Here is a 230,686-nt window from a genome sequence, read left to right on the forward strand (position 1 = left end):
TGAAATTGCTTTATCTGGCTCATAGCTCAATAAGGATTAAACAGCGCCATTGGTTTACGGCTAGCAGAATTTTTGAAAAAACTTCGTTTATCGACACGATCAGTAAATCGCCGGTAGCAAGGCAGACGAACGTAACGAAGCATTAATCAACACGACTAGACTCGCGACTTCAACTCGAACGAATGAGGCTGTCCGATTTTAATGGAAAAACTGTCCGAGAACGGACGTAGCAGTAAAAATAGTTTTGCTAAGCGATTGGTAAGCAGTTGATTGATACGATGGCACGTCACTTGATGGAAGATTGTGTACGTTGTCCGACACGGTATAGCCGGGTTGACAAAAGCTTAACTTAAACCGATATATCCATGAAAAGTTGCCTGATCCGGTCTGCATGTGCGGCAGACCATTCTCCGCGAAATACCTGAATACCCATGACGTTAGCGGCAAAAACGACCTTGGCCTCATCCAGCTCCGCAGGAAGAAAAAAGCCTTCCTGGTGCGTGGTAAAATGACGAAGTAACTGCCGTCGGGCGATGCCATTGATGCAGCCTGTTTTAAGCGAAGGCGTAAACAGCGTTTCGTTTTTAAACCAGAACAGGTTCGAAGCGACGCATTCCGCCAGATAGCCTTCGGTACTCAAGAGGATTACGTCGTTTAGTTCACGTTCCTGCTTGTGTAAGCCAGCCAACACATACGGTAACGAATTGAGCGTTTTACACGCTGAAAAAGGCGATTCCGACAACCGAACCAGGTCATAAACGGCTATTTTTGACTGTTGGGTGATAGCGAAGGACAAGCCGGGACGGGCACTAATCAAATAATTGATTTCCTGGCTGGAAGGCGTGTAGAGTCCGCCGGGTTTTCGCCAGATTTGAAGTTTGATCCGTGCGGGTTGGTCAAGAAGTTTGTTGGCCGAGAGCAGTTGAAAAACAAGCTGCTGGATCGTTGATGACGTAAGCTGTGTGGGAGCCCGTAAACGCAAAGCCGCCATTCCCGCCGTGAGCCGGTCCATGTGATCAGGCCAGAACCAAAGGTGGTTATTTTCGTAGCGAATGGTTTCAAAAATACCGTCGCCGTATTGAAAAGCCCGGTCGTTGATCGGCAACCGAAACTCGTCTTCAGTAATTACATCCGAATTATAAATCAGAAACATGCTTAGTTTGCGCCGTTTATCCCAAAAATATAGTAGCCTCGAAAGTAAGTTTGTATCATTGAACCATCAAAATCCAACGAACATGCAAATGGCGTGGAAACAAGTCGGGGCCCTGGCTGCTCTGCTATTAACAGCAAATTTATCAGCAACCTATGCACAAAATGCTACTACGAACGCGGCTGTTGCTTCGGCTACACCGGCACGACTGAATTTACAGCAGTGCATTGACATCGCGCAGCAAAACAACATTACTGTTCGGCAGGGGAAATTGACCGTGGCCAACAGCGATTTGCAACTGCGCCAGTCGCGGCTTAATCTACTACCGACAACCAGTTTCCAGACCAACCAGTCTATCAACGGGGGACGTAGTATCAACCCGCAAAACAACCAGTTCGTCCAGCAAACGATCCAGTCCAGCAACTATCAACTGAACGCGTCATATACCCTGTACAACGGTCTGGTACTGCGCAATACGATCAAACAAAATGACCTGGCTCTGCAAGCCAGTCAGCAGGAGCTGACCGCGACGCAAAATAACGTGTCGTTAACGGTAGCGCAAAATTACCTGAACGTGCTGACCGGTGCTGAACAACTGGCAGTAGCCCAGCGTCAGGCCGACGTTACCCGCGCCCAGCTCGAACGGACCGAGCGGCTGGTCAATGCTGGATCGGCTCCAGAAGCGAACCTGTTTGAACTTCGGGCGACGCTAGCAGGTAACGAAGTCGATATTATTACTGCTCAAAATACGCTCGATCTGGCCAAAGTGGCGTTGCTTCAAGCAATGAATGTGCCCATTAATCAGTCGTTTGAGGTAGAAGCGGTGAACGTACCCGATCCGGGTCTGGACCCGTACACGGCAACGGTTCAACAGCTTTTCGACATCGCTGCGACAAACCTACCCGAAGTAAAAGGCGCTGATCTGCGGGTTAAAAGTGCAGAATTGGGCGTTCAGGTGGCAAAAGGAGGTCTGTACCCCATCTTATCATTGAACGGAAACCTAAGTACGCTGTATTCCAGTGCTGCTAGTTCCCGTATCGCAAATGGTCAGTTTTCTCAGCAAACCATTGGGTTCTACACCGATCCAAACGGTAATCAGCTACCCGTATACTCAAACATCGAGGGGACCGACGCAAGAGGAATTACGTACGGCAGTCAGCTGGAAAACAACTTCAACCAGTCGGCTTCGTTGTTCCTGCGGGTACCCATTTTTCAGGGTAACTTATCGCGAAATCGGGTAACGACGGCAAAAATTCAACAGCAAAACGCGGAACTTACGGCTCAAAATACACGCCTTGTGCTGCGGCAGCAGATTGAAACGGCTTACACAAGCATGCGGGCAGGAGCCAATAAGTACCGGGCAACGCAGGTACAGGTAGCATCACTTGAGAAAGCGTTTCAAGTTGCTGAAAGCCGACTGAATGCCGGGGCAATCAACGCGACGGATTACAGCATCGCCAAAACAAACCTTGATCGGGCACGGGCCAGTTTGATTCAGGCCAAGTACGATTACGTCTTCCGAACCAAAATCTTAGATTATTACCAAAATAAACCACTTGCTTTCAATTAGTGACTGGGTGAATAGATGAATGAGCGGACTAGCGTTCCCGAGAGTGATTTCTCGTCAAACTATTCATAAATTCGCTCATTCACAGTTCAACCATTATGAAGAAGAAATCGAATCGAGTTTGGTGGATTATAGCTGGACTACTTGTTGTGCTTGTCGGCGGTTTAGTAGCTGCCAAGCAAGCCGGACTAATTGGAAAGCCGAAATCCACCGAAGTAGACTTTGCCACCGTAAAACGAACCAACATTACCGAACGAGTTAGCGCATCAGGACGCGTTCAGCCGCAGGTAGAAGTAAAAATTAGTCCTGACGTTTCGGGCGAAATCATTGGTCTATACGTCAACGAAGGCGATCCGGTGAAGGCCGGTCAGCTTTTATGCCGGATTCGCCCCGACAACTACGAGTCGCTGCTGGCGCGCGCTAAAGCAACGGTCAACCAGAGCCGGGCGCAGCTGGAACAGTCGAAAGCATCCGTCGCGCAGTCGAGTGCTCGCCTGATTCGGGCCAAAGCTGATTACGATCGAAACAAAAAGCTTTTTGCCGATAAAGTCGTTTCGTCGGCTGATCTGGAAACAAGTGAGGCTAACTACAACGTCGCCAAGCAGGAAGTTGAAGCGGCTAATGCCACCGTTCGGGCGTCGCAGTTTAACATCCAGAGCGCTGAAGCCAGCCTTCGTGATGCCAACGAGAACCTGCGCAAAACCACGATTTATTCCCCCGTTACCGGTACGGTTTCTAAGCTTAACATCGAGTTGGGTGAACGCGTCGTCGGTACGTCGCAGATGGCTGGAACCGAAATCATGCGGATTGCCAATCTCCAGAATATGGAAGTGCGCATCAATGTCAACGAAAATGACATTGTTCGGGTAAACATGGGCGATACCGCTGATATCGAAGTCGATTCGTACACGATGGCGGGACGGAAATTTAAAGGAATCGTTTACGAAATTGCCAATACCGCCAACGGGCTAACCAATTCGGCGGCTACTGCGGTTTCGGCAGATGCGGTGACAGAATTTGAGGTGAAAGTGAAAATTCTCAATAACTCGTACGCTGATTTATTGAGTCAGAAAGATAAAAAAGGCTATCCGTTCAAGCCGGGGATGACCGCTTCGGTCGAGATCATTACCGACCGTAAGAATGGCGTACTGGCGGTGCCGATTGCCGCTGTCACTACGCGTGGAGCCGATATAGACGCTACCGGCCAGACAGAAAAGCCGAATGACGAAGAGAAGGACGAGCAACGACCTGCCGCACAGACCGAGAAAAAAGACATGCCCAAAGAGATTGTCTTTGTCAACGTAGGCGGCAAAGCCGTACAGCGCGAGGTAAAAACGGGGATTAGCGACTTCGAAAATATTGAAATTGTGTCGGGGCTCAAACCGGGTGAACAGATCGTATCGGGGCCGTTCGTGGCCGTGTCGAAGCGGCTCAAAGACGGCGAACTGATCGTCAAACGCGACCCGAATAAGAATAAAAAGAAAGAAGAGAAAGAGGAATAACAAAACGCCCGGTTAAATCGCCGGGCGTTTTTACTTTTAAGACAAACCTTGCTAAACGCATGAAACGCCACGTTATCCTTCTTGCTCTATCGCTATCCGTGTTTTTTTCCGCCAACGCCCAATACAAACCCACCTGGGAGTCGATCGACAGCCGACCCGTACCGGCCTGGTTTGAAGACGCTAAATTCGGAATCTTTATCCACTGGGGCCTTTTTTCGGTGCCTGCTTTCGCGCCGACCGCCCGCGATGGTGTGGGTGTCTACGACCGATACGCCGAATGGTACTGGCAGAAGGTCACAGACCCCAAGCAAAAAACGCATCCTCTCTTTACCAAATTTCAGGATCGGGTGTACGGTAAGGATTTCAAGTACCAGGACTTTGCCGAAGACTTCAAATGCGAGCTGTTCAATCCTGATGAGTGGGCTGATATTATGAAGCAGTCCGGAGCGAAATACGTCGTGTTGACCAGCAAGCACCACGAAGGATTTACGCTCTGGCCAAGCGCGCAGTCGTGGAACTGGAATGCCGTTGACGTTGGCCCACACCGCGATCTGGCGGGCGATCTGACCAAAGCCGTGAAGGACAAAGGCATGCGAATGGGTTTTTACTACTCGCTATACGAATGGTTCAACCCGTTGTATAAAAGTGATGTGAACGCGTATGTGGATAACCACATGATTCCGCAGATGAAGGATCTGGTAACGCGCTATAAACCTGACGTTGTCTGGACCGATGGTGAGTGGGACTATCCAAGCGAAACCTGGAAAAGCACTGAGTTTCTGGCCTGGCTCTATAACGAGTCGCCCGTAAAGAAGGATGTTGTCGTTAATGATCGTTGGGGCAAAGAAACCCGCTCCAAGCACGGTGGTATCTACACAACGGAATATGATCTGGTGCATAACGACAATTCGCTGGATACCAAATTCACGCATCCTTGGGAAGAGTGCCGGGGTATTGGTTCGTCGTTTGGCTACAACCGGGTCGAAAATCTGGAAGATTATTCGTCGTCGAAGCAACTGATTGACATTCTGGTCGATAAAGTGGCGCGGGGTGGCAACTTGCTTCTCAACATTGGGCCTACCGCCGATGGGCTGATTCCGGTCATTATGCAACAGCGTCTGCACGACATTGGTGACTGGTTAACGGTCAACGGCGAAGCGATTTATAACACCCGCGCCTGGGATAAAGCGCCGAAAGTATCGAAAGACACCAGGGTCTTCTACACGAAAAAAGGCAATGACCTTTACGCTATCTGCACCGAATGGCCTTCGCAGCCGGTTACTGTTACGGGCGCTAAGAAACTAACGCGCGTGTCGTTGTTAGGATTTAAAGGAACGGTGACAACGAAGGGAAATGCTATTGTGCCGCCGACCGTTACGCCCGCAACGATGCCCTGCCAACACGCTTGGGTGTTTAGGCTGGAAGGCGCGCTGTAAGAGGTTTTATAGCGCCATACGTATCGGAGAAAGCGGATGCAGGCCAAACGGGTAAATTTGGCCTGCATCCGCTTTCTTCCTTTATTTACTCCATGAAAGTAGTACAACCCGTTCGGCTAACGATGATAGGGGGGGGCAGTTGGGCGACTGCGCTCGTCAAAATTCTTTCCGAGAATAACGTCAACATCAAGTGGTGGCTTCGCAAAACAGCGGATGCGGAATACATTAAAAAGTTTGGTCATAACCCAAGCTACCTGAGCGATGTCCAGATCAATACCCGGAAGGTAAAAGTCTGTACAAAAATTCGGGATGCCATACGCGATAGCCAATACATTGTACTAGCGGTTCCGGCGGCTTTCGTTGGGGATGCCCTGCGAGGAATAAAGCCCGAACATTTTGCTGGCAAATGCGTGATTTCGGCCATCAAAGGCATGGTTCCCGATGCCAATCAACTGGTTACCGATTGGGTGAGCAACCAGTATAACGTTCCTCAGGAACGGATTTCGGTGATTGCGGGACCCTGCCATGCCGAAGAAGTGGCCCTCGAAAAACAGTCGTACCTGACGATTGCGTCGGCTGATCCGGTTTGTGCAGAAAACGTATCAAACCTGCTTCGTTGCCGGTTTGTGCAAACAACGCCCGTCGATGACATTTACGGCATTGAATACAGCGCCGTGATGAAAAACATCATCGCGCTGGCTTGTGGCATTACCCACGGCTTGGGGTATGGCGATAACTTTCAGGCGGTACTGGTTTCTAACGCCATGCAGGAAATCCGGCGCTTTGTGGATGCGATTCACGCCAAACACCGGGACCTGAGCGGGTCGGCTTACCTGGGCGACTTACTCGTCACGGCTTATTCACCGTTCAGTCGTAACCGAACGTTTGGCAACCTGATTGGTCGCGGGTATACGATACAATCAGCGCAGGCCGAGATGAACATGATCGCCGAAGGGTATTACGCCGTAAAAAGTATTCACGAAGTCAACCAGCGCTTCAACGTTCAAATGCCCATTGTCGAAGCGGTTTATAACATTCTCTACGAAAAAGCGGCTCCGACCACGGAAATGAATTCGCTCAAAGAATTGTTGAAATAAGGTAGATTGAAGCCTGCCTTTATGGAGAATATAAAAGATTTATTTAACGTCTTTCCTCGCGCTGGTCGAGTTGAGTGGATCGGCATCCGGCCTGAACGACGGAGTCCGGTATCGGTAGTGGAATCCGTTGACGCGTCGGAAAAGAAAGGGCTTCTTGGTGATCACTACAGCGGGCAAAGTGGCAATCGACACGTTACGCTGATTCAGGCGGAGCATTTACCCGCCGTGGCTGCCTTGACGGGGAGGGATGAGCTTGATCCGGGGCTCGTTCGGCGTAATCTTGTCGTATCGGGGTTAAATCTGCTGGCGCTCAAAGATCAGCGTATTCAGATTGGCGACACCTTGCTGCAAATAACGGGGCAGTGTCATCCGTGCTCGAAGATGGAAACCACGCTGGGACCGGGCGGCTACAATGCCATGCGGGGCCACGGTGGTATGACGGCCAAGATACTTAAAGGCGGTACCATCCGAGTTGGCGATGCCGTGGTGGTCGCTACATCAGCGCAATAACCACTGCCGGGATTATCGTTGTTTCGGCGTACTGGTCGGGTCGGGAGAAATACGGCTAGGACGGTTGAAGCCGTCGCGGTACCGGTTGCGCAGCTGCTGAATGGTGTTGATCAGGTCGTAGTCCGATGCTTTGAGCAAAAACTCATCGTCCAGATCACAGAAGTCGAGGAAGCGATCCACCGCGTCGGCTTTCAGATCCGTTGACTGTTCGACCAAAAGCCGGAACCGTTCGATAGCCAGTGCATGTCGGCGGTCCTGCTGCATGATGTAATACGCTTTCCGGTCTGATTTGGGCCGTTTGGCAAACATTTCGTAAAGTAACGTAACACCAGCCCCATCGGCTAATCGGTCGAATGCCTGATCGCCGGTTACTTTTTTCGACGCAACGGGTTCGTCCAGCACCTGCTGAATTTCCCGTTTTACTTCTTCGTAGCGTTTCCCCGTAACGGTCACCTCCGCCAGATCTACCACGCGGTAAGGTAAAGGTGGTAAGGCGTTGGCTAAAATGGTCGGATTGTCGGAGCCATCGTACCGGATGCCCGTGCGGTTGTAGAGCTGGCTGGTCAGAATAAGCGAATCGCCGGGAGAAACCGTCAGGAAAAATCGACCCGTTGTGTTCGTCCGGGCCCGTTGGCGCGTCCGTTGATTGATAACCGTAACCTTATCTACTGCCTTCTTTGATGTCTGGTCAAGTACTGTTCCAACCACATATTTACCCTGAGCCAATGCGACATCTGAATTGGCCATTGTAATCAACAGAAGCAGTAGTACGACTAGAAAATGACGCATAGGGCTTATAAAACGACCTGTGCCACTGCTTCGCGCAATGGCACAGGTTTTACACAGTCAGTACGTAAAGTTACGTTTTTTTGGTTTAGCAATGACGGGTCAACACGTTAAAAAACGTTAACCAGTTGCTGAACCCGGTCGAGTGTCATTTCCGTAAAATCACGGATAACATCATCGACAAAAGGTCGTAGTTCATCGGGTGTCTGCGTCGTAGCAACGCCAACCACCGACGCACCCGACGCTTTGCCCGCCTGAATACCCGTCATCGAATCTTCGAATACAACACTATCCGCTGGTTCTACGCCAAGTAGCTCCATCGCTTTCTGGTAGATTTCCGGATCAGGTTTCGGATGGCGAACCATACTTTCGTTCAACAACGTGTCGAAATAAGGTCGTAGGGCCAGCGCATCAACGATAAAATCCAGATTTTCTACCGGGGCTGATGTAGCCACAGCCGTGCGAATACCAGCCGCTTTCAACGCTTTCAAAAACTCGATCAGGCCAGGAACAGGCGTAATCGATGCCTGGTAAAGCTCCCGAAAGAGCGCTTCTTTCTCGTGGGCCAGCCGTATGGATTCTTCTGCACTAAGCGTCTGGCCCGCAAACAGGTGCGCTACAATATCGTTGTTGTGCTTTCCTGAAACGTACTGGACAAAGTCCTCGTCACTCAAGGTTTTGCCATAGCGCTGATAATACTCACGCCAGGCCAGGCGGTGATGTGGGTTAGTATCCACAATAACGCCATCCATGTCAAAAATTACTGCTTTCATAGTGTATGGTTAAGCAAAACCGTCGGGACATAAACCCTGAGTTATATCCAGTGCTTCGGGTTGCTATGTAAGACGATTAAAACAAATTGACAATTCGGGAAAGGCCCGCCGAAATAAGGAGCATGACGGCGACAAAACCCAAGCCGTAATATAACCCAAATCCTTCTGCAACGAAGCCGATGGTAGGCGGACCGGCTAAAAAGCCAATAAAGCTAAACGTTGCAAACGTGGCCAAACCGGCAGCGGGTGGGATTCCCGGTACGCGCATCGAAGCGGCATACAAGATTGGAGCACCAAGCGAACAACCGGCTCCCAAAATGGCAAAGCCAAGTAAAGCCGTTGATGGGAAAGGCAACGCAATCGCGACAAACAAGCCCAGAGCGGCTAGTACTCCGCCGATCTGCAACCAGCGTTTAGGGCCAATTTTAGGAATGATCGCATCACCCAGAAACCGGAAGCTCGTCATCATTAGTGAAAAACAGCCGAAGCCCAGCGCAGCAATCTGACTCGTAGCGCCGAGTGTTTCGCGCAGGTAAACCGCACTCCAGTCAAACGCAGCGCCTTCGCCCATAGCCAGAGCCAGACCGATCAGGATCATCAACAGCAAATCCAGATTTGGCTTAACGAACGATGAGCCCGCTTTCTCGCCGGTTTCCGTGCGGCTGCTCGACGGAATTTGAGCCAGCAAAGGCTGTAGACCGAATGTTAATAACAAGATCAGGGCCGACATGACCATAACGTGTATCGACGGCGAAATATGCATGGCAATAATCGCTCCGGCAATACCAGAACTAAGCAGACCACCCAGACTCCACATCCCGTGGCACGACGACATGATAACAATGCCCTGCGACCGTTCGAGGTTCGTAGCACTGGTATTCATCGCCACGTTGATCAGCGCTGCATTAAGACCCATCAGAAACAGCCCAATGGCCAGTAGCGTCGGATTGGGTGCGTGAACAGGAATCAGGACGGATAAAGCCAAACCAATGGCCGACCAGAAGCACGCCTTTGCTTCGCCCAGTTTAGAAATAACCCATCCCGACAACGGATTCATAATGAGCAGACCCAGTGGCATCGCAAACAGCATCAGTCCTAGTTCGGCCTCGGACAGATTCAGTTTTTGCTTGACGTAGGGAATATGAGCCACCCAGCTACCAAACAGGGCGCTATCGGAAGCGAAAACTAACCCGACGGCTAGTGCGTGCCGATTCAGAAAAAACGTCCGCAGATTGCGGACGAACGGATTTCGATGTTGTTTGTCGACCGAAACGATTGTATTCATAATGCAAAAATAGCCAACGTCTGTTGGCTATTTTGTTGATCTATTACCCGCAACTGATAGTCCATTGACTAGTTCAGCTCCGAATAACTTAATTCATTGTTAACCCGGTATTATTTTTAAGGTGGCCGACCATCGCCTTACGCAGCTTTTCAACCTTGGGTAACGAAACGCGCTGAATGTAGGGCTGATCGGGGTGAAGCGCAAAATAATTCTGGTGATAGTTTTCGGCGGGGTAGAAAACCTTGAAGGGTTCAACCTCCGTCACCACTTTTCCGCTGTAATGTTTGGATTCGTTAACCCGCTTGATAGCCGCGTCGATCTCTGTTTTTTCGGCGGGGGTGCGGTAAAAAACCATCGAACGATAATCGCGTCCTACGTCAGGGCCTTGCCGATTTAATGTCGTTGGATCGTGTCCCGCAAAGAAAGCATCCAGTAATTGCGGATAGGTGATTACTTTAGGATCGTAATAAACCTGTACAGACTCGGCATGGCCCGTCTGGTCGGTGCCGACTTGTTCGTAGGTCGGATTTTTAACCGTACCACCTGCGTAGCCTGAAACAACGTCATGAACACCTTTAAGCTGATTCATGCCTTCTTCCAACGCCCAGAAGCAGCCGCCGGCAAACGTGGCAACGGCTTCACCCGCTTTAGGAGCAGGCAGCTTGGCGGGTGCGTAATCTTTGGACTGGCCTTGCGCGCAACCTGCCAGGAGGAGTATATTCAGCGCCAATAAATGAATTCGTTTCATGCTGTTTACTGTTAGCACTCTGTTGTTTTATAAACGTTTAAAACGCTCGTGCGGTTTCTTTTGACCACCCCTTAACCAACAATTTTCGGCGGAAGAGCCATGAAGTTACAGTTCGAAAAAATAGAACCCGAAACCGGCAGTTCGTTCCGGGTGGTACATCATACTGAACCCGAAACGTGCCGGGTGTACTGGCATTATCATCCCGAATATGAGATTGTCTTTATCCCATTCGGTGATGGACAACGACGTGTCGGCACAAATCTGTCGCGCTACGAAGGAGGGGAGTTGGTTTTTATTGGCCCCAATCTACCTCACCTGAATTTCAGCTCGGGGAAAAAAGGGCAATTCGAGGAAATTGTCGTGCAGTTGCGCGATGACTTTCTGGGAGAAGCATTCCTGCAAAAGCCGGAACTGGCGAGTGTTCAGCGGTTGTTCGAGCGGGCCCATCGAGGATTGACGTTTGGTGAGGATACCAAACAAAAAGTTGGGCCGTGGCTGGCTCAATTGCCCGATCTGTTGCCTTTTGAGCGGTTGTTGATGCTGCTTCGAGTATTGCAGCAGTTAGCGGATGCGCCGGACGTGAAACCACTCCATGCCGATGGCGTCCAGTTTGACCTCAACCCCAAAGAGCAGGAGCGGATCAACCGGGTGTGTCGGTACGTTGAACAGCACTATGCGCGTGCCGTGGATGTTCGGGAAGTAGCTGATCTGGCCAGCCTGACTGTACCCGCCTTTTGCCGTTATTTCAAGCGCATGACCAATCTGACGTTTACCGATTTTTTGAACGAATACCGGGTTAATCAAGCTCAGCGGATGCTGCAATCGTCGCGGACCGTCGCCGACGTAGGGTTTGCCGTTGGCTTCAATAACCTTTCTCATTTCAACAAAACGTTCCGGGCGGTTACGGGACAGACGCCGAGCGCTTACCGAAAAGCGTTGGCCGGATAAGCAGCCGAATCAGGCCGTTATTGCATTCGAAAGAACGCTCAACTCATTATCTATGCAACGAATCATCACTGGCTTGCTTTTCCTTTCTGTCGTCGGTGCTTTTGTCGCGCCGGAACCTACGCCACAGTTCAAACGCTATTTTGTTGCTGCCGAAAGCTACGAATCCGTTGGGGTGTTCGACGTTGACAAAAACGACACGCTCGACCTCGTTTCGGGCGATTTCTGGTACGAAGGTCCTTCGTTTCGTCGTCGGCATCTGATTGGCAACGAAGCGCGCAAAGAAGAATATTACGACGATTTTTCAACCATTCCGCTCGACGTTAACGGTGATGGAAACCTGGATTTTGTAACGGGCGGCTGGTGGGGCGGCATACTGCGCTGGGTCGAAAACCCCGGTCCGGCTAAAAGCAAGAAAAATGAACCCTGGCCCGTTCACGAAATCGGTCCGGTTGGCAATGTTGAAACGACACGCGCCTGGGACATCGATGGTGACGGCGTTGTCGAGATCGTTCCGAACAATCCGGGGCATCCGTTGAAATACATCAAATTAACGAGCCCGGGGGTATTTAAGACGGTTACGGTAGCACCGACGCAAGGTCACGGCCTCGGATTCGGCGACGTGAACGGCGACGGTCGGGGTGATTTCATCGTGAGCGACGGCTGGCTGGAAGCCCCAACGAATAGAGAGGCTGGCAACTGGTCGTTACACAAAGAGTTTTCATTCGGTTCGGCCAGCGTACCGATTGTCGTTGCGGACGTGAACGGTGATCGGCTAAACGATCTTATCGTCGGTCAGGCACACGGCTATGGCCTGCACTGGTATGAACAAATCCGTGATGGAAATGGAAAACGAGCCTGGACCAAACACCTGATCGATGACAAAAACTCGCAGTACCATTGTCTGGAATGGATGGACATCACGGGTGATGGCCGACCCGACCTGGTTACAGGCAAGCGTTTCCGGGCGCACAACGACAACGACCCCGGCACAGAAGATCCCGTTGGTCTATATTATTTTACGTGGAATGCTACCCAAAAGCGCTTTGAAAAACACGACATAGCGTACGGACCGGCGGGGGGTGGCAAAGGAACGGGCATTTATTTCGCCGTCGTCGATTTGCACAAAAAAGGCCGTAAAGACATTGTCGTGGCCGGTAAGGACGGATTAGTAGTATTTTTTAATGAGGGAGCACAAAAAAAATAATCACACTTAGTCGATCAATCTAGGAGTTTTATGTATTTTTATCATTCGTAACAGTTACAGGAACCTAGAAATCACTTTTTTATGCAGCGTGCTCAGTTAAAAGAATTCTACGGCTACGGCTTGATTTTGCTGGTGTTAGCAGCCGTTCAGATCTACTCCATTTATGTCGCTAACACGACGGATGTATCGCTTACCTGGAAGCACTACCTTGGTTTTGGCGCGACGGTTCTGGCGGGTATCTTGTGGGCATTTCGTAAGCCTCAATATCTTTTTTACGCCCTGGGCCTGACGTTTGTTTTGGGCTATGAAAATCTGCTGGGCTTCACGCCAACGCTCGATTTTACATCAACGAACTATTATTTCAACAACACAGCTCTGCCTGTATCGTATCAGGACTTCTCTATGTACATGCTGCTGATCTGGGCTTACGTAGCGAACAACCGCCTTCGTACAATGGCTCAATCGCTGTTTGTCAGAAGCAATTAGGTTGTCACTAACAAAAAGATGGGGGCCTGCTACCAGTAGCAGGCCCCCATCTTTTTTATGCTTGATACTAAGCGTTTAACGACCAACCGTTACGGTATTCGCGCTTAACAAACTGGTTCGCTTCGTCGAAGTTCGTGATCTTCATGTTTTTGCCATCCCAGGTTAGCTGTTTGCGACCGGGGTAGTTGAAGCCTTTTCCGTCCGACTTCTGCGTGCGTAGCATGTAGCTGCGGATAGCTAGGTTACCCATCAGAACGGATTCGGTCAGCGGACCAGCAAAATCGAACGACGAGGTAAGCGCTTTGTGCTCCTTACTGCCAAAGCCAGCCTTACACGCTTCAGTCCAGTAGACCTGGTGGCCGTTTTCGGGAAGCGCAACGCCGTTTGGTCCGCTTTTCGGTTTCGGTGCGGCTTCCTGCTTCTGACCATTTTTCGAGTAGAAGACCGGATCGTCGCCGTACATACCGCAGGCAATCATTCCTTTGTCGCCGATCATGAATACACCGTTTTCACCGTTCTCGGGGAAAGGCTCACCGGCGGGCATCATTTCGGGACGGAACGGACGGATACCACCATCAGACCAGGTCATCGTTACCGCCGACTTGTTTTTTGATGATGACGGAAATTTCAATTCTACCCGTGACGACGGTGGGCAACCTTCAGGGTTGTATTCGGGTGTCCAGTCTTTCAGGAATACCGCGCCAACGCTGGTTTCTACCTCGGTCGGATAGCCCAGACCAAGAACACGGAATGGAACATCCATGATGTGGCAACCGATGTCCCCCAGCGCGCCGGCACCGAAGTTCCACCAACCACGCCATTTGAAGGGGTGATATGCCGGGGTGTAGCCGACTTTCTGAGCTGGTCCGAGCCAGAGGTCCCAATCCAGATCGACGGGTGTTTCGGACGCGGGTTGCGGTACGGGAATGCCTTGTGGCCAAACCGGACGGTTTGTCCAGAGATGCACCGTATGCACCGTACCGAGCAGCCCTTTGTCAAACCATTCGACCATTTGTTTTTGCTGGGGGTTCGATGAACCCTGGTTACCCATCTGCGTCACCACTTTGTACTTACGCGCGGCTTCGGTAAGCATCCGTGCTTCGTAAATATTGTGGGTCATTGGTTTCTGAACGTACACGTGTTTGCCACGCTGCATAGCCGCCATAGCGACAACCGCGTGGGTGTGATCGGCCGTCGAAACCGTTACTGCGTCGATATTTTTACCTTCCTTATCGAGCATTTCGCGGAAATCCTTGTAGCGTTTAGCGTTCGGAAACTTCCCGAAGATTTCTTTAACGCGCGGAAGGCCCCAATCCACGTCGCATAGCGCAGACACGTTGTTGGCTCCGTTATTGAACGAGTTGTTTACATCACCAAACCCCTTGCCGCCGATACCTACCCCGGCAATATTGAGCTTATCGCTGGGAGCAATAAACCCTTTCCCGCCTAATACGTGGCGAGGAACGATCAAGAAGCTAGTTGCAGCCAAAGCACCAGCCTGAATGAATTGACGCCGTGACGTTACTCCCTTGTTGGGCGTCGGCGAATTCGAGCTGGGCGTTGAGTTATCTGGTTGATTCATAAAACGAGTGTTGAACTTATCCACTCTAGAAAAGCAGTAAGACTCGCTTATTTACCCCTTCCCTGCACGCTTTTTTGCTATAAGTTTAGGTTGGCATGAATAAACTCTAGTATGTCCAGTATCTTATTAGATATATTCTACTTGTAACTTCTTACGCTAGTCAAAATAAAAACACGGACGAATGGAGTTTGTACCGTTTCGTCCGCGTTTTTAGTGATCTATTCTATAAAATTATGCCGTTTGAGCCGAGTCAAACAAGGGAGCGTAATCATCGGAAAGGGTGCCTTTCAACTTATGTAGTTCGCCTTCCGTGACCATCCGTCCGAAAAGTTGCATAAACTGCTGGGTGTAACGCTGACCCGTTTCTTCGTCGGTATCAAGCTTATCAGCTACCCGCTGGTAAAACTCCGTTAGTTTGAATCGCTGTCCCTGATCGCGCTCTTCGGGACTAACCTCCCGAATAATGTCCAGCAGAGGACCGGGAAGCTGGGCGCCCAGGTTATCAGCCGCATTACCGGCCAGGTGTTCGGTAAGGGTGTGTAAAAATGCTCGTGTAATGTCGAGAACCTCGGTTTCGGTTTCTACGCCCAGCGTTTGCTTGGCCTCATGGATGAATTCTGGATATTGCATAACGTTGCTAGTTGTTTGACCGTTAACTGTTAGATAAAGGATGGGGTTTGAAAAGAATGGAAACAAACCAACCTGATAACTAGAAATAGTAGGATTAGCTTTGGTTTACGTCGGCCAGCCGGTGTTGGTTCGTCAATAACTGCTGAAACCACCGTCCTGACGCTTTTACGATGCGCTGTTGCGTGCGGAAATTAACGTAGACCAGCCCAAAACGAGGCCGATAGCCTTCGGCCCACTCAAAATTGTCCAGAAACGTCCAGGCGAAGTAGCCCGTGACAGGTAGCCCGTCGCGCTTGGCGCGTAGGATCTGGTATAAGTAGTTCTGATGGTACTCCAGCCGCGCGGTGTCGTTTACAGCGCCATTCTGCACCGTGTCGTAAAAGGCCGCTCCGCTTTCGGTAATGTGAATTTTTCGAACGCCCTCGTACTGACTGAATTGCTGAATAATGCGATACATGCTTTCGGGGTAAACTTCCCAACCCATTTCGGTAATGGTTGATACGTTGCGTCGGAGGGGCGACACCTGACTGGCCCACAGGTAAGGCATGAAGTACGAATGTTCGACCACCGCCCGGAAATAATGCTGCAAACCGACAAAATCGAAGTCGAAGGCAAGCCGTTCCATGTCGCCGGGTTTCGCTACTTTTTTGGCAATACCCGCCAGAAAGGGTAACTCCTTGGTTGGATAGCCTAGCCCAAGCGTGGGTTCAATAAAGAGTCGATTCATAAGCGCATCGACGCGAGCAGCCGCAGCTCCATCGCGGGTTGACGCCGTAAACGGATCAATCGGGGAGCACGAAAACGTTGTACCTACCTGAGCGTCAGGGACGTTTTGCCGGACAATGCGACCACCTTCGGCCTGGGCCAGCGCGGTATGGTGAATGACCGGCAACAGATTCCGGAAACTCCGCCGACCGGGTGCGTGCTGACCCGTGAAATAACCGAGTACCGAGAAGGCTAGTGGCTCGTTGAGGATAATCCAGTGCTTGACTTTATGGCCGAATGCCTTTGTGCAGACATCCGCAAATTCGGCGAACCAGTCAACGATGTTTCGATTGGGCCAGCCGCCTTTATTCTCCAACGCCTGGGGTAAGTCCCAGTGGTAAAGCGTAATCCAGGGTGTCATGCCCAGGGCCAGGCAGTGATCGATCAGTCGGTCATAAAAGGCGAGTCCTGCTTCGTTCAGGCGACCGCCCAGCTTAGGGCCAACACCATCGGGAAGAATGCGCGACCAGGATAAGGAGAACCGGAACGCATCGAAGCCTAGTTCTTTGTGCAGACGCAAGTCGGATTCGTAGCGGTCGTAGAATTCGCAGGCTACGTCGGCGGTTTCGCCCGTTTTTATTTTTCCTTTTTGCCGGCTAAACGTGTCCCAGACGCTGGGCGTGCGACCGTCGCGATCAACGGCTCCTTCGATCTGGTAGGCGGCTGTGGCGGTTCCCCAAACAAAGTCGGGGCCGAAGGTATGGCGATCAAAATCCGAATACTCGGTCAGTAGAGCAGTCACGTTGCTACGTAAAACAGTGAACAGGCGGCAGAGGCAGTGGACCGTCTGGAATACTCAAAAGTACGGGTCTGGCCGGAAAAGCAATTCGCCAGTCAGGTACATAACCAACCTGACTGGCGAATGTTGTTTTATCAATTTATGACCTAGCCTCTACGACCGAAGGGTGCGTTGCGTGGACCGGGCTGTTGTTGAGCGAATAATCGATCACGCTGAGCGGAGCTAAGCACGGCCAGCATATCCTGACGTTTGCGAAGCTGAAGCTGGCGGTATCCATCAGGCGTCAGTCGGGAAGTGGCGAACATGCGGTCGTAATTATCTTCGATTTTGTGCAGTTGCTTTTCCTGACGGCGGGATAGGCCCACGATTGCATCGATCCGATCAATTTTCAGGTCGTCCTGGCGCTGATCTCTGTCGTAGCGGGAGCCACCATATTGCGGACCACGATTATCGAAAGGCTGCGTATACACGCGTTGAGCCAACGTGATACCGGTTGAAAGAGCGAAGAAAGTAAGGGCGGCTGCGATTGTCTTTTTCATGGTCAGTAAGTGTTTATTTGTGCGTTACTGATTCTTAGAAGCTAATCGGTCCCCAGCGTTTAATCAGGGAGTAGGGCATACTGGCTGAATGCCGGTTTGACGTTGCTGAATCGCCTAAACCGGCTTCCGAACGGCTATACTGTTTTTGATTTTTCCTGCTTGCGATGGGCCATTGCCTGGGCGATGATACTGGCGACGATCAGTTGCAAAGCGTGATACATCATGATTGGCAACAAGGCTACACCCGCCACATTGCCCGGAAACAGCACATTGGCCATGACGCTACCCTGAACAAGCGATTTCTTTGATCCGCAAAACAAAGCGGTGATGCGGTCTTCGCGGCTAAAGTTCAATAGTTTCCCGATCAACGTGATGAATCCGAAGACCAGAAAAAACAGGCCGAGCAGGAGAGCGGCTAACCAGAGCAGATCGAGTGCCGAATAATTAGCGAACAGATTAAGCGTAAACGATTCGCAGAAGGCGGTGTAGACAATCAGGAGAATCGTAAACTGATCGAAATAACGCAGGGCCGTTTTATGTCGCTCGGCAAACCAGCCCAACCGACGATTGAGCAACAAGCCGAGAATAACCGGCACCATAACCTGTAAGGTCAACTTCCCGATGACACTACCCAGATCATACTGACCATTGGTGCTGGTCAGTAAAAAGCTCATCCACAAGGGTGTTATGAATACACCAATCAGACTGGAAATGCTGGCGTTGAAAATAGCCGCCGGTATGTTGCCCCCCGCGATAGAGACCATCACTACCGACGATGAAACGGTAGACGGAAGCGCGGCTACGTAAAAGATTCCTAACCAAAGCAGCTCCGTATCGGGTGTCATCAGCAAGGACCGAGCGCCCAGTACAATAGCCGGAAAAATAATGAATGTAGTCAGGTGAATAACCAGATGGAGTCGGTAATTGCGAAGTCCAGCCCGTAACTGGTCGAAATTCAGGCGTAGCCCGTAAAAGAAAAAGATGAGCGATACACCATAATTGGCCAAGGCTGACAAAGAAAGCGGTCCTTCCAGATTACCCGGTTCCGGCCAGATTTTGGCCAGACCAATCATAGCCAGTAAAGCAAGTATAAACCAGTCGAGCCCAACGCGGGCCAGTAACGTTCCCAGTGAAGTTTTAGCCATAGATAGTAGTAACTGGCTAAGGACAGGTTTCGTTTTAGTCGGTTATGTTTCTGGTCGTTTGGTAGAATGACTTATTACCGGATGCTGATAAACAGCGTTCCACGCCGGGCACAACTCGTATCCGGCGTGGAACGGCTACAAATCAATTCGTCCCAATTCGCAACAGGCTGCCGTTTTCGTAGATCAATTTGGAGCCATCGGCATAGCGTAGCTGGCTGGTGTGTGCCTGAAACCCACTTGGTATAGTGACCGTATGCTTCAACTCGGTAGTGTCATTCAACGACGGTATCCAGCCGCACGACCACACCTGTACGTCGTTCCAATTGCCGTTGCGTGTGGTAGTTAACACGTTGGGTGGTAGGTTCGACGGTAGACCGTTACCGGAGCCGTTAATCGTTATGGGTTCGCTGACTTCACCCGTTATGGCGGGCGACGTTGACTTTACGCGAAAGCGGTAGCGACCATTGGCCCAGCCGGGTAGATTGACGGGTAGAGGATTGGCTGTCCCTGTCGCCAGCGTTGCCAGATAACAGCCTGTTTCGCTTAAAATGTCAACCTGGTATTGGTTGTCTGCTCGCGTGGGTACGCGTGAAAAATAAGGTACCTGAACCTGCTGGCCGGGACTTGTCGTAAACGGAAATACGTAGCCCGTTGTGAGCAAAATGGTGCGGTTCGGCAGTGAGGGCTGCGTGTTCGCAAAATAGGTGGGGGGAAGCGACTGACTCCACACATCGACCAGCGACGGGCAATCATCGGAATCGAAGTGGAGGTGAAAATAATCGCCTTTGCGGTAAATGGGGTAAATCATGCCGTCGGTGGCAGGACCTGCCCAGTTATTCGGCTGGCTTGCCAGCGTATTCTGCGCTGCGATAATATTCGGATCGGTTTCGTGGTTGTTGTATTCGCTGCCGAGCGTAGCCGGAATGTAACTAACCCGCGAGACAACCCAGCTTAACTTGCCGAACCCCATCTGCGCCCGCGATTTGTCGATAACCGTACCAATGTTATTGACATAATCATTGTACGACTGGTAGTAATTATCGCCTTCACCCTGATGCCACAAAACCGCTCGTACTCCGGTCCGTTTCAGGTAATGCAGAATGGTAGCACCCAAAAGCCGGTAAGGCATATTGTTTGATAAACTTCCCCAGCTTTCTTCGCCGTTGGCCGTGCGGACCCAATGTTTAGAATTTGTGGCAGGGTAAGAAGCGCCGTAAAACATAACCGGTATGTTGTGTTGAGCAACCAGTCGGTCGCCTAGTGCACCCCAGAGATACAGGTAAGCGCCCGGAAACATACCCGTATTGTTGAGACCGCTTGATAAATCGGCGTGGCTGACCGCAAAAGGCAACGCATTTTCGGAGAACTGCCCGGCCTGACCAGTCCAGTAATTGATGATCGAAACCCGATCGTCATTGGCCTGTCCGCTGTAGCAATTGACACCCCAGGAATTTGACTGGCCAGCCGTGACAAATACCTCACCAACCCCAACCCGATCCATGTTGGTAGACGCTAGTTCGGTATCGCCCGCATAGGCTTTTACCTCCAGGTTGTACCATCCGCCCGTCACACCAGTAAACGTACCCTGAAATACGCCATTGCTGGGCGCATTGTCGAGTACAACCCAGCCGGTAGGGTTACCGCCCTGACGAACCGTTAACTGCGCCCGAATTTGTGTGGCATTGGTTGGGCATTGACCCGTCACGGGCACATTGGCCCGGTTGTCATTATCACGTTGAAGAACGAGTCGGCTCGTTGGAAACGTGATTTCCAGTTGTGCATACAGGTTGGGTAAGAAAAGGAAAAAACAAAGACATGTTTTTAGTGGATAGCGAAAAAAGTACATGATTAATGGATAGTGTGGTTACCTAATAGCGAACATAGTGAATATAATCAATGCAAAGCAGAATGCATCTTTCTATTCATAGGATCTCTCTACTTGCTGTGACCCAAAAAATGCGAAAACTGTTGCTTAATACGGATCAATTAGTTGCAAAAAACAGGAATGGCGGGTGCTATTGAAAGATGAATTGAGCCTATATCAGTTGATTACGAGAACGTTAGTGGATGCCGTGGAGATCCGTGATGGGCATAACGAAACAGTCTCTCTGTCCACCGTTACGCTAAGACGGTGGACAGAGAGACTGTACGAGAAGTCCTGACAAACTTGTTGTCGATGGCTATTTTTTGAAAGCCAGTGCCTTTACTGGTCTGATGCGGCTGATAATAAACGTCGGCATCCAGAGTACAACAGCAATCAACAGAAGCGTTGCTGCATTCAGGGCCAGAATAGTTGACCAGTCCCAGACAATCGGGACATAATTCATGAAGTAATTTTTCGGATCGAGCGGGATTAGCTTAAACCGGTCCTGAATAAAGCAAAGGCCAAGGCCGACGGCATTGCCAATGAGTAAGCCCCAGCCGACCATATTTAGACCGACGAATAAAAACATTCGTCGGATAATTGAATCGGGACTACCCAGGGCTTTCAGAAGACCAATCATGGGCGTTCGTTCCATCATCAGTACCAGCAATACCGACACCATATTGAAGGACGCCACAAAGGTGATCAGGGCTAGCAGAATGACCATGTTGCGGTCGAGAAGCACCATCCAGTCGAAGAGCGGGCGGTACTGATCGGTTACGCGCGTGAGCCGCATGTCGGGCGTCATCACGTCGAAAATCGTGTTGGCCGTGGCATCCAGCCGGTTAAAATCGTTGACGAAGATCTCGTAACTACCGACCGAGTCGGGACCCCATTTGTTCAGGCGTTGAATAAGCCGGATGTCTCCCAGAGCAATAGTCTTGTCTACCTCTTCCAGCCCCGTTTCATAAATGCCGACCACCGTCATTTTGCGGGCGCGTGGCGGATTGCCCAAAAAATACAGCGGAATGCTTTCGCCCACGTTGACTTTCAACTGATTGGCCATGTACTGACTGATCAGTAATTGGGTAGAACCCGTTCCGGTGTCGGCACCAACGGTTGGTACCGTGCCCGCTACGAGCGAACCATTGAACAGATTCCAGTTGTAATCGCGTCCTACACCTTTCAGAATAACGCCGGTCAGTTCGTCACTGGTCTTTAAAATTCCGGCTTTCAGCGCAACGCCCTGAATATGCTGCACACCAGGAGTCTGGGTACTATCCTGATAAAGTTTTGTGTCGAGGGATAAAGGCGTTTCCTGGTAGGAATTATTGTTCGTGAATTTACTAACCTGTAAATGCGCCCCGAACAGAAAAATTTTCTGCTGAATGGTGTTCTTAAAGCCAAATAGCACCGAAAAGGCGACAATCAGGATGGCTAGGCCAAGGGCGATGCTGATGATGCCAACGCGGGTGACAGTAGCCGAGAAACTACCCTCGGGTGCATGACGGACCTTGCGGGCCAGAAAAATGGGGACGTTCAAAACGGGTTTCTGTTTAGAGTTTGTGCGGTTGCCCGCCGGGGTTTACGGATGCCTGTAAGCAGTTAACAGTGTTAACGGAAGCAGGAAAGCCGTTTCTGACCCGTGCCAACGAGTACGTTACCGATTAATAAGACGCTATTTTAATGAATAGTTTTGGTGCTCAATGTAACTACAAAGCTAACGGACAAGTCGATGAACTGTCACAAAAATTGAGCAGGAATCTTCGCCGGTTGGATTCGAAACGCCTTGCTATCCCAAAGGAAGCCTTGAAACAGCGTACTTGCCTAAGTGTCTTTCCTGCTACTGCCTGTTTTTATTGATGGGCAAAAAGTATGAGTTTTGCATATCTTGCTCTTAACGCACAACTATGATTTCGTTACGTAATCTGTTCTTCTTTGCCTGTTGTCTGGTCGTTTTTGCCTGCCAGGGTCAAACGAATCAAAAAGCGCCCGGCTCATCGGATATTCAAACCGGAGCTGACCAAATGGCGCTTTATCTGCCCGCCTTACAAGGCAAACGCGTGGGTATGGTTGTCAATCATACATCGCGGATTGGTAAAACCCATCTGGTCGATAGCTTGATTGCACGCGGGGTGACTGTGAAAACCATCTTTGCGCCGGAGCATGGATTTCGGGGAGAGGCCACCGATGGCGAAAAAATCAGCAACAGCCGTGACCCGCGCACCGGCGTTTTTATAACGTCTTTATACGGTCGGAACAACAAGCCAACGCCCGCTCAAATGGATTCGCTGGATGTTGTCATCTTCGATATTCAGGACGTAGGAACGCGGTTTTACACGTACATCAGCACCATGCATTACGTTATGGAAGCCTGCGCCGAAAACAATAAACCGCTGATTATTCTTGATCGCCCTAACCCAAACGGCCACTACATCGACGGTCCGGTGCTTGATCCGAAGTTTAAGTCGTTTGTGGGTATGCATCCGATCCCGGTGGTTCACGGCCTGACCGTTGGTGAGCTGGCGCGGATGATCAACGGGGAAGGCTGGCTGGCCGGTCGGAAAACGTGTCCGCTGACCGTAGTGCCCGTCAAAAACTACACACACCAGACGCCCTATGTACTGCCGGTTCGGCCTTCGCCCAATCTGCCCAATCAACAGGCTGTGTTGTTGTATCCATCGCTTTGTTTTTTCGAAGGAACGGTCGTGAGTGTAGGCCGGGGAACGGACAAGCAGTTTCAAGTGATTGGCTCGCCCTACACCAAGTACGGACCTTACACGTTTACACCGGTTGACAAGCCCGGCGCGATCAATCCGCCGATGGAAGGACAACTTTGTTACGGGATAGACTTATCGACAGTTGCCATCTCGAAGAAGGAAATGATGCTTAATTATTTCTTTGACTTCTTCAAAGGGGCTAGTGATAAAAGTAAGTTTTTCCTGGCCAACAACGGTATCGACCGCCTGGCGGGTACTGACCAGCTACGGTTGCAGATGATCGCAGGCGTGTCCGAAGCCAAGATCCGGGCAAGCTGGCGACCGGCGCTGGGCGCTTACAAGATAACCCGCGCCAAGTATTTGTTATATCCATAAATTTTTTTGACAGGGTTTACACGATTGACAGGATGATCAGCCGGGCCACCGGGCGGATTTTTGGCTTCAGCTCATCTTGTCAATCCTGTCAGGCAATACACATTAGAGACGTAGTATTTCTGAGCTGTAGAATCCTGTTCATCTTGTTCATCCTGTCCGAAAAGAATACTTTCGGTAAAGGTTGTCTCAAAAAATGCCCTAACTTTGCATTTTGGAGACCCCTCATGGCCACTGAACAGATTCTTATTCTGGATTTTGGTTCACAGTACACCCAACTTATTGCCCGCCGGGTGCGTGAACTGAACGTTTACTGCGAAATCCATCCGTACAATCACATTCCAACGATTACCCCCAATATCAAGGGCATCATTCTTTCGGGAAGTCCATCGTCTGTCCGCGACGCCGATGCGCCCGAAGTTCATCTAGCGGCCTTCCGCCACAAAATGCCGGTCCTTGGCGTATGCTACGGGGCTCAGTTGCTGGCTCATACGAGCGGTGGCGAGGTGCAGGCGTCTGCGATTCGGGAGTATGGCCGGGCTAAACTAGGCACCGTCAACACCGACAACACGCTGATGCAGGGCATCGACCCGCATTCGCAGGTTTGGATGTCGCACGCTGACACGATCACCAACGTTCCTGATAACTTTAATATCATTGCCTCAACCGATACCGTTCGCGTAGCGGCTTTTCAGGTTGAAGGTGAAGAAACGTACGGCATTCAATTTCACCCCGAAGTGACGCATTCGCTCCAGGGAAAAATCTTGCTTCAAAACTTCGTTGTTGACATTTGCGGCTGTTCGCAAGACTGGACAGCGGAGTCATTCGTCGAAACGACGGTCGCTCAGTTGAAAGAAAAAATCGGTAACGATAAGGTCGTGCTGGGACTATCCGGCGGGGTCGATTCGTCCGTAGCGGCTGTACTGATTCATCAGGCGATTGGAGCTAATCTGTATTGCATCTTCGTCGATAATGGCGTATTGCGGAAAGACGAGTTCGCTGGCGTATTGGAATCGTACAAAACGCTCGGCTTGAACGTCAAAGGTGTTGATGCGAAAGATCAGTTTTACACGGCTCTCGCTGGCCTGACCGATCCCGAAGCCAAACGGAAAGCTATCGGCAAAACGTTTATCGACGTATTTGACCACGAAGCGCACTTGATCGAAGGTGTATCGTGGTTAGGGCAGGGTACTATTTATCCCGACGTCATTGAGTCGGTTTCGGTAAAAGGACCTTCGGCAACGATCAAATCGCACCACAACGTAGGCGGTTTACCCGATTTCATGAAGCTGAAAGTGGTAGAGCCGCTCAATACGCTCTTTAAAGACGAGGTTCGGGCCGTAGGGCGGACGATGGGTTTGCCGGAGTACATTCTGGGACGCCATCCATTCCCCGGTCCCGGTCTGGCTATTCGTATCCTGGGTGACATTACTCCCGAGAAAGTTGAGATTCTTCAGCAGGTGGACGCCCTGTTTATCGACGGTCTGAAGCGTGAAGGACTGTACGACAAGGTTTGGCAGGCGGGTGCTATCCTGCTGCCGGTGCAGTCGGTTGGCGTTATGGGTGATGAGCGTACGTACGAACGCGTCGTTGCTCTCCGGGCTGTAACGAGTGTGGATGGGATGACCGCCGATTGGGCGCACCTACCGTATGAGTTCCTCGCCGATATTTCGAACGAAATTATCAACCGGGTTAAAGGCGTTAACCGGGTTGTTTACGATATCTCTTCGAAACCACCCGCTACTATTGAGTGGGAATAATACCGTTTCTTAGACGATCAGATGATAACAGAATGCCCGGTGCGAGAGTACCGGGCGTTTGTGTTTTAAAGGTTTTTCAAAAAGGTATTTCGAGCGCTAATTCGTTTGGTCAATGAACGTATGAGTCGAAGAATCAGTCGCTAATCGGTTTTTTAATCGATAATTAGTCTAAATAATGTAAATTGCAACCGTAATTTGCGGTTGACCTATTCGGTACTGCCTTCGAAAAGCGACAACTCAGGTAGCGGATTTCGATAAGTACAAAAGAAATAGGCTGGTTATTTACAGGCTGAAAGAGTTTGAGTAGCAGCCGCATCCAAGAATAGGCACTGGTAAGCGCCAACGAAACGGTGTTGTCGCAGGCAGATGATTCGGGGGCGTGTCACGCTGTTTGCGACAACAAACCGATTGGTAAATAAACTTTATAACGGCTGAATGAGTCGACGATGACGGTAAAAAAACTGGTTGGAAAGCTGCACCTCTGGCTCGGCATGGCGTCCGGGCTGATTGTATTTGTCATTAGCCTCACGGGATGTATTCTTGCTTTTGAGCAGGAGATCAAAAATGCTACCGAGCCTTACCGGTTTATTCAGACTCCGGCCAATGGAAAGTTGTTACCGCCGTCGGTACTCAAAGCAAAGGCAGAAGCCGCGCTGCCGCGTAAGACCGCCAATGGTGTTTTGTACGAAGCCGCCGGGCGAAGTGCTACCGTTGGCTTCTATAATTTCGACCCGGAGTTTTATTACGTGGTGTACATCAACCCCTACACGGGTGAAATTCTGAAAGTATGGGATGAGGACGAAGACTTTTTCCATTTCATCCTGCACGGACATTACTATTTATGGTTACCCGAAAAGGTGGGTCAGCCTGTAGTGGCATCGGCTACGCTTATTTTCCTGGTGTTACTGATTAGTGGCCTAGTGCTTTGGTGGCCCAAGAACAAAAGTGCGGCTAAACAGCGATTCAACGTCAAGTGGAACGCTGCTTGGCGTCGGAAGAATTACGATCTGCACAACGTATTGGGTTTTTACGTGATGGTTGTCGGGCTGGTTTTTGCGGTAACTGGTTTGGTGTGGGGGTTTCAGTGGTTTTCGAAAGCGATGTACCGCGCTACGGGCGGGACTGGATCGGCTGAGTATATCATACCACCTTCTGACTCGACCGCTACACCAGTTGTATCGTCGGTGGCTACCGGAGTGGACCGTATCTGGTTGAAACTACGCCGGGAAAATCCAACGCAGCAAGGCATAAATCTGTCTTTCCCCAAACTGCCCAATGAGTCTATTTATTCGTATGTCAACTATCGACCGGGCACGTATTACAAAGTAGACTACCATTACTTCGATCAGCGTACTTTAAAAGAACTATCGGTTGACAGTCCCTACAGCGGTAACTACGCCGATGCTACGTTTGCTAACAAGTTCCGGCGCATGAATTATGATCTTCACATTGGCGCAATTTGGGGGTTGCCGGGTAAAATTCTGGCGTTTTGTGCAAGCCTGATCTGCGCTAGTCTGCCCGTAACAGGCTTCCTGGTCTGGTGGGGACGGCGAACCAAAAAACGCCCCGTCAAACGGGTTGTTGCCAGGCCGGTAGCCGTTGGTAGTCAGCTGTGAGAAAGTGGTTGAAAAATTACGGGCCTGTTCAGAAATTAACCTTAAATTTTCTCAACTTTAGCTCTTACTTCTAACCGTTTTCTACAATGACAACAAAGTACATTAGCCGAGTAATGATGCTGGCCCTGGCAGGCGTCTTACTAACAATGGTTTCGTGGGCACAAGGCGACAAAGCCAATCGTCCCAGTCCACCTGCTACAGCCAGCGGAAAAATAAAAGACGCCACAATTACCATCAACTACGGCAGTCCATCGGTCAAAGGGCGTCAGGTCTGGGACCCTAGCGGTACACTGGCTCCTTATGGCAAAGTATGGCGGGCCGGTGCCAACGAAGCCACTACTTTCGAAACAGATAAAGCCATCAAGGTAGAGGGCAAAGAGCTACCCGCCGGTAAGTATGGCTTTTTCGCGATTCCCGGCGAAAAGGAGTGGACCATTATTTTCAATAAAGTAGCGAACCAGTGGGGCGCTTTCAAATACGATCAGGCTCAGGATCAGTTGCGCGTAACAGCCAAGCCGAAAAAATCGGCCCAAATGAATGAACGGCTGGCATACGACGTAACGAATCAGGCGGTCGTGCTAAAATGGGAGAATGTAGAGGTTCCAATTGCTGTTCAGTAACTCGTTCGTTTTATTCAAGCCCCCAACGTCATTGGCCTAGTCAATCGTTGGGGGCTTTCGTATGTGAGGAGTTGACTATTAGGCGATGGGCTCGTCAAGGATTAGCTCTTTGTCAAGGCCGCACCGCTCCATAAACTCGTTTGTAAACACCGCTCGTGTAGGCGCATCCAGTAAGTGTTGACGGGCCACTATCCAGTCGTCAACGGCTTTATTGCCGTACTGCCGCCGAACGCGGTCTCCGTCTAGGTTGAAGTTGACTTTGCCCCAATGTTGGGTATAGGGTATGTCCAACGTTTCAAGACGGGTCCAGATTCGTTGGAGAAATTGCCTTGTTAATGAAGATTCAACACCGTCTAACTCCAATACGCAGGTTATCGGAAAGCGCGTGAACCCTAGCGTTGCGGGCGTTCGTTTCACCCAGCGTAGACCCATAACACCCGGAAAAGCCGACTGCGCATTCATGGCAATGATTTCTTCAAGAACGCGTGGACTATCGTTGGAATCAATGCCGATTGCCGCGCTTGACGCCTTGCCGCGAACGTTGGTGTTGCCAAAGAAGTCACGCATTGTGCCAACCCAACCATCGGTGTCTTCCAGCGCCTGTGGGTACAAGGCGTTGACTAGTGCAGGAACCAGTTTGCGGGGTGTAAGCCGATCTAACAGGGTTTGGATTAATCCCATCGTATCGTCGCCGTAAATAAAGCCCGGCTTTGGAGGAGGGGGGGCTGCGGCAATGGGCTTTGTCCGATGTTTATACAGAATTCGAACAAAGGGGCCACGCGTTGCATCGGCTCCGGATGGATCGAACTGGTGTGGGTTAACAATGAGTTGAAAATGATACGGTTTTGCATCGGCTGTTGCGGCAGGCAGGCGAAGTATAGTGGCGATTCCGGAAAAATCGCAATCGGTCATCGCTTTTTTCAGACCGTCAGTATAGGCTACGCTCTTAGCACTGTACGATTTTAGCCAGAACAAATCGTCTGTTTCGAGCATGATGCCGTGCACAAAACCGAATGACCCGAAGCTGACCACTGCCGCATTGAACAGGTCATCGTCACGAATGACTTCCGTTACGGCCAGCAGATCGGTAAATGGCTTTCCGGCTACGGGATAGGACTGACGCTCAAGCCAAACGTGCTTGTTAGGGCCGCAAACAATATGCAAGCCGACAATGGCGTCGTGCACTGCACCGTAGTCAAAAGCTGCCCCGTGCGTACCGGTCGCTGTTGCTCCGGCAATAGTTTGCCCATTGCTGGCACCCGAAGCGCGGATTGACTTGTTCCGGGCTTCCAGCAATTGCTCCAGAATATGAACCGTTGTGCCGCATTCGGTGAAAAAGAGATTATCCGCTGATTGGCCCGCAGCCAGGTAGGCCGGCGCGACGGATGTGTTTCGAATCGCAAAAGTTTGCATAAGCGCGTCGGTATCGACCATGCCTCCATTGGTAACACCAACCTTAGCGAACGACCAGTTCTTGCCGATGGCGCGGAGTCGAATCTTATTGTCAATCGCGTGTTTGATCAGCCACTGAAAGTTAGCTGTCGTCTGCCGGTATTCGGACTTGCTGTCGGGCAGTCCACTCGGAATGGTTAGTTTGAAGGAAGCACCCGCTGTAAGTGGCTGCGTAAAATTTTCGTGGCGATTCGTCACCTCAGACACCACAAGTTGTTGAAGACCATTGGGTAATCTCATCGTTCTGAATGGGTTAGTACGGTTAGATCGAGTCAGTCTTAGGAACGTAGGGTGCACAACACCAGGTAACCTGTCGTTTGTTGACAATGCCCAGCGTAACAGTTGAAAGCAGGTAGTGCGCAAACGTAGATTTAACCGTTACCCCGTTGAGGTGATTAGACCGTTGATCGCAGGGTGGTTTGATGTCGGTTGGTTGCTTTAGACCCCAGAAAAAAGCTGTTATGGTTTTCTGCGTGTACGTGACATTCGCTGGTGTATCACAGTCAGACTCCGTAGCTACCCGCGTAGTTATACAACCTGGCAAAACAGGCGCTATCAGCAACAGGACTAGCCCTGTAGACAGACGACGTATTCGATTGTCTGATCGGAATAATAAAGTTGTTTTCATCGAGAGGCAGGGTTGAATAAAGAATTGGTCGGAAAAGAAGAAAATAGCGTAACATATTGGTTAAGTCCTTGAGGGAACGGTAAAAACAAAACGACGAAGCCCTCACCAGTTGGGAGGGCTTCGTCGTTTTACTGCCTTATGTAGAGTGGATGAATCTAGCTAATTTTCAGCGCGTCTTCGGCTTTGTTAATGCCCGATTTCGCTGCGTCTGCGGCATCATCTACTTTATTGTTGTAAGCGTTTTTGTTCTGATTGTAGGATGAGTTTGCCTCTTCCTTATATTGGTCGAACTTCTGATCCGCCTGATTTTTGTATTGATCTACTTTGTCTTGAGCGGTACCAACCAGATTATCGATTTGCGATTTTACCTGAGCAACGCCTTCGTCCCACTGGTTTTGCAGATCGTTAACTTGCTGAGATAGCTTGTCGCGGGTTTCTTTACCACTGCGGGGAGCCGTCAGATAACCGATGGCAAGTCCTGTTAATACTCCTTTTAAAAAACTCATGATCTTGGTTGTTTTAGATTGTTCTGGGATTGCTTATCGTGTATAAAAACTATGCCAAGAAGACTATTTTAGTGATAAGTGTTTGATTTTTAGAATTTTAAAGGCTGCCGTGTTTTGCTCATAGAAAGTTGTTCGTAAAGATCATGAGTAGTTTATTCCACAAGATAGTAGCTATTGATGGGCGCGGACTAGGCACGGTAGTACAAACATAAAAAATGCCGGTTAGCTACTGATACGTAACTAACCGGCAAGAAAAAAGCTCGGCAGGTAATTAACGGTTTTCGTTGATTACTTCCCGAATGTCATTAATAATCTTACCCGCTAAATGATCGGCAGTTGCGAGGGTATCAGATTCCGAGTAGATGCGAATGATAGGCTCTGTATTTGACTTGCGTAGGTGCACCCATTCTTTGTCAAATTCGATCTTAACCCCGTCGATGGTGTTGATTGGATTCCTGGCGTATTTAGCCTGAATTCGTTCCAATACCGCATCGACGTTAATGTCGGGCGTCAGTTCGATCTTGTTTTTCGAGATGTAATAATTTGGGTAGGTACGGCGCAGCATTGACGCCGACTTGCCAAATTTGGCCAGATGAGTCAGGAACAGCGCAATGCCAACCAACGCGTCGCGACCGTAATGAATGTCAGGATAGATAATTCCACCATTCCCTTCGCCACCGATAACAGCGTCATTTTCCTTCATCATCTCAACCACGTTGACCTCGCCAACCGCCGAAGCAAAATGCTGACCGCCATGCTTACGGGTTATGTCGCGTAGGGCTACTGTGCTCGATAGATTCGATACGGTGTTGCCGGGCTTGCTTTTAAGAACATAGTCCGATACGGCAACCAACGTGTACTCCTCGCCAAAAGGTGAGCCGTCTTCGCAGATCAGGGCTAACCGATCTACATCGGGATCGACAACAATTCCAAGATCCGCGTTGCCTTTCTCCATCTCCTTGATGATATCGCGCAGGTTTTCGGGGAGCGGTTCGGGGTTGTGCGCAAAATGACCCGTTGGTTCGCAGTGCAACCGGGTGATTTTCTCAACGCCCAGCGCTTCCAGCAGCATTGGTACCGCAATACCACCGGTCGAATTAACGGCATCGACAACAATCCGGAAGTTACGGGCAGCAATAGCGGCACGGTCGACCAGAGGAAGCGCTAGAATCAGATCAATATGCTTTTGTAGCCAGGTTGTATCAGTGCGATACTGTCCTAGTTTACGTACCTCGGCAAAATCAATGGCCTCAGCTTCGGCAATGGCCAGTACTTCGGCCCCGTCCGTTGCGGAGATGAACTCACCCGCTTCATTCAGCAGCTTAAGCGCATTCCACTGGATCGGGTTATGGCTAGCCGTTAAAATAATGCCGCCCGCAGCGCCTTCGGCCGGTACAGCAAGCTCAACGGTTGGCGTGGTTGACAGGCCCAGATCGATTACGTCAAGTCCTAATCCCTGTAACGTCGCCGTTACCAGCTTCGACACCATTTCGCCCGATAGTCGGCCATCGCGGCCTATCACCACGGTTTTTTTCTCCGTGTTGCGTTGCCGGAGCCACTGCCCGAAAGCAGCCGCAAATTTAACCACATCCAAAGGCGTCAGTCCGTTTCCGCTGCGCCCCCCAATCGTTCCTCGTATCCCGGAAATAGACTTAATTAATGCCACGTGAAGGGTCTGCTAAAATTCTGAAAAGTCCGCAAAGATAGGTTGCTTGGCGCAAGGGAAAATGATCTAAGCCGGAAAAACTTTGTGGTCCCGTTTCTTTCTTCATACGTTCAGGCGAATACCAATTCGGCACGTAAGTGTGAATTAGCCTGGCCAATAAACGTACCACTGATCGGAGCGGCTAGTTCGGGCTTAGCCGTTGAGGTTAAAAAGATATGTCGATTGCTTACCACCGATCCTTCCGTTGGGTCAAAACCACGCCATCCAGCACCCGGTAAGTACACTTCAGCCCAGGCATGTAGCTGGTGCTCTTGCTGGGGGTTGCCGAACAAATAACCGCTCACAAATCGGGCTGCAATGCCCAGGCTTCGGCAGGCTGCCATAAAAAGCGTGGTATAATCCCGGCAGGAACCTTTACGGAGCGTCAGCGTTTGTTCGGGCGGAAATGGTGCGCCTACTTCCCGGATCTCATACGTAAACTCCCGAATCGCCTGATTGAGCGCTATTAGAAAATTGATCGTCTGCCAGCCCGCCTTAGCCGCCAGCTGTTTGGCCCAGTCTTCAATGCGGTGCGTTACGCCAGTTCGTTCCAGATAAGGCTGCAACAGGTCCTGCTCGTATTTGGGGTAGCGGAACGGTACCCGCTGCGTCTCGAACGGAAACAGCACAAAGTCGAACGAGTTAAACTCGTCGGATTGGAGCGTGATTTCGGCCGTAACCTGTAGGCGGTTGGTCGGGTGGCTAAAGTAAGCCAGTTGCTGCACATTGCCCTCCACATCAACGTTCCGGACCGCTCGCGACGGCTTGGGCTCAATGGTCAGGCTGTAGTCGAGCAAACGCTGGTAAGGGTACGTCCGGGGGTAGAGATACAGCGTTTGCGGGCCGAGGGCAACCGGGATGTCATAAGTATACTCAGATTCGTGCCGGACGTGAAGATGCATAGGATAAAAGCAATTGATGGTGTAGCCTGTATACTGTTTTTGACGGCAGACACCCGCCGTCAAAAACATCACACATTTTTGACCGAACGTACTTTATCAAAGATTGGGTTCATCCAATCACTGGGCAATTTTCGGACTGAGTTGCTTAACAAAGCGCTCCACTGGTGAGACACCTCGTCCATATCTTCTTTCTCCAGGCGGTATTCCGTCATGTGAAAGCTGTCCTTTGGGTAAATGACGACATCCAGCGGGTAATCAACATCGTTGGCGCTGACGCGGGTGGCATCAAAAGCCAGAAAACCAATCTTCAGCGCTTCCTGTAAGTTGGTTTCGTAGGATAAGTTTCTGAATAGCAATGGTTTGCCGTAGCCCGAATTACCAATTATTTTAAACGGAGAGCCCTGGTCAACTTCAACCCAATTTCCTTCAGGGTACAGCATGAAGAGTTTGTGCTCTTCGTCATCTTCCAGCTGACCGCCGACAATCGCATTCAAATTGAAGTTTAAGCCGCTGGCTACAATGGATGCCTTGTCTTCCTGAGCCACCCGTTTGACCTGTTCGCCAAATGCGTTGACCGCTTTGTAGAGTTTGTTAAAGGAGCGGTCCTGCTCCGAAATTACTTCTTTAAAGTAAGTAATGGCTTTATCGCGTACGGAACGAAGTCCCGAAGTCATGATGAACAACGAGTGATTTTCAACTTCGTGGACCGAAATCTTTCGATTAGAAGACACCTCCGAACCAGAGGTCAACCGTCTATCGGCGATGGCAACGAGACCTGACGCGACTTTAATTCCTAAACAATAAGTCATTCTGCACAGTGGGAAAAGCAGGTACTAAACCCAACAAATATACGGGTTGACACCAGTTTTGTTTGACGTATAGACTGGTTTTCTATAAAACTGGCTTATTTATTTGGGGTACGGTTCTCGGAAGAGCGAGTATCGTTGCCGTTTACTTTACGCAGGTCTGGCTCCGACTGTGATTCATCAATTGGGCTAGAAATGCTCGCTATCCGGCCTCCTGACGCGCTGGTCGAACGCAAATCGGCCCTGGCGGTGTCATCTTCGCCATTGGTTGTGCCATTGCCGGGGGTGCTGTCCGGATCGGGCTGGTCTGCGGCCAGGATTTGAGCCGCATTGGTGAGCGTACCCTTGCCTGTGACCGTGGCCCTAAAGGATAAACTGGCGGTTTGACCAGCGGCTAACTGACTGATAACACCCGTCACGGCGGTGCCACTGGCGATCATACCTGTGCTGGATGAGAGAAATTGCAAACCGGCGGGCAGATCGTTTCTGATTCTGATATTGGTAGCATTCAACCCTCCCTGGTTGAAAACTTTAAGGGTAATGGTTACGGGCTGTCCCTGGCTGGCGTAACGCTGACTAAGCTCCATCGTCAAACTCAGGTCCGCCTTGCTGGAGTCGGGTGCGGGTTGATTGCCCTGAACAGTCGGTAAAGCCTTCTGGTTCGGGTTGGGTGACGCGAACAACGAAAGCGTATTTGCTGCCGAAAGAGTCCGTAGATCAACCATTGCCGCATCATCTTCGCCATCGGCAGTACCAGAATTAGGTTCGCTGTCGGGATCTAACCGGCTTTGAGCCGTCAGCTGAGCTGCGTTGAGGTAATTACCTGCTGTCGTCAGCCGCGCGACATAGCGACGGGTGATTGATTGGCCGGGGGCAATATTCGACAGGTTGCCGGTAACAATGTTATTGGTCGCTGTCAAGTTAGCCGATGACACAAATACCAGGTTGCTTGGTAAGCGATTCTGCATGGTTACGGCTCCGGCGTCGCAGGCCCCTTCGTTGCGGACGGTTAGCGAAAACGTGACGGTGTCGCCTACGGACACGATGCGACGGCTGACGGATAGGGATAGCGCCAGATCAGTCATCGCATTATTGATGTAGACAGTGGCGGCATCGGACTGACACCCGTATACACTGTTGACCGCTCTCAGCGAGTACATTCCTGCCGAGTTGGCCTGAATGGAATGGCTTATTTCGGATGTATTCCAAAGGTTATCACCCTCGTAACTTGATGTTAGTGTGACGCTTCCTGGTTGGCACAATGAGGTTGAACCGCTGGTGGTGATGGATGGGACCGCTGGCTTAACCGTGTTGGGAACCGTAACTGCGGGCGGGAAAACTACTTTTTTCTGGGAGTCACGGAGTCGGGCCGAGTACGTACCAGCGCCAACGGTCAAACTCTGACTGGTCGTGCCTGTATTCCAGGTGTATTCGTAGCCGCTTGGCTGGGTTAGTGTCAGTCGATTGTTTGTAGCGCAGGCAATGCTCACGAGCGGCTGACTTTCGGCTGGATAAGGCTGAATGGACTGTAAATAAGCATTCGTTATGGCATCGGCCCAGAGCTTTCCTACTTTCGGTTGTCCCAGGGGAGAATAGTGAATACCATCTGGACGGTCGTCTAGCGAGTTGACATTATCGAGGTCAGGCCCTTGATAAGTCTTATAGTTATCTCGGTTAATAACCTGAAGCTGAGCTTGCCGGACGTTTTCAAAACGGCCACCGACGTAAGAGGATAGGGCGATGATAAACGATAGATTCGGTTTGCCAAACTCCTGTCGCACCTTGTCGATGACGCCGTAATGATGGGTGACAATCAGGTCCGTAGGATTGCCCCGGTCGTTCTCGCCATGCTGAAGAAGAATTGCCCGAATACCCGTTGACGGAACGTACAGATTCATCAGATTCCGCATATTAACGTATGGCATTCGAAGGGAGTACTTGATAAAACCATGCTCAAAAGGGATATCGTAGGCTGCTTTGTACGTCTGTTCCATGTTGCTTCCGCCAAATCCAGCATTGTAGATCAGAACGGGTACATTAATGCGCTGCACCAGCAGATCGCCCATGCGTCCCCAGAACCACGCCATTTTCGCAAAAGGAGATATACCCGTAAAAGTGGCTAACTGACTAAAATTCAGACCGGGTAAGTAGCGGTTATCAGCAGTGCCCTCGTACTGCTGAAACTCTGGGCTGGTCTGGTCAAGCGATACCACCGTTACGCGGTCATCAACGGCTCCTTCCATGGTGGGACAACGGTCTGTACCGTCGACGTAACAACTGGAGCCTTGGGCGTTTGAATGGCCAAGAATAGCAAACACTTCGCCAACGCCAAACCGATCAACCACGTCCGTAGCTACGACCTTCCTGTTGCTAATACCCCGAACTTCAAGTTGATACCACCCGCCTGTGACGGTTAGTTTGCCGCTAAACTGGCCATTGAGTGGATTTGTCTGAAGGGTTGACCAGCTTGTTGTAGTGCCTTGGCCGGCGGTGCGAACAACAGCACGCACTTCTACAGAGTCGAGGTCCTGAGCATAACTACCCACGATCTGCACGGTTGCTTTGTTGTTGTTATCACGCTGGACAATCATCCGACTTACGGGATAAGTAACGTCGATTTGAGCCGAAACTCGCGGTAGACTTACAGCCAATAACACAGCTGTTAGCCCTGTTTTGAGGAGTAACTGTACTAGTAATCTCATGATGGATAAAGCAATGCGTAGCTTAAATAAACAGCGAACGTTTAATCAGTTCTGTACAAGGAGTTACAACTAATAACTTATTGTACAGAAAATAGAGTAAAAAGAAACCTGATTATTTCTACTTGCAAGGCAAATATAGTATTATTAATGAAATTAGGATAATACAAAGTTACTGATAATCGATATTTTAATCCTTATCTATAGTGAATATAGAATTATAGGGAAGCAGACCTCAGAGAAATAACGTGCGCTTGTATACTTACTATAGAATGGTACTGGAGCGGTGAGCTAAATTAAACACGGAGATACTGACATTCAGTGCCATTCTGCGATTAGTTTTCGATTAAATCGATTTGTTTTGGCCGAAGGTTTGTGTTACTTTGTCAGTAAGAAGGTATTCACCCCTTCGCCGATTCGCAATGAACTTTGACGACGAGGACGACGACGACAGCTTCATGGACTGGGACGGTTTCGATGAGGACTATGACCCCGAGGAGGCCCGCGCCGAAATGGAGGCCGAGAACCGGCGTATCAAGAACCTACCCATCTTACGCAAGGCTAACGAACTCATGGAGTTAACCCAAGCCATTGTAGAAACAATTAACAAAGAAGATGATGTCCTGATGATGCACGAGCAGATGCTGGCCAATGCGATGATGCTGGCTCCCAAAATCGTTGGTGCGGAAGGGGGCGACCTGTATACATTACGCATGGAAAATGCGGTCATTATTAAAATGCACGCCCGTGAGCTGCTGGCTCAGACATCCTATTGCAAAGCAGAAAAGCTCGCTACGCCTGCCTATCTGAATTTACTGAGAGACGAAATTGAGCAGTTTCGCTTGTTATTCGTCGAATGGGTAAACGGGTTCGATAAAGACAACGATGCGCCCGACGATTGGGGCCTGTTTTATTAGTCAGCAAGCAAACCCGGTTCTACATGACCGGGTTTTGTTTTTATAGCGGACCGGCTCAGCTATACGACCGAGGGAATGAAAAATTCGTACGAGCTGATTAAACAGCATAGCCGTTGTGTAAAAAAATAAGGCTCAAAAGGGCACCAATGGCCTAAAACAAGATATACCTAGTAGAAAATCAGCGGGTTGATGCTTAGAATAGGGTAACTTTACTCTAGTGGCTAAATCTACTTGGTTCATGGCATTTCGTTTACCGTTACTTCGTTGGTCCTCTCGTTGGTTATTCGTTATCATCTGGCTTTTATTGGTAACCAGTGCTGGTCAATCCATAAAAGCAGCTGACCGTTCGCTCGTATTGTTCAGCAACGAAGGCAGTCGGGCGGGTACGGCCAAACACACAGTAGACCCTGTTTTGTCCATTACACCCGCATCGGCTACCATCTGTGCCGGAGGAAGCGTTGCATTGACGCTAGTGGGTTGCCCAACCGGTGGAACGGTGCGATGGTCGAACAACCAAACAGGACCAAGTATCAATGTTAAGCCAAGTCAGACAACGGACTATACGGCCACTTGTACCGTAACGGGCGCTCAGGGAAGCACCACAACGGCGTCGCGGTCGGTCAATGTGCAGCAGCCCATAACAATTACGGCTGGCCCTTCGTCCACATCAACCTGTACCGGATCGACCGTATCGTTTTCCGTGGCCGCAACGGGGTCCGGAATCACCTACACCTGGTTGCGCAATGGGGCTTCATTTGCCACAACATCAACGCCCGAAGTATCCATCGCGAATGTGACCCAGGCACAGGCCGGAGCATACACAGTTGCCTTAAGCAATCGCTGTAATACGGTAACAAGCCCGGCGGCTCAGCTGACTGTATCGGCAAATCCAGGGTTGACCCTCAATACGTCTATTTCACCAGTCAAATGTGCCGGAACGAGCACCGGCGAGATTTTTGCGAGAACGACCGGCGGCACGGGGCCACAACAGTTCCAACTGGACGGAAAGTCAACCCAGACATCGAATGTATTCTCCAATCTAAAAGCAGGGACTTATGTGCTTTCGGTCAAGGATATCGTTGGTTGCGCAGCGCAAACAACCGTCGAAATCAAAGAGCCTACCTCTTTGTCGTTAACGGCGAAAGCGGTCAATGCGAAGTGTTCGGGCGGATCGGATGGAGGAGTAGTTGTCGCTGCGAAAGGGGGAAACACACCGTATCAGTTTCAGATCAATGGGGGTCCTTTGCAAACAGGTGAAACATTTTTCGATCTGAAAGACAAAACAAGTTATGTTGTTACAGCGGTCGATGGAACGGGTTGTACCACCTCACAAACTGCTGTAATTGGTGCTCCTCCCGCCTTTGCCATTCAGGCAGCTATCGGATCAACGAAGTGCGTGGGGTCTACCGACGGTACAATCAACGTGTCGGCTACGGGGGGAACAGGTGCTTATCAGTATCAGATTGGAACCGGTGCTTTTCAGACCGGAACGTTGTTTACGGGGCTTACGGCCAACACCTACACCGTCACGGTAAAAGATGCTATCGGTTGCTTGGGAACGCAGGCGATCACCGTAACGCAACCGCTCGCTTTATCGTTAACGGCTGCCGTTACGCCCGTCAATTGTTTTGGGGATAACAGTGGAGCGATTACGCTAACACCGAAGGGCGGAACAGGTGCGGTAAACTACCAATTGACATCATCCCGAACGCCCCAGACGAGTAACGTATTCAAAAGTCTGGCGCTGGGTAATTACACTGTTTTAGGTACCGATGCAAACGGCTGTACGGCTCTTTTGCCGGTGACGATTGGGAAGGCGGAACCAGTCAAAGCACAAGCTTCTGCTGTTGCGGCTACCTGCTGCGTATGTCCGACGGGTCAAGTGACGCTGACAAGTGGGGGAGGCACAGGGACTGGACGGCAATTTCAGTTAGTTGGACGACCGTATCAGGCCAGTAATCAGTTCACTGGATTAGCACCCGGTACGTATCAATTCCTGGTGGCCGATGAAGTAGGCTGTGTTGATTCAGTGTTTGCCGTGGTTAGCGATGCCGCATCATTATCTCTAGCACCGGGACGTATAAAAGATGTGGCCTGTACGGGTGGACGCGACGGCGAAGCGGCAGTAGACATCAAAGGCGGTAAAAAGCCGTTTACGTTCTATTGGCAAACGGATAATCTGGATACGCTTAAGGCCCGGACTCAGGCGCAGACAGGACTAGCTGAAGGAACGTATACGGTCAGTGTGCTGGATAGCAATCGGTGCACCACTACAACTACGTTTGTTACCGTAAAGGCCTCGGCTCCAGTGCCGCCAAAACCCATCATCACCCAAACCAGTACGTTGCTTTCGGTGGTCGAGGTAACAGGTGTTCAGTGGTATGTCCAGACTGATACCAGCGCGGGCAAACCCGTACCCAACGCTACGTCTTCGTCACTAATGCCTCCGCAAACGGGTCGCTACTACGTAATTGTCACGCAGAATGGGTGTACGTCTCCGCCGTCCGATTTTGTTACGTTCGTGCTGACGGCTATAGCCGAACCGGTAGGCGATCTGGCGGTGCGGGTAGTACCTAACCCCGTTACGGACCGACTCCGACTCGAAATCGAACAGACGCAGCGGCAGTCGGTACACGTGCAATTGCTGGACGTATCGGGACGGCCCGTTCGACAGTATCAGATACCGGCCTTTACGGGCAAGAAGCAAGCCGAATGGCCGCTGGCAGATGTTTCGCGAGGACATTATTTGCTGAAAGCGCAGGCCGGAGTCCGTCAGTCCGTCATCAGAGTACTCGTTGAATAGTACATAAAAAATGCGCTTCACGGTCAAAGGCCATGAAGCGCATGAAGTCGAGGGGAAAAATTACAACCGTTCTTCGAACAGCTTCAAAATCCGCTTGTATTCATCCATCCAGCTCGTTGGCTCCACAAAGCCGTGATCTTCCATCGGGTAAGCGGCCACTTCCCAATTCTCCTTTCTAAGTTCGATCAGCCGTTGCATGAGCCGGACCGTGTCCTGAAAATGCACGTTTACGTCGACCATGCCGTGACAGATCAGCAGGTAACCTTTCAAGCCTTCGGCGAAGTAAATGGGCGAAGACTGGTTGTAAGCCAGCGAGTCGGACTGCGGTTCGTTCAGGATGTTGGCGGTGTAAGGGTGGTTATAAGCCGCCCAGTCCGTTACAGGCCGAAGCGCTGCACCCGCTTTGAACACATCGGGTGTCGTGAACATCGCCATCAGCGTAATAAAGCCGCCGTAAGAACCGCCGTAAATACCAATCCGGTTCGCATCGACACCCTGCGTCTGAACCAGCCATTTTGCGGCATCGACATGGTCGGTTAAATCTTTGCCGCCCATATGCCGGTAGATACCCGTACGCCAGTCGCGGCCATAACCCGAACTGGCCCGGTAGTCGATGTCAAGTACCGTATAGCCTTTATCGACAAGCAGATTGTGAAACATGTACTCGCGGAAGTATTGACTCCACCATTTGTGCGCATTTTGCAGGTACCCGGCCCCGTGCACGAAAACAACGCTTTTGCCTGACGGCTTCTCGGGTTTGTACAAACGGGCGTAAATAGTCTGGCCGTCGCGGGCGGGTATCGTTACAAGGGAGGGTTCCCGCCAGGAATAGCTTTTGAAAGTATCGGTTGTCGAACTAGTCAGTTTCAGGGGCGTCTTCTGGGAAGCTTTCAGGTCCACTACGTACAGCTCCCAGGGCTTATTCGTAGCCGAATAGCGGATCGCCATGCGGGTTTCGTCGGGTGATAATGTCACCTCATTCGCGCCCGTCATCGTGGTCAGCCGAACACGTTCCCCGCCATTCACCGACATGCGGTAATAGTGCTGCTCGCCCGGATGCACTTCGTTGGTTTGAATGAAAAAGTGCGTTTTGTCTTTCGCCATCAGCACTTGCTGTACTTCAAACTTACCCGAGGTAAGCTGTTTTTTCGGGCCACCGGTTAGTGCGTTGAGGCTGTAAAGGTGCGAATAGCCGTCGGCCTCTGATTGAAACCAGAGCGTTTGGTTATCGGCCAGAAAGCCCATGTTGCCCGGCGTATTAGCCGAACCGATTCCGGGGCCACCGATCCAGGCTTCGTCGTGTTGGCGGTCCAGCAGCGTGAGTTTGAGCGTTTCCGGGTCAAAGCGCATAATCCAGCGGTCCTTGTTATCCTGCGACCGGACGACAACAACGCCTATCTTACCATCGTCTGACCAAACGGGACCGCTGATCGTAACCGGGCGTGGCTTTTTGGCGGTGTCGGCTTTGGCTTTTGACCCCGTTTTTAAGTATTCGGGTTTATCGTTGATACCCGGAATACCGTTGACACTTACCGCCCGAACGGTATCTTTAGCGACATCGTACACAAAAAACTCCTGAGTAGGCAAAGGTGCCCCCACCTTGGTACGCGCCCGGATTTCTTCCGTATAGCCCGACTCTGTAACGTAGTTCGGTACCTGCGCATTCTTGGTGTTCGACGGGGTTTTGGATAGCCGGTAGGTTACAAAGCGATTATCGGGGCTAACCTGCGGATTGGCTAGCTGCTTATCGTCAAGGTAGATTTCTTTGGGGCGCTTGGGTAAGTCCGCTTTGCTGATGCGGTCGGCCTCGTCTTTCTTTTCCTTCCGTTCTTTCAGCACCGTCGAGAGCCGCAGCTGGTCCTGTTTCAGAAATTTCTCTTCGTCCGTTGGCTTCGGATCTGCTTTTTTGGTGCCTGGCCGGAAATCGGTCAATTGGGTGAGTTCACCCGTTTGTAAGTTGATGCTGAACAAGTTATTCGTTCTTCGGAAAATGACCCGTTGCTCATCGCCCGAAAAGACTGGGTTGCTTTCCGCTTCAACGGTATTCGTCAGCTGACGGATTTTGCCCGTTTTTACATCAAGCCAAAAAATATCATCCTGCCGTTCGAAAAGCCGTTGCGTACGGGCCCGGTTGAAGGCCGCTATGGGTTCGGTGGGTAACAAACGTCGTTCTGCCGGAGCGACTTTCTGCGGTTGCGAAGCCGCAATCGTTTTCCCGCCTGTAAACGTCACTTTATAGAGCGAATCGCTTTTGTTTTTGTCGGGATTCCAGTTGAAATAAAGTGTTTTAGAATCGTCGGACCAGTACGGATTTGAGGGCGAGGTGCCAATCCAGCTTTTAGGGTCCTGCATGATGGTCTCAACCGTTAATTGAGTCCTAACGGTGGGTATGTCTGTTTTAGGAGCGGGCTGGGCAAAGACACTCGCTGATGTGAATGCCAGTACTAACGTTCGAAAAACAGACGAACCGCCGGGATGAAGAGTAGTTTTTTTCATATAAATGCATGATTCAAGTTGCAGGGCTCAAATTACCCACAAACCCGTTATCGACGTAATCTATCCAGAAAAGAGAATAGAGAAATGCAACAAGCCGGGCTGGCAAACTTCACCGAATGGTAGCTGGTTATATGAATAACTTTTTATTATTAGGGCCAGCCTACCAATCTGTACTTTCCTAAAAGATGGTATATTGCCCAACGAAACCCTGCCTGGTTCAATGCAATACGTTGTTCACGCTTACGATTACACAACTGCCGATGCCTTCGATCGGCGCATGGCTGTTCGGCCTGCTCACCTCGCTTATGTCCGCGAATTAAAAGCAAAAGGCCAATTTATTTTTGGTGGCGCTCTGCTCAACCCTGCGGGAAAAATGATCGGCTCAATGTTGCTGCTCGATCTGGAAACGGAAGAGCAACTAACGGATTACCTCCAATCGGACCCGTACATTGTTGAGGGCGTTTGGGAAAAAGTCGATGCGAAACCTTTTCGGAAAGCGGACGTCTAAAACCTCCGGTGCCCATTTACAGTTCAATCGTTGGCTACTGCCGGACTGTATGGACAGTTTAGTACAAACTACTGAAGACTTATTTTGATACAAGCAGCAATATTCGATATGGATGGGTTGCTGGTGGATTCTGAACCCCACTGGCGCGCTATGGAACGTGAAGTGTTTGCCACCGTCGGCTTATACCTGACTGACGATGAATGCAAACAAACGACGGGCTTACCGATTCCAGACGTTGTAAATTATTGGTACACAAAAGCTCCGTGGTCGGATGAAGCTACGGCCGGACGAACCAAAGCTGAGCTAGGCAATGCGATCACGAGCGGGGTGCATGAACGAATTGCCCAATTTGCGGAACCCATGCCGGGCGCTATAGAGACCCTGGAGTTGTTTGCTCAACGGGGCATTCCAACAGCTATTGCTTCGGCTTCACCGATGAGCTTGATTGAGGTCGTGGTTGATCGGCTCCGTATCCGCACTTACCTGACGCTTTGGCATTCGGCTACTCTGGAACTGCGCAATAAACCAGCGCCGGACGTATATCTGGGTACGGCTCGCAAACTCGGCGTCGATCCGGCAAATTGCCTTGCTTTTGAAGATTCCGGCAGTGGACTAACGTCGGCGCATACGGCTGGTATGAACACGGTTGCGGTACCCGCAGCGTTTGAGTTTGAGCATCCTAAATTCGCGATTGCTGACTTGATCATACCCTCATTGACCGATTTTTCGCCTGAACTACTGGCTGCGCTGCAAAAGAAAAAATTTCATTCCTGAACGTCCTAAACCTGTAACCTGGTCGGACCCGATCAGTCTGGCAACTGGCTGATTGCCGTCAATGGCCTTTTCCGTTAATACCTATGCGTATTTATCAACTTGATGCGTTTACTGATCAGCTTTTCTCCGGAAACCCGGCTGCGGTTATTCCGCTGACGGAGTGGCTACCTGACGAGCAGATGCAACGGATTGCATCCGAGAATAACTTGGCCGAAACCGCTTTCTACGTCAAAACGGAGGGCGACGCCAACTACCATATTCGTTGGTTTACCCCGACGGTAGAAGTTGATCTGTGCGGTCATGCGACCTTAGCTACGGGTTATGTTGTGTTTTTTCTGGAACAGAAGCCAGAAACGGATCAACTTTATTTTGAATCGCGCAGTGGTTCGTTGAAGGTATGCCGGAGTGAAGGTGGCTGGCTAACCCTTGATTTCCCGGCGGATGTTGTGCAAAAAGCGAATGTACAGCCGCCCGCACTGCTGTCGAGTCTCAACGAAAAGCCGTTGGAGGTCTACAAGGGAAAAACCGACTATATGCTTGTCTTTAAAGATCAGGCCCAAATCGAAGCACTGGACCCTGATTTTCGCGAAATGAGCACCGTTCCGGCGCGTGGTATTATTGTAACGGCTCCCGGTGATACCGATTCAGGCGTTGATTTTGTCTCCCGCTTTTTTGGTCCGCAGTCAGGCATTGACGAAGATCCTGTGACGGGTTCTGCACACACGACGCTTGTGCCGTATTGGGCAGAAAAGCTTGGTAAAACGCAATTTGTCGCTCGTCAGTTGTCGAAGCGGGGCGGGGAACTGCGCTGTAAGCTGAACGACGAGCGGGTTGATATTTCCGGAAAAGTGCAACTATACATGACCGGCGAAATAATGTAATTGCTGGCTACGCAGGGTAGTGGCTTGTATGGATGGTATCGCCGGAAGCTAGCGGCTGTCTTTAACAAACCGCTTCAACCCTCGTCGGATTGCCTTAGCCATTCGCTGGCGAAAACGGTCATCAAGAATGAGGTTTTCGTCGGCTACATTACTCAGAAACGGTCCTTCGACCAAGGCGTTCGGGTAATCGGTTGGGGTGTTGAAGAAAAAATTAAAGTGCCCGACGTTCCCAAACTCAGCCGTTCCCGTTTTTCGTAGTTCAAGCAATAGGGCCTGGCTCAATGGCCGAAAACCTACGTGTTTGTAATACGTGCTGACACCGCGTACGGCCGCATTTGCCGACGAATTGAAATGAATGCTGACCAGCAGATTGGGTAACGCCTGACGCATAGCCAGAATACGCGCTGTTGGCCCGATCAGCGTGTCGCCTGAACGCGTCATCACTACCCGTACTCCTTTGCGCCTGAGTAACGATTGTAATCGGTTTGCGACATCGAGGGTCAGTTCTTTTTCCAAACGTCCGGATTGTTTTCCGTTAGCCCCGGTGTTCGAACCACCGTGCCCGGCATCGACCGCGATAGTCAGGCCGCGAAGTTTACGTTTATCGGGTGGCCTTCGTACCCGGATGATCAATGTGTTCCGCTGGTAATAGATAGAGTAACCCCAGGATTGGGCATGTTTAAGATCAATAAAAATCCGGACGGTTTCATCGGTAACCTGTTCAAACCAGACGTTTCGAATCTCGCGTGCTGATGCTAGTTGCGTAATCCAGTTTGTATTAACCGTCAGGCCAAACACATCCACAACAAGCCTTGAAGGGTTGAGTTGCTGCTGGCTGCGATAGGGGAAACGAGCCGGCAAACGGATCGCTATATAATCAAAGATTCCTGAACCCGCTTTTACGGAATCGCCGTAGACTGTCCAGTTGCCGGTAAGTGATCCTTTGGGGTAGGAGCGGAGTGTGTCGATGGCTACCTGCTCCGTCGGCACAAAAGCCGATAGCGTAGGAGAGAGCCCAATGCGCCAGAACTTGTGAGTTGAATCCTGCGTCGACCAGGTTAGACCGTTTACGGCTATTACAACACCCGAATCAAGTGTTTCCATGCGTGCCCCACCCAGCCGGTCAGTGCCCAGACCGTAATACAACGGTGTTAATTTGCTGCGTGTATAGCCCGTCAACGTGGTATCCCGGATGATGGTTATCTGCGACTGACCAACGCTAATTCGTGCGAAAAGAAGGCAGTTGAACAAGAGCAGGAGGCTAAGTCGACGATATAATCCGCACATTTCAGCAATAATTGAATTTTAATTTGTAATCAATCTAAACAAGCGTATCTTTGTTATGAAAACAATCAGTATCAATGACTGCCGAATTTCCTTTTTCTGAATCGATAGTTGCTCTGAACGATTCAAAACAAATTATTCAGTCGAATCCCTTTGCTGGTCAGGAGTGTATTCTGAAAAAGTGCTGCAAGAAGTACAAAAAGGGAAAGCGCTGCAAGAAGTGCCCGGATTGATCGGCTTATTTTCTTGGGCGGGTCAGGTCTTTCTACCATCTTCGCCGGATGGAACTCCAATACCAACTAATCAATGGCTTGCCCCCACAGGAACAGCTATCAGCGCTGCTGGATTTGCTCGCGGTTGTCTTTGTAAACCAGTCGCAGGCTGAAACGCGCGCTGACCTCGATTACCAACTGACTCGAACGGGGGTTCAAATCCTGCTGGCGAGCGACAACGAGCGCTTGGTAGGATGTAAGCTCGGCTACGAGCGTAAACCGGGCCACTACTACAGTTGGTTAGGTTGCGTCCATCCTGACTACCGAGGGCGAGGTATTGCCGCTGAACTCATGTGCCGACAACACGATTGGTGCCGGGAACAAGGCTATCATACCGTGCGGACGCAAACCTATAATCAATGGCGCGAAATGCTGATTCTTAATTTACGATTCGGCTTTGCTATCGTTGGAACCGTTCAGGGAAAACGTGGATTAACCATCGTTCTGGAAAAAGCGATTTAAACGGTTAGTAAAGAGTCTTTTCAGTTCGCAGCCATTGTCGTTTGCTCAGATTCATCTTTTTAGTTCTCCCTCTCTATTCAGGAACCGATTGACGTGCTTTCTTGTCATTGAGGTAGCATGCATCTGTATCTTCATATCCCTTTCTGCAAGCAAGCCTGCCACTATTGCGACTTCCATTTCAGCACGAATCTAAGTCAGAAGTCAGCTTTGGTAGAGGCTATCTGCGCAGAAATCAAGCTTCAAAAAGAATATCTTTCGTCAAAAACGCTCCAAACCGTCTACTTTGGGGGAGGAACGCCGTCTTTGCTGACAGAAGCGGAGTTAGCTCGTATTTTTGAGACCATTCATAACGAATTTAGCGTTTCACCAACGGCTGAAATTACGCTAGAAGCCAATCCTGACGACTTACAGGACCAGAAACTCCAGGTTCTTCGTCGGTACGTCAATCGACTGAGTATTGGCCTTCAAACCTTTGATGAGCCAACGCTTCGGTGGATGAACCGGGCGCATACGGCAGCCGAAGCCGAAACCTGTGTCTGGCGGGCGAGAGAAGCGGGTTTTGAGAACATGAGCGTGGACCTGATCTATGGCATTCCTGATCCGACAACCACTGATCAACCAGCAACGCTCTGGCAAACGGACTTACAAAAAATGCTGGCACTTGATGTACCGCATTTGTCGGCTTACGCCCTGACGATTGAACCCGACACAGCGTTTGGGCGCTGGAAGCAAAAAGGAAAACTTCCGGCGGTTGACGAAAATCTAGCTGCTGAGCAGTTTGAGGAACTGACAAAAGTGCTTACGACTGCGGGCTACGAACACTACGAAATCTCGAATTTTGCCAAGCCCGGTCAGTACGCCCGGCATAATACGGCCTACTGGCAACGGAAACCTTATCTGGGGGTTGGGCCGAGCGCTCACTCCTACACTGGTTTCAGCCGACAGTACAACATTGCCAATAATGCGCGCTATGTAACTGCTTTACAAAACGGGGAGGTGCCTGCAACGGTCGAAACGCTGACGATAGCCGATCAGGTCAATGAGTATTTGTTGACGGGGCTCCGAACGAAATGGGGCTGCTCGCTGACTGAGCTCGATACCTTACTCGGCGGTGATTTTTCGCAAACGCAGTCCAGCGATCTGGCGGCTATGTACGCATCGGGCTGGCTTGTTCGCGACAACGATCAGTTGCGGTTGACCGAGGCCGGAAAATTATTTGCCGACCGGGTAGCCGCTTCCTTATTTGTGGAATAAAGCAGTTCGGTACGTACTAACTGCTGTCGGTTATTCTGCCGAGCCAGCGTTTTTCGGTATTTTTGGGCATGAAACACCGGATGAAGGGAGCCGTTTGTGTCTGTTTATTAATAAGTATACTGGCTCAGTCGGTGCAGGCTCAGCCGCTACCACCGGTGGGAGCAGCACCCGTTGCAGGTGATCCGCAGGGCATTCGTCAGGGCCGGTTCATTGGCGTTGTTGTTGGAACAGCTGCGTTTTATACCGTTACCCTGCTGTTGTTGCGCAAGCAATGGTACAAGAAAAAAGTCCCCTTCCATTCCTTTAATGACAATCGGGAGTGGCTGCAAATGGACAAGATTGGCCACGCTGCTACCGCCTATGGCATGAGTCGTGGGGGCTATGAGCTAATGCGCTGGAGCGGGGTTAATGAACAAGCCAGTATTCTGACGGGCGGGCTGTTGGCACTTTTGTTTCAAACAACAATCGAAGTGTTTGATGGTCATTCGGAAGGCTGGGGATTTTCAAAAGGAGATATGGTCGCCAACGTTGCCGGTACAGCGCTGTTTATGGGACAGCAATACAGCGCCGGACAGCAGGTCGTGAGTTTGAAATACGGTTTTCGGAAAACTATTTTCCCCCCTTATCGGCCTAACATATTGGGCAGTACCACCGGTGTGCAAATGCTGAAAGATTATAATGGACAACAATACTGGCTGTCGGTGAACGTAGCATCGGTATTGCCGGTTGGGCCGTCGTTTCCGCGTTGGTTGAATCTGGACTTCGGTTATAGCGGTAGTGGTATGATTGGTGGGCACGCTAACCCGCCGGTAGTTGATAAAGAAGGGAGGGAAGTCAAGTTTGAACGATACCGGCAGTTCTTTATCTCGCCCGACGCTGATTTGTCAAGAATCGACGCCTTCAGCCCATCGTTGCAGCGCTTCATCGGTACAGCTCAGTTTTTCAAAATTCCGGCTCCGTCGCTGGAGTACAATCGCGTAAAAGGGCTACGGTTTCATCCGCTCATTCTCCCCAAAGAATAGCCGCTACGTCCATAAAAAAACGTCAGCCCGAATCCGCAGCAATAAGCTCCTACGGATTCGGGCTGACGTTTTTTGTGAAGCGTCAATTAACGACGGCCACCGCCGATATCGAAGCCTACTTTGATGCCCAGGTAAGAGTTTTCGCTGGTGATTGTCGTAGTCGTGTTGCCCAGTCTGTTCTGGGTCGTTGGAGCCGCATTGTATTCAACAGCCGCTACGAAGTGCCCGGCTTTGATACCACCCCGGACCATACCACCAAATTTCGTGTCGTTTACGAACGTAACGTTTGAGTTCGTTTGCCCGTCATTGATGACTACCGTTCCTGCCGAACCGATGCTATAAAAACCGACACCAACGCCCAGGAAAGGACGAATACCGCCCGTGCCAAACAGGTAGTTACCCGTCAGCAAATAAGAACTAAAAGCGCCTACATCACCCGTGGCTGTATTTCCATTATACACAACACCACGTGCTACAACCGCTGCTTCAAGCCGCAGACCAAGATCGAAGTTATCGCTAAGGCCGTATTTAGGTTCAACGGCAAACAGAACACCACCCGATGCCGCTGAATTCAGCGGCTTTGCGTAACCGACTGACAGGTTGACCTTGAAGGGTTTGAACTCCTGAGCTGATGCGGAGAAACCGGCCAGAACAAACAGAACGAATAAGATGCGTTTCATAGGATTAACTGTTAAAAGAATGAATAGTGAAATTGTAATTATTGTGTGGAAACAGTAACTGCAAAAAATTAATAGTGTTTAACTGCTGTCATATGATGCGAGTGCATTTGTGAAAAAAAGTAGATAAAGACAAAAAGCCCTGACTTGATTATCAGGGCTTTTTTGATCAATTAATCGATAGATAATTTTTTATTTGAGCTCGCCTGGAATGACCATTATTCCTTTCTGGCGATTGTCGCGGAGAACGGTCAACTGAACACGACGCCCGATGGTATCATCGGTCAGCAGCCGGTGCAGATCATCGACCGTAGCCACCGACTGACCATTGAATCCAACGATAATATCGCCCTGGTGCAACTCCTCGTTACCCGCAACGCCATCCGCTTCCACACTCGCGACCATCACACCGGTTCTGGCTGTAAGCTGGTTATACTGTTTGATGCGCTCCGTTAGGTTGATGAGTTGACCGGCAATACCCAGGTAACCGCGTCGAACACGACCGTCTATGATCAGCTTACCGGCAACAAGCGCTGCAACATTGGAGGAAACCGCGAAACAGATACCCTGAGCGGGTAAGATCACGGCGGTATTGACCCCGATAACATCGCCGTTCGAATTAACCAACGGACCGCCCGAATTGCCAGGGTTTAATGCGGCATCGGTCTGAATAACATCATCGATCAGTCGCCCCGATTCCGAACGGAGCGTCCGGCCTAACGCACTGACGACACCCGCCGTCAGCGAATACTGAAAACCGTAAGGATTACCAATCGCAATGGCAATCTGCCCCACCTGGACCTGTTTGGAATCGGCAAAGCGGATTGCTTTCAGCCCATCGGCGTACAGCTTGATAACGGCAATATCGGTCGAAGGATCGCGACCAATAAGCGTAGCGTCAAACTCCCGTCCGTCAGACAGGGCGACCTCTATTTTGGTCGCTCCGGCAACAACGTGGTTGTTTGTGATGATGTAGCCATCGGTCGAAATAATAAAGCCAGAGCCCGTGCCACCATCCTTGTTGTCGGGTCGGCGCGTCGGCGGAGCGCTTTGACTATTGCCTGATGGGCGGCCACTGACTTTGATCTGTACAACCGACGCGCTCACCTTCTTGGCTACGTTGACGACCGTATTCGAGTAAGCGTCCAGCAAAGGCGCATCCTGACCCCCTGCTTCTCCGCCAGCTTGAGAAATCGCATCAGAAAAAGTCACAAATTGTGTATGCATACGATTTACGATGTAGGTGAAGCCAGAAGCGCAGCACGATCTGTTCCAGGATACTTCCTTGGCCCATTCTCTATGATTAGTCCGACAATCTGGCACTAGAATGGCTTCTGTACGTTACTTTTGCTCATATAGGTTAATCCTATAGTTTTATTAGATCTAGGGTTTGGTATTAAATCAGACAATTTGGCACATGAACTTTGATGACTATTTAGCTCAGAAAAAAATTGATGCAGAGCGCTTTAGGGGAACGGAACCCAATCGGTATGACGAATGGCAAAAGGAATTTTGCCAGATGCATCCTGACAGTTTTACCGTTCAGAAGAAATTCTTATTGAACGATACTCGCCGAAAGTATCTTGTTCGTTAATGATGTATCTTGTTTTGCCTAAAACGTATAGACAGATTGAAGGTCAGTCTGAAATCCAACTGTTAATTTTTTCAATTTTTTGTTATGAGCATCACATTAGGAGAGCTTCGCGGTACTACTGACGCTATGGTATATGCCTTGAAGGGACAAGGGCTAGGCGATAGCGATGCTTTTCTGGAAGCGACCAAAACCCCACACGACCGTAAAGCGTTAGCCTCTGTCACGGGTATTGATCAAAAATTATTGTTGCACCTGGCTAACCGGGCCGATTTGGCGCGTGTTAAAGGAATCGGTCGCGTTTACAGCGATCTGATGGAGGAAGCGGGCGTGGATACCATTGTGGAGCTAGCCCAGCGTTCGGCCATCAACTTACACGCTAAGCTAATTGAAATCAACAGCAAACGGCAGTTTACGCAACGTCCACCGTCGGTAGAGCAGGTAACACATTTTGTGGAGCAGGCAAAGAGTTTGCCTAGAGTGCTGGAATACTAGGAATCGCGCTTAATAAGGGGTTAAGCGAATTATCCTTCACGATAACGTATAGTGTGGCGGGTGCAGGAGTCAGATAGGACGTACAGCACCCGCCATTGTTATAATTGATAGGCTTTCCGGCCCGGTTCGCGTAGGTACCGGCTCAACCGTTCTTCCAGTTCTGACAGGGTCAGGTTAGTAAATAATTCACCGTTTAAGGCGAGCGTAAGCCGTCCACTTTCTTCCGAAACGGCGATAATAGCCGCGTCAGTAGCTTCACTCATGCCCAATGCCGCCCGGTGACGAAAGCCCAGGGTAGAGGGTAACTCGTCATCGTCCGAAACCGGCAGAATACAACGAGCGGATTGTATGCGTCCATCACTGATAATTACAGCTCCGTCGTGGAGTGGACTGTATTGGCTGAAAATTGCCAGCAGTAGCGGCTTCGACACTTCCGCATCGATGGATTCGCCGGATTGAACGAATTTTTCCAGGTCATCATTTTTGCGGATAACGATCAATCCACCCGAAAACTCGGCACTTAGCGTTTTGCAGGCATCCAGAACAGGCCGAAGCGCGGTAATGAACTCGGGAGCGGGTGGCTGGCGAAGTACCCATCGGCGAAGCCATCGGCTGTTGGCAACGTTAGTCGACTTACCAATAAGCAGTAAAAAACGCCGGATTTCCTGCTGGAAGATAATGATCAGGGCCAACGCGCCGACGCTGATAAAGTACTCCAGGATGGTCGTCAGCAGGTTTAAGCCAAGGGCTTTAACGAGCAGGTAAGCAAAATAAACCAGTAGGTATCCAACGAACACCCGACTCGCTACGCTACCACGGACCAGGTTATAGATTTGATAAATAAGTAGGGCAACTAGTGAGATATCGAGCAGGTCGAGCCAGCCGACATCTAAAAAGCCTAAGCGAAAGGCCAGCATGTACGAAAAAGGTAATGGTTTGGCCTTAAAGATACTCAGATTATGATGCGTTGTCTACTCAATCAGCACAAAACGATTCTTCGGGTCTTTCTTGACCTACTGGCCCCGATTGGCTAAGAAAAATACAATGTAGGCGTTGGTAAATCTTACAAAGTCGGATTAGCCCAGCTTTCAATTTCCATCGTTTCGCCCTCAGTAGCGATATACGTCTCCGGAAATACGGGTCTGGCTTCGCCTAGAAACAAATCATACTGTTTGTAGCGTGACGAAAAATGCCCGATCAGCAACCGGCCAACCTTCGCCTGGGCGGCAATGGTAGCGGCCTGTTTGGCCGTCGAGTGATAAACTTCCGCGGCTCGCTGGGCATTGTCTTCCATGAACGTTGCTTCGTGGTACAGCAGATCGACGCCTTGCAGCTGCGGAACCAGGTCTTCAATATAGCGCGTATCAGAGCAGAAGGCGTAGGAACGGGCGGGCGACCCCGGCTCAGTCACATCATCGGCTGCGTGAATGACCTGTCTCTCTGCGTTCAGGATGTCGTGGCCATCTTTAAGTTGCTTCAGGTAATTTACCGGAATGTCATCGGGGAGTCGTTGCCGGATCAGCTTCCGGGGGTGAGGCTTTTCCCGAAACAAATAACCCGAGCAGTCGATCCGGTGCTGAAGTGGAATCGACTCCACCGTCAACTGCGGGTGATCGAGCAGTAGGGTTGGCGTCTCGGGATCAACGGCCTGAAAGTGCAACCGATAGCCGAGCCGCGAATCCGACATCCGAAAGATGGTAGTCAGGATTTCGTCCAGGCCGCGCGGACCGAACAGAAACAGATCTTCCGTCCGTCCCCCCAGATTCAGCGTGGATAGGAGTGGAGCTAACCCAAAATAATGATCGCCGTGGAGATGGCTGATAAAGATGTAGCGAAGCCGCCCCGACCGTATCTTTTGCTCGATCAATCGGAGCTGCGTCCCTTCACCGCAGTCAATAAGCATGTAGTCGTTCCCTACCGTCAGCAGCTGGGCTGTTGGATGGTACCGTAACGAAGGAGTTGCCGAACCAGCCCCTAGTATGGTAAGGGCAAACAGGGGGCTGGTTGGGCGGTGGTGGTGTTCACTTTCGTGACCAGGAATAGTACTGTTAATCGGCGTCCCGGCTGATGCTTCCCCCTGCGTCATACTCATCGTCTTCCTCACTGCGAAAATCGTTCTCCAATTCGTTCATAAACACCGCATCGATCGCTTCTTCTACCGTAGGCAGAATGTTCAGATCGCTGATGTTAGCCGTGTCCAGAAACTCAATCAATTCATCATTCTTGGTAACTAACACCAGTAAGCCCAGTTCGTTAGAACATTGCCGGTTTATTTTTCGAATGGTACTAACACCTGCCTGGTCAACCGTTTGTACCGAAGCCATGTCGACAATTATATTGCTGTAGCCAGACCGGAACAAGGAGCGGCTAAGCGTCTCGAAGTCAGTAGGAACGTCACCACCGAGCTCACTTTCGGCTAACCGGATCAGGGCGTACTGCTCGTTTTTTTCAATCGTGTAATTCATGAACGTTAATGCTTTCAGGCGTTTGGATTTATGAGGATGTTTAGAAAAGCGGTTGCTTGCCGCACCTGAATGAAGCGAAGCAGCGCCAAAAAAAGCCGAAATGGCCGAGCGGGCAACTTAGTCTAGTAAATCGACAAATCAAACGGAAAGTGATTTACGAACATTCGTTTCAATACGGTTCAATGGATCAACAGTGGCATCGGCAGGCTGGAAACGTTGTCCCGTCACGGTTTCGAACAACTCGATGTAACGAGCGGAGATCTGCTCAACCCACTCGTCTGACATCGCCGGTACGGTTTGCCCTGTCTTGCCCTGAAAACCATTGGCAATAAGCCACTCGCGTACAAACTCTTTAGACAGTTGCTTTTGGGGTTGATTAGCTTGCAGATTCGATTCGTACGAGTCGGCGTAGAAATAACGTGATGAATCGGGCGTATGCACTTCGTCAATAAGAATGACCTTTCTGTCGAGGTTGCCGAATTCGTATTTCGTATCGACCAAAATCAATCCGCGCTTGGCGGCCATCGCCGTACCCCGCTCAAAAAGCGCCAGAGCATAGCGCTCCAGCTGAACGTATTCCGCTTCGTTGACAATACCCTGGCTAAGAATTTCTTCCCGGCTGATGTCTTCGTCATGGCCTTCGTGAGCTTTAGTCGACGGCGTGATGATCGGATTGGGGAGACGGTCGTTTTCGCGTAGGCCGTCGGGCAAGGACACGCCACACAATGTGCGGTGACCATCCCGGTATTGCCGCCACGCATGACCCGCCAGATAACCCCGCACCACCATCTCAACGGCGTACGGTTCACATTTCAGACCGACGCTTACGTTTGGGTCGGGCGTGTCTAGCAACCAGTTTGGAACAATATCCGCCGTTGCGCCCAAAAAATAAGCGGCTGTTTGATTCAGAACCTGGCCCTTGTAAGGAATCGGGCGTGGCAGAACCACATCGAAAGCCGAAATCCGGTCGGAGGCAATCATCACTAATTTGTCGGGGAAGGAGTATACATCCCGTACTTTACCCCGGTAAAAACCCGTCTGACCGGGGAACTGAAAGTTTGTTTCCTGAATTGCGTTCATCTATCTAGGTTTGGCGTTTCTAGGGTTGTAGCCTGCGTCATCACAGGCTACAACCCTAGAAACGATTACAATTTTTCGAGTACAATTGCCGAAGCGCCCCCACCGCCGTTGCAGATACCCGCAACGCCGATTTGACCACTTTTTTGCTGAAGCACGTTCGTAAGCGTGGTTACAATCCGTGCGCCCGACGCGCCCAGTGGGTGACCAATCGATACGGCTCCCCCGAACACGTTTAGCTTCTCCTGGGGTACGTGCAGAATTTCGCTAAAGGCCAGCGGAACAACCGCAAACGCTTCGTTAACCTCAAAATAATCGACATCGCTGGTTTGTAAACCAGCCCGTTGAAGGGCCAGCGGAACCGCTTTGGTCGGGGCCGTTGTAAACCACTGAGGCTCCTGTTCGGCATCGGCATAAGCCAGAATGCGGGCCAGTGGTTTTAGGCCGAGTTCATCCGCTTTCTGACGGCTCATAATCACCAGTGCCGAAGCGCCATCGCTGATCGGTGACGAGCTGGCGGCTGTTACCGTTCCCGTCGGACTGAAGGCAGGCTTAAGCGTGGGGATTTTGTCGTACCTGACATTTGTATACTCTTCGTCGGCAGTTACCGTGACCGTTCCTTTACGGTCTGTAACATCGACCGGAATAATTTCAGCGCTGAACTGACCGCCCTGTGTACTGGCTTCGGATCGGCGGTATGACTGTACGGTAAAGGTGTCCTGAGACTCGCGACTGATCGCGTATTTTTGGGCCGTTTGATCGGCAAACACGCCCATCGCGCATTGATCATAAACATCGACCAGACCGTCGCGGGCTAAACCATCCACCAGCTCGGCATTTCCATATTTATAACCAAATCGAGCTTTAGGAACGTAATACGGCGTGTTGGACATGCTTTCCATCCCACCGGCCACCACGACATCAGCCAGCCCAAGCTGAATCATCTGCGCTGCCAGCATAATTGCTTTCGTTCCCGATGCGCATACCTTATTGATGGTGGTACAGGGGATTGTGGCTGGTAGTCCGGCTTTTAAGGCCGCTTGTTTGGCAGGTGCCTGACCGACGTTGGCCGAAACAACATTACCCATGTATACTTCCTGAACCTGGTCGGCCGAAACACCCGCGCGGGTCAAGGCACCCCGGATGGCTGCTGCACCCAGATCAGTTGCCGACAAAGTGGACAGAACTCCGCCGAATGAGCCAATCGGCGTCCGGACAGCAGAAATAATTACGACTTCATTCATGTTGATAGCGCAAACAGAAATAGCTAGTTATACGTTGAATAACACCAAACGGAGCTACTAAATTTACCAACGACTTCCGTTTGCCTTCGTTTTCTTTGTTGCCTGTCGGGCCGAGCTGGTCAGGGCATAAGGAAGATCATCTTCCTGCATCGCATCAAGCAACTGAAGGGCTTGCTCTTCGCTAAGATCCAGCCGCTGGAATCGATGCAACAATTCGTCCTGTCGGGCCGAGCGTTCTACCTGTTGTCCTCCAAACGGGCGGGATCTATTGAGTAACTCTTCTTCTTTGTCCGTTGCTTTCTGCCGTCTGGTTGGATCGGGAATTTTTCCCGAAAACCGCTTCTTGATTAATTCAAAGTCATACCGGGCGGGTGCATTCTCTGAATCTTCCAGCAGGGCTCGTTCAAAAAAAACAAGCGCAGTAGCACTGTCCTGCTGAAGACAGGCGATCACACCGAGCTGGGTCGCGGCTACCGTTCGTAGATCAGGTCGATCTGAGCGAAGCAGCACCTCATATTGAGAACGAGCTTTCCCGTATCGCTTAAGGTGGAAATAGGTGTGCCCAAGATTCAGTCGAACCCCCGGATCAATGGTTGTTGTGATGCGGCTCAAATTGGCGTAAAGGTGCATGGCACGCGTATAGTCGCCCGCTTTGTAAGCGGCTTCGGCTTCTAACCTAGCTTCATTATTTCGCGAAATCTGGTTTAAGGAGCGGGGAGTATCCCACCAAAGCCAGACAGCTATGAATAAATAAATCATACGTCAATAACGCATCCGTTGCCAAAAATAAGGTGAAACTTTGAGATGCGCTCAAAGTCGGAACGTTCTTACTGTTATAACAAGGTCAAATGCCAGCAGGACAAGCGCAGCTATCAAAAAGTAATAGTACTTATTGGTTGAAGCGGCCACACTGTTTTGATCGAAACGTACACCCTGTTGCGCCAGAAGTGTGCTCGCTAATTCACGGAGGTATTGACCATTTGCATCGGCTTCGATATAATGTCCATGCCCATCAAGAGCCAGTTCCTGAAGAAATCCTCTGTTTAGTTGACTTCGCACAATCTGTTGGCTTTCGTCGCGTATAAAATCGCGTCCTTCACGGATCGAGGAACCCGTCTCTGTACCTACGCCTACGGTGATAAGCGGCAGGCCAGCGGTCTGAAGGCTGGAAAGCTCAGTGCGATTGCAGGAGCCAAAATTCTCTCCGTCACTGAACAGCACGAGCGCTTTGGCATTGAGCCGGGTCGACGAATCTGTCAGAAATTTCTGGCGGGCCAATTCGATCGCTGTGCATAGGTCGGTGCCCCCGGCATTAGCCTTATTGGTACGGATGTCGCGTACGAAACGCTTGATGGCATCATGGTCAGCGGTAAGCGGTGACAACACGAACGACTCGTTGGAGGCAAGAATCAACCCAAACCGATCAGTGGCTAGTGTATCGCAGAGCTGTTGAATGTCATATTTCACTCGTTCAAGTCGCGACGGTACCGCATCGGTTGCATCCATGGAGCGGGATACATCGATCAATAGGTACACATCTCGTCCGGTCATCGTTGCGCTTTGTTCAACTTCTCCAAATGAGGGGCCCAGCAAAGCAATGAGTAGCAGAGTTAGGTAGCTGCTGCGCAAAAAAAACTTTGGAATGACACCCCAGGCGGACGTATTTAATTGACGCGCCAGCCGAAATGTACGGAGAATGTACAGCCCGTACAGAGCAACAAACAGGACAATTAAAAAAAAATCAGTGCTTGAAAACGAATAAAGCCAGTTCATGAAAAGCGGTGATGTGCCTGACAATGACGAAGTTCCTCCGCAAGTGTCAATCTAAGGAGCGACGAAATTACGACTTATTGAAAAAATTTTCTTCATGATCGCTTGCAGTGAACAAATAATCCTGCTACCTTTGTGTCCCAATCATTCAGGTAATGAATGAGCGGCTACGGAGAGATGCCTGAGAGGCCGAAAGGAACAGTTTGCTAAACTGTCGTACTGGTAACGGTACCGAGGGTTCGAATCCCTCTCTCTCCGCAGGAGCAATTAACGAAAGAAATTCGCGTTCAGCGAAGATCATCAGCAAAAGCTCGTTCTTCGGGGTGTAGCGTAGCCCGGTATCGCGCCTGCTTTGGGAGCAGGAGGTCGTAGGTTCGAATCCTGCCACCCCGACACTAAAAGTTTATAGTTTTTGAGTTTTATAGTTTTCAGTTGGTTATGTTAACTGTAAACTTTTCAACCGAAAGCTATAAACTTTTTTTTATTTGGTCCCGTAGCTCAGCTGGATAGAGCATCTGCCTTCTAAGCAGACGGTCAAGCGTTCGAATCGCTTCGGGGTCACGTTGATTATAAGCCGGTTAGCTTCGTTGCTGATTGGCTTTTTTATTTTAGGTCTTACTCGCTTCTAACGCTCCATTGCTACTTGTCGGCAGTTGTGCTCGATGGATCTTCCTCGGTGATTGTAAAGGAAATGGCTCTGCTGTTGGGCGTGACTTCCTGATGCGTCCACTCACTGTATCGACGGGTAAACGCGGCTCCGTAGTAGAAAATTAGGGACGCATAAAAAATAAAGAGCAGTACTAAAATGATTGCTCCCGATTGCCCGTACATCGACGCGACCGGACTGTTGATTAGTAAGCGATTTAAAACGCTCTCGCCCGCTTTGAAAAGAACACTGGTGAATAGCGCACCCAGCCAGACGGATTGCCAGGGTATACGTATGTCAGGTAGAAACTTGAGCAGGCTGGCAAACCAAACGACGCGGATAAGTATCGAGACCGAATAATGCCCCAAACCTGTCAGTTCGTTGTAGTAGGATAGTGAGGAAAGCGACAAACTGTTGCCCGTCACCGTCATCAACTGCTCGACGGCTACCGATAAGCTAAGCAACAAGCCTGATCCAATGATAATGGCTAAAGCAACCAGTTTATCGACCAGTGTGTACAATACGTTGCGGCCGGGTTTCGATTTAATGTTCCAGAGCTGGTTGAGCGAATTTTTTAAGATGGCAAACAACGTCGTTGATGCTACAAACAACAGCACAAAGCCAAGAATCGTTAGCAGCGGGTCTGGTTTAGGCTGCTGAAGGCGTTGCGAAATGTCTTCCAGTTGACTAGCGCTTTTATGACCAAACAATTCGGCTAACTCCTCAATTAGCGCACCGCTGATGTACTGATAGCGTTTGTTGAAAAGCTGACTAAATACACTGCTAAGGATAATAACGATAGGAGGCAAGGCGAAAAAGGCAAAGAAAGCGGTGGCTCCTGCCATACGAATCGGGTCATTAGCCCGCAACGTATCGAACGCTTGTTTCAAAAGCTGGAAGGCCGAAATCGCTTTTTTCACAGGGGAACAGTCTGGGTGTATAAAGACAACCCGCTGCTTAGGTCTAGAGTTTATTGCGGACTTGTTAAATAGATGCAGTCCGCTGTTTGGTACTGACACAAATAAGCCAGGTATCAACTGATGCCTGGCTTACCTTACCTTGACTATTTCATGCACTTCCTTAACTACTGATATGCGTAGATAGCAGCAATCGTGAGGATTCGGCGCGTCAGCATTCTTGGCTTAGTTGACACCCCATTTTACTTTAATCTTTCGGATCTCGTCGAGAATAAAACGGATACGATAATCAAGGGAAGCCACCCGCCTTTTTATTGACTGCTGACGCTCCACGATTGCCTTTAGTCTGGATGCTGCCAGCCTGGTTTTTTCCTGCATAATCTGTTGCGGAATGGTCAGTCTGTTTTTCATGGCTTTTGTAAAGGTTAGTCGATAAAACAAATAAGCCGGACCCAATATGGGCCCGGCTTACCTAGTTCTAAATCTATCAAATGTACCTGCTATTAACACCAGCAAGCCGAATAAGATGTGAATCGTGAGGATTCGGTACACATGCGCAGTAACTTCATCCGCAACGATGCGTTAGCGAATCATCCTTTAGAAGCTGTAACGCGCTCCAATCTGGACCTGGAAGGGGTCGCCCGAGGGGGTTACGACACCCGTATTGTTGACACGGTACGTGAACTGCTGCGTTGTCTGGCTGAAACCGGGTACGGCTGCCGTACTGCCCGAAGCCGGAACACCAAGGGCGTAGAGGGACTGTGTACCCAGCGAGCGGTTGATACCCCAGTCTTTGTTCAGGAAGTTAGCAAAGTTGAAGATGTCAGCTGAGACCTCAACTGCGTGGTTTTTATGCAGTCTGAACCGCTTAAGCGCCCGTATATCGAATACGCCGTAGAAGCCGTTGATCCCGCCGTTCCGTTCCGCAATCCGACCCGAATAGGCGTTGATGTAATTTTTCAGACTTTGGCTGGCCGCACCGCTTTCCAATAATGTTTGCAGACCCGACCGTACGTTTGCCGGTACGCCTTCGCTGTTGCGGTCAAAGACGAACGCCAGATCGTTGGTAGCTACGAAATCAGCGTTGGTGTTAGCACCCGACAGCAACGAATATCGTGTACCACCGATGCCTGAGTAACGAACGCCCAGGGTAATACCAAAGAATGAAGGCAGCGTACCGTAGAACACAACTTTGTGCCGGAAATGGTTGTCCGAATAGGTCATTCGGCTCAGGTTGCGCGGATCGTCTTTAACCGGCAGCGACAGCGTTGCGGTGTTTGCTACGTTACCGTTGTACGATGTATTGTCGTGGGTATCGTTCCAGGTGTAGCTGGCCGTAACTTCGCCATCGCGGAAATATTGCCAGGTAGCATCCGCCACAACCGCAAACTGATTGACGCGTCCTTCGCTGTTCAACTCCAGTACCCGACCCAGTTTCTTGCTGATACGGCCCTGCTGCCAGTCACCCACACCACTCGATGGCATGCTCGCGAGGGGTACGTACACCCCCCGGTTGTCTTCGTTGGCGAGTCGGAAAAATGGATCGGTTACCATGTTCCGGTCAACGTACATGTAGTTGTTCCGACCCAGCGACATGTAGCCCGCAATACCGACTCGTAACTTTTCGGTCAGGAAGTGTGTGTACGATAGGTTTGCTTTGTAAAGCATCGGGATCTTTGCGTTTGGCCCCGTCATGTTGATGGTTGGCACCTGGAAAGCCGTCAGCGTTGGAATGTTGGCCGCACTCTGCCGGTAGGCTGTAAAATCAGGTGTTGGTACGTCAGCACCCCGCACGTCAACCGTAGCAAAATGCTTTCCGTCGAAGGTCAGGTTGTTGATCAGCATGTAGTTGTTAATGTCCGAGGCAAACACTCCCGCACCGAAGCGAACAAAATCTTTATGCTGCTCATTCACGTCCCAGTTAAACTGCAAGCGAGGCTGTACGATAAACGATTTGATCTGATTGTCGGTCCGTAGGTTTAGTTCGTCGAACACCAGTTGGTTAAACTGCGCTTTCGGATAGTGTGCGTAGTCGAAGCGTAAACCTGCCGTCATTTCCAGACCCCGTGCCAACTGGGTACTCAACTGACCATAAACACCGGCGTTGATGGTGTTTCCAACCACCGTGGGGTCCGCTACCAGAGGCACCTCCCGATAGTACCGGTACGGTTGCAGCGCGTTGAATTTGTCGAGCGACGACGTACTTCCATCAACGTTATAGTGGAACCGGCCATTCACCTCACTGCCGTACAGCGAACGAGCGTGGGTGTACATCAGGTCCAGTCCGAACGTGTATTGAATTCGGTCGGTATTGTAGTACAGGTTGTCGACCAGTTGCACGACATTGTTGGTAAAGCCTTCCTGCGCGAAGCGGTGACCACCCATCTGGATGTTGGTTGAGAGCGTGCGTCCATCGACCGTCGAAACCACGTTTTCTACGATGTTACGTGGAATGTTGGCGGCTGGCAGCTGATCGCCGGGACCGCTTTTCTGGTAGGTGTAGAGGTGCTGAAGTTTTAGCTCGTTGGTTATTTTGGGCGTAAACGTCGTGCGGAGCGTCGCCAGCAAGCTGTTGTCGATGTTGTAGTCGTTCCCGTACGATTCGTAGATGTTGATGGCCGTATTGTCCGCCAGACCCAACTTGTTGCGGTCATTGGTGTAGTTGTTCCGGATGGTCAGCAGGTTGTTCTGGTTGATCTGCCAGTCGATACGAGCGAAGGCGGCATCCGAACCCCGGTTTTTGTCGAACGTACCGTACTGAGGGGTGTTCGATACGCCGTATTTGCTGCGGGCGATGTCAACGAAGCGGTCGAGTGTGGTGCGGGTTACGTTGAAGCGGCTTTCGTCGAGGGATGTTTGCACATCAGCGATGATCAACGGACGCGAATCCTGCTGGTGGTCCCAGACAACGAAGTAGTGAAGTTTGTCTTTGATGATCGGTCCGCCCAGCGAGAAGCCGAACTGATTGGTCGAGAACTTATTGTTCCGCAGGTTACCGCGAATGTCGTACTTGCTCGATAGCCAGTTGGCACGGGTGTAGTTGAAAACGCTACCGGTCAGTTTGTTCGTGCCCGATTTGGTCACGGCGCTGACGATACCACCCCCGGCGCGGCCATAAACCACGTCATACTGGTTGGTGATGACCTTAAATTCCCGAACGGCTTCAATCGAGATCGAGTAGGGGGCACCGCTACGGCTGGTCGTTGCACCCGCCGAGGTTGGGTTTTTGGCCGTCATCCCGTCGATGGTATAGTTCGTCGATGAGCCGATCTGCCCCGATAGGTTACCGTTATTGCCACTTAAGGGCGACAGGTTAACGAGCGAGGTAAAGTTACGGCCATTGACTGGCATGGTGATAAGCGTTTTGGCCGTGATTGCCGTGGCTGCACCCAGGTTGTCCGTCTTGTTTTTCAGACCCGATGCTACCACCTGTACGACTTCCAGATCCTGACCCGTTTCCTGCATAGTCAGGTTAATCCGAATCGCGTCTCCCTGGTTGACCATGTAGCCAGTCCGGCGCTGTTCGCCCAGCCCAACCGCCGTAGACCAGATGGTGTAAGGTCCGCCCAGCGGCAGCTCTTTAAGCTGGTATTCACCCTGCGCGTTGGTGACAGTACCGGTCGAAAAGCCCGTCGATTCGTTGCGGACTCGAACGGTAGCACCCGGTAGCGGGGATTTCTGATTGTCGGTAATTACTCCCGAAATGGAAGCCTGGGTTGTTTGAGCGACTAGGTTACGACTAGCCAAACAACTCACGAGAAAGAGAATTGTAGTAAGTAGATACGTTTTCATGAAGAGGAAGCGTAAAATTTCCTGCTGCAAAGAGAGCGTACCTACTTTACTTCGACGTTACCGATCTGTTACCAATTTGTGACCTTTGTTGCCCAATAATGAAGCAATTGTGTCGGATATGTGAAGAGAGCTATGCCTAAACTAACGGTTTGTACATAACTCATGCAAAACCCACGGCAAATGATTTGCGGTGCTACTTTTTCGGCTAAATGTACTATTGGCTTAATGTTAAGCGAGCGCCGGCCATCCACGTTAATTTGACCGGCTGTTCATAGAAAATACTACGAATTGTTGCCTGGTAGGTTGGTGGAAGCGTTACCGCGTGTTTCAGCCGTACCACATCCGAAGCCATAGGCAGACGGCCACACGACCAGATAGCAACCTCGTTCCAGTAGCCGCTCCGAAGCGTGTACATCTGGTCGCAGGCAGCTTTTGTCTGAAACGTAGACGAGTTCGAAAAGGCAGAGCTTTCAGTCGGCGAACAAATACTTCTGATTTGCCACTCATACTGCGTGGAGTTGGCTAGTCCGCTTAGCGTATAAGTACCAGAATTTCCGATGGAGAGGTTACTGACGATTGTCCAGTCTGCTGAGCCTACCACCCGCCAGCGGATCTCCGCCCGCGTGTCGGTAGTTCCGCCGTAAAAATACCAGCTAAACGTTGCCGAGTTTTCGGTAATCGTATGCGTATACAATGAACTGGGAACAGAGCAGGGTACCGTTGAAAAGGTAGCCGTTGCCGAATAGTCCGAATACTGGTTGTCCTGACAATGCGTTCGTAACTGCCATTCATAATTCGTACCTGTTGCAAGATCCGTAAGAGTTATAGCACTGCCCGTCAGATTATCGCGCGATATCCAGTCTGCTGAGCCTACCCGACGGTAGCGTAGATCGTAACGGACATCGATTCCCGTCGGATTCCAGTTCAGACTGGCACTTGTTACTGTAATCGTACCAGTGTACATATTGTCTGGCATTCGGCATCGGGTGGTAAAAGCAGGCCCCGACACAAAGGCGGTGTTGTTCGACGGTGAGCACGTTGTTTTGATCTGCCATTCATACGTGGTGTTATTTGCTAAGCCGGTTACGTTATAGCTACCGTTGGAAAGCGAAGCCGTCAGGCTACTAACCGTCGTCCAGTCAGGATTGCCCATGGCCCGGTACCGTATCTCGTAGGTAGTTCCTGCTTCGTTCTCTACGTACCAGTATAACTGTGCCGACGAAGAGGTCACGAAGGAAGCGTAAAGGCCACCTGTGAACGGGACATTGCATTGCGTTGTAAATGTAGCGACTGCCGAATAATCGGATTGGGTACTGGACGAACACCGGTGACTGACACGCCATTCGTAGGTGCTATTAGTCTGTAAACCCGTCAGCGAAAAGAACGTAGAAGGCTGGTTACTGACAGTGGTCCAGTCGGTGCTTCCCGAAGGCCGGTACTGAATGTCATAGGTACTGTTTGATTCGGAACTTCCGTTTATGTACCACGATAACGCAGCGCCGGTGGCCGTTGCTCTACTGTATAGGCTTGCAGGAACCAGACAGCGCGTCGTGAAGTAGCTCGACGGCGAAAAATCAGACTGGTCTGCTGCCGAGCAAATACTTTTGACCTGCCATTCGTATTGCGTATCGTTTGCCAAGCCCGTAAACGTATAGTCAGTCGTAGTCAATCCTGAAATCACCTTCCAGTCTGCGGTTCCTACCGGACGGTAGCGAATCTCTGATTGACGACCGACTTCGTAATAGTTCAGATACCAGGTCACATAAGCGGATGCCGATACTACATAAGGTGCTGTCAGTGAGTAAGGAGGCAGGCAGGATAAGGTCGAGAAGGTCTGAAGGGCAATAAAATCAGTACTGACCGTTGGTGAGCAGACGCTTTGAACCTGCCATTCGTAGGCCGTCGAAGGGGATAAACCAGTGAGCGAATAAGACGTGGCTGTTAGGCTGTTGACCGTTGTCCAGTCAGGGGTTCCGGCTGCCCGCCAGCGTAGAGTATACGTTTGGTTAGGAGCTGTGCCATTCCAGTAGATGTTGGCTGATGTGCGTGATGAATACGCACTCGGGAAGGTTGGCTGCAAACAGGGGATAGTAAAACGAACCGGCCCTTCATATCGGTCACTGCCCGTGGCGCGGACCCGCCATTCGTAGGTAGCGTTGCTGGCCAATCCATAGAGAATGGTCGTATTGGATGGTATACCGGGTTTACTGGTCCAGTCGGCGTCACCAACGGCCCGCCATTGCACTTCGTAAGTGATACCGGTTCCTAAAGCAGGCCAGGTCAGTTGTGCGCTATTACCGACGAGGGTTGTCGTCAGACCAGCACTGACCACAATGTCAATGGTTGAGCTAAGGCTGCCCGTAGTTGTATTCGAAGGACGTATCCGGTAGTAGTATCGAGTTTGCAGGGTTGTTTTTGAATCAACGAAAGTGGTTGTGTTGGGACCTACTCCGCCAACGGGAACAAAGCTCCCATTTGGTGATGTGGAGCGTTCGATAAAAAAGCCCATCTCATTGTCCGAATTATCCTGCCAGGTCAAGGTAATAATAGTACCGCTCAGGCTGGCGATCAGGTTACTGGGTGCTGTAACGTTGCTCGGTGGCGCATTAAGGGAGTAGTTCGTGTGGCTTTGGCGAAGGGCCAGAGCCGCCTGCATCCGGTCGAACTGCCCCGCCGTAAAATCGTGCGTACAGGGATAATAATACGACATGATGTTTGTTATGGATGGCGAATAAGGTTCTCCATTCGCATCGCGGGCCGTACTGTTGGGATCGTATTGCGGACAACCGTTTACGTAAATTGTTGATGCTCCTGCCTTGTTATAGGGGTCAGCGGGCGTATCGCAGATTAAATCGCCGTCTGTCGTGCAGTTGGCCCCGGCTCCCCGCGTAACCAGCTCGGTAGTTGTACCACTCCCTAGCGTACCATTTCCTGGATTTTGACCAAAGGTGTGAATAAGGCTAAAGTTATGCCCTAACTCGTGGGGAATCAACTGGTTGCCTAAGTATTCGAGAGAACCGGAATTGCTAGCTACGATAAACGAACGAGTAGAGAAGAGGGCGTCGTACGGATAATAAGCATAGCCACCCAAACCTGGATTAGCAAAGCTATTGACATAGTACTGATTCATGGCGTTGGGCGCGTCACGGCCATCAACCGACGAACCCTCCGGGTACGGAAAATTAGAATACAAGCCATCGTTGTCAATGTAATCGGGGCTGGTGCCGGAAAAATAAAATTGAATACCGTAACCGTTTGACAGGTAATAGCTATTAGTAATGGCCATGACCTGATTCAGATTGGCCAGACTGAACCCTTCGGTTCCATTGCTCTTCCGAAAAATGTGAGGGCGAATGGGAACGTAGGTAATTGCTGTAAAGGCGGCTCCCGATGCTCGTTTGCGTTCGAGTGCCAGATTCGCCTGCTTTACCAGCGCACGAGCTTGCTCTACAGTTAAATCGGTTGTACCGCATGTGGGCAGCTGTGGACGCGACTGGGCCCACAGCTGGTTGCTGACAAGCCATGAGAATAAAAGCAGAAAGGTTAAAAGCGAGGTAAAATGTTTATGCATACAGTAAGGCGTAAGGAATAAGTTAATAGGCCAAGTTTGGGTGGAAAACTAGATAAAAGAACGAAAAAATTGTGTGTAATTGAGTGCACAGTTCCGTAAATGTAAACAGACGTCGGCACTTTTTAAGCCATTGGTAAGAAGACTTCACAGATATAAACAAAACCAAAGTAACCCCGCTTGCTTTAGAGCATAGCAGAGGAACTCGGGCGTCGGCTCTGAGTTAATTTGTATAATAAGAACTGGAGTGACCTTGCGGCCAACTGGAGGAAATAAGGAGATAAAAGATAGACGTAATTCAGTTCAACTAGCGAATTTCGGAGCTAAGCGCATCGTTTGCCGAAGTAAAGAGTACCGTTGTCTGCTCGTCCGTTACTAGGGGTATCGACTGAACCAGAAGCTTTGTTTGTAAGCCGCAGCGCCAGGAGCAATCGGAGTAGGGTAAAAATCATTGGGCAGGCCCGAATCCATTCGGAAGCTGTGACCTTGCTGCTCATCAGGGGCCGCGATTTCAGTACGCCAGGCTGGTTTTGGCGTGATACCTTGTTTGGTACTGGGCGTGGCAAAGCGCACTGGTGAAATCAGTGTGTCTAGATCAGAGGCAAGCCGATAAGATACGATCGTCTGGCCGTCAGCTTGCTTTACCCGTTCCTCCACGACAACGAAAGCGCCCGACGAAGCAGATTGGGCGATAGCCTGATTAACCGTGAGAAGAAGCAGTGCGACAACCAATGATTTAGGTACCGACAGACGAACTGATTCGATTAAGCAGGATCTATTTACGACTCTAATTACAAATGCGATAGATGCGGCATAGCGATCTGCATTTACGCAACGTTTCAGCGCTTTGCTCACGCTATAGAACGGAATAGACAGATGATAGAGCATAGTAAAAAACGGTTCGATACTATGGCTGAATTGCTTTGCGCCGTTTCGTATGCTGTACGACTGCTAAGCCTAAACGGCATAATGATTCAGTACTTTCCGTTTGGAACTATAGTGAGCAACGATAATGAAGGAAGAGTTGTTAGAGGCTGCGCGTTAGTCAGCGAGTTGTTAATTAGAAAAATAATTGGTCAATGGTTCATTCATAGCGGGTTACGCAGGGTAAGTCCGCATGTGAATAGTTTTACCGTTGGGTCGGTAATCTGCTGATGTTTACTGTTAGGTGGTGGTATACCATATGATCCTGATCTTGACGAGTAGTGTAAAACAATGTAATTATTGTTGACTAGTAGCGTCGGAGGTAATTTATCGCTGAAAGTCGCTAAACTAGTAGTATCCAGAAGAGCGAGAAAATTGGATAAGACAGCCTTGTACTCGACAAGAGTATCTACGATTTATTGAGTGGAACCGTATTTGTATCGATAAAATAACGGGCAGGGAAGTAATCGCGTGAACGTTGTTTCGACCACGGCAAGGATAATTTATTTGGAGAAGCGTAGATGCGGTCGCTAATACGAAAAGCTAAACGAAAGGAGTGTATAAGTACTAGTTATTCAGTGCCAGAATTTCTCGCTAGTCTAAGGTACTCGTTGGCCGTCTGTGCGGTCTCGGTCAAATAATCGACAATTACTTCATAGTGATCAATGACCGTTTCCACCGTGAATTTTTGGGTCGGAATGCGTAGTGTGATCAGGTGTTCAGGAAGTACGGCTCTGAGCATTGGCGTGAGCGTGACAAACACAAGTTCTCCTTGTACGGTACATTCATCGGTAAATGGCAGCTTCTGTACGCGGATAAGGTCACGGGATAGGTAAGGATTATAAGCCATAATCAGTTAAATACGGTTCGGTATTTGATTGATACTGAAGAACTGACGTTAAAATAGATATTATGTCACCAAATTGCCGAATAATAAATTAGCGGATAAAAAAGTAATAAGGATCAGATACTCGATAAACTACTATGTAAGGCTATATACGTTGCGAGGCTATTTGTTGCATCAGGCGTCGAACAATGTAGTCTATATTTTCTATAAGTATACAATTTTAGTGGATTCTAGGTCTTACGCCTGACCGTGTAAGAATCCGTTGAACCTGCAAAGCCTGCCACCGGGCTCTGGATAAACCTGTTCAGCAACGAACATCCGCTATTCGCTTTGCCACACCATCAACACGTAAACGAATAACTACTCATTATCCTTGTTTTCGTTCTTAAGCAGTAGACCTGCTTAGGTTGGAGACAAACTAGTCAGTGTGCCTTATATTCGAACGCGAAAGCGATCACTCAGCCAATCTGCTCAACTGTAATGCGATTTATTTGCGCCATTCTCGTCGCTCTATCAACTACGCTGCATTGCGTGGCCCAGCCGACTCAGCCACCGGGTACCACCCTTACATACCGAAATCCGGTCATTGCGGGTGACTTCGCCGATCCCTCCGTTATTCGCGTGGGTAACACCTACTACGCAGTCGGAACGTCATCGGAGTGGGGACCGGCATACCCTATCTACACCTCCACTGATCTGGTCAACTGGACGCATGTCGGGTCTGTTTTCAATACGATACCGGACTGGACGATGGGCAGTTTTTGGGCACCGGAGCTTTTCTTCCGGAACGGTACTTTTTACGTGTACTACACGGCCCGTCGAAAATCCGATAAGCATTCATACATCGGTGTCGCCAGCACCCGCGACATTCGGCAGGGGTTTACCGATCATGGTTTACTGCTGGAATGGACGACCGAAGCGATCGATGCTTTTGTGCTTGAAGAAGATGGTAAACTGTACATCACCTGGAAAGCCTACGGGCTGGATAAAGGAAAGGATATTGAAATTCTGGGAGCGGAACTGGCTGCGGACGGACTGAAGGTGACTGGAAAGGCATTTTCAATGCTGAAAGCTGAGCGGAACAACTGGGAAGGGGGTGGGGCCGAAGGACAGGCAATTGTTAAACGAGGCCGTTACTATTACATGACGTATTCGGGAAATTCCTGTTGCGGAGCGGGTTGCAATTATCAGGTTGGGGTGGCCCGCGCGGAAAAATTGCAGGGTCCCTGGGTCAAATACACGGGAAATCCGGTGTTGGTGAGCGATCAAACCTGGAAATGTCCCGGACATGGAACAATCGTGACTACGCCGGATAATCGCTATTTTTATCTGCATCATGCCTACAACGGCGTCGATTTTACGCAAACGGGCCGTCAGGGGGTGCTCAGCGAACTGGTTTGGGACGACAAAACCCAGTGGCCTACGTTCCGGTACGGGACGACAACGCCCGCTCAGGCGGAATCGCCGGGCAAAACGAAGCAACAGCAGCCCGACCTGACCGCGAATTTTGGTGAAAAGTCAAACGATATACCCTGGGTGTGGGATGTCAGCTCACCCAAACCGGTCTTTTCGGTCCATGACAATCAATTGCATCTGACGAATAGGCAGTCTGGACCGATGGGTAGTTTTCTGGGGCTGGTTATCAAAAAAGGAACGTACACGTTTGCTGCTGATGTGACTCCCCAGGCGGATGTGCTTCAGAGCATATGTTTGTACGGAGATGCCAGTAACGCCCTGGGACTTGGCGTGCGCAAAGGATCGCTTGAGCTTTGGCAGATCAAAGACGGAACACGGACGGTGTTGGAGAGTAAGTCAATTCCTGATGACGTCCCTTCCGTCAACGTGCAGTTGAAAAGCCGGTTCGGGCAGTTCTACGAATTTAGCTGGAAGACTAAAGAAGCGCAGCCGCAATTACTGACCAAAACGCCACTGGATGGCTCGTATCTGCCCCGCTGGGACCGGGCTCCCCGCATCGGCATCAGCGTTTCTGGAGCGGCCAATAGCAGCAGCACGATTCGATCCGTCGAGATGAAATACGAGTAAGGTTCTCGTTGGGCTCAGAAATCAGGTCTGTATCATTATCGTGCCGTCCGACTCTCAAACCAGACGGTGGTGAAGCGTGATGTCGGTTTTTCAAACCGGGCAGGCGACCCCGCCGACATCACGCTTCACCGTCTATGGGCATTTGTAGCCTTTATTCGTTCTTCTTTCGTTCGGCTTCCAGCGCCAGCACGTTATTGTTGGCAATTTTCAGACCGGCGGTGGGTAATTTGCCAACCGGGCGTACCTCTATGAACTGATCGCCCTGATTGACAATCTCTACCTTCTGCTTTCTGAACGGAATTGTATCGGCTCCCGATTGGGTTGTTACAAACACAAACTTGCCATCGCCGTCATCCAGCAGAGCCGTGCGCGGCAGGGTATGTTCACTGATGCGCTCGCCGGTACCGATGATACGTGCCTGTACGTTCATGTCAGCCGCCAGTAGTTCATCTTTAGGTCGGGTAAAACTGACGTGCAGCGTAATGGCCCGGTTTTCATCGTTCACCGAGCGGGCAATGTACGTGACGCGGCCCTTCACTGGTGCAATGGAGCGGTTGACAAATTGCAACTCAACGGGCTGGCCTTCGCGAACGTAATCGGCATCTTTTTCGTAGACGAATACATTGGCTTCGATGCGGTTGGGATTGATGATTTCGGCCAGCAGCGTCTGCGGTTCGACCAACGCACCCAAGCTCTCGTGAAATTTGGAGACATAGCCATCAATCGGTGAACGAATGATGAGGCCCGATGTGAGACTTACCTGACGCTGTTGAATGATGTTGGATGTACCCACGCCAATAATCGTCAGTTTGTCTTTCAACGCCAGTTCGCGGGCGCGGGCTGCTTTCAGTTTGGCGTCAGCCGACTGGAATTGGGCCAATACGCCAATGTTGCTTTTGCGGAGTTCATCCTGCCGTTTGTACTCCGCTTCCAGAAACTCTACATCGGCATGGGCAGCTGCATAGTCGTTTTGCAGTTCCAGCAGTTCGAAGCTTGACAGACGAACAATCGGCTGCCCCTTACGCACGGGCTGACCCTCGCGAACAAAGATCCGGTCGATCTTGCCCGCGATGTGGCTGCTGACTTCCGCGCGGCTGTCGGGCAACAGCCGAATAACGCCATTTGCGTAAATGATTGGTTTCAGCGCCCGCTTTTCGAAATCGACCAGATCGATATTGACCGTTTTCAACTGATTGGCAGTCAGTCGCACTGTATCGGTACTCGTAACGACCGTTGTTTTTTTCGACTCGGTAGCCTGATCTTTTCCGTCAGAGTCACCGCAGGAGGTTAGCCCGCCGAGCAGTGGAAGGAATCCAATATAGATGATGATAGGGTTGCGTTTCATGTTATTCGCCTTTGATATAGTGCAACGTGATGACAGCTTGATTGAAGGAAAGCAGGGCGTCGAGATAACCCTGTCGGATTTTAAAGGCCTGCTGTACGTTGAGCAGGTAATCGTAATAGCCGATGCTTCCCAGGCGGTAGCCATCACTAGCCGCTTTAATGATCTCTTCAGCCTGCGGTAACCCCGTCACCGTATAGTAATCCAACGCTTCCTGATACTGTAGGTAGTCGGCAATCGCTTTGTCGTAGTCGCCCCGAAGCTCGTACTGGTTCAAGGTAATCTGACTTTTGGCAATGGCTACGTCAGTCTGGGCGGCATTGATCCGCGACCGGGCTACCCAACCCCAAACCGGCAGTGAAAGGCCAAACCGGAATCGGTACAGAAGTGGTGATTCTGGCCCACCCTGGTTCAGATACCCAACGATGATATTAGGTAACCGGCGCTTTTTTTCCAGCTTCAACAACGACTCGCTCAACTGCTGATTCTGCTCATAGAAGCTTGTTTGCGGATTACGAATAAAGGTGCTGTCGGATGCCAGTAGCGGAGCAAGCTTACTATCGGGAGCGAAATTCATTCGCTGAAACGGCCCGGTAACACGCAGGCTTGTATCGTTGGGCGTTCCAATGAGCAAGCCCAACTGAATCCGGCTGCTGCGAACGCGGGCGCGGGTCTGATCCAGCTGATAATTCAGCTCCTGCTGCTGCGAACGCGCGTTGAGCACCTCGATGCGTGAAATCTGACCAACACGCTGGCGGGTCTCGGTTACTTTGGTGAATACCAGCAACAAACTATCCTGACGTCGGTAATTGGTGATGCTTTCGCGCAGATAAAGTAAATTGTTGTAGACGGTCCGCACGTTATAGCGCAACGTGTTCGTCGTGATGCCTTTCTCCCGCTGGCTCAGCTTGACTTGCTGCTCCTGCACGATCCGCTGATTTTTATACACCGTTGGCAGCGACACGGGCAGCAAAACACCGGGCTGGAATCGGGTCGTGGTTGGTGCTTCGAAAATAAGTTCGGGACCCGACAGGCTCAGCGCGCCCGGAATCAGCGCTCGTTGTTTATCGATCCGAAGGTTTGCCACGTTTACCTGCGGGTTATCGCTGTTAGCGCGGGCGAGCGCTTCGGGCAGTGTAATAACATGGTACGATTGAGCCGAAGCCGATATCGCTCCGAAAGTTACACCCAGTAGTGTCAATAGGTATCTCATGCTACGTTCACCTCCTTTTCTGTTTCTTTCGGTTGTTGCGTTTTTGGTGAAAACAAGGCGTACAAAACGGGTAATACAATCAGTGTCAGTACGGTTGCGGTTAGTAGTCCGCCGATTACGACCGTTGCCAGTGGCTTCTGAACTTCGGCTCCTACGCTGGTAGACAAGGCCATCGGCATGAAACCAAGGGCTGCTACGAAGGATGTCATGAGCACGGGACGCAGGCGCTCCTGTAGGCCCCGCAACACCCGCTCGTTGGGGTCGGTGACGCCTTCGTCGGCCAGCGCATTGAAGTGACTGACCAGCAGAATACCGTTCAATACGGCTACGCCGAACAGGGCAATGAAGCCGACACCCGCTGAAATACTGAAGTTCATACTTCGCAGGAGCAGGGAGAAAATTCCGCCTACTGCCGACAAAGGCACCACGGCGTAGATGAGCAGACTATCCCGGAAGTTGCCGAACGTCAGGTAAAGCAAGCCGAAGATGACCAGCAGCGATACCGGCAGTACCAGGGCCAGCCGATCTTTAGCGCGGCTGAAGTTTTCGAATTCGCCCCCGTAGGTGATTGAGTAATCATCCGGCAGTTTAACCCGCTGGCCGACGGCTTTCATCACGTCGTTGACTACCGATTCCAGATCACGCTCCCGAACGTTAAACCCGATGTTGACAACCCGTTTCATATCGACGTGTGTAATTTCGGAGGGGCCAACATTTTCGCTGATTTCGGCCAGCTCGCGCAGCGGAATCGGATTGTTATTCTGATCGTTGACGAGCAGGTTTTCGATGGCTTCGGGACGTACCCGGTCAGCACCCGCCAGGCGGAACGTCAGATCAAAGCGTTTGTCACCTTCGTACACGACACCCGCCGTGGCCCCGCCAAAGGCCATCTGAATGGCCCGGTTGATTTGCTCGACTTTGATACCGTGGACCGCCAGTCGTTGGCGGTCGTATTTGATATTGAGCTGGGGCAAACCAAACACTTTGCTCGCCTTCACATCAACGGCACCCGGAACCTGCCGAATCACCTGAATGATGGAACGCATCTTGGCAACCAGTGTATCCAGGTTGTCGCCGTAAAGCTGAGCTACTACGTCGGTACGGGCGCCGTTCATCATGTCGTTCACGCGGCTTTCAATGGGCTGCGTGATGGCGTAAATGGGTCCCGGAAACTGAGCCATGAATTTATTGACCTCAACGGCTAAGTCTTCCTGCGTAGCGGCTTTCTTCCAGGTGTGCTTGTCCGTCAGGGACAGGTAAAGCTCCTGCGATTCGAGCGGAAGTGGATCGACTTTTACTTCGGAGGTGCCGATCTTGGAAACGACCCCTTTGATTTCGTCAGGAAACGCTTTGAGCAGGGATTCCTGAAATGTGCGGCTTAGTCGGATGGATTCGGTCAGGGGGGTACCGGTCGGTAAATCCATGTCGATCATCATATCGCCTTCCTGCAACTTGGGAATGAACTCGCCACCAATGCGGGTAAAGCCGATAATGCCCGCTACAAGAATACCGGCGGCTACGCCAACCACGACCAGCTTGGCGCGCAATCCCGCCACGAGTACCGGGCGAAGTAACCGATAAAAAAACTGGACAATTTTTTCGGAGAAACCGTGATCATGGAGCGACTTGGGCGGGCGTAACAACAGCGCGCTCATCATTGGCACATAGGTAATAGACAGGAGCAGCGCGCCCAGAATGGCGAAACCAACCGTTTTGGCCATTGGCGAAAACATCTTTCCTTCAACACCTTCCAGCGTCAGAATGGGAAAATACACGATCAGGATAATCAGTCCGCCAAAGACTACCGACCGTTTAACGTCGGAGGTAGAGGCAATGACTACCTCCTGGCGGTCTTTGTACGTCAGCCTGCTGGCTGTCCCATCCGCTCTTGTTTTTTCTTCCTGCCGACGGGCCATGGCAACCGCCAGAAACAAGACTGCCGACTCGACAACGATGATAGCCGGATCGACCAGCAGACCAAAGTCGATCGCACCCAGACTCATGATGTTGCCGACCAGATCGAACTGACGCATCCAGATAAAGGCAAACAGCATCGCCAATGGAATGACCGATGCCGCCAGCAAACTCGCCCGCCAGTTGCCGAGTAAAACTAGGATTACAATGACGACAATGGCCGCTCCTTCGATGAGGTTATGCGCTACCGTTTCGATGGCAGCACTCACGATTTTGGAACGATCCAGGAACGGTTCGATGATCAAACCGTCGGGTAGTCCGGCCTGAATCTCGGCGAATTTGTCTTTTAGCCGTCCAATCACCTCATTGCCGTTAGCGCCTTTCATCATCAGGATGGAGCCGCCCGCTACTTCACCCGTTCCATTCTGACTCAGCGCCCCGAAACGAAGTGCGTGACCCATTTCTACGTCGGCCACATCGCGGACCAGCACGGGCGCATTGCCGTTTTTACGGACCACTGTCTGAGCAATTTCGTCGAGGTTATTGACCAGCCCGATGCCACGAATGGTGTAGGCTTTATTATCTTTTTCAATGTAGGCCCCGCCCGTGTTGCCATTCCCCTGCGAAAGAGCTGCGTACAGATCATCGACCGTCACGCCGAGCGCCCGCATCCGGTCCGGTTTGAGCTTGGCCTGGTATTCTTTGCTGTAGCCGCCGTACCCACTTACGTCCGCAACGCCCGGCATTCCCAGCAGTTTGCGCCGGATGTACCAGTCCTGTAAGGTTCGTATTTCGGTCAGCGTATACCGTGGATGATCAGGGTCTTCGGGGCGAATGACGTACTGGTAAATTTCGCCCAGACCCGTAGAGACGGGACCGAGTACGGGTGTACCTGCCCCCTCTGGGATGTCGGCTTTTACCCCTTCGAGCCGTTCGAACACCTGCTGACGAGCCCAGTAGATGTCAGTCTCGTCGGTAAAGATCAGTTTGAGAACCGACGAGCCGAATTTTGATACCGACCGGGCTTCGATCAGGCCGGGGATGTTAGCCATCGCCATTTCGAGGGGCGTGGTAATGAATTTCTCGATTTCGAGCGACGACAGGTTTGGCGAGTTCGTAATCACGTCTACCTGCTGATTCGTCACATCGGGAACGGCATCAATGGGCAGATTTTTCAGTGAATACGTACCATAACCGATCAGGCCAAGCAGTAGCAGGCCTAGTGTCCAGGGGCTCCGGACGCTGTAGGCAATCAAGCGATCAATCATGTATGTATAAGGTAGATAAGTACTGTCGAATCAGCCTCCGTTACGAGATTAATTCGTTGGCAAATTGGCGCGTAGGAATAAAGAGGAGCTTAGAAAATTCTTAGAATTCGCTTAGAAGATTTTGGGAGGAATCCGATCCGCTGAAAACACAAAAACGCTACCGAAGATCAGGGCTTCAGTAGCGTTATCTCTCGCTAATACTATGAAAAAAGGTACTCTTGGGTAAACCAGGACGGTACGAACCGGATACCAACGGTAATCGAACAAACCAGATTTATAAACGCATTGGCAAATAGCAGGGAAAAACTGAGAGCCGCCTTAGACTCTGCTTAGAATTCGCTTAGAAAAAAAGGAAACTATCGCGGAATAGAAATTCGACGGAGCCTAAATACGCGTCTTTTGTAAACACGGACGCTCGGTATTTGCCCGGTTTGATAGGTCCGTTGGGAGTAAGGGTAAAGGAAATTCGTTGCGGATTACGGCTGAAGTTCACCGTTTGGGTAGCGTGAACGGGAATCACTTCATTGACATCGGACAGCACAACGGTGGTGCTTCGCAAAGGAGCCATCATCGCATTGTGCTGACTGTCGGTCAGGCTTAGAAACAAATCATGCGTACCCGCTATCTGGAGCTCGGCAGGTATATCGAGCGAAACCGTCAAGTCGTGGACTTTTTTGGCTTTGGCCGTTTGCTTATGGTTTGACTTAGTTGCTTCAACCAGAAAAGCATCGCCCGTAATGGTTGAGATGGGAACCTTGGTTGACAGGCTTGTGGTCAGATTTTCTACCTTTTTCTGTAAGTCTTTGTTCTGGCTGAGTAGCAACTGGTTCGAATTGCTTAACCAGCCGATTTTATCCCGCATGGCTTCAAGTTGATTTTCCAGACTGTCGCGGTTGCTGGTAAGGGTGGTAAGCTGGTCGTTGAGTTGTCGAATCGTACGGCCTTGACGACTCGACTGTTGACGGTATCGCCCAATTTCAGCCGTACGTTTATTCACCACATGGTGTAAATCCGTTATGTGATTGTCGAGCGATGCGCCGTTGTCTGTTGCGGTTTCGAGCTGACTTTCCATACTACGAATATCGCCCTCCAATCGAAGCTTGACCGACAGGAGCGAGTCGGCTCTCAGTTCGTTAAAATCATTCAGTTTTGTTAACCGCCAGCTTTTTGTCCAGTAATAAGCGCCCGTAGCCAATAAGAAAAGCATCAGCGCTGTTACCAGGCTTGTGGTCAGTTTGGTTTGCTGTTCAGTAGTTTCCGTTGCCATAGCGATTTGTCTGTTTATTGATAGTACAAACCTGCTAGTTAGCTGTTACAGTGGGCTTAAAGACTGCTTAGAATTTGCTTAGAATCCAATGTACGGTCAACTAGATGACCAATTCGGGCGTTAATTGCGGAAACGATTGTAGTTCACGAACAAATGGCCGATAAACCTTCCCGATATGCGCAGGTGCTGGCCTGGCTGGATCAACACATTATTAAACGGCTGTACACCGAACGTGTCCGGCGAGTCATTTTACAAAGTTTACCTTTTTGGGTAGCATCCTTACTGACGGGCCTGGTGGCCGTAGGGTACGAAGAGTTGTTCGTTTGGGCTGAGGAAACCAGCTTTACCTGGATGCACCGGCAACCACTCCTGGTTTTTGCGGTGACGCCCATTGCCTTCGTCATTGCCTGGTTGCTTGTTGCTAAACTGGCTCCTGCGGCACGGGGCAGCGGTATTCCTCAGGTAATGGCAGGCATTGAACTGTCGAAGCCAACAGCCTACGGTCATACGGGCTATCTGCTGAGCTTACGCGTTGCCGTTGTAAAAGTCCTGAGCAGTGCCGTCCTGCTGATTGGTGGTGGAGTCATTGGCCGTGAAGGACCAACTATCCAGATTTCGGCGGCTATTTTTCGGGCCATCAATCGACTGCAACCCGCTGGCTGGCCACAGTTGTCACGGCAGATTGCACTCGTTACGGGCGGGGCCGCTGGTCTGGCCGCTGCGTTCAATACGCCACTGGGCGGTATTGTTTTCGTTGTAGAAGAACTAACGCAGACGCACATCACCCGCTTCCGAACGGCGGTTTTTACGGCGGTTATCATCGCCGGTATGACAGCGCAGGCAATTCAGGGGCCGTATTTGTACCTGGGATTTCCCCGCGTCAGCGCTTCGACGGGGTGGTTTCTGGGTATTGTGGTGTTCGTCGCTATGTTTTGCGGATTGGCGGGCGCTCTCTTTGCGAAAACGTTGCTGTGGGTGAATGGGTACCGTCGGCGGTTTAAGACGATGCCTCAGCAGGCGGCCTGGGTTGCTGGGTGCGGTCTGGTTCTGGCGGGTCTGGCTTTTTGGGTGGGTACCGATGCCATCGGAACGGGAAAACCCATTATCAATCGGCTCTTATTTCAGAATGATCACCTGACACCGTGGTACCTTTTTCCGGTGCGCTTTGCTGGTATGGCGCTGAGCTACAGTGGGGGAGCCGCAGGCGGTGTGTTTGCTACCTCGCTGAGTGCGGGAGCTATTCTGGGCGATGCCCTGTCGCGGCTGGTAAACGTAACACCCAGCGATACAAATCTGGTGATCCTGGTTAGCATGGTCAGTTTTCTGACGGGGGTGGTGCGTTCACCGTTTACGGCGGCCATTCTGGTGCTTGAAATGACAGATCGCCATTCGGCTATTTTTCAGCTCTTGCTCGGTGGCCTGATGGCCCAGGGTGCTGCCTCATTGATTGACCCGGTTTCGTTCTACGAGCACCTGAAAGAAGGCTTTGTCCGGGAAGCAATGGCGCAGCCGGTTACAAGAGAAAACCGCTCAGAATCTTCAAGGACAGAGTAAACTATTATTAAAGGTTCTGTCTATCAATTGGATGCGCTGGTTAACGGGTGATTTTTATACCTTCACGGGTGCATTCGAAATACTTGATTACTATTCCGGAACCTGCTTACGATATGATTGCTGATGATAAAAAGACACCGAAAGAGAAGCGACCTGATTTGTTGTCCCAGTTTAAGGTATTCCTGAAAGAACGCTTTAGCCTGGATGAAGACAAAGATGACGAAGTCGAGGTGATTCAGTCGATTAGCCGGGGCATCGAGTTTCGGGGCATTAATTTGTGGACCTTGATCTTTGCCATCTTTATTGCCTCCATCGGGCTAAACATCAACTCACCGGCGGTCATTACGGGAGCCTTCCTGATCTCACCGCTCATGGGGCCGATTATGGGTATCGGTATGGGCGTCGGTATCAACGATCTGGCGATGATCCAGCGGGCGCTGAAAAACCTGGGGATCGCCGTGTTTATCAGTTTGTTGACGTCAACGGTGTATTTTGTGCTGAGCCCGCTTCATCTCGCTCAGTCTGAACTACTAGCGCGCACATCGCCCACCGTTTGGGATGCGCTCGTCGCCTTTTTTGGGGGGTTAGCGGGTATCGTTGCCGGGTCGCGTCGGGAAAAGGTAACGAACGTTATTCCGGGGGTTGCCATTGCTACGGCCTTGATGCCGCCCCTCTGCACAGCCGGTTATGGCATTGCTACCGGAAATTTGTATTACTTCGCCGGAGCCTTTTACCTGTTTCTGATCAATGGAATCTGTATCAGTTTAGCTACTTTCCTGATCGTACGATTTTTACGGTATCACCAAAAAGAGTACCCGTCACCAGCTACCGAACGGCGCGTGCGGCAAACGATCTGGCTGGCCGTTCTCATCGTAATCATTCCCAGCACGTACCTGGGCTATCAGATCGTTCGCAAGACGATTTTTGAACAGTCAGCCAAGCGATTTGTGGCTAACGAATGCGACTTTCAGTACCGACAGGTGATCAAATACGATGCTCATTTTAATCGAAAACAAAGTCGAATTGAGCTTACGCTGGTGGGAGAACCGTTGCCCGCCGACTCGATTAATCTGCTGACGGCAAAATTACCAATGTATGGGCTGACCGATGCGGAGCTGGTTGTTCGACAGGGCACATTCAAAGACGCGCCGGTTGATGTTGACGCCATTGCCAACACGGTCACCGAGCAGGTTTTTCGTTACAATCAGGCGTCGATTGCGATCAAGGATCAAACGATTGATTCATTACGTCGCTATATCGAACTCAACCAGACCTCACACCTACCGGTTGCCGATTTACGCAATGAATTGAAAACGCTTATGCCCGACGTTCAGACGTTTACGGCTGCGCGCTCGCTGGTGTTGAATTCAAACAGCGCGAAGCCCGATACGGTGACGCTGGTCTACGCCAAATTTTCCCGTAGTCACACAGCCGCTGAGCGTCGGCGTATTGAGAGTTGGTTACGGACGCGCACAAAAAGCAAACGAATCAAGCTGCTGATCGAATAGCAACAGCTACAAAATAAGAGGGCGTAGCAGCTACCGTAGTAAGCTAGGCAAGTCGACCAGCCAAACAATTAACAGCGAGAGAAGAAACAAAATACCCATAAAAATCAGCAACCAGTCTGGTTTTCGGGGTTGATCGTCGTCGAATAGAGGCACGTTTTTGCGTTTGTTTGGAAATGATTAGGCGAAACAAATCGAAGTAGGCGAGTACCGCAAGATTCGATCATTAGTAAACGATGTCGCGAATAGCCTTACAAATACGGCTGTTACAGTAGTACCAAAAATCGGTCATGCGACTTAAGATTGCCTGAAAATTTCCTTAGAATCTGCTTAGAGATACTTACTGCCGAGTTAGCAATATGGTAAAGGCAGTAGGCTGTCCTGGAGCAGATGATACGGTTAGTTGCCCACCATGCAGGCGCACAATCCGCTCGACTAATGACAAGCCTACACCGTACCCGCTTACATCGGCAGTTTGACGGCTGCGGTAGAACGGCTCGAAAATATAAGGAATATCAGGGGCCGGAATAGGAGGCCCTTCGTTTAAGACCTGGATCTGAAGCTGATCGTTTCCAGCGTTGATGGCGATAACGGCCTGTCCATCGTCGGAAAACTTACAGGCGTTTTCAGTGAGATTTTTTAAGGCGGTGCACAGCAGCGTTTTATTGCCCCGAACCGTCAACTGATCGGGGTCGTCGGGTAGTTCGCCGAGATCGATACGTACCTGATAGCGAGGATTAATAGCGTTTACTTCGGAACGGATGTCCCAGGCGGTTTCATCGATGCGTACCACATCGGTCAGCAGACTACCAGCATCGTCCATATTGATCTGCGACAGTTGCAGCAGTTCATGGGTTAGGCTAGCTAAGTTCGTGACATCGTCAAGAACAGACCGCATGGTTTGCTGGTAAGCTTCCGGGTCGCGCTGGTTCAGCAGGCTGACTTCGAGTTGCGAGCTGATCTGAGTGAGCGGATTTTTTAATTCGTGCGATACATTGGCCACGAACATGCGCTGTAGTCGAAACGATTCGGCAACTCGGTCGAGTAGCTGGTTGATGGTTGCCGATAGCCTCCCGATTTCGTCATTATCCTGGCGGATGGGTAGCCGTTCGTCCCGGTTGTTCGGAAAGATGGCATTGAGGGTCTGGTCAATCCGCTGCATGGGCCGAAGCGCATCCCCGGCAAAAAACCATCCCGAGAAGATCGTGATACCAATAGCCAGAAAAAACAAACCGACCATTGCCCAGATCAGTTGCCGCAGAAAAGCGTCACCGTATACGTTTTCGGCGCTTGCTAGCACGACATACATACCCGATGCGGTCATAAATCGAATACCGGAGACGTAGTAAAGACCTTGCCGAAAATCTTTTCTTTTTTTCTGCCGGATGGATTCGATCTGACTGGCCGAAACGTCAAGCGAAATGGCGTCGTTGGTTTCGTATATGACCGAATCGCGATTGTCGAATACTTTAATCTTTTGATTTGGAAGCTGATCTTTCCGGATGCGGCTCAGCTGGTGGATTAGTTGTGCATCCAACCGATGAAGAATAAGCATCTCGCCCAGCGTATTGGCTTTCCGGTCGAGTCGGCGGTAAAAGTCAGAAGCGATGAAGTACCAGCAAAAGGCATAGATGCTCACAAAGGCCAATAGCAAAATGGCCGATACGAGTCCCGTAAAACGAATTGCTAGGCGATTCCGAATAGTCATGAGCAGGTATCAGCCAGCCGCAATCTTTGGCTGGTTATTCTTCTTTAAAAACATAACCCATACCGAACTGGGTATGAATAAGCTTTTTAGGGAAATCCTTATCAATTTTTTTGCGCAGGTAATTGATATAAACCTCAACCACGTTAGTCCCCGTATCGAAGTTGAGATCCCAGACGTGTTCGGCAATGTCAGGCTTCGACAAAACCCGTCCCTGATTGCGCATCAGAAATTCCAGCAGCGCAAATTCACGGGCAGTCAGGTCGATAAGCAGGCCGTCGCGTCGCACGGTTTTGGCGTCCAGGTTCATCTCAATGCCACCGTACCGCAACGTTTGGGCCGTCATCGAGACCTGCGTGCCGCGCTTTGTCAGGGAGCGGACACGGGCCAGCAGTTCGGCAAATTGAAACGGTTTGGTTAGGTATTGATCCGCCCCGGAATCGAAACCCGATATGCGATCATCGACTTCACCCAGCGCGGTCAGCAACAAAATAGGCGTCGTCAGGCCCTCGGCCCGTAGCTGACGGCACAGTTCAAAACCGTTCAGGCCAGGTAAGATAACGTCGGAGATGATGGCTGCGTAATTGTTTTTTAGGGCCAGCCGCTTGGCAATCAGTCCGTCGTAGGCGATGTCTACCTCAAACTGACTTTCCTCAAGCCCCTGCCGAATTGCTTGCAGCATTTTAGGTTCATCTTCGATCACTAAGAGTTTCATGGTGGGGTAGAGGAGTTAAAAGTAAACAAGCGACTCCGCGTCAACGACTGTAGCTGATTATAGAGAATAAGTCAGAACGCGAGGTCATGGCTATATAGGTCTAAGCAGCTATGACCTCGCTCCTGGAAATAGTTGCTGTTAGTGGTTGATGGCTACTTCGTCGAGTTGTTGCAGCAGCATCTCCACGTCACGCTGGCGAGCTAGCCGGTAGCGGGCATTAGTGATTCCAGCCCCAACTTTCAGGGTGTACGCCCAGTTGGGCAACTGACGAAACATATCCTCGTCGGTCGTGTCGTCGCCCATGCTGACAATGAAATCGTAGTCCGTCTGTTCAAAAAGTTTTTGGGCAATGGTGCCTTTGCTATGCTGCGCTGTTCGCACTTCAATAACCTTACTGCCCTGCATAACCGTTAATTTGACTGCCGACGGCGTACTGAGCAATCGTGTCGCCAGTTCAACGGCTTTTGTCTCGATGTCTTCGGCTTTAGCATTCCGGTAATGCCAGACAATGGTCGTTTCTTTCTCTTCGATAAAAGACTCTGGATAGGCGTCAACGTATTCGTTCATCGTTGCCCGGACCGGCTCGATCCAGTCGCTGGCGGGCATATCCAGTAGTTGCCAATCCTGATCCGGTTTTTTGATAAATGAACCGTGTTCGGCAACCAGCGTTACCGGAAATCCCCGAAAAGCATTTTCCAGAAATGCCCGGTTGCGGCCGCTGATAATCGCCAGATCGTTCTGCTCGGCTAATCGGTGTAATACCGGTTGCATCGTTGGCGATAGCTGCGCTTTCGCGGGGTCGTTGACAATGGGAGCGAGCGTTCCGTCGAAATCGACCAGCAATAGCCGGTGCTGGGCTTTCTGATACGCATCGATAAAGGATTGAATCGGCAAGTTCGTTGCCAGTTCTGATTGCCAGGATTCGTCACTCATAAAGGCAGATAAAAAATTATGACTCCATCGGAAAACGTTGTGATTCTGAAGATGTTGCCGCATTTTTTGCATGCGGTCCTGTTGCTCGGCGGGTTGCATCTCCAGGGCTTCTTTTATAGCCGCCGTTACCTCCTGGGTATCTGTTGGGTTAATAATGAGGGCATCGGGCAATTCCTGAGCGGCACCCGCCAGCTCACTTAAGATCAATACCCCCTGATTGTCGCGACGGCTGGCGATGAATTCCTTACAAACCAAATTCATACCGTCGCGGATTGGTGTAATGAGGGCCACGTCGCAGCAGGTGTAGAGGGCAAGCAATTCCGTAAACGTCAGCGACAGGTACGAGTACACGATAGGCCGCCAGCCAATGGTACCAAACAGACCGTTGATACGTCCGACGGTTTCTTCGATCTCTCGTTTTATTTCCTGGTAATGACCGATTTTGTCCCGTGAGGGGACAACCGTCATAACGAACGTTACATTGTTATGCCAATCGGGGTTTTGGGTCAGGAAACGTTCATAACCTTGCAACCGGTAGGTGATGCCCTTTGCGTAATCGAGCCGGTCAACCGAGAAAATGATTTTGTTGCCGTTCAATAACTGCTGATAATGCTGCCGCATCTCCGCAACGGCTTCGAGCTGGCTGCCTTCATCAAACTTGGTAAAGTCGATACTAATCGGAAAATCGCCGACGAAAACCGACCGATTGTCCAGCACGACGCGTTGTTCAATGATGGGTAACCCAACCACTTCCGACACATTGTGCATAAAGTGCTTGACGTAATCGGCTGTATGAAAGCCCACCACGTCAGCGCCCAGGAGCCCGTTCATCAACGCCTGCCGCCAGGTGCGGGGCAGTAGTTTGATGATCTCGAAGGTAGGAAAAGGAATGTGGAAAAAATAACCGATTGTGGCTTCCGGAACCGCTTTTCGCAGCAGATCGGGCAGTAACATCAACTGAAAATCATGAATCCAGACCAGATCGCCGGGTTCGATGATGGAGGTCAATTCCTCCAGGAAGCGGTTATTTACCTGTTGATAAGCGTCAAAATAATTTTCCTGAAACGAAGCGAAGGTCGGGAAGTAGTGGAAAAGTGGCCAGATCAGATCGTTACAGAATCCTTCGTAAAACGCCTGATGAACATCTTCGTCCACAAAAACCGGGTGGGCGACAAAGTGCTCATCCTCAAACGCCGACTGCTGAATGTCTTTCAGACTGTTATCGCAATGACCGATCCAGTGAATTTTGGGTCCGCTGTCGCCAGCCGATTGCCCCATCTGTTCGGCCATGGAAAGGACTGCAGAAACCAGTCCGCCTGAGTTCTGGAAAAGACTAACTCCTTCTTTGGTTTGTTTGATGCTAAAAGGTAATCGATAGGCTACAATAATTAGTCGTTTGTACGTTCCATTGAGATTGCTCATGTAGTTTTTGCGCTCCATAACTAGAGCTTGGTACCAGTACAAAAAACGGTCGGTTAACTTAAAATGTTCTTAGTCAACTATTAGAAAATCCTTAGAATCTGGTCGGATTGGCTTTTAAATACGCTTTCGACAAAGTGCGTACGAGTTTGCCACTGTTGTTGGCAACGGGGCGGACCATTTCTTTTACTCGGCTAAACATGTACCTTGCGACCCCGAATCCGATACTAAACGGACCTCGGATCTGCGTATGGAAACTGGACATACTACTGCTGCTGTTGGCCTTACGATGGCAGATCATACAATTTCACCGCAACGTATTCATGTTTCTTCTGAAGTTGGTACCCTAAAACGCTTACTGATTCACAGCCCTGATCGGGGTTTAGGAAAAGTGGTGCCGTCCAAAGCGCAGGACTGGCTCTTTGAAGATATTGTGCACCTCGACATGATGCGTCGGGATGAGTACGATTACTATGTTAAGCTTCTTTTATATTTTTTAGATCCTGATAAAGTACAGGGGAAAATAAAGGAACTGGGACCCGACAGCGACCGGTCCTTTTTCAAACCCGATCATGCGGATTACTTTCAGTCGGATAAGGTAATTGATATTCAGCGGCTACTGGCCGATATCCTGGCCGACGAATCGATTCGGATTCGGTTAATTGCCGCCATCTGCGGTATCGAGCGGACATCGTTCCGAACGCAGCAACAGCTCAACGAGTACGAGCCGGCAGAATTGGCCAAGATTATGATCTCGGGTTCGCTGCCGGATCTGACGATGCTGTTTGCGCCACTGCCTAACTTTATCTTTACCCGCGATATTGGTATTGTCATCAACGATCATATTCTGCTCAACAAGCCCGCCAAGCTTGCCCGCACGCGCGAAGCGTTGTTGACCCAATACATCTTTTTTAATCATCCGCTGTTTGCCGATTATCAGGACAAGATCATTGAAATACCGGATAACGAACACGCTTTTTTGTTGCCCGATGTGGACGTAAATCGGGATGTGACGCGCTCAACGCTCGAAGGGGGCGATGTGATGATGATTGCCAAACGCCACCTGATGATTGGCGTTAGTGAACGAACAACGCTGTATGCCGCCCAGCAGGTTATGCGACTGGTATTCGATAAAAATCTGGTCGATACGGTTACGGTTCTTAAGATTCCTAAAAAGCGGGATTACATGCACATCGATACGATTTTCACGCAGGTGAAGCGTAACGTTTGGGTGCTGCTGGGAGCGCTGGCTCGCACGGGAGACGACGTAAAACAACGGGACGTTATTCATTTTTTTGCGCCTAAAGACGTATCGGAAGACCTTAAAATTCTTCAATTTATCAAAGGTCTGGAGCACAAGCCCATTGAGATTGAGAACCTTGAAGATCTGTTAGCCGACATCAGCAAGAACGATCTGGGAGCCACCGAACCTGCCCGGTTTATCTACTCCGGTAACAACGAATTTCCATTTGGAGCCAGAGAGCAATGGACCGATTCCTGTAACTTGCTGGCCCTGAAAGATGGCGTTGTGATCGGGTATGACCGGAACGAAAAAACGGCGGAGGCATTCCGACAAGCCGGTTTCGATGTAGTAGGAGCCGCTGTTTTACTGGACCGTTTTGAGCGTGGAGAATCGTCGCCGGAAACGATTGAAAATACGTTTATCATGCTGCCCTCGGCGGAGCTAAGCCGCGCTCGTGGCGGTTCTCATTGCATGAGCCTGCCTCTGCTAAGGGAAGAATTATAAGAATGGCGCGTGTCCTGGCCGGATGCCTGTGGGTAGATGGTCAGGACACTTTTGCGTTGATTTATGTAACTTGCTTTCTAATTCTGACTAACCAAGTAATCCATGCAATCACAGGCTACTTCGAGAATTCTCATGATTCGTCCGGTTAATTTCGGATTCAACACCGAAACCGCCGATTCCAATGCGTTTCAGAATCGTGATCTGGCTGCGCAGGCGAAGGATGTAGCTCAGGAAGATGCACAGCGCGAATTCAACGAAATGGCGCGCCAGCTTCAGGCTATGGGCGTTGAGGTAATGATCTATGACGACACGACTGATCCGTACACACCTGACTCGATTTTCCCCAATAATTGGGTGTCGTTTCATGCCAGCGGCAAGGTAGTTCTGTATCCGATGCAGGCTGCAAACCGTCGGCTCGAACGACGTCCGGATATCATCAACGATCTGGCCGAACGGTTCGACGTGGCTAACATCATCGATCTAACCTATTTTGAGCAGGAAGGTAAATTTCTGGAAGGAACGGGTAGCCTGGTGCTGGATCGGATGAACCGGGTTGCTTTTGCTGGTCTGTCGCCCCGCACGCATCCTGATGTGCTGGCGGAGTTTGCGCGCCGGACGGGTTATCGGACGGTCTCCTTTCAAGCGGCTGATGCAAACGGAAATGCCGTTTATCATACCAACGTGCTCATGTGCATTGGCGATACGTTTGCGGTCGTTTGTCTGTCAGCAATCACCGATCCCGACGAGCGACTGATGGTTCGGCAGGAACTGGAACGATTGCAAAAACGAGTGATTGATATTTCGCTGGAACAGATGGCCAATTTTGCCGGAAACATGCTGATGGTTCAGACGCAGAAAGGGCAAAAACTACTTGTGATGTCAACCCGTGCTTACCAGTCGTTGACGCCTAAGCAAATTGACCTGCTGGACGATTACGTAACGCTGTTACATTTCGACCTTTCTACAATCGAAGGCAATGGCGGTGGTTCGGCCCGGTGTATGATGGCTGAGGTACACCTGCCGATAAAGTAATAGGCAATCGGTATGGCTTATGCTGGCAGACGTTGAACGACAGACGTACCGATCACCATAAGCCATACATTACAGCGTTGTCCCCTCCGCAGACTGGTAAATGCGTCCGACGATTTCCTGCAAAATCGCGCCCTGGGCTCCCGTGCACACCGTAGAGGGCTTTCCCTGGCAGGCATCTAGAAAAGCAGCTGTATTTTTCAATTGAATATCAACTTCTTCCAGATACGGAAATTGAACATCGGCCAGCTCACCGGCCAGTTCGGTATGAAGTGTAAACGGAAATAAGTTGACTCCGCCTTTACTGCCGAAAATCTCCAGATTTCGGTTTCGGTCGGACTGCGCATTCAGCGCGAACGATGCAGACAGCATAATCGACGCTTTGTTTGGAAACGAAAGGTAAGCGGTGCCCGCATCTTCAACGCCAAACTTTGCAGGGTCCCAGCTGCCCATAAGCCCTTTTCCTCCGGCCTTTCCAATGAGATCGTACGTATTGCCTAGGACCTGATCGGGGGTTGGGTAGTCCAGCGCACAGAGCGCCAAGTCGAGTACGTGTACACCAAGATCCATGAGTGCACCACCGCCCTGCATCGCTTTGTCGGTAAAATGTCCCCAGCCCGGAATACCGCGCCGACGCAGGAAGTTGGCTTTGATGTGATAAATATCGCCCAACAACCCATCCGCCTTGCAGCGCATCAACAACGCCCATTCGCTCGTTTGTCGGAGCTGGAGGTTGTAAGCCAGTGTCAGTCCTTTTTCTACGGCCAGATCAGCCATCTCACGGGCGTTCTGGGCGGTTATAGCGGGCGGCTTCTCGCAGAAAACATGGCAGTTGTGCGCCAGTGCTTCCATCGTCTGTGGATAATGCAGGTAGTTGGGCGTACAGATCACGACCACATCGGGGGCACATTGACGGTACAGTTCCGCCGTATGGGCAAAAGCGTGTGGAATATCGTGTTTATCGGCCAGAGCGCGGGCTTTACCAAGATCGCGGCTGCAAACCGCCACAACGGCTACCTGATCGGACAACTGCTTCAGCGCAGGAATATGGTTTTTATCGGCAATGTTTCCACCGCCGATGATGGCTGCTTTCAGAATCGACATGCCGTAAAGAAACGAAAGACGACTGATTTACTGACATGTTCACCAGATGTAGGCAACGAACTTTTACTCTTTTTTTAAATTTTGTTTGCACATACAAATATTAGCTTATACTTTTGATCCACCAATCTGAAAGAAGAGTTATGAACGTAACAAATGAAGTAGTAGAAGGGGAGAAAACCGAAACCCGGTTTAGTGCCTGTCTACTGTTTTCTGCCAATGCGCTGGCTCGGGCCATCACGGCGATTGGTGACGAGGAGTTCGGAAAGTTTGGGATGTGCTATTCACACGCGTATCTGTTGTGTGAAGTTGTCGGACAGCCGGGTATAACCCCATCGCAGCTAAGCGAAACGCTTTACCTGACGCCATCGACAATCACTCGGTTGGTGGAAAAGTTAGAGCAAAAGCAGTTGGTTCGGCGCGAATCGGAGGGTAAAAAAACCCTGATCTATCCGACCGCCGAAGGAGAAGCGCTGCAACCTGCCATTTCCCAGGCTTGGGATAAAGTAGGCGAACGCTACTCAAAAGCAATTGGCGAAACAAACGTCTGCCAGTTGACGCAGCAGGTTTTTAAGGCTACCCAGGCATTGGGCGAAGGCCTGTAAGACCTATTTTTACAAAATTTGTTGTATGTGCAAACAAGATAACTACTAACCGCTATGAAAAACGATAAAGAAGCCATCGGATTGATGATTGGCGAAGGAAATACCGCCACCAAAGATATTTGCCGGTTATTAGCGAAAGAAGGTATAACGGCGCTTGTAAAACAAAAGGAGGCAAGTACTCCGGAGGTTGATGATATGCCAAAACAGTGGTCTGGACAGCCTGGAAAAGATCTTTTCTTTAACGGCTGGAAACTGCTCTTTTAAGAGCCTGACGCTGACATAGGCTTTATTCCCTGATTCGTAATTTTGATCTAAAATATACGTCTAAGCTATTCCCAGCTTGATCAGGCGTAGGTGAGCAAATCTACCTGAATCTGATCGCTATGATTTGTTAACAGAGCCTCTAACGAGGCTCTTTTTTGTTTATGACTTGAGTGGTTGATTGTATCGCTCTGGTTACGTAGAAAATTATATTTTTGATAGGGGCAACGTTTTCATGACAGGCTGCATCTTTGATAAAAATCAACTTATTTACCGATGAAGACCCTTATCACTACTTTCTTACTGGGCAGTATTTTCTTTATCAGTCAACCGACGAACGCTCAGGACGGCGTTGTTGGGAATGGCCAGATTGTCAAGCAGCAACGAAACCTCACTGCCTTTTCTAAATTAGCGGTCCGCGTGGGAATGCGGGTACGTATCGCCACTGGAAACGCGGGTCAGGCCGAACTCGAAGGCGAAAGCAACGTACTCGAACACGTAGTCACTGATGTGAAAAATGGAGAGCTGACGATCATGTTTGATCCGGATACCCACATCAAGAACACGAAAGGCGTTACGGTTACGGTTCATGTTCCTAAACTCAGTCAGGTGCTGGTTAGTACGGGCTGCTCCGTTACGTCCGATCTACCGATTCAGTCCGATAACCTGGCCGTAACGGTAGAAACGGGTAGCCGATTGAATACCCCAGTCAACACGCAAAAACTGACGCTGACCGTTCGGGATGGATCGCAGGCTACAGTACAGGGAACGGCAGCCAGCGCCAATATCCGACTGAGCAGCGCGGGTAAACTCGATGCCGCCAAACTAACAATCGAACGTGCCGATGTAAGGCTGGATGCCGCCAGCCAGGCGACTATTCACGTTACCGAAACACTGGCGGCTTCGGCTGATGGCGTTAGTACGATTCGCTACTCGGGAAATCCAACCGTAACAGCACAGGAGGCAACGGGCTTGTCGAAAATCCGTAGGCAGGAATAAACAAATTGGCTGATTTGCGGATTAAACGAGGAGCCGCTTTTCAATGAAGCGGCTCTACCGTATTTCGTAAATTGTTCATATGGGAATCAAAACTGCCCTGATAACAGGAGCCAATGCGGGTATAGGATTGGCCACTGCCAGAGCGTTGGCACAACGTTCGTTTGATCTTGTCTTGCTCTGTCGGAACGAGCAGAAAGGAAAAGAAGCACAGGCCGAAGTTCGTAAAGCGAATCCGGCGGTGCGCGTTGATTTGCTTACGGTCGATCTGGCGAATGCAGAATCGGTACGTCAGACAGCCGAAAAGATCAAACAGGATTACAAGCGGCTCGATGTACTGATCAATAATGCCGGTTACACACCCGCTACCATTGAGTTTACGCCCGATGGTATTGAAAAGTCATTCTACGCCAGCCACATCGGACATTTCGTTCTGACGTATCATCTGCTGGACCTGCTTAAACAAACAGCGTCCGAGACCGGCGACGTGCGCATTATTAGCCTGTCTTCCGGAGCGCATGTGATGGGTCAGAAAGCACGCTTTTTCCGGCATATCGACAACCTGTCGACCTGGAAAGCGTACGGCGACGATAAGCTGGCGAACCTGCTGTTTGCCAGAGCCGCAGCCAAACAATTGACCGGCACGGGTATCACGTCGTATTCGGTCCATCCGGGTGCCGTGCGAACCAACTTTGGCAGTGATACTTCTGGCGTTATCGGGCAGGTATTTCGACTGGCCAGACCGCTTATGCGTACGCCCGAAGAAGGTGCGCAAACGTCCGTTTTTCTAGCGTCGGCACCGCTCAAATTGATCGGGGAGCAAAACAACGGTGCATATTTTGTCGACAGCCAGCCAAAGAAACCAGCTAACCGCGACGTAAACGACCAAAACGCGGACTGGCTGTGGGAGCGTAGTCTGGCATATGTCTAGTGTCTAGTGTAAAGTTGATATAGTGGTGTCGGTTTCTCAAAACCGACACCACTATATCAACTTTACAAAAATGGCTGCAACCAGAGGCTGTAGCCATTTCAAAAACCCACTCTATGAGAAAGTAAAGGCGATTAACGACCACCTAGCGGAATTATATAACCGACGGTGGTTTCGGTGAAAATCGTTTTATAATCGGTGTAAAAGCCTCGCGTGTTGTCTCCCAGTTGATACATACCCCGCACCTCAACCGTTACGTGACCGGGGCCCGCCTTGAGCATCGCGCCAACACCGGCAGCACTACCGTACGAAAAACGCCCGACATTGCTGGGAATCTCCCGCTTAAGACCATTCCAACTAACGCTGGCTAGATAAGCTCCATAAGGACCAACATTGACAAAGAAACGGTTGCCGTCAAACGTTCCCGATGCGATCTTTAAAAATAACGGTACGATGACCTGATCCGACGATGCTTTGACAATGCCAAAGCCTGGATCAACCTTGGCCGTAGAGCGGCTATAATTAATCTCTGGCTGGAAAGACAGTCGGCCTCGTCCAAATTGAAACACCGCACCGCCCACGAAATCGACGGAAGGGTCTGCACCCGTCACGTTGTCCAGGAAAACAGGATACGTGACACCACCACGCACGCCAATCCGGGCGCGTGAATCCTGACTGATCGCTTGTGTTCTGGCGGGTACGCTGCCTGCTGTTTCAGTTGGTCCTGCTATTGGTTCCGACCTCGTTGGACGAACCGGCTCATTGACCGAAGGAGTTGGCGTTGATTCCGTCGTTTTTTTATTGTAACCGTGGTACTGATCGTATAACTCTTGCTGCCGGTTGGGTTTCTTTCCGGGCTGAATCGCTGTATTGAACGTATTGGATCTAGGGACAGTAGTTGATGGGCTTTGTTGAGCCCAGGACATACCTGACGATAGTATTCCAATACTCAGCAGAATCAGCGATTTCATTAGGGGGTTAGTCATTTAAATAAGTTTGTAAGATTAGTCGGTAAGGTACTAAATCCGATAACAACAATGAGGAAACGGTAGGGAGCTTGAGTCTACGGTTGATTTTCTACAAACATTTTCCTGATTCCAGAGTAAGTGAACGTATGGTGGGTGTATAGACGTACGTCGATTGGTATCGGTCACCAGTATAACACGAATCGTCTCACCCGATTATTTGTCCGATTATGAAAACTGAACATCAGCGCACGGCTCTTATTACGGGAGCCAACAAAGGCATTGGAAAAGAGATCGCCTGCCAATTAGGGCAACGTGGTTTTGCCGTTTTTATTGGCGCCCGCGACATAACAAAAGGTCGGGAAGCTGCCGAAGAGTTGTGTCAGCAAGGCTACGAAGCTACGTTTATCCAACTCGATGTAACAGACCCGGTAAGCATCAAAAATGCCTACGGAACCTTTTCTCAGAAAGCGGAACATCTGGACGTATTGATCAACAATGCCGGTATTCTGGAAGATCACGGCGAAGATATTTTAAAGCTGAATCCTGAATTGCTGGATCGTACGCTCAAATCGAATGTCACCGGACCAATTATCGTAACGCAGGATTTTCTGCCCTTTCTGAAAAAGAGCCCTACCGGTGGACGCATCATTAACGTGTCGAGCGGGGCAGGAGCGTTAAATGACATGAGTACCTATGCCCCTGCTTACAGCATATCGAAAACGGCACTGAATGCCGTAACGCGACAATTTGCGGGCGCACTTCGAAGCGAAAATATTGCTGTTAACTGCGTCGATCCGGGTTGGGTGCGTACTGATATGGGAGGATCAGGTGCATCGCGACCCGTCGAGAAGGGTGCTGAAACCATCGTGTGGCTGGCTACTGAAGCTCCGCAGTCAGAAACGGGTAAGTTCTGGCACGACAAACAGGAATGCGCGTGGTAGTATATCTTTCTCAGGGCAGGAAATCAAACATATGTTTGATTTCCTGCCCTGAGAAATGCCTGGAAATCTAGTAATTCAGCGTAATAATGGTTTAGAAATTCTTCGATGCGGCCATTTTTACGGCTTCGTAGGCGTTCAGCAAACCGCCCGTCTTGCTAAGGCTACCGAAGGGAACCGGACGACCCGATCGTCCCGGTTTACGAACCTCTATGTTTGGTTTATAGCTGCTTCTCAGCATGATGTCTTTCACCTGGACAGCTGTCAACTTCGGAAAGTAGGAGCGCAGCAGTGCAGCTACCCCGGCGACATGCGGTGCCGCCATGCTGGTTCCTGAAAAGCTGGCGTATTGATTGTTGGGAACGGTGGAAAGAATATCGGTACCGGGAGCAAACAAATCGACCGTTTGTAGACCGTAATTGGATGAGTAGGCAGCCAGTCCTTCGTTCAGCCGCCATGTGCTATTACCAACAACCAGGACATTCTGGGCGATCTGCCCGTTTTCGTACCGGGCGGATGGGTAAGCCGGGACCGAATCATAATTTTCGCCGTTGTTCCCCGCAGCATGAACAATCAGAACGTCGTGCTCCTCGGCGTATCGAATAGCCGCATCGACCTGCTCTTTGAACGGTGACAGTCGTTTCCCGAAACTCATGTTAATTACTTTAGCCCCGTTCTCGACGGCGTAGCGGATGCCGTTGGCAACATCCTTATCTCGTTCGTCACCGTTGGCCGGAACAACCGCAACGGTCATAATGCGTGCGTTGTCGGCAATCCCATCTATGCCAAGGCCATTGCCTCGTTTGGCCGCGATAATACCCGCCACATGGCTCCCATGAACGGCTAATTGCTGTGACTGGCCTATCTGCAACGTCGGACCGCCGTAGTAACGCTCAGTAGGATCAGCCGGGTTATCGCCGACCGCCTTACGGGGGTTGTAATCAGGATTGTACGCTATATCGGCATCGCTCGCAATTATCCGCCGAAACCGTGTCCAGTTTTTACGAATGAGTTCCGTGTAGGTAGCAAACGAACCATAGGTTGAACGGTAAGCACTCGCCAGCACATCGCGCACAGCAATAGACACGGAATCCTGACCGGGATCAACGCGTCGAATCGCTTGCGGAGTCAGGGCACTATCGGGTAGGAGGGACCCAATTTGCGTCGCTGCCTTCCAGAATTGTGTTGTGTCGGAAAACGCCAGTCGCTTAGAGCGGACGGCCTCGTAGCGTTGTAAAAACTGTTTCTTCGCCGTTTGGTAGGTATCGTATTGGCGTTGTTCGGTAGGGGAAAGCGTGGCTCGGTTGGCTTGGTCGTACTTGTTTTTCAGAAGTACATACGTCTGCGTGATTTCGGGCTGGTCGTACTCGTAGGTCGTTCCGTCCTTGGCACCCATAAAATTCCAGCCGTTCAGATCGTCGGTGTACCCATTTTTGTCATCGTCAATGCTGTTATTAGGCGTCTCTTTCGGGTTTTGCCAGATAACATCCCGTAAATCTTCGTGCGCGATATCGACTCCTGAGTCAATCACACCAACCACCACCGGAACCGATGGCCGACCTTTCAACAGTTCGTAGGCTTTGTACAAACTGATTCCGGCTATTGAATCTGTCGTTGGATCGCGATAAGGCCAATCGTTGGGAGGCTGACGCTGAGCCCGGAGGTCAACCAGATTCAGGATTAGGGCGAAATAGCTAAAACAGGTAACTTTTATAAATAGCGGAGAGCGAAGCGTCTTCATGCATTGAGGCTAGTGTTCCTCTAAAATACGGAAAGACGACCGCTTTTCTTGCGATCAACGATGATTATGAAGCGCGCATTTGCCCTGAATACTACGAAAACATGTCTTTGTGGAAAACAAGGCCGACACCGCGCAGTGTAGTTTTGTTCGTAGCCGGATCAATGACAGTACAGGTAATTTCGGCGGTGTGCCGCTTTGTGTCAATGGCTTTGCATTCGAAACGAGCTTCGTATTCAACGTCAGGATACATCGGTCTGACGAACTCAAGCATCTGTGACAAGTGAACACCCCCCGAGCCACCGAAGTCCCGACCAAAGACCTTGGCGAAAACGCTGGCACTTAACATACCGTGCATGATTGGTCGCTTAAAAGGCGTAGTAGCCGCAAACTCAGCGTCAATATGCAACGGGTTATCATCGCCGGTTAGTGTGGCAAAGACCTGAACTTGCTGTTGGGTGAACAAATACCGATGGTGATGTGTATCGCCAATTTTCATGTGGAAAGGAACTGGGTTAGATAACGCGTTTGCCAACGTATCGGTAGATTACAGACGAACTGGTAACGCTTCTCTCTTGTAACAAAAAGGCTCTCCAAACGTTTGGAGAGCCTTTTGAAAATTAGCAATCGTTGAAATTAATAACCCGGATTCTGTTGCTGAGCCAGCGTTGGGTTTGTTGAGACCTCAGAAGTCGGGATTGGCCATAGGAAACGGTAATCGTTATACGGAATAGCCGCAACAATTCCCGTAATCATGGGCCGCGTGGTCAGATCATAGCTGGTTGCTTTGACTTGCGAAACCTCAACTTTGGCAGGAATGCCATTTGTCGAGTATTTGGTATCCAGCGATAAGCGGTGAATATCACCCCAGCGACGACCTTCGCCCGTGAATTCGATGCGCCGTTCGTTCAGAATAGCCTGAACCAGATCGGCGGGTGCTGCTGTAAACCGTTCAGCTGTTGGAACCGAGCGATTACGAACGGCATTCAGCAACAGGAAGCCCTGATTCGCATTCGTACCCTGACGAGCGTATGCTTCAGCTACGTTCAATAGTACTTCGGCATACCGCAGAACGGGAGCCCAGTCGGCGCGGGTCGTGTACTGGCGGTATTTGTAGTTAAAGTAGAACGGATAGCTACCAGTTGACTGCTTGATCTGCAACAGCGTCCGGCGTGTGTCGCCCGTCACCCAGAAGGGAGCGTTGTACAGGTTTGGGCTCGTCGCTACCAGATCACGGCCACCCAACGAGGTAGGACCAAACATGCCAGGCAACGCACCATTGGTACCACCGTTCGAAAGCGCGCTGTTGGCAACCGAAAACACGGACTCTGCATTGTTGCTGTAGCTGGTGAAAGGAACATCCGGGCTTGCTTCAAGCTTGTAGCTGCCAATAGGGCTGGTAAACGTTCCGCTCGTAGCTGCTGTGCCTAACTTGGCTCCCTCGCTGATCACACCCGCCCAATCCTGCATGTGCAGTTTGATACGCGTTTTAAGCGCAATAGCCGCGCCCGACGTTGCCCGAGAAATGGACGTAGCAACAGCCGCACGCGATGCGGGCAGGTTTGTTTCAGCAAAATCAAGGTCAGCCAGGATTTTAGCGTACGTTTCTGCTACGGTACCCCGTCCCAACGCAATGCCTTGCTGCACTGATGGAATCGAGTTGATCGGATTCTCCCGGTAAGGTACACCCGGTTTCGAACCGTTACCATCCGCGTAAGGGCGGCAGAAATGAAGCAGCAGCTCGTGGTGAGACAGTGCGCGTAAGAAGCGTCCTTCTGCTTCGTACTGGAGGGCCGCCGTTGGCGTAAGCACTCCGCCGGTTCCAGCCCGCTTAACCCCGTCGATCAACACGTTCGTTTGGTTGATCAACGCGTACAGCTGCTCCCACATGTTCACGTTGTTGGCCGATGTGGTCGTGTACGTCGCCCGGTACGTGATATCGTAGAACGCTTGCAGGTTGACCATGTCTTCGCCACGCATCTCGCCCTGTTGAATGGCCGCTGAGCCAAACGGGTAACCCCGGCCTGCCGCTCCATTGTAAAGACCGACGGCAGCCGCCTGGTACACGCCGTTCGCTACCAGCTCAATACTGTTCGTTGACGTGAACGCCGTCGTTTCCGACAACGAAGCCAGCGGATTAAGCTCGGTAAAGTTTTTGCAGGAAGAAACCAGCAGCAGTGTACCCATAAGCGTACCGGCCGTTAATTTCCCCAGTTTCAAAGGTGTTGTTATGAATTTCTTCATTGATTGATAGCTGTCAATTAAAAGTTCAGATTGAGACCAACCGTGTACGTACGAGGAACCGGGTTTGTACGGTTGTCTAAGCCTGGCTGAGCGTTAGCGGCCAGGTTCGTCGTTGTAATGCCGTTCAGCTCAGGGTCGAGGCCTTTGTATTTGGTGAATACGTGGGCGTTCTGAATCTGTGCGTAAATTCGGAATGTGTTCGCTCTGATCTTGTTACGAATACCAGTTGGCAGGGTGTATCCTACGCTGATGTTTTGTACCCGAAGGAACGAGCCATCTTCCAGGAAGCGGCTGTTCAGGTTACCGGTTTGCAGAACGTTGGCATCCGAGTTGAAGTACAGACGAGGAACATCCGTAACCTGACCTTCACCAGTCCAGCGGTTCAGCAGTTCGCGACCAGCGTTAGCAAAAACCTGGTTGTTCAACTGCTCCTGCCGGGTGATGTTGTAAATTTTGTTGCCACCCGCAAACGTCAGGAACAGCGTTGCATCGAAATTCTTGTAGTTGAAGCTGTTGTTAAAGCCACCATACCACGTTGGGTTACCAACGCCCAGAATTTTCTTGTCACTCGCTGTCAGCGCATTTGCTGCGGTTGCTACGTTGCTTGGGTTTGCCGGATCGTAAGTAGCCCACAGGAAGTTGTTGGTCGCCGTAGTTGTCTTACCGATCAGGTATTGCACCTGAGAACCGTCTGCTTTTTCAAAGATTGGGTTACCGTTCGATGCGTTTACACCGCGGCTAACATAACCCCAGAACGCACCAATCGACTCGCCTTCGCGCAGAATGTTGTACGGAGACGTTGGCGATGGAATGATATCGGTGCCGTTGACCAGTTGTAAAATCTTGTTTTTCACGAACGTCAGGTTGAAGTTCGTGCGCCACGAGAAGTTATTTTTCTGGAAGTTAACCGTGCTCAACGAAAACTCAACCCCCTGGTTGTACATCTTACCAATGTTCTGGGCAATCGAGTTAATGTTGGCCCCTGGTCCTGGAACACCCAGCGACGGAGCCGTTGGCGCTTGCAGAATCAGGTTATCGATGTTATTACGGAAATACTCAGCCGTAAAGCTAATCCGGTTCGAGAAGAACGAAGCGTCTACGCCAAGGTTCAGCTTGTTACTCGTTTCGAATTTCAGGTTGTTGTTACCCACCTGATTGAAGCGAATACCACTTACATCACCGTATTGGGTTGCTGCGAAGATACCGGCGTAAGGATAGTTACCGATTTCAACGTTACCAACCTGCGCATAACCACCACGCAGTTTCAATTCGCTCAGGAAGGTAGCCGATTTCAGGAAGCTTTCCTCCGACAAACGCCAGCCGACCGATACACCCGGCAGCAGGGCACCCTGGTTACCGATTGGCAGCGACGAAATCTTATCCTGACGAAGCGTAGCGGTGATTAGATACCGGTCGCCGTACGAGTAGTTGGCCCGACCGAAAACCGATTCGAAGGCGCGCTGACTCGCTGAACCATAGATCTGCTGGTTTGTCAATGATCCGGTAATGATGTTGCCATTAACACCGAAGTACTTGTCTGATATGCTGTAGCCGTACGACTCAAACCACCGGAAGTTCGTCTTCTGCAATTCGAAACCGACTACGGCACCAATCTTGTGCTGGCCCATTGTACGGTTGTAGCTCAACGTATTCTGCCAGTTGTACCGGAACTGCGGCTGGTACGTTTGGTCTACTGACCCTTTGATCGAAAAGCCATCGCCATGATCGGGGTTGAGGTAAACAAAATCTTCGTTGCTCAGGTAGTTGATCCCGATTTGCGACCGGGCGTTCAGGCCTTTAACAATCTCGACATCAATGTACGCATTACCCGTCAAGTTCAGGTTCTGGTTTCTATAGATGTTGTTGTCCAGAATGAACTGCTGGTTGGTGTAGTTACCGTAAAGCGCACGGGTGTTAGCACCACGACCCAGGCTTTGACCTTCGATGTTGTAGGTACCATCTGGATACTTAACCGGAACGTTCGGGAACGCGTAAATGGCACCCGCTACGTTACCCGACAAGGCGTTTGTGCCTTGGTTTAAGCCTGTGTTCGTCGTGTGCGTAGCAAAAATGTTGGTACCAAACGTGACCTTATCGTTGAACGCTTTCTGATCAAGCCGGGCACGAGCGCTGTATTTTTTCTGATTGTTACCAACAATGTTACCTTCCAGATTGGCGTATCCAAGCGAGAAGTAGTAGTTGGTTTGATCCGTACCACCGCTAAACGACAGAGAGTGGTTTTGCTGGAAACCGCTCCGCAGAATGACATCCTGCCAATCCGTGTTGTAATTCTGGCCCGTTGCGGTGTTAGACGTTGGGAACGCATTAGCGGCCAGGCCAGCGTTCGTCAGTTTTTCGTTCGCAATCGTAACAAACTCATCGGCGTTCAGCAGATCGAACCGTTTTGCTGGCTGCGCAACGGCAAACCAGCCGTCGTACGAAACCCGTGGTGCTCCTTTTTTACCCCGCTTGGTTGTGATCAGGATAACCCCGTTGGCTGCCCGCGAACCATAGATAGCCGTTGCCGATCCATCTTTCAACACTTCAACGCTTTCAATATCGTTTGGGTTGATATCGCCAAGTGGGTTATACGGGTTGCTGGTCGATGCGCCCTGGTTACCCGTGATGTACGGAACACCATCAACTACATACAAAGGATCTGCTCCGTTCGAGATCGAGTTTGTGCCGCGAATACGAACCGTAGCCGCCTGACCCAATACACCACCCGGTACAGATGCCTGAACACCCGCCACCTGACCTTGCAGGTACTTGTCAAAGCTAGGTACGGCAATGTTTTTAACACCATCACCTTTAATCGTACCGACCGATCCTGTTACGTCACGGCGTTGCTGCGTACCATACCCTGTTACGACAACTTCGCTTAATTGCTGTGAGTCGCCCGAAAGCTTTACGTTAATCGTTGAGCGGCTACCAATGGCCGTTTCCTGAGAAGTGTAACCGATGAAACTAAATACCAGGGTTCCGTTGGCAGAAGCGTTCAGGCGGTAATTACCTTGAGCATCCGTCGTTGTACCGCGTTGCGTACCTTTTAACTGTACTGTCACACCTGGTAGAGGAGAGTCATCATCTGATGAAGTGACGCGACCGCTAACCGCTACATCCTGTGCCAATACTGGCAAACAGAAAAGTAGTGAAAGCAGCCAGCTTCCCAATAAAATTTTGCGCATAAAATAGTGTGAGTTAAAAACTTATTAAATTCCCGAAAACGGGAATACAAAGTTAGTATATGGAGAACTAAGTTGGTTATCTAGAATAAATATTTTTGTAATATTCCAATAAAGCGCGCTTGAAGCTATCTTCCTACAGACTGAAACGAAAAAAATGGCTGGTAATTAGCTAGATGAGTAGAAAAACAAACCAAAGTGCATTTAACGCGATTATGCGCAGGTGCGTTACGTTGACAAGGCTTCTAACATTGTTGCCTAGAAAGCGTAGAGATAACAGCGATGAATAACGCACGTATAGTGAAGAATTAGAATTATCGCTGATAAGGTGTTATAAGTCAGTTTGTTAATTTGTAACGTGACTATCAGAAGTTATTACTTAGAAAGCCATTTGGCGATAATTAGCCAATGTCTAATCAAGAACAATATTGACCTTTGAGTATATATAGCTATGTCACGTATTAAATTTCTATAAAATTTAATCAAATATTTATTTTGAATATAATGTAAAAATCAAAATATAATATTTGTAATAACAGATAATACGTATAATATTTTAAAAGTATTTAATATGCATGCATAACAACTGTTAATAGGTTGAATTGTATTTTTTCTATATATGACTCTTTTGGGTATGGTATTTATAACTACTCCTTTTGCTCGTTTTTGTTTGATCGAATGAATTGTACAAGTAGACAACATGGCGTCAAATTTATCGTGATACCATTATTTTGGAAGTAAAAAAGCAGCCTGATTGATCAGGCTGCTTTTTTACTTCCAAAATAATGAGGCTAATTATTGTCTGAACGAGAAACCAAGCCGTTTGTAATTTTGGCTAGGCTTGAAATCGGTGCTCGTGCTGTCGATCACGAAAACAACGTTGCCTACAGGTGCCGTCGTGCTAGTCGCTCGGCCTACCGTTAGTGTCAATGAACCGAAGCTGTCTCCTTTGGGGATGGTCACATTACCACCATTAGTGATTGTGTAACTGCTTGCCGAGGCTGTTGTACCATTGGGATCGACAAACACCCGTACCGTCATATCGGCCGAACGCTGAGCGCCAACCAGGTTCAACTGTGCCACTCGGGTAGCGCCACCCGTAACGCTGTTTGGCAGGCTGATGATCGGGTACGTTCTGCCGACTGCGTTTGTCGTGAGTACTGCGTCGTTGAATTCAATCAAGGTCTGACTATCAAAAACCTTGTCAAGACTATTGTCACAAGCGGCTATTCCTAACGTTAGTAGCAAAGCCGGAAAGACATATTTTAGTTTTTTCATGAATCTAGATGTTAAGTGAACCGGTACCAGCTTACTGGTACCGGTTGTGACGACTAGTATCCGAAATTCTGCCGAATGTTTCTGTTCGTCGATACTTCATTGACCGGAATGTTGGCCAGAATACGGTAATCGTTATACGGAAGACCACCACCTTGTGCTGTCGCTTTAACAACATCCTGCCCACGACGCTTCAGATCGAACCAGCGGTGTCCTTCAAACGCATATTCTAACCGCCGTTGACGTAGAATCTCGCTTAGGAGAGCATCTCCGGTCAAGCCCGTGCGAGCCGATAGACCCCGGTTCGTACGCATTGTGTTCAAATCCGTTAAGGCGTCGGCGGTGTTACCCAGCATGAAATTGGCTTCCGCGCGGTTCAGATAGGCTTCCGAAATTCGAAGGATAGGGACGTTGTCCAGGTTGATTGTCCCGTTTTTCCCCAAGAATTTGGTGCATTCGACGAACGCTGTGCCGCGACCGGTTGTGCCAAGTTCGTAAAGCTGCGAGCGTACATCAGCTGGCTGACCGCTGGTAGCTGTTTCAGAGCGAAGATCCGTCAGAAACGCCGTTGTTGGAACAAGGTCACCAAAGCCACCCGTTGTGCTCCGGTCGCCAGAGCGCACCAGCGTAGTATAGGTGGTCTGTAGTGATAGGTTTACCCCGATGTTTTCCGAAAGAGCAGTAAACTGCAATTCGAAGACTGACTCAGGGTTCCTGGGGGCGCGCCATCCGGCAACGTAGCTCGTTGCATCAAGCAGCTTTACGGAACCGCCAATAGCATCGGTGGCGTACTTGACCGCGTTCGCGTAATCTTTGTTATACAGCGCAACGCGAGACAGCAATTCCTGAGCAGCGGCTAAGTTGCCGTAAGCAGGAACGCTGGCGCTATTCGACGCATTGCGGCCAAACAGGTTGATCGCCGTTTGCAGATCGCTATAAATCTGTTTGTATACGTCGGCGATTGAGGCACGGGCCGGGAAAGCAATCTGGTCCTGGTTGTTGACACCGTTAAGAACGATGGGTACGCCACCCCGGCTTTGCTGCGCGATCTCAACGCCCGGATCATACGCGTATATCCGCATCAAATCGTGGTACAGCAGGCCACGTAAAAAATAGCACTGGCCCATGATCGAGTTCCGACGGTTGGTGTCGGTCAGCGTCGTCACTTTGGGTGTCGCTTCCAGCAACAGATTCGCCTGGTTAATGGCGAAATAAGCCGATTGCCAGGTGCCTGTCGTCTGAGCGGTCCCGAAGGTGTTCTGAGCTACGTTTCTAGCCTCACTGTTCAGACGCCCTGATTTGTTTGTTGCCTGTGCGTTGTCGGCCAGCGCTTCTGCTACGGCTAGCATGTCTCTACCGTAAAGAGATACGTTCTGCATCCGGTCGTAGATGCCGTTCAACGTAGCATCGATACCTTCAACCGTTGTGAGTGCGGTCGATAAATCGGCATTCGACCGGGGTTCTACTTCGAGCAGACTGTTACACGACGCTAGTGCCAAAACAGCGCCAACGAACAAGCCACCAGTCAGCGTATTTATGGAAATTCGCATGGATTACTAAGTCCTTTGATTGATGAATTAAAATGTCAGATTGATACCGGCTGTGTAAGACCGCGAGTTGGGTACTACTCCGCTGCTACCAGCACCCAGATCGATAAACTCAGGATCGTAGCTGGTCCACCGGGTCCATGTGATCAGGTTCTGCGCTTGCAGATAGATACGGGCATTCGAGGTGCCGATTTTCTTGCCAAGCACCGACGGAATGTTGTAGCTTAGCGTCAACTGCTTCAAACGCAGGTAAGAAGCGTCTTCAATCGTACGCGAGCCGCTCAGACCATTGGTTCCCCGTGTTTCGACGTTGCCATTGATGGGACGTGGTACGTCGGTAATATCACCCGCTTTCTGCCAGCGACGTTCGTAAACCGACCGGAGTGCGTTGAAATCGCGTCCCGCCAATTCAGCCAAGAATGACGTTTGGCCGTTAGGCGACCGCCGACCGTAGTCGTACTGGAAGAATACGTCCAACGACAACCCTTTATAAGTGAACGTATTGATAAATCCTCCGTAGAATTTAGGCAACTGAGTTCCTAAATAGCGCTGATCGCGTGGGCTAACCGGGGTATACGTAATGTTTCCGGCGTAGTCGTAGAACATCGCCCGGCCCGTTGCTGGGTTTACACCCGCATACTCAAATGTGTACTGTGGCAGCAAGGGGCGTCCCTGGATAGCCGTGCGGGTTACACCGTAGTAATCCACGTAGTTGATCGTAATCGCACTATCCGGATTTTGTAGCGGAGTGATGCCATCGATCAGCTTCGTCACTTTGTTGTTAATGAACGTAATGTTGAACGATGTTTTCCACTTAAGGTCACCGGCTTGCAGGTTTACCGTGTTCAGTTCTATCTCAAGACCCCGGTTTTGTACAGATCCAGCGTTCCGTGAAATGCTTGAATAACCCGTTGTGTAAGGCAGGTTCACGGCCAGCAGCAGATCACGGCTGGTGCGGTTGAACACGTCGACCGATCCGTTGATCCGGTTGTTGAAAAAGCCAAAGTCAACGCCAAGGTTGGTCGTCACGTTTGTTTCCCATTTCAAGCCGGGGTTGCTCAGTTGTGTTGGGGCAAAACCAGCCGATCCGTTGTAATCATACCCTGGGCTTACCAAACCCAGCGATGGGAAGTTGCTCAGGCCAAAAAGCGTTCCGATCTGGTCGTTTCCGGTTGTACCGTACGACGCACGAAGCTTCAGCTCGCTCAATACGCGGTTTCCTTTCAGGAAGGCTTCTTCAGAAACCAGCCAGGCTCCCGATACCGACGGGAAAAAGCCGTATCGGTTGTCGGCTCCAAAGCGGCTCGAACCATCGATACGGGCGATCAGGCTAAGGTCGTATTTTTTGTTGTAGTTGTATTTGAGGTTACCAAATGCCGATGCTTTGGTGTAACCCGTCCAGCCACCACCAATCGATTGCGGTAAAGCCGCTGCACTACCGTACCGGAAGTCGGGAGTTGGTACGTTCGTGATGTTTGAAGCGGTAAAGTCGTTTACATCCGAGCGGTACTCGACGCCTAACAGGCCACTCACATCATGCGCACCCCCAAAGGTTTTTGCGTAGTTAACCGTCAAGTTGGTCAGGAAGTTGACGTTCTGGTTGAACTGGTCCTGTAACCGTCCCCGAACGACGTAAGCATCTCCTGTACGCGGATCAGCGAAGTACCGTCCTTTGATGGCCCGGTAGTCCAGGCTGACAAAGGGACGGATGCTCAGACCGTCGAAAGGTTTGTAATTAAGCGACAAGCCCCCAACGAACTGGTTGATCACCGACCGAATGTCGTTCAGGGTAGACACCTGAATGATGTTTTGGTTCAGCGCACCGGGCGTACCACCCTGGTCTGGCGTACCGTAGAATGAACCGTCAGGATTGTAAATAGGGACACTTGGAATCATCAGCGACGAAGAGAAGGCCGACGAACCCAGGAAGGTACCACCATTGGGCGAACCTTGCTGGCCATGCGCCGTGATCGTGCTAAGTTTCAGCGACTCTTCGAGGCTCAGTTTGCTGCTGATGCTGTGCGTTAAGGTTGTATTGAGCGTGCCCCGCTTAAAATCGACGTTAAGCAAATTGGCATTCTGCGTATAATACGAACCCGATATAAAGAATTTCGTTTTATCATTGCCTCCGTTCAGGCTCAACTCATAGTTGTTGGTGTTCCCTGTCCGGTAAGCCTCTTTCTGCCAGTCGTACGTGGGTAAAGCCGCAATCTCGGCATCCGTAAGGGTTGTCGGCTGACGAATGGTGTTCAGTACCGACGTGCGGGCTGCTTCGGCCGTCTGACCACCGTTGATACGGGCCTGCGTCCGTAACGCGATCCACTCCTGCGTGTTGAGAACGTCGAGCCGTTTTACCGGCTCATTGATACCCGTGTAATAGTTAAGCGAGATCTGCGTTTTGCCCGATTTTCCGCGCTTGGTCGTTACCAGTACGACACCGTTTGCCGCCTGCGACCCATAGATAGAAGCCGCAGCCGCATCTTTCAGGATTTCGATGCTCTCGATATCGTTTGGGTTCAGGAACGCCAGTGGGTTCGATGAGGTAAAGCTCGCGTTGTTGGTTGCGTTCAACTGAACACCATCGACCACGTAGAGCGGATCTGAACCCGCCGAAATCGACCCTACTCCCCGGACCCGTACCTGGATGGCACCACCCGGTACACCATTGGCGGAGGTAATCTGTACACCAGCGGCACGTCCGGCCAGGGCTTTGTCAAAACTACCTACGGGCAAGTTCTGGATCGCACTCCCGTTTACCTTTGAACTGGCACCCGTAAACTCGCGCCGATTGACGGTTCCACCGTAGCCGGTTACGACCACTTCCGTGAGTTCATTCGAGCTATTTTCCAGCTGAACGTTCACTGTCGAGCGGTTGCCTATGGCTACTTCCTGGCTGGTAAACCCAATGAAACTAAATACCAGTCGGCCATTGGCGGGTGCACTCAACCGGTAGTTGCCCGTTGCGTCGGTTGTCGTGCCTCGTGAAGTTCCTTTTACCTGAACGCTTACACCGGGTAGGGCAGCGCCGTCGTCTGATGAAGTGATACGACCACTCACCGCTATATCTTGCGCCAAAACCGGCAAACAGGATAATAGCAAGAGCAGTAAACTTCCCGTTAGAAGTCCTCTCATAAAAGTTGAAAAGCTGAAATGTTTTATAAAGATTAAAACAGGGTTACAAAAATAACTGGTAAATGTTTTAGTACAATATATTCTATGGAAATAGTGTAACTTGCTTTTTAAGTATGAACAATCGTTAAAATTGTATAATTTGATGAGCAACTATAAACTGTATGGGGCTGTGCTGGTCATGGCGGGTTTGGCAACGCAATCAACATTCGGTCAGGGATCGACGCTGACCGCCCGAATGGACAAAACGGCTGAAGGACTCGAAAAAAAAGTAGTCGCCTGGCGTCGGGACTTCCACCAGCACCCTGAACTAGGTAACCGCGAATTTCAGACGGCTTCCAAAATTGCCGCTCATCTCCAATCGCTTGGCATCGAAGTAAAGACTGGCGTTGGTAAAACGGGGGTGGTTGGTTTGCTCAAAGGAGGAAAGCCCGGTCCGGTTGTTGCCCTGCGTGCTGACATGGATGGGTTACCCGTAACCGAGCGGGTAGATTTACCGTTCAAATCCGAGGCCCATACTGAGTATAATGGACAGCAAACCGGTATCATGCACGCCTGCGGACACGATACGCACGTGGCTATGCTGATGGGGGCCGCCGAGGTATTGGCGTCCGTTAAAAACGAGCTGAAAGGAACGGTCAAATTTATCTTTCAACCGGCCGAAGAAGGAGCACCAACCGGCGAAGAAGGCGGGGCTTACCTGATGGTGAAGGAAGGCGTACTCGAAAACCCAAAAGTGGATGCCATTTTTGGATTACACATTAACTCGCAAACCGAAGTTGGCACGATCAAGTACCGGCCAGGAGCGACGATGGCCGCTGTCGATTCGTACGCGATCAAGATCAAGGGTAAACAAACCCACGGCGCATCACCCTGGTCGGGCGTTGACCCAATTGTTACATCGGCGCAGGTTGTCATGGGCCTGCAAACCATCGTCAGCCGAAATTTACCGTTAACCGAAAATGCCGCTGTCGTGACGGTCGGAGCTATTCACGGCGGTATTCGTCAGAATATCATTCCGGAAGAGGTAAACATGATTGGTACGATTCGGTCGCTGGACAACGAAATGCAGAAAACGATCCATCGCCGGATCAATGAAATTGCTACTAATATTGCCGAGAGCGCTGGTGCTAAAGCCGACGTGAAGATCGACGTAATGTACCCCGTAACGTATAACGACCCCAAGCTGACCGATCAGATGGTGCCAACGCTCGAAGCCCTGGCCGGTAAAAACAACATTAAGCTGACTCCCGCTCAGACCGGGGCCGAAGATTTTTCGTTTTACCAGCAGAAGATACCCGGTTTCTTTTACTTCCTGGGCGGCATGACGAAAGGTAAAAAAGTTGAAGAAGCGGCCCCGCACCATACCCCCGATTTTCAAATTGACGAAAATTGCTTTGTACTGGGTATGAAATCACTTTGCCACCTTACTGTCGATTACATGGAACAGTCAGGCAAGGGCAAAGGCATTGCCGTTAGCGGTAAATAAAGATTCTTAGATTCAGAAGCCCAATGTACACGGAAGCGCGCACCTGTGCATTGGGCTTTTCAGGCACCTTCCCGCTTGCGCAGTATCCGGGAAAGCAGGTTGGGTAGAAACCGTTTCAGGTAAATGCCGTAAATCTCCGTACCGCCAATGTAAACTTCCTCTTTCGCGTTGGCAACGGCCTTCAATAAACGTTGGGCAAAGACATCGACAGCCATGCCCTGTTCCTGATTCGTATCCATCTTGTTGTGTACCTGTCCGTCGGCACCCAGCGCATGAAGTGAGATGGGGGTCCTGATATAACCCGGACAGACCAGCGTTACGCGCAAACCGGCATCGTAGGTCTCGGCCCGAAGCGCATCAAAGAAGCCGTGCAAGGCGTGTTTACTGGCACAATAGCCCGAACGTTGCTTTGTGCCCAGTTTTCCCGCCACACTGCTGGTAACCACAAAATGGCCGCTTCCCTGAGCGAGCATCAGAGGCAACACTGCTTTCGTCAGCGCAACAACGCCAAAGAAGTTCACGTCCATCAGTCGCTGATAAACGGAAAAATCGGTGTCTACTACCGTGCTGCGCTGGGTAATTCCCGCATTCTGAAAAACGTAATCGATCCGGCCAAAGCGTTGACGCACCGCTTCGACATGCGTGGGCAAGCTCTTCACATCCGTCATATCCATGGGCAGCACCAGTACGTCCGTTTCAGGAAGGTTTAGTTGAGCGGCTACCCGCTGTAGTTCGTCTATCCGCCGGGCCGACAGGATCAGCTTGGGATTCTGTTTGGCTAATTCAATAGCAACCGCTTCGCCGATGCCTGACGACGCGCCTGTAATCCAAATCACTTTCTGAGAAAATACAGCCATAGCATTGCAAGGAGAGACCGGACGGGCGCAGTATTCCGGTAATTTATTGATTAGTAAACGTTATTTTGATAAATGTTTCTTTATTTTTGGTTTCCTCCAAACCAAAGACGACACAGGCTAATGCGTACCGTCAATTTGCTTTATCGGTGTCTGAATCCCTTTTATATTTTCTCTGGCAATATCAGTATTTTACGACAAAGGACCTGGTAACGACCGATGGTGAACCGGTGCAGGTAGTACACCCCGGCTTCCGTAATCTGGATTCGGGTCCTGATTTTTTCAACGCGCGGCTATTGATCAATCACGTTGAATGGGTCGGAACGGTTGAGATGCATATCCGTACATCGGATTGGCTCGCTCATCGGCATCAGGACGACCGGGCATACGATAACGTTATTCTACACGTGGTTTGGCAGGATGATCAGATCTCAACGGGGCGTCGCGTTGACCGCGCTAACGGAACCCCGCTGCCTACGCTTGAGTTTGCTCCCCTTATCGACGCGACCTACCTTGATCGGTATAAACTGCTAACGGAATCGGTTGATGTCATCCCCTGCGCCGGGCAGTTTCGGTCCGTGCAACCGCTACGCATTACATCCATGCTGGACAAAACAATGCTGCAACGGCTGGAACGAAAAGCGGCTGGTGTTCGGGCTGTGTTCGAGCAAACGAACGGGGATTGGGAAGAAACGGCCTACCGCCTACTGGCAATCAACATGGGCTTTAAAATCAACGCGGAGCCGATGGCTCAACTCAGCCGGGCTGTACCGTTGAAAGCGTTGCTAAAACACCGTGATGTGTTGGTTCAGGCCGAAGCCATGCTGTTTGGTACGGCGGGATTGCTCAACGACGCTGATACACCAGACGACTATCAAACGATGCTTCAGCGGGAATACCGTTTCCTGGCCGCCAAATACAGCCTTGCAGACAAACAGGTTGCTACCCACGCCTGGAAGTGGGGACGATTGCGACCAGCTAATTTTCCTACGTTACGATTGGCGCAGCTGGCGCGTCTGGTGACGCATCACGCCAGTTTATTTTCCTTATTTGCCGGTACCAGCGATGCGTCGCTTTTGATGAAGTCGCTTCAACTTACACCGTCCGACTACTGGCATTCGCATTATCGCTTCGGGAAGGCAACGGAGAAAACCGTACCAGCAATAGGGGTGACCTCCGCCACAACGATTGTGATCAATACCGTGGTGCCGTTGCTGGCGGCTTATGCGCATCATCGTGGTCAATCGACTTTCTTGGATCGGGCCATTGACCTATTGGAGCAGTTACCGTCAGAAAAAAACCGTCTGACCGACGGTTGGGAGGAATTAGGACTTAGTATGCGCACGGCTTTTGACTCACAAGCGGCTATTGAACTGCACAATGAGTTCTGTACCACCAAAAAGTGCCTCAGCTGTCAGATCGGCGCATGGCTGGTACGCGGTTAAGGTTTTTTTGACAGGATTAACAAGATTAACAGGATGATCTGTAAAGAAAATATCTTGTCAATTCTGTTAATCCTGTCTATAAAAAAAACAGCGGTAAAGGTTGTTTTGACAGGCTTAACAGGATGATCTGTAAAGAAAACATCCTGTTAAGCCTGTCTGTAAAAAATCTACGTGACGATCATGTCCTGTTTGGTCGAATCCCAGGTTACGCGTTTACCCGTGTGCAGCGCCGTGGTCGCCATGATGTTCGCTACTGAGTGATTGAAGCCGACGCGTGCGGGTGCATTGGGCTCTTTGCGGCTCCGTACGCATTCCATCCAGTTCAGCATGTGCAACGAGGTCATCGGATCGCCACCTGTATTCGCCGATGTTTCCATCTTGGCGGCATTGCCAAGTGACATTTCGGGCAGCAGATTCGCCTGCATGTTCATATCTTTGGCGTACTTGGCTTCGAGACCACCATCCGGCGAAATCTTGTTCGTGTCGAGGTTGATCATACCACCGTTCGAGTAGTAGTACTCCTTAACCCCGCCCGCTTCGTTGTTCATTCGGGATGAATAAAGCACCTGAAATCCTTTGGTTTTGTCGTTGTCTGGGCCGTAATCGAACACCGCCGTGAACGTATCGGCGTTGGTGCGGCCATCTTTCCACGAATAAATGCCACCATTGGCGACTACCGACCGGGGATGATCTAATCCGCTGAACCAGTGTACTGTATCAATCTGGTGCGACATCCACTGTCCCGGAATCCCCGACGAGTAGGGGTAGAACAAGCGGAACTCAAGGTATTTGCGCGGGTCCCAGGCCGTTTTGGGACGATTCAACTGGAAGCGGTCCCAGTCGGTGTCTTCCTTCCGGATCTCGGAGACCAGTTTAGGCCGACGCCAGCGACCCGGCTGGTTTACGTTCCAGGTCATTTCAACCATGGTTATGTCGCCAAACTTGCCGGATCTGATAAAGTCGTTGGCAGAGTGGTAGTTCGGCGCTGAACGACGCTGGGAGCCGACCTGGACAATTTTCTTCGTGCTTTCAACGGCTTTCAGCGCTTTACGCGCATCTTCCAGCGATTCGGCAAAGGGCTTTTCACAGTAAACGTCGCGACCTGCTTCGACGGCGGCTGCACAATGCAGAGCGTGCTGAAAATCGGCGGTTGAAATAATAACCGCATCGACATCTTTGCGGTCAAGGAGTTCGTCGTTGTTGCGGGCTTTGAAAAATGTACTATCATTTAAGCCTTTGCCTTTCAGGTATTGTTCCGCTTCGTCGCGACGGCGGTTCCAGATATCCGATACACCAACAAAGGCAAAATTCTGTTTTTGCGCGTGTTCGGCAAAGGCGGGAGCGAGCGATTGCCGAAAGCGATCGGAGAAACCGATAATACCAACCCGAACGCGGTCGTTTGAACCAAGAATACGGGCGTAACTACCCGCCGAGAAACTCATACCGAGTCCGGCCAGGGCAGATTTTTTGATGAACTCACGACGGTTTTCCATATTATGGAGGAGGTAAGGGGCTGATAAATAGACGGTAGATAACAAACAAAGACAAAAGACGGGTTTGTCTAATGGCTATTGTTGCGAGTCTTTTTTAAAGAGTCTTGATTTTAATGTTGCGGTAAGAAACCTTATTGCCGTGATCCTGCAATAGGATATGTCCTTTCGGTGCTTCGCCAAACCGACCATTGGTATTGTAGTCCGGTGCTTTGTACTTACTCATCGCTACCAGTTCGCGGAATTGTTCGCTGCCGCGCTCATACTCAACAACTTTCTTGCCATTGAGCCAATGCTCTACGTGCTTGCCTTTGGCGATAACCCGTCCCGTGTTCCAGTCACCGATTGGGTTTGCCTGTTTGTCTTTGGCCGGAATCAAATCGTACAACGAACCAACCGTGCGGTTCCCATTGCGTCCGAGTTTCGCATCCGGGTGTTTATCATCATCAAGCACCTGAAACTCCAGGCCAAATGCCGATCCTTTCGGCTTCGGATAATTCTCGACCACGTAATACTTGACACCACTGTTGGCTCCTTCAGTTAGTTTGAAGTCGAACATTAAGTCGAAATCGCCGTACTCGCCGGTTGACACAATGTCGCCAAAGCTTTGTGATTCGGAGCCGTCGGATTGCTGAATAGTTAACAAACCATCCGAAACGTTCCAGCCTTTTTCGGGAAACTTGTCTTTGTAAACACCACGCCAGCCGTTCGTCGTTTTACCGTCGAAAAGCAGTTTCCAGCCTTCCTTCTTTTCTTTGTCGGTCAGCGTATTCGGCGTTTGGGGCTTCTCGGCGGCCATCAGGCTAACGAGCAGTAAAGCAGAAATAAGGAATTGTTTCATGCTGTTTTAGAATCAGTACTTTTTCGCGTCGGTTGTATAAAAAAACACTACACTATCCGTCGTTACAACGGATAGTGTAGTGTTTTCGTGATGTACTCCTTGTTAATACTAGCGCACTGAGCGGGCGTTTTGTCAGTTTCCGGAACACCGTCCAGTTCAATGACTCCCCAGCCTTTGAAGTTAATCTCGTCCAGCGCTTTGAATACCGCCGGGACATCGACGTTACCACGGCCCAACTCAACGAATTTGTAGGCTTTCGGATCGTCGGGCTTATCGGGACGGGGCGACAGCGTGTCTTTGAGGTGCAGGGCGTGAATAATGTCTTTGTACTGTTTAACCGCTTTTTCGGGTTGTCCACCGCCTTGTTTGTAGTGGGCAATGTCGAGCAGCAGTTTACAGTATTTCGGGTTCATCGCCTGCACGATCACATCGACTTCTTCGGGTGTCTCCCCGAGTTGGTGCATGTGGTTGTGGTACGTTGCCTGAACGCCCATGTCGGCGGTTTGCTTGCCAATCTCGTTCATGACAGCCGCGAGTCGCTTAAGTTCTTCCGTCGTCGGCTGGCGGTCCTTCGGGCGAAGGGTATTGGTCATCTGAAACGCAGAGCCGCCGAGTGCTTTGACAAAGCTGGCGTGAGCCACGTGCATATCAATGGTACTTTGTTCCTTCGCCGGATCGATCTCAACGTTACCGCTCGAAAACATCGCCAGCGTCAGCCGATTCTTGTCGAGCAGCGCTTTTAGTTCGGAAGGCTTGGCGCGGTACGTGCCAAAAACATTGGCCCGCAGCTGAATGCCTTTATAACCTAGCGCCGACAGATCCTGAATGGCCTGAAGCGTCTGCGCGTCGGTGTTGCCCCAGGTGATGGCGGAGTAAGCAATCTTAAGCCCTAGCTTTTCAGGATGTGCTGATTGCGCGAAAAGCCGGGTTGTACCCGTGGCAAGTGCCATTGCCGATAGGCCGGCGGTGGTGAGAAACTGCCGTCTGTTTACAGTCTCCTGCATACGTAGAAAGGATAGTCCGTATTGACCGGTGCGTGAAATTAAATCGTTTTCTGTTCCTGAATAAGGGCAGTCGCGCGTTGTTCTACTGATAAAATCAGCTAAAAGCGCGAAAAGGCGGGTGATAGAGCTGCTTTTCGCGCTTTTAGCTGATTCGTTTTGCCGATTAATAACCAGGATTCTGTGCGAAGCCCGGACTACCATCCGCATTCTTTTCGGTACGGTCAATCTGCGTCTGTGGAATAGGTCGCAGGTTGTGGATGTCCCGGACGTTAGGAGCTGCCTGAGGATTGTACAGCTTAACCCGCTCAACCAGATTGCCCCAGCGTTTTAGATCCATCCACCGCGTTTGCTCGCCGAGCAATTCCCGGCCTCGCTCCTGATAGATCATTTCCATGTCCATTTGCGCCGAGGTTATTTCCATGGCCGTCTCTTTGCCCGGCCAGGCCGCCCGGCGACGAACCACGTTGATAGCCGTAGTAGCCTCCGTGGTTTTGCCTTGCTTCAATTGCGCTTCGGCCAGGATCAGATACGTTTCCGCGAGCCGGAACGCCAGATAATCGCGGCTGCCTTGTTCGTAGGTCCGGTCGGGACGGAGGGGATCAAAGAATTTTTGCAGTGTTGGGAACAAGGCTTCGTTGTAAGCACTCGGTACAAGTACCTGATAAGGTTTTGCGGCCCGCTGTGCCAACGTCCATTCAACACCCGGAATGTAAATAGCCGTGTCACCGGCTTTAAACGTAACGGTCTTTTTCGAGTTGTCGAAGGCCGTGTTGTAGGTACCGGGATTGTTACTCAACCAGGTATCTCTAAACGTTTTCTTGTAGCGGGAATCATTGACCCGATCTTTGAAAACCGTCTCTAAGCAGTAAGCAGTCGGGCGCAGGCGTTTGAATGGGCGTCCGTAAAAAATATCCCGAACCATACCGGCCTGCACGTCGTACTGCATCCCGAAAAACAAGTGCAGGTTATTACCGCCGGTGTTACCTCCCGAATTGGCGACTGGAGGAGTGGAGGCATTGGTCAGCGGGTCCGACGTGTATTGAACGGCAAAGATGACCTCGTCGCTAATCTCCCCGGCACCCTGCGCAAATACGTTGGCAAAGTCAGACACTAATTTAAACCCGTAGTTATTGATCACATTGGTGGCATACGTAGCTGCTTTCGCGTAATCATCAGCTGCTTTGGCCGACGAGGTCGCTTTGGTCAGGTACACACGAGCCAGCAGGTGTTCGGCAGCTGCTTTGGTAGCGCGACCATAATCCGCCGATCTGATCTTAGGGTCTAAATCCGGTGCCGCCGATTCGAGATCAGACAGGATCGCCTTGTAAACATCGGCTTCGGTAGCCCGGCTGGTTTTTTTGGTAGGGGCCAGGGTTTCCGTTAAGCGCAGGTCAACACCACCCCACTGCTGTAAAAGAATAAAGTAGTAGTGCGCACGCAGAAATTTTGCTTCGGCCACCCGGAGTTTTTTCACTGCGTCCGAAACGGTAGCTGTCGGAGCCCGTTCGATCACCGAATTGCAGGTATTGATACCCCGGTACAATTCCTCCCAAACGTTTTGCAGAAAATCCACGAAGCTATTGAGCTGGGTATCGTAGAAATGAAAGCCTTTGTACCCCCCGTCGGCCCCCGTTGCGTACAGATCGGTACCGTACTCGGTCATGGTCAGGCCCTGCTGCGTACCGTAAAAGCTCCGTAAAGGCGCGTAGGATGCCCTGACGGCATCTTCAAAGCCCTTCGGGGTATTCACGTAATCGTTACCAATACTGGAAATTACTTTTTCATCCAGTATATCCTTGCAGGCCTGACCACTCAGCAGGAGTGTTGCCAGCCCGAGGATACGGAATGATTTTGCGGAAAGTATCGACTTCATTATTGTAGAATCTAAAGGTTTTATGAGCCTATAAAGCGTTGTTCAGGCTGTGAACTTGAACCCGCAGTCAGGCAAGGGTTTAGAATTTAACGTTCAAACCGAAGGTGGTAATCCGGGTAGCTGGTACAACGTCGTTGTTAATGGTACCATCCGCTGTCTCGGGATCAACGCCGTTGTACTTCGACCGATAAGTCGAGAAGATAAAGGGCTGCTGGATACTGGTAAACAACCGGAGCGACTGTATACCCAGCCGTTGGGTGAACTGAGAGGAGAACGTATACCCGAAATTGATGTTACGAACTTTCACGAACGTGCCGTCGAAGTAAAACAGAGCCGAGTTATAGACGGGGAACTCCTGGTTCGACTTAGGCTGCGGAAACTCGTTGGTCGGGTTGTTGGGCGTCCAATAGTCCACTTTGATCTGCTGATAGCGACCCGCCAACTGGTTGTTGTCCCGGTGGAAACCGCTCAAAATGGTTTGTCCAAAACGGCCATAGACGAAGAACGACAAATCAAAACCTTTGTAGCTGAACCGGTTGGTAATCCCAGCGCTGAAGTTGGGGATATCCGAACCCAGAAATACGCGGTCATCGGCTGTCGTTTTGCCGTCGTTGTTAGTATCCTGCACTTTAATCTGCCCAACGGAGCTTTGGTACGATTTAGCCGCATCGGCTTCGCTGGTTTGCCAGATACCCGCCTTTTTGTAGTCGAAGAAAGCGGTCAACGGCTTGCCGATAAACCACTTGTTTCCCAGGTCATCAACGGCACCGTTGTACAGCGAGATAATGGCTTCGTTGTTTTTGGTGAAGACCAGATCGGATGTCCACTTAAAGCCGCTTTTCGAATTAACGTTTACGGTCGAAACACTGATTTCTACTCCCCGGTTGCGCGTTTCGCCAACGTTTTTCGTCACCGCGTTGAAACCAATAGAGGTTGGCAGCTGGTCAGAGAGCAGTAAGTCGGTGGTGTTGGTCTGGTAGAATTCAATCGAACCCGCTACCCGGCCCCGCCAGAGGCTGAAGTCCACCCCGATGTTGGATGAAGTCGATGTTTCCCACTTCAGGTCAGGGTTCCCAATCGTACTGGGGCGGTAGCCATACGCGCCAACGTTACCAAAGGCGTACACGGTACGACCCAGCAAGCCCTGCGTCTGGTACGGTACAACACCCTGATTACCCACCGAACCCCGGCTAACCCGTAGCTTCAACTGATCGAGCCAGGAGACGTTTTTCAGGAAATCTTCATTATTGATATTCCAGGCCAAAGCGATACCCGGAAAGTTACCATATTTGCTGTTTTCACCGAAACGGCTCGATCCATCCCGCCGAAGAGTAGCGGTCACCAGGTATTTGTCCTTGTAATCGTAATTGACACGACCCATAAACGAGTTGAGCGTCCACTGGATCAGGTTACTGCCTACGCCCAACACCAAAGCGGCATTGCCCGTATTGTAAAACTCCTGCGATTCAGCCGGAACCCCTTGTACGGACTGGTTATTGTATTCAAAATTATCGCGCTGAATGGATTGGAGCGCCGTTATACCCAGATTGTGATCGCCGAACGTTTTGTTGTAGGTCAGGATGTTTTCCAGGGTGTAATTGAATCCGTACTGGCTATTATTGGCAGCCGTCGGGTCACCGCCTTTCCGGTCGTTGGTTAGCGATCCCACGAAGCGGCCCGCCCGCGAAACCGAAAAATCAGGCCCAAAGTTGACGCGGTATTTTAAGCCGTCAATGATATTGGCTTCGGCATAAACACTATTGAAAATTCGATACTTCTTCGTGTTGTCGATTTGGGCTCCCGGTATGATTTCATACAGTGGATTCGTCAGCAAGGCATCGTTTGTCGGGGCGAAAATCAGGTTCCCGTTATCGTCGTAGGGTCTGCCCAACGGATTCTGCTGGAGCGTAAAGCGGTACGGGTTCAGGTTGGCCCCGTTTCGGGTACTATACATCATGTATGACGAAATACCCACTTTGAGCACCTTGTTGATGCGGTGGTCGACATTGGCGCGCAGCGAATACCGTGAGTAATCCTGGCCCGGAACAATGCCTTTGTCCATAAAATAGCCGGCGGAGATGTAGAACTGCGTCTTTTCGGTTCCGCCCTGAATACCAATGGAATGGTTTTGCTGAACGCCCTGGCGGAGAATCAACGACTGGTAATCGGTGTTCCGGTTGGCCGCAATGCCGGCAGCCACAGCCGGATCACCTCCTAAGACGGCTACTTTCGAGTCCGCAAAAGCATCGCCCACGCCGGTCGGTACCGGTTTTCCATTCGCGTCATTGTACAGATTCGTGGCGCGGTAGGCTTCCCGTACGTACTCCGTAAATTCAGGGCCGCTAAACAAATGAACTTTATCCAGAGGATCGGTAACGCCCCCGTAGGCATCATAGCTAATGGTTGTTTTTCCGTTGCTGTTACCCCGTTTGGTCGATATGAGAACAACACCGTTTGCTCCTCTGGCCCCGTAAATGGCGGTCGATGTCGCATCTTTCAGGATTTCCATCGAGGCAACGTCGTTCGGGTCGAAATCTTCGTAACCACCCGATACAAAACCGAACGGACGGTTGGCTAACAGCTCGTTCCGGTCGCCGGTGAGCGGAATCCCATCGACTACGTACAGCGGATTATTGCCCGCATTGAACGAACGGCGGCCCCGAATTCGGATGGTTGGTGTCGATCCGGGTCTGCTTCCCGACTGCGCCACGTCAACACCCGCTACCCGGCCCTGCATCGCCTGGCCGATGTTGGTAATGGGCATTTCGGTGATTTGCTTCGCTGAGACTGATGAAATCGCGCCGGTCAACTGGCTTTTTTTCTGCGTACCATACCCTACGACAACGACCTCATTCAGAGCGCGGCTGTCACTGGTCAGCGTGATGTCCACCGATGCGCGATTGCCAACCGTAATCTCCTGTGAGATAAAGCCTACGGACGAAAATACGAGGACTGCTTTTTCATTGGGGATACTGATCCGGTAGGTGCCCTGCGCGTCGGTCGTTGTGCCGCGCGTGGTGCCTTTTACGGCCACGTTGACACCCGGTAGCGGATTGTTGTCATCGCCCGACAGGATCCGTCCGGTGACGGTGCGCTCCTGCATGGGGTTATCCGTTGCCGGATGGGTTGGCCTGGGAGCGCTGAACGCTGGCTGGCTAATCAGGGTAATTGCTGTCAGACCGAGTAGAGGAAGCCAGACTCGCCCAGGTGAAGGCAGCCTGGACTGATTGGTAATTGTGTTACACATTAGAATAGGAATTAAGGGTTTACTAACTCAGGAATAGGAACTAGGCAAAAAAGGCAAGCAACTAAGGCAATGTCTGTATTGACCCAGCGGCAACCTCTACGGAATCGCCGGGGTTGAGCTGGATAGGTTTCTGCTGGTTGAGTAGTAAGTTGACACGCCCGGAGGTTAAGGCCACGCGTGTACATTCCGGTCCTTGCTGAACCCGAAAGGTTGTTCCGAGCGCTTCTACCGTGAGATCGGGCGTATGAACCCGGAAAAGTCGGGACGACGATGTATCGGCCCGGTGCATAACTGAAAAATCGGCTTCCCCTTCCAGCCAAACGGCTCGGGGCGTTTCTTCGGATAACTGACGCGAAAACCCCCGACGGTCGTAGCGCAACTGACTGTTGGCATGAAGTCGCACGGTAGAACCGTCGGGTAAATCAATGATGCGGGGCGGGCCAGCCGTAGTTCGGATCGTTTTGATCGATTGGTCCGGACCGTACTGAATCCACAGCGCCCAGCCAATGAGCAACACAACCCCCAGCGTAGCGGCCGCTGTTCGTATAAAATACCACCAGCCGATTACCGCACGGACATCCGGTTGGAGGGGCCGTACCTCTTCCATCGTCTGAAACGATTCGCGAATACGTCCCCATACCGACGACACTTCATCGGCACTGAGTGAGCTACTATCAGCGCGTGAAGCGGTTTGTATCAGTTCGCGCGCTACCTCAACCGTTTCGGCACAATGCGGGTTATGCGCTAACCAAACCTGCCAATAAGCCACCACCTCTTCGTCGTTGGGGTGTTGCACCCAGCGGACGAACAGATCGTCGAGAGCAAATTCCTCGGCGGTGTAGGCTGAATAAGGCTTGTGAGACACGGTTTATATGGCTGCTAAGTGCCCACTAAAGAAAATACATTAGGGGTTTCTACTTATTGTTTTCTATAGAACAGCGGGGTGTTTGGTTCGTTCCGAAAAAATAGCGTTCGGTAATCAGTTGACGATCAGTATGTTTGTCATACGTATCGTAAGCGCTCACGATGATCTGGCTACGTAAGCCGCGTTTAATGAGCGTTTTATACTTTTTATTTTTCGGCTCGGTAGATCAACTTATTCGCCAATAATCGTCATTAGAACCTTTAAGGCGCTAGCCAGTTATGTTTTTTGATTTGTTTGCTCAATCGTACAGCCTCAGTTCTAACGAAAGATTTTGAGCGAACGGGTGTTTCTACAGATATGATGAACGCTACATGCCGAAACCGGCAGATGAGTCCACGCAATTCTATATGGATAATCTGTTTGCTTTTTTTGTTAACGCATACTCCTCCGCTGGTAGTTTCCAGTGTTGCCCAAACGCGCATCGAATTCAACGATTCTACCCGCGCGAAAACCACCAAACCGAACCCGCTGACGTTCACCGCTTCGACTGATCAGCGTTTTTTCTTTTTCAGTGATACCCGAAACGACAACGGTCGGCGGGTACCCGTGAGTGTTTATGGCATACGGGCTGGCTTTCTGTTCCCGCCAAATCATGAACGACCGGCACTTCAGGGGGGAAGATCAGCCAGTTTCAAAGCGGGAGCAGGGTTTTATTTTATTAACCAACACATCGACCGGCCTGGTCTGTTGCCGAATACCTCCGAGTCGGTCACGCGCCATCTGCGCATTGCTACCGTATATTATGAGCGTTACTGGCTTCGACGGAAAGCGTTTGAGATAAGTACACCGATCGAATTTGGCTACGGTCATTCTCGCTACGAGCGTAATGACGAACAGGCGCAGGATTCCGAAGTAGCGCGGGGTATTTTCCTGCCGCTTGGTGTGGGCGTATCAGCCGCTTACCAGTTTCCCAACATCCGTTGGCTACGACCGTTTCACTGGTTTGGCTTGAATATACTGACGGGATATCGGTTTATCCTCAAGAAAGACATACCAGCCAGCCAGATCAATTATACCGGTTTTTACATATCCGTTGGCCCGTCCTTTTTCCTCGAAAACCTGACCGCCGATGTCAAACAGTGGCGACAACGGCGCAAGCAAAAAAAGAAGTGATTGGTCGCTATTGACTGGTTCCGGCAAGCGTCTACCGCTTACGCAAACCATAAATTAACCGTAAGCTATTCTCAGATCTTAGTAAGTTTGGGAAAAAGAAGTATTGGTTCTAATGAGTAAGTCTTCGGCTGGTTCGAGAGTCAGCAGCAAAAGCATACATTTCAAACGAGCAATCCTCAGCTATTTTGCCAACGCAGGCAACGCCATCATTCCTGAGGTAAGCAAAGCATTAACCATTAGCGTTCCGAAAGTAACGACGGTTGTTAATGAACTGATGCGCGATGGCCTGGTTCAGGACTACGGCAAGATCGAATCGACCGGTGGACGGAAGCCTAATCTGTACGGCGTTGTTCCAAACTCAGCCTTTTTTATCGGCGTAGACGTCAAGCAGAGCCACATCAACCTCGGTCTGCTGGATTTGCAGAAGAACCTGGTCAACGTAACCGAAAATTTGGCCTACCAACTCGACAATACGGAAGAGTCGCTTGAGTTGTTGTGCCAGCATATCAACCGTTTCATCACGGACTTAGCCGTTCCTCGGGAAAAGATTCTGGGAATCGGACTGAATCTGTCGGGGCGAATCAACTACGCAACCGGTTACAGTTACAGCTTTTTCTTTTTCGACGAACAACCGCTGAGCGAGATCATCGAAAAAAAGGTAGGCATCCGGGTTTTTCTGGAAAATGACACGCGGGCGATGGCTTATGGCGAGTTTTGCGCGGGTGTCGTCGCGAAGGAAAAAGACGTTCTATTCCTAAACCTTGATTACGGCATTGGTGTGGGCATTCTAATCAATGGCCAGTTGTACTACGGCAAATCGGGTTATGCCGGGGAGTTGGGGCACATTCCTATATTCGACAATGAACTCATTTGTCATTGCGGCAAAAAAGGGTGCCTCGAAACCGAAGCGTCGGGGTGGGCGCTCACGCGGATGTTCCGCGAAAAATTGCAGGAAGGCTCAACATCAGTGCTATCACTGCATGATAGGAACCCCGAAACAATAACGATGGAGGATATTATTCAGGCGGCCAAACACGATGATGTGCTGGCTATTGAATTAATTGCCAAAGTCGGCGAAAGCCTGGGCCGGGGAATTGCTTTCCTGATCAATGTATTCAACCCTGAACTGGTCATTCTGGGCGGTAGTCTTGCTTCGACTAAGGATTATATCGAACTACCGATCAAGACCGCTATCAATAAATATTCGCTAAGTCTGGTCAATAACGATACCCGGCTAACCCTGTCCCAGTTAGGTGAACATGCGGGAATCATCGGTGCCTGTCTTCTCGTTCGCGACCGATCCCTTGCTGTACTCTAAGAAGATTTCCTACTTCTTTTCGCTCCTGCGCCCTTCCGGAGAATATTTTGCCCGTTCTTCTATCCGGTTATTTTATGAGTAGTGTATGGTTCAACGGCGAAACTATATGGATGAATAAGCTTTTTTGGCTTATTCGTTAAAAAATAAGCTCATTGATTTGTTGAACTCGGATATAATGCTGTAATTCGCTCAACTTAATAATTCCAATTATTAAGTTGAGCGAACTTTAATAAAAAGTAATCAAAGCTAATAGTATAAACTAAAGAAGATTACTTTATTACTTTATATGACTATGCAGCTTGACGACTACCAGCAGCTATACAAGAATAATCTCCTGGATGATGTGATCCCGTTTTGGCTCAAGCACTCAGGCGACAATGAATTTGGCGGCTTTTTTACCTGTCTCGACCGGGAGGGTTCAGTTTACGATACCGATAAGTTCGTGTGGCTACAGGGGCGTCAGGTGTGGTGCTTTTCGATGCTTTACAACCGGGTCGAGAAAAAGCAGGAATGGCTTGATTTCGCCATCCAGGGAGCCGAGTTTTTGAAAAAATACGGGCGGGATGCCGAGGGTAACTGGTATTTTTCGCTGACTCGCGAGGGCTTGCCGTTGACTCAGCCGTTCAATATTTTTTCGGACTGTTTTGCTGCGATGGCCTTCGGGCAATTGTACAAGGCAACGGGCAACAGCGAATACGGCGACATTGCGGTCAGTACGTTTCACGCCATTCTGCGTCGGCAGGAGAATCCGAAAGGTCCTTACAACAAAGCATATCCCGGAACGCGACCGCTCAAAAGTTTTGCGTTGCCCATGATCCTGTGCAATCTGGTGCTGGAAATGGAATCGCTGCTGCCTCCTGAACTGGTGGAACAGACCATTGCGTCGGGTATTCACGCGGTGATGGACGAGTTTTACCGACCCGATCTGGGCTTGATTCTGGAGAATATTGCGCCTGATGGTTCATTCTCCGATTCCTTCGAGGGGCGGCTTATCAATCCCGGTCATGGCCTGGAAGCGATGTGGTTTATTATGGACCTGGCCGAGCGCTCCAACGATCAGCAGCTCATCCAAAAAGCGGTCGACCGGACGCTTACTATCCTGGAATACGGCTGGGACAATCAATACGGCGGCATTTTTTACTTCCTGGATGTAAAAGGAACGCCACCCCAACAGCTGGAATGGGACCAGAAGCTGTGGTGGGTACACATCGAAACGATTATTAGTTTGCTGAAAGGGTACCTGCATACGGGCGATGAGCGGTGCTGGACGTGGTTCGAGAAAGTACACGCCTACACCTGGGCGCATTTTGTCGATACCGAATATGGCGAATGGTTCGGCTACCTCGACCGCCGGGGCGACGTACTTTTGCCCCTAAAAGGTGGTAAATGGAAGGGGTGTTTTCACATTCCGCGTGGCTTGTACCAGTGCTGGAAAACGCTGGACGCCATTGCTCAGAAAAAGGCTAACCCGCTTTTACAGGATTAGATTCTATGGCAAACATCCCCCTGCAAACCGTATCGGTTGACGAACCTGTCGGGCAAACAAAGCAATCCTATACGCCCGCGCTGCTGTCGCTGGCTGTGCTGTACTTCATGATGGGGTTCATCACGTGCCTGAACGATACGCTGGTGCCGTTTTTCAAGAAAGGGTTCAACCTGACGTATTCGCAGTCGTCGCTGGTTCAGTTCTACTTTTTTCTTACCTACGGCATCATGTCTATTCCAGCCGGAAAAATCGTGGAAAAAGTCGGCTACAAGACGGGTATGGTGCTCGGATTTGCGATTGCTGCGGTAGGGGCGCTACTATTTTTTCCGGCATCGGCACTGCATCTGTACGCCTTGTTTCTGGGGGCGTTGTTTGTTATTGCCATCGGTATTGTTTTGTTGCAGGTAGCGGCCAATCCGTACATCACGGTACTGGGACCGGCTCAAACGGCGTCGTCCCGCCTGACGCTTATTCAGGGTGTCGGGTCGATGGGAACGACCGTAGCGCCTTTGTTCGGTGCTTATTTTATCCTGGCTCCTTTAGCCAATGCGTCGAGTGATGCGGTCCGGTATCCGTATCTGGGCATTGCGGGGTTGCTGGCTTGCATCGCGCTGGTCCTCTGGCGGTTGAAGCTGCCGGTGATCCGGGCCAGTGCCGACTTGAATACCCATGCTGAAGAACCGGACAAAAGCGTGTTTGCTTTTCGGAATCTGCGGTTTGGCATCGGAGGACTGTTCTGCTATGTCGGGGCCGAAGTATCCATCGGTACATTTCTGACGAATTACATTGCCGATACCCTGCGCATCTCCGAAAACGAAGCGAACAGTTTTGTGGCGTTCTATTGGGGTAGTATGCTGGTAGGGCGGTTCGTGGGGGCGGGGCTGCTGAAAACGATCCGGCCCGCGTCGATTCTGACGGTTTGCGCCGTACTCGCCATTGCGCTGGTGCTGTTTTCGGTCAACACAACGGGTTACGTCGCCGTCTGGAGCATGATTGCCGTTGGCTTGTGCAACTCCATCATGTTCGCCATTATCTTTTCGCTGTCGGTCGATGGGCTGGGTAAATTTACCACCCAGGCATCGGGCTTGCTTTCAACGGCCATTGCCGGTGGCGCGGTCGTCTCGTTTTGTCAGGGCTTGCTCATCGATCACTTTACCTGGCCGATCGCCTTTATGCTGCCTGTTGTCTGCTACGGGTACATCCTGTTTTACGGCATTAACGGCTACAAAGCCAACGCGTACACAAACCCACCACTCCACTAAAGCCAATGCCTCGTCTCCTAATTCTCACCGTACTTGTACTTTTTGCGGGCTTATGGCTACCGGCTTCGGCCGGTACCGCGCCCGCATTTCACGCCCGTATTCTGCTCATTCCGCTCGATGATCGTCCGCCCTGCCTTCAGTTTACGCAGCGTATGGGCCGCATTGGGGATGCCGAAGTTGTTACGCCACCGATGGAACTGCTCGGTCGATTTACCACACCCGGCCAATCCGAAAAAATAATAAGTTGGGTACAGCAGCAGGATCTAAAGTCATTCGATGCCGCCATCATAGCGCTCGATATGCTGGCCTACGGTGGCCTGGTTGGTTCGCGGGTGCACAATGTGTCGTTTGACGAAGCCATCAAGCGGCTGACTATTATGGCTGAACTGCACAAACGCGCACCGGCTTTAAAAATTTATGCGCAAAGTGTGGTGATGCGCCTGGCTCCGACTGCCGACCAGAAAAACGGGGCTTACCGCGAAAAACTAGCTCACTGGGCCGAAATTTCGGTAGCGACCGACGCCAAATCGAAAACAGAAACGGCCACGCTAGAGCGCGAGATTCCCGCCGAAGGGTTAGCCGATTACAAACAGGCCCGATCGCGTAATCTGCGCATCAACAAACAGGCGATTGACCTGGTACGTCGCGGTGTTATCGATTACTTGTTGCTGACCCAGGACGATGCCAAACCGCAGGGCGTTCACATTGCCGACCGCGAAACGCTGATTGCCGAAACGAAGCGATTAAAATTGACCGACAAAATTGCTATCCAACCTGGTGCCGATGAGGTGTCGATGCTGCTACTGGCGCGGGCGCTGAACAAACACGCAAATTTCTCTCCGAAAGTTAAAGCGGTGTATTCGTCTGAGAAGGTAGGCAACACCGTCATGCCATTCGAAGATCGTCCGTTGCGCCAAACGGTGAGTTATCACATCAACGCAACCGGTTCGCAGGAGGTTGATCGTGAGCAGGATGCGGATGTGTTGTATTACGTCTATGCGTCCCGGTTCGAAACAGGGCGGGCCGAAAGCTTTGCCGACGAAATTGCCCAAAAGATCGGGTCAGGTAAGCACGTCATTGTCGCCGATGTCGATCCGAAAGGCGATGTGCAGGGGGGCGATACAACCTTCACGATGGCGCTCGAAAAACGCCATATACTGCCCGAACTAAGTGGTTATGCGTCCTGGAACACGGCGGGCAACACCATCGGGACCGCTTTGCCGCAGGGCGTCATTTTTACGCTGGCTCAGGCAAAACTTTTGAAACAGCCAGCGGCAGCGGGTCGTATCTGGTCGGCGCAGAACTGGTTTCTGATTCATCGGGTGCTGGACGACTATTATTTTCATAATTTGATCCGGGCGAAAGCCAATCAGTTTGCCCGGCAGGTGGGCCGGAGTTCGACGTTGATGAGTGACGAAACAACTCGGCAGGTCGAGGAATACAGCCTGAACCTGCTGCGTCAATCGTTCGATGAACTGGCGACTAACTTCGAGCAGAAGCGCCCTGGGAGCTACCAGCAAGTGGTTCGCTGTACCAAACCGACGAATCTACGCTTCAACCTACCGTGGAACCGCACCTTTGAAGCCCTGATCGACTTCGACCTGTCTTGCTCTGTGACGCCCTGACGCATCAGTTATTGGGCTTGCCTATCTAGCTGCGACGGTCTCATTCAGTGAGATCGACCACTAGGGTACGTCCTTTATCTACCGTTGATTGTGCTGTTAGTCAACCAAAAACGATTGTCGTAGTCTACTTTCTTATTTCTTTTTAACGCCTAATCGATTCCTATATGCAAAACCTATTTACGCAGAAATGGCGCTTAAGCTGGCTACTGGCTTTGCTGATCACGCTGTGCCAACAGGCTTATGTGTCTGCCCAGAGCCAGGTAATTCGGGGAAAAGTTACGGATGGTAACGGAGCCGTTTTGCCGGGGGTGACCGTGGTGGTGAAGAACACAACGATGGGCACAACGACCGATGCCGATGGGCGCTATACCCTTCGCCTGAACGAGCAGAGCGGTACGCTGGTGTTCTCGTTCATGGGTACCGTGGGCAAGGAAGTTCCGTTCAACGGAGCCGGTGAGTACGACGTTTCGCTGGCGGAGGATACCAAAACGCTGAACGAAGTAGTCGTTGTCGGGTACGGCACGCAGAAAAAAGTAAACCTAACGGGCTCGGTGGCCGTCATCGAAAGCAAATCACTGACCAATCGGCAGGTTGGCTCTACTTCGCTGGCGTTGCAGGGAGCCGCACCCGGCGTAACGATCACCCAGCAATCCGGCGCACCGGGTGGCGATGCCGGATCAATTCGGATTCGGGGTGTCGGGTCGATCAATGCCGGGCAAAACCCGTTGATTCTGGTCGATAACGTAGAGATGAGCTTGGATGCCATCGACCCAAATAACATTGCCAGTATTTCGATCCTGAAAGATGCCGCAGCCGCAGCCGTGTACGGATCGCGGGCGGCCAACGGGGTGGTGCTGGTGACGACTAAACGGGGCGCGAAAGGGGTCAACGTGAGCTACAACGCCTACGCGCTCAAACAGACGCCAACTGATCTTCCCCAGAAAGTGAACGGCCTGGAGCACATGAAATACTGGGATGTTGCCCAGGCAAACAGTGGTTTGCCCGCTGCGTTTACCCAACAGATAGCCGCCTACGAAGCAAGCGGTCCTAATAACCTGACGCTTTTCAATACCGACTGGAAAAAGCTGGTGCTGACCAACAACGGCCTGATGCAGAACCATAACCTGAACGTGTCGGTCGGTGGGGAGCGGGTCAAACTGTTTGCATCGGGTAGTTTTCTGGATCAGAACGGCTTGACCGCCAACACGAAATACAAGCGGATGGACCTGCGCTTCAACACGGACGTAGCCATTACCAATAAGCTGTCGGCGTCGATGGATTTAGTGCTGAACAAGTCGAACCGCTTATGGCCGGGGCAGAACACTCCGCAGTACATCATCCGGGAAATGCTCGGCTTTCCGGCCATTACACCCGGTCGGTACGATACGGGGCAGTGGGGCGAAGGCTGGTCCAATGCTAACCCCGCAGCGCAGGCACAGGACGGTGGTTTCAGCCGGAACCTGACGGATTCGCAGATCATCAAAGGCACGCTGACCTATACCCCAATTCCGGGTCTGGAGTTGCTCGCCACCTACAGTTCAAATTACTACACGACCCGCAACCGGCAATTCACCGACCAGTATGACATTTATAACGCCGATGTAGCCAACAATACAATGGTGTTTGCGCGTCCCTGGCCAGCGTTGAATTCCCTGAGCGACAACTATTCGCAGAACTTTCAGAACCTGTTCCGGGCGCAGGCTACCTACAACAAGTCGTACGGCAAACACGGCTTTACGCTGCTGGGTGGTTTCAGTACGGAAGATTTTAAAACCTCGTTCGTTAACACGTTTCGCCAGAACCTGCTATCGCCCGACAGACCGTATCTGGACAGTGGCGATCAACTGGGCCAGACGCTAAGCGGTGGCGAAAGCCGGTTCTCGATGGTATCGGTCTACGGTCGATTGAATTACAACTACGATGAAAAATACCTGCTGGAAGTAAACGGTCGCTGGGACGCTTCATCGCGGTTCCGGGAAAGCAACTGGTGGCAGCTATTCCCGTCGGTGTCGGCGGGCTGGCGGCTTTCGCAGGAGAAATTCTGGTCGGGGCTGAACAACGTCGTCAACGAAGCCAAGATTCGGGCGTCGTATGGGTCGCTGGGTAACCAGAACCTCATCCGAACTATAAACGGTGTTCAAACCACGGATTATTACCCGACGTATTCGCTGTTCAATTCGGGCACGGCTTACAACTATTACTTCAACAATACCGTCAATCCCGGCTACGCGCTGACAACGGCGGCTAACCCGAATATCCGCTGGGAAACGTCGAAGATTCTGGACATTGGCGGAGACTTTAGCTTTCTGCGCAACCGCCTGAACGTAACCGCTGATTTCTTCCAGCGCGACATTGTGGATATGCTGCAACTTGTGCCGGTACCTTCATACGTCGGGCTAACGGCTCCGTTCGTCAACTCGGGTTCGATGCGTAACATGGGTTGGGAATTGGGAATCGGCTGGCGCGACAAGATTAATGATTTCAGCTATCAGGTGCAGTTGAATGCGTCGGATGTGAAAAACACGCTGCTCAACAATGGTGGTAAAGCGATTATCAACGGGGCTACGATTCAGCAGGAAGGTTACGCGCTCGATTCGTACTACGGCTACATCGCGGATGGGTTGTTTCAAAGTGCCGAAGAGGTGAAAAATGCACCGTTTCAGTACGGTAACTCGGCTGCGGGTGATATCCGTTACCGCGACATCAGCGGTCCAAACGGCGTTCCCGATAACAAAATCGACAGCTACGACCGGACGATTCTGGGCAATTATTTTCCGCGCTACGAATACAGCCTGAACCTGTCGGCGCAGTACAAAGGCTTCGATTTTACGGCGTTCTTCCAGGGGGTTGGTAAGAAAGACAACTACCTGTCGGGCACTGCGGCTCAGCCGTTCTATTCGTCTAATTTCCAGGGAACTATGTTCGAGTACCAGAAAGATTACTGGTCGCCCGACAACACGGGCGCGGCTTATCCCCGGCTGACGGTCAACAGTATTCCGAACAATTACGTGGCGTCGTCTTTCTGGGTACGGTCGGCGGCTTACCTGCGCCTGAAAAATGTGGTAGTCGGTTACACGCTGCCTACCGCCCTGACTACCAAAGCGAAAATCAAGTCGGCACGCGTGTACGTGAGTGGTCAGAACCTGCTTACGTGGACGAATTTCTTTCCCGGCTTCGATCCCGAACAACGCGATACGGGTGGCGAATTTTACCCGATCATGAAAACGTACACCGTTGGTCTGAACATCAATTTCTAAAGACATGAAAAAAAGATTCCTGTATATAGCGAGCTTATGCCTGTCGATGACCTTGTTTTCGGGCTGTAAAGAGTATCTGGAACAGGCTCCCCTCGATGCGCCGGCTACTGGTCAGTTTTTCAACAGCCAGACTGAAATGAATGCGGCCCTCAACGCGGTCTATAAATCGGCGTACTGGAACACCGGCAACACGCCCTACCAGTCGATCATGGATGGCTGGACGGACATTGCGCTGCTGCGGGCCGTGGACCTGGGCGAAGGTAATTTCGACGTCTATAACGCGCACCCGAAAAACATCTGGACGCTGGCGTACACCACCGTTCAACGGGCCAATACCATGCTGGATGGGATGACCGTCGGCAAAAGCACCGTTCCGGCGGCTACCTACAATCGACTCGAAGCCGAAGCGCGGGTCCTGCGGGCCTATGCCTATTTTTACCTGACGTTTATGTTTGGCGATGTGCCGCTGATCACAAAACCGTTGTTGCCTGCTGAGTTTTATTCGCAGACGCGCGCTCCGCAGGCTGACGTGATTAAGTTCATCTACAGCGAATTGGATGCGGCTATTCCGGTACTAGCCTGGGCTCCTGCCGATCAGGGACGGATGAGCAAGGCGGTGGCGCTGGGTTTCAAAGCCCGCACGGCCCTCTACAACAAAGAGTATCAGGTAGCCGCCGATGCCGCCAAGCAAATCATCGACGGCGCTGGTTTGGGACTGAATCCGAATTTCGGCGATCTGTTCACCCGCGCCGGTCAGACGACCAACGCCGGGAAAGAAATCATGTACCAGATCCTATACTCCGACGCGGATGCCAGTGCGATCAACTACGTACCGCTGGGTAGTATATCGCGGGCGGCAGGTGGGCAGTCGGGGCGGTTTCCGCAGCAACGGCTGGTCGATATGTTCGAAGCAAAAGACGGCAAACGGATCGACGAATCTGCTGTGTACAATCCAGCGACGCCGAGCAAAAACCGCGATCTTCGGTTAAAATACACCGTAGCGCTTCCCGGCGACACCATTTCGATGAACCTGAGAACGCTGGTTTATGACATCTACAAGAACACAACGTCGTTCAGAAATGCCAGCGGAGTATGGGCAACCAGCACCAACGCCGATTTCGACAACGCATTCGGACCCGCCAAAAGTGGTGTTGGCTTGCTCCACGCCAAATACACGATGACCGCTGAAGACGCGTTTACGGCGCGGGTTGGTTTTATCATGATGCGCTACGCCGAAATTCTGCTGATGTACGCCGAAGCTAAAATTGAACTAAATCAGATCGACGATTCGGTTATCAATGCGCTGAACCTGGTTCGGCGACGGGCGGGGCAACCAGTCGTAGAAACAACGATTCAGAAAGATCAGAACAAACTTCGGCAGTTGGTGCGCCGGGAGCGCGTGGCCGAGCTGGCGATGGAAGGCTTTCGCTGGTTCGATATTCGCCGGTGGGGGATTGCCGAAGTCGTGATGCCGCAGCAGGTGATGGGTATTGCCAAAGATCCTACGAAAGTACCGGCAATTCCTTCGTTCAAAACCAGCGCGGTCCACGATCTGAACAACATTCCGGTGTATACGGGTAGTGAAAGCCTGCGGTTGGTTCGCGAGAATCGTTTCTGGTACGCAAAGCTTACCTTACTGCCGGTTCCGCAGGCCGAGCGCGACATCAATAACCTGCTGACTCAAAACCCCGGCTGGTAAGCGACGCGTTACTTAGCCGCGCTGTATTACATTGAATGAATGACGAATGAATCGACGGAATTTTATTGAACGTTTATCAGTCGGTGGTGGGGTTGCTTTGGCGGCTCCATTGCCGACTTTTGCGGCAACTGCTCAACCGCTTGCGGGGCCGACGTTTTTTCAGAGCGGTCAGGCCGAGCGCAAGGCCGATCTGGTTATTGCCGGGGGCGGACTGGGGGGGTGTGCGGCTGCTTTAGCGGCTTTACGGAACAACCTAACTGTTATCTTGACCGAAGAAACGGACTGGATTGGTGGGCAACTAACGCAGCAGGGCGTCCCCCCCGACGAACACCCCTGGATTGAAACCCACGGCGCGACCCGGCTCTACCGAGATTTTCGAACCGCCGTTCGGAGCTACTATCGCCAACATTACCCACTGACCGAAGCCGCCAAAAACCAGCCATACCTAAATCCGGGCGACGGAACGGTGTCTAAACTCTGCCACGAACCGCGCGTGGCGCTGGCCGTTCTGGAACAATTGCTGGCTCCGTACCGTAGTTCGGGGCGGTTGACGGTGCTACTCGATCATAAAATTGCGGGGGCCGATGTGCGTGGTGATACGGTTCGCGCCCTGAAAGCCGTCAGCCAGCGCAGTGGGAATGAAATCATCTTATCGGCCCCGTATTTCGTCGATGCTACGGAACTGGGCGATTTGCTTCCGATGACGGGTACGGAGTTTGTAACCGGAGCCGAATCGCGCCTGGAAACACGCGAATTGCATGCACCCGAAAAAGCCGACCCAGATAACTGTCAGGCGTTTACGATGTGCTTCGCGATGGACTATGTGCCGGGTGCTAATCACGTGATCGATAAGCCAAAAGAGTACGATTTCTGGCGCAGCTATTCGCCCAAGGTCACGCCCGCCTGGTCGGGTAAACTACTCGATCTGGCGTATTCGAACCCCAAAACGCTGGAGCCGAAAGCGTTGGGTTTTCATCCCGAAGGCATCAGCATGGGCGATAAGCTGAATCTGTGGAACTACCGCCGGATCATCAGCAAAGCCAACTTTAAACCAGGAACCTACGCGGGAGACATCACAAACGTCAACTGGCCTCAGAACGATTATTCGTTGGGCAACCTGATCGGAGCCAGCGACAAAGATTTTAAAAAGCACGTCGAGCGGGCGAAACAGCTAAGCCTGTCGCTGCTCTACTGGCTACAAACCGAAGCACCCCGCCCCGATGGTGGGCAGGGGTGGGCTGGCCTGCGACTGCGGGGCGACCTGATGGGTACCGAAGATGGGCTGGCCAAGTACCCGTACATCCGCGAATCCCGGCGGATCAAGGCCGTATTTACGGTCTTGGAAGAGCATGTCGGAGCCGAAAACCGGGCGCTGGTGACGGGTAAACAGTCGGGTAATACAGCCGCTGATTTTCACGATAGCGTCGGGGTTGGCTACTACCATATCGATTTGCACCCGAGCACGGGTGGTAATAACTACATCGATTTCGGGTCGTTGCCGTTCCAGATTCCGCTGGGTGCGCTGTTGCCCAAACGAATGAACAACCTGCTTCCGGCCAACAAAAATATTGGCACCACGCATATCACTAACGGCTGTTACCGACTGCACCCGGTTGAGTGGAGCATCGGCGAAGCGGTCGGGTCGCTGGTCGCGTATTCCCTCGACAAAAAAGTGATGCCGCGTGCCGTTCGGGAGAAAGAAACGCTTCTCAGCGGCTTTCAACAACTGATCCGCTCGCAGGGAATTGAAACGCACTGGCCTAAACCGTAAGGCTCGTTTATTGTCTGAGTTTCGACAGGATTTACGGGATTGACAGGATGAAAAGGATTTATTTTTTCTGGGGTATCCACCGTAACTGATACACAGAAAAAATCCTGTCAATCCTGTGAATCCTGTCGAAAAACGTAATTGAACATGCACAAAATCATTGCTTTGTTTTTATTGGCGTTTACGGCGGCTGCTCAGTCGTCGATTCCGGCGCTTATTCCGGCACCCCAAACGCTCGAACCCGGTACCGGTGCTTTTGCCATTACCGCCCAGACCCGACTGGCTATTCTGACGCCTGCTGCCGACGTGCGCAAAATGGTTATCGACAATCTGCCCGGCATTCCGGCCTCCGACGCGCCCAAACTGACCAAAGCCATTACGGTTCGCGTCGCTCCGGTAACTGGTGTGGGGCCAGAAGGGTACGACCTGCTCGTGACGCCGACCGGTATTACGCTTACCGCGCCGGAACCCGCCGGGATTTTTTACGGTCTGCAAACCATGCGGCAATTGTTGCCCGTCAGTAAATCGTTTCGCGATCAGTCGGTTCCGGCACTGCACATCCGCGACCAGCCCCGGTTTGGCTGGCGGGGACTGATGCTCGATGTGAGCCGCCACTTCTTCGATAAAGTGTTTGTCAAGCGGTTCATTGATCAGATGGCGCAGTATAAATTCAACATTTTTCACTGGCACCTGACCGACGACCAGGGCTGGCGAATCCAGATCAACAGCCTGCCCAAACTCACCGAAGTGGGCGCATGGCGCGTACCCCGAACCGGTCGCTGGTGGGATATTGACAATCCGCAGGCGGGTGAAATACCGTCGTACGGTGGCTTTTATACGCAGGACGACATTCGCGAAATTGTTCGCTATGCGCAGGAACGGCACATCACCATCGTACCGGAAATCGACATGCCGGGGCATATCATGTCGGCCATTGCCGCGTACCCAAATCTAACCTGCGGAAAAAAACAAATTGTCGTGCCTCCCAATGGTAAGTTTTACAAGCTGGAAGACAACACGCTGAACCCCTGCGACGACAGTACGTATCTGTTTATCGACAAGGTGTTTACGGAAATCGCTCAGTTGTTTCCGGGGCCTTACATCCATGTCGGGGGCGATGAAGCGTACAAAGGATTCTGGGAGAAATGCGATGCCTGCAAAACGACAATGGCGGCTAACAATCTAAAGAACGTCGATGAGTTGCAAAGCTATTTCATCAAACGGGTCGAGAAAATCGTGCAATCGAAAGGCAAAAAGCTGATCGGCTGGGACGAAATCCTGGAAGGCGGCTTGGCTCCTGACGCGACGGTGATGAGCTGGCGGGGTATGAAAGGCGGCATCGAAGCGGCCAGGCAGGGGCATCCGGTGATCATGACCCCGTACCAGTTTTGCTACCTCGATCTGTATCAGGGCGAAGCGTCGGCGGAACCCAGCACGTATGGCATCAGTCGGTTAAGCACAGCCTACTCATTTGACCCCATTCCTGACAGTGCAACAGCACCCGGTATCAACGCCAAATTGATTCTGGGGGGCCAGGGAAATCTCTGGGCGGAGAACGTACCGAACGTGCGTCATGCCGAGTACATGGTTTGGCCGCGCGCGTTTGCCTTGTCCGAAGTGCTGTGGTCATCGAAAGCCCAACGAAGCTGGCCCAACTTCGTCAATCGGATGGAAGCACATTTTAAGCGGTTCGATGCGCAGGACGTGAATTATTCCCGCAGCGTTTACAACCCCATCATTACGCTGAAAAAGCACCCGATGGGGATGATGGAAATTATGCTTAGCCACGAGTTGCCCGACACGTATTTGTATTACTCGACGGACAATACCGTTCCCGATGATCATTTTCCGCTCTACACCCAGCCTTTCCTGATGCCGAAAGGTGCTGATCGGGTGAAGGTGGTGGCGTATCGAAACGGTAAACCCATCGGGCGTATGGTTGAACTGACGTTGCCCGACATGGAAAAGCGCGTTCAGTAATCCGAAAATGAGTGTTGTGGTGTCGGCGGGGCCGCCCCTGCGGTTCTCAAATTAGTATTGTCCGAACTGTTGGATTTGCTCCAGTCTGATGTTCTTCTATGGTGGTGTCGGTTTCTCAAAACCGACTCAGATTGCTGACGCGAAGTGTCGGTTTTGAGAAACCGACACCACCATAGAAGGACACCACGTATTTCTTTGAACCTTCCTCTTATGAAACCCCTACCTATCGTTTTGCTGCTGGCTACGTTGTGGTTTTCCTTGACCTCACAACGTTCTGCACCATACCGCGCCAACCAATGGGCGGAAGCGCCGGATAGCAGTCGCTTTACGGCTATGCAGCTTGTGCAGGGACTAGACGAACCGATGGGTATGGGTATTTTGCCCAACAATAACGTCTTGATCATCGAGCGGAAAGGCGCTGTCCGACTGTACGACGCGGAGTTGAAACAGGTCAAAACGATTGCGCATATCAACGTTTTCAGCGGGATTGAAGATGGGTTACTGGGCGTTGCTGTCGATCCAGATTACAGCAAAAACAACTGGATCTATCTGTATTACGGTGTTGGTGGCGATGCGTGGGTAAGCCATCTGGCGCGTTACGAGCTGAAAGGTGATCAGTTGATTCAATCATCAAAGAAAGTTTTGCTGGAAATTCCGACGCAACGAAAATACTGCTGTCATTCGGCGGGTTACCTGACGTTCTCGAACGGGCTGCTGTATCTGTCAACGGGTGATAATACGAACGCCGAAGAAATCGAAGGTCACAATCCCACCGACGAACGGCCCGGTCGTGAACTGTCCGATGATCAGGCATCGACTGCCAACAGTAACGACCTGCGCGGAAAAATTCTGCGGATCAAACCAGAACCGAACGGAACTGGAGATGCGCCCGCTTATACCATTCCCGACGGCAACCTATTTCCCAAAGACGGTTCCAAAGGGCGTCCGGAGATCTATGTGATGGGTTGCCGCAACCCGTTTCGGATGTCGGTCGATCCCAAGAACGGGTTTGTCTACTGGGGCGATGTTGGTCCCGACACGCACGTGCCCGCCGAAGAAGGAACGTTGAGCTACGACGAGATCAATCAGGCGCGTCGGCCCGGTTTTTTTGGTTATCCGTACTTTTTAGGGAACAACGAAGCGTTTCCAAAATACGATTTTGCTACCAAGCAGGAGGGGCCTAAACAGGACCCACAGCATCCCGTCAACAACTCGCCCCACAACACCGGTCTTCGGGAACTTCCCCCGGCCCAACCCGCTCTAATCTGGTACGGCAAACAAGCATCCAGACGTTTCCCGCTGGTCGGTAAAGGCGGGGCCAGCGCGATGGCTGGACCTGTTTATTACCGTGATCAATTTGCCGGAGCTAAGTACCGCTTGCCCGATTACTACGACGGAAAACTTTTGATCTACGATTGGATTCGGCGGTGGATGATGGCGGTTACGCTCGACAAAGAAGGCAATTACGTCAGTATGGAGCCTTTTTTAAGTCATCTGAAACCGGTAGCACCCATGGACATGCAGTTCAATCGCGATGGGTCGCTGTATATTCTGGCGTATGGGACCAACTGGTTTGCCAACAATACCGATGCCGGATTGATCCGGGTGGAGTATTCGGAAGGAAACCGCAATCCTGTTGCCGACATTCGGGTGGATAAGCGGTACGGTGCCGCACCAATGGCTGTCGCCTTGTCGGCGGCTGGCTCGAAAGATTACGATCCAGGTGATCAGCTCACCTATACCTGGCAGATTGGTACCAAAAAATGGACCGGTCAGACCGTGTCAACGAGCTTTGCGAAGCCGGGCGTGTATCCGGTAACGCTGACCGTCACGGATGGACACGGTGGTCAGGGAAGCGCCACCACAACGATCCACGTAGGGAATACGCCCCCGCGCGTGCAGATCAGCACAACCGCTAACCGAAGCTTTTACTGGGACAATACGAAACTTGATTACCGCATCACCATCCGCGACCCGGAAGATAAAACGATCGACCCCGCCCGGACAACGGTTTCGTTTACCTACCTACCCTACGGAAAAGACATTGCCAGCGTTCTGTCGGGCGGGCATACTACAACGGCGCATTGGCAGGGTGAAAAGCTGATTGCCGCATCCGACTGCAAATCCTGTCACGCGATTGAAAAAGCGTCCATTGGTCCCAGCTTCAGGGCTATCTCGGCGCGATATCTACGTAAACCGGAATCGGTCGAACCGCTAGCGCAGAAGATAATTAAGGGCGGGAGTGGCGTTTGGGGCAACTATGCCATGTCTGCTCACCCGGATTTGTCGGCGCAGGATGCCCAGGAAATGGTTCGCTATATCCTAGCCCTGAACGAGCAGCCGAAGCCGTTGCCCCAGCAGGGAACGCTGACCCTAAAGGATCATATGGGTAAAGGAAACGAAGGCGCTTATGTACTATTGGCGAGCTACCAAGACAAAGGCGCTCAGGGTATCGAACCGCTATCATCCCGAGACTACATTGCGCTTCGTAATCCACTCATACAGCTGGAGGATAACGATCGGGGTAACGTGGGTGTCGTGATTGCTACGGCCAGTACCGGTTTTATTTCGTACATCCGTAAGATTTATAACAACAGTTTCGTGGTGTTCAACCAGCTGGATCTGGCGCAGGTTGATCAGATTCGGTTTCGGGTGCAGTCGCAGGGGGCGGGTGGTCGTATCGCGGTGCATCTGGACAGTCTACAAGGGCCGGTTGTGAGCGAAGTGGCGGTGCCCGGCGGTAAAATCAACGATCTGAAAACAGGCTGGACGGACTTGATTGCCCCGGTGAAGCCCACCGTGGGTCTGCACGATCTATATTTCGTGTTCACTAATCCTGATGCGGTTCGGAAAGAACTGTTTCACGTCGATTACCTGTATTTTGAGCCAAAAGCGAATCGTGCCCCGACCAAATAGAGCGGAAGCAGGTAGAGCCGGATCAATGATCAGTCCCGGTGTCAACGCTGTACGATCATTTATCGGGTGAGCAGGTTACCCAGTTGGTGGGCGGTGCGGATCAGATTTTGCCGGGTCTGGCTGAGGGCCGATACCAGGTCAGCAGGACCGTTGCCGATTGCCAGTAGCACGTCGAAAAACTGATCAAGCTTTTCATTTTGGTCCAGCGGAATTTTTCCCGCCAGACCAATTACGGGTAGATTCAACTGCTTTGCTCGGTAAGCGACACCGAAGGGGCCTTTGCCGTGTAAGGTTTGTTCATCGATACTACCCTCGCCGGTAATAACCAGATCGGCAGTGGCTACGGCTTCGTCGAAACGGGTGAAATGGAGGAAAAAATCAATGCCATTGACAAGTTGCGCGTTTATGAACGTGTGAAGCCCGGCGGCAACACCACCGGCGGCACCACCGTGTTTGACAGCCGACATGTCGATACCGGTTTGCTGCAATGCTACCGCTGAGAACGTAGCCAGACCCGCATCGAGTTTTTTCACGCTGTCGGGTGTTGCGCCTTTTTGCGGACCAAAAACAGCCGCTGACCCTTCTGCTCCCAGAAGCTTATTTTCGACATCGCAGAGGACGGTGATAGCACAGGTCAAGATTCGTTGGTCGAGGGTCGAGACATCGATTGTCGTCAGTTCGGTCAGTTGTTCGGGAGCCGTTAGCTCTTCACCTTGAGCATTCAAAAAACGGACGCCCAACGCCCGTAAAATACCGGTACCACCGTCAACGGTAGCCGAACCGCCAATCGCCAGTACCAGGTTTCGGACGCCTTTGTCCAGCGCTGCTATGATCAGTTGTCCAGTGCCAAACGAAGTAGCCTGTAACGGGTTTAGCGCTGACGGTTTGACAAGGTGAATCCCCGACGCATTCGCCATTTCGATAATCGCTGTTTCTCCGTTGTTGACCAAGCCAAAGGACGATTGAATTAGGCGGCCAAACGGGTCGGCTACGTCTACCGAAACGAGCAACCCGTTGTGTTTCCTGATCATTAAATCACCTGTGCCGTCGCCACCATCGCCGACCGGAAAGCATTCGCATACACAGTCGAGCTTGCTTTGTTGTAAGCCTTCTTTGATGGCAAGGGCCGCGCCAGTGGCATTCAGACTGTGTTTAAAGGCATTGGGGGCAATGAGAACACGCATAGGTTTTCGGGGGAATTGCGAGGTGTTGAGCAGTACATCTCGATGGATAGTTATCGCTGACCGGATGGGTTTTGCTGACGCGAATTAGACGCAATCCCTTACGTCTCTATATGGTTTGATGCGTTTGTGAAAACAGGCTAGAATCCAGCAAAACAGCTGAACTAGGCGTTTGCCTGATGGTAGGGAGCGCCTAATTCAGCTTAATTTATAGAAGCAGGTCGGCTTACTTGTTCACTACGTTGACCGGGTTGCCGTTGATAAACGCGGATAAATTATCGACCGTGATCGCCATCAGGCGGGTGCGTGCTTCTTTCGTTGCCCAGGCGATGTGGGGCGTAATCAAACAGTTTTTGGCTTTGAACAATGGGTTATCAGCGGCTGGTGGTTCTTTGGATAACACGTCGATACCCGCTCCGGCAATAATGTCGTTGTTGAGCGCATCGGCTAAATCCTGATCCACGACCAGTGGTCCCCGCGAGGTGTTCAACAGGAACGCCGTTGGTTTCATCAACGCCAAGGTATCTTTGTTCATGAGTCCCTGCGTTTCGGGCGTCAGCGGGGTGTGAATACTCACCACATCCGATTGCGCTAGTAGCTCAGGAACGTCGGCCCACCGGAAATTGGACCGGTGCGACTGGTCCGTATGATGCCGTTTCGAGCCAATGACCTTCATGCCAAAGGCCGTTGCTACGTCGGCTACTTTTTCGCCGATACTGCCAAAGCCGATGATGCCTATCGTTTTGTCGGCCAGTTCAATGAGCGGGTAGTCCCAAAACGAGAAATCAGCCGAGCGCGCCCATTTGCCGTCCATGACCGAATCGCTGTGGCGTTGTACGTGCAGCGTCAGTTCGAGCAGCATCGCAAACGTCAGTTGCACTACCGACATGGTGCTGTAGCCGGGTACGTTGCTGACAATAATCCCGTTTTTCTTAGCTACGTCAGTGTTAACAATGTTGTAGCCGGTGGCTAGTATACCGATGAACTTGAGCGCGGGAAGCTGAACCAGAATGTCCTCACCCAGCGGGGTTTTGTTGGTGAAAATAATTTCGGCGTCTTTGGCCCGTTCCACAACCTGATCGGCTGGGGTGCGGTCGTACACCGTCAACTCACCCAGTTTCTCCAGTCCCTCCCAGGACAAATCGCCCGGATTCAGCGTATACCCGTCTAATACGACAATTTTCATTCCTTAATTTTCGATTGTTTGCACTAATAACACGCTGTTTGGTCAATGGGATAAAGCCGTCAATTAACGAAGTCCGGCGTTTGCGCTTTCTTTTTGGCCGTTCGCAGAATAAGCACGGCCAATGTAGCCAATAAGACTGCCAGCAGCGCAAGGTAGGTATAGCCCGTCGATACGTTCGGTAGCATTGTCGCTTTTTTTGTTCCAATCATCTCATAGGCCGGAATCAGCCACTTCAACGCATACGCCTGCGCCAATACGATAAGACAAATCACAAAGAGCATGATAAAGCTGTGCTTTACCGTAAAGCGGAACAACTCCGATTCTTTCCCGACCAGATTACCTGCCGCGGCAGCTACGGCGATGGATTGCGGAGAAATCATTTTGCCGACAACACCGCCTGATATATTGGCCGATACCGTTACGACCGGATCGACACCAATGGACTGCGCGGTAGCATATTGGAGCTTACTGAACAACGCATTAGCCGATGTGTCGGAGCCGGTGATAAACACGCCCAGCCAGCCCAGTATGGGCGCAAAAAACGGAAACAGAAAACCCGTGTTTGCCAGTACTTCGGCCAGTGTCAGCGTAATACCGGAATCGTTGAGAATGTACGCGAATCCCAACACGGCAGCAATCGTCAGAATCGGGAACTTGAGCTGGTCCAGCGTTGCGCCGAATACGTTGGCACCTTCACGGTACGAAAGACCGACCAGCGGAATGGCGATGAGTGCCGCGATCAGAATGGCCGTTCCAGCTGCCGACAAGTAGTTCAGCTTGAATAATTTGGGTAGTAGCGTTCCGTCTTCGCCCTGAATGGCATTGTGCAGACCCGGAAATTCGAACTGCGCCATCCCCGCCGAATTAAGCGCGTCCTTGATCGGTTGAACGCCCCAGGCAATCACCATAATGGTCAGCACGATGAACGGCGACCAGGCCCGGATCAACTGCCCATTGGTGTAGTTCAGATCAGTGACGATCGTTGCCGCCGGTTCGTTGGCAAAGCGCCAGATGGTTTTTGGTTTCCAGAAGCGCAGGAAGATCATCAGGCAAATGATGGAGCCAAGTCCGGCAATAACGTCGGGTAGGGCAGGGCCTAAAAAGTTGGCCGAGAAGTACTGGAGAAAGGCAAACGAAATACCAGATACCAGAACAGCGGGCATGATTTCCTGCGCCTTTCGGAAACCCGCAATTATCGTTACCAGATAAAAAGGCAGCATGACCGACAGGATAGGCAGCGTCCGGCCAACCATCTGCGAAATGGGTAATTCGGGAATGCCCGACACCTGCGACGCGACCGTAATGGGAATGCCGATGGAGCCAAACGCAACCGGTGCGGTGTTGGCAATCAGACAGATACCCGATGCGTAGAGCGGATTGAAACCAAGTCCCACCAGCATGGCCGCCGTAATGGCCACGGGGGCACCAAATCCGGCGGTGCCTTCCAGAAACGACCCAAACGAGAAAGCAATCAGCAACGCCTGCAACCGCCGGTCGGCGGTGATCGACGCCATGAACTGTTTGATAATTTCGAACTGACCGCTTTTTACCGTGATGTTGAACAGGAAAACGGCCGTGATGATCAGCCAGCAAATCGGGAATAAACCGTATACCGCGCCGTGAGCCGCCGACAGCAACGCCAGTTTGACAGGCATACCGTAGACAGCAGTGGCGATAATCATCGCTAAGCCGGTAGCGATCAGACTGGCCTGATAGCCTTTCATTTTTTTGATGATCAGCGCCCAGAAGATAAACAGAATGGGCACTGACGCCACCAGCACGGATAAAGCGATATTGGTAAATGGGTCAACAACTTGTTTCCAGACCATAGGTTGTATTCAGTTAGTTTCCTGATTCAGAGGTAAAAATAAAACGAGTGTCACTGCGGTATCGGCGGGATGTGGTGTCGGTTTTGAGAAACCGACACCACATTCTGAAAACGGTCAGGCTAAATCGAGCGCGACAATCTCATGGTCCCGCACTTTAGGGACCGCTACCGTTACTTTGCCGTTCTTTAGCTCAAATTTTGGTTTCTGGTCGCTCATGAGCAGTTTAACACCCGTTACTTTTGCCCCCGATGGAACCTGAACGGTCACCTGCGCGTCAACCGGAATCAACTCCCGGAATGGGCCTTTCATCATCATCGGATTGGTTAGGTTAACCAGATGAACCGTCATTGATTTTTGCTGCCGCCACACGTTGACATCAATTACGCCCGGACCCGCTATCGATACAACCGGTTCTTCGTCGAGCGCCCAGTTGATTACATTGCTGAGCAATTGCCCGTGATCGATGCTGAGCATCTGCCAGAACGACCGGTCCAGGTCGCCGGGAATATAGGCCACGCGTCCCTTGCCAACCTGCCGCAGGTAAAGCTCCCGCGTATCGGTCTGGGCCACGCGCGGGTACACATCTTCCATCGGCAAATCGGGATAGGTCGGAATAAGTGTAATCGGACTGGGAAACGTGTCCGTTGGTTTGACGTTGACCTTGTAAACAGAATTGATAATGCGGGGCGTGTCGTCCAGCCCTTTCAGAATCTGCTGCGTCTGGCTGTTCTTGGCGTCCTGCCGTAGTTGTAGGTAACTGTTCCGCATTGGCCCTTCAACCTTCTGATCGTACGAAACGCCGAGCAGACTGGCTAGTCCGAAGTCGGGCCGTTGTTTGCCTTCTTCGTCGTACAGCGATGTTTCAAACGTAGCCACCAAACTCCCGCCATTGTCCACGAAGGCCTGTAACTGCTTGCACTGGGCGTCGGAAAGAGCCGCAATGTTAGGCAGAATCAACAGCTTGAACCGCTTGAGGTCATCGGGTGTCAGCAAACGGTCGTTTACCATGTCGAACGGAACGCGGCTTTCAACCAGCGTGTGGTAGATTCCGTCGAGATGATCACCACTTTTCTGCTGCCAGGGTTTACCGCCGTAATTCCGATCCGTCTGTTCGGAATAGACAACGCCGACGCGGGCCAGCGATGCCGTGTTACGCAGGTACGATTCGTTCTTGTGGTACCCTTCGTACAGGTTAGCTACGGCTTCCATCCACCGCTTGTCGTAAATATCGCCCCCAAACTTCACGAAGCAGGGCCGCATCCCGTTGGCGGTTCCTTCGGCGGCCCAAATCCGGATTTCGGCGTCGCTTTGCACCGAATCTTTCCAACGGAATTCTTCTTCGATACCAACGCTGAAAATACCGATTAAGGGTTTCAGGCCCAGCGTCGAGCGCAATTCTTTCGCTCCTTTCCCGTTAGCCCAGGGTGGTGCCAAACCCCGGCGGGCCTGCTGATCGGCAAAGAACAGATCGGCTTCTTTACCCGTCGTAACTTTATCCGGGAATCCGTTCGGGATGAAGCGGGCGGTTGGTTTCTTTTTGCGAATGTCCGCGTCCCAAACCGCCCACAGTTCCCGCAATCGTTTCATGCGCCATTCCGCCCATTTGCGGTAGGTCGGGTCTAGCTTCTCGGTTTTCTGGGGCAGCTCTAACCCCGAATACGCTTTGAAATTGGTTTTGCAGTGTGCGCAGTAGCAGACATCATGCCCGTGCCAGCGATTTGAGAAGATGCCTTCGGGGGAGAAGTTGTCCATGATTTCCGCATTCACCCGTGTCATAAACTCAAAGTTGTAAGGCCCCAGCGCGCAGGTTACCCACAAATCGGGATTCGCCCAGTGGCGACGTTTTTTTCCGTCGGCGGTTACCGCAATCCAGTCGGGGTGCGCGTCGTAAACGTCCTGACGAGCCGCGTGAGGGTCGGTACGCAGCATGATCTTCATACCCTGTTTTCTACAACCTTCCACCAGATAGCCCAGCGTATTCGTATTGCCCATAAAATCGCTGCGGTGGTGTAGCGGAATGTTGGTCGGGTAGAACGCGACAATGCCACCCGCGCTCAGCAAAGCGCCATCGGCGTGAATACGCTTGAAGTAAGCCAGCCAGAAATCGGGATCATAGTGGCCGGGGTCCCGTTCGACAAAGGCTAACTGTGCCCACCGCATGGGGCCGTCGAGCCAGTAGGATTCAGGGGGTGCTACATGATTCGTCAACAAAGGCGAACCCGCCCACACGGACGCTCCCGAGAAGGCGAAGGAACCTCCCAACAAACCGGTTGTCTTTATGAAATTTCTTCTTTCCATACAGAATCGTGAGGCTGAGTCCTCACGTTAGGATTTGGGTATAGGAATCGTCTGGTTGAAAACGGTGGGGCTGGATGGGTAAAACCGATCGATACGGGAAAATATCTGAACGTCCGCTGGTTTAGTAGTGTAGGTAGGCGGAGTCAGGTAATGACAAGCAAAGGATTTTCGCGTGGTGTCGGTTTCTCAAAACCGACACCACCATAGAAGGGTATCAGATTGGGGCAAATCCAATAGTTCAGACAATACTGGTTCTCAAACCGCACGGGAGGCCCCGCCGACTCCACCGTCAAATGACTTTTCAGAGATTCCGTGCTTTCAACTGCTCAACGGCGTAGCTGGCGGCCCGCGCTGTCAGTGCCATGTATGTCAGTGATGGATTGACGTTGGAAGCCGAAGTCATAGCTGATCCGTCGGTTACAAACACGTTTTTGCAGGCATGTACCTGATTGAATTTGTTCAGGATCGATGTTTTGGGGTCTTTACCCATACGTGCCGTTCCCATCTCGTGAATGCCCAATCCCATGTGTGCAACGGGGTTATCGTAAGCAACCACGTTTTTGAAACCGGCTGCTTCAAGCATTTCGGCTCCGTCGTTCATGATGTCCTTCCGCATTGCCCGTTCGTTTTCGCCGAAATCGGCATCGAACACAACCTGCGGTAAACTCCATTTATCGGTCTGGTCGTTGCTCAGGGTAAAACGGTTGTTCGGATCAGGTAAGACTTCGCCAAAGCCGCTGAGGTTGATTTTCCAGGGACCGGGCTGCGTCATCTTTTTCTTGAAATCAGCGCCGAAGCCCGTTTCTGCTGCCCCCCGCGACCAGTCGGCTCGTGTCGCTCCGCCCTGGTAGCCAAAGCCGCGCAGGTAGCTGCGTTTGTCGGTGCCCCAGTTGCGGAAGCGCGGGATGTACAAACTACCCGGACGAGCCCCAAAAAAGTAATCGTCTTCAAAACCATCGATGTCTCCACGCGCGCCGATAGCCAGGTGGTGGTCCATCAAGTTGCGGCCTAGCTGATCGCTGTCATTACCGAGCCCGGTCGGGAAGCGGGCCGACTTGGAGTTCATCAAAATAGAGGTAGAGCCAATGGTTCCGGCATTCAGGAATAGCACTTTGGCGTAAAAGTCCCGCACTTCCATTGTGTTCTGATCGATTACCCGTACGCCTTTGGCTTTCTGAGCTTTATCGTCCAATATAATTTCTTTGACAATCGCGTTGTGGACAATGGTTACCCGGTTGGTTCGACGAGCCGCCGGAAGCGTAGCGGCCAGCGAACTGAAATACGCGCCGAACGGACAACCCCGCGTACACCGGTTGCGGAACTGGCAGGTAGCCCGGCCCACCGCCGAATGCACCGGCTGCGGCTTGGTCAGGTGAGCGACCCGGCCAATGGTGATCGGGCGATTGAGCTTCTGAGCTACCGATTTTTTTAAATGCAGTTCGGGGGCCGTCATCGCCATCGGGGGCAGAAAATTACTGTCCGGCAACACCGCCAGCCCTTCGGCCTGCCCGCTGATGCCGACGAATTTTTCGACGTAATTGTACCAGGGAACAAGGTCCGCGTAGCGAATGGGCCAGTCGACGCCAAGGCCCTGTTTGGCGTTTGCCAGAAAATCTTCTTCATTCCAGCGGTACGTGTGCTTACCCCACAGCAGTGATTTACCACCCGTATGGTAGGCCCGAATCCAGTTGAATGGCCGCTTCTGCACGTACGGATTTTCTTTATCGTTGGTGAAGAAGAATTGCGAACCTTCTTTGGCTGAGAAGTACATGGTCGCGTAATGTTCTTCGGCGGCTACAATGGGTATTTTGCCGCGATGTTCAAATTCCCAAGGGTCGCTGAAGGCTGTTTTATAATCTTCGACGTGCTTCAGTTCGTAGCCCCGTTCGAGTACCAGCACCTTCAACCCTTTTTCAGCTAGTTCCTTAGCGGCCCAGCCGCCGGTCATGCCCGACCCGACAACAATGGCATCGTAGGTCTGATCTTTGTCTGCTTTGAGATTCAGGTTCATAAAAATCGTACAAGAGTATGTGTTTCCCGCAGCGTGGACCAGTGGTCCACATTACTGTTAAGCTTGATTGCCGTACATGAAATCTTTCTGGCCCGGTTTGATCTTGATCGCTTCGAACTTCCCCGGAATGGGTTGATAATCAAACGACGCTTTTACGCCTACTTCGGAGGTGAAATAACCGAGCAGGGTCAACTCTTTGGTGATAAGCCAGAAAGTCGGGTTCGTGCTTTTTTGGGCGTCGGCTTCGATTTGCTTCAGCAATGCGGTCTGCTGGTCGGTGGAAAGCGTGACGAAATTTTTACGTTCCAGGTCGCTGACACCCGCCAGGAAAATGTCCTGCGCGGCTTTTGTGTAGCAGTCGCGGAGCATTACGTCCATGAAGTCGGGCACGCCCGCGTCGAGCGCACCAGGCGATTCCACGCGGGGCGATTCCACGCCGGGAGACACGGTTCGGGGGATGATCAATTCGGCGACTCGGCCCATAAGTTCATGTTGCGTTTCGCTCAAAAACTTGCCTGTTGGCGTACCTGCTGATGTGGTTTTTGCTATCTGCTCCCACCGATTCATCGCCTGTAGAGTCGGGGCCGAAAAGACTCCGCCCAGCATCCAGGCTACCTGCGTTACTGCTTGCCGTCTGTTCATTCGTTATAGGCTTGTTAACTAAATATCGTTGGTTGTCTTTTAGTATTCGTTGGTGTCCGATTTCCAAACCAGTGTTGTCCGAAATCCGTAAAACGCGTGATAGGGTGCTGGGTGAGTGGTGTCGGCGGGGCCGCCCGCGCGGTTCTTAAAACCGACACACATTGCTGACGCCAAGGGTCGGTTTTGAGAAACCGACACCACCCTAGAAGGACATCGAATTGGGGCAAATCCAACAGTTCGGGCAATATTGATTCTCAAATCAGACTCCACTGAAAGCTAAAAGGCAGATCTATCCAATTCATACCCAGAATTTTGCTTAACCTTTCTTCTTTATTGCTTACGGCCTGGCTGGCCCAACGGATACGGGAAAAGACAGTCGAACGGTAAACATTTTCGCAATCGGTCAGTCGATTTGCGCGGTTTGTCAGCGACTACCCCCGGTGTTTGCAGGACCTTTGTCATGTACTAATTAATCGGCAAAGGCCATGAATACGACCCCTAAACATCTTCCATCCATACTCGTCCTTGGCGCAACCGGTAGCATCGGCTACGCTGTAACCGTCAACCTGCTTGCCCGTCGGCTTCCCGTTACGATCTTGGTTCGAAACCGCGCCAAAGCGGATGCGTTGTTTCCCCATCAGCCAACGCTTACCATCGTTGAAGGGGACGCTCAGGATGCCGATCTGCTGAACCGGGTGGCGCTGGACAAGGATTTTATTTTTCACGGCATCAACTACCGGTACGATCAGTGGTTTGGTAATATGGATACCGTGACCCAAAAGGTCATCGACGCGGCTGCTCAGAACCAGGCGACTATCGTGTTTCCGGGAAATGTTTACAACTTCGGGAACACGAAAACACCCATTCGGGAAGATAGCCAGCCCAATCCCTGTTCGCGAAAAGGCCAGTTGCGCGTTGACATCGAAACACAACTGGAACAAGCCGCTGCTGCCGGTCGGTGTCGGGTGATCAATGTCAGACTGCCGGATTTCTGGGGACCTAATGTCCTCAACGATGGGGTCGCCCCGATCTTTAACAACGCCTTGCGCGGAAAGGCGCTTCCCTGGCTGGTAAACGTTGATATTCCGCACCAATCGGTTTTTACCCCGGATGCTGCCGAAATCATTGCCCGGCTTATGCTGCGTGATTGGACGCTGGAGCGGTCATCGACGACACCTTATCAAGTCTGGAATTACGGCGGAACAACACTGCCGTCGATTCGTGGCTGGTTCGGCCAAATCAGCGGTCTGGTCGGGAAGCCATTGGGGGTGCAGGTTTACAGTCGGTTGTTTATCCGCCTAATGGGACTATTCATGCCCGTGTTACGGGAAGTACGCGAGATGCTGTATCTCTACGAAAATACCGTTGTGCTTGATGACCAGAACGTACTTGCTGTATTTCCCGATTTTCAGCCTATCCCCATGAGACAGGCGTTGACCGAAACACTGACGTGGTTTGCCGAATACCAACAGCATCGCGCATTTACACCCGCAACCGGTAGCGTAATTACAGTTTTAGACTAAGCAGTCAAATTTTGACAAGAAATCTGTTTTATGAAAACGCTATTGAAGTCCGAAGAATTGATTCAGTTTTTAGGGGCTATATACCTGTTCTCCCAGGTGAATTTTGCCTGGTGGTGGTTCCCCGCGCTGCTGTTAGCGCCCGATTTAAGTATGATCGGCTACGCAGTAAATCCCGCTGTGGGAGCGGTTGTGTACAACATCGTTCACCACAAAGGGCTAGGAATTAGTATTGGGCTACTAGGATTGATGCTGGGTAACCAGAACCTGATGCTCGCGGGTATTATCTTATTTGCCCATTCGAGTATGGATCGGGCACTGGGCTATGGTCTGAAGTATACCGATAGTTTCAAGCACACCAGTCTGGATAATCTGTAGCTACCCTACGCGACCTGAGCCAGTCGGTAAGCCCCCGGCGTCACACCCATCCATTTTTTGAACGACCGGAAGAAAACGCTTGGTTCGGCAAACCCCAGCAGATAGGCAATGTCCGTTGTGCTGAGGTTTTGCTCGCGCAGATGTTGAACGGCCAGCTCTTTCCGAACGTCGTCCAGCAGTTGCTGGTACGTTGTGCCTTCGTCTTTGAGGTGAAGCTGTAACGTCCGAACGCCCATCGCCAGCCGGTCGGCAACGGTCGTTAGCGTTGGTTCTTCTCCTTTCATTAACCGGACGATCTGGGCTTTGACCCGACTGCTCAGCGAAGGGGCTTTAAGCTGATTGAGCAAAGCGGTTGCGTGCTGCTCAAACATCGCCGACAAGCTTGGGTTCGCGTTGAGCACTGGTGTGTCGAGCAGGGACGCGTCCAAGACCATTGCCGTTACATCCGCATCAAAGACCAGGCGGGCGGGGGCAAAAATGCGTTTATGCTCGCTCGTGTCAAGCGGACGCGGGTAGGCGAACCGAATCTCGCGAGCGGTCGTAGGAAGGCCCGTCAACGCCCGAATCGCCGACAAGTAAATGGATAGCTCGGAATTCAGTGTGTGTTCGGGATAAATAATGTCGGGACTGGTAATGCGCAGCGACAAAACGAACTGATCGTTCGCGTCGTCGGTATGGATCAGCGTACCGCTCGTCTGAACACCTTCACAAGCAATGTCCTGGTACTGGCAGAGTTTCTCGAACGCTTTCCCCAGCGTGGGACTGTGCATCATCACGTAGGCCAGCACACCTACGGAAACCGGATTGATCATTTCCCCTAATTTAAGCGCAATAGTCGTGTCACCGGTCACATCTATTATCGCGCGCCAGAGCGCCTGCACCTGCCGAATCTGAACGCGTCCATCCGGATTACGCAGTTCGTCGGAGCTGATCCCTACGGCCTGCGCCAGCGCATGGGTATCGGCTCCGCGTTGCTGGGCGGCAAACAGGATTAAATTGATCGAAGCTACGGAGAGCGTATGATTCGTAGAGGACGTAGACACGGGCGTTTGTTGAAAAAGTCTTTCGTAGGGAACAAGCAAGTCAGCGTAAGGCACTATTCGGATCAAGCAATGACTTGTCAATAACCAGGATCCTAACCTAAGCTATCTATCGCTGCAAGTTCTTAAAATACAACACGAACCGCAACAGCCGACCCATCTTATTCGGTAACGTTATGCAATAAGTGTCTGATTTGCATAAGACCAGTCTGTGGTCCGTTTTTGGAAGAACACGTCAGGCATTCGGTAGACAAAAATAGGAGTTTAACGCCTATTTAGCGCCTTTTAACAAATCCTAACAGGCACGTCAATAGATTTTGTGCAACTTTTATGCACTAGTTTAACTCCTTGTCGTGATGAAAACGTACTTAATCACCTTGTTAACCACTGGTTGGCTGGCTGCACTGTCTGCAACCGCTCAGACGACCCAATCGGGCAGCCCGATTTCGGGTAAAATCACCTACGAAGGCATGCGCCGGATTGATCGTTCGCAGATGCGGATGGTTGTCAACGGGCAGGAAGTTCGGCCGGGCAGCGCCGGAGCACCGGAAGCACCCGAAGGAATGCCTGAAGTCATTTCTTTTACGCAAAAACTCGTCTTCGCCGGAACGATGGCGAAAGAAGAACGGGACCGTCCGCAAAACATGATGTTCCGTCAGAACAGGGGCGGAGATAATGCTGATAATGCCGGTGGACCTCCACGCGGAATGCGAATGTCGCCCCCCTTCGAGCAGGATACGTATCTGGACCTGGCGAACAGAAAACGAATCGATGTTATGACCGTCAAGCGCGATTCAACTAGCCAGATATACCGGTCAGAAAAGCCAATGCCAACGGCCAGCGATTGGCAGACGAGCGATAAGACCAAGAAAATAGCGGGTTTCACCTGCCACAAAGCGACGGCGACGCACCGCAAGGAAACGTACACCATTTGGTACACGACCGATTTGCCGTTCACGTATTCGCCCGTTGCCGATCTGACGCCACCAGCGGGCGTTGTGCTTCAGATCGAATCGGACAATCAGTCGTTTAAAGCTACGGGTATCTCGAAAGAAGCCGTAGACGCTGTGGCTGTAGAACCTCCTGCTAGTGCCAAAGTCATCTCGGCGGAAGAAATGGAGCAGGTTCGCCGAAAATCAATGGCCGATTTTCGCCAGCGCATGATGTCGTCAATGCCGGGTATGGAACGTAACTAAAACGCAGCGGTGTAACACGGACAAGATGTCCGCACCACCGCGCTACACCTGCACATGATACCATCAATGCCCACATAACGTGGCGATGCGGCATACCGACATCCTGCGTTACCATCACACTACAAACATGAACCATTCTTTTCGTTCGCGTCTGTTTTTCGTCTGTTTTCTGGTCGGGAGCCTATTGAGCTTGACCGTTGGTTGGGCGCAGGCGCAATCGGGTACTGTTAAAGGTGCCGTCGTAGATTCCGTCTCTCGAAAACCGTTGCTTGAAGCGTCCGTTTCGCTGTTGTTAGCCCGTGACTCGTCGCTGGTTACGTTTGCGATTACGGATGGCGAGGGACAATTTGTCTTTAAAAATATTGCGGAAGGGCAGTACCGCGTTCTGGTTACCTATGTCGGTTATCGGGGTGCTTCTCGGCGCGTTTCGGTGACGAAGGCAGAACCTGTTGGCAATGCCGGAACGCTTGAATTACTGGCGCAGTCGCAAACGTTGACGGAGGTATCAGTACAGGGCGAAAAAGCTCCGATGGCGGTCAAAGGCGACACGTTGGAGTTCAACGCGGGCTCGTTCAAAACGCAGCCGAATGCGCAGGTTGAGGATTTGCTCAAAAAACTACCGGGCATTCAGGTTGACCGCGATGGGACCATTACGGCGCAGGGACAGACGGTTAAAAAAGTGCTCGTCGATGGAAAACCGTTTTTTGGCGATGACCCAAAGATGGCGACCCGTAACCTTCCCGCCGATATTATCGATAAAGTACAGTTGATGGATCAGTTATCGGAACAGTCCGCGTTTTCGGGCGTTGATGACGGCGACCGGTCGAAGACGATCAACATCACGACGAAGAAAGATAAGCGAAAAGGCACGTTTGGACAACAGTCGCTGGCGGTTGGTCCCAAACCGGGAGACGATGCGCGCTATTCGGCAAAAGCAACGCTCAACCGGTTCAGCAATGGGCAGCAGATGTCGATTCTGGGCATGGCGAACAACATCAACCAGCAGGGCTTTACGGCGCAGGATTTAGGTCTCGGCAATAATTTTGGGGGGAGCGGGCAAGGATCGGGTGGTAATTCGGGCTCAGGTAGCTTTGTGCGCAACGGTGGGGGCGGAGGTTCGGGCAACGGCAATGGCCAGGTCGGTAACAACGCGATTACAAAGTCATGGGCGGGCGGGATGAATTACCGGAACAGTATCGGCAAAAAGATCGATCTGGCGGGTAGCTACAACATCTCGAATACAAACACGCTGACCAATCAGAGCAGCCGTCGGGAAAACGTTTTACCCAGTCTGGGCACGTCCGGCACGACAACTCGTACCGACTCGACGTTTGTCCGCAACCAGACAAATGGTTCCGAGAACAGCAATACAAACAGCCGCGTCAACCTACGGCTCGATTATCGGTTGGACTCGCTCACAACCATCCGGGTTATTCCCAATCTGTCGTGGCTAGGATCGAGCTATATGAACGAAAGCCAGGCGCGGACCGTCAATAGCGCAGGGAGAACGACCAACACGAGCAATACCAACTACAATTCGACGGGCGACGGCTTCAACGGCAACAACTCGTTGTTTCTGTTCCGTAAATTTCGCAAGGTTGGCCGGACATTTTCGGTAAACTGGAACGTGGCGATGAACAATCAGGATAATGAAGGCATCAACAAGTCATTCACTCAATCCACAACACCCCTGTCTACTACAACCGGTGCATCATCGACCCCGACGACCAGTGACAGTCTGTATTCGCAAACCATTAATCAGCAGAACAACCAGCGGACACGTTCGATGACCAACACCATCAACGTGTCTTACACGGAACCGCTGTCAATGCGGCAGACCCTTGAGTTTCACTACAACCTGTCGAACAACCACAACGAGTCGAACCGAGCGGTAACGGATTTTAACGAAACGACCGGCCAGTATGACCGTGTCAATGCGTTGTTGAGCAACAATTTTATTAATACCTACATGACGAACCGGGGTGGGCTGACCTGGCAAACGAAGCGACTAAAATACACCTACGCCCTTGGTCTTGACGGGCAGCAGGCTAGCTTGCAATCGGACAACCTTAGCCGGGAGACGAATCTGAACCGCACGTTTACCAACTTGCTCCCGAACGCGCTGTTTACGTATAATTTCGCCAAAAACACAACGTTCCGGTTCAACTACCGCACGCGGGTCAATGCGCCTTCGGTAAACCAGTTGCAGCCCGTATCGATCAATACGAATCCATTGAATATCCAGTTAGGAAACGAGGCACTGCAACCAGAGTACAGTCACAACCTGTCGTTCAATTTTAACCGGTTCGACCCGACAACGTTCCGTAACTTATTTGCGTCGATCAACGCCAGCCGAACAGACAATAAGATCGTTAATTCAACTGCATTCGGTCCGTCCGGTGAACAAACAACCCGGCCTGTCAATACCGACGGGTATTATACAGTAAGCAGTTTTCTGGTACTGGGCCGGGCACTTCGCTTCCAGGAGCAACGGGTCAATCTGAACCTGAATACCAACCTGACTTACAACCGGGGAACGAGCTTTGTGAACGAGCGACCGAACCTCGCGCAAAACTGGCTGATCGGACAGGGCCTGAGTTTGAATACGAACCTTGACGATAAGCTGGACTTGAATCTGTCGGGCAATATCAGTTTGCAGTCGGCGAAGTATTCGTTGCAGCCACAACAAAACACGACCTACCTGAACCAGACGGGTACGCTGGATTTGTATTATCAGCTTCCGCTCCGGTTCACGTTTACCACCAACGTAACATTCAATCACTACGGTGGCGCGTCGGGAAGCTACAACCAGTCGTTTACACTGTTAAATATGGCCTTGTCTCGTCAGTTATTCAAGCAGAAGCAGGGCGAGTTGCGCTTGCAGGCGTTTGACCTGCTCAACCAGAACCGGAGCGTGGTTCGTAACGTCACAGACACGTACGTTGAAGAAGTGCAAAGCCGGGTGCTGAATCGCTATTTTACACTAAGCTTTGTGTACAACCTGCGCAACTTCGGGGCAGGTGTTACGCCACCGTCAAATAATCGCTTCATGCGTCCGGGCGGCCGCGACGGACAGGGCGATCGTGGATTCCGGCGAAACGGATAAATTCACGCAAATAGTCTACAAGCGCATCATTGTGAGTAGTTCGTAAAAGGCTGCTCCGATGATGCGCTTTTTAGTATTCGGTTACTCGATCGTTGTTGTTACGACATTAAAATCCAGCTAACTGAATTAGTAAATCTGATTGTATCCAACTGAAAATCAGTATCGTAAAAAATCTGGTATAAAAATTTTCCATTAAAAGTGTGGAAATTGCTCCCCATTTATTTGGCATTTATTCCACAATGCCATACTTTTATATAACCGAACTTGGTTTTGACCTATATCTCTAATGAAGAAAATGCTCCTGACGGCGTTTGGCGTCGTCTCGTTTGGCATCGTTCAGGCCCAAACCGTACCGACCGTAACTAAAGATTTTCTCACCGTAGCGAATCAAGTACCCTCCGTAACTCAAGAAGTACCCACTGTAACTACTACCAAAAAGGCATTATACGAACAGATCCCCTTAGTCGGTGATCTGATTGGTTTTGCGAAAGAACATCTCTCGATCCGTTACCGCTCCGGTGGAAGCAGCAAACGAGGCTTCGATTGCTCCGGTTTCACGCGGTTTTGCTTCAATCAATTCGGCATTACGCTGCCGCATTCAAGTGCCGCTCAGGGAAATGTTGGTCGTGCCATCGATAAGGCCGACGCGCAACCCGGCGACTTGATTCTCTTCAAAGGACACAGTTCAGGCGGAAGCCGAATCGGACATGTAGGGCTAATCACCGAAGTTGTTGGCGACCAGATTAAATTCATTCACTCAGCCTGGAACGGAGGTGTCCGTTACGATTACCTCCATGCTTCGTATTATGATCGCCGGTTTGTTGGCGTTCGGCGCGTGGTTGAGCTTTTAGCGAATCAATAAAAATCTACATACAAAAGAAAGCGGGTTAACAGTCGAACTGTTAACCCGCTTTCTTTTGCTGGCGTACGTATCAATCTAGCCGCAATGTCGTACCTGCTCCCTGTTGGACTGCTGCGGCTACTTCATCGGCGTGGCAGATAACAACCTTCGATACGCCATTGGTAAGCGCCTTAAACGCATTGTCCAGTTTCGGAATCATGCCTTTGTTGATGGTTCCGGCTGCTTTGTGTTCGGCGTAAATCGAAGGCGTCAACTCATTGATAACGCTGTTGTCATCGTTCGGGTCGGCGAGAACGCCTTTCTTCTCAAAGCAGTAAACCAGCGTAACCGTGTTATGCTTTACCATATCCACGGCAATGGCCGAAGCCATGGTATCGGCATTGGTATTTAACAGCTCACCGGCTTCACTGTAGGTAAGTGGGGCAAAAACGGGCGTCAGATCCTGATGCAGAAAAAACTGGATCTGTCCGGAATTTACTTCGTCAATATCGCCGACCATCCCGTAGTCAATATCGTTGACCGGACGTTTTTTCGCTAGGACGGTACCCGCGTCAGCACCGGTCAGGCCAATTGCGTTGACATCGAGTGCTTGTAGTTTGGCTACGATCTGTTTGTTCACGAGGCCGCCGTACACCATCGTCACAACGTCGAGCATTGGCTGGTCGGTAATTCGGCGACCTTCGACCATCGTGGTTTGGATACCGAGTTTGTCGGCGACCTGGGTGGCTACTTTTCCTCCTCCGTGAATAAGAACTTTAGCACTGGGCAGCCCGGCAAAGGCGGTCAGAAAACGGGTTAGTGCGGCTGGATCGTCAATTACGTTTCCGCCTATTTTGATAACTGTAAGCGTATTCATTGTCCGGTTAATCGTAAATGAGCAGCAGGTCTAGCTGTTTTTGATAATTTCTTTTAACACTGCCTGTGCTGACCATTCGCGATTCGCGGCTTGTTCGATAACCAGCGATTGCGGACTGTCCAGGACTTCATCTGACACCTTCAGATTCCGACGGACGGGCAGACAGTGCATGAACTTGCCGTTGTTGCTCCGGCGAATGTCATCCATCGTGACCGCCCAGGATGGGTCCTGAGTAAGCACCTGACCGTACTGCGTGTAGGACGACCAGTTTTTACCGTAAATAAAGTCAGCCCCTTCGAATGCTTCGTCCTGGTTGTAGATAACGCGGGCGTTGCCAACAAATTCAGGAGCTAGTTCGTAGCCTTCCGGATGGGTCACCACAAAGTCGACATCACCCGAATTGGCGCGGGCGTTCATCCATTCGCAGAACGAATTAGCAACGGCCTGCGGTAAGGGTTTGAAGTGCGGAAGCCAGGTCAGTACCACTTTCGGGCGGGCGGTGGTTTTGGCTTCTTCGATGGTGATGCAGTCGGCGAGTGATTGCAGTGGGTGGCGCGTAGCCGATTCCAGATTGACAATCGGGACCTTCGCGTACTTGGCGAACTGGTGCATCACCTGCTCTTTATAATCTTTATCGCGATCTTTCAGTTCGGCAAATGCGCGAATACCGATGATGTCGCAATATCGTCCGATTACGGCGGCTGCCTCCCGAACGTGTTCGGCCTTGTCACCGTTCATCAGGACGCCTTCTTCCATCTCCAGTCCCCAGCTATCCTGCCCGACGTTCATGGTCATCACATTCAGGCCAAGGTTCTGAGCCGCTTTCTGCGTACTCAAGCGAGTGCGCAGACTGGAATTAAAGAAGATCAGGCCAATGGTTTTGTTTTTACCAAGTTGCTGGTCAGCAAATGGATTGGCTTTGGCATCACGGCCAGCTTGTATCAGAGCGTCGAGGTCAGTGACGTCGGCGAGGGAAAGAAAATTAGTCATTTAATTTTACCGTAAAAGGCAAGTGCAGCTTATAACGCTTCTTGTGTCAAGTGGTCGGAAGACTCACCGAATTGGATGCATTAAGAATATGTGGAGTCGAGTTTTCACACCCAACTCCATGAGAAAAATTGGTTAAGCCTCGGTTCTTTCCGTTTTTAAGCATGTATTCAGTGCTTCTAAGAACATATCCGCTTCGTCAATACCGATGGCTAGCGAAGGAAGCAGACGAATGATGTTCTTGCCAGCTACACCCGTAAACTGCTTGTGTTCGAACAGCAGATTTTTGCGTAGCGCTTCAACCGGGAAGTCGTACTCAATACCGATCATCAATCCCCGACCGCGTAGCTCTTTGTAACCACCGATCTGTTGAATACCTTTTGTGAAGTAATCACCCATGCGAACGGCGTTTTCGATCAAACCTTCGTCGTTCATAATGTCGAGTACGGCGATAGCGGCAGTACAGGCCAGATGGTTTCCGCCAAACGTGGTTCCGAGCAAACCGTAGCTGGCTTTGAACTTAGGCGAAATCAGAATGCCACCAATCGGGAAGCCGTTGCCCATGCCTTTCGCCATCGAGATAATATCGGCCTGAATACCGCTAAACTGGTGCGAAAAGAATTGGCCCGAACGACCGTAGCCACACTGCACACCGTCCAGAATCAGTACGGTTCCAGTTTCGTCGCAGCGTTTGCGGAGCGTTTGCAGAAAATCATCACTCGCGACGTGAATGCCGCCAACACCCTGAATGCCTTCCACGATCACGGCGCAGGTTTCGGTTGTGATGGCTTCGCGAGCGGCCTCTGCGTCATTGTAGGGTAGAAAGGTAACGTGTTTGTTATAATTGACCGGAGCAACGATGGCCGAATTATCCGTAGCGGCAACGGCACCGGCAGTACGTCCGTGAAATCCTTTTTTAAACGCGATTACCTGGGTCCGATTGTTATGGAAAGAAGCCAGTTTTAGGGCGTTTTCGTTTGCTTCGGCACCCGAGTTGCACAGGAACAGCGCATAGTCGGTTTGGCCCGAAAGACTTTCCAGCTTTTCGGCTAATTCCTGCTGTTGCGGAATTCGGACCGAATTCGAATAGAACGAAATTTTATGCAGTTGGTCGGTCAGCGCCTGCACGTACCGTGGATGCGTGTGTCCAACCGAAATGACGGCATGACCGCCATATAGATCCAGGTAGCGGGTCCCGTTGTTGTCCCACAAATAGCTACCCTGCGCCCGAACAGGTTCGATGTCGTAGAGCGGGTAAACGTTAAAAAGTTCAGCCATTGCCAAACCGGATAACTTATGCATCCGGTATTTACGATGATAGTGATGACCAGGTTCGTGAAAACCAGTGCAAGTTTACGGAGAATCAGGGGGAAAACGGCGATTAAACGTAAAAAGGAAGCCCACGGGCTTCCTCGAAAACACGGCGAATGACAAGAAGCGTCGTTTAAACTTGCTTTCTAAAGTCTTCCAGGATTTGTCGTGCTGCGTCCGGCTGCTCAACCATGCTCAGATGCCCCGCGCGCTCAACCGGAGCAACGGTGATGCGCTCGGATAGATCCGCCAGTTTTTCAGTCTTCTCGAACGAAATAATCTGGTCTTCTTTTCCTAAGACGAGCAACACCGGAAACGTTGCTTCACATAAGACGTGCGTCCGGTCCGGACGACTGGCGATAGCTCCCATACCTACAACCAGCGCATCGGTTGGCAAACTGCGAAAACGGTCTACCAGCGTTTGAACCTGCTCAGCGGGATAGCTGGGAGCAACTGTTTTGGGCAGTTGCTTTTCAATAAACTGCGCTCCACCCTGATCCCGTATGGTTTCAATAAGCTGCTTGCGCTGGGCTTTACGGTCTTCATCGTCAGCGTAGGCCGTAGAGTGGAAAAGGACCAGTCCACGTACCTGTTCTGGGTAACGCTCGGCAAAGGCAAGAGCGATGTAGCCGCCCATCGAATGCCCAACCAGCACAACCTCGTCAATGGCTGCATCCTGCAAGCGGGCCGCTAGTTCTTCAGCGTAGGCTTCAATGGACGAATGAGACGTTAGCCGGGAAAAGTCTGGTTTCAGAACGGGCCCCGTTGATGCCAGATCGGCGTAGATGCTATCCCATATGGATGCATCTACGCCGTGGCCATGTATCAGTACGAATGACACTGGATTTTGCATGCTTTACGCAACTAGCTCTACGAGCGTACGAGGTCCAGAACGATCAGGATCAAACCAACCACAAGGGCTATTCCACCCAGTGTTGCACCAAATCCATTACCAATCAGCAGCAGCAGTAAACCAGCTGCGGCAACAATAATCCCAATCGTGAACATAGATTTAACCATGGTCCGCTCGGGAGACAGTTGTTTCTTGATTTTCTTGTCGATGTTTTTGAGCGTTATCCGTTCCAGGAAGCTCATCTTCTTGGCTGCTACGTTCGTATTCGTAGCCGACGCTGTTTGGGCAGGCGTAGCGTTGAGCAGTGATTTTACCCGCGCGATCCGCTTCGTCAACTTGTTGCTCGAAGCTAACTTGGAATCATTGTGCACGTAGGCTTCAATCTGATTGACGGCTTGCTTTGCCTGAGCGACCTGCTCAGTAGGAGCGGCTACGGGCGTAGCTACCTCTGTAACGGTTGCGGGCGCTTCAACAGATGGCGCTGGCGTAGCTACGGCAACGTTTGCTGCAACTTCTGTTTTTGGAGTGTGGTAATTCTCTACCGGTCCACGTTGAAAATAAGCTACCGGACGGCTGCACGACGATAGAACGGCAGCTCCGATGAATGCTGCGTAGATGTGTTTGGTCATTGTTTTCATAGAGTTGTTTTGTTTAATGACTACCTGTCGGTTATCAATCCCAACAACCACGCATCTACTACTTTGTTATCCAAACCGGGCGAAGGAAAGAAATCTCTTGAAAAAATCGCGTAAATGGTCGTCTATTCCCATAAAAAATCGCCGTAAGCATCCGGACGGAGCGTTACGGCGATTTTTATTTCAGGGATGATGCGACTAGGATTCGAGAACGCCCAGTAGAATCAGTACGATACCGACAACCAGCAGAACCAGACCGATTACGCCGATTACGCCGGTGAATATAAGCGACAAGAGAAGACCGATAGCACCGATGATAATACCGTTTTTGGTATTGCGGTTTAACGCTTTCGTATCTTCGGGTGCTACGTGATTTTTGATTTTTTTGTCAATCTTCTTGAGCATAGCCCGCTCAACCAGCGACATTTTCTTGGTCGATGCAACGTTGGTCGACACAGCAGCTTTGTCACTAGCCGTAGCCAGCAATTCGTTTATTTTCGCCATGCGCTTCGTCAGCTTTTTGTTCGATGCCAGTTTGCTGTCGTTGCGAACGTACGCTTCGATTTGGCTGATGGCCTGTTTCGCCTGTGCTACCTGTTCGGCAGGAGCAGAAACTACTTCCGCGGCTGGCGCAGCAATTGCTGTTGGCTCGGCGGCTGCTTCAGCCGGCGTTACAGGCGCAACAGGTGCGGTTTTAGCCGTAAAATGCTCGCGTTGAGTTGGCTGAAAATAAGCAACTGGACGGCTGCATGAAGAAAGAATAGATGCACCAATTAAGGCAACAAAAAGGTGTTTGGAGATCGTGCTCATAGAGTACGTTTTTTTAGTGGGACAATAAAATTATCAACCTCAACAACTGAACTCCTATCGGTTTGTTACGAGATCATATTATAATCTTAGAAAAAAACTGAAAATCGAGTGAATGAACCGGCCCAAAAACAAGGTCCCCCTGGCTTATCGTAAGCCAGGGGGACCTTGTTTTTGGTCGCTGTGCGTTCTTTACAATAAGCCGAACAGCAGGACAACAGCACCCAGGAGCAGGGCGATAAGACCGATGGTTGCACCGGTACCGCTCGCCAGCAGGAGTAGCAATAAACCAACGATGACCAGAACGGCACCGGTTGCCAGTGTTCCGGTGCTTACCATTGTCTTGTTGGGGTTAGATGGAGCCAATTGTTTGCTGATCTTTTTGTTCATTTTCTTCAGCATCAACCGTTCCATCAGGCTTGCTTTTTTGGGAGTCGCTGTTTCCGACGGTGCCAGTGATGATTTGGCAGACGTAGCGGTCGCCAGTGCGCGGATGCGATTCAGGCGTTTCTGAACGGTTTTGTCAGCCGCTAGCTTGCTGTCATTACGGACCAGCGCATCTACCTGATCCAAGGCTTCGTTAACTTGAGTAGCCTGAACAGCCTGAGCCGTTGGCTGAGGAGTTGTTTCGGCTGTAGTAACCGCAACGGCGGGTTGAGCAGGTGTCGTTGCTTCGGTTACTGGTGCTGGTGTTGAAGGAGCTACCGCGAAATGTTCGCGTTGACTTGGTTGAAAATAAGCAACCGGACGGCTACAGGCAGTGAATAGTGAGGCCATCATCAAAGCGGCCATAAGACGTTGTGTACCGATTTTCATTGTGTTTAACTGATTAGTGTGTGTAAGAACATAAACTAATTATCAGGGGGTAAACTGGCTCTTCCTTTATTTGTTGAGGCCATTGTTTTATTCCGAGTTAATGGTTGATAAAAAATAAACCCCGATTCTGCGCAGAATCGGGGTTTTGTGAGGGGAGTTGCTCCGTTTATCAGGCGACTGAACGGAGCTGGTACGTGCTCGATTTGCCGAATTTTTCACGGGCGTATTCCAGACTAATCGTCAAGTCATTAACGCCGGTTTGCGATGGCATTTCAAACATGGCATCGGTAATGATGGATTCGCAGATGGAACGAAGTCCCCGTGCGCCAAGTCCGTATTGTAAGGCTTGATCCACGATGTAATGCAACGCGTTGGTATCCCAGTGAAGGGTGATGCCTTCCATCTGGAAAAGCTTGCTGTACTGTTTGGTGATCGCGTTTTTAGGCTCCGTCAGAATCTGCATCAGCGCTTCGCGGTCCAGCGGTTCGAGGTGCGTCATCACGGGAAGCCGACCGATGAGTTCCGGAATCAAGCCGAACGACTTCAGATCAAGCGCCGAGATATAACGCATCAGGTGACCTTTCTCGAAGGTTTCATTCAGGCGTCGGTCGCCCGAAAAACCGATGGGTCGGGTGTTGATCCGTTTGGCAATGTGCCGGTCAATACCGTCGAAAGCACCCCCGCAGATAAACAGGATGTTTTCGGTATTCAGCGCAATCAGACGCTGATCAGGGTGTTTACGTCCGCCCTGGGGAGGAACATTCACGACTGATCCTTCGAGAAGTTTGAGAAGAGCCTGCTGAACGCCTTCTCCGCTTACGTCGCGGGTAATGCTTGGATTATCGGATTTACGGGCGATTTTGTCGATCTCATCAATGTACACGATTCCCCGCTCGGCTGCGTCAACGTTGTAATCGGCGGCTTGAAGGAGACGAGTCAGGATCGTTTCTACGTCTTCGCCGACGTAGCCCGCTTCGGTGATGACCGTTGCATCGGCGATGCAGAACGGTACTTCCAGTATTTTTGCAATCGAGCGGGCAAGATAGGTTTTGCCCGTTCCCGTTTCACCAACCATGATGATGTTGGATTTTTCAATCGTCACGTCATCATCGGTCTTGGGCTGCATCAATCGTTTGTAGTGGTTATAGACAGCGACTGTAATCGCTTTTTTGGCTTCATCCTGACCAATAACGTATTGATCGAGGTGACGCTTCATATCGACCGGCTTGATGAGATTGATATTCACCTCAACCGGTTCGCTCCGCTTGGGGCGCATCTCTTCCAGTACCACCTGATGGCCTTGCTCAATGCAATGGTTGCAGATGTGGGCGTCGATTCCCGACAGCAGCAGCATTACTTCATTTTTGCGCCGTCCGCAGAACGAGCAACTGATTTGTGGCATGTACGTATAGAATGCAGTAGTTATAGAAATGGATAGCCGCTAACTAAGCCCTGATCCGAGTGAATGAGTTCCTCCTGCCGGGGGAGATCGATCAAACCGGGTAAAAAAAAGACCTGGTTTACCCAAGGTCAGTTGTCACTAACAAAGTTATAATTCGGGCCTGACAAGGACAAGCCGGAATGTAACTGATGTCGTGATTTTTTGGTGTAAAACAAGAGCGCAGATCGCCGGAAGCGATCTGCGCTCGTTCAGATCCTACGCTATATCGACTATTTCTCCCGACGTAATACTTCGTCGATCAAGCCGTATTCCTTGGCTTCGTCGGCCCGCATCCATTTGTCACGGTCCGAATCTTTTTCGATTTCTTCAACCGTTTTACCCGAATGGTGCGCCAGAATCTGGTACAACTCTTCGCGGAGTTTAACGATTTCGCGAGCCGTGATCTCAATATCAACCGACTGACCCTGCGCACCACCCGAAGGCTGGTGAATCATAACGCGTGCGTGCGGAAGGGCCGACCGTTTTCCAGCGGCACCGCCAGCCAGCAGCACAGCACCCATCGATGCGGCCAGGCTCGTGCAGACCGTGGCTACGTCGGGCCGTACGTATTGCATTGTATCGTAAATACCCAGACCAGCATATACAGAACCGCCGGGGCTGTTCAGGTACATCAAAATATCTTTCTTAGGATCGGCTGATTCGAGGAACAGCAGCTGAGCCACGATAATGTTGGCGATGTTATCGTCTACGGGCAGACCCATGAAAATAATCCGGTCGGCCATCAGTCGCGAGAATACGTCCACTTCACGGAAATTCATTGGACGCTCTTCGATAACCGAGCGGGTCATGTTTTCGACAGTGTGGTTCATGTAACCATCTACAGTCAGGCCGTTAAGACCCATGTGGTGTACCGCAAACTTGCGGAATTCTTTTTCGTAATTCATAATTGGGTTTACTCCTTTAGTTAAAGAACGAATAACGGGCGTTTCCGGTTCGAGAATTTTAGAGCTTGGCCATCCGTGGGCCAGCCACTAGCGTTCATCCGAATTCTTTCTTTGCAAATTTGCGTTATCCTCCCGAAAAGTAATGTCAGTTTAGGTTTAGAATTTATCGTAGTTACTTGATATGAAGACATCCATTGAAGAAAAAATACGTCTGCACCGTCTTCAGCGGGGGTTGTCGCAGGAAAATATGGCCGATCTGCTCAGTTTATCGACAACCGCTTACGGCGATATTGAGCGCGGTAAAACCGATCTGACGCTTTCTCGCCTGAACCAGATTGCTCAGGTGCTGGATATGTCGCCACTTGCTTTACTTTCCGACGAGGCCGTTCAGGTACAGGTCGTCGAGCAAAAAAGTAATGCGGATACCGAGCACGAACTGGAGACATTGCACCTGATCGTTGAAAAGCAGCAAGTTGAAGTAGATAAATTACGTCTCGAAGTGGATCACTGGCGACGGAAATACGAAGACCGGATTGCGCTCGAATTAGCCCGGACGCTGGGCCTCCAGCAGACCCGCGAGCGGATTGGCTTTTAATTGCCAACGGCAGGACACTGTGTGGGGTCAGGTACGAATACCTGACCCCACACAGTGTCCTGCCGTTGTTTCGTTTTCTACAGTGACGCAAACTTATGGCGGTAGAACGCGTAGAAAATCAGCGGAAAAATAAACAGTGTCAGCAGCGTTGCCGTAATTAAGCCGCCGATCACCACGATTGCCAGGGGCTTGGCCGTTTCGGAGCCGATGCCGTGCGAGATAGCCGCCGGGATCAGGCCGATGCCCGCCATCATGGCCGTCATGACAACGGGCCGGATGCGCGACACTACCCCCTGGTGAATCGAGTCGTTGAGCGTCATCTTGTTGTGCAGGTTCTTTTTGAAGACCGAGATCAGAATGACGCCGTTCTGAATGCAGATACCGAACAGGGCGATAAAGCCAATACCCGCCGAAATGCTGAAATTGACGTGCGTAATGAGCAGCGCGGCAATCCCGCCGATGATCGCAAACGGTACGTTGAACAGCACCAGCCCGGCATCTTTCACGTTGCCAAACAGCACAAACAGAATAAAGAAAATTCCCAGTAGGCTGATCGGTACCACTTGTTCCAAACGAAGCGTCGCCCGTTGCTGGTTCTCGAAATCACCCGCCCATTTTACCGTATACCCCGCTGGTAACTTCACGTTGGACGCTACTTTTTGCTGCGCTTCGGCAACGGCACTACCCATATCACGACCCCGAACGGAAAACTTCACAGCCCCGTAGCGTTGTCCGGCTTCCCGGAAGATAAGCACCGGTCCGGTTTGGGTGTAGACCTTGGCAATTTCCTTGATCGGAATCATCGAGCCGTTTTCGGTGGGTACCATCAACCGGCTGATCTGCTGCTCGTTGGAGCGGAAAGGTAGGTCGTAACGAATTCGTAAGTCAAATTTTCGCTCCCCTTCGTATATCTGCGTAGCGGCTTTCCCACCAATCGCCATTTCAATGACGGCTTCGGCATCGGCTTTGTTGACGCCGTAGACGGCCAGTTTGCGTTCGTCCAGTTCGACGCGCATCTCAGGCTGCCCCGTCGTACGGATCAGGCCGAGGTCTTCGATGCCCTGTACAGTAGCCAACTGCTTCTGAATTTCGGCGCCTTTCTCTTCCAGAATGTTTTGGTCAGGACCGTAGATTTTAACGGCAATGGAGCCCTTGACGCCCGATACCGCTTCTTCGACGTTGTCCATGATCGGTTGCGAGAAGTTGAAATTGACGCCGGGAAAGACGCGAAACCGTTCCTGCATTTTATCGACCAGTTCTTCTTTTGTCAACCCACTTTTCCACTCGTCCTGTGGATAAATGTCAACCAGAAACTCAATATTGTAAAAACCTGTCGGGTCAGTGCCGTCGTTCGGACGACCCGTCTGGGAGATAACGCCCTTTACTTCGGGGAAATCCTCGAAGATACGGCGCATCTGAACCGTTTGCTTGACCGACTCCGGCAACGAAATGCTCATCGGCATCGTTGCCCGCACGTAGATCGACCCTTCGTTCAGTTCGGGTAAGAACTCGGTACCCAGCAGCGTAAAACCCGACAGACCGATGGCAACGATAACGAAGGTCACCAGCAGGCTCATTCGTTTGTGGGCGAAGGTAAAACCAAATGCTTTGGTTGAATACTTCGTTACTACGTTCACGAACGGGTTATGTTTTTCGCGGACGTTCTTCTTCAACAAAATGCTGGCCAAAACGGGCACGAGCGTTAGCGTAAAAATCAGTGCACCCAGCAAGGCAAAGCCCAAGGTCCAGGCCAGGGGCGAAAACATTTTACCTTCCACTTTCTGGAACGAGAAAATCGGAACGAGGCAGGTAATGATGATCAGCTTGGAGAAGAAAATGGCTTTCCCCATTTCGGTGCCGGTCTTACGCAGAACACCTAGTTTCGCCAGTTTATTGAATTTGGTCATGCCCCGTTCGTGCGCCAGTTCATCAAGGGTTACGAAGATACCTTCTACCATCACAACGGCTCCGTCCACGATAATCCCGAAATCGATGGCACCCATCGAGAGCAGATTCGCCGACATACCTTTGAGCCGCAGACAAATAAAGGCAAACAGCAAGGCCAGCGGAATGACGATAGACACCGTTACGGTTGTGCGCCAGTCGGCCATGAACAGAAACACGATGACCGTTACGAATACGATGCCTTCAATGAGGTTGTGCGTAACGGTATGCGTCGAAAAATTGATCAGCGTTTCGCGGTTGTAAAACGTATTGATCTGTACGTCGGAAGGCAGGATGCTGTTGTTCAGCTCGTTGATCTTGTTTTTTACCCGCTCAATGACCGCGCTGGGATTTTCGCCCTTGCGCATAACCACAATACACTCAACCACGTCGTCCTGCTTATCGCGGCCAGCCTGACCAAGCCGGGGCAAAGCTGCCTCGGATACCTGCGCCACGTTGCGAACCATGATTGGTGTTCCGTTGGCGTTTTTGATAACGATGTCCTGAATATCCTGCTGATTTTTGAGCAGGCCAATACCGCGAACAACGTACGCTTCTGAATTTTTTTCAATCACATCGCCCCCCACGTTGACGTTGGAGTTGGCCACCGCCTGGTAGAGTTGTAAGGGCGTAATGTTGTAATCGGTCAGGCGACGCGGATCGACCGAAATCTCGTACGTCTTTACTTCGCCCCCAAAACTGACCACGTCGGCTACGCCCGGTACACTTTTCAGCTGCCGTTCGATTACCCAGTCCTGGAGGGTTTTTAACTCGCGGGCGGTGCGGGTCGATGACTGAAGTGTATAGCGAAATATTTCGCCGGTTGGACCATACGGCGGCTGAACGTCGGGTTTGACACCTTCGGGCAGCTCGACACCGTTGAGGAGGTTGTTGACCTGCTGGCGGGCAAACGCATCATCCACGCCGTCTTCAAAGAGGATCTTGACAACCGAGAGTCCAAAGAGCGAAGTCGACCGAATGTCCGTACGTTTCTGAACCGCGTTCAGCCCAATCTCGACAGGAATTGTCACAAACTTCTCGACCTCTTCTGCCGAGCGACCCGGCCATTGAGTAATGAGCGTAATCTGAGTATTTGTTACATCCGGAAAAGCCTCGATTGGCGTGTTCTGATAGCTGATAACGCCGACAACAACGGCCAATACCGTCAGAAAAAATATAAAAAACTTGTTCTTAAGCGAGAAGGAAAGAATGCCCTTGATGAATTTATTCATGGATTGGCGGTGTACTAAGTAGCCTGTACAAAGGTGTTCGTACCAGCTTAAATTGGGCTTAAGGCGCGGTTAAAAGCTCGTTAAATCGATAAATGGTGTGATGTGTATCAAGAGTCGAATTTGATGTATATTTTTTAGTAGTAACTTTAGTAAGACCTGTCCGGTGGTGGGTCGGAATTATCTGAAAACAAAAGACTTAATCAATTCCTTGGTACCTTATGAAGCAGATAGAGGAGATCATAAGTAACATAGCGGTAATTACTCACCTTGCCGGTGCCAGCAACTACACTTGGGTGCACTTTACAGACCGGCCTCGATTACTCGTGTCAAAGCCATTAACGTATTTTGAAGGATTGCTTCCGGCCTGCATCCGAATTCATAAAACCGTTATTATAAATCCGACTTACGTCAAATACTCGACGGCACCCTTACGCGCCAAGGCTCCTGGCTCGGTAACGATGACCAACGGTGATGAGCTGCCCGTCAGCCGTCGGCGGTGGCTGGAAGTGGCAGAGATGCTACAGTGTCCCGAGCCGCTGGGTGACTCGGTGATGCTGGGAGGGCTGACGGGTCAATCGGTGAAAAAAGTAGGTAACTCTTTTGCGGGGCAGCCAACGTGGGGGGAAAGCCTGCGCGAGCGGTTTATGTTTGCTTATATGCAGGACGAGCGACGGAGCCACTTGTTTGCCGAAGTCGTGAACGAGCAGAACCCGGCTATGCAAATCAAATATTTTGATACGAGTGCCTCGCTCACCGGGCAGATGACTCAGGTGAAAAACCTTAGCTTACCGACAATGATTGTGCTGGAAGTGCGCAATGTCGGCTGGTCATTGCTCAACACACTGGAGTTTATCAAGAAAAACAACCGCTTCCGGCACATTCCAACGGTCATTTTCATTCGGGAGCCGTCGGGCAGTGATGTTGAAGTATGCTATGCTGCCGGAGCTAATTCCGTTGTTTGCCAATCGGGCTTCATGGGCTTTGGAGAGGCCGCTAAACAAATCTGCCAATACTGGCTAACATTTGCCAGCCTGCCTCTCGATTGAAAAGAAGTACGACAGAGACCTAATTAAAGTACCAGCCGGTCATTGGGAAGTGTAACCGTTTCCCACCAGTAAACACGGAGCGTCTGGATGTATTTTTCCCACTGTTTTACATCAGTCGGCTTGGTGATGTATGATGTGCTGCCGTAGAAGTAGGACTCAGTGATATCCTCCCGATTGTTCGAATAGCTTAAGATAACGACCGGTACCTGTTTGTAGGACGAACTGTCATGCTTAAGCTGTTTCAGTAAGTTCCACCCCTGTTCACGTCCGGGTAAGTACAGATCCAGCAAAATCAGTTTGGGAAGGTCTTCTCCAGTCAGGAAGCAGCTATCCAGATAGGCAATAGCCTCTTCGCTGTTTGTCACCCGTACCTCTTTAACCTCCGGTAAAGATCGTCGAATTGCCAGCTGAATCAAATGCCAGTGGTCATCATTATCTTCAATGACAAGCAAACTGGCGTGCTTAAAATTAGCGTTGCTAATCGGTAAACCTTGACGAGTTATGTTCATTTTTATGTCGAAGAGAAAAGTCAAACTGGTATGCAATATAAGCAATATAGTCAAGAATATTGACGAATGACGCTGTTTAAAAAGCAGTGTACTGATAGGTATATACGTTAACCTGGCCGTTGCCTCATTTTAATGAACATTAATCGAATTCACTCTACAGGTCAGTAAGTGTTGTCTAGCTATTTAACGGATTGAAAATCCACTACTTAGGATAGTCTGTTCAAACCATAGTGGGGAGAAAAAGTAGGCTGAACATGGTTCGTGAAAACCACAGGTGTCTGTTGCAGTTACTGATTCAAACCACAATTCCAATGCTATCAAATCCTGCTAACGCTATGACAAACGAGCCATCTCCGTCGGCTCCGCTGAAACCGGACTTAGCTACCTTCTTATTTGCCCGACGTGAAGCCATCTTGAACGAGTGGCGTACCAACTGCGAACGGGACTCAAGTTTACAAACGGTTTCTGCACTCAGCCGCGAAGAATTTAATGACATGGTCCCAACCCTCCTGAATATACTGGGACAACGGTTACGGGGCGAACGAATTGATTTAGATCCCGTGCAGACCGCTAATGAGCATGGGCTGCATCGCTGGCAAAAAGGCTACGCGCTCCGAGAACTTTTACAGGAAATCGGGCATCTCTTTAGCGGAATTTCTGACGAGCTAGGGGCTTATGCTAAACTGTATCCAGACGCGAATGCTCTATTGCTGATGCAGGCTCACCGCGAAGTGATGGGACTTTACGAAGACACGATTGTTGGAAGTGCAGCCCGCTACGACGAACTAGAACGGACTGCCGCAGCAAGCCGGGCCACCACACTTCAGTTGGCACTCGATCAATTAAACGAACTGGTTCGTCAGCGGTACGACATGTTGCGAACGTCCAGTCACGATTTGCGAAGTAGTGTCGGTCTTGTGCAGGGAGCGGCCTTTATGCTTGATCTGGATACGATCAGCGCCGAAGATCGTAGCCGCCTGATGGATACGCTTAACCGGAACCTGGCCAATCTGGAAAAGATGCTACAGAGTCTGATGAGTCTGGCGCGGCTGGAAGCCGGACAGGACGTTGCTGAGGTAAGCGAGTTCGACGTGGCAAAACTAGTGCGGGAGCTAGCGGAGAGCACACAGCCGTTGGCCGATCAGCAGGAATTAACACTGTTAACCAGTGGACCGGAACAACTCATTGTCGAGAGTGACTCCGGTAAAGTACACCGGATCGTCCAAAACCTGTTAGTAAATGCGCTGACCTACACCGCATCGGGGGTAGTGTCGGTTTCCTGGGCGATAGAAGATGATCATCGGTGGATGGTCAGCGTTCAGGATACCGGTCCGGGCCTTCCCGATAATGGACTGGGAACGTTGGTCGGAGCGCTACGCCCAACGCAGGATAGTACTTCCGTATTTGACAGCCGGGTGCCTGCCGAAGAGCCGATCAGCGATGCGCCAGGTCCTCCGCGCAAACCCAATGCGATCCGACCGAATGGGGAAGGGGTGGGCCTGCATATTGTCAAACGGTTGTGTGAACTTTTAGAGGCAAGTATTGATATTGAGACAGGGCCTGGAAAAGGTACGCTCATCCGCATTCGTTTTCCTCGCTTTTTCCGACGCTGACAAGCGTTTGTAGTTTACACGGCAATCGGGGTTCCGTGCGTTTGCTGCATAATGCCTCGCAGAGCAGGTGTACAAACGCCCAGCGCCTGCACCGTTATTTCGGATAGCCACGCTTTACCAAAAAGTCGCTGGACGGTCCGACCGATCCAGAGTCGGCGGGCAAACTGGGCGGACCATTCGCGCTGATACCGCTGTTCGAGTTCCAAACGGGTTAATTGGTTTTTCAGGAAACGGCTGGCCAGACCACTGGCCAGCTTGGCTCCATGAATGGCCATCGCCATACCATTGCCGCAGAACGGGGTAATGAGTCCTGCCGAATCGCCCGTCATCAAGATGTGGTTTTCGACCGCTTGCTTTGGGGAAAACGAAATTTCATTGATCACTTCGGGCTTTTCGTACAGAAACTCAGAATTCTCAAAGACGGCTTTCAACTGCGGATTCTGGCATAATACTGCTCGTTCCATCGCTGGAATCGTGCCGTACTGCCGTAGATTGGACCGGGTTGTCAGGTAACATAAGCAGTATTTATCGTCTTCGATTGCCGACATCCCGCAGTAACCATCCGCAAAATTATGCAGGGCAATCAGATCCGTTGGGAAGTCGGTTTTGATGTGGTATTTAACACCGATGTAAGGCGACGGTTGCCGCATAAAAGCCCGGTCGAGTGTTTTATCAAGCTTCGTTCGTTTGCCAAACGCGCCAAGTACGATCCGGCTATTTACTGTCTGAGTCCCTCCCGTTGATCGGTCGCTGGTCGAAACGATAAACAGATCTTTTGTAACCAATACGTCGTCTACCTGTTTATTAAGCAAAAACTGTACGCCAGCCGCTTTTCCCAACTGATACAGCTCATGGTCAAGTGTATACCGACTGATACCAAACCCACCCAAGTCCAGCGGAGCGTACAGCGACCGTCCGGAAGGAGCCGATACCTGAAACCGGTTGATGGTAGCCGCCCGGAGCGCCGTAGGGTCAATGCCCAACGTCTGAAGATACGGTCTGACTTCATTCGAAACGTATTCGCCACAAACTTTATGGAAGGGGTACGTTTTTCGCTCGACAAGGGTAACGGCATGACCGGCCCTTGCCAGTTCAAGCGCGCTGACCAGCCCAGCCAGTCCGCCACCAATGATGACAACATCGGTGGTCAGCTCACTGCTTGTTGCGGTCCGTACCGCATTCGGAATACGTTGCATGATCGGATAGACAACAAACGGGGCTATTTGGTTTTATAAAAAGCATTTTACATTTGCGCTATGTCCATTCTGTCCAACGATCTGAAAGCCGATTGGCAACTCAACCATTCTGTTTACACAGAAGCGTATCAATCCGGAAATTCATCCTTTATTCCTAATCTACTGCCGCCCTATGCGCTGCAATTTTCAGTTTATCAAACGCTGGAAATACTGCACAAGCGCCTGGGTAATGAGACGCTTCGGCTGTCCTTGAATCCCTTAGAGACCATTCCTAGTCCGGTCAAAGGAAAGCCGGACGGCGAATGGTTGAAGCGCAGCAATATGGTTGGCGTGAATGTCCGCACGGTTGGTTCGTTCTGGAAGGTTGTCAATTACGCGCTGACGCTGCCTGCCAGTCACGACAGCATTCATCTGCTGCCGATTTGGGAGCCGGGCGTGGTTGGAAGCCTGTACGGTATGGTAAGCTGGCAGATCAACCCTGAGTTTTTTGATGTAGAACTGGCCCGCTACGTGCCAGCGCTGGACACTGTTGAAAAGCAATTAAAAGTAGTAATGAACCTGCTCCATGCGATGGGGCGCACCGTTGGTATGGATGTCATTCCCCATACGGACCGGTTTTCGGAGATGGTGCTGGCCTGTCCGTCGCTGTTTGAATGGGTACGGCGCGACATAGACGTAATCGCCGATCATTCGAGCATGGTGTATAAATACGCCGAAGAGGCTATCTGGCAGCATCTAAAGTACGTGGGCGCTGCCGATGGTTCACCGATAACGTACGCTAAAGACGTTTTCTTCTCGACCGACTTGTCAGTCCTGACCGATGATCAGCGGCTGCGCGTTCTGTTCGGTCACCCGAGTGATTACGCGGGACGGCTTCAACGACGAATTAGCCTGATTCGGCACCTGACTGCACAAGGAATTGAAACGGTTCCCATGACGATGGCTCCGCCTTACCGGGGGCTACACATCGATCCAACTGATTTTGTGCTGGATGAATACGACCAGACCTGGTATCAATACGAGTTTGACGAGCCCCAACTCATGTCGCGGGTGTTCGGTCCACTCGCCCGCTACCGGTTTTATGAGTCAAAGGACAACAACCAGCGCTGGGAGCTTGACTTTGACCGGCCTAACTACCCGGCCTGGGCTTACATTTGTCAGAAAGTACAGGAGTGTCAGCAAACGTATAATTTCGACTTTATGCGGGGCGACATGGCGCACGTGCAGATGCGGCCAGAAGGCGTTCCCGAAATGGTCGGCCATTATTACGATCCCCTGCGGTCGATAAAACGGTACGTTCGGGGTAATGGAGCACCTCACTTTGCTTTTTTTGCCGAAACGTTTCTGGCTCCGCCTGATGTGATGGGCTACGGCGACGAACTGGACCATCTGGAAGCCATTGACGCCGATTCGACACTCGGTGACCTGCAATCGTTGGTAGTCGGATCGGTTGATTTCAAGCAGAAGTTCGCGACCTATTACGAGTACCTAAAGACGCGCCAGTTTGCTCCCAACTTTACGGTGATGACCGCCGATAAAGACGACCCGCGTTTCGATGAATTTTACCGGACGGGTAATCTATTTCGCTACTTCACGGCGCTCTTTCTCACCGATATGCCTAGTTACGTTGGGTTAGGATTCGAACTGCGGAACCTTCACGGCGAACGGGCAATAAACGAAGAATACTCGAAGCTGTACGTCTTTCAGATTGGCGATGATCGTCAGCCCGACAAAGTTACGCATGGGCCTTACGTGTGGGGTCATAACGTAGAGCAGTTCAAAAGTATCCTGCGTATGCGGACGTTCGCCGAGCGCATCTGGCCAGCCATTGCCGGGCAGGAAACCCGCTGGCTAGTGCAGCCGGACAACAACAGCAACTACGTAGTCTGGACACATACCGAACCTACCGGATACGTTTTCGCGGCTTCCTATTCGGGAAATCTGCCCGAGTCGATACCCGGCGTGGATTTAGTCAATGCCGAACTGCTTTTCTCGGACAGCGGCTGCCGTATCTGGAAGATCGTTTAACCATATATACGCTTTCGTGTACGTTTTTGACCTGATAAGGGGCCGGCTGGTGCTGGCGTCTTTATCGGGTTGTTTTTTAGGTAGAAGGGTGTGTCATTGTACCTGTTGGATGCAGTTTAACCGGGCGAAATAGTGATTATACGGTAGTTTTTAGTTAAGTTTACCGTATTCTATGACGTTCAGCGTGTCTTATTCTGGATCCTAACTGCGTACCAATGGCAAGACTTTTTTTGCAGAAAGTAAGTCGAGTAGTTGTCTGGCTGTTTTGTATCGGGCTGACCGCTATTTTGTTGGGGTATCAAACGGTTCTCTTAAATGATCTGACGCCGAGTGCTACCGAAAAGCTGATGATCTGGCTCACTACCCGCACGATGCTGGTGATGGCGTTAGGCTACGGCTACTACATGGCCTGGCGGTATGGGCAAGGAAACAAATGGTCGGCCTGGCAGGCCGTCTTGTCGGGTGCTGCTCTGTTTGCTGGTGGCCTGGCGGCTTTCCTGATCGCGGGCGATAGTACGTTGCTTTGGCTGGCAATAGCGGGTATTCTACTTGTATTGGTACGGCACGTTGGTGAACGCTGGTTACTCCTGGGGGCGCTTGTACTGCTGTTAAACATACCCGTTCAGGTTTATCGATGGTACCGGGCGAACTGCGATGTGCCGTTTCCCACCTCCGACCAGATCGTTACCTTTGAGAAAGAACAGCACGAAATTCGTCAGCGGTGGGCAGCCAAGAACCGATACTGGATTGACCAGGATTACGAGCAGCTGGTGCGTCACCACGCTACGTACTGGCCGGGTCGAATCTGGCGCGATCTGAAAACAGGACGCTGGTCATTATTGATCGGCATGGTGTTGCTGGGCGGATTGGCCCAACGTCGGCGTACCTCTCTTCCGGCGACGGTCACTACCTCGTTAATTGCTGTCGTGGGCATCTGGTTCCTGTCGACGCTACTTGGCTTAACGTCAGTCTACACGTACGCAACGGCTGTGCGTCTGTACCTGAATAGCCTATTATTTCCCGGATACTATGTGTTCGACGGACCTGCCGCCCTGTATTTAACCGTAGCGGAGATTTCGTGGGTTAGTGGGGCATTGCTGATCGGTACAGTCATCTGGTTTCTGGCAGGCTGGACAGCGCCAAGATGGATCGTTATCGGTCAACGGGTGTTACGGAGGAGACTTACCTTTTTAAAAATTCGATCAGCCGCTTAATTGGTGAATTTGTCCATTTCTACCGGGCAAGTTGCGCGACGACGCCGTGTAGGCTCATGCCCACGTGGTATGTTGCTACCAATTTCGGGCTTACCTTTATCGCATGAATCGCCATCAAACGGTTGGTCGTTACCGCGACGGACTCAACTTTGCTTCGAAACTGACGCCCAAGCGCGTAGCCAATGCGTTGAAGGTACTGTCCAGTTACTACCGATCTCGTCAATTAGGTCAGCCCGTTCATCGCGGTTTGCCTATGTCGGTCTCATTCGAGCCAACCACCTCCTGTAACCTGCGTTGCCCCGAATGCCCAAGTGGGTTGCGGTCCTTTACGCGGCCAACCGGCATGTTGGGTGAAGATCTGTACAAACGCACTATCGACGAACTGCACGAAACGCTGCTTTACCTGATTTTCTACTTTCAGGGAGAGCCGTATCTGCATCCGCAGTTTCTGGAACTGGTACGCTACGCTACCGACCGTAATATTTACACGGCCACGAGTACCAACGCGCATTACCTGACCGACGCCAACGCGCGAAAAACCGTTGAATCGGGCCTGGACCGGCTGATTATTTCCATCGATGGTACGACGCAGGAAGTGTACCAGCAGTACCGGGTAGGGGGTAAGCTCGAAAAAGTCCTTGAAGGAACGAAAAACATTATCCGCTGGAAAAAAGAGCTGAAATCCCGGACGCCCCACGTCCTGTTTCAGTTTCTGGTCGTAAAACCCAATCAACACCAGATTGATGAGGTCAGGAAGCTAGCCCGCGAACTAGGTGTGGACGAAGTAGGACTGAAAACGGCCCAGGTTTATGATTACGAACACGGTTCAGACCTGATTCCAACGCTGGACCAGTATAGTCGCTACGCGGCTCAGGCCGACGGAACTTACGCCATCAAAAACGGCTTCGGTGATCACTGCTGGAAAATGTGGCATTCCTGCGTCATTACCTGGGATGGTCTGGTTGTACCCTGTTGTTTTGACAAAGACGCTCATCATCGGTTGGGCGATCTTCAGAATCAGTCATTTGCCGACCTATGGCAGGGCCCGGCTTACCAGGATTTCCGTCAAACCCTGCTGCGCTCCCGCTCCGAGATTGAGATGTGCCGAAACTGTACCGAAGGAACGAAAGTGTGGGCCTGAACAGATTTGTGCCTGAGCGAACGAGCAATTGAGTGAATAAAGTCTGTGCTGACTGTTCATTCGATCACCCGTTCGATTTTCACTCAATAAGTTTGTGGAACATTCCGTGGAACATTTCTTGGATTCGTGAAAACTATCCGGCATATTTGGAACTGCAACGCACAGACCGATGGGTAAAGTCATTGCTATCGCCAACCAAAAGGGGGGCGTCGGTAAAACTACAACAACAATTAATTTGGCCGCCAGCTTGGCCGCCCTCGAATTTCAGACGCTTATTGTTGATGCAGATCCGCAGGCCAACTCGACCTCAGGACTGGGTTACAATCCAAAAGAAATCGAGACTAGTATTTACGAGTGCATGGTCGAAGGAATTCGTCCTCAGGATGCCATTATTCAGACGGATTTTCCGAACCTGAATTTGCTGCCTTCGCACATTGATCTTGTCGGCGCTGAGATCGAGATGATCAATCTCCAGAACCGGGAAGACAAGATGAAGGAAGCGCTCGATAGCATTCGCGACGAGTACGATTTCGTTATCATCGATTGCTCACCGTCGCTGGGGCTGATTACGATCAATAGTCTGACAGCCGCCGATTCGGTGATCATTCCGGTCCAGTGCGAATATTTTGCGTTGGAAGGGCTGGGCAAACTGCTTAATACAATCAAGATCATTCAGTCGCGATTGAATACGCAGTTGGCTATCGAAGGTATTCTGCTGACTATGTACGACTTGCGGGTTCGGCTTTCGAACCAGGTGGTTGGCGAGGTGACGAGCCATTTCCAGCAAATGGTTTTCAACACCATCATTCCGCGAAACATCCGGCTTAGCGAATCGCCGAGCTTTGGTGTACCGGCGCTGGCGCAGGATGCCGACAGTAAAGGTGCCGTCAGCTATTTGAATCTGGCCCGCGAAATTCTGGCTAAGAATGGCCTGATGCCGCATGAAGTTTAAACCATGTATGATGCCGTACTGATGATGCACGACTGCTGAAAGCGGGTCTCTCATCATACGTTCTGCATCCTATAGCATACCTTTCGTATGGACAACGCGAACACCAAAGCACCGAATAAAAAGATGATAGGGTTGGGCCGTGGCTTAGGTGCCCTGTTGCATGACAGCGACGCGGTCAACCGGCAGACAAAACCGTCGCCGTTTGAGTCCATCAGTACGATGACTGAAATCAGTCTGGCGCAGATTGAAACCAACCCGTTTCAACCCCGGACTCGCTTCGACGAAGAAGCGCTTCAGGACCTCGCTGACTCGATTCGGGTTCAGGGCATCATTCAGCCGATCACGGTGCGGCAAATGGGCAAGGATCGGTATCAGCTGATCGCGGGTGAGCGACGCCTTCAGGCATCGAAACTGATCGGGATGACGCACATTCCGGCCTATGTCCGAACCGCGAATGACCAGCAAATGCTGGAAATGGCGCTTATTGAGAACATTCAGCGCGAAAACCTGAACTCAATTGAAATTGCCCTCAGCTACCAGCGGTTGATCACCGAGTGTAGTCTGAAGCAGGAAGAATTAGGCGAACGGGTTGGTAAGAATCGAACAACGGTCAATAACTACATCCGGCTTCTGAAACTTCCCCCCGTGATCCAGGCGGCTTTACGGGATAACAAGATCTCGATGGGCCACGCGCGGGCGATTATTAATATCGAAAATCCTGACTCTCAAATTCGGCTGTTCAACCGGACTGTTGACGAAGAATGGTCGGTTCGTAAGGTTGAAGAAGCCGTTCGGAACTTATCGGATGATACGCTGGAGCCTGCTGCTACTCGCCGTGTAACGTTGCCCAAGCAGGAAATGCGCAGTTTGCAATTCAAGCTGTCATCGATGTTCGGTACGAAAGTATCCATCAAAGCTGACGAAAAACACAAGGGAGAAATCAAGATACCCTTTACCTCGCAGGAGGAGCTAACGAAAATTCTGGAAGTACTAAACTCACAGGCATAGTTGGACTAACGTAATTTCGCATTAGTATACGTTTAACGGTCAGAATAGCCTGTTTTCAAGAATGAAATTAGTGATACGATTGAATTAGCCCGGTTTCTCCGGGCTTTTTTATTGACCCTTAGTACAGTAGTTTCGGCAACTGGCTGCGTTATGCGTACTCTTACAGAATCTTTTACCTCCGTATGAAAAAACCATTACTCTATTCACTGTTCATTCTGTCATTTTGCGGTTGCGGCAAGAAGGAGCAGGAGTTGAATCCTGATTTTACAGTCGGATTAACCGGTGATTACCCAGTCATTGCCTATAATGACGCGGCTACAGACACAAAGATCCCAGGCACAAAATACACAGCGTCGCTCGGTGTCAATAAAGTAGATATGACGCATATCCATGTCAAAATGACGAGTAATTTTTCGGGAACAACGCGAACCGATGATATCGCTGATTTTGAGCTGATGCGTGATGCATCCAATCCGAGTCTGTACGCAATCTATTACAGGAGCAGTGATATCGGCACAATCACAACCAGTGAGATTACTATTGTTGATAACACAGCGCCTAGAAATGTGACAACAATCAAAGCGAAACGATAGAAAGAAGAAAGGGCCGCAAATGGCACGCGTACGACCGCTGTGGTTTGAATCGACGCTTCTCCTGCGAACACCAGTTAGTCAGAAACGCTGCCCGTGTAGAGTGATTCTGGAAGCGTACTCGAAACAACGTCAAGCCGCCAGTGACCATATTCACCAACTTTCTGTAACTTGCAGACTAAATAAATAATACCGTTTAGTGAAAGCGGAACGTTGCGGAGAAGGGATTTCTACGATCTATATCTTAAATTACCTTAAAAGGGTGGCAGACCGGTCGAAAAGAGGAACGGTTAGTCGTTGTTTGTTCATGAAACAACAACTATTTCTATGGATGGCCGTTCTGCTGTTTACGACGCCCTTGTTGGCTCAGCGCCCGGCCATTGCACCCGCGCAAACCCCCGCAGCGGTTGATTCTACTCGGCAGGGTGCTTCGGCAACCGATACAATTCCAGCAGCCGTTCGGCGCAATGGTATCCGGGTTGGTAACTCAGTATTGACACCTGAAAGTGACTCAGCTTCGTTGGCTACCGATACGGTTCAGGTAACCGCGAAGCAAGAGGCTCAGATTCGAAAAATTGTTCCGCGCAAAGCGACAATTCGTTCCTTGGTCCTGCCTGGCCTTGGCCAAGCGTATAATCGTCAGTATTATAAAATCCCATTCATCTACGCTGGTTTTGGCGTTATGGGTTATTTGTTCTTCAAGTATCGGGGGCTAGCTAACCAAGCCGAGGAGGGGTATCGTCTCTTGTTATATGGGCGAACTTTATATATTACACTACCTGATAATATGGTTCCGGCTTCAATTGAAAAACCAGCTGAGATTCAGGAAAAAGTAGATCAGGTCGTAATTGGTAGTCAGATTATCCAGTCAACGACAGGAGCCAAGGGCGGGTACGATTTGTACCGGCGCTACCGGGATATGAACATTCTGCTGTCAGTTGCGCTTTGGGGCCTAAACATTGTTGAAGCGAACGTCGCGGCTCACCTGAAAACTTTCGATTTGTCCGACGATATTTCTATGCGGGTCGAACCTAGGGTGTTGCCTGTTCCCGGAGCAGGCTTTGTACCGGGTGTTCGGGTCGCTTTTACGTTCAAATAAGTACGGATGTGGAAAACTCACGTAATCAGCGTTGATAAGCAGAGAACCACAGCCATAAACCAAAAATTACATTCAAGTGAATATCCTTCTTCTTGGCTACGGAAAAATGGGTAAAGCCATCGAGCAGATCGCGCTCGAACGGGGCCATCAGATTGCCGCTCGTGTTGATGCGCATAACCGCGCTGACCTGGAAACGATTCCGGCGGATGCGGTTGATGTTGTCATTGAATTTAGCTCACCGGAGTCAGCCGTTGACAATATTAAGAGTTGTCTTCAACGTGGCTGGCCGGTCGTTTGTGGAACAACGGGCTGGTTAGGTCACCGGACGGAAATCGAGCAGCTTTGCCAGGAAAAAGAAGGGGCCTTTTTCTACGCGTCGAACTATAGCATCGGTGTCAACCTGTTTTTTCGCCTAAACAAAACGCTCGCGCGATTCATGCGCAATTATCCGTCGTACCATGTGTCGATGACGGAAATCCACCATACCGAAAAGAAAGACGCACCCAGCGGAACGGCGATTACGTTAGCCGAAGGCGTTCTGGAAGGCCTGCCAAACAAACAAGGTTGGGTTACGAAAGAGGCTGGTGATGATAAGGGTTCGCGCATCAATTCGACCGATGCCGTCGAGATCGAATCCTTGCGGGAAGGAACCGTACCGGGTACGCACACCGTCCGTTATGATTCTGAAGTTGACCGAATCGAAATCACGCACATTGCGCACAGTCGTCAGGGATTTGCCCTTGGCGCGGTAGTGGCGGCTGAGTGGCTTATCGGTCGTCAGGGCGTTTTCGGTATGGACGATTTGTTAGGATCGATTGAATAACGATTGTACGATCAGGCGATTATAAATGACGGGCGGTTAGGGTAAAACGACTCAGTATTTGTAATTTCGCAAAAAGGCATCATTAATACCTCATATAAGTAATTGAATTAACGTGTCGATAACCAAAACACAGACCGAAACAAGGTCGGTTAAACCCCAAAAATCACCCATTCGGGAGTGGTTCGATTCTGTACTGTTCGCTGTTGTAGCCGCTACGCTTATCCGGTGGCTGTTCATGGAAGCGTTTACGATTCCAACGCCCTCGATGGAAAATAGCCTGATGGTGGGTGATTTTCTGTTTGTAAGTAAACTTCACTACGGCACGCGTACCCCACGTACCCCTTTGCAGGTACCACTGACGCACCAGAAAATATGGGGAACGGATATTCCTTCGTACAGCACGGCTATCCAATTGCCATCGTATCGGCTGCCGGGCTTCACGCACGTCAAAAATGGCGATGTGGTCGTGTTTAATGTGCCGCCTAAATACCTTAATGACAATATCGATTATCCCGTTGATTTGAAAACGAACTACATCAAGCGGTGCATCGGCATTCCGGGTGATGTGCTCGAAGTTCGGCAGCGGGCGGTATTTGTCAACGGAAAGCCTTTTCCAACGCCACCCCGTTCCGAGCAGAAATACTTTATCAAAACCAACGAAACGCTGGACGCTACCTTTTTTCGGAAATATGACATCGTGAATGATTACCGCGATCCAAGTCAGCCAACCGAAAACTGGAAGCCGCTGGAGCAGTACAACGACTCGACCAAAACATCAGCGATGGTTGGGTACATGGTGAACACCACCGAAGACGTGATTGCTAAATTCAAAGGGTTTGACTGGGTAAAAGGAATCGAACCGATGACCGACAAGCCCGGTGAAATGTCGCCCGGCATTTACGGAACGCCGACGTTTAAATGGAATCACGACAATTTCGGTCCGATCACCATTCCGAAGAAAGGTGCTTCGACGCCGATCAATGCCCAAACAATTGCGCTCTACGGGCCAGTGATCGAGCTGTACGAAGGCAATGAGAACGTAGAAGTAACACCAACCAGCATCAAAATCGGCGGTCAGCCCATTTCGTCGTACACCTTCAAACAAGACTACTACTTTATGATGGGTGATAACCGCGATAACTCGCTCGATTCGCGGTTTTGGGGCTTTGTTCCCGAAGATCACATCGTGGGTAAAGCCGTATTTGTCTGGATGTCGCTGGACCCTAATCCGGCCAACGTCTGGAATAAAATCCGCTGGAATCGATTGTTCAGAACAATCGATTAATAAAAGAAAAACCGGGCTCAACGCGAGACCCCAAAACTGTACAGGACCGTTTTCGCCGTCGGTCCAGTGCAGTTTTGGGGTTTTTCTCTACAAACAGCCAGTCATTGATCGATACCGGTTTATCAATACCTCGAAAGACCAATCCTCAACGTATGAAGCACACGATAAAGCCAGTGAAAAGACTGAGCAATTTCGCGGTTAATTATTTTTTCGTTTCGTTTTTCATCCTTGCTTTCCTGGGTCAAGGTCTGTACCAACGCGCACAGGCTGGCGAAGCGGACAGCCAGGCGGTCCGTGGTCCCGGTAAGAAACGGCGTGCCGAAGCAACACGCAAGCGGGCGAAAGCGAAAACCGTTACGCGCAAGCTGGTAAAAGGAAAAACGATGAAGCGGAGTGTTAAAACAGACGCTATTGCTTCAGTGGCGACCCTACCTGGCCTGGGCGGTACGCGCGTAGCCGCAAAAAGCCAGCGCTTGAAAGGAGCCGTGTATTATCTGGCGTCCGGGCACGGCGGTCCCGATCCGGGAGCGATTGGACATTACGGCAAAGCCTTACTTCCTGAAGATGAATACGCCTACGATGTTACAATCCGACTGGCACGCGCGCTGATGGAGTATGGCGCGACGGTGTACATGATTATTCGCGACCCTAACGATGGGATACGAAACGAAAAGTTGCTGAAGCTGGATCACGATGAAGTTACCTATCCCAACCAACCCATTCCGCTGAATCAGTTAGCGCGTTTGCGCCAGTGTACGGACGCCATCAATCGATTACATCGCAAGCATAAAGGTGCTTATCAGCGCATGATCACCATCCATGTCGATAGCCGCAGCGCCGGTCAGAACATTGACGTGTTTTTCTACCACCATCAGAACAGCGCAGTGGGTAAACGACTCGCGCAAAGTATCCACCGCAGCTTTACGGCTGGCTACAAGCGCAGCCAGCCGGGTCGTAATTATTTGGGAACGGTATCGGACCGGAGCGCGTTGTATGTCGTTCGAAACAGCCAGGCGCCTACCGTATTTATTGAGTTAGGAAACATTCGGAACGAGAAAGACCAACGGCGTTTTTTGCTCGCTGACAACCGACAGGCATTGGCCAACTGGATATGCGAAGGCGTACGAGCCGACTATTCGTCCCGATGATTGTAACGTAGTCTACCAGTCGATAGGAGGGAGTCCTTTGCTTTCCAGATAAGCGTTGGCCTGGCTAAAATGCTTGTTGCCAAACCAGCCACCCCATTGAGCCGCCATCGGCGATGGGTGTTTAGACTTGAGAACCAAATGCTTTTTTGAGTCAATTACCGCTCCTTTTTTCTGTGCGTAAGCGCCCCAGAGCATAAACACGACATGCTCCTTTTCGTCGGAGATTAGTTTAATAACTGCGTCGGTAAACGTTTCCCAGCCTTTGCCCTGGTGCGATCCTGCCTGCCCTGCCCGAACGGTGAGAGTCGAGTTTAGAAGCATGACGCCCTGATTCGCCCACCGCTCGAGGTTTCCCGATTTGGGAACGGGTTTGCCCAGGTCATCCTGAATTTCCTTGAAGATATTGACTAGGGAAGGCGGTTTGGTAATACCGTCGGCTACCGAGAAGGCCAGACCATTGGCTTGCCCCTCGCCGTGGTAAGGGTCCTGGCCGAGAATGACCACCCGTGCATCGTCGAAACTGCACGCGTTGAAAGCGTTGAACATAAGCCGACCGGGGGGATACACGCGTTGAGTGCTGTATTCCTGCCGCAAAAATTCAGCTAGTTGAACAAAATAAGGCTTATCAAATTCGGGCTGTAACCGCGTTTGCCAGGATTCTGCAATTGATACATTCATGTAGGGAACTGATAAGAGTGATTCGGCATTATAGGCCTACAAACGCCAGAAACCACTCCCTAAAAATTTTTTTGAGACTGTTCTTGCGTAACAAAACTAATCAACTTAATTTTCGTTTTAAGGTTGCAAACGACACTAAATTTATGGTATCGTCAGTCACAGAAGGCGTAAAGGTAAGCGTGAAGACCGAGTATCAATCAGATTACTCAAGTCCGCTGCAAGCACACTACGTGTTTACTTACCGGATTACAATCGAGAATGCCAGCGACTACACCATACAGTTGCTCCGCCGGCATTGGACTATTTTTGATTCCAACGGGACTGTCCGGGAAGTGGAAGGAGAGGGTGTTGTTGGACTACAACCCGTGCTTGAACCGGGTGAAGTACATCAATACGTGTCCGGCTGCAACCTGCGCTCAAGCATGGGCAAAATGGCTGGTACGTACCTTGTCGAACGAATCATTGATGGGAAACAGGTTCGCGTAGCGATTCCAGAATTCACCATGATCGTCCCTTACAAATTGAATTAATTCTCACCGTGCCGCGCTGGTCAGACTGCGCCGGAGCGGTCTTCAGTCTTCACGTTTTTGATTCGCGCTTACATTCGTTATCTCGCTCGCGCTCGCGACGAACATTCACTACACTCGCCTTTTTTATTTGCGCTTTACACCCGAATTGTTCGGGCCGATAATCGCTCAGACGCTGTTTTCAAGCCCATCAAGGCGCTACAGAAAAAACTGCGTGCCAATCGACAGTCGATTACCGTCACGGATTTTGGGGCAGGCTCCAAAGTAAACGCATCCCGCCAACGAACGATTGGCGACATTGCCCGCAATTCGCAGAAGTCGGCCCGTTTTGGGAGGTTGCTGTTTCGGCTTATTCGTCGGTTTGAGGCTAAAAATATCCTTGACCTAGGAACATCGCTTGGCATCACAACGGCCTACATGGCGCAGGCTGCTCAAGCCGGTCGTGTACTGACGTTTGAAGGATGTCCGCAGACAGCGGCTGTTGCCCGGCAAAACTTCGACGAGTTAGGGATTCCGAATGTCGAGATTGTTGTCGGTAATCTTGAAGAAACACTGGCTGCGCAGATAACCCAGTTTCCGTCGATCGACTTCGTGTTTTTTGATGCCAATCATCGCTACGAACCTACGATTCGGTATTTCGAAATCTGCCTGACGAAGATTCATAACGATACGGTGTTTGTGTTTGATGATATTCACTGGTCGGCTGAAATGGAACAGGCCTGGGAGTACATAAAAGCGCATCCGTCGGCAAGCGTAACGGTCGATCTGTTCTGGATTGGGCTTGTGTTTTTTCGGCAGGAGCAACCCCGGCAGGATTTTATTCTCCGCTTCTGAGACGATTACCCCGTAATTCTACTTAGCTTTTGCGCGGAACAGGTAAGAAAAGATGCTAACTTGTCGTTGTGTTTCTGCATAATTCCGAGCCTGTCTTTATATGAAATCGTTAACCTTTACCCGCTTAACTTTCGGCATTTTTGCCGGGTGGTTGTTGCTCAATGGAAGTGCTTGTACCAAGTCGGGTAACGAATCCACAGACCCAACTGTCACTGCTTCATTCGATCTCATTCAGCAAAAAATCCTTACGCCTTCCTGTGCGTCGTCCGGTTGTCACGCGTCCGAAAAAGATGCTAGTTTTGCACAGCATGGCCTGGTATTAGCCGAGGGATTTGCTTATCAGAATCTGGTCGGTGTTGACCCCAAAAACAGTGCGGCCAAAGCGGATGGGCTGAAACGGGTAAAAGCGTTTGCTTCTCTGGAAAGTCTACTCTACCATAAGTTGACCGTTACGGCCAGCCACCACACGGGCAAACAATACGGCAATCCGATGCCGTTGGGCGGACAACTGCTTCCTGACGGGCAGATTGAATTTGTCCGTCGCTGGATTGACGCTGGTGCTCCCAAAACGGGTAGCGTAGCGGATGCGGCCCTGCTGGACGATAAAACCACGGCGATAGCGACGTACGAGCCGTTGGCTGTACCCGCTGCCGGAACGGGCTTTCAGCTGGCGATTCCTGCGTTTGCTATTCAGTCGAATGTCGAGCGGGAATTGTTTATGCGTCGGTCCGTGGGTAATACCGAGGCTATTTACGTCAACCGGTATGAAACCAAAATGCGCAGTGGCAGCCACCACTTTGTTGCTTATTCTTTTCGGGATACCAACTTCCTGCCTAACCTGAACGACGTCCGGGATTTGCACAACGCCGACAAGTCGCTTAACCTGACAACAGCGCTTACAATGGCGAACCACGTTTATCTGGCCGGATCGCAGGCGCAATACCAGGATTATACATTTCCGGAAGGAACCGCTTTGCTGATCCCGGCTGGTACGTCGCTGGATTTAAACTCGCACTACGTCAACAAGACGAACGGGGTGATGCAAGGAGAGGCACAGATCAATCTCTACACTGTCGATAAATCGAAGGTGCAACAGGTTGTTAAGACGCTCGACCTGAACAACTCAAGCCTAGCGATTCCTGCCAATAAACGAGTGACGCTGACCAAATCGTTTGTTTTCGATAAGCCGCGCAAGGTGCTGACTTTAACGTCGCACATGCACAAACTGGGCGAAAAATTCGTCATCAAGATTAAAGGAGGGAGCCGGGACGGAGAGATTGTTTACACGTCTACCGATTGGGAGCATCCCGACATTGTAACGTTTCAATCGCCGATTCTTTTGCAGAAGGGAGAAGGGCTGACTTCAGAAATAACGTACAACAATACGACCAGCAAAACCGTCAACTTTGGTTTGACCAGTGAGGACGAAATGGGGATAATCTTCGGCTATTACTACGAGTAACAAGTAAACAAAACCCATTAACAAGACAAATCCCGTAGCCACCTGACTACGGGATTTGCTTTTACTTTTTCGACGGTGTCTTTTTTGCTGTTGTCGTCGTCTTTTTGGCTGCTGGCTTCTTCGCTGTTGTTTCGGTCGTTTTAGCCTTGGTTCCAGCCGCTTTTTTTGCTGGTGCCTTAGCCGCTGCCGGATCGTCGCCCGCCAGTGCTAAACAATCTTCCAGCGTGAGCGTAGCGGGGTCAACATCCTTGGGAATCTTGACGTTCCGCTTCCCTACTGCCAGATACGGACCGTATTGCCCGTTGACTACTTTTATCGCCGGATTTTCGGGAAACTCTTTGATGTATTTGTTGGCTTCGGCTTGCCGCTTCGCCTGAATCAGTTCAATCGCCCGTTCCAGTGTCAAGCCCGCCAGCGACTCGTTACGTGGTAAGGAAACGTACTTATCTTCATACTTAACGTAAGGACCAAAACGACCTTTGCCGGTTGTAACGAGTTTGCCTTCAAATTCGCCCAGTGCTTCGCTGACCGATTCCGCACGTTTCGCCTGAATCAGCTCAATAGCCCGGTTTTCATCAATCGAATACGGATCGTCTTCCTTCGTCAATGACACGTACTTATCGTCGTGCTTCACATACGGGCCGAACTTGCCAATGCCAATCGTCATTGGTTTGTCCTCGAAGAAACCGACTTCGCGCGGTAAGGCAAATAAGTCAAGCGCTTCCTGCAACGTAATCGTTTCGATCAGCTGACCGTCGCGCAGATTCGCGTACTGTGGTTTTTCGTCGTCGGTCGATTCGCCGATCTGTGCGTAGGCTCCGTAGCGTCCTAAGCGGGCCGAAACTTTCTTGCCCGTTCGTGGATCGATGCCCAGTTCACGCGCTCCCGTTTTGAACGATACAACCGATGACCCCTGAATCTCTTCGATATTTTTATGAAAATCGCCGTAGAAACCTTCCAGCATTTTCTGCCAGTTCATGCGTCCGTCGGCAATCTCATCGAAATCTTTCTCCACCGTCGCCGTGAACTTGTAATCTACGATGTCAGGGAAATACTCGACCAGGAAATCATTGACCACAATCCCCGTATTCGTTGGGAATAGTTTAGCCTTTTCGGAACCGTAGGTTTCTTTGCCACTGGTTTCGCTGATCTGGTTTTTCTGAAGCGTATATTCGAGGTACTTGCGCTCTTGGCCGGGCTTATCCTGCTTGATAACGTAGCCCCGGTTGATGATTGTCGAGATGGTTGGCGCGTAGGTCGATGGCCGTCCAATACCCATTTCTTCGAGCTTTTTAACCAGCGAGGCTTCGGCGTAGCGTGGTTGCGGACGCGAGAACTTCTCGGTAGCTTTCATCTGGCCGAGGTCCAGCGTCTGCCCAACCCGAAGCGGAGGAAGCATTCCTTTCGCATCTTCGTCATCCTCATCATCTTTCGACTCGAGGTAAACGCGCAAAAAGCCGTCAAACTTAATTACTTCACCCTGTGCAACGAGTTCGCTGGGGAAGGTTCGGGCTGGTGCCTTTTGCTCGGTATCGGCAAATGGACTATCATCAACGTGGGTTGTGATCGTTGTCGTTGCACCGTTCGCAAACCGGATACTAATGGTAACCGTTGTCCGTTCGAGCTGTGCGTCAGCCATCTGGGAAGCAATCGCCCGCTTCCAGATCAGTTCATACAGACGTTTCTGGTCGCGGTCGGCACCCGCGTCACGGTCATTAAAGTTCGTCGGACGAATGGCTTCGTGGGCTTCCTGCGCCGATTCGTTTTTCGTCTTGAACTGGCGGGTTTGCACGTAGTTTTGGCCAAACTCCGTTTCGATCTCTGTTTTTGCCTTTTCGATGGCTTCCTGCGAAAGGTTGGTCGAGTCCGTCCGCATGTACGAAATCTTACCGGCTTCGTACAGATTCTGCGCAATACGCATCGTACGGTCAACCGCGTAGCCGAGCTTACGGGAAGCTTCCTGTTGCAGCGTTGACGTTGTAAACGGTGGAGCAGGGGACTTCTTGGCGGGTTTTACCTCCAGGTTTTTGATGGAGAACGTTGCGCCAAGGCAGGCTTCCAGAAAAGACCGGGCTTCTGCCGCCGTCGCAAAGTTTTTGGGCAGTTCGGCATTGAGCACTTTGCTGCCGTCCACAATAAACTGCGACGTTACTTTAAACGACGATTTCGACTGGTGTTTGTCGATTTCCCGTTCGCGCTCAACCACGAGCCGGAGAGCAACCGATTGCACCCGGCCAGCCGATAAGCCAGCGCTGCCGCCTTTGATTTTGCGCCACAATACCGGCGATAACTCGTAACCCACCAGCCGGTCGAGTACACGACGAGCCTGCTGCGCATTTACTAAGTCAACATCAATGGTGCGGGGCGATTTGATGGCATTCTGGATAGCGTTCTTCGTGATTTCGCGGAAAACAATGCGCTTGGTATTGTCGCGCAGGCCGAGTGCTTCTTTGAGGTGCCACGAAATGGCTTCTCCTTCGCGGTCATCATCTGTCGCGAGCCACACTTCTTCGGCCGATTTAGCCAGCGACTTTAATTCACTAACTAACTTCTTTTTGTCGGGCGAAATTTCGTAAGACGGTTGAAAGCCGTTTGTCACGTCCACGGCCAGCCCATCTTTAGGCAGATCCCGCACGTGACCAAAGCTAGACTTCACCGTAAAGTCCTTACCCAGATAGCCTTCTATGGTTTTCGCCTTCGCCGGCGACTCCACAATGACTAAGTTTTTCGACATAGTTGGTGTTCAGGTTGATGGTATCTCCACAATCCTTTCCTCATCGACCGCGCCAAATATAGACGCAAAAGTTCTGACTTGTGCAACCAAGCAAGTTATGTAAGCCGAAATAGGAACGGGAGATTGTATGTAGTTTATTAACAATATGTAGCAACGCAACGTTCGAATCGGGTGTTCGTAGCGCTTAAAAAATGAGCAATTGATCTGTTCTATTTTGCTTTTACTTAACGGTTTAGTTATCCAGAATTCGGTACGTTGTACGATGCGATGTGACTTGATTGCTTACTTTATTATAAAAAATAACGAGCGAGCGGAGTCTAAGCCGGACGCATTAATTTTATTTTAGTAGACAATTTACCGGCTGTTACTCCGTTTTCTTTACCTCAAAAAGTAGCCGCTGGAAGCCCGCATTACCATTGCCCGAAAGGCCATTCACCTCAATCAGGTACGAACCCGCCAGATCGGAGGTGTAAAAGTCAACCTGGCTTTTGCCTTGTTCATTGGGGCGAAGCGCTGGATTCCAGTACAGCAGCGTTCGCCCATCGGGTAAGCGACTTTCCTGTTGTTTGGGAGTTGAGTAGCGAGGGGCGTAAAATTCCCGTTGCAGTTGCAGACCGTCGTAATCGAGTTTAAGCAGGCGAGTGTCGAGGGGAAAACCCGCCAGGTCGCCTTTGTAGGTCATAAAGCTGATGATGCCATGAAAGGTGGCAGGACCCATAAAATAGCGGTTCGTGACGACATCCAGCTTCTGCACTTTGAGCGGGCTAAAAGCCATTACCTTATCCATGTCAAAGACCGGCACGCCATCGATTAGAACCAGTGGACTTTCTTCGAAAAACTCCCGGTAAGGGGCATTCGGAACGATCAGCCGAAAATGGCCCTGCCGCTTTCGAGGTTGGACACCCAGCACGTATTCGCGTAGAATATCTTCCATCGTCGGGAAACGGGTGTAAGCGTCCAGCAGGTACGATTCCCGACCTTCGCTATAGAAAGCGGTACTATCGACCGTTGGGTACCGATACCGCAACGACTGATCGCCCCAGAAGGTGTTCTGCACCTGCATGGCCACGCTTCGATTCTGTATGGATTCGCCCTTTTGTTCGTCGAGAAGCAGATCGGGCAGGGGGGTAGTCGATGGTTGGTCTGCGAACGGGCTGTCAATCGTCAGGTGGTATAGGCTATCCGTTGGGTTCGTTTGGACGATGAGCTGCTTCTGTCCGTAAAAGTCCCGCATCTCAAAGCGAATCCGTCCGGCTGAATCACTCTTGGACACAAACAACCGAACGGGTTTGCCCGGTATTGACAGATACGTCAGCACATTAGGGACTGCTGCGTTTGAGGAAGGGTTCGTAACGCGTCCCTGAACCAATAAGCTGTTGTAGTCAGGAACAAACGGGAAGCGCACCGACTGACTCTTGGCGGCTAAAACGGTTTCCCATTTAAAGCGACGCCAGCCGTGGGTAAGCATCAGGTTATCCGCTGCCAGTTGGACATCTGCGGTTTCGGGCTGGAAGTAATAATCCGGTGATTCGACCGAGCCCTGCAAATCGGAGGAAAGCCACAGATAACTTAAAATATCCGGCGCTTTAAACGCGGCTAACGAGTCAACCCGGTAAACGGCTACGGACAAATCAGCCTGATTCTGAACATTCGCCGAAGCCTGAACCGTCGCGTCCAGCGTTACTTTGGTCCGGTAGGCATACTGACGCTGATCGGTTTTAAGGTCGATAGCCAGCGGGTGAGCGGGTCGTTTGAAATACAGCCGTTCGCACACGGGTTTGTGCGCAGCATCAAAGATAGTAAGATGCGAAATGCCTTCACCCAACGCGTTTTTGTCGAGCGTAAAAGTGGTTTCGCGCTGAAAAGAACGCATCTCGGCGGCCTTGATTTGCTGTCGGGTATGGGCGAATAAATACACCGCCGAGGCCGCAGAAAGAGTGCTATAAACGGTTACGTTCAGGCGATTGCCGTCCGCTTCGGCCACCCGCATGGTATAACCCCGCTCCTGAATGGCGGGTAAGGCTTGCGTCATGAATTTACCCTTGCCGTCGCTGATCACAACGCGGTACGTGGTGGTGCCCGACGGGGTGAATGAGAAACTACCGATCCCAAATTTGTGCGTACTGAACCGGGTGATGGTATCATTCTGCGCAGTCAGGAGCCAGCCGTTGGCTGTTAGACTATGTCCAGTTGCATCGGTTACACTAAACGCCACTTTGCTGGGCAGGTCCTGCACGAGATGACCGCCTTCGGGAAACAGTTGAACGATGTGTTTAGGCGTCTCTTTAAGCGTTGGTGGTTCCAGGGGTCGGAACGGATTGATGATCGTCAGGGGCTGCTCAAAGAAATAAGCGGGGCTGAAATTGCGCATCCAGCTCGTATAAGCCCGAAGTACGTAGTTTCCTGACAGAACTGACGACGGGAGAAACAGACTACCGTTACGGGTTCCTGCTGATAAGTCAACTTTGGTTTGTAATACCGGCTTCTGGTCTTTATCCAGCAATTCGACGTAAGCGACCTTGCTGATGGCAAGCGATTTATGAAAACTGCCATCGACGTAAAAAAGCTTGAACCATACGGTCTCCCCCGTGAAGTGTACCGCCTGATCGACGTGCAGGAATAACTTTTCCTGGAGCGTCTGCTGACGGTATGTATCAAAAGATTGTGTGATGGTACTCACGCCGGCTGCCGACTGCGCTGACGCATGGAAGCCGTTGAGCAAAAGCAGCGCAGGAAGAAGCAGCCGTTTCCGAATAAAATACATCGAATGATTCGATTAAAAGTCTATTGATCCCAGAAATCCGGTTTTTTGATGACGCCACCCCGTAACCGACAATCAACGCAGTCGAAGGAGGTTGTCAGGTAAGTGCTCGCATCAAATTCGTTGATAATCGCTGGCTGACGCTCAATGATTTTAGACGGCGTCAATGTGTCAACCAGGCAGGTATAAACGCCGGTTTGCGTAAGCCAGTAAGGAAGTTGCGTTTTGGCGATATAAATCCGGCGCGTCTGTACCGTACCAACCCGAAAGAACCCCATAACCAGCTCGCTGGTATTTGTCGTTGAGCGAATGTTACCCGTAATCTGGGAGGGTTGGGGGTCGAAAATAGAGCCGACATTCTGGGTTATACGGGCCAGCTGATCGTAGTAATTGTACGCGTCCTGCGTCAGGGCGTATTGCTTGACCTGAATACTGTACCGCAGACCAAGTTTAAGGGATGTACCCGTAATAAAGGTGAGAGGCCGCTGGCTGATAACGTCCTGGCTCAACCGCGCCGATGACCCTAACTGAATGGTTTTGTCAACGGAGCTACCCCAGCACCGATAGACGTCTTCGGCGCGTGAAACGATACGGTTATTTTTAAGCTCATAGGCCGAATAGTAAGGGGAGGTGTATTCCCAGGTTTCGTCAAATTCCCAGCGGTAGTAACGCGTGTTGTTCGTCGGGTCGTGGGTATTCACGTTGATCTGCACGCCTTCGTTCTCGATTCGCCAGCTCAGGCTGTCTACGGGCGGAGTGACGTTGACAGGGACAAAATCAGAGACGTATTCTTTTCCCTGTGCTGTGCGAATGCGTAGTCGATACGTTTCGTTGGCCTGCGGAACCACGCCTGATAAGGTGTACACGCCACCGCTACCTTCCTTTAGCGAATAACTGACCTTACTGCCGCTTTCGATGGTAACCTGTGCTTTGGTTTCGGCGGGTGGGGTTTTGGAATCGGTCAGGTTTTGCGTGCGCGAGAGCTGAATGGTTGTGGTTGTTCCCGGCGCACTATTAAAGAAGCCATTGACGACCAGATAGCTGTCGGGGGCCGTCACTTCGGGTGGACGGTACGGATCGACGCAGCTTCCGAGCGCTAAAAGCATCAACCAACCGAGCAGTTTAGGATAACATCTATTTTTCATACGAGTAACGTCTTGCTGTAGTCTGTCAGATCTTCCGTTAGAACCGGAAGTTATACGTAACAGACGGGATGGGTTGCCCAAAGATGGATAGCTTGTACCCATTGATAAAGCCATTTTCCGACTTGAAATAAACCGAATAGACATTACGCCGACCGGTCAGGTTATAGATGGCGATGGTCCAGAAACTATGCGCCAGTTTCTTTACCTTGTGGTTGCCTTCGATGTTCATGGCAAAGTCGGCGCGGTAATAATCGGGTATCCGGTACTGGTTTCGTTCAGAGTAAAGCAGCCGCTGGGCACCGTCGAGGGTGTATTTCGATACGGGCAGTGTGATCGGACGTCCGGTGCTGTAGGTAAAGTTCAGCGACAAACTGAATCGACGGTTGATTTTGTAGTTGCCAATCATCGTAAAGTCATGCGGCTTATCGTAATTGCTGGGGTAATAAGCGCCCTGATTGATGAGTTCGGTGTTGTTTAATCCGTTGGTACGCAGGAGCGTCCGGGCGTAGGTGTAGCTGAGCCAGCCGTTCAGTTTGCCCGTCGTTTTTTTGATCAGAAACTCAATGCCGTAGGCTTTACCCTGCGCGTTGACCACGTCTGTTTCGATGTGTTGATTAAGAAACAATACGGCACCGCTGCGGTAATCCAGCAGATTTTGCATCGTTTTGTAATACACTTCAACGGACGTTTCAATGGTATTCGTCCGGTTGTTTCGGTAAAAGCCCAGCGCGTATTGGTCGCCAATCTGCGGTTTGATGTTTGGATCGCTTAATTTCCAGATGTCGGTTGGGGCGATAACCGTCGTGTTGGACAGCATCTGAATGTACTGCCGCATCCGGTTGAAACTCGCTTTGATCGATGCCGTACGCGACAAGGCGTAGCGCAGTGATAGCCGGTATTCAGGGCCGTGGTACGTTTGAATAGCCTGATTATTCCCGTAAGTCAGCGTATCCGTGATGGTATTTACCGTTCTGGGTAAGCCCGGCGCGTACTGAAAAACGGACTTCGCTCCCAGGTAGGTGTACGCCGAATACCGTAGCCCACCGCTAATGGACAGCTGGTCGGTAATGTCAAATTTGTCACCGATGTACACGGCATTTTCGATCCCCTGTTCGCTCGGAACCACATCCGGAAGAATCAGCGATTCGCGGCCACGCGGCTGGAAATTACCGGGCGAAAGTTTATAGTACGTTGAGCTGATGCCGAAATCAACCGCGTGCTGGTTGCTGGGGAAGTAATTGAAATCCGCTTTGACTTGGGACTGACTTAGTGCAAAATTCAACTGGTACGCATTAACCGGATTTTTCTCACTGGACACGCTGTATTTGTAACCACTGTAGCTGCCTGTAAAAACGCTGTACAGCTTATTATTGACGATGTGTTTCCATTTCAGCGTAGCCGTCTGGTTCTGGTACTGGTAAGTCGTATCGCTGTTAAGCCGGAAGTTGTCCTTGCTGAGATAGCCGGTTAGATAAAGCGTATTTTTTTCGTTGACGTCGTGCGTGACGTGCAGATTCAGGTCATAAAACGAGGCCCGGCTGTTGTTGAACGATGAGTTGGGTAGTTGCTTCAGCAACCAGTCGGAGTACGTCGAACGGCCACCAATGATGAACGACGTTTTTTCTTTGATCAGGGGACCTTCCAGCGTTAGCCGCCCCGTCAGTAGACCGATACCACCCGAACCGACCAGTTTTTTCTTGTTGCCGTCACGGGTTTGTACGTCCAGAACCGACGATAACCGGCCCCCAAACCGGGACGGAATGCCGCTTTTGTACAACTCGGCGCTTTTGATGACATCGGGGTTGAAGGCCGAAAAAAAGCCAAACAGGTGCGACGTATTGTAAATGGGTGCGTCGTTGTACAGAATAAGGTTCTGATCGGTAGCGCCCCCGCGTACGTTCAGCCCCGTTGAGCTTTCACCCACCGATTTTACGCCCGGTAGCGTCAGGATAACCCGCAGCAGATCCGCTTCGCCCAGGGCTGTCGGAACCTGACGGATGGTTTTGATGTCGACCCGTTGCTGGCCCATCTGCATCCCCGATACGTTGACGTCTTTTTCGGCTTCGATCACGACCTCTTTCAGGGCAATGACGTCGTCCTCCATTTCCACGTCCAGCTTACCATCGGCGTAAAGAATCACCCGGCGTCGGGTATCTTTCATCCCGATACTACGAAGTTTTAGATCATGCCGACCGCGTGGCAGCGTGATCGAATAATAGCCAAACTGGTCGGTTACGGTTCCAACGCGTGGATTCTCGATGTAAACAGCCGCCCCAACAATCGGCTCTCCCGACGAAACGTTTCGCACCGAACCAGCAATGGTCGATCGACCGGGCCGGATTGGGTTTGTTCGCTTGCCAACCTCGTAAATCTTACTTTCGGATTCAGCGCGTTTCTTCGTGCCCAGCGTTAAGTAAGCGTTCGCCGTTGAGTCGTTATTGGAAGAACCCCCGCGAAAGTAGCCGATGGGTAACTCCGTTTGGATGGGTCGGTCAAGCGTGATGTAAACGCGCTGGTTGGGGGCAATAGCGAAAAAAAGCCGACTGCCTTCGAACAGCTGACGCAGTATAACCCGTAGCGGCTGGTTCGTAACTTGCAGATTAACCGTCAGGCTATCCACATCACCAGGATTGTAGAAGAACCGGTACGGCGTGTTGCTTTCGATCTGTTTGACGAATTGCTCAAAGCGATTATTCGTAAAGTTGCCGCTAAGCAGAGGCTCTGTTTTTTGCTGCCCCGACACCTTACCGGCGAAGCCAATCAGGATAAGAAAGGGCAGGATGACACGGTAGAGTTGCTGCATAGTCAATGCGTTAATGTTTCGTACTGTTGGACAATCGCTGTTATTGCCTGTTCGCGTTGCTCGTTGAATTTTATCTGGTTGGCACGCAGGTATTTTTTCAGCGGAGCCGTTTGCCCTGGAAACAAAGCCAGCACAGACCGTTTCTTTTTGACTTCATGATACACGCCGTCTTTCACGATAAAATAGCGGTCTTTGACCAGGTAGTTCGCTTTGTAAAAACCACCGCTGATGTCTTCATGAACCGTCTTGATTCGCTTCGCCAGCACCTGAATCCGGCCACCGTGCAGCACCTGATAAAAGCCGGTGCGAACGCCTGCGGCACTATCGCCCACAATACGGGCAAACTGGTACGGACCAAACGAAAACGTGCTGATTTGCTGGCTATGGGGACGTATCCGAAAAATGGTTTCTGGCATTTTGATAGCCAGTTCATCGCGGACGACATCATAGAGCATCAGCACATCGTGATAAGCGATTCCATTGTAGGTAATCGACCCTGACTGCAAGCTATCCGTTGCAAAGAAAGGATGGACTTTTACGCGGTAGTCATGCTGAATGTATTCGTGGCCATTGTATAAATGACTTCGGTCGATCAAGGCATTTTCGTAAGCATGAACGGCCTGATTCTGAGCCATAGCCAAAAAAGAACTATCTGAGCTGGCCGTTTGACCGAATACACTCCTGGCAAGAAATAGCAAAAGAAAAGCGATCGCTCTGTAGGGCATGGTAACTTGGTGAAGACTTACCGACAGGTAAAATTCTGGCTAAATAAGCCATTTTTTAGATTAACCAAGCACTAGAGTTTTTATACGGAAACATAAAAAAAGTCTCTTCTTAAAAACGGAGCGCTTTTAAGAAGAGACAAATGCGGTTGTTTTATAACCTGTCTGGTCGTTATCCCTGATCTACACCCTTTTGCAAAACGTCACGGATTCCCGGCAACTCGGCTTCTACAGCCGTGATATACTGCTCTAACAACGGAGCAACCTCGGTAATATCTTTTCCGCCTTTCACCAGGGCTTCAATGCGTAAGTTTAGCTCCGTGACTGTACGGAGTCCCATCATCATGGCGGGCGCTTTCTGCGTGTGGAGCGTGCGACCAATGGCCGGAACATCCTTCTCGCTCAGACCCTGTTGTAACTGCTTGAGTTCCTCAGGCGTTTTGTCGAGATAGATTTCGAGCAGCTCCAGCGCCAGTTCCGGATCGTTGCCAACCGAATTCAGCAAGGGCTCGATTGAAAAAGACGTGGGATTAGTCGGCGGGGCTGGTGCTGGTGGCGCTGGCTGGGTAGCTCCAGCGAGCGTTGGCTGACTGCCTTCGCTGAACCCGTAATGAAGGATCATCCGTTTCAAATCCTCCATCTGGAAGGGTTTGGGCAGGAAATCGTTCATGCCGGCCTGGAGGCACTGCTCACGTTCGCTGGCCAGCGCATGGGCAGTCATTGCGATGATCGGAATGGTGCTGCGCAGGGTTGTCCGGATATGCCGGGTCGTCTGATAGCCATCCATCACCGGCATCTGAATATCCATCAGCACCAGGTCGAAAGATTTCTTTTGCAGCATATCCAGTGCCTGCTGGCCATTTTCGGCCAAATCGGCTTCGTAACCCAGGCGCTTGATTACTTGCAGAACCAATTTCTGGTTCATTGGATTGTCTTCCACCGCCAGAATCGTCAACGATTTTTTGGCGGTTTCTGCTTTTGCCAGCGATGGGTCAATGGTCTGGAGAATCGATTCCGGAGCTACTGGATAGGTAAGTTCCAGCGTAAATTCCGATCCTTTGCCGAGGGCGCTGTCTACCTTGATCCAGCCGCCCTGCATCTGCGTGAGCGACTTTACAATGTTGAGGCCAAGGCCCGTACCGCCGTAGTAGCGAGTCGTAAAGTCGCTGGCTTGCCGGAATCGCTCAAAGATGTGCGGTAAGGCATCGGTGTCGATACCGATACCCGTGTCTTTCACCGTAAACTGGACGCGCACCGACTGGTTGGTTTCTTCCTGTTTGGTAATGCGGGCGGTTACCGAGCCTTGTTTGGTAAATTTGATCGCGTTGCTGAGCAGGTTAAGCAGAATCTGCGTGAGTCGGGTCGGGTCGCCTAGAACCAGCGCGGGTAGGGTCGGATCAATGTCAAATACCAGCCGTAGGTTTTTATCGCTCGCTGTTGGCTGAAGCATGGTCTGCAACGAAGCCGCCAGCGACCGAATACTAAACGGTATCGACTCCATCTGAATCATCCCCGCTTCGATCTTGGAGATATCCAGAATATCGTTGACAATCGTCAGTAAGTTCTTACCCGCCGTCTGAACAAGCTTCACAAATTCGGCCTGCTCTTCGTTCAGGGGTGTCACTTCCAGCAGGTTCGAAAAACCAATGATGGCGTTCAGCGGAGTACGAATTTCATGGCTCATGTTGGCCAGAAAATTCTCTTTGAGCCGGGCGGCCTGTTCCGCCATTTCCTTGGCTTCCTGAAGCCGGACCTGCGACTGCACCCGATCGCTGATGTCGATGCTGGACGAAACGACATACTGCAACTGGCCGTCTGCGTCGTAAACCGGACTAGATGAACTTAACAACTGGATGACTTTGTCGCCAACCTGTAGCTGCATATCATCGACCTGCGATGTTTCGCCCCGCATGGCCCGAAAGATAGGACGCTGTTCGAGAGGGTACGTATTTCCGTCCGGAAACTGACTGATGGCTACCTGACTCAGCATGTCAGAATAGGAAGTCAGTCTGGTCGCGCTTCCAAACATACTGGTAGCAGCCTGATTGGCGTAATACAGTTTGCCATCTTTGTTGACGACTGCGATGGAAACGGGTACCGCTTCGAGAAACCGTTTGAGTTGCTGCTCGCTCAGGGCGAGTTGCTGGTTGAGTTTATTCGCATTCTTGAGCGTCTTGAAAAGCAGGTAAATCGCCCACAGAATCATCGCGAGCGCGGCTACTGCACCGACGATACTACTGTTGGTGGCGTAATCGGCGGATTGCTTACTGGCAGCCGCGCGAACGTTAAGTAGCTCGTTTTCAATCGCTTCTACTTGCTTAAGCTGATTAAACAACTGATCGCTGAAGCTCATGAACGTCTGTACCGAATCCAGTCGGGCCAGCCCCTTCGCCGAGTTGGCCTGTAAAAACAACTGCTTGCCGTGAGCCAGTTTCTGATCGAGAAGCCGGGAGATCGTTTGCAGCCGCTCCTGCTGAAACCGCTGATCGGTGGTGAGGTTGGTAATTTCCTCAACCCGCTCTTTCATACGCCGAGCGTTTCGGTCATAATCGGCCCGGAAGAAAGGGTTGTTTTTGCTCAGTAAGTACCCGCGCAGGTCGTTGTCCAGGCTCGTCAGATAAGCCTGAATCTGTTGGGTTTTTTGGAGGACAAGGTGCGTATGAATAAGCCAGTTATTCTGTTCAACGAGCCGTTGGGTGGTACGCTGAGCATTGATACCGATCAGGATTGGGATTAACAGGCCAACGGCCAGAATCCAGCCAATTCGCTTTGTAGACTTCATACGTTGGTAGCTGGCTGGTCGATCATACGTAGCATAAAATTGTTAGGTAGCAGTACTTTCATGGTAAGTCAGTGGGTCAATAACCGAGTAGGCAACGAATGTAGAACAATTCTTAAACAAATGGTATAGAATATATGAATGTAAAATTAAGTAAATAATAAGTTAAAGTTTTACGCCAAAACAGAATAGTTGTTTTGAACAGATTCGAATAGGTAATTTTACGTTAGCTGATCAGCTGGTCTTCGTGTATTCCCGCAAAATTGCCGTTGCCTATCCTGGGTACGCCGTCCCTTTTTTTCGTTTCTTTGCTGTATGCAACAATACCACGACTTATTACGCCATATTCTGGCTACTGGTACCCGCAAAACTGACCGTACCGGTACAGGTACGATTAGTGTGTTTGGTTACCAGATGCGCTTCAATTTGCAGGATGGCTTTCCTCTGTTAACGACAAAAAAGGTTCATACAAAGTCGATTATCCACGAATTGCTTTGGTTCATTAAGGGCGATACGAATATTAAGTACCTGAAAGACAATGGCGTTTCGATCTGGGACGACTGGGCTGATGAAAATGGTGATTTAGGTCCGGTGTACGGGCGGCAATGGCGGAGCTGGGCTACCACCGATGGCCGCACGATTGACCAATTGAGCGACGTACTAAAGCAACTCAAAAATTCGCCCGATTCGCGCCGGATGATCGTGTCGGCCTGGAATCCGGCTGATGTACCGGGGATGGCGCTACCGCCCTGCCATGCTTTATTTCAGTTTTACGTAGCCGATGGTAAGTTGTCATGCCAGCTGTACCAGCGTAGCGCGGACGTATTTTTGGGCGTTCCGTTCAATATTGCTTCGTACGCTTTACTGACCATGATGATTGCGCAGGAATGTGGACTGGAGCCTCACGAATTTATCTGGACCGGTGGCGATACGCATTTGTACCTGAATCACCTGGAGCAGGTTGAAACGCAGCTATCCCGCGAGCCGCGCCCGTTGCCGACCATGCGTCTGAATCCAGCCGTTCGGTCAATTTTCGATTTTGCCTACGAGGATTTCACGCTGGAAAACTACAATCCGTACCCAGCCATCAAAGCGCCGGTCGCTGTTTAAGTAAGAGGGGAATGGAGTACTACAACCAGGTGTTTGAGCCGGCGGACGAAGCTGTCGAGCGGTGGACTGACCAGGAATTTGAACAGTGCGTATTTAAAAAACTAGATTTCTCGCGGGGGTCATTTGCCGGATCGAGCTTTGTCAACTGTCGCTTCGAACACTGCACGCTGACGGGCGTAGAGCTAAAAAATGCAAAACTTTACGACGTTCGCTTCGCCAACTGCAAGCTGGCACATGTGGACTTTGGGAGTTGTAACCCGTTCGGGTTTCACGTCGATTTTAAGGACTGTCAACTCGATTACACGGTTTTCCTGAATCGTAAGCTGAAGAAAGCGCAGTTTATTGAGTGCTCCCTAAAGGAAGCGTATTTCCTTAAATGTGACCTGACCGGAACGGCCTTTAAGCACTGCAATCTTGAACTAACCAAGTTTGAAGACAACAACCTAAGTCAGGTCGATTTTTCCAGTTCGTACAACCTGGAAATCAATCCAGATACCAACAAGCTCAAAAAAGCCCGGTTCTCGTTGCAAAGTCTGCCCGGTCTGCTGATCAAACACGATCTCATTATCAGTCACTAAGCTAAGTTGCCCGGTAGCACGAAATGTTTGTGCTGCCGGGCAACTTAGCTTAGGGGTGTGGTATAGGACTATTTTGTTAGTAGTGACGGGCTAGTTTCTGATACTCCTCTTCAATCATATCGCGTTCGCTACCCCGGCGAAAAACGGTAAAGTAATGCGAAGCCAGACCAATGCCCCAGCCAAGCATGGGAAAGATTGGCCAGGGAAAGAAAAAGTTGGCACGTATCGGATGAAAGGTGAACGTACTCACCGCCCAGATCAGCCAAAGACCAGCGTTAACGATTAAGTAAGAACGTAGGTGCATCCGAAAGCCGACGCGGGCTTTTGCTTGTTTCCAAAGAATAGGGTCGTGTTGCGTTTCCATGATCGGATAAGTATGTAAGGTTAAACTGAGTTGCTTCGTTGCGATTGTGTGTCAAAGGTAGATCGGCTCCTTACAGATCAGAATTACTTTCCGACGAACCTACCTATCAGCGGTGCTAACGACCTGATTAACCCGATGAAATACCGTATCCCCGGATGAATGTTCGGCTGGTTTTATCCAGTTAGGGTAATGACGATACAGTAGTAAGCCACCCAGAATAAACACACCGTTGGCCGCCCCCATCGTAACCCACCAGAAATACGAAGGTGGAAACAGACGATAGGTGCTCTCGACAACGAAGGCTGCGTACAGACCCGTAACGGAAGCACCCATACCGAGGTAGTGCCACCGGAGCCACGATGGTAGCGTTGATCGCAGACTAACTGATCCGAGTCCAATCAGTAGTGCAACTACACTGCCAACGGCACCCCAGTGAATAACGCCGAATCGTCCGAAGAGGTAATAAATCTGAAAAGCCGTTAGCAGGAGCACAACCATACCCGTCACATAAAGCCAGCCCGCAAGCCGATGCGCTGCCGTTCCTTTCGGTTTGAAAAGAATGTAGGTACCTGTGCTCATGGCTAGCAAAGCCGCAGTCAAATGAACGACACTAACAGAAGAATGCAGAACTGTATTCATCCACTCCAGCGCGATAAATAATAGTATGTACACTGTTTACTTTTTTGCCGCAGAAGTGTTGTAATAAAACAAGCCAACAGTCCGCTCAATGGCCGGTTCGGTAGATTGGCGCTAGGCGTAAGAAGACTAGATCCGGTCAAATGCCTAACTTGCAGCGTGAATTCTTTTATTACTATGACCAATTCCGAAATCGTTGATCTGCTCGAATTGACGGGCCGATTGATGGAACTTCATGATCGTGACGCTTTCCGGACGCGCGCTTTTCAAACGGCTGCGTTCAACCTGGATAAATCCACCGCCGATTTAAGTAATCTGTCCGCCGATGAACTGGTTAAGCTACCGGGTGTTGGCAAAGCGGTAGCGGGTAAAATTCGGGAAATCGCGGAAACGGGTCATTTGGCTGAGCTGGATGCTTTATTGGCCGAAACGCCCTCCGGCGTGCTGGATATGTTTCGGATCAAAGGGCTAGGCGTTAAGAAAGTGCGGACCTTATGGCAGGAGTTGGGCATCGATAATCTGCGCGACCTGCAACTGGCGGGAGAAAACGGGCAGATCGCAAAAATTAAAGGATTTGGTGCCAACACGCAGGAAAAGATTTTAGCCGCGCTGGAGTTCTTGCAGGAGCAACAAGGGAAAGTCCGCATGGACAAGGCCGCCATGATTGCCAACATGCTCCGGGACGAACTGGTCAAGCATTTTGAACGGGTGGAAATTAGCGGTCAGGTACGCCGGAAAGCGCAGGAAGTCGATGCGGTGCAGCTGCTCATCCAAACCAGCGATCCCATTTCGGCCATGCAGATTCTGGCGAATCTACCTAATCTGCAACAAAACGAACCGGCATCATCGCCGTTCACCTGGCGGGGGCAGCTTCAGGGTTTTGATGTGCAGGTTGAGTTGTTGTTGTATCCCGCCGAACAACTAGATCGACAGTTGTTTATTCAAACAGCAGCTGATCCGCATTTACAACAGGTTGGCAATGGTGGGTTTTCACTCTTGCAAACCGCACAAACGACTGTCAATGTTGCTGCCGAAGCCGAACTGGAATTGGAGGAGGTAGAGAAAAGCATTTACGCGCGGGCTGGATTGCCGTACATCGTTCCCGAAATGCGCGAAGATGATTTTGCCTTTCGCTGGGCTCGAAGCCATCGGAACGACGAACTGGTAACCTGGGAAGACCTGCGCGGAACGCTGCACAACCATAGTACCTGGTCGGATGGCAAGCAGTCGGTGGCTGGTATGGCCGCTTATTGCCGGGAATTGGGCCTGACGTATTTTGGTATCGCTGACCACTCCAAAACGGCCAGCTATGCCAATGGACTCGACAGCGACCGTGTTCGACAGCAGCAACAGGAAATCGACCAGCTCAATGCCAGTTTTGGGTCAGACTTCCGCATCTTCAAAGGCATCGAATCGGATATTTTAGGCGACGGCTCGCTGGACTACGACGACGCAACACTGGCTACGTTCGATTATGTGGTCGCTTCGGTACACCAGACCCTAACTATGTCGCTCGAAAAAGCAACGACACGCTTATTGAAGGCCATCGAAAATCCGTACACGACGATATTAGGTCATCCAACGGGCCGCTTGCTGCTGGCTCGCGAAGGGTATCCCATCGACCATCGGGCAATCATCGACGCTTGTGCCGAGCATCAGGTCGTCATCGAAATCAACGCGAGTCCTTACCGGCTCGATATCGATTGGCGGTGGATTGAATACGCTATGCAGCAAGGCGTTTTATTAAGCATAAATCCCGATGCGCACGACCTGGCCGGACTGCTCGATATGCACTACGGCGTAGCCGTTGGTCGGAAAGGTGGCTTAACCCGAGACATGACCTTTAACGCGCTGACGCTGGCCGAAATGAGCGATTACCTACAAAAACGTCGGGGGCGCATACATGCGTGAAAGAATTGCAGAGCGTCAGGGTATTAATAATGGATTAATGACTAGAAACAATGGGTAAATTGAGCAATTTATCTCTTTGTTTCATTGATATGTCATAGTGGTAGTGACGTGAGCCAACCCGCTCTGCGCTTCCTAAATCCGGCTCTATGCGTTTTTTACATGTACTGGTACTCTCGGTCTGTTTGATCAACGGGGCACTTGCTCAGCTACGGACGCCCCCGAAGGGACAAAACGCTACATTATCTGCTACGGGCTACGTGCGGGACGCTAAAACCGGCAAGCCGATTCAGGGGGTCAACATCGTGGTTTTGGACGTATCCAAAGGCTACGTGACCGAAAAAGACGGTTTTTACATTGTGCCGTTGCCCCCTGGCAAGTACATCTTGCGCTTTTCGCACGTGGGATACCGAACCAAAGAGGATACCATCGTTCTCAATAAAATGCTTTTTCGCGAGATGACGATGGAGGACGATGCCAAAGATCTGGATGAGGTTATCGTAACCAGCGAAGCGCCCGACCGAAATGTGCGCAAGGTTGAAATTGGCGTCTCGCAGCTATCCATCCGCAGCATTCGGCGTATTCCACCCCTGCTGGGCGAAATCGACATTGTGCGTAGCCTGCTTTTGCTGCCCGGCGTAACCACCGTAGGCGAAGGGGCTCCCGGCTTCAATGTGCGGGGTGGTAGTGCCGATCAGAACCTGGTTTTGTTCGATGATGCCCCGATCTTCAATTCGAGCCACCTGATGGGCTTTTTTTCGGTGTTCAACCCGGATGTGGTTCGTGACGTAACCTTGAATCGGGGTGGGGTAGCCGCTGCCTACGGTGGTCGGGCTTCGTCGGTGCTGGATGTGAAAATCAAAGAACCCAGTGGCGATAAGTGGGGAATCAATGGCGGTATCGGCTTCATTTCCAGCCGGTTGGGTGTCGAAGGGCCAATCGTTAAAAACAAACTATCGTTGCTGGCCGCCGGGCGCGTTTCGTTCAACGATTTTCTGTTTAAGCTGGCACCGCCTAATCTAAAAGATACAAAAGCCAATTTTTACGACCTGACCACAAAGCTCAAATACCAGCCCAGCGAACAACACACGCTGACGCTGACGGGGTATGTTAGCACCGATGTGTTTAAACTGGCGTCGGATTCGTTGTCGGGACAGGAGATCAACGCATCGTCAACTCAGTTTGACTACCAGACACTGACAGGCTCGCTGCGCTGGAACTACTTCATTAATAAGCAACTGAACCTGACGACATCGGCTATCTTTAGCCAGTACAAAGCGAATCTGTCGTCGCCCGATTCGTCGAATGCTTTCCAGCTCAAATCAGGTATCTGGCACCGGCAACTCAAATCGGACCTGACTTATACGCCCGACGAAAGGCACCAATGGCAGGCTGGGGTTAGCGCGATCGATTACCTGATTCAGCCGAACAGCCGAATTCCCGGTCCCAACTCGAACGTGCTCCCGATCGACCTCGCTCGCGAACGAGCGTATGAACTAGCGGCTTACATACAGGATGAATGGAAATTGAACGCCAATCTGGCCGTAGTAGCCGGGTTACGCTATTCGGCTTTGCTCAATCGAGGGCCGGAAACGGTGCGGGTGTATGAAGAAAACGGGCCCCGTCAGGACGAAACCGTCTCGTCGGAGACAACCTACGGAGCGGGTCGTATTTACCACTCGGCGGGTGGGCTGGAACCCCGGCTGGCTGTTCGCTGGTCGGTGGGAGAGGGAAAGGCTATCAAAGCGGGGTACAGTCGGCTCCGGCAATACATTCAGCAAATTACCAATACGACGGCTGCCTTGCCGACTTCACGCTGGCACCTGAGCGATAACTACACCAAGCCACAAATTGCCGATCAGTGGGCGCTGGGGTATTTTCACAATACCACCGATAACGTAATCGAAGCATCGGGAGAAGTGTATTACAAAACCTTAACCAACGCCATCGACTACCGCGACGGAGCCGAACTGCAACTGGCCCCGGCGGTCGAAACGCAGATTGTGCAGGGGAGTGGCCGGGCTTACGGATTTGAAGGGTTACTGCGCAAAAATAAAGGGCTCTGGAGTGGGTTTATCAGTTACACGTATGCTCGCACGTTGCTGACCATGAATAGCCCGTACGCTGAAGAACGGGTTAACAACGGTCAGGCTTATCCGGCCAACTACGATAAGCCGCATACGCTCAACGCACTGGCTGTTTACCGGCCCTCCACCTGGTTTAGCCTTTCCCTGAATTTCACGTACAGCACGGGCCGACCCACCACGCAGCCGTCGGCGCTGGCGCGGGTGGGTGGCATTATCGTTCCTATTTATCTCGACCGAAATCAGCAGCGCGTTCCGGATTATCACCGGCTCGATTTTTCGATGACTTTTGACCAGAACCCGCTCAAGAAAAAACGCAACCAGAGCAGTTGGGTTTTCGCGATTTACAACGTGTACGCCCACAAGAATGCGTACTCCATCTTCTACAAGCTACGTCCTACCTCCTTTGCCGATGCGTACAAGCTAGCCATTTTTGGAACAGCCTTTCCATCGTTGACGTATAACTTCAAGTTCTGATGAATCACTTTCGACTATTCCTATACGGGCTTGGCGTTCTGATGCTGGTTATATCCTGCGTCACCGAGTTTCAGCCTGATACAGTCAGTATACCGCCCTCGCTGATTGTTGAAGGACAAATTACGGATCAGCCGGGACCGTACACGGTGAAATTGACGCGGACCGCTGACTATTCGTACAAAAGCCTGAATTTACTCGAAACAGGGGCTGTCGTAACGATTGAGGATAATCAGGGTAATCGCGAAACGTTGTCTGAACAGCAACCGGGCGGAGTCTATCTCACGAAAGTAAATGGAATTCGGGGTGTAGCAGGCCGAAGCTACAAACTGACGATTGCTACCCGAAACGGAAAACGCTACGAATCAGACCTAGAACTACTGCGAGCGGCTCCCCCGATCCAGAAGTTGTACTATGAGTATACCGTTGAGGGTAACTCGGTAGTGAGTGCCAAAAATCAAGGCTGGAATGTGTACCTGGATATGAAAGACCCCGAAACTACCGGTGATTACTACCGCTGGGATTGGGTTCATTACGAGCCGATTACAATTTGTCAGAAAAATCAATTTTCGGATGGTACGGTCCTGGGGGTGGCCTGTTGCTCGGAATGCTGGGATATTGTTCGTTGCTACAACTGCATCAACATAAATTCCGATGCCAACATCAACGGTAAATCGATTAGTCGGCAGTTTATCATGCGCGTTCCTTACAAGTCAGCCCTTAGTTATTACCTGGAAGTGCAGCAGCAGGCCATCAGTAAAGGAGCCTATACGTTCTGGAAACGGGTTGGGCAGTTGACCGCCAATACGGGCGGGCTGTTCGACGCGGCCCCGGCGAGCGTAGCGGGCAATATACGGTGCGTAAGCGACCCGGCTACCCTGGTTTTTGGCTACTTTGGCGCAACGGGTATTTCGGAACAATCGATTTATGTAGACCGGAAAGCGGGGCAGGGCGTACCCGACCTTGATTCGCCGATACCTGTGCCCGATCCGCTGGCCTGTGCAGCCTGTGAAAACAACCAGTTTCGAACACCGAACAAACCGCGCTGGTGGGTCTATTAAATGGTTTTGTTGCCTATTGGAAAAAGGCTATTTTTGTAGAAATATAGCGGATTATGACCCCCCCGGTAAAAATTCTCGTCTTACGCTTCTCGTCTATCGGCGACATCGTGCTGACGACACCTGTTGTGCGTTGCCTCAAATTGCAACTGCCGGGTGCCGAAGTGCATTTCTGCACGAAACGGTCCTATCAATCCATTATTGAGCATAATCCCTATATTGATAAACGCTTTTTTCTGGAGGATAGCCTGAACGACCTTGTTCGTCAGTTGCGGGCCGAGCAGTACGATTACGTCATCGACCTGCACAACAACCTGCGGACCCGAATCATTAAGCTACGGCTGGGCGTGCGTTCCTATAGCTTCGACAAGCTGAACCTGCGCAAATGGGTTTACGTTCGCTGGAAAGTGAATGCGATGCCCAACATGCACATTGTCGATCGCTACATGGCAACGGTGCAGCCGCTGGGTGTGCAAAACGACGGCATTGGCCTTGACTACTTTATTCCCTACAAAGACCAGGTCGAAAGCGATTGGCTACCTGAAACGCACCGTCATGATTATGTGGCCTATGCCATCGGTGGGCAACACGCTACGAAGAAACTGCCTGTAGCGCGAATGATTGAACTGTGCTGGAAAATCAACCATCCGATTGTGCTGCTGGGTGGTAAAGAAGACCGTGAAGCGGGTGATGAAATCGTGCAGGCAGTCGGCAGCCGGATGATTTACAACGCCTGCGGCCAATACAACCTCAACCAGTCAGCGTCGTTGCTTCAGGGCGCGCGGATTGTCTTTAGCCACGACACGGGCCTGATGCACATTGCCGCTGCGCTCAAGAAAAAAGTGTACTCGATTTGGGGCAATACCACACCCCAACTGGGCATGTATCCGTACAAGACACCCTACGTCGTGCTCGAAAAAACCGGACTTGAGTGCCGCCCTTGCTCCAAAATCGGTTTCGAGCAATGCCCGCTCAAGCACTTTAAGTGCATGAACGAGCTTCCCTTTGAATTCGAAATTAAGGAGTTGCGCAAAAAGAAGAATTTCGAGTAGCTACTGTTGCCCCGCCTTTTCTAAGCCTGCATCTCCGTCCTGATTCGCTGACGGCTCTTCATTCAACCAGACGACTTTCTGTTCGGGCGTATGCGTTTGCCCAAGAATGTCGCGGTATAGATCGGGGCGTCGGGCATTGCGGTAGCGGTGACCACCGGCTTGCTGAAGCTTTTCGGGGGTACAAGTGGCCGTAACTACGTCATTGCCTAATTGCCGACACTCGGCAATGATGTCACCGAACGGGTCCAGAATCATCGAACAGCCATTTTTCAACTGATCGTCGTCCATGCCGATCGGATTCGCGAAAACGGTGTACACTCCATTGTCATAGGCGCGGGCGGGAAGCCATTTCATCAGCCAGGCCCGCCCTTTCAGCCCGTCAAACTCCATGCGAAGGGAAGTCGGGTCCGCTTCCCGGTTTTCCCACAACGCTGGGTCAACGAAGCCCGCACCGGGTCGGGGCGACGGGGTACACATGGTCACGTGGGGCATAAAAAGAATGTCGGCTCCCAATAAGGCCGTTGCCCGTACATTCTCGATGACGTTATTATCGTAACAGATCAATATACCGCATTTCCAGCCGAACAGATCGAAAACTACGTACTGGTCGCCGGGCAGCAGATGCGGGTTGATGAAAGGATGTAGTTTGCGGTATTTGGCAATGAGCCCATCTTTCCCGACGCACACGTACGCTTTAAACAACCGGTCCTGCTCATCTTTCTCGAACAAACCCGCCAGCACTACGATGTTGTTATCGCGGGCGATGTTCGTCAATTCGCTAATGCTGTCTCCGTCGGGAATGCGTTCGGCCAGATCAAGCATCTGCTCCCTGGAGAGTTGCCGGGCGAAGGTATATCCCGTTATCGAACACTCGTGAAACGCGACGACCTGAGCGCCCTGCGCGGCTGCTTTGGCCGAGAGATCGCGGATAACGCCTAAATTGTACGCTTTGTCGCCACTTGCGTTTTCAAACTGGGCTGTTGCAATGCGAAGATTTTCCATGTTTACTGATTGTTGTTCGAGGCAAAGGTCAGTAACGGAGAAATCGGATAATTGTAAAAATCCGACAAATCATCATCAGCCCGAATATGTCGTTAACGGCATCAGATTGACTGCCAACCGTTGTGTATTCGCGCTGTACTGCTTGGGTGTAATACCAACCAGATGGGTAAACTCACGGATAAAATGAGCCTGATCGTAGTAGCCTGCGGAGTAAGCGAGTTGGGTCAGGCTAAACGCAGTGTTCGTCCGGTGCATCTTGAGGCAGCTTTGCAACCGGACTATTCGTGAAAATTGCTTTGGCTTAAGGCCCACGATCTTGTCAAACCGCCGTTCCAGACTCCGTTCGGTCATGTTCAGATGCTGGGTCAAAGCCTGTACCGTGGCCGCTCCCTGTGACTGGCAAACGAATTGAATGGCAGCCTGAATGGAGGCCAGTTCGTGGGTAGCCGTTTGCCAGCGTGAGAGCAAAAATCGCTCGATTTGTCTGATGCGGTCGATGCTGTTGGGTTTCGTTCGTACCTGATCTTCCAGCTGTTTTCCTTCGTTGCCGAATACATCCGATACATCAACCAGAAAATTCGTCGTTGCTGCGCCGGGCACACCCGAAAGCGCATACAGTCCCCAGGGCTGTAACACAACGATCAGCATACCAATCTTTTTTCCTGAGATCAGATTGTGGTATCGATCTATCTGGCCGTAAACAAAGCTGCTGGGTAGCGTCGTATCCGGCTGATTGGTATTCGATTGCGTAAACGAATCCGCATACGAGAAGACTAGGCCCGGATGTCCATCGGGGAAAAAACGGTGATTACCCCCATTCGCTGCCTGATTCTCTATAACCAGATAGTGCTTGACGAGTCCACTAAGCGCAGGTGATGGGTACAGTTGCATACGAATCTCGGAACGGGTTCAACGCGTTTCTAAAGCTTCACAGTCGGTGGTTGATTAACCGCGTCGAATGTAAAAACATCCGGTCGGGAATAATGCCCCACACAATCAAAATCCAGCTTGCTTTTTGCCAGCGTCGCGAAATCAAGTTCGGCGGTGAGTAGTCCTTCCCCATTCCAGAGTGGTCCCGCCAGGATTTCGCCCATCGGCGAGATAATCACGCTACCACCCCGACTCATCAGTTCCGGTTCGTCCGCTAACTCAGCCTGATACCGCTCGGGGTAATCTGATTTCTGGACAACCTGATTACTTGCCAGCACGAAGCACCGACCTTCCAGCGCAATGTGCTGCATGGTAGCCTGCCACGAGTCGCGGGCGTCGGCGGTTGGAGCCAGGTAAATGTCGACGCCTTTCTGGTACATCGCCATGCGGGCCAACGGCATGTAATTTTCCCAGCAGATCAGACCGCCGATCGTTCCCAGATTCGTGTTGAAGCTGACCAGCGAACTGCCGTCGCTTTCGCCCCAGATGTAACGCTCAAGACCCGTTGGTTTCAGTTTGCGATGCTTGCCCAGCAGCGAGCCATCCGGCCCAAAATACAACAACGAACAGTGAAGCGTACCGCCAATTGGGTCCCGCTCGGTTACACCGAGTGCCGTGAACAAACCAGCTTCTCGAACGGCTTCGCCGATCCGGTGGGTATGAGCAGAAGGCGCTTCAAGGCTGTTGGACCAGTAGTCCAGCCACATGTCGCGGCCTTTGTCGGTTCGTCGCCCGACAATCGCGTCAAACGTCAGTCCTCGGGGATAGCAGGGAATAAACGATTCGGGAAACAAAAGCAACTGGCAGTGTTCCTGAGCGGCTCGCTCGATCCAGGAAATGGTTAATTCTACACTTTTTTCCAGATCGAACAAAGCGGGCGTAGCCTGCACCACGCCCACTTTTACAGTTTTGAAGGATGCCATCGATGGGAAAATTCTATTTAGTCCACACAGGAAAGGCTTCGCCCGCGCCAAACTCTGACAGATCGGCGGGTAACTCCATAAATGCATCGGCGTCCAGCAGATTCGCAAAATCGGCGGAACCCGAGCCGGGGAGGGGATGCGCTACGGTGCGTCCGTCGGGTTCGGAAGTAAGTCGGACCGGCAGAAAATACGTAATGCTGGGCTTGAAGGTAATCGATTTAGCCAATTGAGCATAACGCGCCGGAGATGCCGGTAACCCGAGCGACGACCGCAGGTAAGGAAGCACGTAGCGGTAACAGCACAAGACCGTTGAAACCGGATTGCCGGGTAAGCCAAAGACCGTTTTATCGGCGGTTGTGCCAAACCAAATCGGCTTTCCGGGTCGCTGCTCGATCTTATGAAATCGCTTCTGAACACCCAGGCGGGTTAGGACATCCGGAACAAAATCGGCTTTGCCTGCCGAAACGCCACCGCTCAAAATCAGTACATCGTTTTCGGCCAGCAGACGCTCTAACTGGTTTTTTAGTACCGTTTCGTCGTCAACAATATGATGCAACGTAGCGGTGATGCCCAGCGCCTGCAACGAGGCACGGAGCATGTATGTATTGGATCGCCGGATCTGGTAAGGCAGCGGTGTTTCGTCAACATCGACCAGCTCGTCTCCTGTCGAAATAAGCGCCACGCGGGGCAACGCTGTAACAGATAGGGTAGCTCGCCCGACCGAAGCGGCTACGGCAATGGCCGATGGACCAAGCAACGTTCCTACAGCCAGGAGTTCGTCTCCCGCCCGGCGGTCGGTAGCGCGGGGGTGAATATGCTGCCCTTGTTCAATCGCATCAATCGTTATCGTTGCCTGATCGTCGGTAAGAGTTACGTCCTCGTAGCGAATCACGGTATCAACGCCAGCCGGAAGCATCGCACCAGTCATTACTTCAAGGCAAGCGGTGGCGTCGGTCAGTGTTTGCTGCGGTTGTCCGGCAAACTGTCGTCCTTGAACCGCAAACGTTCGCTGGCCGGATGCGTAAGCCGCAAACTGAATCCCGATGCCGTCCATAGCGACCCGGTCGAAGGGCGGAAAGTCGCGGTCGGCATGAACGGCTGCCCGCAAAACGCGTCCCGTGGCTTCGGTGAGCGGAACGGTCTCTACGGGTAAGGACAGACTATGTTGCTGCGTAATGGCAAAAGCGTCGGAAACGGAAAGCATAGAAGACGATAAAATGAATCACAAGGTATAAGGAAAAATAGCGAGCTACAAACCCGATGACTGGTTACGAGCCGCCGGGGTGGCCCACGACTTGGCAATGCGTAGTCTGCTGCGTAAGTTTACCGGACGCGTCGCGATGTACGTATCAAGTTCCTTTCTCTATGCTTAGTTCTTCTGGCCGACCGTTGTGCATCATGGGTTATGTTGTCGATGATCAGGGTCGTCAGTCTGTAAAAACGATTCTTGTCCAGAATGGGCGAATTATCGATGTTAGGAACGGTAAAGTACCCATTTCGCGACCGGATGCGATCCTGCTGGATTTGGCCGATCATGAGGTTGTGTTTCCGGGTCTGATCAATCTGCACGTTCATTCCGAATACAACATTTTTCCACTCTGGCAAAGCCCCGCGCTCTGGGGAAATCGCTTCCAGTGGCGGAACAACGAGCAGTACCTGCGTGATATAAAACGGTTCAAAGATTTTCTGGACGCAAGCTGGCGGCAGGAGTCATTCGATTTTATTCAACCCATTCTGCAATCGCTGGCTACCGAGAAGCACCTGGCCTTACGCAGCCTCACGTGGCCCGTTGCGATGCGCGAGATCCAGAAAATGTATGGCGTCATTACCGAGTTGCAGGCCGTAGCCGGGGGAACCACGCTCATGCAGCAGACCATCCGGCTGGAAGCCGACGAGAACCTGCCGACATTTGTGATTCGTAATACAGGGCAACCCAGCCAATTAGGTATTGCCGCCACGCAGAAGGTGCTTTCCGTCGTTGATTTTGTTCGACCGGGACCTAACTTCGATGTGCCAGGTAGTCCAGCAAACGCGGCTGACGACACGTCGGACTGGCCGATGATGCAACACCCAAGTCTCGACGATTTTTTGAACTCCGTTCGGCAGGGTAATCATCGTTATTACGCCACTATCGCGCATCTGGCCGAAGGCCGGTCGGGGTATCTTCAGCGGGGTAAAGTGGACGGATTTAGTCGTCGGGAGTTCGCCGAATTACGCCGAATGCTGGCGCAGATCCCAGACAAAACGGCGCTGGCGAAAGCGAACCTGACCCTGACCCATGCGTGCGGACTGGATTACGCTGATCCTGGTACGCTTGATTTTCTGCGGGAAAACGAAATCAGTATCGTTTGGTCGCCGGTATCCAATCTGCTTTTATACGGCGATACCCTTCCGGTAAAAACGTTACTTGATCAGGGCGTTAACGTTTGTCTTGGCTCGGACTGGGCTCCCAGCGGCAGTAAACACGTGTGGGATGAACTGAAGTTTGCCCGGTACTTCTGCGACACGTTATCCTTGAAGGTTGGTAATGATCAATTGTTGGCGATGGTCACTCAAAATCCGGCCAGGGCGTTGGGCGGAGTAAAATCCGGCTTGATCAAACCCGGCTATAACGCCGATTTTTTTGTGTTGCGTAAGTCTTCAGCTGCTCAAACCGCCCTGGACGCTTTGGTTTCGCGGGATGATAGCGCCGTTCGATGCACGATTGTCAACGGGCGGGTTGTGTACGGCGAGGAAGGTTTATTTGTTGATTCCCTGGCGGTTGATTACCAGCGGTTACCGGCGGGTGAAGGAAATGCAGCGGCCCGAAAGGTCGTTAGTATCAATTCGGCGCTTAACTTTAACCTGACAATGGCGTTATTACAGGTCAATGCGCTCATGATTCGGTACGCAACGGAAACGCTACAGCAACCCGCCTTTCAACGAACTCGCCTGCTGGCTGCCGACGACTTGCCTTATCAGGAACGCATCAACGCGTTAAAGACTTACGTAGCCGATCTGGCTAAACGCAACTAATTCATGGATTCATTATCTCATCTCGACGCGAACGGAAACCCTGCTATGGTAGATGTGGGGGGCAAAGCCGTCAGCCGTCGAACAGCCCGCGCCCGGAGCATCGTGGCGCTTGGCCCGGATATTATGCAGCACATAACTCAGTCTGGATTGGCTGGCGTTGACATTCAAACGCGGAAAGGTCCGGTATTTCAAACGGCTATCATCGCTGGAACGATGGCCGCCAAACGCACTGACGACCTGATTCCGCTTTGCCACTCGTTAGGGCTCGACAATTGCCAGATCACCATTACAACCGATGGACCCGACGCTATTGTCGATTGCCTCGTATCAACCGAAGGAAAAACCGGCGTCGAAATGGAAGCTTTAGTCGGCGCATCGGTAGCTGCTCTGACTATCTACGATATGTGCAAAGCGCTGTCGCACGACATTGTGATCAAAGAAACCAAACTGATGGAGAAAACAGGTGGAAAGCGAGACTTCAAACGCACGTAATGCGGTGGTGCTTAACGGTCTGGTGCTGATCGGCGGGCGTAGTACGCGCATGGGCCGCGATAAGTCGCTCCTGACGTATCACGAAAAAAACCAGCGTGAGCACATGACCGATTTACTGAGTCCGTACTGCGACACGGTTTTCTGGTCGGTGAACAAACAGCAGGCGCTTGAACTGGCTGACTCCGGGCAACCGCTGATTGTCGATGCGATTGATAATCTGGTTGGTCCGCTCAATGGGATCATGTCGGCGTTCAAGACGCAGCCCGATGCCGCCTGGCTGGTGGTTGCCTGCGATATGCCCTTGCTGACCTCCCGAACGTTTGACGTCTTGCTGGCGGGCCGTAACTCGGCGAAACCCGCTACCGCTTTCTACGATTCAGACGGGCGGTTCCCGGAGCCCTTGCTAGCCCTTTGGGAGCCATCGGTATGGCCACTTTTGCAGGAAGCCGTGGCCGCTGGGCGTTATTCGCCAAGACAAATGTTGATGCTTACGGACGCTCATCTACTGACCCCTCCCGACGTTCAGGAACTGCTCAATATAAACGACCCGGTGGCGCAGGCGGCTCTGAAACATCAGGGTTAACAGCAGGGTTCTTCCTAAAAACAGACTAGGATGAATCCCTTTAAACACCTACTGCTGGCGGCAGGATCGATGTGGCTCGGTACGACAGCACAGGCGCAACGCGCTACGCCTTCTCCTGAACTGCGCGACTTCAGCGAGCAGCGCATCCGGCATCAGAAAACGCTTGGCCTGACCTTGGGCGGTTACGCGCTGGCGAACATTGCTGTTGGTAGTTTGGCGGCTGGGCAAGCCTCCGGCGAGGATAAATATTTCCACCGGATGAACGTCTACTGGAATCTAGTCAATCTGGGTATTGCCGGAGTGGGATTACTCGGTTCACTAAAAGCGAAAGCAGGCGACGAGACACTGGCGCAGGCTGTTCAGCGTCACGAATCCATGAAGCAGATTCTTCTGTTGAACGCTGGATTAGACGTTGCTTACGTGATTGGCGGTGCGTATTTACGCGAACGTAGTCACGCGCATCCCGACAAACGCGATCAGCTGCTGGGCTACGGGAAGTCGGTTATGCTACAGGGCGGCTTTCTCCTCGCCTTTGATCTGGTCAACTATTTCGTTTTCAAAAGTCGGGGCGACAAGCAGGAAATGCGACTGATTTCAAACGGGCCGTTGGGGGTAGGGTTAGCCATACCGCTCAAGTAAGGCAAGCCTTAGCATGAACTTATCTGCATTGGCTGCGGTTCTGCGATAATTTACTAATCGCAACGCATCATGCAAGCCGTTCTACCGCCTTTTCAGTTGTTTATCGATCAAGCCATCGATCGTATTCGCGAAGACCCGGACGTTACGGGACTAGCCGTGGGCGGTTCCTGGATATCGGGCAACATGGATTCCTATTCCGACCTTGATCTGGTGTTGGTTACAACCCACGCCATTGCGCCTGATCTTGAGCAGATGCGAGCCTGGGCCGCCCGGTTTGGAACGGTGTTGGGGTCGTTTCGGGGGGATCACGTCGGCGAACCGCGTTTGCTGATTGCTCTCTATGAATCGCCCCTGTTGCACGTCGATATAAAGTTTCTGACCATCGACGAGTTTTATCAGCGGGTCGAAGATCCAGTTGTTGTCTGGGAGCGAGACGGGGCATTGACGGCGGTTATTAGACAATCGCAGGTCCAGTATCCACCGTTTGATTTCCAGTGGACCGAGGATCGTTTCTGGATTTGGGTGCATTACGCTGCGTTGAAAATTGGCCGGGGCGAGTATTTTGAAGCCATGGATTTTCTTTCGTTCATGCGTAACGTTGTGCTTGGGCCAATGCTGCATCTGAACAAGAAAGGGTTGCCCAGAGGAGTACGGCGACTGGAAACCATCGCCGAACCGGACGATCTGGAAAAGCTACGAAAAACCGTTGCCACACCTGATCGAAGCACATTGCTTGCTAGTGTACAGGCTAGTGTTCAGTTGTATACTGAATTGCGTGATGCGTTGGCTCCAGCGACATTGCATAAAAACGATGCGGCCCGAATCGCCGTCATGAATTATTTGACTACAGTATAAGGAATGCAAAATCAGGATATACAAACCAATTCGTTGCCACAAAGTGACGACGATTTCTTGCGCGAAGCGATTCAGTTAGCGCGGGAAGGGATGCTGTCGGGGCAGGGCGGCCCGTTTGGATCGGTGATTGTGCGCAACGGCGAAATCATCGGGCGCGGCTGCAACCAGGTTACCTCGACCAATGACCCCACGGCCCATGCCGAAGTGGTGGCCATTCGTGATGCCTGCCGGAATCTGGGGACCTTTCAACTGGAAGGCTGTACGCTTTACGCGTCCTGCGAACCTTGCCCCATGTGCTTAGGCGCTATCTACTGGGCGCGACCAAGTCGTATCGTTTACGGCGCGTTTCACTACGATGCCGCGCGGGCTGGTTTTGATGATCACTTCATTTACAATGAATTAGAAAAGCCGCGCGAAGAACGCCATATTCCCATGCAGCAGGTGCTCCGTGATGAAGCCAACACCGTTTTTGACGAGTGGATTGCTTTGGAAACCAGAACGTCATACTAGTGGATAGACTGTTCTTCAATGAGAGTAAGAGGATCACCAGAACGGTGATTCTCGATTTATGCGGTCCTGCTAATCCTGTAAATCCTGTCGAAAGAAAACCGTATCGCATCCCATTGAAAAGCCGTACTTTTGTAAAAAAACGGGTCGCTTACAGAACAGATTCCTAAAAGCGACCTACTAAAACGGTATTCGTTATGCCAGGAATGGAATTTTTTGGAGCGGCCGAGCGCAAGGAGATCAACGACGTGCTTGAGACCGGTATCCTTTTTCGGTACAATCACGAAGCACAGCGCAACGACATCTATAAAGCTCGCGAGTTCGAAGCTGAGGTTGCCAAATTGGTAGGAGCCAAGTATGCTCATGCCGTATCGAGTGGTTCAACGGCTGTTTTATGCGCGTTGGCGGCTGCCGGTATCGGTGCGGGCGACGAGGTTATCGTTCCGCCATTCACTTACATCGCTACGGTCGAAGCAGTCCTGATGGCAGGCGCGTTGCCTGTTTTTGCCGATATCGACGATACGCTTTGCCTCAGTGCAGAAGGTATCCGTAAGGTCGTAACAGCAAACACGAAAGCCATTTGTCTCGTGCACATGTGCGGTCAGATGGCCGACATGGATGCTATCATGGACGTTGTCAACGAACACAAACTGGTGCTAGTTGAGGATGCCGGGCAGGCAATGGGTGCCAGCTACAAAGGAACGTCAACCGGCCTGTGGGGTAAGACCGGCGCTTACTCGTTCGACTTTTTCAAGATCGCAACGGCGGGCGAGGGCGGCATCATGGTTACCAACGATGAAACGGCGTACAAGCACGCGGATTCGTATTCCGATCATGGTCACGATCACATCGGTACGAACCGGGGCATGGAGAAGCACCCCATTATGGGTTTCAATTACCGGATCAGCGAGTTGCACGCAGCCGTTGGACTGGTACAGACGCGCCGGGTACCCGAAATCATTCAGAAAAATAACGAGCACAAAACACGACTGATGACCGCATTGGGTCAGGTGCCAGGAGTCTCGTTTGCACGCATTCCCGACGCAGATGGCGATTCGGCTACGTTCATGAACCTGCTGATGCCGGACACCGAAACCGCCGGACGCGTGGTAATTGCGCTGAACGAAGCGGGCGTCGGTGGTTTTAACTACTGGTTCACCAACATGTACCACTTCATCAACCAGTGGAATCACGTGAAAGAAATGCGTACGGCAGCGGCTCTGCCTATCGAAAAATTTGGCGCTCCGCAAGACTACAGTAACCTCGACATTCCAAACGCACAGGACGTAATCGGACGGTTGATTTCGTTCGGTATCCGGGCTAGCTGGACCGCTGACGAAGTTGATGCGTTGGCTGCGAAAATCGAAGCTGCCGTTCGGAAGGTAAGTCCCGTAGAAGCGTAAGTTTTAGAGTTAGCTTAACGACACAATGGTAGCAGCGCAAACACAAACGACGCATAAAAATTTTAAGGGCATCGAGAAGACCGTTTACGGACGGGGTAGCTTTTCTCAACTCGATGAAATTCTGGCTCCGCGTCGGGCGGATAACGAAGGCTATTTTGTCTTCATCGTCGATAATTATTTCAAAGGGAAACCGCTTGAAGGGCGTGTTCCGGCCCATGACGAAGACCTGACCTATTACATCAGCGTAGAAGAACATGAACCAACTACCGATCAGATCGACCAGCTTCGCGATGAGATTCTGGCGAAAAAAGGCCTGCCATCGGGCGTAGTCGGGATCGGGGGCGGTAGCATTATGGACATCGCCAAGGCGCTGTCGCTGATGCTCACCAACGAAGGTTCTTCGACTCTTTATCAGGGCCTGAATCTAATCAAAAAACCGGGTGTCTATCACGTTGGCGTACCGACCATCTCGGGAACGGGTGCCGAGGTGTCGATGACGGCGGTATTAACCGGCCCCGTGAAAAAATTAGGACTCAAATGCGAGTGGACGGTCTTCAACCAGGTGGTGCTCGACCCCGAACTGATTGCCAGCGTGCCCCGCAACTGGTGGTTCTACACGGGTATGGATACGTACATTCACTGCGTTGAGTCGGAGAACGGGCGCATGAACAACGCCTACTCGCACGCATACGCCGAACAGTCGATGAAGTTGTGTCGGGATATTTATCTGGGCGAAAACTCCGGTCAGACTTCCGAAAACGACGATAAGCTCATGGTCGCTTCGCTGATGGGCGGGCTGAGTCTGACGTATTCGGAAGTGGGTGTTTGCCACGCGCTTAGCTACGGTCTGTCGAAGATTTTAGGAACCCGTCACTGCTACGCCAACTGCCTGATCATGAACCACCTCGAAGACTATTACCCCGAAGGCGTGGCAGAGTTTAAGCAGATGGTAGCCTATCACCAGATTGATTTGCCGCAGGGCTTGTCAAAAGACTGGGACGACGAAACCATCACCAAAATGGCGCACGTATCCTACAATCTGCCCCACATGTGGCTGCACGCCATCGGTGACAACTGGCAGGAGGTAATCACCATCGACTTATTGAAAGATTTATTCCGGCGGTTATAATAGTCAAACACAGAGACAACAAAGGCCTACACAGAGAGCACAGAGTCTCTGTTGCCGCTCTGTAAATCTTGGTTATCTCTGTGTTTAAATCTCTTAAAAACATGTCTCAAAAAATTGTTCGCGTTGGCGACATCGAATGCGGGTCGGATGAGTTGTTTCTCATTTCGGGACCTTGCGTGATCGAAGACGAAAAAATCATGATGACCGTGGCCGAGCAGCTTCGGGAAATTCAGGAGCGCGTCGGTATCAAGATCATCTATAAATCATCATTTCAGAAGGACAACCGCTCTAGTCTGAATTATTACAACGGTCCCGGCCTCGAAAAAGGAATTGCGATTCTGGCGAAGGTAAAGGAGCAGTTCGGTTTTCCACTGCTCACCGACGTACATTACCCCGACCAGTGCGCACCCGTTGCCGAAGTTGTCGATGTGATTCAGATTCCGGCTTACCTGTGTATGCAGACGATGCTGGTAACGGCAGCGGCCAAAACAGGTCGGGTTGTGAACATCAAACACGGTCAGTTCCTGGCTCCGGAAAACATGAAACACCCGGTCAAGAAAGTCGAAGATTCGGGTAACGATCAGATCATCCTGACCGAGCGGGGCTACACCTTTGGCTACAATGACCTGGTAGTCGATCCGCGTAGCTTCTACCACATGGCTCGTACCAACTATCCGGTTGTGTTCGACGTAACGCATGCGATACGCAAATACGGAATTCCATCGGCGGATGCGAAAGGCGGAGCGCGTGAATACCTGCCGGTACTGGCGCGTGCGGGCGTGGCAGCTGGCGTTGACGGTCTGTTCGTTGAAACGCACACTTGCCCATCGGAAGCGCTTTGCGATGCGGCCAGCCAACTCGACATTCGGTACCTGGAAGAGTTTCTGAAGCCGTTGCTCGAACTGCACGCGGTCGAAGTGAAATACCGGAATACACTGCCAGAACTAGCGTAGTTAGCAAGCAAAAATCGTGGTGTCAGGTTCTTAAACCTGACACCACGATTTTTGATAGGTAGTCAGGTTCTCAACCCTGATAGCACCAAATGAATGATATAGAAAAAATTTTTACCGGACTGGGTGGGCAGTTTGTAACGCCAGTCGACGCGCTGACCGAGAAACTACGTGCAGTTCGGGCCATTGTCTTTGATTGGGATGGCGTATTCAACGACGGTGTTAAGACCGGAAGCGGCAGCAGTTCCTTTAGCGAAGTCGATTCGATGGGTACCAACCTGTTGCGCTTTGGGTTCTGGCAGCATCAGAATGGTCAACTGCCCGTCGTTGCGATTATAACGGGCGTCATTAACGAACTAGCCGATGCGCTCGTGCGTCGCGAACATTTCCACGCGTGTTATTCGCAGGCGAAAAATAAAGTAGAAGTGCTCGCGCATTTGCTCGATCAGCACAAGCTCCAACCACACGAAGTTGCTTTCTTTTTCGACGACGCGCTCGATTTGTCCGTTGCCGAAGTAGCGGGCGTGCGCATTATGGTTCATCGCAAAGCCAATCCGTTGTTCACGCGCTATGTCGTTCAAAACGGGTATGCTGACTACATCACTGGTAGCGAAAGCGGCCATTTTGCGGTACGGGAAGGCTGTGAACTAATGCTGGGCTTACTAGGACAATTCGATTCGGTCATGCTCGAGCGTCTACGTTACCGGCCCGTCTACGACCGGTATTACCAGCAGCGTCAGGCTATCGAACCTAGCTACTGGCTTGTCGGACCGAACGGCCCAGAACCTAAAAATCAATAAATCGGCAAAACGATGCAGGAGGATGGTCGTTCCACGAGTAGGAGCCATCGACTCGCATGGATTAGTTTACAGTTCAATTATGATAATCGGTATCATTCCCGCCCGCTACGGGTCAACGCGTTTTCCGGGTAAGCCACTGGCTGACATCGGCGGAAAGACGATGATTCAGCGCGTGATGGAACAGGCTGGACAAGCACAGTCTCTGGATAAAATCATTGTCGCAACGGATGACGAGCGGATCGCTGAAGTTGTAGTACGACTTGGTGGCGAAGCCGTTATGACTCGAACCGATCATCCAAGTGGAACGGATCGTTGCTGGGAAGCGTACAGCCGGTTTGTTACGGATGGGCAAAAAGCAGCCAGTTCGACGGATTATATCATTAATATTCAGGGTGATGAGCCGTTTATTGATCCGGAGCAAATTGACGAGCTAGCCGCTATCTTGGACGGAACCGTTGAGTTAGCAACGCAGATGGCATCCGTCGATTCCGCCGAAATGCTTCATGATCCGAAAGAAGCCAAGATTGTCGTCAACACGCGGAATGAAGTAGTTTATTTCAGTCGGTCGGCTATTCCGTATCTGTGGGGGCTAGACCCGGCGGTCTGGCATCAGCACCACGCTTACCGTCGCCACGTAGGTTTATACGCGTACCGGGCCGATATTCTGGAACAGATTACGCAGCTGCCACCTTCGCCCCTCGAACAGGCGGAATCGCTGGAACAACTCCGTTGGCTCGAAGCTGGTTATCGCATCAAACTGGTCGAAACGCGCCATCAAACGCCAAGTATAGATAGCCCCGGCGATATTGAAAAGGCGTTGCGGGCTATTCAGTAGTACGTAGTTTATTTGTCGTTATCTAATCATGTCGTCCCATCACGTTGTCCGCGAAAAGCAGGAACCTGCTTTGTTGATTGCCAATGGTGAAGCCTGTCAGCCTGAGTTGCTGGGGCAATTGCTGGAATGGAGCCCGACGGTAGTTGTGCTCGACAGCGCGATCTGGCGGGTGCTTGAACTGGGCATCAAAGTGGATGTGTTGCTCGGCGACTTCGACCGGGACCTTGATCTGGATGCCATTCGGGCGCAGCAGTACCCGCTCGACATCGTTCATACGCCTAACCAGGACAAAACCGATCTCGACAAAGGCATTGAGTACTTGATCGAACGAGGTTATCCGGCAGTCAACATTGTTTGGGCAACGGGTCGTCGGGCGGATCACAGCCTGACGAACATGACCAACATTGTTCGGTACAAGGATCAGATTCGTATCGTGATGATTGACGATCATTCCAAGATTTTTCCGTTGGTGGGTCGGTTCGAAAAATGGTACGAGGCAGGTACGCCGATTTCGTTGATACCGGTCGGTACGGTCACGGGTTTTACGTCGGAGGGGTTGAAATACAACCTTCAGGATGATACCCTAACGCTTGGTTATCGGACGAGTAGCAGCAATGAAGCCGCTGAAGATGGCTTTGTACGGATCGAAGCAAAAACCGGTGATCTGCTCATTATGGAATGCTGGGATTAGTAACAGATTCGTTTCTTGAACGAAATCGTTGCTGCAAAGGCTTCTCCACCCATCGGTACAAACCCTGCGACACCAATACCAATACTACGAATAGTGGTCCAATGCCTATTCCGGGTAGGACATGCCCAATGAACTTGCTGACAACGCCGATGTGGATCAGGTAAAACGCATAGGAACTACGGCCCAGCGTTTGGACGATGGGGTAGGCGAGTAGCCGTTGCAATCCTGATTGCTCTCGCAATAAACCGAGTAAGAGAAAGGCCAGACTGATCGGAAGAATGAAGTTGTAGCTTATGACTTCGCTCCATGTCAATACACTAGTGTTTGTCGTCCAGCCCGTTATACAGGTCTGGCTAATCACACAGAAAGCCAGCAAAAGTAAACTCTTCGCTGTAAGGTAACAAGCGTGCAGTAGCTGTCCTCCTTGCCACTGCTGCGCAGCCCACATGCCCGCTACAAACTCAAAAGATCGTCCGGGAAACGTGTAAAACAGCATAAAGGGAAGATTGCCAAAAAGGCCGTGCCAGTTTAAGCTACCAATGGTCAAATAGAGCAACATGCCAGTACTCAGCAAAAGAAATGTAAGTTTCAGCGGTCCCCAGCGCCGAAGTGCCGAGAATAGGAATGGTGCTGCCAGATAAAAACATAGTTCAACCGTCAAGCTCCAGCTTTGGGCGATACCGCTGAATTTATAGTCATCGAAAAAGCCTTTGAGCAGCGTCAAATTAAGTAACAAGTCAAACCAATGAGTTGGTCTTCCCTGAGCGATTGTAACCCCGACGGTTACGAGAAAGATTAATCCATACAGCGGTATGGTCCGGGCGAAGCGGTTTTGGTAATACGTTTTCCATGACCACTTTTCGGAGTTGAAGTACGGTTCGGCGTATCGATGGTAGATCAGAAAACCGCTCAGTGTAAAGAAAATACTGACGCCAATGTATCCCTGATCGAATAGTCGGTGCCACCATCCGGTTGGCTCGGTGCCAGAAACGGGGTTGTAATGGTGCAGAAAAACTAGATAGGCCGCCCCTGCCCGCAAGCCCGTCAGTGCCGGTAAATGGTAGGTTGTCGGAGTCGTTTTAGTCGGATCGGAAAGCATCATCGAACCAGGATCAATCGACCGCGTCGTTTCTTAGTGGCATCTGCGGTGGCGGGCCATTCCTGTCCGTTTTCACGGATCATCAATCGGTACAGATATAGACCGGAGGGCAGGGCGTCGCCCCCGTCAGTGCGTCCATCCCACACCCATTCGTTCTGGCCGATCGTACATGCTAGTCCTTGGCCCGATTTTAACCGACGAACTTCGCGTCCATTTAGGTCGGTGATGGTTAGCTCAATGGTATCCGGCGCTTTCTCACCAGTCAGTTGGAAGGTAAACGTTACTTGATCGCGGAAGGGGTTCGGATAAATTGTGAAATCAGTTAGCGCAGATTCCTGAATGATCACCTCAGCCAGGGTACTGTTGTTTTCCCGATTGTGCTCCCGAATTGAACCCGTTGGGTTAAGCGTAAGCACAAATTGATTTTGCCCGGTTGCTCCGCGAATGCTCGGTATGCTCAGCGTGAACGTATCGCGAAAAGCGACCGCACGTGGCAGCCAAACATCGTAAACGCCTGATTCTTGTCCATTGACGATTCGACGGATGCGGAAGGATAGTCGCTCGTTTCGAAATTGCCCGTAGTTGTCAATTACTATCGTTACCCGTACGGAATCGCTGAACGGCGTAAGCGGCTGGTTGTCTATTCCTCGAATAAGAACTTCACTTTCTACAAAGGCGTAATCGGGCGTATCCATTGGAAACAGACGTATTGCCGGATCACCCTGTAAGACCATCTGCTGAGCGTTCGCCAAGTCCCAGCCACCAGGGTTTTGTGCTAGCGTACGACGGATCGTTTCCTGCTGAAGCTGACCAATGGATTTACCGAGTTGCGTGCTGTCGGCAAGTATTTCGTAAAAATGGCTGCTGTATCGGTCCAGCACGTGGGTATAGCCTAGATGACTGTTTGCCAGAGCGGCAATGGCTCCCCGGTCGGGTGTCAATACCCAATCGGAGCTGAGCGTCGGGCGACTGTAGAAGATGTTGCCGGTGGCACAACCGTTGATCAGCATGAACGGGTATTTGCCTTTATTTCGGTAGCCAAGCGCATCATTGGAGCAGAAGCCAATGTCCAGATCGGTTGCGTCCAGACTCGAATGGCCGAAAAACGTTACGATGCCAACGCCTTCGTTGACCTGCCGGGCAATGCTAACCGGCTCGGTAGCCTTATACGTTGACTTGGTCAGCGCTGTCACCTGCGCTCCTAACGAACCTGCTGACGCGGATTGGCCGTAATTTCCCAGCAAGGCCTGAAACAAGGCGATCTCATTGGGCGTGTGCCCACCACTCAAATGCAGTAGTTTCTTCCGCCAAAGCCGGATTGTTGGTACGGATTCGAACTCTTTCACTTTGTTCAAATAGTCTATTACCTGCTGGGGAGTAACGGCGTTAATGCGCCCCGTTGGCAAAGCCGGTACATCCAGTGGCTGTCCGTCCAGACCTGCCGTGAATAGCATATCCGAACCGGGAAAACCTGCTGTGGGTACCAGATCAATAACGGCCTGATTAGGATCATGCCGAACGCCGGGTGTGCTGCGGCTACGCCCAATCAGCAGCAAATAAAGCGGTCGATCAATAATGGCCTTTCGTTGCCGAAGCATCTGGTCGGCAAACCGTCGGATCGCGAGTGGGTGCCGTTCGCCATAACTGAACTGATCGAAAAGTTGCCCGATTTCTGCCGTTAGCGTGTCATTCAGGCCACCGGCTGGCGAAGCGCGGTAAGCGGCATAGGCTTGTATGGCATTTGGATAGCCTGCCGCTGGCTTCATCAAGTTTCCGTGGCTAATAATCAAGTAAGTTGGCTTACGCTTGGACCAGTCCGTGAATGTGACGGGAGTCATTTCTAAAACGGCTTGTGGCTGGCTCGTACTGAAAAGTGTCCGCTGGGTTTGGGTATTTCGGACGACTAGCTGTACGGAGCCGTTCGGACCAGGAACACTACCGGCTAGAAGTGGAGTCGTCGGGTCGGTGATGTCCCAGAAGCGGGTGCCTGCCGATACACTGTCAAATCGGATAAGCGACCGGCCAGCCGCATTCGGCGTAAGCTGGTAGACGCGCGACGATACGCTATTACCGGTAAATCGTTGCGGATAGCGCAGTTTGATAAACGATATAGAGTAGGCATCTAAAGCGGAGGTATTATCTCGAGAAACGGTCGAAATCAGCAAGCGACCATTTGTACCAACATCCGACCAACGTAGATTCTGTTCGGTGTAGGCATTGTTGTAAAACTGAAAACGCAGGGAGTCAATCAATCGTCGGGATTCGGCGGTAGGGCCAGCGTGGCATTCGACCCGATGCGAACCATAATCACGACCAACTACCAGTAATGCTACCTGCGGGGCTGGACCCGTTCGGAAGGCGTTACGAAGCACAAAGACGTTGTCGTAAAGTTTACCTTTTTGTTGAACGGAGCCCGTGTAGCCTTCGCCCGCTTCGAAATAACTGTATTCGATTTTAGGTGGGATGCCAGCCGCCCAGCCCGGATACGTATCGGAAAACACGCGGATCTCTTCTGCCCAATGATACGCTTCGGGTGATAGATTCAAAACGTCTGCATCGGCATAAGTGACCATTCGTTTGCCGGGTTTGCCATCGAGTCGCCAGGTCAGGAAGTAGGCCGTCGTGTCGTTGAAAAGACTGTAATACGTGTGCGGTTGCGCGTTGACAGGCCGGTAAAGCAGCGAGTCCTGAGACCCGTCGTTACCACGCCCGTAGAACTCGATAAAATCATCGGTGTCGAACCGTTTGTCGGCTTCTCCCGCTACGTAAATGGCCTGTTCGACACCTCGGTGGAAAAGCTGAATCGTTGTCGGGTCAATGGTGTCAAAGGGAATACCCGCCTTTTGCAACGTAGCCGTCGTGATTCTGTACAGGTTGTTTTGAGCGACTAAAATTTTAAAATAGGACTGTTTATAACAGATCCATTCGTTGCCGAGTAGCCTGTTCTGAGCCAGAGTGTAACCTTGTAAAAACAGGATAAAGGTCAGCAGGAATAAGCTACGGTGCATGTCTCCTTGTATTCACCTGAAACAATACAAATATGATGCCCCCGGCTATACAGGCGAGACGCCACTCAACCCTTTTTTGAGCCGTTAATCAGGCAAGATTAAATTTTTTAAAAAGGTACCTTGCATCGCATAGTACCTTATGCTACCTTTGATGTAAGAATTTCGGATACCGATTACCGTCGGTGGTCAACCCGCTCTACTCTAGTCACTGTAAGCCGGAATTCATAATCGCCAGGCCGGGTAGCCAGAGCTTGACAACTACTAAAAGCTATACACCGATGAATATTGAAAATGCTCAGGTGCAGATGCGAAAAGGAATCCTGGAATTCTGCATTTTGCACATTATATCGCGGGGCGAGGTTTACGCTTCCGATATGCTTGACGAACTGACCTCGGCCCGTATCATGGTCGTGGAGGGAACCTTATACCCGTTGCTGACGCGGCTTAAAAACGCGGGATTACTCGATTACAAATGGGTTGAATCCACATCCGGGCCGCCACGAAAATACTACATCCTGACTGAGCTTGGCCGTAATTCGCTCGGTTCGCTCAATGAAACCTGGCAGGAACTGGCCGAATCGGTAAACGCCATCATCAGTAAGACCGATCAGCACAAAAAACCTGCAAACGGTAGTACGCCTATAATCGTCGATCCAGCTAATCCTTCAACCAACGCTTAACCTACTCTCCATCGCCATGAAAAAGACCATAAGTATTAATATAAGCGGGGTCATCTTCCATATCGAAGAGGATGGCTACGACAAATTAAAAAGTTACCTGACATCGGTTCAACAGTACTTTTCGAGCTACGAAGACAGTCAGGAGATTGTTACGGACATCGAGAACCGGATTGCGGAGAAACTGCTCGCCAAGCTGAAAGTCGCCGACAAACAGGCTGTCTCGCTCGAAGATGTCAACGAACTCGTCGCGGCTATGGGTACCGTTGCCGATTTTGAGGCCGTTGAGGAAGAAGAAATACTGGTGACTAGCGGTGGGCGTAATTCGGCAACTGCTGCGGGTAGTTCACAACCCACCAGTAATCCGGTTGGTGGACAGAACACGGGAGCCTACAGTTCCGCACAACCTGCGGGTAATGCGTACGCCGAACCACGTCGGCTGGTTCGCGACATGCGCCGGAAAACACTCGGTGGCGTGGCGGCTGGTCTGGCCCATTATTTCAACATGGACGTTGTGTGGGTACGCCTGATTTTTGTCCTGCTGGTGATTGGTTTGCCGGCCCTGGGTGGCGCATCGCATGGTGACTTCTTCGGTAGTTTGAGCGGCTTTACGGTGATCGTATACATTGCCATGTGGATCGCTTTGCCGGGTGTGACGACGATCGAAGATGACAAAACCGTCAAGAAATTCTTTCGCAATCCAGAAGATAAAGTGCTGGGTGGTGTGGCCTCGGGAATTGCTGCTTACTTCGGCGTTGATCGGGGTG

Annotated in this window: 178 protein-coding genes and 3 tRNA genes (2 of these 181 only partly in view); 87 read left to right on the plus strand and 94 right to left on the minus strand. The window is 51.1% G+C overall.

From position 1 onward, the window contains the following. Nucleotides 1-23, minus strand: the 5' end (the start) of a protein-coding gene (gene mazG / locus LQ777_RS05115) for a nucleoside triphosphate pyrophosphohydrolase (protein ID WP_232561447.1). It extends 796 nt beyond the left edge of the window; the window shows 23 of its 819 coding nt (coding positions 1-23); the start codon lies at nucleotides 21-23; the stop codon falls past the left edge of the window. 326 nt (nucleotides 24-349) lie between these two features. Next, a complete protein-coding gene (locus LQ777_RS05120) occupies nucleotides 350-1,153 on the minus strand; it encodes an aminotransferase class IV (RefSeq protein WP_232561448.1) in 804 nt (267 codons plus the stop codon). A gap of 88 nt (nucleotides 1,154-1,241) precedes the next feature. Between LQ777_RS05120 and LQ777_RS05125 the strand changes: the two genes are divergently transcribed. The 5 genes from LQ777_RS05125 to LQ777_RS05145 all read left to right on the plus strand — a co-directional run bounded on the left by LQ777_RS05125 (nucleotide 1,242) and on the right by LQ777_RS05145 (nucleotide 7,262). Continuing rightward, on the plus strand, nucleotides 1,242-2,720 hold the full coding sequence (locus LQ777_RS05125) for a TolC family protein (protein WP_232561449.1): 1,479 nt from the start codon (nucleotides 1,242-1,244) through the stop codon (nucleotides 2,718-2,720). Nucleotides 2,721-2,815: 95 nt separating this feature from the next. Further along, the gene (locus LQ777_RS05130) at nucleotides 2,816-4,219 is read left to right on the plus strand and encodes an efflux RND transporter periplasmic adaptor subunit (RefSeq protein ID WP_232561450.1); all 1,404 of its coding nucleotides are present in this window, start codon (nucleotides 2,816-2,818) and stop codon (nucleotides 4,217-4,219) included. A gap of 59 nt (nucleotides 4,220-4,278) precedes the next feature. Beyond that, nucleotides 4,279-5,655 (plus strand): alpha-L-fucosidase, encoded by a 1,377-nt coding sequence (locus tag LQ777_RS05135; RefSeq protein WP_232561451.1) that lies wholly within the window; start codon nucleotides 4,279-4,281, stop codon nucleotides 5,653-5,655. A 92-nt stretch (nucleotides 5,656-5,747) separates the two neighbouring features. Further along, on the plus strand, nucleotides 5,748-6,752 hold the full coding sequence (locus LQ777_RS05140) for an NAD(P)H-dependent glycerol-3-phosphate dehydrogenase (RefSeq protein WP_232561452.1): 1,005 nt from the start codon (nucleotides 5,748-5,750) through the stop codon (nucleotides 6,750-6,752). A gap of 21 nt (nucleotides 6,753-6,773) precedes the next feature. Next, the gene (locus LQ777_RS05145; RefSeq protein ID WP_232561453.1) at nucleotides 6,774-7,262 is read left to right on the plus strand and encodes an MOSC domain-containing protein; all 489 of its coding nucleotides are present in this window, start codon (nucleotides 6,774-6,776) and stop codon (nucleotides 7,260-7,262) included. 12 nt (nucleotides 7,263-7,274) lie between these two features. On the opposite strand, the gene LQ777_RS05150 is transcribed toward LQ777_RS05145, so the two are convergent. The 4 genes from LQ777_RS05150 to msrA form a co-directional block, all read right to left on the minus strand. Further along, on the minus strand, nucleotides 7,275-8,051 hold the full coding sequence (locus tag LQ777_RS05150) for a hypothetical protein (protein WP_232561454.1): 777 nt from the start codon (nucleotides 8,049-8,051) through the stop codon (nucleotides 7,275-7,277). Between the two features lie 107 nt (nucleotides 8,052-8,158). Next, the gene (locus LQ777_RS05155; protein ID WP_232561455.1) at nucleotides 8,159-8,821 is read right to left on the minus strand and encodes an HAD family hydrolase; all 663 of its coding nucleotides are present in this window, start codon (nucleotides 8,819-8,821) and stop codon (nucleotides 8,159-8,161) included. 76 nt (nucleotides 8,822-8,897) lie between these two features. After that, on the minus strand, nucleotides 8,898-10,106 hold the full coding sequence (locus LQ777_RS05160; RefSeq protein WP_232561456.1) for an MFS transporter: 1,209 nt from the start codon (nucleotides 10,104-10,106) through the stop codon (nucleotides 8,898-8,900). Nucleotides 10,107-10,194: 88 nt separating this feature from the next. Further along, nucleotides 10,195-10,854 carry a peptide-methionine (S)-S-oxide reductase MsrA gene (msrA, locus tag LQ777_RS05165; RefSeq protein ID WP_232561457.1) on the minus strand — a complete coding sequence of 220 codons (660 nt, stop codon included), beginning with the start codon at nucleotides 10,852-10,854 and terminating at the stop codon, nucleotides 10,195-10,197. 99 nt (nucleotides 10,855-10,953) lie between these two features. Here msrA and LQ777_RS05170 point away from each other — a divergent pair, with 99 nt between their 5' ends. From LQ777_RS05170 to LQ777_RS05180, 3 genes are all read left to right on the plus strand, one after another. Continuing rightward, nucleotides 10,954-11,802, plus strand: coding sequence for an AraC family transcriptional regulator (locus LQ777_RS05170; protein WP_232561458.1), 849 nt, complete (start codon nucleotides 10,954-10,956; stop codon nucleotides 11,800-11,802). Nucleotides 11,803-11,854: 52 nt separating this feature from the next. Beyond that, on the plus strand, nucleotides 11,855-13,006 hold the full coding sequence (locus LQ777_RS05175; protein WP_232561459.1) for an FG-GAP repeat domain-containing protein: 1,152 nt from the start codon (nucleotides 11,855-11,857) through the stop codon (nucleotides 13,004-13,006). A gap of 81 nt (nucleotides 13,007-13,087) precedes the next feature. Continuing rightward, nucleotides 13,088-13,492: a hypothetical protein gene (locus tag LQ777_RS05180; RefSeq protein ID WP_232561460.1), complete on the plus strand. Its 405-nt coding sequence runs from the start codon at nucleotides 13,088-13,090 to the stop codon at nucleotides 13,490-13,492. 67 nt (nucleotides 13,493-13,559) lie between these two features. On the opposite strand, the gene LQ777_RS05185 is transcribed toward LQ777_RS05180, so the two are convergent. From LQ777_RS05185 to LQ777_RS05215, 7 genes are all read right to left on the minus strand, one after another. Then, nucleotides 13,560-15,074 (minus strand): Gfo/Idh/MocA family protein, encoded by a 1,515-nt coding sequence (locus tag LQ777_RS05185; RefSeq protein ID WP_232561461.1) that lies wholly within the window; start codon nucleotides 15,072-15,074, stop codon nucleotides 13,560-13,562. A gap of 231 nt (nucleotides 15,075-15,305) precedes the next feature. Further along, a complete protein-coding gene (locus LQ777_RS05190) occupies nucleotides 15,306-15,704 on the minus strand; it encodes a DUF2267 domain-containing protein (RefSeq protein WP_232561462.1) in 399 nt (132 codons plus the stop codon). A gap of 94 nt (nucleotides 15,705-15,798) precedes the next feature. Further along, nucleotides 15,799-17,211 carry a GH1 family beta-glucosidase gene (locus LQ777_RS05195; RefSeq protein ID WP_232561463.1) on the minus strand — a complete coding sequence of 471 codons (1,413 nt, stop codon included), beginning with the start codon at nucleotides 17,209-17,211 and terminating at the stop codon, nucleotides 15,799-15,801. A 143-nt stretch (nucleotides 17,212-17,354) separates the two neighbouring features. Beyond that, nucleotides 17,355-17,747, minus strand: a complete 393-nt coding sequence (locus tag LQ777_RS05200) for a hypothetical protein (RefSeq protein ID WP_232561464.1) — start codon at nucleotides 17,745-17,747, stop codon at nucleotides 17,355-17,357. Between the two features lie 134 nt (nucleotides 17,748-17,881). Continuing rightward, on the minus strand, nucleotides 17,882-18,892 hold the full coding sequence (locus tag LQ777_RS05205; protein WP_232561465.1) for a bile acid:sodium symporter family protein: 1,011 nt from the start codon (nucleotides 18,890-18,892) through the stop codon (nucleotides 17,882-17,884). 142 nt (nucleotides 18,893-19,034) lie between these two features. Beyond that, entirely contained in the window at nucleotides 19,035-20,738 is a 1,704-nt protein-coding gene (locus tag LQ777_RS05210; protein ID WP_232561466.1) for a sialate O-acetylesterase, read from the minus strand. Between the two features lie 334 nt (nucleotides 20,739-21,072). Further along, the gene (locus tag LQ777_RS05215) at nucleotides 21,073-22,299 is read right to left on the minus strand and encodes an ABC transporter permease (protein ID WP_232561467.1); all 1,227 of its coding nucleotides are present in this window, start codon (nucleotides 22,297-22,299) and stop codon (nucleotides 21,073-21,075) included. Nucleotides 22,300-22,666: 367 nt separating this feature from the next. Here LQ777_RS05215 and LQ777_RS05220 point away from each other — a divergent pair, with 367 nt between their 5' ends. The 4 genes from LQ777_RS05220 to LQ777_RS05235 all read left to right on the plus strand — a co-directional run bounded on the left by LQ777_RS05220 (nucleotide 22,667) and on the right by LQ777_RS05235 (nucleotide 27,844). Continuing rightward, on the plus strand, nucleotides 22,667-23,851 hold the full coding sequence (locus LQ777_RS05220) for an exo-beta-N-acetylmuramidase NamZ family protein (protein WP_232561468.1): 1,185 nt from the start codon (nucleotides 22,667-22,669) through the stop codon (nucleotides 23,849-23,851). A gap of 224 nt (nucleotides 23,852-24,075) precedes the next feature. Next, nucleotides 24,076-25,608 carry a glutamine-hydrolyzing GMP synthase gene (gene guaA / locus LQ777_RS05225; protein WP_232561469.1) on the plus strand — a complete coding sequence of 511 codons (1,533 nt, stop codon included), beginning with the start codon at nucleotides 24,076-24,078 and terminating at the stop codon, nucleotides 25,606-25,608. Between the two features lie 446 nt (nucleotides 25,609-26,054). Then, entirely contained in the window at nucleotides 26,055-27,224 is a 1,170-nt protein-coding gene (locus LQ777_RS05230) for a PepSY-associated TM helix domain-containing protein (protein ID WP_232561470.1), read from the plus strand. Nucleotides 27,225-27,310: 86 nt separating this feature from the next. Continuing rightward, complete coding sequence (locus tag LQ777_RS05235; protein WP_232561471.1) at nucleotides 27,311-27,844, plus strand: DUF2911 domain-containing protein; 534 nt, start codon at nucleotides 27,311-27,313, stop codon at nucleotides 27,842-27,844. Nucleotides 27,845-27,922: 78 nt separating this feature from the next. Here LQ777_RS05235 and LQ777_RS05240 read toward each other — a convergent pair whose 3' ends face one another. The 7 genes from LQ777_RS05240 to LQ777_RS05270 all read right to left on the minus strand — a co-directional run bounded on the left by LQ777_RS05240 (nucleotide 27,923) and on the right by LQ777_RS05270 (nucleotide 36,545). After that, complete coding sequence (locus tag LQ777_RS05240) at nucleotides 27,923-29,536, minus strand: FAD-binding protein (protein ID WP_232561472.1); 1,614 nt, start codon at nucleotides 29,534-29,536, stop codon at nucleotides 27,923-27,925. A 22-nt stretch (nucleotides 29,537-29,558) separates the two neighbouring features. Continuing rightward, the gene (locus LQ777_RS05245; RefSeq protein ID WP_232561473.1) at nucleotides 29,559-29,924 is read right to left on the minus strand and encodes a hypothetical protein; all 366 of its coding nucleotides are present in this window, start codon (nucleotides 29,922-29,924) and stop codon (nucleotides 29,559-29,561) included. 155 nt (nucleotides 29,925-30,079) lie between these two features. Then, nucleotides 30,080-30,430: a YtxH domain-containing protein gene (locus LQ777_RS05250; RefSeq protein ID WP_232561474.1), complete on the minus strand. Its 351-nt coding sequence runs from the start codon at nucleotides 30,428-30,430 to the stop codon at nucleotides 30,080-30,082. Nucleotides 30,431-30,701: 271 nt separating this feature from the next. Beyond that, nucleotides 30,702-32,096 (minus strand): phosphoglucosamine mutase, encoded by a 1,395-nt coding sequence (gene glmM / locus LQ777_RS05255; RefSeq protein ID WP_232561475.1) that lies wholly within the window; start codon nucleotides 32,094-32,096, stop codon nucleotides 30,702-30,704. 110 nt (nucleotides 32,097-32,206) lie between these two features. Further along, entirely contained in the window at nucleotides 32,207-33,037 is an 831-nt protein-coding gene (locus LQ777_RS05260) for a transglutaminase family protein (RefSeq protein ID WP_232561476.1), read from the minus strand. A gap of 68 nt (nucleotides 33,038-33,105) precedes the next feature. Further along, nucleotides 33,106-33,846 (minus strand): proteasome-type protease, encoded by a 741-nt coding sequence (locus LQ777_RS05265; protein ID WP_232561477.1) that lies wholly within the window; start codon nucleotides 33,844-33,846, stop codon nucleotides 33,106-33,108. A gap of 95 nt (nucleotides 33,847-33,941) precedes the next feature. Continuing rightward, entirely contained in the window at nucleotides 33,942-36,545 is a 2,604-nt protein-coding gene (locus LQ777_RS05270) for a sialate O-acetylesterase (RefSeq protein WP_232561478.1), read from the minus strand. A 419-nt stretch (nucleotides 36,546-36,964) separates the two neighbouring features. On the opposite strand from LQ777_RS05270, the gene LQ777_RS05275 reads away from it, so the two are divergent. Beyond that, entirely contained in the window at nucleotides 36,965-37,459 is a 495-nt protein-coding gene (locus LQ777_RS05275) for a hypothetical protein (RefSeq protein ID WP_232561479.1), read from the plus strand. Between the two features lie 238 nt (nucleotides 37,460-37,697). Next, nucleotides 37,698-40,262: a SprB repeat-containing protein gene (locus tag LQ777_RS05280; protein WP_232561480.1), complete on the plus strand. Its 2,565-nt coding sequence runs from the start codon at nucleotides 37,698-37,700 to the stop codon at nucleotides 40,260-40,262. Between the two features lie 60 nt (nucleotides 40,263-40,322). Here LQ777_RS05280 and LQ777_RS05285 read toward each other — a convergent pair whose 3' ends face one another. Further along, the gene (locus LQ777_RS05285) at nucleotides 40,323-42,758 is read right to left on the minus strand and encodes a prolyl oligopeptidase family serine peptidase (protein WP_425276925.1); all 2,436 of its coding nucleotides are present in this window, start codon (nucleotides 42,756-42,758) and stop codon (nucleotides 40,323-40,325) included. Nucleotides 42,759-42,978: 220 nt separating this feature from the next. Between LQ777_RS05285 and LQ777_RS05290 the strand changes: the two genes are divergently transcribed. The 3 genes from LQ777_RS05290 to LQ777_RS05300 all read left to right on the plus strand — a co-directional run bounded on the left by LQ777_RS05290 (nucleotide 42,979) and on the right by LQ777_RS05300 (nucleotide 44,921). Next, on the plus strand, nucleotides 42,979-43,266 hold the full coding sequence (locus LQ777_RS05290) for a YciI family protein (protein ID WP_232561481.1): 288 nt from the start codon (nucleotides 42,979-42,981) through the stop codon (nucleotides 43,264-43,266). Between the two features lie 84 nt (nucleotides 43,267-43,350). Continuing rightward, the gene (gene hxpB / locus LQ777_RS05295; RefSeq protein ID WP_425276926.1) at nucleotides 43,351-44,040 is read left to right on the plus strand and encodes a hexitol phosphatase HxpB; all 690 of its coding nucleotides are present in this window, start codon (nucleotides 43,351-43,353) and stop codon (nucleotides 44,038-44,040) included. An 83-nt stretch (nucleotides 44,041-44,123) separates the two neighbouring features. Beyond that, complete coding sequence (locus LQ777_RS05300; protein ID WP_232561482.1) at nucleotides 44,124-44,921, plus strand: PhzF family phenazine biosynthesis protein; 798 nt, start codon at nucleotides 44,124-44,126, stop codon at nucleotides 44,919-44,921. Nucleotides 44,922-44,969: 48 nt separating this feature from the next. Here LQ777_RS05300 and LQ777_RS05305 read toward each other — a convergent pair whose 3' ends face one another. Further along, a complete protein-coding gene (locus LQ777_RS05305) occupies nucleotides 44,970-46,208 on the minus strand; it encodes an N-acetylmuramoyl-L-alanine amidase family protein (protein ID WP_232561483.1) in 1,239 nt (412 codons plus the stop codon). Between the two features lie 278 nt (nucleotides 46,209-46,486). Here LQ777_RS05305 and LQ777_RS05310 point away from each other — a divergent pair, with 278 nt between their 5' ends. The 3 genes from LQ777_RS05310 (at nucleotide 46,487) to LQ777_RS05320 (ending at nucleotide 49,215) form a co-directional block, all read left to right on the plus strand. Next, on the plus strand, nucleotides 46,487-46,939 hold the full coding sequence (locus LQ777_RS05310) for a GNAT family N-acetyltransferase (RefSeq protein ID WP_232561484.1): 453 nt from the start codon (nucleotides 46,487-46,489) through the stop codon (nucleotides 46,937-46,939). A gap of 117 nt (nucleotides 46,940-47,056) precedes the next feature. Then, a complete protein-coding gene (hemW, locus tag LQ777_RS05315) occupies nucleotides 47,057-48,193 on the plus strand; it encodes a radical SAM family heme chaperone HemW (protein WP_232561485.1) in 1,137 nt (378 codons plus the stop codon). A gap of 68 nt (nucleotides 48,194-48,261) precedes the next feature. Continuing rightward, nucleotides 48,262-49,215, plus strand: coding sequence for a DUF2279 domain-containing protein (locus LQ777_RS05320; protein ID WP_232561486.1), 954 nt, complete (start codon nucleotides 48,262-48,264; stop codon nucleotides 49,213-49,215). A gap of 86 nt (nucleotides 49,216-49,301) precedes the next feature. On the opposite strand, the gene LQ777_RS05325 is transcribed toward LQ777_RS05320, so the two are convergent. Both LQ777_RS05325 and LQ777_RS05330 read right to left on the minus strand, forming a co-directional pair. After that, nucleotides 49,302-49,895 (minus strand): hypothetical protein, encoded by a 594-nt coding sequence (locus tag LQ777_RS05325; RefSeq protein WP_232561487.1) that lies wholly within the window; start codon nucleotides 49,893-49,895, stop codon nucleotides 49,302-49,304. A 189-nt stretch (nucleotides 49,896-50,084) separates the two neighbouring features. Continuing rightward, nucleotides 50,085-51,119: a S1C family serine protease gene (locus LQ777_RS05330; protein ID WP_232561488.1), complete on the minus strand. Its 1,035-nt coding sequence runs from the start codon at nucleotides 51,117-51,119 to the stop codon at nucleotides 50,085-50,087. A gap of 451 nt (nucleotides 51,120-51,570) precedes the next feature. Between LQ777_RS05330 and LQ777_RS05335 the strand changes: the two genes are divergently transcribed. Then, the gene (locus LQ777_RS05335) at nucleotides 51,571-51,978 is read left to right on the plus strand and encodes a DUF4332 domain-containing protein (protein ID WP_232561489.1); all 408 of its coding nucleotides are present in this window, start codon (nucleotides 51,571-51,573) and stop codon (nucleotides 51,976-51,978) included. Between the two features lie 98 nt (nucleotides 51,979-52,076). On the opposite strand, the gene cdaA is transcribed toward LQ777_RS05335, so the two are convergent. The 7 genes from cdaA to LQ777_RS05370 all read right to left on the minus strand — a co-directional run bounded on the left by cdaA (nucleotide 52,077) and on the right by LQ777_RS05370 (nucleotide 58,537). Continuing rightward, entirely contained in the window at nucleotides 52,077-52,895 is an 819-nt protein-coding gene (gene cdaA, locus LQ777_RS05340) for a diadenylate cyclase CdaA (RefSeq protein WP_232561490.1), read from the minus strand. A 146-nt stretch (nucleotides 52,896-53,041) separates the two neighbouring features. Continuing rightward, nucleotides 53,042-54,070: a ribonuclease Z gene (locus LQ777_RS05345; protein ID WP_232561491.1), complete on the minus strand. Its 1,029-nt coding sequence runs from the start codon at nucleotides 54,068-54,070 to the stop codon at nucleotides 53,042-53,044. Beyond that, complete coding sequence (locus tag LQ777_RS05350; protein ID WP_232561492.1) at nucleotides 54,027-54,443, minus strand: STAS domain-containing protein; 417 nt, start codon at nucleotides 54,441-54,443, stop codon at nucleotides 54,027-54,029. The genes LQ777_RS05345 and LQ777_RS05350 overlap by 44 nt, the downstream gene beginning before the upstream one ends. 138 nt (nucleotides 54,444-54,581) lie before the next feature. Beyond that, a complete protein-coding gene (locus LQ777_RS05355) occupies nucleotides 54,582-55,523 on the minus strand; it encodes a phosphoribosylaminoimidazolesuccinocarboxamide synthase (protein ID WP_232561493.1) in 942 nt (313 codons plus the stop codon). Between the two features lie 65 nt (nucleotides 55,524-55,588). Then, on the minus strand, nucleotides 55,589-56,764 hold the full coding sequence (locus tag LQ777_RS05360; RefSeq protein WP_232561494.1) for an acetyl-CoA C-acyltransferase: 1,176 nt from the start codon (nucleotides 56,762-56,764) through the stop codon (nucleotides 55,589-55,591). A 63-nt stretch (nucleotides 56,765-56,827) separates the two neighbouring features. Then, complete coding sequence (locus LQ777_RS05365) at nucleotides 56,828-57,523, minus strand: tetratricopeptide repeat protein (protein ID WP_232561495.1); 696 nt, start codon at nucleotides 57,521-57,523, stop codon at nucleotides 56,828-56,830. Between the two features lie 51 nt (nucleotides 57,524-57,574). Continuing rightward, the gene (locus LQ777_RS05370) at nucleotides 57,575-58,537 is read right to left on the minus strand and encodes a vWA domain-containing protein (protein WP_232561496.1); all 963 of its coding nucleotides are present in this window, start codon (nucleotides 58,535-58,537) and stop codon (nucleotides 57,575-57,577) included. Nucleotides 58,538-58,705: 168 nt separating this feature from the next. On the opposite strand from LQ777_RS05370, the gene LQ777_RS05375 reads away from it, so the two are divergent. From LQ777_RS05375 to LQ777_RS05385, 3 genes are all read left to right on the plus strand, one after another. Beyond that, nucleotides 58,706-58,792, plus strand: a tRNA-Ser gene (locus tag LQ777_RS05375). A 61-nt stretch (nucleotides 58,793-58,853) separates the two neighbouring features. Continuing rightward, a tRNA-Pro gene (locus tag LQ777_RS05380) sits at nucleotides 58,854-58,927 on the plus strand. Between the two features lie 94 nt (nucleotides 58,928-59,021). Beyond that, nucleotides 59,022-59,095, plus strand: a tRNA-Arg gene (locus LQ777_RS05385). A gap of 78 nt (nucleotides 59,096-59,173) precedes the next feature. Here LQ777_RS05385 and LQ777_RS05390 read toward each other — a convergent pair. The 6 genes from LQ777_RS05390 to LQ777_RS05415 all read right to left on the minus strand — a co-directional run bounded on the left by LQ777_RS05390 (nucleotide 59,174) and on the right by LQ777_RS05415 (nucleotide 69,231). After that, nucleotides 59,174-60,100, minus strand: a complete 927-nt coding sequence (locus LQ777_RS05390; protein WP_232561497.1) for a YihY/virulence factor BrkB family protein — start codon at nucleotides 60,098-60,100, stop codon at nucleotides 59,174-59,176. Between the two features lie 222 nt (nucleotides 60,101-60,322). Continuing rightward, the gene (locus LQ777_RS05395; protein WP_232561498.1) at nucleotides 60,323-60,508 is read right to left on the minus strand and encodes a hypothetical protein; all 186 of its coding nucleotides are present in this window, start codon (nucleotides 60,506-60,508) and stop codon (nucleotides 60,323-60,325) included. A 186-nt stretch (nucleotides 60,509-60,694) separates the two neighbouring features. After that, nucleotides 60,695-63,889: a TonB-dependent receptor gene (locus LQ777_RS05400; RefSeq protein ID WP_232561499.1), complete on the minus strand. Its 3,195-nt coding sequence runs from the start codon at nucleotides 63,887-63,889 to the stop codon at nucleotides 60,695-60,697. Nucleotides 63,890-64,103: 214 nt separating this feature from the next. Beyond that, nucleotides 64,104-67,460 carry a fibronectin type III domain-containing protein gene (locus tag LQ777_RS05405; protein ID WP_232561500.1) on the minus strand — a complete coding sequence of 1,119 codons (3,357 nt, stop codon included), beginning with the start codon at nucleotides 67,458-67,460 and terminating at the stop codon, nucleotides 64,104-64,106. Nucleotides 67,461-67,832: 372 nt separating this feature from the next. Further along, nucleotides 67,833-68,345 carry a hypothetical protein gene (locus LQ777_RS05410; protein ID WP_232561501.1) on the minus strand — a complete coding sequence of 171 codons (513 nt, stop codon included), beginning with the start codon at nucleotides 68,343-68,345 and terminating at the stop codon, nucleotides 67,833-67,835. A 607-nt stretch (nucleotides 68,346-68,952) separates the two neighbouring features. Continuing rightward, nucleotides 68,953-69,231, minus strand: a complete 279-nt coding sequence (locus LQ777_RS05415) for a hypothetical protein (RefSeq protein ID WP_232561502.1) — start codon at nucleotides 69,229-69,231, stop codon at nucleotides 68,953-68,955. Between the two features lie 477 nt (nucleotides 69,232-69,708). On the opposite strand from LQ777_RS05415, the gene LQ777_RS05420 reads away from it, so the two are divergent. Then, the gene (locus LQ777_RS05420) at nucleotides 69,709-71,271 is read left to right on the plus strand and encodes a glycoside hydrolase family 43 protein (protein ID WP_232561503.1); all 1,563 of its coding nucleotides are present in this window, start codon (nucleotides 69,709-69,711) and stop codon (nucleotides 71,269-71,271) included. 151 nt (nucleotides 71,272-71,422) lie between these two features. Here LQ777_RS05420 and LQ777_RS05425 read toward each other — a convergent pair whose 3' ends face one another. From LQ777_RS05425 to LQ777_RS05440, 4 genes are all read right to left on the minus strand, one after another. Continuing rightward, nucleotides 71,423-72,616 (minus strand): efflux RND transporter periplasmic adaptor subunit, encoded by a 1,194-nt coding sequence (locus LQ777_RS05425; RefSeq protein WP_232561504.1) that lies wholly within the window; start codon nucleotides 72,614-72,616, stop codon nucleotides 71,423-71,425. Between the two features lies 1 nt (nucleotide 72,617). Further along, nucleotides 72,618-73,826: a TolC family protein gene (locus LQ777_RS05430; protein ID WP_232561505.1), complete on the minus strand. Its 1,209-nt coding sequence runs from the start codon at nucleotides 73,824-73,826 to the stop codon at nucleotides 72,618-72,620. Further along, nucleotides 73,823-77,008, minus strand: a complete 3,186-nt coding sequence (locus LQ777_RS05435) for an efflux RND transporter permease subunit (RefSeq protein ID WP_232561506.1) — start codon at nucleotides 77,006-77,008, stop codon at nucleotides 73,823-73,825. The genes LQ777_RS05430 and LQ777_RS05435 overlap by 4 nt, the downstream gene beginning before the upstream one ends. A 340-nt stretch (nucleotides 77,009-77,348) precedes the next feature. Further along, on the minus strand, nucleotides 77,349-78,275 hold the full coding sequence (locus LQ777_RS05440) for a hypothetical protein (protein WP_232561507.1): 927 nt from the start codon (nucleotides 78,273-78,275) through the stop codon (nucleotides 77,349-77,351). A 153-nt stretch (nucleotides 78,276-78,428) separates the two neighbouring features. Between LQ777_RS05440 and LQ777_RS05445 the strand changes: the two genes are divergently transcribed. Beyond that, nucleotides 78,429-79,829 carry a chloride channel protein gene (locus tag LQ777_RS05445; protein WP_232561508.1) on the plus strand — a complete coding sequence of 467 codons (1,401 nt, stop codon included), beginning with the start codon at nucleotides 78,429-78,431 and terminating at the stop codon, nucleotides 79,827-79,829. A gap of 113 nt (nucleotides 79,830-79,942) precedes the next feature. Beyond that, entirely contained in the window at nucleotides 79,943-81,337 is a 1,395-nt protein-coding gene (locus LQ777_RS05450) for a DUF389 domain-containing protein (protein ID WP_232562803.1), read from the plus strand. 337 nt (nucleotides 81,338-81,674) lie between these two features. Here LQ777_RS05450 and LQ777_RS05455 read toward each other — a convergent pair whose 3' ends face one another. The 3 genes from LQ777_RS05455 to LQ777_RS05465 all read right to left on the minus strand — a co-directional run bounded on the left by LQ777_RS05455 (nucleotide 81,675) and on the right by LQ777_RS05465 (nucleotide 86,127). Beyond that, on the minus strand, nucleotides 81,675-83,042 hold the full coding sequence (locus tag LQ777_RS05455; protein WP_232561509.1) for a sensor histidine kinase: 1,368 nt from the start codon (nucleotides 83,040-83,042) through the stop codon (nucleotides 81,675-81,677). A 34-nt stretch (nucleotides 83,043-83,076) separates the two neighbouring features. Continuing rightward, a complete protein-coding gene (locus LQ777_RS05460; protein ID WP_232561510.1) occupies nucleotides 83,077-83,754 on the minus strand; it encodes a response regulator transcription factor in 678 nt (225 codons plus the stop codon). 138 nt (nucleotides 83,755-83,892) lie between these two features. After that, entirely contained in the window at nucleotides 83,893-86,127 is a 2,235-nt protein-coding gene (locus tag LQ777_RS05465) for a bifunctional alpha,alpha-trehalose-phosphate synthase (UDP-forming)/trehalose-phosphatase (RefSeq protein ID WP_232561511.1), read from the minus strand. 268 nt (nucleotides 86,128-86,395) lie between these two features. Here LQ777_RS05465 and LQ777_RS05470 point away from each other — a divergent pair, with 268 nt between their 5' ends. Both LQ777_RS05470 and ctlX read left to right on the plus strand, forming a co-directional pair. Beyond that, nucleotides 86,396-87,853, plus strand: a complete 1,458-nt coding sequence (locus LQ777_RS05470) for an arginine deiminase family protein (protein ID WP_232562804.1) — start codon at nucleotides 86,396-86,398, stop codon at nucleotides 87,851-87,853. Nucleotides 87,854-87,955: 102 nt separating this feature from the next. Further along, on the plus strand, nucleotides 87,956-88,885 hold the full coding sequence (gene ctlX, locus LQ777_RS05475) for a citrulline utilization hydrolase CtlX (RefSeq protein WP_354004176.1): 930 nt from the start codon (nucleotides 87,956-87,958) through the stop codon (nucleotides 88,883-88,885). Between the two features lie 69 nt (nucleotides 88,886-88,954). Here the strand turns inward: ctlX and LQ777_RS05480 are convergent, their stop codons facing one another. After that, nucleotides 88,955-89,986, minus strand: a complete 1,032-nt coding sequence (locus LQ777_RS05480) for a Gfo/Idh/MocA family protein (protein ID WP_232561513.1) — start codon at nucleotides 89,984-89,986, stop codon at nucleotides 88,955-88,957. A gap of 140 nt (nucleotides 89,987-90,126) precedes the next feature. Here LQ777_RS05480 and LQ777_RS05485 point away from each other — a divergent pair, with 140 nt between their 5' ends. From LQ777_RS05485 to LQ777_RS05500, 4 genes are all read left to right on the plus strand, one after another. Beyond that, nucleotides 90,127-90,588 (plus strand): MarR family winged helix-turn-helix transcriptional regulator, encoded by a 462-nt coding sequence (locus LQ777_RS05485; protein ID WP_232561514.1) that lies wholly within the window; start codon nucleotides 90,127-90,129, stop codon nucleotides 90,586-90,588. Nucleotides 90,589-90,642: 54 nt separating this feature from the next. Continuing rightward, on the plus strand, nucleotides 90,643-90,852 hold the full coding sequence (locus tag LQ777_RS05490) for a hypothetical protein (RefSeq protein ID WP_232561515.1): 210 nt from the start codon (nucleotides 90,643-90,645) through the stop codon (nucleotides 90,850-90,852). 273 nt (nucleotides 90,853-91,125) lie between these two features. Continuing rightward, nucleotides 91,126-91,848 (plus strand): head GIN domain-containing protein, encoded by a 723-nt coding sequence (locus tag LQ777_RS05495; protein WP_232561516.1) that lies wholly within the window; start codon nucleotides 91,126-91,128, stop codon nucleotides 91,846-91,848. A gap of 79 nt (nucleotides 91,849-91,927) precedes the next feature. Then, a complete protein-coding gene (locus LQ777_RS05500; protein ID WP_232561517.1) occupies nucleotides 91,928-92,776 on the plus strand; it encodes an SDR family oxidoreductase in 849 nt (282 codons plus the stop codon). Nucleotides 92,777-92,907: 131 nt separating this feature from the next. Here LQ777_RS05500 and LQ777_RS05505 read toward each other — a convergent pair whose 3' ends face one another. After that, nucleotides 92,908-93,759 carry a porin family protein gene (locus LQ777_RS05505; RefSeq protein ID WP_232561518.1) on the minus strand — a complete coding sequence of 284 codons (852 nt, stop codon included), beginning with the start codon at nucleotides 93,757-93,759 and terminating at the stop codon, nucleotides 92,908-92,910. 209 nt (nucleotides 93,760-93,968) lie between these two features. On the opposite strand from LQ777_RS05505, the gene LQ777_RS05510 reads away from it, so the two are divergent. Further along, nucleotides 93,969-94,682, plus strand: a complete 714-nt coding sequence (locus LQ777_RS05510) for an SDR family oxidoreductase (protein ID WP_232561519.1) — start codon at nucleotides 93,969-93,971, stop codon at nucleotides 94,680-94,682. Nucleotides 94,683-94,773: 91 nt separating this feature from the next. Here LQ777_RS05510 and LQ777_RS05515 read toward each other — a convergent pair whose 3' ends face one another. The 7 genes from LQ777_RS05515 to LQ777_RS05545 all read right to left on the minus strand — a co-directional run bounded on the left by LQ777_RS05515 (nucleotide 94,774) and on the right by LQ777_RS05545 (nucleotide 107,800). Further along, nucleotides 94,774-96,420, minus strand: a complete 1,647-nt coding sequence (locus LQ777_RS05515) for a S8 family peptidase (protein ID WP_232561520.1) — start codon at nucleotides 96,418-96,420, stop codon at nucleotides 94,774-94,776. A gap of 91 nt (nucleotides 96,421-96,511) precedes the next feature. After that, complete coding sequence (locus LQ777_RS05520; RefSeq protein ID WP_232561521.1) at nucleotides 96,512-96,916, minus strand: MaoC family dehydratase; 405 nt, start codon at nucleotides 96,914-96,916, stop codon at nucleotides 96,512-96,514. 137 nt (nucleotides 96,917-97,053) lie between these two features. Further along, on the minus strand, nucleotides 97,054-98,661 hold the full coding sequence (locus LQ777_RS05525; protein ID WP_232561522.1) for a RagB/SusD family nutrient uptake outer membrane protein: 1,608 nt from the start codon (nucleotides 98,659-98,661) through the stop codon (nucleotides 97,054-97,056). 17 nt (nucleotides 98,662-98,678) lie between these two features. Further along, on the minus strand, nucleotides 98,679-101,849 hold the full coding sequence (locus tag LQ777_RS05530; protein ID WP_232561523.1) for a SusC/RagA family TonB-linked outer membrane protein: 3,171 nt from the start codon (nucleotides 101,847-101,849) through the stop codon (nucleotides 98,679-98,681). Between the two features lie 792 nt (nucleotides 101,850-102,641). Beyond that, a complete protein-coding gene (locus LQ777_RS05535) occupies nucleotides 102,642-103,124 on the minus strand; it encodes a hypothetical protein (protein ID WP_232561524.1) in 483 nt (160 codons plus the stop codon). Nucleotides 103,125-103,177: 53 nt separating this feature from the next. Then, nucleotides 103,178-104,671, minus strand: coding sequence for a RagB/SusD family nutrient uptake outer membrane protein (locus LQ777_RS05540; protein ID WP_232561525.1), 1,494 nt, complete (start codon nucleotides 104,669-104,671; stop codon nucleotides 103,178-103,180). A gap of 27 nt (nucleotides 104,672-104,698) precedes the next feature. Then, on the minus strand, nucleotides 104,699-107,800 hold the full coding sequence (locus LQ777_RS05545) for a SusC/RagA family TonB-linked outer membrane protein (protein ID WP_232561526.1): 3,102 nt from the start codon (nucleotides 107,798-107,800) through the stop codon (nucleotides 104,699-104,701). A 178-nt stretch (nucleotides 107,801-107,978) separates the two neighbouring features. Here LQ777_RS05545 and LQ777_RS05550 point away from each other — a divergent pair, with 178 nt between their 5' ends. Beyond that, a complete protein-coding gene (locus tag LQ777_RS05550; protein ID WP_232562805.1) occupies nucleotides 107,979-109,286 on the plus strand; it encodes an amidohydrolase in 1,308 nt (435 codons plus the stop codon). A 59-nt stretch (nucleotides 109,287-109,345) separates the two neighbouring features. Here the strand turns inward: LQ777_RS05550 and LQ777_RS05555 are convergent, their stop codons facing one another. Then, on the minus strand, nucleotides 109,346-110,143 hold the full coding sequence (locus LQ777_RS05555; protein WP_232561527.1) for an SDR family oxidoreductase: 798 nt from the start codon (nucleotides 110,141-110,143) through the stop codon (nucleotides 109,346-109,348). A gap of 146 nt (nucleotides 110,144-110,289) precedes the next feature. On the opposite strand from LQ777_RS05555, the gene LQ777_RS05560 reads away from it, so the two are divergent. Continuing rightward, nucleotides 110,290-111,585 carry a DUF2851 family protein gene (locus tag LQ777_RS05560; protein ID WP_232561528.1) on the plus strand — a complete coding sequence of 432 codons (1,296 nt, stop codon included), beginning with the start codon at nucleotides 110,290-110,292 and terminating at the stop codon, nucleotides 111,583-111,585. A 167-nt stretch (nucleotides 111,586-111,752) separates the two neighbouring features. Here the strand turns inward: LQ777_RS05560 and LQ777_RS05565 are convergent, their stop codons facing one another. From LQ777_RS05565 to LQ777_RS05590, 6 genes are all read right to left on the minus strand, one after another. After that, nucleotides 111,753-113,078 carry a Gfo/Idh/MocA family protein gene (locus LQ777_RS05565; protein WP_232561529.1) on the minus strand — a complete coding sequence of 442 codons (1,326 nt, stop codon included), beginning with the start codon at nucleotides 113,076-113,078 and terminating at the stop codon, nucleotides 111,753-111,755. Between the two features lie 94 nt (nucleotides 113,079-113,172). Continuing rightward, nucleotides 113,173-113,916: a 3-keto-disaccharide hydrolase gene (locus LQ777_RS05570; RefSeq protein WP_232561530.1), complete on the minus strand. Its 744-nt coding sequence runs from the start codon at nucleotides 113,914-113,916 to the stop codon at nucleotides 113,173-113,175. A gap of 62 nt (nucleotides 113,917-113,978) precedes the next feature. Then, nucleotides 113,979-114,920, minus strand: coding sequence for a sugar phosphate isomerase/epimerase family protein (locus LQ777_RS05575; protein ID WP_232561531.1), 942 nt, complete (start codon nucleotides 114,918-114,920; stop codon nucleotides 113,979-113,981). A gap of 163 nt (nucleotides 114,921-115,083) precedes the next feature. After that, nucleotides 115,084-116,793 carry a RagB/SusD family nutrient uptake outer membrane protein gene (locus LQ777_RS05580; protein ID WP_232561532.1) on the minus strand — a complete coding sequence of 570 codons (1,710 nt, stop codon included), beginning with the start codon at nucleotides 116,791-116,793 and terminating at the stop codon, nucleotides 115,084-115,086. A 79-nt stretch (nucleotides 116,794-116,872) separates the two neighbouring features. Continuing rightward, nucleotides 116,873-120,040 carry a SusC/RagA family TonB-linked outer membrane protein gene (locus LQ777_RS05585; RefSeq protein ID WP_232561533.1) on the minus strand — a complete coding sequence of 1,056 codons (3,168 nt, stop codon included), beginning with the start codon at nucleotides 120,038-120,040 and terminating at the stop codon, nucleotides 116,873-116,875. A gap of 61 nt (nucleotides 120,041-120,101) precedes the next feature. Continuing rightward, on the minus strand, nucleotides 120,102-120,905 hold the full coding sequence (locus tag LQ777_RS05590; RefSeq protein ID WP_232561534.1) for a FecR family protein: 804 nt from the start codon (nucleotides 120,903-120,905) through the stop codon (nucleotides 120,102-120,104). Nucleotides 120,906-121,334: 429 nt separating this feature from the next. Here LQ777_RS05590 and LQ777_RS05595 point away from each other — a divergent pair, with 429 nt between their 5' ends. The 10 genes from LQ777_RS05595 to LQ777_RS05640 all read left to right on the plus strand — a co-directional run bounded on the left by LQ777_RS05595 (nucleotide 121,335) and on the right by LQ777_RS05640 (nucleotide 139,389). Further along, nucleotides 121,335-122,078, plus strand: a complete 744-nt coding sequence (locus LQ777_RS05595) for a hypothetical protein (protein ID WP_232561535.1) — start codon at nucleotides 121,335-121,337, stop codon at nucleotides 122,076-122,078. Nucleotides 122,079-122,190: 112 nt separating this feature from the next. After that, a complete protein-coding gene (locus tag LQ777_RS05600; RefSeq protein WP_232561536.1) occupies nucleotides 122,191-123,396 on the plus strand; it encodes an ROK family protein in 1,206 nt (401 codons plus the stop codon). Between the two features lie 292 nt (nucleotides 123,397-123,688). Further along, on the plus strand, nucleotides 123,689-124,882 hold the full coding sequence (locus LQ777_RS05605; protein ID WP_232561537.1) for a n-acyl-d-glucosamine 2-epimerase: 1,194 nt from the start codon (nucleotides 123,689-123,691) through the stop codon (nucleotides 124,880-124,882). A gap of 5 nt (nucleotides 124,883-124,887) precedes the next feature. Continuing rightward, nucleotides 124,888-126,144, plus strand: coding sequence for a sugar MFS transporter (locus LQ777_RS05610; protein WP_232561538.1), 1,257 nt, complete (start codon nucleotides 124,888-124,890; stop codon nucleotides 126,142-126,144). A gap of 5 nt (nucleotides 126,145-126,149) precedes the next feature. Continuing rightward, nucleotides 126,150-127,769 (plus strand): DUF4127 family protein, encoded by a 1,620-nt coding sequence (locus tag LQ777_RS05615; RefSeq protein ID WP_232561539.1) that lies wholly within the window; start codon nucleotides 126,150-126,152, stop codon nucleotides 127,767-127,769. A gap of 164 nt (nucleotides 127,770-127,933) precedes the next feature. Beyond that, a complete protein-coding gene (locus tag LQ777_RS05620; RefSeq protein ID WP_232561540.1) occupies nucleotides 127,934-131,026 on the plus strand; it encodes a SusC/RagA family TonB-linked outer membrane protein in 3,093 nt (1,030 codons plus the stop codon). A gap of 4 nt (nucleotides 131,027-131,030) precedes the next feature. Beyond that, nucleotides 131,031-132,725, plus strand: coding sequence for a RagB/SusD family nutrient uptake outer membrane protein (locus LQ777_RS05625; RefSeq protein ID WP_232561541.1), 1,695 nt, complete (start codon nucleotides 131,031-131,033; stop codon nucleotides 132,723-132,725). Nucleotides 132,726-132,771: 46 nt separating this feature from the next. Continuing rightward, on the plus strand, nucleotides 132,772-134,496 hold the full coding sequence (locus LQ777_RS05630; RefSeq protein ID WP_232561542.1) for an FAD-dependent oxidoreductase: 1,725 nt from the start codon (nucleotides 132,772-132,774) through the stop codon (nucleotides 134,494-134,496). Nucleotides 134,497-134,640: 144 nt separating this feature from the next. Continuing rightward, entirely contained in the window at nucleotides 134,641-136,473 is a 1,833-nt protein-coding gene (locus tag LQ777_RS05635; protein ID WP_232561543.1) for a beta-N-acetylhexosaminidase, read from the plus strand. A gap of 210 nt (nucleotides 136,474-136,683) precedes the next feature. After that, nucleotides 136,684-139,389, plus strand: a complete 2,706-nt coding sequence (locus tag LQ777_RS05640) for a PQQ-dependent sugar dehydrogenase (protein WP_232561544.1) — start codon at nucleotides 136,684-136,686, stop codon at nucleotides 139,387-139,389. Nucleotides 139,390-139,448: 59 nt separating this feature from the next. Here the strand turns inward: LQ777_RS05640 and LQ777_RS05645 are convergent, their stop codons facing one another. The 6 genes from LQ777_RS05645 to LQ777_RS05670 form a co-directional block, all read right to left on the minus strand. Continuing rightward, nucleotides 139,449-140,573 (minus strand): glycerate kinase, encoded by a 1,125-nt coding sequence (locus LQ777_RS05645; protein ID WP_232561545.1) that lies wholly within the window; start codon nucleotides 140,571-140,573, stop codon nucleotides 139,449-139,451. 223 nt (nucleotides 140,574-140,796) lie between these two features. Next, the gene (locus tag LQ777_RS05650; RefSeq protein ID WP_232561546.1) at nucleotides 140,797-141,756 is read right to left on the minus strand and encodes a D-2-hydroxyacid dehydrogenase; all 960 of its coding nucleotides are present in this window, start codon (nucleotides 141,754-141,756) and stop codon (nucleotides 140,797-140,799) included. Nucleotides 141,757-141,815: 59 nt separating this feature from the next. Beyond that, the gene (locus LQ777_RS05655; RefSeq protein WP_232561547.1) at nucleotides 141,816-143,585 is read right to left on the minus strand and encodes an L-lactate permease; all 1,770 of its coding nucleotides are present in this window, start codon (nucleotides 143,583-143,585) and stop codon (nucleotides 141,816-141,818) included. Nucleotides 143,586-143,699: 114 nt separating this feature from the next. Next, nucleotides 143,700-145,883 carry an alpha-amylase family protein gene (locus tag LQ777_RS05660; RefSeq protein WP_232561548.1) on the minus strand — a complete coding sequence of 728 codons (2,184 nt, stop codon included), beginning with the start codon at nucleotides 145,881-145,883 and terminating at the stop codon, nucleotides 143,700-143,702. Nucleotides 145,884-146,184: 301 nt separating this feature from the next. Continuing rightward, nucleotides 146,185-147,894, minus strand: coding sequence for a GMC oxidoreductase (locus LQ777_RS05665; protein WP_232561549.1), 1,710 nt, complete (start codon nucleotides 147,892-147,894; stop codon nucleotides 146,185-146,187). 57 nt (nucleotides 147,895-147,951) lie between these two features. After that, entirely contained in the window at nucleotides 147,952-148,536 is a 585-nt protein-coding gene (locus tag LQ777_RS05670) for a gluconate 2-dehydrogenase subunit 3 family protein (protein ID WP_232561550.1), read from the minus strand. Nucleotides 148,537-149,021: 485 nt separating this feature from the next. Between LQ777_RS05670 and LQ777_RS05675 the strand changes: the two genes are divergently transcribed. Both LQ777_RS05675 and LQ777_RS05680 read left to right on the plus strand, forming a co-directional pair. After that, on the plus strand, nucleotides 149,022-150,059 hold the full coding sequence (locus LQ777_RS05675; RefSeq protein ID WP_232561551.1) for an NAD(P)H-binding protein: 1,038 nt from the start codon (nucleotides 149,022-149,024) through the stop codon (nucleotides 150,057-150,059). A gap of 30 nt (nucleotides 150,060-150,089) precedes the next feature. Continuing rightward, complete coding sequence (locus LQ777_RS05680) at nucleotides 150,090-150,434, plus strand: DUF4260 domain-containing protein (protein ID WP_232561552.1); 345 nt, start codon at nucleotides 150,090-150,092, stop codon at nucleotides 150,432-150,434. A 5-nt stretch (nucleotides 150,435-150,439) separates the two neighbouring features. On the opposite strand, the gene LQ777_RS05685 is transcribed toward LQ777_RS05680, so the two are convergent. Beyond that, the gene (locus LQ777_RS05685; protein WP_232561553.1) at nucleotides 150,440-151,477 is read right to left on the minus strand and encodes an AraC family transcriptional regulator; all 1,038 of its coding nucleotides are present in this window, start codon (nucleotides 151,475-151,477) and stop codon (nucleotides 150,440-150,442) included. 353 nt (nucleotides 151,478-151,830) lie between these two features. Between LQ777_RS05685 and LQ777_RS05690 the strand changes: the two genes are divergently transcribed. From LQ777_RS05690 to LQ777_RS05700, 3 genes are all read left to right on the plus strand, one after another. Continuing rightward, a complete protein-coding gene (locus LQ777_RS05690; RefSeq protein ID WP_232561554.1) occupies nucleotides 151,831-152,670 on the plus strand; it encodes a GLPGLI family protein in 840 nt (279 codons plus the stop codon). A 127-nt stretch (nucleotides 152,671-152,797) separates the two neighbouring features. Further along, a complete protein-coding gene (locus tag LQ777_RS05695) occupies nucleotides 152,798-155,776 on the plus strand; it encodes an outer membrane beta-barrel family protein (protein WP_232561555.1) in 2,979 nt (992 codons plus the stop codon). A 286-nt stretch (nucleotides 155,777-156,062) separates the two neighbouring features. Then, nucleotides 156,063-156,638: a C40 family peptidase gene (locus LQ777_RS05700; RefSeq protein ID WP_232561556.1), complete on the plus strand. Its 576-nt coding sequence runs from the start codon at nucleotides 156,063-156,065 to the stop codon at nucleotides 156,636-156,638. Nucleotides 156,639-156,708: 70 nt separating this feature from the next. Here the strand turns inward: LQ777_RS05700 and argB are convergent, their stop codons facing one another. The 9 genes from argB to LQ777_RS05745 form a co-directional block, all read right to left on the minus strand. Then, complete coding sequence (gene argB, locus LQ777_RS05705; RefSeq protein WP_232561557.1) at nucleotides 156,709-157,494, minus strand: acetylglutamate kinase; 786 nt, start codon at nucleotides 157,492-157,494, stop codon at nucleotides 156,709-156,711. A 30-nt stretch (nucleotides 157,495-157,524) separates the two neighbouring features. Continuing rightward, nucleotides 157,525-158,484 (minus strand): N-acetylornithine carbamoyltransferase, encoded by a 960-nt coding sequence (locus LQ777_RS05710; protein WP_232561558.1) that lies wholly within the window; start codon nucleotides 158,482-158,484, stop codon nucleotides 157,525-157,527. A 132-nt stretch (nucleotides 158,485-158,616) separates the two neighbouring features. After that, complete coding sequence (locus LQ777_RS05715) at nucleotides 158,617-159,759, minus strand: aspartate aminotransferase family protein (RefSeq protein ID WP_232561559.1); 1,143 nt, start codon at nucleotides 159,757-159,759, stop codon at nucleotides 158,617-158,619. A gap of 166 nt (nucleotides 159,760-159,925) precedes the next feature. Then, nucleotides 159,926-160,645, minus strand: coding sequence for an alpha/beta fold hydrolase (locus LQ777_RS05720; RefSeq protein WP_232561560.1), 720 nt, complete (start codon nucleotides 160,643-160,645; stop codon nucleotides 159,926-159,928). 17 nt (nucleotides 160,646-160,662) lie between these two features. Continuing rightward, on the minus strand, nucleotides 160,663-161,283 hold the full coding sequence (locus LQ777_RS05725) for a hypothetical protein (RefSeq protein WP_232561561.1): 621 nt from the start codon (nucleotides 161,281-161,283) through the stop codon (nucleotides 160,663-160,665). Nucleotides 161,284-161,478: 195 nt separating this feature from the next. Then, nucleotides 161,479-162,090 (minus strand): hypothetical protein, encoded by a 612-nt coding sequence (locus LQ777_RS05730; protein ID WP_232561562.1) that lies wholly within the window; start codon nucleotides 162,088-162,090, stop codon nucleotides 161,479-161,481. A gap of 189 nt (nucleotides 162,091-162,279) precedes the next feature. Continuing rightward, the gene (locus tag LQ777_RS05735) at nucleotides 162,280-162,903 is read right to left on the minus strand and encodes a hypothetical protein (RefSeq protein WP_232561563.1); all 624 of its coding nucleotides are present in this window, start codon (nucleotides 162,901-162,903) and stop codon (nucleotides 162,280-162,282) included. A 169-nt stretch (nucleotides 162,904-163,072) separates the two neighbouring features. After that, nucleotides 163,073-164,305, minus strand: coding sequence for an ATP-dependent Clp protease ATP-binding subunit ClpX (gene clpX / locus LQ777_RS05740; protein WP_232561564.1), 1,233 nt, complete (start codon nucleotides 164,303-164,305; stop codon nucleotides 163,073-163,075). Nucleotides 164,306-164,574: 269 nt separating this feature from the next. Then, nucleotides 164,575-165,249, minus strand: coding sequence for a ClpP family protease (locus tag LQ777_RS05745; RefSeq protein WP_232561565.1), 675 nt, complete (start codon nucleotides 165,247-165,249; stop codon nucleotides 164,575-164,577). Nucleotides 165,250-165,430: 181 nt separating this feature from the next. Here LQ777_RS05745 and LQ777_RS05750 point away from each other — a divergent pair, with 181 nt between their 5' ends. After that, nucleotides 165,431-165,844, plus strand: coding sequence for a helix-turn-helix transcriptional regulator (locus tag LQ777_RS05750; RefSeq protein WP_232561566.1), 414 nt, complete (start codon nucleotides 165,431-165,433; stop codon nucleotides 165,842-165,844). Nucleotides 165,845-165,921: 77 nt separating this feature from the next. On the opposite strand, the gene LQ777_RS05755 is transcribed toward LQ777_RS05750, so the two are convergent. Continuing rightward, on the minus strand, nucleotides 165,922-169,020 hold the full coding sequence (locus LQ777_RS05755) for an efflux RND transporter permease subunit (RefSeq protein ID WP_232561567.1): 3,099 nt from the start codon (nucleotides 169,018-169,020) through the stop codon (nucleotides 165,922-165,924). A gap of 218 nt (nucleotides 169,021-169,238) precedes the next feature. Here LQ777_RS05755 and LQ777_RS05760 point away from each other — a divergent pair, with 218 nt between their 5' ends. Then, a complete protein-coding gene (locus LQ777_RS05760; RefSeq protein WP_232561568.1) occupies nucleotides 169,239-170,066 on the plus strand; it encodes a LytTR family transcriptional regulator DNA-binding domain-containing protein in 828 nt (275 codons plus the stop codon). A gap of 23 nt (nucleotides 170,067-170,089) precedes the next feature. Here the strand turns inward: LQ777_RS05760 and LQ777_RS05765 are convergent, their stop codons facing one another. After that, nucleotides 170,090-170,575 (minus strand): response regulator, encoded by a 486-nt coding sequence (locus tag LQ777_RS05765; RefSeq protein WP_232561569.1) that lies wholly within the window; start codon nucleotides 170,573-170,575, stop codon nucleotides 170,090-170,092. A gap of 335 nt (nucleotides 170,576-170,910) precedes the next feature. Here LQ777_RS05765 and LQ777_RS05770 point away from each other — a divergent pair, with 335 nt between their 5' ends. Next, complete coding sequence (locus LQ777_RS05770) at nucleotides 170,911-172,188, plus strand: sensor histidine kinase (RefSeq protein WP_232561570.1); 1,278 nt, start codon at nucleotides 170,911-170,913, stop codon at nucleotides 172,186-172,188. Nucleotides 172,189-172,202: 14 nt separating this feature from the next. Here the strand turns inward: LQ777_RS05770 and LQ777_RS05775 are convergent, their stop codons facing one another. After that, on the minus strand, nucleotides 172,203-173,384 hold the full coding sequence (locus LQ777_RS05775) for an NAD(P)/FAD-dependent oxidoreductase (protein WP_232561571.1): 1,182 nt from the start codon (nucleotides 173,382-173,384) through the stop codon (nucleotides 172,203-172,205). Nucleotides 173,385-173,444: 60 nt separating this feature from the next. On the opposite strand from LQ777_RS05775, the gene LQ777_RS05780 reads away from it, so the two are divergent. The 10 genes from LQ777_RS05780 to LQ777_RS05825 all read left to right on the plus strand — a co-directional run bounded on the left by LQ777_RS05780 (nucleotide 173,445) and on the right by LQ777_RS05825 (nucleotide 184,672). Continuing rightward, the gene (locus LQ777_RS05780; RefSeq protein ID WP_232561572.1) at nucleotides 173,445-175,412 is read left to right on the plus strand and encodes an alpha-amylase family protein; all 1,968 of its coding nucleotides are present in this window, start codon (nucleotides 173,445-173,447) and stop codon (nucleotides 175,410-175,412) included. 215 nt (nucleotides 175,413-175,627) lie between these two features. Continuing rightward, entirely contained in the window at nucleotides 175,628-176,626 is a 999-nt protein-coding gene (locus tag LQ777_RS05785; RefSeq protein ID WP_232561573.1) for a hypothetical protein, read from the plus strand. A 103-nt stretch (nucleotides 176,627-176,729) separates the two neighbouring features. Continuing rightward, the gene (locus tag LQ777_RS05790) at nucleotides 176,730-177,767 is read left to right on the plus strand and encodes an SPASM domain-containing protein (RefSeq protein WP_232561574.1); all 1,038 of its coding nucleotides are present in this window, start codon (nucleotides 176,730-176,732) and stop codon (nucleotides 177,765-177,767) included. Nucleotides 177,768-177,936: 169 nt separating this feature from the next. Further along, a complete protein-coding gene (locus LQ777_RS05795) occupies nucleotides 177,937-178,719 on the plus strand; it encodes a ParA family protein (RefSeq protein ID WP_232561575.1) in 783 nt (260 codons plus the stop codon). Between the two features lie 87 nt (nucleotides 178,720-178,806). Next, a complete protein-coding gene (locus LQ777_RS05800) occupies nucleotides 178,807-179,727 on the plus strand; it encodes a ParB/RepB/Spo0J family partition protein (RefSeq protein WP_232561576.1) in 921 nt (306 codons plus the stop codon). A 182-nt stretch (nucleotides 179,728-179,909) separates the two neighbouring features. Beyond that, the gene (locus LQ777_RS05805) at nucleotides 179,910-180,320 is read left to right on the plus strand and encodes a hypothetical protein (RefSeq protein WP_232561577.1); all 411 of its coding nucleotides are present in this window, start codon (nucleotides 179,910-179,912) and stop codon (nucleotides 180,318-180,320) included. Nucleotides 180,321-180,624: 304 nt separating this feature from the next. Next, nucleotides 180,625-181,416, plus strand: a complete 792-nt coding sequence (locus LQ777_RS05810) for a DUF5683 domain-containing protein (protein ID WP_232561578.1) — start codon at nucleotides 180,625-180,627, stop codon at nucleotides 181,414-181,416. 76 nt (nucleotides 181,417-181,492) lie between these two features. Next, nucleotides 181,493-182,239: a 4-hydroxy-tetrahydrodipicolinate reductase gene (dapB, locus tag LQ777_RS05815; RefSeq protein ID WP_232561579.1), complete on the plus strand. Its 747-nt coding sequence runs from the start codon at nucleotides 181,493-181,495 to the stop codon at nucleotides 182,237-182,239. Nucleotides 182,240-182,351: 112 nt separating this feature from the next. Then, nucleotides 182,352-183,524 (plus strand): signal peptidase I, encoded by a 1,173-nt coding sequence (lepB, locus tag LQ777_RS05820; RefSeq protein ID WP_232561580.1) that lies wholly within the window; start codon nucleotides 182,352-182,354, stop codon nucleotides 183,522-183,524. A gap of 152 nt (nucleotides 183,525-183,676) precedes the next feature. Further along, nucleotides 183,677-184,672: an N-acetylmuramoyl-L-alanine amidase family protein gene (locus tag LQ777_RS05825; protein ID WP_232561581.1), complete on the plus strand. Its 996-nt coding sequence runs from the start codon at nucleotides 183,677-183,679 to the stop codon at nucleotides 184,670-184,672. 12 nt (nucleotides 184,673-184,684) lie between these two features. Here the strand turns inward: LQ777_RS05825 and ung are convergent, their stop codons facing one another. Further along, nucleotides 184,685-185,350, minus strand: a complete 666-nt coding sequence (gene ung / locus LQ777_RS05830) for a uracil-DNA glycosylase (protein WP_232561582.1) — start codon at nucleotides 185,348-185,350, stop codon at nucleotides 184,685-184,687. 143 nt (nucleotides 185,351-185,493) lie between these two features. On the opposite strand from ung, the gene apaG reads away from it, so the two are divergent. The 3 genes from apaG to LQ777_RS05845 all read left to right on the plus strand — a co-directional run bounded on the left by apaG (nucleotide 185,494) and on the right by LQ777_RS05845 (nucleotide 188,173). Beyond that, nucleotides 185,494-185,880: a Co2+/Mg2+ efflux protein ApaG gene (gene apaG / locus LQ777_RS05835; protein ID WP_232561583.1), complete on the plus strand. Its 387-nt coding sequence runs from the start codon at nucleotides 185,494-185,496 to the stop codon at nucleotides 185,878-185,880. 57 nt (nucleotides 185,881-185,937) lie between these two features. Beyond that, entirely contained in the window at nucleotides 185,938-186,711 is a 774-nt protein-coding gene (locus LQ777_RS05840) for an O-methyltransferase (RefSeq protein WP_232561584.1), read from the plus strand. Nucleotides 186,712-186,811: 100 nt separating this feature from the next. Further along, entirely contained in the window at nucleotides 186,812-188,173 is a 1,362-nt protein-coding gene (locus LQ777_RS05845; protein ID WP_232561585.1) for a monooxygenase, read from the plus strand. A 61-nt stretch (nucleotides 188,174-188,234) separates the two neighbouring features. Here the strand turns inward: LQ777_RS05845 and topA are convergent, their stop codons facing one another. The 6 genes from topA to LQ777_RS05875 all read right to left on the minus strand — a co-directional run bounded on the left by topA (nucleotide 188,235) and on the right by LQ777_RS05875 (nucleotide 201,120). Further along, on the minus strand, nucleotides 188,235-190,907 hold the full coding sequence (gene topA, locus LQ777_RS05850; RefSeq protein WP_232561586.1) for a type I DNA topoisomerase: 2,673 nt from the start codon (nucleotides 190,905-190,907) through the stop codon (nucleotides 188,235-188,237). Between the two features lie 364 nt (nucleotides 190,908-191,271). Further along, nucleotides 191,272-193,671: a hypothetical protein gene (locus LQ777_RS05855; protein WP_232561587.1), complete on the minus strand. Its 2,400-nt coding sequence runs from the start codon at nucleotides 193,669-193,671 to the stop codon at nucleotides 191,272-191,274. 20 nt (nucleotides 193,672-193,691) lie between these two features. After that, entirely contained in the window at nucleotides 193,692-194,813 is a 1,122-nt protein-coding gene (locus tag LQ777_RS05860) for a DUF4249 domain-containing protein (RefSeq protein ID WP_232561588.1), read from the minus strand. 37 nt (nucleotides 194,814-194,850) lie between these two features. Continuing rightward, nucleotides 194,851-197,616, minus strand: coding sequence for a TonB-dependent receptor (locus tag LQ777_RS05865; protein WP_232561589.1), 2,766 nt, complete (start codon nucleotides 197,614-197,616; stop codon nucleotides 194,851-194,853). 2 nt (nucleotides 197,617-197,618) lie between these two features. Then, a complete protein-coding gene (locus LQ777_RS05870) occupies nucleotides 197,619-198,251 on the minus strand; it encodes a hypothetical protein (RefSeq protein WP_232561590.1) in 633 nt (210 codons plus the stop codon). Nucleotides 198,252-198,510: 259 nt separating this feature from the next. Then, complete coding sequence (locus LQ777_RS05875) at nucleotides 198,511-201,120, minus strand: hybrid sensor histidine kinase/response regulator (protein WP_232561591.1); 2,610 nt, start codon at nucleotides 201,118-201,120, stop codon at nucleotides 198,511-198,513. Nucleotides 201,121-201,432: 312 nt separating this feature from the next. On the opposite strand from LQ777_RS05875, the gene LQ777_RS05880 reads away from it, so the two are divergent. Together LQ777_RS05880 and LQ777_RS05885 are read left to right on the plus strand one after the other, a co-directional pair. Further along, nucleotides 201,433-202,227: a thymidylate synthase gene (locus tag LQ777_RS05880; protein WP_232561592.1), complete on the plus strand. Its 795-nt coding sequence runs from the start codon at nucleotides 201,433-201,435 to the stop codon at nucleotides 202,225-202,227. An 11-nt stretch (nucleotides 202,228-202,238) separates the two neighbouring features. Then, nucleotides 202,239-202,805 (plus strand): pentapeptide repeat-containing protein, encoded by a 567-nt coding sequence (locus LQ777_RS05885; RefSeq protein ID WP_232561593.1) that lies wholly within the window; start codon nucleotides 202,239-202,241, stop codon nucleotides 202,803-202,805. A 76-nt stretch (nucleotides 202,806-202,881) separates the two neighbouring features. Here LQ777_RS05885 and LQ777_RS05890 read toward each other — a convergent pair whose 3' ends face one another. Continuing rightward, nucleotides 202,882-203,169 (minus strand): 2TM domain-containing protein, encoded by a 288-nt coding sequence (locus tag LQ777_RS05890; RefSeq protein ID WP_232561594.1) that lies wholly within the window; start codon nucleotides 203,167-203,169, stop codon nucleotides 202,882-202,884. Between the two features lie 99 nt (nucleotides 203,170-203,268). Then, nucleotides 203,269-203,841, minus strand: a complete 573-nt coding sequence (locus tag LQ777_RS05895; protein ID WP_232561595.1) for a DUF2306 domain-containing protein — start codon at nucleotides 203,839-203,841, stop codon at nucleotides 203,269-203,271. Between the two features lie 141 nt (nucleotides 203,842-203,982). Between LQ777_RS05895 and LQ777_RS05900 the strand changes: the two genes are divergently transcribed. The 4 genes from LQ777_RS05900 to LQ777_RS05915 all read left to right on the plus strand — a co-directional run bounded on the left by LQ777_RS05900 (nucleotide 203,983) and on the right by LQ777_RS05915 (nucleotide 210,381). Next, nucleotides 203,983-205,716, plus strand: coding sequence for a helix-hairpin-helix domain-containing protein (locus LQ777_RS05900; protein WP_232561596.1), 1,734 nt, complete (start codon nucleotides 203,983-203,985; stop codon nucleotides 205,714-205,716). A gap of 146 nt (nucleotides 205,717-205,862) precedes the next feature. Next, a complete protein-coding gene (locus tag LQ777_RS05905) occupies nucleotides 205,863-208,274 on the plus strand; it encodes a TonB-dependent receptor (RefSeq protein WP_232561597.1) in 2,412 nt (803 codons plus the stop codon). Next, on the plus strand, nucleotides 208,274-209,332 hold the full coding sequence (locus LQ777_RS05910) for a DUF4249 domain-containing protein (RefSeq protein ID WP_232561598.1): 1,059 nt from the start codon (nucleotides 208,274-208,276) through the stop codon (nucleotides 209,330-209,332). Before LQ777_RS05905 ends, LQ777_RS05910 begins: the two co-directional genes overlap by 1 nt. A 53-nt stretch (nucleotides 209,333-209,385) precedes the next feature. Further along, on the plus strand, nucleotides 209,386-210,381 hold the full coding sequence (locus LQ777_RS05915; protein WP_232561599.1) for a glycosyltransferase family 9 protein: 996 nt from the start codon (nucleotides 209,386-209,388) through the stop codon (nucleotides 210,379-210,381). Here LQ777_RS05915 and LQ777_RS05920 read toward each other — a convergent pair whose 3' ends face one another. The 4 genes from LQ777_RS05920 to LQ777_RS05935 form a co-directional block, all read right to left on the minus strand. Further along, nucleotides 210,382-211,383, minus strand: coding sequence for a nitrilase family protein (locus LQ777_RS05920; RefSeq protein ID WP_232561600.1), 1,002 nt, complete (start codon nucleotides 211,381-211,383; stop codon nucleotides 210,382-210,384). It abuts the gene before it with no gap. 75 nt (nucleotides 211,384-211,458) lie between these two features. Further along, a complete protein-coding gene (locus tag LQ777_RS05925; protein ID WP_232561601.1) occupies nucleotides 211,459-212,274 on the minus strand; it encodes a helix-turn-helix transcriptional regulator in 816 nt (271 codons plus the stop codon). 29 nt (nucleotides 212,275-212,303) lie between these two features. Next, on the minus strand, nucleotides 212,304-213,236 hold the full coding sequence (locus tag LQ777_RS05930) for a carbon-nitrogen hydrolase family protein (protein WP_232561602.1): 933 nt from the start codon (nucleotides 213,234-213,236) through the stop codon (nucleotides 212,304-212,306). 13 nt (nucleotides 213,237-213,249) lie between these two features. After that, nucleotides 213,250-214,440, minus strand: a complete 1,191-nt coding sequence (locus tag LQ777_RS05935; protein WP_232561603.1) for a molybdopterin molybdotransferase MoeA — start codon at nucleotides 214,438-214,440, stop codon at nucleotides 213,250-213,252. Nucleotides 214,441-214,601: 161 nt separating this feature from the next. On the opposite strand from LQ777_RS05935, the gene LQ777_RS05940 reads away from it, so the two are divergent. From LQ777_RS05940 to LQ777_RS05995, 12 genes are all read left to right on the plus strand, one after another. Next, a complete protein-coding gene (locus LQ777_RS05940) occupies nucleotides 214,602-216,251 on the plus strand; it encodes an amidohydrolase family protein (RefSeq protein WP_232561604.1) in 1,650 nt (549 codons plus the stop codon). A 3-nt stretch (nucleotides 216,252-216,254) separates the two neighbouring features. Then, nucleotides 216,255-216,743 (plus strand): cyclic pyranopterin monophosphate synthase MoaC, encoded by a 489-nt coding sequence (gene moaC / locus LQ777_RS05945; protein WP_232561605.1) that lies wholly within the window; start codon nucleotides 216,255-216,257, stop codon nucleotides 216,741-216,743. Further along, nucleotides 216,715-217,326, plus strand: coding sequence for an NTP transferase domain-containing protein (locus LQ777_RS05950; RefSeq protein WP_232561606.1), 612 nt, complete (start codon nucleotides 216,715-216,717; stop codon nucleotides 217,324-217,326). Before moaC ends, LQ777_RS05950 begins: the two co-directional genes overlap by 29 nt. Nucleotides 217,327-217,356: 30 nt before the next feature. Next, nucleotides 217,357-217,965 (plus strand): DUF6992 family protein, encoded by a 609-nt coding sequence (locus tag LQ777_RS05955; protein ID WP_232561607.1) that lies wholly within the window; start codon nucleotides 217,357-217,359, stop codon nucleotides 217,963-217,965. Between the two features lie 69 nt (nucleotides 217,966-218,034). Further along, on the plus strand, nucleotides 218,035-218,820 hold the full coding sequence (locus LQ777_RS05960) for an aminoglycoside 6-adenylyltransferase (RefSeq protein WP_232561608.1): 786 nt from the start codon (nucleotides 218,035-218,037) through the stop codon (nucleotides 218,818-218,820). Nucleotides 218,821-218,823: 3 nt separating this feature from the next. Beyond that, nucleotides 218,824-219,330: a nucleoside deaminase gene (locus LQ777_RS05965; protein WP_232561609.1), complete on the plus strand. Its 507-nt coding sequence runs from the start codon at nucleotides 218,824-218,826 to the stop codon at nucleotides 219,328-219,330. A 194-nt stretch (nucleotides 219,331-219,524) separates the two neighbouring features. Then, entirely contained in the window at nucleotides 219,525-220,730 is a 1,206-nt protein-coding gene (locus LQ777_RS05970; RefSeq protein WP_232561610.1) for a DegT/DnrJ/EryC1/StrS family aminotransferase, read from the plus strand. Between the two features lie 25 nt (nucleotides 220,731-220,755). Then, nucleotides 220,756-221,859, plus strand: a complete 1,104-nt coding sequence (locus LQ777_RS05975; protein ID WP_232561611.1) for an iron-containing alcohol dehydrogenase family protein — start codon at nucleotides 220,756-220,758, stop codon at nucleotides 221,857-221,859. Nucleotides 221,860-221,960: 101 nt separating this feature from the next. Further along, nucleotides 221,961-222,812, plus strand: coding sequence for a 3-deoxy-8-phosphooctulonate synthase (kdsA, locus tag LQ777_RS05980; RefSeq protein ID WP_232561612.1), 852 nt, complete (start codon nucleotides 221,961-221,963; stop codon nucleotides 222,810-222,812). Between the two features lie 89 nt (nucleotides 222,813-222,901). Then, nucleotides 222,902-223,609 (plus strand): phosphatase, encoded by a 708-nt coding sequence (locus LQ777_RS05985; protein ID WP_232561613.1) that lies wholly within the window; start codon nucleotides 222,902-222,904, stop codon nucleotides 223,607-223,609. Nucleotides 223,610-223,688: 79 nt separating this feature from the next. After that, complete coding sequence (kdsB, locus tag LQ777_RS05990) at nucleotides 223,689-224,444, plus strand: 3-deoxy-manno-octulosonate cytidylyltransferase (RefSeq protein WP_232562806.1); 756 nt, start codon at nucleotides 223,689-223,691, stop codon at nucleotides 224,442-224,444. Between the two features lie 28 nt (nucleotides 224,445-224,472). Next, nucleotides 224,473-225,135, plus strand: a complete 663-nt coding sequence (locus LQ777_RS05995; RefSeq protein ID WP_232561614.1) for a thiamine diphosphokinase — start codon at nucleotides 224,473-224,475, stop codon at nucleotides 225,133-225,135. Here LQ777_RS05995 and LQ777_RS06000 read toward each other — a convergent pair. Both LQ777_RS06000 and porU2 read right to left on the minus strand, forming a co-directional pair. Beyond that, a complete protein-coding gene (locus LQ777_RS06000; protein ID WP_232561615.1) occupies nucleotides 225,116-226,237 on the minus strand; it encodes an acyltransferase family protein in 1,122 nt (373 codons plus the stop codon). The genes LQ777_RS05995 and LQ777_RS06000 overlap by 20 nt on opposite strands. Beyond that, complete coding sequence (porU2, locus tag LQ777_RS06005) at nucleotides 226,234-229,242, minus strand: putative type IX secretion system sortase PorU2 (RefSeq protein WP_232561616.1); 3,009 nt, start codon at nucleotides 229,240-229,242, stop codon at nucleotides 226,234-226,236. The genes LQ777_RS06000 and porU2 overlap by 4 nt, the downstream gene beginning before the upstream one ends. A gap of 278 nt (nucleotides 229,243-229,520) precedes the next feature. Between porU2 and LQ777_RS06010 the strand changes: the two genes are divergently transcribed. Both LQ777_RS06010 and LQ777_RS06015 read left to right on the plus strand, forming a co-directional pair. Further along, complete coding sequence (locus LQ777_RS06010; RefSeq protein WP_232561617.1) at nucleotides 229,521-229,922, plus strand: PadR family transcriptional regulator; 402 nt, start codon at nucleotides 229,521-229,523, stop codon at nucleotides 229,920-229,922. Nucleotides 229,923-229,938: 16 nt separating this feature from the next. Continuing rightward, on the plus strand, nucleotides 229,939-230,686 hold the 5' portion of the coding sequence (locus LQ777_RS06015) for a PspC domain-containing protein (protein ID WP_232561618.1). 1,781 nt of this gene lie beyond the right edge of the window; only the first 748 of its 2,529 coding nucleotides appear in the window; it begins with the start codon at nucleotides 229,939-229,941; the stop codon falls past the right edge of the window.

Source organism: Spirosoma oryzicola (assembly GCF_021233055.1).
Classification (GTDB): Bacteria; Bacteroidota; Bacteroidia; order Cytophagales; family Spirosomataceae; genus Spirosoma; species Spirosoma oryzicola.

Coding starts and splice junctions, on each gene's coding strand:
- LQ777_RS05660 (WP_232561548.1), bottom strand. CDS start 145,883: ATGGAAAGAAGAAATTTCATAAAGACAACCGGTTTGTTGGGAGGTTCC.
- LQ777_RS05140 (WP_232561452.1), top strand. CDS start 5,748: ATGAAAGTAGTACAACCCGTTCGGCTAACGATGATAGGGGGGGGCAGT.
- LQ777_RS05175 (WP_232561459.1), top strand. CDS start 11,855: ATGCAACGAATCATCACTGGCTTGCTTTTCCTTTCTGTCGTCGGTGCT.
- LQ777_RS05405 (WP_232561500.1), bottom strand. CDS start 67,460: ATGCATAAACATTTTACCTCGCTTTTAACCTTTCTGCTTTTATTCTCA.
- LQ777_RS05610 (WP_232561538.1), top strand. CDS start 124,888: ATGGCAAACATCCCCCTGCAAACCGTATCGGTTGACGAACCTGTCGGG.
- LQ777_RS05995 (WP_232561614.1), top strand. CDS start 224,473: ATGTCGTCCCATCACGTTGTCCGCGAAAAGCAGGAACCTGCTTTGTTG.
- LQ777_RS05310 (WP_232561484.1), top strand. CDS start 46,487: ATGGAACTCCAATACCAACTAATCAATGGCTTGCCCCCACAGGAACAG.
- LQ777_RS05250 (WP_232561474.1), bottom strand. CDS start 30,430: ATGAGTTTTTTAAAAGGAGTATTAACAGGACTTGCCATCGGTTATCTG.
- LQ777_RS05775 (WP_232561571.1), bottom strand. CDS start 173,384: ATGCAACGTATTCCGAATGCGGTACGGACCGCAACAAGCAGTGAGCTG.
- LQ777_RS05440 (WP_232561507.1), bottom strand. CDS start 78,275: ATGGCAACGGAAACTACTGAACAGCAAACCAAACTGACCACAAGCCTG.
- LQ777_RS05860 (WP_232561588.1), bottom strand. CDS start 194,813: ATGAAAAATAGATGTTATCCTAAACTGCTCGGTTGGTTGATGCTTTTA.
- LQ777_RS05290 (WP_232561481.1), top strand. CDS start 42,979: ATGCAATACGTTGTTCACGCTTACGATTACACAACTGCCGATGCCTTC.
- LQ777_RS05330 (WP_232561488.1), bottom strand. CDS start 51,119: ATGCATACACAATTTGTGACTTTTTCTGATGCGATTTCTCAAGCTGGC.
- LQ777_RS05700 (WP_232561556.1), top strand. CDS start 156,063: ATGAAGAAAATGCTCCTGACGGCGTTTGGCGTCGTCTCGTTTGGCATC.
- LQ777_RS05480 (WP_232561513.1), bottom strand. CDS start 89,986: ATGTCGATTCTGAAAGCAGCCATCATCGGCGGTGGAAACATTGCCGAT.
- LQ777_RS05770 (WP_232561570.1), top strand. CDS start 170,911: ATGACAAACGAGCCATCTCCGTCGGCTCCGCTGAAACCGGACTTAGCT.
- LQ777_RS05335 (WP_232561489.1), top strand. CDS start 51,571: ATGAGCATCACATTAGGAGAGCTTCGCGGTACTACTGACGCTATGGTA.
- LQ777_RS05805 (WP_232561577.1), top strand. CDS start 179,910: ATGAAAAAACCATTACTCTATTCACTGTTCATTCTGTCATTTTGCGGT.
- LQ777_RS05630 (WP_232561542.1), top strand. CDS start 132,772: ATGAATCGACGGAATTTTATTGAACGTTTATCAGTCGGTGGTGGGGTT.
- ctlX (WP_354004176.1), top strand. CDS start 87,956: ATGCAATCACAGGCTACTTCGAGAATTCTCATGATTCGTCCGGTTAAT.
- LQ777_RS05170 (WP_232561458.1), top strand. CDS start 10,954: ATGAAGTTACAGTTCGAAAAAATAGAACCCGAAACCGGCAGTTCGTTC.
- LQ777_RS05365 (WP_232561495.1), bottom strand. CDS start 57,523: ATGATTTATTTATTCATAGCTGTCTGGCTTTGGTGGGATACTCCCCGC.
- LQ777_RS05160 (WP_232561456.1), bottom strand. CDS start 10,106: ATGAATACAATCGTTTCGGTCGACAAACAACATCGAAATCCGTTCGTC.
- LQ777_RS05785 (WP_232561573.1), top strand. CDS start 175,628: ATGGCAAGACTTTTTTTGCAGAAAGTAAGTCGAGTAGTTGTCTGGCTG.
- LQ777_RS05260 (WP_232561476.1), bottom strand. CDS start 33,037: ATGCATCTTCACGTCCGGCACGAATCTGAGTATACTTATGACATCCCG.
- LQ777_RS05355 (WP_232561493.1), bottom strand. CDS start 55,523: ATGAACGCAATTCAGGAAACAAACTTTCAGTTCCCCGGTCAGACGGGT.
- LQ777_RS05925 (WP_232561601.1), bottom strand. CDS start 212,274: ATGCAACTGTACCCATCACCTGCGCTTAGTGGACTCGTCAAGCACTAT.
- LQ777_RS05360 (WP_232561494.1), bottom strand. CDS start 56,764: ATGAATGAAGTCGTAATTATTTCTGCTGTCCGGACGCCGATTGGCTCA.
- LQ777_RS05570 (WP_232561530.1), bottom strand. CDS start 113,916: ATGAAACAATTCCTTATTTCTGCTTTACTGCTCGTTAGCCTGATGGCC.
- LQ777_RS05460 (WP_232561510.1), bottom strand. CDS start 83,754: ATGAAACTCTTAGTGATCGAAGATGAACCTAAAATGCTGCAAGCAATT.
- LQ777_RS05130 (WP_232561450.1), top strand. CDS start 2,816: ATGAAGAAGAAATCGAATCGAGTTTGGTGGATTATAGCTGGACTACTT.
- LQ777_RS05235 (WP_232561471.1), top strand. CDS start 27,311: ATGACAACAAAGTACATTAGCCGAGTAATGATGCTGGCCCTGGCAGGC.
- LQ777_RS05320 (WP_232561486.1), top strand. CDS start 48,262: ATGAAACACCGGATGAAGGGAGCCGTTTGTGTCTGTTTATTAATAAGT.
- LQ777_RS05370 (WP_232561496.1), bottom strand. CDS start 58,537: ATGAACTGGCTTTATTCGTTTTCAAGCACTGATTTTTTTTTAATTGTC.
- LQ777_RS05985 (WP_232561613.1), top strand. CDS start 222,902: ATGAATGATATAGAAAAAATTTTTACCGGACTGGGTGGGCAGTTTGTA.
- LQ777_RS05485 (WP_232561514.1), top strand. CDS start 90,127: ATGAACGTAACAAATGAAGTAGTAGAAGGGGAGAAAACCGAAACCCGG.
- LQ777_RS05885 (WP_232561593.1), top strand. CDS start 202,239: ATGGAGTACTACAACCAGGTGTTTGAGCCGGCGGACGAAGCTGTCGAG.
- LQ777_RS05955 (WP_232561607.1), top strand. CDS start 217,357: ATGAATCCCTTTAAACACCTACTGCTGGCGGCAGGATCGATGTGGCTC.
- LQ777_RS05535 (WP_232561524.1), bottom strand. CDS start 103,124: ATGAAAAAACTAAAATATGTCTTTCCGGCTTTGCTACTAACGTTAGGA.
- LQ777_RS05870 (WP_232561590.1), bottom strand. CDS start 198,251: ATGGCTCAGAATCAGGCCGTTCATGCTTACGAAAATGCCTTGATCGAC.
- msrA (WP_232561457.1), bottom strand. CDS start 10,854: ATGAAACGAATTCATTTATTGGCGCTGAATATACTCCTCCTGGCAGGT.
- kdsA (WP_232561612.1), top strand. CDS start 221,961: ATGTCTCAAAAAATTGTTCGCGTTGGCGACATCGAATGCGGGTCGGAT.
- LQ777_RS05710 (WP_232561558.1), bottom strand. CDS start 158,484: ATGACTAATTTTCTTTCCCTCGCCGACGTCACTGACCTCGACGCTCTG.
- LQ777_RS05755 (WP_232561567.1), bottom strand. CDS start 169,020: ATGAATAAATTCATCAAGGGCATTCTTTCCTTCTCGCTTAAGAACAAG.
- LQ777_RS05530 (WP_232561523.1), bottom strand. CDS start 101,849: ATGCGCAAAATTTTATTGGGAAGCTGGCTGCTTTCACTACTTTTCTGT.
- LQ777_RS05640 (WP_232561544.1), top strand. CDS start 136,684: ATGAAACCCCTACCTATCGTTTTGCTGCTGGCTACGTTGTGGTTTTCC.
- LQ777_RS05500 (WP_232561517.1), top strand. CDS start 91,928: ATGGGAATCAAAACTGCCCTGATAACAGGAGCCAATGCGGGTATAGGA.
- LQ777_RS05525 (WP_232561522.1), bottom strand. CDS start 98,661: ATGAAGAAATTCATAACAACACCTTTGAAACTGGGGAAATTAACGGCC.
- LQ777_RS05760 (WP_232561568.1), top strand. CDS start 169,239: ATGAAGCAGATAGAGGAGATCATAAGTAACATAGCGGTAATTACTCAC.
- LQ777_RS05120 (WP_232561448.1), bottom strand. CDS start 1,153: ATGTTTCTGATTTATAATTCGGATGTAATTACTGAAGACGAGTTTCGG.
- LQ777_RS05765 (WP_232561569.1), bottom strand. CDS start 170,575: ATGAACATAACTCGTCAAGGTTTACCGATTAGCAACGCTAATTTTAAG.
- LQ777_RS05745 (WP_232561565.1), bottom strand. CDS start 165,249: ATGAATTACGAAAAAGAATTCCGCAAGTTTGCGGTACACCACATGGGT.
- LQ777_RS05735 (WP_232561563.1), bottom strand. CDS start 162,903: ATGAAAATCGGTACACAACGTCTTATGGCCGCTTTGATGATGGCCTCA.
- LQ777_RS05270 (WP_232561478.1), bottom strand. CDS start 36,545: ATGAGATTACTAGTACAGTTACTCCTCAAAACAGGGCTAACAGCTGTG.
- LQ777_RS05725 (WP_232561561.1), bottom strand. CDS start 161,283: ATGAAAACAATGACCAAACACATCTACGCAGCATTCATCGGAGCTGCC.
- kdsB (WP_232562806.1), top strand. CDS start 223,689: ATGATAATCGGTATCATTCCCGCCCGCTACGGGTCAACGCGTTTTCCG.
- argB (WP_232561557.1), bottom strand. CDS start 157,494: ATGAATACGCTTACAGTTATCAAAATAGGCGGAAACGTAATTGACGAT.
- LQ777_RS05890 (WP_232561594.1), bottom strand. CDS start 203,169: ATGGAAACGCAACACGACCCTATTCTTTGGAAACAAGCAAAAGCCCGC.
- LQ777_RS05905 (WP_232561597.1), top strand. CDS start 205,863: ATGCGTTTTTTACATGTACTGGTACTCTCGGTCTGTTTGATCAACGGG.
- cdaA (WP_232561490.1), bottom strand. CDS start 52,895: ATGCTGGCCTTTCGCTTAGGCTTTTTAGATGTCGGCTGGCTCGACCTG.
- LQ777_RS06000 (WP_232561615.1), bottom strand. CDS start 226,237: ATGATGCTTTCCGATCCGACTAAAACGACTCCGACAACCTACCATTTA.
- LQ777_RS05810 (WP_232561578.1), top strand. CDS start 180,625: ATGAAACAACAACTATTTCTATGGATGGCCGTTCTGCTGTTTACGACG.
- topA (WP_232561586.1), bottom strand. CDS start 190,907: ATGTCGAAAAACTTAGTCATTGTGGAGTCGCCGGCGAAGGCGAAAACC.
- LQ777_RS05145 (WP_232561453.1), top strand. CDS start 6,774: ATGGAGAATATAAAAGATTTATTTAACGTCTTTCCTCGCGCTGGTCGA.
- LQ777_RS05345 (WP_232561491.1), bottom strand. CDS start 54,070: ATGAGTATGACGCAGGGGGAAGCATCAGCCGGGACGCCGATTAACAGT.
- LQ777_RS05430 (WP_232561505.1), bottom strand. CDS start 73,826: ATGAGATACCTATTGACACTACTGGGTGTAACTTTCGGAGCGATATCG.
- LQ777_RS05125 (WP_232561449.1), top strand. CDS start 1,242: ATGGCGTGGAAACAAGTCGGGGCCCTGGCTGCTCTGCTATTAACAGCA.
- LQ777_RS05515 (WP_232561520.1), bottom strand. CDS start 96,420: ATGAAGACGCTTCGCTCTCCGCTATTTATAAAAGTTACCTGTTTTAGC.
- LQ777_RS05305 (WP_232561483.1), bottom strand. CDS start 46,208: ATGTGCGGATTATATCGTCGACTTAGCCTCCTGCTCTTGTTCAACTGC.
- LQ777_RS05540 (WP_232561525.1), bottom strand. CDS start 104,671: ATGCGAATTTCCATAAATACGCTGACTGGTGGCTTGTTCGTTGGCGCT.
- LQ777_RS05395 (WP_232561498.1), bottom strand. CDS start 60,508: ATGAAAAACAGACTGACCATTCCGCAACAGATTATGCAGGAAAAAACC.
- porU2 (WP_232561616.1), bottom strand. CDS start 229,242: ATGCACCGTAGCTTATTCCTGCTGACCTTTATCCTGTTTTTACAAGGT.
- LQ777_RS05635 (WP_232561543.1), top strand. CDS start 134,641: ATGCACAAAATCATTGCTTTGTTTTTATTGGCGTTTACGGCGGCTGCT.
- LQ777_RS05445 (WP_232561508.1), top strand. CDS start 78,429: ATGGCCGATAAACCTTCCCGATATGCGCAGGTGCTGGCCTGGCTGGAT.
- LQ777_RS05825 (WP_232561581.1), top strand. CDS start 183,677: ATGAAGCACACGATAAAGCCAGTGAAAAGACTGAGCAATTTCGCGGTT.
- LQ777_RS05265 (WP_232561477.1), bottom strand. CDS start 33,846: ATGACTTATTGTTTAGGAATTAAAGTCGCGTCAGGTCTCGTTGCCATC.
- clpX (WP_232561564.1), bottom strand. CDS start 164,305: ATGCCACAAATCAGTTGCTCGTTCTGCGGACGGCGCAAAAATGAAGTA.
- LQ777_RS05600 (WP_232561536.1), top strand. CDS start 122,191: ATGAGTAAGTCTTCGGCTGGTTCGAGAGTCAGCAGCAAAAGCATACAT.
- LQ777_RS05790 (WP_232561574.1), top strand. CDS start 176,730: ATGAATCGCCATCAAACGGTTGGTCGTTACCGCGACGGACTCAACTTT.
- LQ777_RS05920 (WP_232561600.1), bottom strand. CDS start 211,383: ATGGAAAATCTTCGCATTGCAACAGCCCAGTTTGAAAACGCAAGTGGC.
- LQ777_RS05185 (WP_232561461.1), bottom strand. CDS start 15,074: ATGAATCAACCAGATAACTCAACGCCCAGCTCGAATTCGCCGACGCCC.
- LQ777_RS05620 (WP_232561540.1), top strand. CDS start 127,934: ATGCAAAACCTATTTACGCAGAAATGGCGCTTAAGCTGGCTACTGGCT.
- LQ777_RS05800 (WP_232561576.1), top strand. CDS start 178,807: ATGGACAACGCGAACACCAAAGCACCGAATAAAAAGATGATAGGGTTG.
- LQ777_RS06010 (WP_232561617.1), top strand. CDS start 229,521: ATGAATATTGAAAATGCTCAGGTGCAGATGCGAAAAGGAATCCTGGAA.
- LQ777_RS05960 (WP_232561608.1), top strand. CDS start 218,035: ATGCAAGCCGTTCTACCGCCTTTTCAGTTGTTTATCGATCAAGCCATC.
- LQ777_RS05205 (WP_232561465.1), bottom strand. CDS start 18,892: ATGGCTAAAACTTCACTGGGAACGTTACTGGCCCGCGTTGGGCTCGAC.
- LQ777_RS05190 (WP_232561462.1), bottom strand. CDS start 15,704: ATGCAATATCCAGAATTCATCCATGAGGCCAAGCAAACGCTGGGCGTA.
- LQ777_RS05650 (WP_232561546.1), bottom strand. CDS start 141,756: ATGAAAATTGTCGTATTAGACGGGTATACGCTGAATCCGGGCGATTTG.
- LQ777_RS05875 (WP_232561591.1), bottom strand. CDS start 201,120: ATGAAGTCTACAAAGCGAATTGGCTGGATTCTGGCCGTTGGCCTGTTA.
- LQ777_RS05565 (WP_232561529.1), bottom strand. CDS start 113,078: ATGGAAAACCGTCGTGAGTTCATCAAAAAATCTGCCCTGGCCGGACTC.
- LQ777_RS05915 (WP_232561599.1), top strand. CDS start 209,386: ATGACCCCCCCGGTAAAAATTCTCGTCTTACGCTTCTCGTCTATCGGC.
- LQ777_RS05655 (WP_232561547.1), bottom strand. CDS start 143,585: ATGGTCTGGAAACAAGTTGTTGACCCATTTACCAATATCGCTTTATCC.
- LQ777_RS05585 (WP_232561533.1), bottom strand. CDS start 120,040: ATGTGTAACACAATTACCAATCAGTCCAGGCTGCCTTCACCTGGGCGA.
- LQ777_RS05180 (WP_232561460.1), top strand. CDS start 13,088: ATGCAGCGTGCTCAGTTAAAAGAATTCTACGGCTACGGCTTGATTTTG.
- LQ777_RS05200 (WP_232561464.1), bottom strand. CDS start 17,747: ATGAAAAAGACAATCGCAGCCGCCCTTACTTTCTTCGCTCTTTCAACC.
- LQ777_RS05240 (WP_232561472.1), bottom strand. CDS start 29,536: ATGAGATTACCCAATGGTCTTCAACAACTTGTGGTGTCTGAGGTGACG.
- LQ777_RS05935 (WP_232561603.1), bottom strand. CDS start 214,440: ATGCTTTCCGTTTCCGACGCTTTTGCCATTACGCAGCAACATAGTCTG.
- guaA (WP_232561469.1), top strand. CDS start 24,076: ATGGCCACTGAACAGATTCTTATTCTGGATTTTGGTTCACAGTACACC.
- LQ777_RS05575 (WP_232561531.1), bottom strand. CDS start 114,920: ATGCAGGAGACTGTAAACAGACGGCAGTTTCTCACCACCGCCGGCCTA.
- apaG (WP_232561583.1), top strand. CDS start 185,494: ATGGTATCGTCAGTCACAGAAGGCGTAAAGGTAAGCGTGAAGACCGAG.
- LQ777_RS05615 (WP_232561539.1), top strand. CDS start 126,150: ATGCCTCGTCTCCTAATTCTCACCGTACTTGTACTTTTTGCGGGCTTA.
- LQ777_RS05625 (WP_232561541.1), top strand. CDS start 131,031: ATGAAAAAAAGATTCCTGTATATAGCGAGCTTATGCCTGTCGATGACC.
- LQ777_RS05420 (WP_232561503.1), top strand. CDS start 69,709: ATGCGATTTATTTGCGCCATTCTCGTCGCTCTATCAACTACGCTGCAT.
- LQ777_RS05975 (WP_232561611.1), top strand. CDS start 220,756: ATGGTAGCAGCGCAAACACAAACGACGCATAAAAATTTTAAGGGCATC.
- LQ777_RS05280 (WP_232561480.1), top strand. CDS start 37,698: ATGGCATTTCGTTTACCGTTACTTCGTTGGTCCTCTCGTTGGTTATTC.
- LQ777_RS05555 (WP_232561527.1), bottom strand. CDS start 110,143: ATGGCTGTATTTTCTCAGAAAGTGATTTGGATTACAGGCGCGTCGTCA.
- LQ777_RS05855 (WP_232561587.1), bottom strand. CDS start 193,671: ATGTATTTTATTCGGAAACGGCTGCTTCTTCCTGCGCTGCTTTTGCTC.
- LQ777_RS05675 (WP_232561551.1), top strand. CDS start 149,022: ATGAATACGACCCCTAAACATCTTCCATCCATACTCGTCCTTGGCGCA.
- LQ777_RS05220 (WP_232561468.1), top strand. CDS start 22,667: ATGATTTCGTTACGTAATCTGTTCTTCTTTGCCTGTTGTCTGGTCGTT.
- LQ777_RS05230 (WP_232561470.1), top strand. CDS start 26,055: ATGACGGTAAAAAAACTGGTTGGAAAGCTGCACCTCTGGCTCGGCATG.
- LQ777_RS05470 (WP_232562804.1), top strand. CDS start 86,396: ATGGCAGATCATACAATTTCACCGCAACGTATTCATGTTTCTTCTGAA.
- LQ777_RS05845 (WP_232561585.1), top strand. CDS start 186,812: ATGAAATCGTTAACCTTTACCCGCTTAACTTTCGGCATTTTTGCCGGG.
- LQ777_RS05400 (WP_232561499.1), bottom strand. CDS start 63,889: ATGAAAACGTATCTACTTACTACAATTCTCTTTCTCGTGAGTTGTTTG.
- LQ777_RS05900 (WP_232561596.1), top strand. CDS start 203,983: ATGACCAATTCCGAAATCGTTGATCTGCTCGAATTGACGGGCCGATTG.
- LQ777_RS05970 (WP_232561610.1), top strand. CDS start 219,525: ATGCCAGGAATGGAATTTTTTGGAGCGGCCGAGCGCAAGGAGATCAAC.
- LQ777_RS05210 (WP_232561466.1), bottom strand. CDS start 20,738: ATGTACTTTTTTCGCTATCCACTAAAAACATGTCTTTGTTTTTTCCTT.
- LQ777_RS05275 (WP_232561479.1), top strand. CDS start 36,965: ATGAACTTTGACGACGAGGACGACGACGACAGCTTCATGGACTGGGAC.
- LQ777_RS05645 (WP_232561545.1), bottom strand. CDS start 140,573: ATGCGTGTTCTCATTGCCCCCAATGCCTTTAAACACAGTCTGAATGCC.
- LQ777_RS05490 (WP_232561515.1), top strand. CDS start 90,643: ATGAAAAACGATAAAGAAGCCATCGGATTGATGATTGGCGAAGGAAAT.
- LQ777_RS05910 (WP_232561598.1), top strand. CDS start 208,274: ATGAATCACTTTCGACTATTCCTATACGGGCTTGGCGTTCTGATGCTG.
- LQ777_RS05550 (WP_232562805.1), top strand. CDS start 107,979: ATGGCGGGTTTGGCAACGCAATCAACATTCGGTCAGGGATCGACGCTG.
- ung (WP_232561582.1), bottom strand. CDS start 185,350: ATGAATGTATCAATTGCAGAATCCTGGCAAACGCGGTTACAGCCCGAA.
- LQ777_RS05865 (WP_232561589.1), bottom strand. CDS start 197,616: ATGCAGCAACTCTACCGTGTCATCCTGCCCTTTCTTATCCTGATTGGC.
- LQ777_RS05285 (WP_425276925.1), bottom strand. CDS start 42,758: ATGAAAAAAACTACTCTTCATCCCGGCGGTTCGTCTGTTTTTCGAACG.
- LQ777_RS05545 (WP_232561526.1), bottom strand. CDS start 107,800: ATGAGAGGACTTCTAACGGGAAGTTTACTGCTCTTGCTATTATCCTGT.
- LQ777_RS05580 (WP_232561532.1), bottom strand. CDS start 116,793: ATGAAGTCGATACTTTCCGCAAAATCATTCCGTATCCTCGGGCTGGCA.
- hemW (WP_232561485.1), top strand. CDS start 47,057: ATGCATCTGTATCTTCATATCCCTTTCTGCAAGCAAGCCTGCCACTAT.
- LQ777_RS05510 (WP_232561519.1), top strand. CDS start 93,969: ATGAAAACTGAACATCAGCGCACGGCTCTTATTACGGGAGCCAACAAA.
- LQ777_RS05245 (WP_232561473.1), bottom strand. CDS start 29,924: ATGAAAACAACTTTATTATTCCGATCAGACAATCGAATACGTCGTCTG.
- LQ777_RS05135 (WP_232561451.1), top strand. CDS start 4,279: ATGAAACGCCACGTTATCCTTCTTGCTCTATCGCTATCCGTGTTTTTT.
- LQ777_RS05150 (WP_232561454.1), bottom strand. CDS start 8,051: ATGCGTCATTTTCTAGTCGTACTACTGCTTCTGTTGATTACAATGGCC.
- moaC (WP_232561605.1), top strand. CDS start 216,255: ATGGATTCATTATCTCATCTCGACGCGAACGGAAACCCTGCTATGGTA.
- LQ777_RS05940 (WP_232561604.1), top strand. CDS start 214,602: ATGCTTAGTTCTTCTGGCCGACCGTTGTGCATCATGGGTTATGTTGTC.
- LQ777_RS05665 (WP_232561549.1), bottom strand. CDS start 147,894: ATGAACCTGAATCTCAAAGCAGACAAAGATCAGACCTACGATGCCATT.
- LQ777_RS05455 (WP_232561509.1), bottom strand. CDS start 83,042: ATGACTATTCGGAATCGCCTAGCAATTCGTTTTACGGGACTCGTATCG.
- LQ777_RS05605 (WP_232561537.1), top strand. CDS start 123,689: ATGCAGCTTGACGACTACCAGCAGCTATACAAGAATAATCTCCTGGAT.
- LQ777_RS05155 (WP_232561455.1), bottom strand. CDS start 8,821: ATGAAAGCAGTAATTTTTGACATGGATGGCGTTATTGTGGATACTAAC.
- LQ777_RS05965 (WP_232561609.1), top strand. CDS start 218,824: ATGCAAAATCAGGATATACAAACCAATTCGTTGCCACAAAGTGACGAC.
- LQ777_RS05750 (WP_232561566.1), top strand. CDS start 165,431: ATGAAGACATCCATTGAAGAAAAAATACGTCTGCACCGTCTTCAGCGG.
- LQ777_RS05695 (WP_232561555.1), top strand. CDS start 152,798: ATGAACCATTCTTTTCGTTCGCGTCTGTTTTTCGTCTGTTTTCTGGTC.
- LQ777_RS05930 (WP_232561602.1), bottom strand. CDS start 213,236: ATGGCATCCTTCAAAACTGTAAAAGTGGGCGTGGTGCAGGCTACGCCC.
- LQ777_RS05880 (WP_232561592.1), top strand. CDS start 201,433: ATGCAACAATACCACGACTTATTACGCCATATTCTGGCTACTGGTACC.
- LQ777_RS05495 (WP_232561516.1), top strand. CDS start 91,126: ATGAAGACCCTTATCACTACTTTCTTACTGGGCAGTATTTTCTTTATC.
- LQ777_RS05730 (WP_232561562.1), bottom strand. CDS start 162,090: ATGAGCACGATCTCCAAACACCTTTTTGTTGCCTTAATTGGTGCATCT.
- LQ777_RS05410 (WP_232561501.1), bottom strand. CDS start 68,345: ATGCTCTATCATCTGTCTATTCCGTTCTATAGCGTGAGCAAAGCGCTG.
- LQ777_RS05415 (WP_232561502.1), bottom strand. CDS start 69,231: ATGGCTTATAATCCTTACCTATCCCGTGACCTTATCCGCGTACAGAAG.
- LQ777_RS05780 (WP_232561572.1), top strand. CDS start 173,445: ATGTCCATTCTGTCCAACGATCTGAAAGCCGATTGGCAACTCAACCAT.
- LQ777_RS05435 (WP_232561506.1), bottom strand. CDS start 77,008: ATGATTGATCGCTTGATTGCCTACAGCGTCCGGAGCCCCTGGACACTA.
- LQ777_RS05300 (WP_232561482.1), top strand. CDS start 44,124: ATGCGTATTTATCAACTTGATGCGTTTACTGATCAGCTTTTCTCCGGA.
- LQ777_RS05505 (WP_232561518.1), bottom strand. CDS start 93,759: ATGACTAACCCCCTAATGAAATCGCTGATTCTGCTGAGTATTGGAATA.
- LQ777_RS05350 (WP_232561492.1), bottom strand. CDS start 54,443: ATGAATTACACGATTGAAAAAAACGAGCAGTACGCCCTGATCCGGTTA.
- LQ777_RS05520 (WP_232561521.1), bottom strand. CDS start 96,916: ATGAAAATTGGCGATACACATCACCATCGGTATTTGTTCACCCAACAG.
- LQ777_RS05680 (WP_232561552.1), top strand. CDS start 150,090: ATGAAAACGCTATTGAAGTCCGAAGAATTGATTCAGTTTTTAGGGGCT.
- LQ777_RS05720 (WP_232561560.1), bottom strand. CDS start 160,645: ATGCAAAATCCAGTGTCATTCGTACTGATACATGGCCACGGCGTAGAT.
- LQ777_RS05795 (WP_232561575.1), top strand. CDS start 177,937: ATGGGTAAAGTCATTGCTATCGCCAACCAAAAGGGGGGCGTCGGTAAA.
- LQ777_RS05450 (WP_232562803.1), top strand. CDS start 79,943: ATGATTGCTGATGATAAAAAGACACCGAAAGAGAAGCGACCTGATTTG.
- LQ777_RS05425 (WP_232561504.1), bottom strand. CDS start 72,616: ATGAAACGCAACCCTATCATCATCTATATTGGATTCCTTCCACTGCTC.
- LQ777_RS05690 (WP_232561554.1), top strand. CDS start 151,831: ATGAAAACGTACTTAATCACCTTGTTAACCACTGGTTGGCTGGCTGCA.
- LQ777_RS05325 (WP_232561487.1), bottom strand. CDS start 49,895: ATGAAACGCATCTTATTCGTTCTGTTTGTTCTGGCCGGTTTCTCCGCA.
- LQ777_RS05465 (WP_232561511.1), bottom strand. CDS start 86,127: ATGGAGCGCAAAAACTACATGAGCAATCTCAATGGAACGTACAAACGA.
- LQ777_RS05715 (WP_232561559.1), bottom strand. CDS start 159,759: ATGGCTGAACTTTTTAACGTTTACCCGCTCTACGACATCGAACCTGTT.
- LQ777_RS05670 (WP_232561550.1), bottom strand. CDS start 148,536: ATGAACAGACGGCAAGCAGTAACGCAGGTAGCCTGGATGCTGGGCGGA.